At 71.8% G+C, this 166,060-nt stretch carries 126 protein-coding genes and 4 pseudogenes; 63 read left to right on the forward strand and 67 right to left on the reverse strand.

Annotated features, from left to right (window positions below; genetic code table 11):
- Positions 1–140 precede the first annotated feature (140 nt).
- Positions 141–623: pseudogene (locus AB0H12_RS30225) on the forward strand (transposase); the annotation flags it as partial.
- Positions 624–785: 162 nt separating this feature from the next.
- On the opposite strand, the gene AB0H12_RS30230 reads toward AB0H12_RS30225, so the two are convergent.
- Complete coding sequence (locus tag AB0H12_RS30230) at positions 786–1,022, reverse strand: hypothetical protein (RefSeq protein ID WP_499627469.1); 237 nt, start codon at positions 1,020–1,022, stop codon at positions 786–788.
- 24 nt (positions 1,023–1,046) lie between these two features.
- Between AB0H12_RS30230 and AB0H12_RS30235 the strand changes: the two genes are divergently transcribed.
- Positions 1,047–5,024: a CHAT domain-containing protein gene (locus AB0H12_RS30235; protein ID WP_499627470.1), complete on the forward strand. Its 3,978-nt coding sequence runs from the start codon at positions 1,047–1,049 to the stop codon at positions 5,022–5,024.
- 642 nt (positions 5,025–5,666) lie between these two features.
- On the opposite strand, the gene AB0H12_RS30240 is transcribed toward AB0H12_RS30235, so the two are convergent.
- From AB0H12_RS30240 to AB0H12_RS30295, 12 genes are all read right to left on the reverse strand, one after another.
- Positions 5,667–6,287: a hypothetical protein gene (locus AB0H12_RS30240; RefSeq protein ID WP_499627471.1), complete on the reverse strand. Its 621-nt coding sequence runs from the start codon at positions 6,285–6,287 to the stop codon at positions 5,667–5,669.
- An 86-nt stretch (positions 6,288–6,373) separates the two neighbouring features.
- A complete protein-coding gene (locus tag AB0H12_RS30245) occupies positions 6,374–6,766 on the reverse strand; it encodes a hypothetical protein (protein WP_499627473.1) in 393 nt (130 codons plus the stop codon).
- Between the two features lie 686 nt (positions 6,767–7,452).
- Positions 7,453–8,034: a YbaB/EbfC family nucleoid-associated protein gene (locus AB0H12_RS30250; RefSeq protein ID WP_499627475.1), complete on the reverse strand. Its 582-nt coding sequence runs from the start codon at positions 8,032–8,034 to the stop codon at positions 7,453–7,455.
- A gap of 107 nt (positions 8,035–8,141) precedes the next feature.
- Complete coding sequence (locus AB0H12_RS30255) at positions 8,142–8,777, reverse strand: hypothetical protein (protein WP_499627477.1); 636 nt, start codon at positions 8,775–8,777, stop codon at positions 8,142–8,144.
- The gene (locus AB0H12_RS30260) at positions 8,777–9,124 is read right to left on the reverse strand and encodes a hypothetical protein (RefSeq protein ID WP_499627479.1); all 348 of its coding nucleotides are present in this window, start codon (positions 9,122–9,124) and stop codon (positions 8,777–8,779) included. Before AB0H12_RS30260 ends, AB0H12_RS30255 begins: the two co-directional genes overlap by 1 nt.
- A gap of 30 nt (positions 9,125–9,154) precedes the next feature.
- The gene (locus AB0H12_RS30265; protein ID WP_499627481.1) at positions 9,155–10,615 is read right to left on the reverse strand and encodes a hypothetical protein; all 1,461 of its coding nucleotides are present in this window, start codon (positions 10,613–10,615) and stop codon (positions 9,155–9,157) included.
- 43 nt (positions 10,616–10,658) lie between these two features.
- Positions 10,659–11,798, reverse strand: coding sequence for a hypothetical protein (locus tag AB0H12_RS30270; protein ID WP_499627482.1), 1,140 nt, complete (start codon positions 11,796–11,798; stop codon positions 10,659–10,661).
- Entirely contained in the window at positions 11,795–12,331 is a 537-nt protein-coding gene (locus AB0H12_RS30275) for a YbaB/EbfC family nucleoid-associated protein (RefSeq protein ID WP_499627484.1), read from the reverse strand. Before AB0H12_RS30275 ends, AB0H12_RS30270 begins: the two co-directional genes overlap by 4 nt.
- The gene (locus tag AB0H12_RS30280) at positions 12,328–13,098 is read right to left on the reverse strand and encodes an ESX secretion-associated protein EspG (protein ID WP_499627486.1); all 771 of its coding nucleotides are present in this window, start codon (positions 13,096–13,098) and stop codon (positions 12,328–12,330) included. Before AB0H12_RS30280 ends, AB0H12_RS30275 begins: the two co-directional genes overlap by 4 nt.
- Positions 13,095–14,687 carry a hypothetical protein gene (locus AB0H12_RS30285; RefSeq protein ID WP_499627488.1) on the reverse strand — a complete coding sequence of 531 codons (1,593 nt, stop codon included), beginning with the start codon at positions 14,685–14,687 and terminating at the stop codon, positions 13,095–13,097. Before AB0H12_RS30285 ends, AB0H12_RS30280 begins: the two co-directional genes overlap by 4 nt.
- 15 nt (positions 14,688–14,702) lie before the next feature.
- Positions 14,703–15,227 (reverse strand): hypothetical protein, encoded by a 525-nt coding sequence (locus AB0H12_RS30290; protein ID WP_499627490.1) that lies wholly within the window; start codon positions 15,225–15,227, stop codon positions 14,703–14,705.
- 168 nt (positions 15,228–15,395) lie between these two features.
- On the reverse strand, positions 15,396–17,300 hold the full coding sequence (locus tag AB0H12_RS30295) for an Hsp70 family protein (RefSeq protein ID WP_499627493.1): 1,905 nt from the start codon (positions 17,298–17,300) through the stop codon (positions 15,396–15,398).
- Positions 17,301–17,462: 162 nt separating this feature from the next.
- Here AB0H12_RS30295 and AB0H12_RS30300 point away from each other — a divergent pair, with 162 nt between their 5' ends.
- Genes AB0H12_RS30300 through AB0H12_RS30310 form a run of 3 tightly spaced genes read left to right on the forward strand, consistent with a single transcriptional unit; the run spans position 17,463 to position 20,481 of the window.
- Positions 17,463–18,011 carry a histidine kinase gene (locus AB0H12_RS30300; protein WP_499627495.1) on the forward strand — a complete coding sequence of 183 codons (549 nt, stop codon included), beginning with the start codon at positions 17,463–17,465 and terminating at the stop codon, positions 18,009–18,011.
- Positions 18,002–18,676, forward strand: a complete 675-nt coding sequence (locus tag AB0H12_RS30305; protein WP_499627497.1) for a response regulator transcription factor — start codon at positions 18,002–18,004, stop codon at positions 18,674–18,676. The genes AB0H12_RS30300 and AB0H12_RS30305 overlap by 10 nt, the downstream gene beginning before the upstream one ends.
- Entirely contained in the window at positions 18,673–20,481 is a 1,809-nt protein-coding gene (locus tag AB0H12_RS30310) for a hypothetical protein (protein ID WP_499627499.1), read from the forward strand. Before AB0H12_RS30305 ends, AB0H12_RS30310 begins: the two co-directional genes overlap by 4 nt.
- A 4-nt stretch (positions 20,482–20,485) precedes the next feature.
- Here AB0H12_RS30310 and AB0H12_RS30315 read toward each other — a convergent pair whose 3' ends face one another.
- On the reverse strand, positions 20,486–21,442 hold the full coding sequence (locus AB0H12_RS30315; RefSeq protein WP_499627501.1) for a sensor histidine kinase: 957 nt from the start codon (positions 21,440–21,442) through the stop codon (positions 20,486–20,488).
- A 327-nt stretch (positions 21,443–21,769) separates the two neighbouring features.
- Here AB0H12_RS30315 and AB0H12_RS30320 point away from each other — a divergent pair, with 327 nt between their 5' ends.
- Complete coding sequence (locus AB0H12_RS30320; protein WP_499627503.1) at positions 21,770–23,029, forward strand: ROK family protein; 1,260 nt, start codon at positions 21,770–21,772, stop codon at positions 23,027–23,029.
- A 15-nt stretch (positions 23,030–23,044) separates the two neighbouring features.
- Here the strand turns inward: AB0H12_RS30320 and AB0H12_RS30325 are convergent, their stop codons facing one another.
- Entirely contained in the window at positions 23,045–24,730 is a 1,686-nt protein-coding gene (locus AB0H12_RS30325; RefSeq protein ID WP_499627505.1) for an ABC transporter substrate-binding protein, read from the reverse strand.
- 229 nt (positions 24,731–24,959) lie between these two features.
- Between AB0H12_RS30325 and AB0H12_RS30330 the strand changes: the two genes are divergently transcribed.
- Together AB0H12_RS30330 and AB0H12_RS30335 are read left to right on the forward strand one after the other, a co-directional pair.
- Entirely contained in the window at positions 24,960–27,404 is a 2,445-nt protein-coding gene (locus AB0H12_RS30330; protein WP_499627507.1) for a glycoside hydrolase family 2 protein, read from the forward strand.
- 363 nt (positions 27,405–27,767) lie between these two features.
- Positions 27,768–29,276, forward strand: coding sequence for a cellulase family glycosylhydrolase (locus tag AB0H12_RS30335; RefSeq protein WP_499627509.1), 1,509 nt, complete (start codon positions 27,768–27,770; stop codon positions 29,274–29,276).
- On the opposite strand, the gene AB0H12_RS30340 is transcribed toward AB0H12_RS30335, so the two are convergent.
- Positions 29,266–29,514, reverse strand: a complete 249-nt coding sequence (locus tag AB0H12_RS30340; protein WP_499627512.1) for a hypothetical protein — start codon at positions 29,512–29,514, stop codon at positions 29,266–29,268. The genes AB0H12_RS30335 and AB0H12_RS30340 overlap by 11 nt on opposite strands.
- Before the next feature lie 497 nt (positions 29,515–30,011).
- Here AB0H12_RS30340 and AB0H12_RS30345 point away from each other — a divergent pair, with 497 nt between their 5' ends.
- The 7 genes and pseudogenes from AB0H12_RS30345 to AB0H12_RS30375 all read left to right on the forward strand — a co-directional run bounded on the left by AB0H12_RS30345 (position 30,012) and on the right by AB0H12_RS30375 (position 36,702).
- Positions 30,012–30,599 carry a (2Fe-2S)-binding protein gene (locus tag AB0H12_RS30345; RefSeq protein ID WP_499627514.1) on the forward strand — a complete coding sequence of 196 codons (588 nt, stop codon included), beginning with the start codon at positions 30,012–30,014 and terminating at the stop codon, positions 30,597–30,599.
- 6 nt (positions 30,600–30,605) lie between these two features.
- Complete coding sequence (locus AB0H12_RS30350; protein WP_499627516.1) at positions 30,606–31,586, forward strand: FAD binding domain-containing protein; 981 nt, start codon at positions 30,606–30,608, stop codon at positions 31,584–31,586.
- Complete coding sequence (locus tag AB0H12_RS30355) at positions 31,583–33,763, forward strand: xanthine dehydrogenase family protein molybdopterin-binding subunit (protein WP_499627517.1); 2,181 nt, start codon at positions 31,583–31,585, stop codon at positions 33,761–33,763. The genes AB0H12_RS30350 and AB0H12_RS30355 overlap by 4 nt, the downstream gene beginning before the upstream one ends.
- Positions 33,764–33,855: 92 nt before the next feature.
- Positions 33,856–34,743 (forward strand): helix-turn-helix transcriptional regulator, encoded by an 888-nt coding sequence (locus tag AB0H12_RS30360; protein WP_499627519.1) that lies wholly within the window; start codon positions 33,856–33,858, stop codon positions 34,741–34,743.
- A 203-nt stretch (positions 34,744–34,946) separates the two neighbouring features.
- Positions 34,947–35,451, forward strand: a pseudogene (locus AB0H12_RS30365) (XdhC family protein); the annotation flags it as partial.
- A 36-nt stretch (positions 35,452–35,487) separates the two neighbouring features.
- Positions 35,488–36,225: an SDR family NAD(P)-dependent oxidoreductase gene (locus AB0H12_RS30370; RefSeq protein WP_499627521.1), complete on the forward strand. Its 738-nt coding sequence runs from the start codon at positions 35,488–35,490 to the stop codon at positions 36,223–36,225.
- 198 nt (positions 36,226–36,423) lie between these two features.
- A complete protein-coding gene (locus AB0H12_RS30375) occupies positions 36,424–36,702 on the forward strand; it encodes a hypothetical protein (RefSeq protein ID WP_499627522.1) in 279 nt (92 codons plus the stop codon).
- A gap of 63 nt (positions 36,703–36,765) precedes the next feature.
- Here the strand turns inward: AB0H12_RS30375 and AB0H12_RS30380 are convergent, their stop codons facing one another.
- On the reverse strand, positions 36,766–37,989 hold the full coding sequence (locus AB0H12_RS30380) for a leucine-rich repeat protein (protein ID WP_499627524.1): 1,224 nt from the start codon (positions 37,987–37,989) through the stop codon (positions 36,766–36,768).
- 40 nt (positions 37,990–38,029) lie between these two features.
- Here AB0H12_RS30380 and AB0H12_RS30385 point away from each other — a divergent pair, with 40 nt between their 5' ends.
- The gene (locus AB0H12_RS30385) at positions 38,030–38,350 is read left to right on the forward strand and encodes a hypothetical protein (RefSeq protein ID WP_499627525.1); all 321 of its coding nucleotides are present in this window, start codon (positions 38,030–38,032) and stop codon (positions 38,348–38,350) included.
- A gap of 190 nt (positions 38,351–38,540) precedes the next feature.
- On the forward strand, positions 38,541–39,530 hold the full coding sequence (locus AB0H12_RS30390; protein ID WP_499627527.1) for an aminoglycoside phosphotransferase family protein: 990 nt from the start codon (positions 38,541–38,543) through the stop codon (positions 39,528–39,530).
- A gap of 187 nt (positions 39,531–39,717) precedes the next feature.
- Here the strand turns inward: AB0H12_RS30390 and AB0H12_RS30395 are convergent, their stop codons facing one another.
- On the reverse strand, positions 39,718–40,998 hold the full coding sequence (locus tag AB0H12_RS30395) for a family 43 glycosylhydrolase (protein ID WP_499627696.1): 1,281 nt from the start codon (positions 40,996–40,998) through the stop codon (positions 39,718–39,720).
- A gap of 655 nt (positions 40,999–41,653) precedes the next feature.
- On the opposite strand from AB0H12_RS30395, the gene AB0H12_RS30400 reads away from it, so the two are divergent.
- A complete protein-coding gene (locus tag AB0H12_RS30400; protein WP_499627529.1) occupies positions 41,654–42,568 on the forward strand; it encodes a DUF5995 family protein in 915 nt (304 codons plus the stop codon).
- Between the two features lie 125 nt (positions 42,569–42,693).
- Here AB0H12_RS30400 and AB0H12_RS30405 read toward each other — a convergent pair whose 3' ends face one another.
- From AB0H12_RS30405 to AB0H12_RS30450, 10 genes are all read right to left on the reverse strand, one after another.
- The gene (locus AB0H12_RS30405) at positions 42,694–43,707 is read right to left on the reverse strand and encodes a pectinesterase family protein (protein WP_499627531.1); all 1,014 of its coding nucleotides are present in this window, start codon (positions 43,705–43,707) and stop codon (positions 42,694–42,696) included.
- Positions 43,708–43,766: 59 nt separating this feature from the next.
- A complete protein-coding gene (locus AB0H12_RS30410) occupies positions 43,767–44,633 on the reverse strand; it encodes a rhamnogalacturonan acetylesterase (protein WP_499627533.1) in 867 nt (288 codons plus the stop codon).
- An 812-nt stretch (positions 44,634–45,445) separates the two neighbouring features.
- Positions 45,446–47,425: a WD40 repeat domain-containing serine/threonine protein kinase gene (locus AB0H12_RS30415; protein WP_499627535.1), complete on the reverse strand. Its 1,980-nt coding sequence runs from the start codon at positions 47,423–47,425 to the stop codon at positions 45,446–45,448.
- 2 nt (positions 47,426–47,427) lie between these two features.
- Entirely contained in the window at positions 47,428–49,380 is a 1,953-nt protein-coding gene (locus AB0H12_RS30420; RefSeq protein WP_499627536.1) for a WD40 repeat domain-containing serine/threonine protein kinase, read from the reverse strand.
- 281 nt (positions 49,381–49,661) lie between these two features.
- The gene (locus AB0H12_RS30425; RefSeq protein ID WP_499627538.1) at positions 49,662–51,416 is read right to left on the reverse strand and encodes a condensation domain-containing protein; all 1,755 of its coding nucleotides are present in this window, start codon (positions 51,414–51,416) and stop codon (positions 49,662–49,664) included.
- A 5-nt stretch (positions 51,417–51,421) separates the two neighbouring features.
- On the reverse strand, positions 51,422–52,357 hold the full coding sequence (locus tag AB0H12_RS30430; RefSeq protein ID WP_499627539.1) for a thioesterase domain-containing protein: 936 nt from the start codon (positions 52,355–52,357) through the stop codon (positions 51,422–51,424).
- A complete protein-coding gene (locus AB0H12_RS30435; RefSeq protein ID WP_499627541.1) occupies positions 52,354–53,823 on the reverse strand; it encodes an AMP-binding protein in 1,470 nt (489 codons plus the stop codon). Before AB0H12_RS30435 ends, AB0H12_RS30430 begins: the two co-directional genes overlap by 4 nt.
- A 2-nt stretch (positions 53,824–53,825) precedes the next feature.
- The gene (locus AB0H12_RS30440) at positions 53,826–54,335 is read right to left on the reverse strand and encodes a phosphopantetheine-binding protein (protein ID WP_499627544.1); all 510 of its coding nucleotides are present in this window, start codon (positions 54,333–54,335) and stop codon (positions 53,826–53,828) included.
- Positions 54,329–55,105 (reverse strand): hypothetical protein, encoded by a 777-nt coding sequence (locus AB0H12_RS30445; RefSeq protein WP_499627545.1) that lies wholly within the window; start codon positions 55,103–55,105, stop codon positions 54,329–54,331. Before AB0H12_RS30445 ends, AB0H12_RS30440 begins: the two co-directional genes overlap by 7 nt.
- A complete protein-coding gene (locus AB0H12_RS30450) occupies positions 55,096–56,517 on the reverse strand; it encodes an AMP-binding protein (protein ID WP_499627546.1) in 1,422 nt (473 codons plus the stop codon). The genes AB0H12_RS30445 and AB0H12_RS30450 overlap by 10 nt, the downstream gene beginning before the upstream one ends.
- Before the next feature lie 22 nt (positions 56,518–56,539).
- Between AB0H12_RS30450 and AB0H12_RS30455 the strand changes: the two genes are divergently transcribed.
- The 3 genes from AB0H12_RS30455 to AB0H12_RS30465 are packed head-to-tail and all read left to right on the forward strand — an operon-like array spanning position 56,540 to position 59,575.
- Entirely contained in the window at positions 56,540–56,929 is a 390-nt protein-coding gene (locus AB0H12_RS30455) for an acyl carrier protein (RefSeq protein ID WP_499627548.1), read from the forward strand.
- The gene (locus AB0H12_RS30460) at positions 56,926–58,161 is read left to right on the forward strand and encodes a beta-ketoacyl-[acyl-carrier-protein] synthase family protein (protein ID WP_499627549.1); all 1,236 of its coding nucleotides are present in this window, start codon (positions 56,926–56,928) and stop codon (positions 58,159–58,161) included. Before AB0H12_RS30455 ends, AB0H12_RS30460 begins: the two co-directional genes overlap by 4 nt.
- The gene (locus AB0H12_RS30465) at positions 58,154–59,575 is read left to right on the forward strand and encodes a condensation domain-containing protein (protein WP_499627551.1); all 1,422 of its coding nucleotides are present in this window, start codon (positions 58,154–58,156) and stop codon (positions 59,573–59,575) included. Before AB0H12_RS30460 ends, AB0H12_RS30465 begins: the two co-directional genes overlap by 8 nt.
- Positions 59,576–59,685: 110 nt before the next feature.
- Here the strand turns inward: AB0H12_RS30465 and AB0H12_RS30470 are convergent, their stop codons facing one another.
- Positions 59,686–59,997 (reverse strand): MmyB family transcriptional regulator, encoded by a 312-nt coding sequence (locus AB0H12_RS30470; RefSeq protein ID WP_499627553.1) that lies wholly within the window; start codon positions 59,995–59,997, stop codon positions 59,686–59,688.
- Positions 59,998–60,053: 56 nt separating this feature from the next.
- On the opposite strand from AB0H12_RS30470, the gene AB0H12_RS30475 reads away from it, so the two are divergent.
- Positions 60,054–60,350 carry a hypothetical protein gene (locus AB0H12_RS30475; RefSeq protein ID WP_499627555.1) on the forward strand — a complete coding sequence of 99 codons (297 nt, stop codon included), beginning with the start codon at positions 60,054–60,056 and terminating at the stop codon, positions 60,348–60,350.
- A gap of 3 nt (positions 60,351–60,353) precedes the next feature.
- Here AB0H12_RS30475 and AB0H12_RS30480 read toward each other — a convergent pair whose 3' ends face one another.
- From AB0H12_RS30480 to AB0H12_RS30490, 3 genes are read right to left on the reverse strand one after another with little or no spacing between them, the layout of a single operon-like run.
- Positions 60,354–61,133 carry a hypothetical protein gene (locus AB0H12_RS30480; protein ID WP_499627556.1) on the reverse strand — a complete coding sequence of 260 codons (780 nt, stop codon included), beginning with the start codon at positions 61,131–61,133 and terminating at the stop codon, positions 60,354–60,356.
- Complete coding sequence (locus AB0H12_RS30485; protein ID WP_499627558.1) at positions 61,130–61,411, reverse strand: phosphopantetheine-binding protein; 282 nt, start codon at positions 61,409–61,411, stop codon at positions 61,130–61,132. Before AB0H12_RS30485 ends, AB0H12_RS30480 begins: the two co-directional genes overlap by 4 nt.
- Before the next feature lie 27 nt (positions 61,412–61,438).
- Positions 61,439–62,368 (reverse strand): 3-oxoacyl-[acyl-carrier-protein] synthase III C-terminal domain-containing protein, encoded by a 930-nt coding sequence (locus AB0H12_RS30490; RefSeq protein WP_499627559.1) that lies wholly within the window; start codon positions 62,366–62,368, stop codon positions 61,439–61,441.
- 57 nt (positions 62,369–62,425) lie between these two features.
- Here AB0H12_RS30490 and AB0H12_RS30495 point away from each other — a divergent pair, with 57 nt between their 5' ends.
- From AB0H12_RS30495 to AB0H12_RS30570, 16 genes are all read left to right on the forward strand, one after another.
- Positions 62,426–63,568: a glycosyltransferase gene (locus AB0H12_RS30495; protein ID WP_499627561.1), complete on the forward strand. Its 1,143-nt coding sequence runs from the start codon at positions 62,426–62,428 to the stop codon at positions 63,566–63,568.
- Positions 63,565–64,542, forward strand: a complete 978-nt coding sequence (locus tag AB0H12_RS30500) for a thioesterase domain-containing protein (protein ID WP_499627562.1) — start codon at positions 63,565–63,567, stop codon at positions 64,540–64,542. The genes AB0H12_RS30495 and AB0H12_RS30500 overlap by 4 nt, the downstream gene beginning before the upstream one ends.
- A gap of 171 nt (positions 64,543–64,713) precedes the next feature.
- On the forward strand, positions 64,714–66,360 hold the full coding sequence (locus AB0H12_RS30505) for a class I adenylate-forming enzyme family protein (RefSeq protein ID WP_499627564.1): 1,647 nt from the start codon (positions 64,714–64,716) through the stop codon (positions 66,358–66,360).
- A 3-nt stretch (positions 66,361–66,363) separates the two neighbouring features.
- The gene (locus AB0H12_RS30510; RefSeq protein ID WP_499627566.1) at positions 66,364–68,052 is read left to right on the forward strand and encodes a condensation domain-containing protein; all 1,689 of its coding nucleotides are present in this window, start codon (positions 66,364–66,366) and stop codon (positions 68,050–68,052) included.
- Entirely contained in the window at positions 68,049–69,398 is a 1,350-nt protein-coding gene (locus tag AB0H12_RS30515) for an aminotransferase-like domain-containing protein (RefSeq protein ID WP_499627567.1), read from the forward strand. Before AB0H12_RS30510 ends, AB0H12_RS30515 begins: the two co-directional genes overlap by 4 nt.
- A 107-nt stretch (positions 69,399–69,505) precedes the next feature.
- Positions 69,506–70,915 (forward strand): class I adenylate-forming enzyme family protein, encoded by a 1,410-nt coding sequence (locus AB0H12_RS30520; RefSeq protein WP_499627568.1) that lies wholly within the window; start codon positions 69,506–69,508, stop codon positions 70,913–70,915.
- Between the two features lie 13 nt (positions 70,916–70,928).
- Positions 70,929–71,219: a hypothetical protein gene (locus tag AB0H12_RS30525; RefSeq protein ID WP_499627570.1), complete on the forward strand. Its 291-nt coding sequence runs from the start codon at positions 70,929–70,931 to the stop codon at positions 71,217–71,219.
- On the forward strand, positions 71,200–72,288 hold the full coding sequence (hppD, locus tag AB0H12_RS30530; RefSeq protein WP_499627572.1) for a 4-hydroxyphenylpyruvate dioxygenase: 1,089 nt from the start codon (positions 71,200–71,202) through the stop codon (positions 72,286–72,288). Before AB0H12_RS30525 ends, hppD begins: the two co-directional genes overlap by 20 nt.
- Positions 72,289–72,301: 13 nt before the next feature.
- Entirely contained in the window at positions 72,302–73,201 is a 900-nt protein-coding gene (locus AB0H12_RS30535) for a phytanoyl-CoA dioxygenase family protein (RefSeq protein WP_499627574.1), read from the forward strand.
- Complete coding sequence (locus AB0H12_RS30540) at positions 73,189–74,187, forward strand: thiamine pyrophosphate-dependent dehydrogenase E1 component subunit alpha (protein WP_499627576.1); 999 nt, start codon at positions 73,189–73,191, stop codon at positions 74,185–74,187. The genes AB0H12_RS30535 and AB0H12_RS30540 overlap by 13 nt, the downstream gene beginning before the upstream one ends.
- Complete coding sequence (locus tag AB0H12_RS30545; protein WP_499627577.1) at positions 74,187–75,155, forward strand: alpha-ketoacid dehydrogenase subunit beta; 969 nt, start codon at positions 74,187–74,189, stop codon at positions 75,153–75,155. The genes AB0H12_RS30540 and AB0H12_RS30545 overlap by 1 nt, the downstream gene beginning before the upstream one ends.
- Before the next feature lie 15 nt (positions 75,156–75,170).
- Positions 75,171–76,094: a LipP1 family hormone-sensitive lipase gene (gene lipP1, locus AB0H12_RS30550; RefSeq protein ID WP_499627580.1), complete on the forward strand. Its 924-nt coding sequence runs from the start codon at positions 75,171–75,173 to the stop codon at positions 76,092–76,094.
- Between the two features lie 39 nt (positions 76,095–76,133).
- Entirely contained in the window at positions 76,134–76,298 is a 165-nt protein-coding gene (locus AB0H12_RS30555) for a hypothetical protein (protein WP_499627582.1), read from the forward strand.
- Positions 76,299–76,427: 129 nt separating this feature from the next.
- On the forward strand, positions 76,428–82,241 hold the full coding sequence (locus AB0H12_RS30560; RefSeq protein WP_499627584.1) for a hypothetical protein: 5,814 nt from the start codon (positions 76,428–76,430) through the stop codon (positions 82,239–82,241).
- Positions 82,242–82,246: 5 nt separating this feature from the next.
- Positions 82,247–82,705 carry a hypothetical protein gene (locus tag AB0H12_RS30565; RefSeq protein WP_499627586.1) on the forward strand — a complete coding sequence of 153 codons (459 nt, stop codon included), beginning with the start codon at positions 82,247–82,249 and terminating at the stop codon, positions 82,703–82,705.
- A gap of 221 nt (positions 82,706–82,926) precedes the next feature.
- Complete coding sequence (locus AB0H12_RS30570) at positions 82,927–84,219, forward strand: hypothetical protein (RefSeq protein ID WP_499627588.1); 1,293 nt, start codon at positions 82,927–82,929, stop codon at positions 84,217–84,219.
- Between the two features lie 29 nt (positions 84,220–84,248).
- On the opposite strand, the gene AB0H12_RS30575 is transcribed toward AB0H12_RS30570, so the two are convergent.
- The 3 genes from AB0H12_RS30575 to AB0H12_RS30585 are packed head-to-tail and all read right to left on the reverse strand — an operon-like array spanning position 84,249 to position 89,156.
- Complete coding sequence (locus AB0H12_RS30575) at positions 84,249–85,322, reverse strand: alpha-hydroxy acid oxidase (RefSeq protein WP_499627589.1); 1,074 nt, start codon at positions 85,320–85,322, stop codon at positions 84,249–84,251.
- Positions 85,315–87,102, reverse strand: coding sequence for an ABC transporter ATP-binding protein (locus tag AB0H12_RS30580; protein ID WP_499627591.1), 1,788 nt, complete (start codon positions 87,100–87,102; stop codon positions 85,315–85,317). Before AB0H12_RS30580 ends, AB0H12_RS30575 begins: the two co-directional genes overlap by 8 nt.
- Entirely contained in the window at positions 87,099–89,156 is a 2,058-nt protein-coding gene (locus AB0H12_RS30585) for an ABC transporter ATP-binding protein (protein ID WP_499627593.1), read from the reverse strand. The genes AB0H12_RS30580 and AB0H12_RS30585 overlap by 4 nt, the downstream gene beginning before the upstream one ends.
- Before the next feature lie 892 nt (positions 89,157–90,048).
- Here AB0H12_RS30585 and AB0H12_RS30590 point away from each other — a divergent pair.
- Positions 90,049–93,369: a WD40 repeat domain-containing serine/threonine protein kinase gene (locus AB0H12_RS30590; protein WP_499627595.1), complete on the forward strand. Its 3,321-nt coding sequence runs from the start codon at positions 90,049–90,051 to the stop codon at positions 93,367–93,369.
- Between the two features lie 472 nt (positions 93,370–93,841).
- Here AB0H12_RS30590 and AB0H12_RS30595 read toward each other — a convergent pair whose 3' ends face one another.
- Positions 93,842–96,811: an AfsR/SARP family transcriptional regulator gene (locus tag AB0H12_RS30595; RefSeq protein WP_499627596.1), complete on the reverse strand. Its 2,970-nt coding sequence runs from the start codon at positions 96,809–96,811 to the stop codon at positions 93,842–93,844.
- Between the two features lie 652 nt (positions 96,812–97,463).
- On the opposite strand from AB0H12_RS30595, the gene AB0H12_RS30600 reads away from it, so the two are divergent.
- Both AB0H12_RS30600 and AB0H12_RS30605 read left to right on the forward strand, forming a co-directional pair.
- A complete protein-coding gene (locus AB0H12_RS30600; RefSeq protein ID WP_499627598.1) occupies positions 97,464–97,616 on the forward strand; it encodes a hypothetical protein in 153 nt (50 codons plus the stop codon).
- A gap of 79 nt (positions 97,617–97,695) precedes the next feature.
- Positions 97,696–98,187, forward strand: coding sequence for a hypothetical protein (locus AB0H12_RS30605; RefSeq protein ID WP_499627600.1), 492 nt, complete (start codon positions 97,696–97,698; stop codon positions 98,185–98,187).
- Between the two features lie 716 nt (positions 98,188–98,903).
- Here AB0H12_RS30605 and AB0H12_RS30610 read toward each other — a convergent pair.
- From AB0H12_RS30610 to AB0H12_RS30620, 3 genes are all read right to left on the reverse strand, one after another.
- Positions 98,904–99,035, reverse strand: coding sequence for a hypothetical protein (locus AB0H12_RS30610; protein WP_499627602.1), 132 nt, complete (start codon positions 99,033–99,035; stop codon positions 98,904–98,906).
- Complete coding sequence (locus tag AB0H12_RS30615) at positions 99,032–99,481, reverse strand: hypothetical protein (RefSeq protein ID WP_499627604.1); 450 nt, start codon at positions 99,479–99,481, stop codon at positions 99,032–99,034. The genes AB0H12_RS30610 and AB0H12_RS30615 overlap by 4 nt, the downstream gene beginning before the upstream one ends.
- Before the next feature lie 242 nt (positions 99,482–99,723).
- A complete protein-coding gene (locus AB0H12_RS30620; RefSeq protein ID WP_499627606.1) occupies positions 99,724–100,170 on the reverse strand; it encodes a DUF2690 domain-containing protein in 447 nt (148 codons plus the stop codon).
- A gap of 145 nt (positions 100,171–100,315) precedes the next feature.
- Between AB0H12_RS30620 and AB0H12_RS30625 the strand changes: the two genes are divergently transcribed.
- Together AB0H12_RS30625 and AB0H12_RS30630 are read left to right on the forward strand one after the other, a co-directional pair.
- Complete coding sequence (locus tag AB0H12_RS30625; RefSeq protein ID WP_499627608.1) at positions 100,316–103,969, forward strand: nSTAND1 domain-containing NTPase; 3,654 nt, start codon at positions 100,316–100,318, stop codon at positions 103,967–103,969.
- 761 nt (positions 103,970–104,730) lie between these two features.
- Entirely contained in the window at positions 104,731–105,915 is a 1,185-nt protein-coding gene (locus tag AB0H12_RS30630; protein WP_499627610.1) for a serine hydrolase domain-containing protein, read from the forward strand.
- Positions 105,916–106,130: 215 nt separating this feature from the next.
- On the opposite strand, the gene AB0H12_RS30635 is transcribed toward AB0H12_RS30630, so the two are convergent.
- Positions 106,131–106,562: a hypothetical protein gene (locus tag AB0H12_RS30635; protein WP_499627613.1), complete on the reverse strand. Its 432-nt coding sequence runs from the start codon at positions 106,560–106,562 to the stop codon at positions 106,131–106,133.
- Between the two features lie 426 nt (positions 106,563–106,988).
- Between AB0H12_RS30635 and rpmB the strand changes: the two genes are divergently transcribed.
- Entirely contained in the window at positions 106,989–107,210 is a 222-nt protein-coding gene (rpmB, locus tag AB0H12_RS30640; RefSeq protein ID WP_499627616.1) for a 50S ribosomal protein L28, read from the forward strand.
- A gap of 130 nt (positions 107,211–107,340) precedes the next feature.
- On the opposite strand, the gene AB0H12_RS30645 is transcribed toward rpmB, so the two are convergent.
- The 5 genes from AB0H12_RS30645 to AB0H12_RS30665 are packed head-to-tail and all read right to left on the reverse strand — an operon-like array spanning position 107,341 to position 113,909.
- The gene (locus AB0H12_RS30645; protein ID WP_499627617.1) at positions 107,341–108,582 is read right to left on the reverse strand and encodes a cellulase-like family protein; all 1,242 of its coding nucleotides are present in this window, start codon (positions 108,580–108,582) and stop codon (positions 107,341–107,343) included.
- Positions 108,579–109,421 (reverse strand): carbohydrate ABC transporter permease, encoded by an 843-nt coding sequence (locus tag AB0H12_RS30650; RefSeq protein WP_499627619.1) that lies wholly within the window; start codon positions 109,419–109,421, stop codon positions 108,579–108,581. Before AB0H12_RS30650 ends, AB0H12_RS30645 begins: the two co-directional genes overlap by 4 nt.
- A complete protein-coding gene (locus AB0H12_RS30655; protein WP_499627621.1) occupies positions 109,418–110,362 on the reverse strand; it encodes a carbohydrate ABC transporter permease in 945 nt (314 codons plus the stop codon). The genes AB0H12_RS30650 and AB0H12_RS30655 overlap by 4 nt, the downstream gene beginning before the upstream one ends.
- Positions 110,359–111,675: an ABC transporter substrate-binding protein gene (locus tag AB0H12_RS30660; protein WP_499627623.1), complete on the reverse strand. Its 1,317-nt coding sequence runs from the start codon at positions 111,673–111,675 to the stop codon at positions 110,359–110,361. Before AB0H12_RS30660 ends, AB0H12_RS30655 begins: the two co-directional genes overlap by 4 nt.
- A complete protein-coding gene (locus tag AB0H12_RS30665; RefSeq protein ID WP_499627625.1) occupies positions 111,672–113,909 on the reverse strand; it encodes a beta-galactosidase in 2,238 nt (745 codons plus the stop codon). The genes AB0H12_RS30660 and AB0H12_RS30665 overlap by 4 nt, the downstream gene beginning before the upstream one ends.
- A gap of 184 nt (positions 113,910–114,093) precedes the next feature.
- Between AB0H12_RS30665 and AB0H12_RS30670 the strand changes: the two genes are divergently transcribed.
- The 10 genes from AB0H12_RS30670 to AB0H12_RS30715 all read left to right on the forward strand — a co-directional run bounded on the left by AB0H12_RS30670 (position 114,094) and on the right by AB0H12_RS30715 (position 125,809).
- On the forward strand, positions 114,094–114,804 hold the full coding sequence (locus AB0H12_RS30670; protein WP_499627627.1) for a FadR/GntR family transcriptional regulator: 711 nt from the start codon (positions 114,094–114,096) through the stop codon (positions 114,802–114,804).
- A complete protein-coding gene (locus AB0H12_RS30675; RefSeq protein WP_499627628.1) occupies positions 114,801–115,556 on the forward strand; it encodes an SDR family NAD(P)-dependent oxidoreductase in 756 nt (251 codons plus the stop codon). Before AB0H12_RS30670 ends, AB0H12_RS30675 begins: the two co-directional genes overlap by 4 nt.
- Positions 115,557–115,586: 30 nt before the next feature.
- Complete coding sequence (gene dgoD / locus AB0H12_RS30680; protein ID WP_499627630.1) at positions 115,587–116,732, forward strand: galactonate dehydratase; 1,146 nt, start codon at positions 115,587–115,589, stop codon at positions 116,730–116,732.
- 10 nt (positions 116,733–116,742) lie between these two features.
- Positions 116,743–117,366: a bifunctional 4-hydroxy-2-oxoglutarate aldolase/2-dehydro-3-deoxy-phosphogluconate aldolase gene (locus AB0H12_RS30685; protein ID WP_499627632.1), complete on the forward strand. Its 624-nt coding sequence runs from the start codon at positions 116,743–116,745 to the stop codon at positions 117,364–117,366.
- Positions 117,363–118,268 carry a sugar kinase gene (locus AB0H12_RS30690; RefSeq protein WP_499627634.1) on the forward strand — a complete coding sequence of 302 codons (906 nt, stop codon included), beginning with the start codon at positions 117,363–117,365 and terminating at the stop codon, positions 118,266–118,268. Before AB0H12_RS30685 ends, AB0H12_RS30690 begins: the two co-directional genes overlap by 4 nt.
- A gap of 9 nt (positions 118,269–118,277) precedes the next feature.
- Positions 118,278–118,568 carry a hypothetical protein gene (locus AB0H12_RS30695; protein WP_499627636.1) on the forward strand — a complete coding sequence of 97 codons (291 nt, stop codon included), beginning with the start codon at positions 118,278–118,280 and terminating at the stop codon, positions 118,566–118,568.
- 296 nt (positions 118,569–118,864) lie between these two features.
- The gene (locus AB0H12_RS30700; RefSeq protein WP_499627638.1) at positions 118,865–120,196 is read left to right on the forward strand and encodes a condensation domain-containing protein; all 1,332 of its coding nucleotides are present in this window, start codon (positions 118,865–118,867) and stop codon (positions 120,194–120,196) included.
- Between the two features lie 1,379 nt (positions 120,197–121,575).
- A complete protein-coding gene (locus tag AB0H12_RS30705) occupies positions 121,576–123,426 on the forward strand; it encodes an ABC transporter ATP-binding protein (RefSeq protein ID WP_499627639.1) in 1,851 nt (616 codons plus the stop codon).
- A complete protein-coding gene (locus AB0H12_RS30710) occupies positions 123,423–125,210 on the forward strand; it encodes an ABC transporter ATP-binding protein (protein WP_499627640.1) in 1,788 nt (595 codons plus the stop codon). Before AB0H12_RS30705 ends, AB0H12_RS30710 begins: the two co-directional genes overlap by 4 nt.
- A gap of 47 nt (positions 125,211–125,257) precedes the next feature.
- Positions 125,258–125,809 carry a response regulator transcription factor gene (locus AB0H12_RS30715; protein WP_499627642.1) on the forward strand — a complete coding sequence of 184 codons (552 nt, stop codon included), beginning with the start codon at positions 125,258–125,260 and terminating at the stop codon, positions 125,807–125,809.
- A 29-nt stretch (positions 125,810–125,838) separates the two neighbouring features.
- On the opposite strand, the gene AB0H12_RS30720 is transcribed toward AB0H12_RS30715, so the two are convergent.
- The 12 genes from AB0H12_RS30720 to leuS form a co-directional block, all read right to left on the reverse strand.
- Entirely contained in the window at positions 125,839–126,645 is an 807-nt protein-coding gene (locus tag AB0H12_RS30720) for a carbohydrate ABC transporter permease (protein ID WP_499627644.1), read from the reverse strand.
- On the reverse strand, positions 126,642–127,541 hold the full coding sequence (locus AB0H12_RS30725; RefSeq protein ID WP_499627646.1) for a carbohydrate ABC transporter permease: 900 nt from the start codon (positions 127,539–127,541) through the stop codon (positions 126,642–126,644). The genes AB0H12_RS30720 and AB0H12_RS30725 overlap by 4 nt, the downstream gene beginning before the upstream one ends.
- Positions 127,538–128,791, reverse strand: coding sequence for an extracellular solute-binding protein (locus tag AB0H12_RS30730; protein WP_499627647.1), 1,254 nt, complete (start codon positions 128,789–128,791; stop codon positions 127,538–127,540). The genes AB0H12_RS30725 and AB0H12_RS30730 overlap by 4 nt, the downstream gene beginning before the upstream one ends.
- Entirely contained in the window at positions 128,788–130,011 is a 1,224-nt protein-coding gene (locus AB0H12_RS30735; protein WP_499627649.1) for an amidohydrolase family protein, read from the reverse strand. Before AB0H12_RS30735 ends, AB0H12_RS30730 begins: the two co-directional genes overlap by 4 nt.
- Entirely contained in the window at positions 130,008–131,048 is a 1,041-nt protein-coding gene (locus AB0H12_RS30740; protein ID WP_499627651.1) for a radical SAM/SPASM domain-containing protein, read from the reverse strand. Before AB0H12_RS30740 ends, AB0H12_RS30735 begins: the two co-directional genes overlap by 4 nt.
- 3 nt (positions 131,049–131,051) lie before the next feature.
- Complete coding sequence (locus AB0H12_RS30745) at positions 131,052–132,356, reverse strand: radical SAM protein (RefSeq protein ID WP_499627653.1); 1,305 nt, start codon at positions 132,354–132,356, stop codon at positions 131,052–131,054.
- 18 nt (positions 132,357–132,374) lie between these two features.
- On the reverse strand, positions 132,375–133,076 hold the full coding sequence (locus AB0H12_RS30750) for a hypothetical protein (protein WP_499627655.1): 702 nt from the start codon (positions 133,074–133,076) through the stop codon (positions 132,375–132,377).
- On the reverse strand, positions 133,073–135,085 hold the full coding sequence (locus tag AB0H12_RS30755) for a B12-binding domain-containing radical SAM protein (protein WP_499627657.1): 2,013 nt from the start codon (positions 135,083–135,085) through the stop codon (positions 133,073–133,075). The genes AB0H12_RS30750 and AB0H12_RS30755 overlap by 4 nt, the downstream gene beginning before the upstream one ends.
- Positions 135,085–137,133: a RiPP maturation radical SAM C-methyltransferase gene (locus tag AB0H12_RS30760; RefSeq protein WP_499627659.1), complete on the reverse strand. Its 2,049-nt coding sequence runs from the start codon at positions 137,131–137,133 to the stop codon at positions 135,085–135,087. Before AB0H12_RS30760 ends, AB0H12_RS30755 begins: the two co-directional genes overlap by 1 nt.
- A gap of 32 nt (positions 137,134–137,165) precedes the next feature.
- A complete protein-coding gene (locus tag AB0H12_RS30765; RefSeq protein ID WP_499627660.1) occupies positions 137,166–138,173 on the reverse strand; it encodes a radical SAM protein in 1,008 nt (335 codons plus the stop codon).
- A gap of 309 nt (positions 138,174–138,482) precedes the next feature.
- Positions 138,483–138,644 carry a hypothetical protein gene (locus AB0H12_RS30770; protein ID WP_499627662.1) on the reverse strand — a complete coding sequence of 54 codons (162 nt, stop codon included), beginning with the start codon at positions 138,642–138,644 and terminating at the stop codon, positions 138,483–138,485.
- Between the two features lie 185 nt (positions 138,645–138,829).
- Positions 138,830–141,313, reverse strand: coding sequence for a leucine--tRNA ligase (leuS, locus tag AB0H12_RS30775; RefSeq protein ID WP_499627664.1), 2,484 nt, complete (start codon positions 141,311–141,313; stop codon positions 138,830–138,832).
- Between the two features lie 344 nt (positions 141,314–141,657).
- On the opposite strand from leuS, the gene AB0H12_RS30780 reads away from it, so the two are divergent.
- Positions 141,658–143,139 (forward strand): aldehyde dehydrogenase family protein, encoded by a 1,482-nt coding sequence (locus AB0H12_RS30780; protein WP_499627666.1) that lies wholly within the window; start codon positions 141,658–141,660, stop codon positions 143,137–143,139.
- A gap of 15 nt (positions 143,140–143,154) precedes the next feature.
- On the opposite strand, the gene AB0H12_RS30785 is transcribed toward AB0H12_RS30780, so the two are convergent.
- The 3 genes from AB0H12_RS30785 to AB0H12_RS30795 are packed head-to-tail and all read right to left on the reverse strand — an operon-like array spanning position 143,155 to position 147,390.
- A complete protein-coding gene (locus AB0H12_RS30785; RefSeq protein WP_499627668.1) occupies positions 143,155–144,072 on the reverse strand; it encodes a hypothetical protein in 918 nt (305 codons plus the stop codon).
- A gap of 1 nt (position 144,073) precedes the next feature.
- Positions 144,074–145,852, reverse strand: a complete 1,779-nt coding sequence (locus AB0H12_RS30790) for an AMP-binding protein (RefSeq protein ID WP_499627670.1) — start codon at positions 145,850–145,852, stop codon at positions 144,074–144,076.
- Complete coding sequence (locus tag AB0H12_RS30795) at positions 145,849–147,390, reverse strand: AMP-binding protein (protein WP_499627671.1); 1,542 nt, start codon at positions 147,388–147,390, stop codon at positions 145,849–145,851. Before AB0H12_RS30795 ends, AB0H12_RS30790 begins: the two co-directional genes overlap by 4 nt.
- A gap of 369 nt (positions 147,391–147,759) precedes the next feature.
- On the opposite strand from AB0H12_RS30795, the gene AB0H12_RS30800 reads away from it, so the two are divergent.
- Genes AB0H12_RS30800 through AB0H12_RS30810 form a run of 3 tightly spaced genes read left to right on the forward strand, consistent with a single transcriptional unit; the run spans position 147,760 to position 151,978 of the window.
- Positions 147,760–149,250 (forward strand): class I adenylate-forming enzyme family protein, encoded by a 1,491-nt coding sequence (locus AB0H12_RS30800; RefSeq protein ID WP_499627673.1) that lies wholly within the window; start codon positions 147,760–147,762, stop codon positions 149,248–149,250.
- Positions 149,247–151,643, forward strand: a complete 2,397-nt coding sequence (locus AB0H12_RS30805; protein WP_499627675.1) for an acyl-CoA dehydrogenase family protein — start codon at positions 149,247–149,249, stop codon at positions 151,641–151,643. The genes AB0H12_RS30800 and AB0H12_RS30805 overlap by 4 nt, the downstream gene beginning before the upstream one ends.
- A gap of 38 nt (positions 151,644–151,681) precedes the next feature.
- On the forward strand, positions 151,682–151,978 hold the full coding sequence (locus AB0H12_RS30810; protein WP_499627677.1) for a phosphopantetheine-binding protein: 297 nt from the start codon (positions 151,682–151,684) through the stop codon (positions 151,976–151,978).
- Positions 151,979–152,343: 365 nt separating this feature from the next.
- Here AB0H12_RS30810 and AB0H12_RS30815 read toward each other — a convergent pair whose 3' ends face one another.
- The 3 genes from AB0H12_RS30815 to AB0H12_RS30825 are packed head-to-tail and all read right to left on the reverse strand — an operon-like array spanning position 152,344 to position 154,750.
- Positions 152,344–153,066 carry an alpha/beta fold hydrolase gene (locus AB0H12_RS30815; RefSeq protein ID WP_499627679.1) on the reverse strand — a complete coding sequence of 241 codons (723 nt, stop codon included), beginning with the start codon at positions 153,064–153,066 and terminating at the stop codon, positions 152,344–152,346.
- Positions 153,067–153,086: 20 nt separating this feature from the next.
- A complete protein-coding gene (locus AB0H12_RS30820; RefSeq protein ID WP_499627681.1) occupies positions 153,087–154,034 on the reverse strand; it encodes an alpha/beta hydrolase in 948 nt (315 codons plus the stop codon).
- Positions 154,035–154,039: 5 nt separating this feature from the next.
- Positions 154,040–154,750, reverse strand: coding sequence for a sigma-70 family RNA polymerase sigma factor (locus AB0H12_RS30825; RefSeq protein WP_499627683.1), 711 nt, complete (start codon positions 154,748–154,750; stop codon positions 154,040–154,042).
- 397 nt (positions 154,751–155,147) lie between these two features.
- Between AB0H12_RS30825 and AB0H12_RS30830 the strand changes: the two genes are divergently transcribed.
- The 5 genes and pseudogenes from AB0H12_RS30830 (at position 155,148) to AB0H12_RS30850 (ending at position 160,016) form a co-directional block, all read left to right on the forward strand.
- Positions 155,148–156,788 carry an ATP-binding protein gene (locus tag AB0H12_RS30830; protein ID WP_499627685.1) on the forward strand — a complete coding sequence of 547 codons (1,641 nt, stop codon included), beginning with the start codon at positions 155,148–155,150 and terminating at the stop codon, positions 156,786–156,788.
- Positions 156,731–157,888, forward strand: coding sequence for a LuxR C-terminal-related transcriptional regulator (locus AB0H12_RS30835; RefSeq protein ID WP_499627687.1), 1,158 nt, complete (start codon positions 156,731–156,733; stop codon positions 157,886–157,888). Before AB0H12_RS30830 ends, AB0H12_RS30835 begins: the two co-directional genes overlap by 58 nt.
- Positions 157,889–157,976: 88 nt before the next feature.
- Positions 157,977–158,405, forward strand: a pseudogene (locus tag AB0H12_RS30840) (universal stress protein); the annotation flags it as partial.
- Positions 158,406–158,411: 6 nt separating this feature from the next.
- Positions 158,412–158,879 carry a universal stress protein gene (locus AB0H12_RS30845; RefSeq protein WP_499627698.1) on the forward strand — a complete coding sequence of 156 codons (468 nt, stop codon included), beginning with the start codon at positions 158,412–158,414 and terminating at the stop codon, positions 158,877–158,879.
- Between the two features lie 93 nt (positions 158,880–158,972).
- Positions 158,973–160,016 carry a ferritin-like domain-containing protein gene (locus tag AB0H12_RS30850; RefSeq protein ID WP_499627689.1) on the forward strand — a complete coding sequence of 348 codons (1,044 nt, stop codon included), beginning with the start codon at positions 158,973–158,975 and terminating at the stop codon, positions 160,014–160,016.
- Positions 160,017–160,153: 137 nt separating this feature from the next.
- On the opposite strand, the gene AB0H12_RS30855 is transcribed toward AB0H12_RS30850, so the two are convergent.
- From AB0H12_RS30855 to AB0H12_RS30870, 4 genes and pseudogenes are all read right to left on the reverse strand, one after another.
- Positions 160,154–160,936: an SDR family oxidoreductase gene (locus tag AB0H12_RS30855; RefSeq protein WP_499627691.1), complete on the reverse strand. Its 783-nt coding sequence runs from the start codon at positions 160,934–160,936 to the stop codon at positions 160,154–160,156.
- A gap of 126 nt (positions 160,937–161,062) precedes the next feature.
- Positions 161,063–163,801, reverse strand: coding sequence for an ATP-binding protein (locus AB0H12_RS30860; protein ID WP_499627692.1), 2,739 nt, complete (start codon positions 163,799–163,801; stop codon positions 161,063–161,065).
- Positions 163,802–164,100: 299 nt separating this feature from the next.
- A complete protein-coding gene (locus tag AB0H12_RS30865; RefSeq protein WP_499627694.1) occupies positions 164,101–165,831 on the reverse strand; it encodes an FAD-dependent oxidoreductase in 1,731 nt (576 codons plus the stop codon).
- Between the two features lie 7 nt (positions 165,832–165,838).
- Positions 165,839–166,060: pseudogene (locus AB0H12_RS30870) on the reverse strand (NmrA family transcriptional regulator); the annotation flags it as partial.

Genomic DNA, 166,060 nt, shown 5'->3' on the forward strand with positions numbered 1-166,060 from the left:
AGGACCCCAAGCCCTTCATCTGGACCAAGGACGCGGACGAGATCCTCGACCGCCTCGCCTCATATCTTGATCGAATTCCTGGCGCAGGACACTAGTATCCTCCGCCGGAAATCCGCCTATTGAAATTCTAGCGTGGGTGGATGGCGCGAATCAGACGGCCGCCTGCCGAGGTGAGGTTGAGCGAGCAGGAGCGCGAGATGTTGCCGCGGTGGGCGCGTCGGGCGAAGTCGTCGCAGGTGTTGGCGCAGCGGTGCAGGATCGTGGTGGCGTGTGCGGAGGGCTTGTCCAACAAGCGGATCGCTGGAGGAGATCCCGCGCAACGCCAAGCACTGGTCGCGCACCTCGATGGACGAACGCACCGGTCTGAGCGCGTCGACCACCGGCCGGATCTGGCGCGCCTTCGACCTCGGGCCGCACCGCGCCGGGACCTTCAAGCTGTCCACCGATCCGTTGTTCGTGGAGAAGTCGTCGACGTCGTCGGCCTCTACCAGAACCCGCCGGGGCGGGCGGTGGTGTTGTGCGTGGACGAGAAGCCCCGGATCCAGGCGCCGGACCGCTCCCAGCCGGTGCTGCCGATGATGCCGGGCATGCTCGAACGCCGTACCCACGACTACCACCGCAACTCGCAGGTGGCCAGGGTGTGGATGACGGTGGGGTCGACGTTCGGGTTCGCGTCGGAGTCGGAGGCCCGCAACGACATTTCGCGGAGTAAGGCCGCCTTGGTCCTGCGTTCGGAGCGGCGGTCGTAGCACTCGGCCATCGCCTGTGCGCGGTTCCCGTCGCGTTCACCATGGGACTTGCGAGCAGCCGGCCCCGTGCCGGGCGACCTCCGTCCGACTGTCGGACTTGACCAGCTCGGAGGCGTGCAGCAGCACCCGGACCTGCCGGCCGATCTTCGCGGTATGCCGCTGCTGACCCGGCACGTCGGACCGGGTGGCGCCCGGATCGGCGAGGATCCGGTAGAGCCACGGCCGCCGGTCACGGTGCCAGAGGACGTCGGTGTAACGCGGCGTCGGCCGCACTCGACCACAGTGTGGGGAGGTGGAGTGGACACCGAGCAGCTCATCGCGTCGCTACTTGATCGGGTCGACGCGTTCTTCGAGCAGCGGGACCCCGACGTGGTCATGGCGCCCGAGGCGGTGGCCGAGGCCGACGCCCTGGCTGCGGCCACCGATCCGGACTCGGTCGCGGCCGTGGCGTGGTGGTACTGGTGCCGGTACTTCGCCGGCGATCCGGACATCGACACCGTGTCGGCCTTCGTGGACCGGTTCCTCGCGCTGCGCCCGGAGCACCCCGAGGCCTTGCCGGAGCCGCTGTCCGCCGCGCTCGACCTGCTCGACGGGCACAGCGGCGAAGGGAACGAGTTCGACGCGTTCTTCCTCTACAGCCTGGGCGGCGCGTTCCACGTCCGGTTCTCGGCGACCGGGGACCGGCTGGACCTCGACCGCGAAGTGGCGGCGTTGACCGAGTGCGCGGCGCGACTGCCGGCGGGCGAGGAGTTCCACGGCGCTGTGCTGTGCGCGCTCGGCGCGGCCCTGACGAACCGGCTCCGGCAGGACGGTCCCGCCAGTCCGGACGGCGACGAAGCCGCCCGAGCCCTCACGGTTTCCCTGGCGGCGGCACAGCCGGGATGGAGGTACCGGCCGGACGCGATGGCGCAGCTGGTCAACCTGCGTGTCGCGCAGTACGAGCAGCAACCCGGGGACGAACAGGCCGACCTGCTGGTCGACGCGATGGCGCGGACGTTGCAGGACCTCGACCCCGACGACGACGTCCGGGTCCGCACCGCCAGGCTGGCCGCCGACCTGCTCTACGACCTGGGGCAGCACGTGGGTCTGGAGGAACCGGACCGCATGATCGCCCTGTTCCGCCTCGGCGTCGAGGCGACGGAGCCGGACGCCCCGGCGCACGTCTACGCCTTGCTGGAGCTGGCCTCCGCGCTCAGCTTCCGTGGCGTCAACGGCACCGCGACCACCGACTTCGACGAGGCGATCGAGGTGTTGCGACGTGCCGTGGCCTTGGCGGAAGGGCCGCTGCTGGCCCTGGGCCACACCAGGTTGTGCCTCGCGCACCTCGGACGCCATGAACGGCTGGAGGATCGGCGTGACCTGGAGGACGGTGTCGCGGCCGGCCGCGCCGCGCTCGCCCCGGCGCGGGGCGAACCCTGGCTGGCCGACTACTGCGTGACCAACTTGGCGAGCATCCTCGTCACGGCGCACGACCACGGCGTGCCGGGGGCGTTGGACGAGTCCGTCGAGTTGCTGCTGACCACCGTGGACACCGCTGACGACCGTGAGAAGGGTCGGGCGCGGACGATGCTCGGCGCCGCCTACCGCAAGCGGTACGCGGCGACCGGTGACACCGCGTCCCTCGACGAGGCGGTCCGCCGGCACCGGTCAGCGGGCGAGGTCACCCCGCCGACGGACTACGGCTACGCCGACCACGCCAACGACCTGGCCGCGGCGCTCGTCGAGCGGTCCCGCCGGTTCGGTTCCGACGCTGACTTGGACGAGGCGATCGAGCTGTACGCGGCGGCCGTCGCCCACCGGCCCGAAGGGCACCCCGACCGCCTGCTCAACCAGGCCAACCTGGTACAGGCGCTCCTCGACCGCTACCACCGGCACGGCGACCCGGACTCCGCATCCCAGGCGTCGGCCCTCGCGCGGGAGATCGCGGCGGCCGAGCTGCCCGCCGGCATGGCGCCGATCCAGTTGGCGGCGGTCGGCAACGCGCTGATCACCGCGTACGAGTCCTTCGGCTCCGCCGCCGACCTGGACGACGCGATCGCGATGGTCCGCCGTGGTCTCCAGGCCAACGACCGCCCGACCCCCTCCGCGCTCAACCAGCTCGGCAGCACGTTGATCCGCCGCTACGAGCGGACCAGGGCCACCGCAGATCTCGTGGAGGCGGTCCACTCGTATCACGCCGCGCTGTCGGCCGCCGGGCCAACGGACACGCTGCGACCCGAATACCTCTCGAACCTGTGCAACGGGCTGGAGGAGTTGTACCTCGTCACCGGCGACCTCAGGCATCTCGACGCCGCCGTGCGGGCGGGAGTCGGGGCCGTCGCGGGTCCGGTGGGAGCGGACCGCCGCATCTCGTCCCTGACGAACCTCGCGAAGGCGTACACGACGAGGTACCGCGCTCGGCACGACGTGGCCGACCTCGACCACGCCATCGCGGCAGGGCGCGAGGCGCTGGAGGCCGCCGGTCCGACCAACGCCCAGCGGGTGCGCTACCTGTCCAACCTCGGTGGCATGCTCGGCGAGCGCTTCGAGGTCACGGGCGAGGCTCGGGACCTCGATGAGGCTGTCGCCGCGCTGCGCGAGGCGGCTTCCCGCACCGCTCCCGGGGACACCAGGTACGGAAACCACCTCTACAACCTCGGCTTGGTGCTGGTCCGCCGCCACCAGTCCGAGCGCGCCGCCACGGACCACGCCGCCGATCTCGACTCGGCCGATCTCGTCGAGGCTGTCGAGGCGTTGTCGACCGCGGCGGCTTCGGTCGTCTCGCCGGCGCTGCGGCGGATCCAGGCGGCGTCGCTGTGGGCCGACGTGGTGGCCGAGCACGACGTGACCTCGTCGCTGGCCGGATACGAGCAGGCCGTGGCGCTGCTGCCGGTGCTCGCCTGGCACGGTCTGCACCGCCACGACCAGGAGCGGCAGCTGGTCGACCTGGTCGGTGTCGCCTCCCACGCCGCCGCGACCGCGCTCGCGGCCGGTCGTCCGGAGCGGGCCGTCGAGCTGCTGGAGCAGGGCCGATCCGTGCTGTGGTCGCAGCTCCTGGACCTCCGCACCGACTTCGTGGCGCTGCGGGACGCGCGCCCGGACCTCGCGCGGCGGCTGGACGAGCTGCGCGAAGGACTGGAGCGGACCTCCACCGACGACGCCGTCGACCCCACCCCCGCAGCGCGCGACCGTCGCATGACACTGGCCCGCCACTGGGACGAAACCGTGGCGGAGGTCCGCCGACTGCCCGGTTTGGCGGACTTCCTGCGACCCCGGCCGTGCGCTGAACTGCTCGGCGCGGCGGCCGGAGGACCGGTCGTGATCGTCAACGTCAGCCGGCTGCGCTGCGACGCCTTGATCGTGACCACCGACGAGGTCGAGGTGGTTCCCCTGCCGGACCTCACCTCGACTGCCGCGTCCGAACACGCCGACCGACTCGCCGCAGCCGGCTCGTCGGCCACCGACCTCGCCGGCGTCGTCGAACACAACACCGTCCTGAACGACGTGCTCACCTGGCTCTGGCGAGTCGTGGCCCAACCCGTGCTCGACCACCTCGGCCCGGTGCCCCGCCTGTGGTGGTGCCCGACCGGTGCCATGACCCGGCTGCCGCTGCACGCCGCCGGCCTCCCGGGCACGACGGAGTCCGTCCCGGACCGCACGGTGTCCTCGTACACGCCCACACTCCGAGCGCTCTCCTTGGCGCGCGACGAAAAGCCGGCCGACCGAGACCGCGTGCTCGTCGTCGCGGTCGCCGGCGCGCCCAACGCCGCCCCGCTGGAGGTCGACCCCGAGGTCGCCGTCCTCACCGACCTGGCACCCGGTCGGTCCACCGTCCACCGCTCCACCGACGCGACCCGCGGTCGAGTGCTCGCGGACCTGCCAGGGCACAGCCACGTGCACTTCGCCTGCCACGGTGCCGCGGACACCCGACAGCCCTCGGCCTCGGGCCTCCTGCTGCACGACCAGCGCCTCACCGTCACCGACGTGTCCCGCCTGCGCCTCCGCGGCGAACTCGCCTACCTGTCGGCCTGCGACACCGCCACCGGCGGCGACCTCCCCGACGAATCCCTGCACCTGGGCGCCGCGTTCCACTTGGCCGGGTACCGCAACGTGGTGGCCACCCTGTGGCCGATCTACGACTCCACCGCCGCCTTGGTCGCCCGCGGCTTCTACCAGCGCCTCGACACCGACGGCCACACCGCGTCCGCGCTGCACGAAGCAGTCAAGGACCTCCGTGGCCGCGGTTGGGACGCAATGCCCTCCGTCTGGGTCCCGTACCTCCACGTAGGTCCCTGAGCGGCGTCGTCGTTGGAGAAGTCGGTGCGCACCAAGGGCACCGACCCAATGGATGGCAGCCGTGGTGTGCGAGCGGGAACCGCGGACCGGCGGGCGGGCTTGCGGGTCGTCCTCGCCCGCGGCCGGTTCGAGGATTGCGCGAACTTGGGATCGTCGCGTTGCGCCCGTTGCGCCACATGACTTCGCCGGCGGCGTCCAGCAGGACGACGTCACCGTCGTCACGGACCTCCAGCAGTTCGGCGCCGCTGCCTGCCGTGTCGGTGGACCACAACGGGGTGCCGTCCTCGTCGTGCGCCACGAGATCGCCGTCCGGCTGCAGCGTGACGTCACTGACCCCGGTGCCTGAGCGCTTCTGCCGCCAGTCCGCGGGGTGGAAGGCGCTGGACCACCACAGCGGCTCGCGATCGTGGTTGCGCACCAGGATGAGGTCGTCGAAGCCGAAGTGCTTGAGCGTGAAAGCGTCGTTGAGCGAGGTCAGCGACTGCCGTCGCAGGCTCTCACCAACACCTGACCTGTGATCCCCGGCCATCGGCACCTCGTCTTCCCCGATTGTCCTGTTCGGCACGGCCCGCACTCGCACGGACCGCGTCGCCCACGATCCCCCGGCGGCAGTGCTTCGACCCCCTCCGCCATGACGGGCGCTCAGGGCGAGATGACGGGGAAGTACGTGAGCGCTTCGCCGGTTCCCGGGTCGTAGTAGCCGGCGAGTTCGAGGTTCCGCCACACGCCGGACCAGGTCCCGGTGCGCGGGTCGCAGACCATCTCCGGGGACTGCCAGGCGCCCTCGCCCGCTGCCACCACCTCCTCGACGGTCCAGTCCGGGGGGAAATAGGTGTGGTCGACGACGACGGGTCGCGGTTCGCCGGGGTCCTGGTGTTCGGTGGTGGCCCGGAAGGCTTCCGGGTAGTCGGTGGGGCGGGTGAGGACGGGCTCCCCGGCGGCGCCGACCAGGAACCGGTGCAGTCCTTCGAGAACCGGCCAGAACAACGAGTCCGGTATGACCGCCCGAGGCCACCGCCCGTAGAGGCTCTCCACCAGCACCAGGTTGTTGACGAGGTCGACCGAGCAGCCGTTGCCCACCAGCGTGCGGCCTTCCCGTTGGCAGTGCTGGAGGAGGCCGACGAGGTGGTCGAGCCCGTAGAGGTGGGGTTGGGCGTCGGTGGTGAGCCAGGCCGCCAGGGGCAGGTAGTCGGCGGGCGCCGACACCCGGAGCCTGCGGTGCGCGTCGAAGGTGAACTCGATCGAGTCGCCGATGCCGAACATGTCTACTCCGATTCCGCTGCGATATCTCCACGGTGGAGGCCGGTGTCCACTCGTCGCCACGAACCCCACGACGGGTGGACACCGGATCATTGAGGTTTCATCGGGAAATAATGAAGAACATTGCCGTATTGGTCGGCTTTGCCTCCGATGAACATCGGTTGATGATTCGGCAGCGGTGCGAAGCCGACGTACTCACCCGTATCGGGGTCGGGTGATCTGACCGACGGATTTCCGCCGTTGTATGCCACGTTGGCGAGGTTTTTCACCTGCTGCGGGCTGACGTCGAGGGGGAACGCCATGTGAGGCCGGGTGGTCTTCGGCAGCGGAAGGTTGCCCGGCGTCTGGATCGTCGGGCTGGGCTGCTCGAAGACCCCATTCGAGTACCAGTTCCCAGGATGGGGCGGCAGAGCGGTCAGTTGACCGGACCCGAACCGTCGATCCAGGCCGGCCGGTCGGCCAGGTATCTGTGTGTGGTGCACGTGTCCTCCGGACACCTTGTTCCCGTTGATTTCCCCGTAGATGGCGCGGTGGTGCACCCCATCGCGGATGTCGCGCCGGATGCGGCCACGGGGGTCCTGCTGCAGCGGCCGACCGTCCGGGAGGGTCGTGGATGCCTGGAGGACGGCGTTCCGGTCGACGCCCGCCGGAAACCTGGGAGCCCATCGAGGGTTTCTCGGTCCGACTGGTTCCCATCCGCGTTCCGACGAAGGGCTTGCCGTGCGGCTCGTGGTAGGGCTTGCCGGGCGGCTCGTCGGAGGGTTCGTCGGACGGGGTGCTGAAGGGTTCGCGGTCGGGAGCACGCCGTCGCCGGTCCCGCTCGTGCCGCGCCCGTGGTCCTGCATGGACTGACGCAGTTGTCGAGCCGAGTCGCCCATGGCGGCCATCTGGGCCCAGGTACGGGTCACGGTCGGAGTGATCGCACTGCGCGGTAGACCATTTCCAGGGACGGTGGCCGGGGTCTGGGGCGAGGGCGGAGTGGGGGAGCGCGAGGGCGCGGGAGGGGGTGAGGGCGGTCGACGGCCGCCGCGATTGCCGTGCCTGGGCAACGGGAGGGCTCCTTTCGGATGTCTGGATCAGCGACGGTTCGGCGTCGGCGAGTGGGCGGTTCGGCGCGGCAGGGCGGCCGGCGCCTGGCGGCCGGTGGCCCGATGGGGAAGCACGTGGGTCACCACAGTGGCGCTTCCCAGTCCTCGTCGTCGTTGCCGCCCGGTGCGCGGTGCGCCATCCGGACCGGGGCGGTGGGCGCGGCCGTTGCCGGAGGTCCTGGACGTGCTTGTCGGTCGGGGACCGGGGCGGCGGTCGGCGGTTCCGGCTCGCCGTCCAGGTCGGACAGTCCGAAAGCGAGGTTCTCCGCCAACGGCGATGGCGGCTCGCCATCCACCGCGGACAGCGACGGGAAGCGGCTCTGGTACTCCTCGGCGATGGCCTGGCCACCGGCCGCGTCGCCGATGGTCTCGGCGACGACGGTGCCCACCCGGTCGGCCAGTCGCGCTTGGGCGCGCCGCAGGCAAGCCATGATCTGCGTGGCGACCTGGTCCGGCTTCATCCGGCCGACGTCGACACCGAGTCGCAGGTCGGTGGGGATGCCGGAGGACGCCACGGTGAGCACGACGGCTCCGCCGGCCGCGGTCTCCGTCACCGACACCTCGTCGATCGCGCGGCGTGCGGCGTCGAACCGCTGGGCCTGCTCGGTGACCCCAGCCCGCCATTCGGTGAACAGACGTGCGACCTCGTCCGTGGTCTCCACTGCGGTTTCCCTTCCTGGTCGGCGGGTTCGGGTGCGTGGGGGATCGCCGTTCGGCCGGATCGGGAATCCGGTCGCGCCGCCCGCGCCCGCGGGTACGTGATGTGGGATCAGGCCCAGCTGTCGACGATGGCGGCGACGTCGGCGAGCACGTGGTTCAGCGCGGCCGGGTGGCCGGAGTTGAGCACGTTGTAGTAGTCGGGCAGCCGGGTGATGATGTCGTTGACGCAGCGCGTCACCGACTCCTGGATCTGCGCGCGGGAGCTGCCCGCCATGTCCCCGGCGGCCGTCGCCAGGGCGACGATCGACTCCGCCGCCTCGACCACCATGTCCAGGTCGTCCTGTTGGGTGGTGGCGTTCTCCCGGTACAGGGCTCCCGCCTCGCCGCCCCAGTCCGCGGTGTGCCGGCGAACGCTGGTGTCGAAGCGGGCGCCGGCTTCCCGTGCGAGGTCGGCCACGCGCTGCCACTTCTCCGCGTACTCGGTGACCGCCGCCGGATCCCCGGCGAACCACTGCTGGGCCTCGCGCAACGGCCGCAACTGGTCGAGCAGGCCGGGGATGTTGGTGTTCGACAACGCGTCCACCGGATCAGGGGCCGGGCCGAGCGCGGACGTGCCGCCGGGCACGACGACGCTGTCCGGGTGTGCCCAGTCGTTCCGCCGCACCGACTCCTTGATCTCGCGGAGCTCGTCGGCGCGGCGCAGTCCCTTGGTCGGTGGGAGAGTTGTGGTCGTCAGCTCCGTCATCACGACTCCACTTCACGGAGGCGCAGCAGGTCCGCGTTCGCACGCTCGACCTCGTCGTAGTCGCGAACGGTGCGGAGCACGCCGTCCTGGTGGGACCCCACCGACTCGACGGCCCGCTCGAACGCGCGTCGCGCCTCTTCGGCCGTCGGCTTGATCACCGAGGCGAGCGGAGCGCCGAACGGCCCGAACGCCTCCTCGGGCAGGTGCGTGTCGGACGCGGCCTGCAGCGCGTCCGCCAGCTGCTCCAGGACCGCGGCGAGGTGTTGCCGGTGCGTGACCAACGCGGTGAGGTCGACGTCGAAACCCGGTGCCGTGCCCGGGGCCTGTCCCGGTTCGAAAGTCGTCATGGTGCGGTCGTCCTCGCGGTAGGGGCGTCGCTAGTTGGCGGGTGGGGGAGCGGGCGTCGGCGGCGGCGTGTCACCGATCACCGGGGGCGGCGGGTTCACCCCGGTCACGGTGAACAGGTCCTCGCCCTTGATGTACGAGGCCGTCTTGCGCTCCTCGTCGCCGCCTTGGCCGCCCCCGGGACCCGTGCCGCCCAAGGGCACGCCTCCCGGGGGCGGGCCGCCCGAACCGCCGGGCATGCCGATCTGCGGTCCCCCTCCAGGGGGAACGAACACGGCGCCGGGCGGCGGGCCCAGGCTGCCGTGGGTGGTAGACGGACCGGGCGGCAGTGGGCCGCCGATGCCACCGGCCGACAGGAAGGCGCCGGTGCTCGGGACGGGCGACGAACCGCCGCTCAAGCTCCCTCCGCCGGAGCCTCCTCCGCCACCACCGCTACGGGTGAGCAGATCGGGCGGGTTGCCCGGGAGCAGTTTGTGCAGGAGCTTGTCGCTCGCTGCGCGCGTGGTGCCAGGGTCGGAGTCCAGCCGGTTGCGGACGGGTTCGATCTTGTGGAGGTCGCCGGGAGGCTGGACGCGGAGCATCTCCTGTCGCGTCGGCACCGGCGGCGGGGTGAACGACCGCGGCGGGGTGAACGGCGGCGTCGGGGTGATCGGCGACGACGCGAAGGCCGGCGACGTGCGGTCGGACACGGACGGCGGCGTGAACGGCGGTGGCGTGAACGACTGCGGTGCCACAGAAGCGGGCACCGTACGGCCGGACGCAGACGGCAGCGGCGGCACCGGTGGCGGCACGAACGGTGGCGGTGGCGCGGAAGCCGGCCCAGTACCGCCAGGCATCGACGGCAGCGGCGGCATCGGCGGCGGCACGACCGGTGGCGGCGGCGCCGAAGCCGGCACCGTGTCACCGGACACCGACGACGGCATCATCGACGACGGGTCGGTCACCCCTGGCGGCGCGAAGCTGCCCATGGGCGGAGCGCCGGAACCCCCGGTCGGGTCCTGCGCCCAGGCCATGTCCTCGCCGCCGGGCATCGGGTATCCCAGGCCGTCGCCGCCGGCCATCATGGGATCCACGGGGTACGTGCCGTCACCCGGCATCGGATAACCCGTGCCGCCGCCGGCCATCATCGGGTCCACGGGGTACCCGCCGTCACCACCGGGCAACGGGGGCGGCATCGCGCCGCCTTCGATGCTGCCGAAGCCCATGGCGTTCTGCTCCTCCACCGCGGCGTAGTCCGCCGCGGTCGCCTTGGTGCCCACGGCGGCGTTCTCCACGGCTTCGGCGGCACGCTCCAACAGCTCGGTGATCCGTTGGGTGGTCTGCGCCATCCCGTCGGTGAAACCCTGCTTGCGGGCGGCCGGGCCGAACAGGTCCGGCGGGACCTCGATCGCGCCCAACGTGGCCGCCGCCGTGCTCACCACGTCGGACGACCCGGAAAGCCGATTGCCGAAGTCGTTGATCTCCTCGCCCGTTACGCTGAAACCGGCGCCCATGCCCTGTCCTCCAAGCCCTTCACGTCACGTCCGGTCGGACGCGTCACCGGCCGAGCTCCTGCTTGGCCTGGTCGAGTTCCCGCTGCTCGAACTGCGCGGCGTCGTCCCACGCCTTGGTCTCCGCGCCTTCCCGGATGTTGTCCCAGTCGGCGCGGGACTCCTTCAGCTCGTCGAACTCGCGCAGGGCGTCCGGGGTCACGGCACCGAGACGCCCCGAGGTGTCCTCCGCGAACTCGTCGTCGATCTCGTCCTGCTTGGAGCTGATCTTCTCGTCGATCTCGTCGGTCTTCTCGTCGGCCTTGTCGCGCAAGCTGTTCCAGCGCTGCGGGTCGGGGTCCTTCGAGCCCTGGGTCGTGGAGAGCCCGGCGGCCTTCTCAAACCGCTTGAGCGCGTCGGCGATCTCCTCGGCGATGGTCTCCAGGGTGCCCATCCGCTCGGTCTGCCGACCGAGCGCGTCCTTCAGCATCGTGATGCGGCGGGCGGATTCGACCGCGGTGACCGCGGCGGCGGCGATCGACGCGCCGACGCCGATCGCGATCGAGGCGCCGAACGTCCAGACCGCCGCCGCGACCGCGGCGAGCATGATGATGACGATGGCGCCCAACGCGGTGGCGACCAGCTCACGGACGATCTTCCGCAGGGTGATCACCATGGAAATGGTCACGGCGGTCAACGTGCCCAACCCCTGCACGACGTGCATGAGGCCCAGCAGTTCCTCGTGGAGCCGCATCATGCTGGCGCGGTACGCCTCCCCTGCATCACCCTGCCAGTCCTGGAGGGACGTGATGTCGGCCTGGTGTCCTCGCGCCAGGAAGGACAGGCTCTCGCCAACCTGCTTCATCGAGTCCACCGCGGTCTGCGCGGCGGCCGCGTCACCGTCCAACTCGTCGATGGCGTCGCGGAGGAAGCCCACCGAGTCGATCATCCAGCCGAAGCCGGACGAGAACAGCTGGGCGAACGGATCAGCGGCGGAGCCGCCGTTGTCGCCGACGTTGTCCATGCCTTCCAGGACATGGCCGACGATCGGCACACCTTCCTGCTTGGCCTCGTTGGCCAGCACGTTGACCTGGTGCTCGATCTCGACGGCGAACTGGCCCTCCGGCCCACCGGTACCGCCGGAGCCACCCGAACCACCGGGCGCTTCCGGTGCGCTCGCGGGCGGCTTCGTGTCGAACGTCGTCACCATGGCTCCATCTCGTCAACGGTGTCGTCCTCGGCCGGACGGCGCCGGGGCGCCCTGGCCGGGAGCGTCGGGATCGGCGGGGAGTGCTGCTCGGGTGCGGGTTGCCGGACCTCCTGCTCGACCAGCTCCTCGGGGACGAACCTGTCCTTCGGTCCGTCGCCGGTCGCGGTGCCGTCCGGCTCGTCGTCCGGCGGCAGGTAGGTGATGAGGTTCTTGGTCTGCTCGGTCAGTTCCGGGTTGCCGAACGGGATGAACGCCTCGGAGACCCGTGCCGCCACCCGGCGCTGCGCGTCGCGGACGGTGCTCATGATCAGCGTGGTGAGCTGGGTGGGGGTGATGCCGGCGGCGCGGTGGCCGAGGCTGAGGTTGTGCAGGGCGCCGTTCGGGCCGACCGTGACGGTGACCGCCTCGTCCCGCGAGCTGAGCGTGACCGCCGAGTTGTCGATGTCCTCCTGGAGCTGCGCGCTCCGGTGCCGAAGGTCCTCCAGCCACGCCGTCGAACCGATCGGCGGGCTGCTGTTGGCTGTCGTCATGGCGTTACCTCGTTGAGTGTTCGGTCGATACGGGCAGCGAGGCGGTCGTTGTCGGCGGGCGTGAAGCTCACCCAGTCCCCGTCCCGCACCCCGAGGTAGCGGCCTCGCGGGGTGTCGAACCAGGTGACCACGACCGGCGATCGCCGCCGGCGGTGGGAAATCCCGAACTGGCCGCCGGCACGGCGGTTGTCGGCCAGTTCAACCAGCTCCGCCGCGTCCCGAGTGGACAGTCCGGCGTCGACCATCGTGATCCGCTCGTAGTCGACGTCGGTGGACGCGAACGTGAGCGGATCGTCGTCCGTCGTCGGTTCCACCGCGGCGGCCATCGCCTGGCACGGCACCGACATCGCACGGCCGGGGCCGGCCTGGTTGCTCGGCAGCACGGCGACGATCGAGACGGCGAGAGCCGTCGGGCGAATCCCGACCAGCCACAGCTGGTCCTCGCCGACCGCCGCCAGCACGCCGTGCTGACCGTCACCGGCCGCGACCGCCCGCAGCGGGCCGCCGAGGTGGCCCACCGCGTCGACGGAGAGCTCGTGCCGGGCCAGCAGCCGCAACTGCCGGGCCAACCGCTCGTCCAGCTCCCGGCCGGTGACGAGACCGCGTTCGGCGAGGTCCAGGTACACCTGCTCGGCCGCCTCGGCGCGTTCCGCGACGGTCCTGCCGACGCTGGGCACGTCCAGCGGGTAGGGCTTGGGCCCGAGGTCGAGACCGTCCCAGACGATGTCGAACTCGCGGGTCGTCAGCACGAAATCCGGTGCGATCACGACCTGTTCCCCTGCTGCTCGCCGGGTGCCTTGCCGCCGATCACCGACGGCGGCAGGTGGGCGTCGGACACCTCGAAGAACCGCTCACCACCGACGTACTTGGCCTTGTGGTCCTCGTCCTCGGCGCCCTGGCCACGGCCTGCACCGCCGACACCCGGCATCCCTCCTCCCGTCATCCCGGCCGTGCCGGGCACACCGGGCAGACCGGGACCACCGGGTCTCGGGAGCGCCGGCCCCATCCCGCCCTGGCCGCTGGTGGGTGGGGCGTAGGGCATCCGGGTACGGGGGTCGCCGTCCACGGGCAGGGTGATCGGACCCCGCGGACCCGCCCCACCCCGGCCGCCTTCGCCGCCACCGCCGTTCGGCGGCATCGCGGTCGTGGGCGGCGGGACGGTCGACGCACCCCTCGAATTCCACGACGACGTCCCGCCCGGCCGGTACCCGTCCCGATTCGGCGCCGAGCCCATCGGGCCACCGGGATCACCCATGCCGAAGACCGGTCCTCCCACCGAGCTCTGCGGTGATGTCCACCCCGGCCGGTGCCGGTCCACAGTGGACAGACCGCCGGGGATCCCGGGACTCGGCGGCGCGAACCCGGACGGGGCCGGCACACCCTGCGGCGACGTGACACCGCGCTGGTAGCCGTCCAGGTCCGGCATCCCGGAGTTCAGCGTGGCGGGCGGCGGCACCAGCACCTGTCCCGGCGGCGGAGTCGCCGGCAGTCCCACCTGTCCGCCCAGTCCTCCCTGCGCCGCCGGTACGCCCTGCGCCACCAGTGCCGTCGGCGCCGTCGTCCCCGTCGGGCGAAGCTCGTCCGGATCGGGCAGCCCTCGACCCGCCCAGTCCCCGCGCACGTTCGACACACCGGCGATGGCCTCTCCGGCGGGGACTCCCACCCCCGGGAGGACATGGGGCTCCGACGACATCGACAGCTCGACCTCCTCCGCCCTGCTGTACCTCCGCAGCGCGGGGGTGCTGCCGGTGACGGGATCCGGCGGCGGGGTGAACCACGGGGAGGCGGTGTCCACCGCACGGGACTGCTCCTCCATGCGGGCCATCACGAGGACCGCGTGGTGGTGGGCCGCGGTCGCCTGATCGCTCTTGGCCTTCACGTCCACGAGTGCCGCCGCGAAACCGGCCATGCCGCCGCCGGCGAAGCCGTCGGTGAGCATGGCGTGCCAGTCGAAGTCGACCGGTTCCGGCATCGCGGCCCTGGCCTCGGCCATGATCTGGGCCTGTTCGCCCACCCGTTGACCGAGATCGGCGGCGGTCAGCGCGGCGACCTCGCTCCAATCGGCGAGCTCGCGGATCGCACCGCGGGCGGACTCGGCCGACTCGCCCTGCCAGCCCTCTTCACCGGCGACGAGGCATTCCCTCATCAGCTGGGCGGAGTCGGCCATTTCCGAGCCGAACTCCACCCACTCGTGCGCGAGCGCACCGGCCTGGCCGGGGTCGTTGTCGACGTGCACCGACTCGTACAGCGTGCGGTGGTCGTACGCGGCCCAGTTCCAGGTCTCCGACAACGCCACGTCGAGGAGGGGACTGACCACGGTGATCGGGTCCTCGGCGGGCACGTTCCGCTGTGCCATTCGCTTGTCCATTTCTCACTGGTCGGGGCTGATGGACCGCGGCGTGACCACAGGGGTGTCGCCGTGGACCGCTTCCGGGTCAGGGGTGTCGCCGAGACGTTCAGCGCGGCCTGCCGACCGGAGGTACCGGCCGCCGCCGTCTGCCAGCTGCTGGAAGGTGTCGACCTGGTCTTCCTCGGTCCGCCGGTACAGCTTCATGGCCTGGTCCACCGCGGCGTGGGCTTCCTCCAGCACCAGGCGGTACGGCGTCAGCACGCCCACCAACGACAGGCTGCCGTCGGCAGCGCCCGCCCGGTGCTCGAACTTGACCGCCATCGCCTGCCCGACCGGGTTGCTGCCCAGTGGCGCGCGACGAGCGAGTTGCCGCGTCCCCCGCAACCAGGCGTCCACCCGGTCCATCTGGTCGCGCAACATCGACAGGATCTTGTCGCCCGCCTCCGGGTCGAGCGACAACCTGCCCGCCACCACGTTGTCGCGAATCGCGGCAACCGCGGCGATCCGCCGCTGGAGGGTCACCGCCTCGCCGATGCTGACCATCACCTGGACTCCCCGTCTCGCCTTGCCTTGGTAGGCACAGCGTCCCGTCGACGGGCGGTGAAGTCGCTGGGGTCATCCCTCGACGTCGAGGTGCTATCCCGCGTTCGCGGGTAGGGATATCCCTCCGGCGCAGCGGAGCGGGGCGTCCCGGTGGTCAGGCGTGCCGGGCGGTCAGGAGCCCGAGGTCTCCACCATGAACCAGCGGGAGGTGCTGTCGGCGCAGTCCTCGATCGTCACGGGTGCACCCTCGGGCCAGGCCTCTTGGCGCTCCAGCGCCAGGCAACGACCGCCGCTCGCGTGGTTCCGGATCCGGACGGTCCCGCTCGCGGCGTCGCGATCCAGCCACCACTGCTGGTTGTCGTCGAGGTTTCCGTTGCAGACGGAGGTCACGACCTTGGTCCCGGCGGGTTGACCGCCGAAAGCGGGCAGGTCGAAGCAGTACCAGTCGTCGTCGTTCGCGTCCTGGATGTGGGAGAACATCAGCAGGTCGCGGCCGTCCGGTCCCGCCTTGGAATGGGGGATGGTGTAGAACCACTTCTGGTTGGCGTCCGGGTGCTCGTCACACCGGGACTGCCTGAGGACGTTGTTCGTCGGAGTGCCCGCATCCGCGCCGCGGATCCCCACGCACATGTTGGTCGCCTCGTTGCGGAGCTTGATCTCCTTGGGAGGCGGCTGCGTGTAGACCTTCCTCTCGGACGGCGGGCGTGGTTCCGCGGACCGAGCGGACGATGGCGCCGAGGTGGGTGGGGTGTTCTTCGTCGACACCGGGGAGGGCGTGGTGGTCCGGGACTCGGGCGGCGCCGCGGTGGTCGTGGTGACCGGGGTGGTCGTCGTGGATGTCGTGGTGGTGGCGGTCGTCGTGGTCCCCCGGGTCGTGACCAGGACGACGACCAGGGCGGCGACCACCGACAGCGCCGCGAGGGCCATCAGCACCAGCCGCTTCGGCCGGCGAGGTCGCTGCTCGGTCGACGCCGGCGCGGCGTCCACGCCGTCGGGGGAGTGGACCGGCCGCGGGTCGGCCGGCGGGCGTGCGGCGAGCGCTGCCGCGCCGAGCGCCACGGTGAACTTCGGGTGGTGGGCCACCCGCACCGGCTTCTCGAACGCCTCCGACAGCAGTTGCCTCACCAGCGGAACCTGCGACGAGCCGCCCGCGAGCAGCACCGCGGACAGCTCGTCGTCGCGTAACCCCGCCGACGCGACCGTGCGCCTCAGCGCGCCGACGGTCAGCTCCAGCGACGGCCGGATCACCGCGTCGAACTCCGGTCGGGTGATCGTCAGCTCACGCGCCCCGGACGGCAGCGGCACGGTCAGCGCGACGTCCGGCTCGGTGGACAACTCGACCTTGGTCTGCACGCACAGCGCGCGGATCCGGGCCAACGCCGAGGCTTCCGCCGGGTCGGTCGGGTCGAGCCGGCCGATCGCGCCGTCCAACCGCTCGTCGAGGTGGGCGAACAGCGCGTCGTCGAGGTCCATGCCGCCGAGGTGCTCCAAGCCCTCCGGCGTGCCCAGGATGTCCATGCCGCCCGAGCGCATCCGCAGCACGGTCGTGTCGAGCGTGCCACCGCCGAGGTCGTACACCGCGACCACCTCGCCGTCGCCGAGCGCGCGCTCGCGGCTGTAGTGCGTGGCCGCCGCTTCCGGCTCGGTGATCAAATGGAAGTCGGTGACGTCCGCCAGCCGGGGCACCTCGGCGAACTGCTCCCGCCGGTACGGTCCCCAGATCGCCGGGCAGGTGAGCACGATCGACGCGGGCGTTCCTCCCATCGCGTCGGTGACCTGGTCGAGCACGGCCCGCAGCTGCGCGGCCATCAGCGCGGTCGGGGTGTAGGCGCGGCCACCGAGCAACAGCGGTGTCGGGTCGCCGAGCCTGCGCTTGAACCCGCGACCCAGCCGGTGGGGATCGGCGGGGGCGTTCTCGGCAGCTGTGCCGGTCAGCAGCGTGCCGTCCGGTGTGCAGTAGGCCAGCGACGGAACGACCATCTCCGGTGACAGCGGCACCATCCGCGTCCCCGCCGCGTCAGAGACCGCGGCGGAAGCGAACGTGGTGCCGAGATCGATCCCCACCGCGTAGCGCACGACACCCCCGTGTCCCGGTCCTGCCCCCACGAAGCGGACAGTCAATCACAGCGGGCAGCGGACCGATCACACACCAGCGCGGATCGGTAGTGGGGACAGCCCTACCCGTGACGAGGGGCAGCACCCTTGCCCCGGTGATCGCCGCCCGACGAACCTGGTCGAGTGCACTGCGTGGTCCGCTGGCTGCGCCGGACCGGCGCCCTCCTGCCGGGGTCGCTCCGGCCACCCGACCATGCCGCCACGCGACTGCGCCACGGCATCGAGCGGACCCTGCACGACGGTGCGGTGTCCGAGATCTCGACGCTGGCACTGGAGCTGGGCATGATCTCGGCCCTGGTCGACGACCCCAAGGTGGAGGCCAAGCTCGCCGCCGCCCAACACCGGGTCCAGCGCGTCGTGGACCACCTGCGCCAGGTCGGGTCGGAGATCTACCCACCCGTGCTGGCCTCCGCCGGCCTCGGGCCCGGCCTGCTGGCCGTCGCCGAACGCCACGGGCTGGACCTGCTGCTCTACCTGCCGCGCGGCGAAGTCGACGCGGAGACCGGTGCGCGGGCCGGCTTGCTCGTCGCCGACTACTTCGCCACGTTGCCTCCCGGTAGCGTGGTGCGGGTGCGCGTACGGGGACGGCGGATCATCCGGGTGAGCATCACCGACCGGCAACCGGGCGGCTCGCCGCTGCGCGAGCACCGGGCGGTGCTGCGGTGCGGGTAGCGATCGCCGAGGACGGCGCGCTGTTCCGGGAAGGCCTGGCGCTGCTGCTGCAAGCGGCCGGGCACGAGGTCGTGGGCTCCTTCCTCGACGGCGACGCGCTCGTCGCCGCCATCGCCGACGACCCGGTCGACGTCGCCGTGCTGGACATCCGGATGCCACCCGGCCCGGAAGGCGGGCTGGTCACCGCGGAACGCGTGCGCGCGCTGCGCCCCGAGATCGGCCTGCTGCTGTTGTCGCACTACGCGGAGACGCACTACCTGATGCGGGTGCTGGAGATCGGTTCCGAGCGGATCGGCTACCGGCTCAAGGAACGCGTCGCGGGCGTGCAGGTCCTCGGCGACACGCTGAGCCGCATCGCCGACGGGGAGATCGTCATCGAGCCGGTCCTGGCCAGGCGGCTGGTCCAGGGCGGTGCCCGGCACGCCGACACCCCGATCGCCGCGCTGAGCGAACGGGAGCTGGACGTGCTGCGGCTGATGGCGGAGGGCCGCGCGAACAACGCGATCGCCGGCGAGCTGTTCATCTCCACCAAGGCCGTGGAGAAGAACATCGCGGCGATCTTCACCAAGCTCGGCCTGCCCGGTGACGCCACCGTGCACCACCGCCGCGTGCTCGCGGTGCTGGCCTACCTGCAGACGGGACGGATCGGCGGCCCGGCGTCGTGAACGGCGGGAGGGCGCTGGTCCCGGGGCTGCGCAGGCTCATGTCCGGCTACCGGGCGCCGTACGAGGTAGCCGCCGCCGAGCCCCCGGAGCGGCTGACCGCGGCGCTCGTTCGCAACCTCGCCGACGGCGTCGGCGGTGAGGTCGTCCACGCGGTGCCGTCCGGGCGGACCCACGCCGTGGTCGAGTCGTGGCCGCCCGACGTGTCCAGCGTCGGGGGCGCCGTCGGCGTCGCCCAGGTCGACGGCGCCGGATCGGTGTTCGTCAGCGCGCCGAGCCGGTGGGACGACGAGGCGCGCGCGATGCTCCGCGACACCGCCGTCTGGCTCGGCACGGCCGTTCGGCTGGAGCGGCTGCGGGCCGATCGCGACGCGGCGGACCTGCGGGCGCGCCGGCTGCGCACCGAGCTCGGCACGGCCCGGACACGGCACGCGCGGGTCCGCGACCTCGAACGGCAACGGCTGGTCGGCGCGATCACCACGACGACCCTGCGCGACCTCGCCGGGGTGCGGACGTTGTTGCGCGCGGTCGCCGTGGAGGGCACCGGGCTCCAAGCGGCCCAGGAGGCGCTCGACGAGCTGATCGACGACTTCCGCGACGTGGTGCGCGGCGTGTTCCCGGCGATGCTGCCCGACCGGGGCGCCCGCGCGGCGCTGGAGGAACTGGCCGCCACCCTGCCCCGCCCGGTCGACTTCGCCGGCGACCTCGGGCCGCGGACGGGCTGGCAACTGGAATCCGGCTTCTACCACGCGGTCGCCTCCGCGCTGAACCTCTTGGCAGGCCGGGAACACCCGCAAGCGGTCACGGTGGTCTTCGGTCGCGACGACGCGTTGCGGGCCCGCGCCACCGCTGCCGGTCCGCTGACCACCGACGACCTGCTCACCGCGCTGGGCCACGACATCGAGCGGATCGCGGTCCTCGGCGGCGAGATGACCTGTGGAGTCCTCGACGGATCCGCGGTGGTCACCGTGCGGCTCGCGGAGCGGACCGAGCCCGTCCCGGTGACCGGGTTCGACCCCGCGGTGGTGGCACGCAGCGCCGTCTACCGACAGGTGCGCGACCTCGTGCGGCGGGGACAGGCGGCCACCGACGGCCTGCCGGAGCGGGCGGCCTGGGACGCCGTCGCGGAGCGGTTCACCACGCCACCCCGGCTCGCCGTCGTCGGGCCGGACCCGGACTTCGCCGCGCGGACCGTCACCGAACAGCGTGTCGCCGTGCTGATCGTCGACGCGCCCGCGGACCGCGCGCTGGCCGAGGAGTTCCTCGCCGCCGACGGTCCCCGCGGCGGCGTGGACGCCGTGCTGTGCCGGTCCACGCCGACGCACGAGTTCCGAGCAGCACTGCGGGCCGGGCGCAACCGGGTCGCGCTGGCCGAAACCGGCTCGTCGGCGGCGCTGGTCTCGGCACTGGCCGCACGTGGCCCGGTCATCGCCGCACGCCGGGCCGTGGCGGCGATGACCGAGCTGGTCCGCGCACTACCGGGCAACCACCAGTTGCGCTGGGAGGTCGAGCGGGTGGGCGTCGACGCCCACGAGTTCGCCGAACTGGACCTGCTCCACGACCTCGAACGCGGTGATCTGCTGCGCGGGGTCGCTTCGTCGGCGGCCCGCCTGCTCGGCGCGGACGGCGTCGACCCGCGCAGCAGGCTCGGCCTGCCGGAGAGCGCCACCACCGACGAGATCAGCTCCAGGGCCCGCGGCGAGGTGACCCGCTGGCGCGCGCACGCCGAACACCCCGCGACCGGCGGCCGAGACCGCGCCGCCTGCGAGGTCCTCGTGCGCACCGCGGAAGGCCTGCTCACCCCCTGAACGGTCAGAACGGGACGACACCGCTGACCGTGGTGCCCGCCCCCGGCACGGAGCGGACCTCCACCACACCGCCGACCGACGCGGCACGCGCGGCGAGGTTGGGCAGACCCGCGTTCGACGCCCCCATCACGAAACCCGGCCCGTCATCGGCGACGGTGAACTCCAGACCCCGGTAGCCGTCCCGCACGGTGACCGTGACCCGCGCGCCCTCGGCGTGCTTGCGCGCGTTGTTCACCGCTTCCAGCACGACGAAGTAGACCGCGGACTCGACCGGCACCGGGTAACGGCGACGCAGGCCCGCACTGTCCAGCGTCACCTCGTCATGGCGGGCGAGCTCGGCGCGCAGCGCCACCGCGACACCACCGGCCACCAGCGCGCCGGGCAGGATCCCGGTCGCGGTGTCGACCAGCACCCGCTCGGCCTCGTCCAGCCGTGCCACCAGATCCGCGACGCGTTCCCGGCCGGCACCCGTGCTGATCGCGTGCTCGACCAGCGCCAGCGACATGCGCAGCGAGACCAAGTGGTGCTGCGCGCCGTCATGCAGGTCCCGTTCCAGGCCCCGGCGCTCCTGCTCCATCTCGGCCGCCGCCCGCCACCGTTCGTCGGCCAGCGCCCGCGCCGCGGCGTCACCGTCACGGCGCAACCGATCGGTCTCCTCGACCAGCCGCAGAGCCGCCACCGGCGCACCGAGCACCGCGGCGACCGCGGCCAGCGAACCGGCCGACTCCGGGACAACGGCCAGAACACCCGCCACCGCGCCGCGGTAGCCGATGTCGTGCTCCCGCCACGCCCCACCGGCGTCGCCCCACTGATACCGGCGCCCGTCGATGATCAGCGCGCAGCCGGTCACACCGAGCGCCTCACCGACCACACGGGCGAGTGCGCGCGGATCCGGATCATTGCCGTCCCGCGCCAAGAAGGCCGTGACCGCCTCGGCTACGCGCCGTTCCCGGGTGCGCACGCTTCGACGTTACCCAGTGGCGGGACCGAGGTCCGTGGCACCCCGCGCTCGGTCGGCTTGATCGTTCTCTCCTCGGTCGACACAGCGCCGCGACAGGGCTCGGTCGAGCTCCATTCGCACCAGTGCTCGCCCACTGGCCGGCGATACCGGTGACGGGCACGGGAGCCTCCGTGATCCTGGAGGCTCGGACCCCGGCGCTTTCTTAACATGGTTAGGTTAGGCAGCGCGCTGATGGGTGGTGGCGGCGTCGGCAGGGTGTTACTGCGAGTGGTCGACGAGTGCGGTGAGTAAAATGGCCTGGTGAAGGCTGGGACGGAGGAGGGAACCGTGGCGAGGAGCCCGGTCTGGGCAAGCCGGCCGAAGACGCGAGGCGTGGTCCTGGACGTGATCAGGGCGGCGCGCTCGATCAGCCGGGTGGAGCTCGCGACGGCGACCGGTCTCACCGGGGCGACGATCTCGGAGGTCGTGCGCGAGCTGCTGGGCGACGGCCTGGTCGTCGAGGCCGGTCGTGGTGCGCCGACGGGCGGCAAGCCGCGCACGATGGTCCAGCTCAACCCGACGGCCCGCTACGGCGTGGGGGTCCAGCTGGAGCGCAACACGTGCGTCATCGTGGTCGTCGACCTGGCCGGCCGGCCGGTGGCCCGGACTTCGTTCCAAGGTGTGGCGTCGATGCCGCCGGAGCGGGCGCTGCCCATGGTGGCCACGCAGGTGGACGCCCTGCTGACGACGGCGGCCGTCGACCGCGAGAAGGTGCTCGGGGTCGGCCTGGTCACCTACGGTCCGCAGGACCGGAGCGCGGGGGTGCTGTTGACGCCGCAGCCCACCGAGGAGTGGTACGACTACCCCGTCGCGCCGCGCCTGGCGGAGCGCCTGGGCCTGCCCGTGCTGCTCGACAACGACGCCGCGGCGGCGGCGATCGGCGAGTACTGGATGGGCGCGGTGGACCCGCGCAGCACCTACGGCTGCTTCTACATGGCCACCGGGATCGGCGGTGGGGTGGTGGTCGCCGGCGAGGTGTACCGGGGCAGTTCGTCGAACAGCGCGGAGATCGGTCACATCTCGATCGACGTGCACGGTGAGGACTGCCCGTGCGGCAACGTGGGGTGCCTGGAGAACTACGCCGGCCCGTCGGCTCTGGTGCGGCAGGCGCTGGCGATACCGGGGCTCGCCCGACGGTTGGCGCTCGATCCGGCCGCCGACGACTTCCTGACCGAGTTCGCGCGGATCGCGGCGGCCGCGAACGCGGGCGATCCCGAGGCCCGTGGACTCGTCGAGCGGTCGGCGCGCTACCTCGGTCATGCCGCGGTCACCGTGGCGGTCCTGTTCGACCTGGACACGATCGTCCTGGCCGGCCAGAGCTTCGCCGTGGCCGGCTCGATCTACCAGGCGGTGATCCAGCAGGAGCTGGACCGCCGGTTGTTCGCCCGCAAGGCGCATCCGGTGCGGGTGGTGCCGTCGGTCAACGGGTCCGACGCCGCGGCGATCGGCGGGGCGGTCCTCGTCCTGCAGAGCGAGCTGACACTCGGCGTCGGCCGCTCAGAGGAGGACGCGCGCCTGGTGCCCACCGGCGCGGACGAGGCGCCCTGACCGCGCGGGCCGGGTTCACCGGCCGGTGGGCTTGAGACGCAGGAGGATCTCCGCGTGGTCGGGATGGGCCCAGACCGCGGGGAAGGCGTACAGGTCGCCGTTCGTGGGCCAGCCGGTGAACTTGGCGTCGCGGTAGACGCTGATCGTGCCCTGGGTGAGGACGGGGATGTAGGGCATCGTCTGCTCGATGCGGGTCTGGATCGTGTCCAGGTAGGGCTGCCGAGCGGCGGTGTCGTCGGGGTTGACGCGCTTGAGCGCGTCGAGGGCCTGATCGACCTGCGGGTCGGAGAACCGGCTGAAGTTCGGGCCGGGTTTGGCGCCGACCGGGGCGGTCTGCGCGGTGCTGTAGAAGTAGTTGTAGAGGTAGAAGGGGTCCGGTGCGGGGCCCTGGTAGAGCGAGTCGATGATCAACTGGTAGTTGCCGCGGTCCCGTGCGTCGACGAACTCGTTCCAGGACACCTGCTGCACGGTGACCTCGATGCCGACTCGCCTCAGTTGCTGCCCCATCGTGTCGGCCGCCGTGATGTAGTCGGTCCAGCCCGCGACGGTGCTCAGCGTCAACGACACCGGCTCGCCGTTTCTGGCGTAGGTGCCGTCGGAACCCTTGGTGTAACCCGCGTCCTCCAAGAGCTGCTGCGCCTTGCCCTGGTCGGGTCGCATCGGGGCGGTCCGGTCGTGCAGCTCGTCGGAGATGAGCGCGCTGTCCCGGTCGGGCAGCAGGAAGCTCGGTGAGATGTCGCTGCCGGTGTTCTCGAACGCCAGCGCGTTGAGCTGGGTCCGGTCGATGGCGTGGTAGATCGCCTGCCGCACGGCCGGGTCGGTCTGGGGACCGCGGCAGCCCAGGGTGGTGTTGCTGCACGTGACCAGCGCGATCTGGTTCACGGGGGTGATGGCGGAACGGTAGCCGGGGTAGTTCTGCTCGACGTCCTCCAGGTCGGGCACGGGTCCGGTCTGCCAGTCGACCTGCCCGGCCTTGAGCGCGGCGGCGCCGGCCTGGTTGCCCGACAGGGCGAGGTAGCGGACCTTCTTCACGGCGGGCTCGCCTCCCCAGTAGGTGGGGTTCGCTCTGAGCGTGTACGCCTGTGGCTTGAACTCCTCCAGCAGGTACGGGCCGGTGCCGACCGGGCCCTCCATCGGGGTGACCGCCGGATCGGCGATGTCCTTCCACCTGTGCGCGGGCACCACGTACGTCTTGCCGAGGATCGACGGTCCGTCCGCGAACGACGGCCGGTCGAACGTGATGACCACGTGCGTGTCGTCGACCGCCTCGGCGCGACCGGCGTAACCGGTGCTGTTCATGCCCTTGTTCCTGCTGATCATGTCGAGCGTGAACACGACGTCGGCGGCGGTGAACGCGTTGCCGTCGGACCAGTTCACGCCGTCCCGGAGGGTGATGGAGAGCTGTGTGCCGTCGGCGTTCCAGGCGAAGTCGGTACCCAGCCTCGGCGTCGGTTCGGCGTCCCGGACGACGTTGTAGAAGAACAGGGTCTGGAAGATCGTCCCGGTCCCGCCGATGTTGGTCGGCGCGTACGGGTTGAAGTTGATCTGGTAGTCGCCTGACTGACCGGTGTACGCCACCAAGGTGGAGCTGTCCGACCCGGTGGACGTGTCCGACGATCCGCAAGCTGCTGCCATCACCACGGCGGCGAGCAGGACGATCGCGGCGCGCGCACCCGTGTGGGGACTCCTCGACACCGTCACGACGTCCTCCTTGACGTGCTGCTCGCGGTCATGTCATGGCACGAGTCTGCGGCAGCCAATATTAAGTTGACGAAGTAAGCCGTCAATAGGCGAGATGCAGCCATCTGCTCCTGTCGTCTCAACAGGCGTCCGCAGGGGCAAGCCTGCTGCTGTTGACTTACTTCGACTGCCTGAGTAACTATCACTCCGACCTCCTGCGTCGACGTCGACCAACGGAAGGTGGGCCACCATGACGCGCTCGGACCTGCACGACGGCTGGTGCGTGCGGGCGGTGGGAGGCCCGGTGCCCGAGGTTCTCGTCGATCGCGATGTGCCCGCCAGGGTCCCGGGCAGCACCCATCTCGACCTGATGGCCGCGAACCTCATCCCGGACCCGTACCTGGACGGCAACGAGGCCGCGCTGACCTGGATGCACCGCGTCGACTGGCGGTATTCGACGACGTTCCGGGCGGAGGCGCCGCGTGCCGGTGAGCGGGCGGAACTGGTCTTCGACGGCATCGACACCGTCGCCACCGTCGAGTTGAACGGCGAGGTGCTCGGCCACACCGCCAACATGCACCGCGGCTACCGCTTCGACGCCGGGCGATCGCTGCGCGACGGCGACAACGACCTGACCGTGACGCTGCGGTCCGCGCTCACCCATGCCGAGCAGGTGGAGGCCGACCTCGGGTGGCGCCAGCGGGCGTACCCGCACCCGTACAACGCGATCCGCAAGATGGCCTGCTCCTTCGGCTGGGACTGGGGGCCCGACCTGCAGACCGCCGGCTTGTGGAAACCCGTGCGGCTGGAACGCTGGGACACCGCCCGACTCACCGCGGTGCGCCCCCTCGTCACCGTGGACGCCGACGGCACCGGCCGCGTCGACGTGCACCTGGCGCTGGACCGCGCCGCGGACAGCGACTACACCGTGGTGGTCGCGGTCGGCGACCGCACGGAACGGGTGGCGGTCACCGGCGACGACGCGCACGTCACCGTGCTCGTGCCGGACGCCCGGTTGTGGTGGCCGGTGGGCTACGGTGACCAGCCGCTCTACGACCTGACCGTCGAGCTGGTGGCCGACGGTCGGCGGGTGGACTCCGATCGCCGCCGCATCGGGTTCCGCACCGTGACCGTCCACACCGAACCGGACGAGCACGGCACCCCGTTCACCTTCGTCGTCAACGGCAAGCGCGTCTTCGCCAAGGGCGCCAACTGGATCCCGGACGACCACTTCCTCACCCGGGTCACCCCCGAGCGGCTCGCCCGCCGGATCGACCAGGCCGTCGAGGCGAACATGAACATGCTGCGGGTGTGGGGCGGCGGCATCTACGAGACCGACGACTTCTACGACGCCTGCGACGAACGCGGCGTGATGGTGTGGCAGGACTTCCCGTTCGCCTGCGCCTTCTACGCCGAGGAAGAGCCGCTGCGCGGGGAGGTCGAGGCCGAGGCCCGGGAGAACGTCACCCGCCTGGTCGCCCACCCGTCCCTCGTGCTGTGGAACGGCAACAACGAAACCCTCCCCGCCTACACGGACTGGGGGTGGCAGGACGGCCTCGAAGGGCGGAGCTGGGGCATCGGCTACTACACCGACCTGCTGCCCGGCATCGTCGCGGAACTCGACCCCACCCGCCCTTACGCGCCGGGCAGCCCGCACGGCCCCGACGACGTGTCGCCGGACGATCCCAACCACGGCACCAGTCACGTCTGGGGCGTCTGGAACGCCCTGGACTACACGCACTACCGCGACCACGTCCTGCGGTTCTGCGCCGAGTTCGGCTTCCAGGGGCCACCCACTTGGGCCACCCTCGCCCGATGGGTGCACGACGACCCGTTGACACCCACCTCACCCTCGTTCCTGCTCCACCAGAAAGCCGAAGACGGCAACGGCAAGCTGGACCGCGGCCTCGCGCCCCACCTGCCGGTCCCCGCCGACTTCGAGCAGTGGCACTGGGCGACCCAGCTCAACCAGGCCCGCGCCGTGGCCTTCGGCATCGAGCACTACCGCTCCTGGTGGCCCCGGACCGCAGGGGCCCTGGTCTGGCAGCTCAACGACTGCTGGCCGGTCACCTCGTGGGCCGCCATCGACAGCGACGAGCGCCCCAAACCCCTCTACTACGCCCTCAAGCACGCGTTCGCGCCACGCCTGCTGACCGTCCAGCCCCGTGGGGGAAAGCCCACCCTGGTCGCGATCAACGACCACGACGAACCCTGGTCGGGTGCGGTGCGCGTGACCAGGCAGGACTTCGCCGGCGCGGTGTCGGCCACCGCCGAGCTGCCGCTGAGCGTGCCGCCCCGGTCGACGGCGTCGCTGGACCTGCCCGACGACCTCCTCGAGCCCGCCGACCCGAAGAGCGAAGTGCTGGTCGCGGACGCCGGCGGCGTCCGCGCTCACCACCTGTTCGGCGAGGACCTCGACCTCCGCTACGACCCGGCGCCGTTCACGGCCACCGTGCAACCCGTTGCCGGTGGGTACCGCGTCGACGTGCGGGCCACGTCGTACGTCCGGGACATCGCCCTGTTGGCCGACAAGGTGGCGGCCGACGCGGTCGTGGACGACATGCTCGTCTCGCTGACCGCCGGAGAAGCGCACCACTTCATCGTGCGCACGTCGGAGAGGATGCACGACCCGACCGCGTTGCTGCATCCGCGGGTGCTCCGCTGCGCCAACGCGTCCGCGTCGGGTGTTCCCTGACGCGAGCGCTGTCACCTGCACCTGACCGCGGCCCGAGAGGGTTCGAGGGGAGGGCGATACCGGTTCCCGGAGTTGATTGCCGAAATGAGCGATCGGTCACCTCTCCGGATTTCGGCGACCCGTTCGGGGCTCCCGGTGATCGTGAACCGGCGAGGTGAGCTGGGCGTTCTTTTCCGGACCAAGGACTTCAAGTTTCGCGACATCTTCGCTACGGTCTCTCTGGGAACGCTCCCAGTGCAGGTCAGGGCATTTCCCGGGCGAGCGGTCCACATCGAGTCGGCGACCCGTCCTGCCTGCCTGTCGCGTTTGTTCCGGAAGACGTGGCGGTGGACTTGGTGTCGCCCGCACAAAGGAGTGCTGATAATGAGAACAGTCGGAAAACGCCGCACCGTGATCGCGGCGTTGGGCGCTGTGGTGTCCATCGCGGGTACGGCCCTGATGGCCGCGGCGGGTGGGTCGTGGGCGAGTGACGCGAGCGCGGCGGCGGCGTTCGCGTGCCGGGTCGACTACACGGTCAACGATTGGGGTAGCGGGTTCGGCGCCAACGTGACGGTTTCCAACGTCGGCTCGTCGGCGGTCAACGGCTGGACGCTGACCTACACCTACGCGGGCAACCAGACCCTGTGGCACGGCTGGAACGGCGTGTGGTCGCAGTCTGGCAAGCGGGTCACCGTGACCAACTTGAGCTGGAACGCCACCATTCCCGCGAAGGGCAGCGTCAGCGCCGGGGCGACCTTCTCCTACAGCGGCAGCAACGCCAAGCCGACGGACTTCGCCGTCAACGGCGCCGCGTGCACCGGCGTCGACCCGACCACCACGACCACCACGACGACGACCACTCCGCCGGTCGACGGTCCGGCGCCGGAGCTGCGCGTGTCGGGCAACAAGCTGGTCACCTCCGACGGCAAGCCGTACCGGTTGCTGGGTGTGAGTCGTTCCAGCGGTGAGTTCGCCTGCGTGCAGGGCAAGGGCATGTGGGACGGTGGCCCGGTGGACCAGGCGTCGGTGGACGCGATGAAGACCTGGAACATCCACGCGGTGCGGATCCCGTTGAACGAGGAGTGCTGGCTGGGCGTCCACGGCTCACCCGGTGGGCCCACGTACCAGCAGGCCGTGAAGGACTACGTGGACCTGCTGGTGCGCAACGGCATCAACGTGATCCTGGACCTGCACTGGACCTGGGGCGCCTACACGGACAGCCCGGACTGGCACTGCAAGGACGAGCACGCGGTGTGCCAGAAGCCGATGCCGGACGCGAAGTACTCCCCGCAGTTCTGGACCGGTGTGGCGAACGCGTTCAAGGGCAACGACGCCGTCGTGTTCGACCTGTTCAACGAGCCGTACCCGGACATGCCCGCCGACTGGAACAAGACCCTCGGTTGGCAGTGCTGGCGGGACGGCGGCGCCTGCACCGGCATTCCCTACGAGGTCGCCGGCATGCAGGACCTGGTCGACGCGGTGCGGTCCACCGGCGCGACCAACGTCGTGATGCTGGGCGGCCTGGAGTGGGCCAACGACATGCGGGAGTGGCTGGCGCACAAGCCGGTCGACCCGCTGAACAACATCGCCGCGTCCTGGCACGCCTACAGCTTCAACGCCTGCGCCACCGAGTCCTGCTGGGACACCCAGATCGCCCCGCTCGCCCAGCAGGTCCCGATCGTGCTCGGCGAGTTCGGCCAGGACAACTGCGGCTTCGACTACATGCAGGGGCTGGTCGACTGGGCCGACGCGCACCACATCAGCTACCTCGCGTGGACCTGGAACCCGTGGGGCTGCACCGGGGGCGCCGTGCTCATCAAGGACTGGAGCGGTACGCCCGAGCCCGGCGTCGGCGAGGGCTACAAGGCCCACCTGCTCTCCGTCACGCCGTAACCACCCGCACCAGGTCTGGGTCGGCCCGCCACCCCTCCGCGGCGGGCCGACCGCGGAACAGCCGGTCAGCGCCTGCGCGGGGCAAGTCCGCAACCCCGTCCTGCTCGCGCTGGTACTCCTCGTCGGAGGTGTCGCGTGGCGTCGGCGTGGTGCACCCGTCCGCCTTCGACCCCTTGGCCGCAATCGTGGTGCGCTCGACCCCGCCGCGTACGACACCGGTGGTGCGGAGGTCGCGCATCAACCGTTCCGCCGTGCAGCGGACCCTGGACCTTCTCGTCGCGCACCGTCCGCGCCGAGGCCGGGCGAGTCTTGGCGGCGCAGTAGGAGGACGGGGCGATCGCCACACCCGCTTCACGCAGGACGCGGCAGATCGGCTCGACCCCGCACTCCTGCCTGTGTCGGTCGAGCCGGCGTCACCCCGGACCTCGGCGCGATCGAGCACGCCGCCGCCCACCACGACGGATGCTCGTCCCGGTGCTCTTGGACCGGCCACACCACCGCTGGAGTCCCAGGCAAAGCCGGGCCGGTCAGCGCGGCGTCCAACCGAACAACGCTACCGGTGTTCCGGTCGGTGTGGAAGGCCCTGGTAACTCGATCGCGAACAGACCCCCTCACAACGGTCGGGGTGGACGTAGCGTTCTGATGACGCCACTGGTCTTCGTCGAATGAGAAGCACGCATGCCTCCTGGACTTCCCGATTCCGGTGTTCCTCCCACCACACGCACCCCGTCGACGTTGTCCCGGCGCGCGTTCATCGCGACGACCGGTGTCGCGGCGAGCGGTGCGGTCGTCGCGCCGCCGCTGCTCGGCACCGCCGAACCGGCGACTGCCGCCGAGTCCGCAGCAGCCACCGCGGGACCGGGCAGTCGGATCTCGTTGACCGTCAACGGCGCCCGGCAGACCGTGACGGTCGACAACCGGACGTCGCTGCTGGACCTGCTGCGCGAACACCTCGGGTTGGCCGGGACCAAGAAGGGGTGCGATGCCGGCGCCTGCGGGGCGTGCACGGTGTTGGTCGACGGCCGCCGGGCCAACGCCTGCCTGACGCTGGCCGTCCGCCTGGAGGGCTCCGAGGTCACCACGATCGAAGGGCTCGCGGGCAACGAGTTGCACCCGTTGCAGCAGGCTTTCATCGACCAGGACGCGTTCCAGTGCGGCTTCTGCACGCCCGGCCAGATCATGTCGGGCGTCGCCTGCATCCGTGAGGGCCACACCCGCTCGGCGGACGAGATCCGCGAGTGGATGAGCGGGAACCTCTGCCGCTGCGGCTGCTACGTGAAGATCGTCAGGGCGGTCCAGCAGGCCGCTGTGCGGGGGCGGTGACGCGGCATGTTCCCCTTCTCCTACACCAAAGTCCCGACCGTGCGCGAAGCGCTCGCGGCAGGCCGGCGGGGTGGTCGCTTCATCGCCGGCGGTACCACGCTGGTCGACCTGATGCGGGAGACCGTCGAACGTCCCGACACGCTGGTCGACATCAGCGGACTGCCGATGCGGGACGTCCGGGTCACGGCCGGCGGGGGCGTGCGGATCGGCGCGCTGGTGCGGATGGCCGACGTGGCAGCCAACCGGACGGTGCGCGCCGCCTACCCGGTCATCGCCGAGGCACTGGAGTCGAGCGCTTCCGCGCAACTGCGCAACATGGCCACGATCGGTGGCAACATCATGCAGCGCACCAGGTGCACGTACTTCCGGGATGTTTCCGCACCCTGCAACAAGCGCCGGCCGGGTTCGGGGTGTGCGGCGCTGGGCGGGTACAACCGCACCCACGCGATCCTCGGCGGCTCGGAGCACTGCGTGGCCACCCATCCGTCCGACCTCTCCGTGGCCTTGACCGCTCTGGAGGCGACCGTGCACCTGGCGGGTCAGGACGGGGAACGCCGAGTGGCCTTCGCCGACTTCCTGCTCCGGCCGGGGAGCACACCGGATCGGGAACAGGCCTTGCGCCCCGGTGAACTGATCACCTTCGTGGAGGTCCCGGCGCTTCCTCGCACGTCGCGGTCCGGGTACCTGAAGGTGCGCGACCGGCAGAGCTACGAGTTCGCCCTGACCTCCGCGGCGGTCGCGCTCGACATCCGCGGTGGGGTGATCCGCACGGCGGGGGTCGCCGCGGGCGGTGTGGGCACGGTGCCCTGGAAGCTGTCCGCGGTCGAACGGCACCTGGTGGGCAAACCGCCGTCGGCGGAGCTGTGGGCCGAGGCCGCCGAACGAGCGGCGGACGGCGCTCGGCCGCTGGAGCACAACGGGTTCAAGGTGGACTTGCTCAAGCGCACCGTGGAACGTCAGCTGCGCGTCGTGGGAGGCAACAAGTGAACCGGGCTGTCGGGGCGCCGCTGTCCCGGGTGGACGGGAAGCTGAAGGTGACCGGGCGGGCGCCCTACGCCGCCGACCACCACGTTGACGCCCTCGCCTACGGGGTGATCGTCGAGAGCACCGTCGGACGCGGGCGGATCACCCGTGTCGACACCGGATCCGCCCTCTCCCAGCCCGGCGTGCTGGCGGTGATCACGCACGTCAACGCGCCCAGGCTGCCGTACCGCCCTTACCGCAACTTCCTCGTCCCCCAAGGCGAGCGGCTGCACGTCTTCCAGGACGACGAAGTCCGCTTCTTCGGACAGCCGCTAGCGGTCGTGGTCGCGGAGACACTGGAGGCCGCGCAGCACGCTGCGAGCCTGGTCGATGTCGCTTACGACGCCCAGCCGCCGACCCTGGACCTGACCGGCGCCCCGGCCGACGCGCCCGCGACCTACGCGCGGGGTGACGCGGACGGCGCACTGGGCTCGGCGGAGGTCCGGCTTGAGCTGACCTACCGGGCCGCCCGCAACCACCACAACGCCCTCGAACCGCACGCCACCATCGCGAGCTGGGACGGCGATCGCCTGACCGTGTGGGACAAGACCCAGTTCCTGGTCAGCGCGCAGCACGAGCTCGCCGCCGTGTTCGACCTGCCGGCGCAGGCGGTGCGGGTCATCTGCCCGTTCATCGGTGGCGCGTTCGGCAACGCCCTGCGGTCCTGGCCGCACACCGTCGTCGCGGCGCTCGCCGCACGGGTGACCAAGCGCCCGGTGAAAGTGGTGCTGACCCGCCGACAGCTGTACTTCGGCGTGGGATACCGGCCCACTTACGAGTACACCTTGCGCCTCGGCGCCGACCGACAGGGCCGGCTGAGCGCCATGATCCACGACATGAGGTTCGAGACGTCGCGCTACGAGCGGCATGGCGAGGGCACCCAAGTCCTCGGGCAGATGCTCTACGAGACGCCCAACGTCCGCCAGACGTTCCGGACCGTGTCGTTGGACGTGAACACCCCCACGTGGATGCGCGGCCCCGGCTACTCCACCGCCGCCTACGTCATCGAGTCGGCGCTGGACGAACTCGCCCACGAACTGGGTGTCGATCCGATCGAACTGCGGCTGCGCAACGAACCCGACGACGACCCGGCCACCGGGCTGCCCTTCTCCACGCGGCGGCTGCGCGAATGCCTTGCGGTCGGCGCCCGCGAGTTCGGCTGGCAACGGCGCAAACCCGAACCCCGCTCCACGGTCGACGGCGATTGGCTCATCGGCATCGGCGTGGCCGCCGGCGCCTACCACACGCTGCGGGGTGCGGCTCAAGCCTACGCGCGGCTGACCGCCGAAGGCACCGCGCTGATCCAAGCGGGCGCCGGCGACATGGGGCCGGGCACCTACACCGCCATGACCCAGGTCGCCGCCGACGCGCTCGGCATGACCATGAGCACCGTTCGGTTCGAGCTCGGCGACTCGACGCTACCCCCGGTTCCGCCGCACGGCGGTTCGCAAACCATGGCCAGCGTCGGTTCCGCCGTCCAGAACGCGTGCGACCAGCTCCGACAACAGGCCATCACGCTCGCGGTCACCGACGAACGATCACCGCTGCACGGTGTCGAACCCGAGGACGTCATCGTTCGGGACGGCCACATGCGGGTGAAGGACAACCCCACGCGCGGGGAGACCTACCGACAACTGCTCGCCCGCCTCGACCGCGCCCAGCTGGAGGTCATCGGGTCTTACACCCCACCCCAGCAGCCGCGGTTCTCCACGTACGCCTACGGCGTGACGTTCGCCGAGGTCGCCGTGGACGCCAGGCTTGGCCTGGTCCGGGTGCGGCGGATGCTCGGCGTCTACGACGCGGGCCGCATCGTCAACCCGAAACTCGCGGACAGCCAGGCGCTCGGGGCGATGGTGGGCGGCATCGGGATGGCTCTGCTGGAGCACACCGTCACCGACCGCCGCGACGGCCGGATCGTGAACGCCAACTTCGCCGACTACCTGGTTCCCGTCAACTCGGACGTCCCCGACCTGCGGGCGATCTACCTGGAGGGTGACGACCCCGACGCGGACCCCATCGGCGTCAAGGGCCTCGGTGAGGTCGTGATGGTCGGTGTGGCGCCCGCCATCGCCAATGCCGTCTTCCACGCCACCGGCCGCCGCGTCCGCGAGCTGCCCATCACCGCGGAGGCACTGCTGTGACCACGCGGGTCGACCCCGGGTCGGGGAGCCGGCGTTCTCCCTTTGAGACGGACTCACACCACTTACGCCGCACGGGCACGACACTGACCGACATGACGTCTGAGCAGGACAACGGTGGGATGGAACTCGGGCGGTTCCTGCGCGCCTGCCGTGCCAAGGTCACCCCCGCCGAGGTGGGTCTCCCGGCAGCCGGGTTGCGCCGCACACCCGGGTTGCGCCGCGAGGAACTGGCTTGGCTCGCCGGGGTGAGCATCGACTACTACACGCGGCTGGAACAGGGCAAGAAGACCCGCCCCAGCCCGTCGGTCGTCGGAGCCCTCGCCAGGGCACTGCGCTTGGACGAAGCCGATCGGGAGCGCCTGCGGGCGCTGGCTGTTGGGGCTGCCCGGCACGTGCCCGAGTGGAGGACCGCGGTCGAGCGGACGGTGCGGCCCGGCACGGTTCTGCTGTTGAACAGCCTGCGGCCCAACCCCGCGCACCTGCTCGACCAGGGCATGACCCTGCTCGCGTGGAACCCCGGCGGGCTGCGCATGTACGCGGGGATCGAGGAGTGGCCGGTCGAGCACCGCAACGTCGCACGCTACGTGTTCCTGCACCCGGCGGCCCGGAAGTTGATCGACGACTGGGATGACCAGGTCCGCTGCTGCGTGGCGTACCTGCGGGCGTCGGTCGAGCGGGATCCGGACACCCCGGCTCTCGTCGGCCTCGTCCGCGAGCTGATGCTCGAGAGCCCGGAGTTCGCGCGGCTCTGGAAGCGGCATGACGTGCACGGGCACCCGCATGGCCGGAGGACCCTGCACCACCCGGACACCGGCACCATCACCCTCCGCTTCCAGGTCATGCGCCTCGTCGGTGTCCGCGGCTGGCGCACGGTGACCTACTACGCCGACCCGGGCACCCCCGACCACGACGGCATGGTGATGCTCGACATGGCTGCGGACGACCACGCGGCGCGTCCCGCCGAGCCGTCGCCGAGCTGACCGGACGTCCCGCCACAACCCCGTCGTGCGTGGCGTCACCGGAACCGCTGGGCCGCGGGGTTCCGGGAACGCGTTCCAGACGGAGAAGGACAGTCAGCGAGGGGGAGTGGTTCGAGATGCGCGACCTGGCGCACGACTTGGCGGACTGGGCGCCGCCGTACGCGGTGGCGAGCGTGGTCGCGGTACGGGGCCGCGCGCCTCGCGAGGTGGGCGCGGCGTTGGCGCGGCAGGCCAAGCTCCTCGGCTACCACGTCGTGGTCCGCGACGCCCGTCCCGTGTTCGCGACGCCGCAACGCTTTTCTCCGCCGACGAGGTGGTCGTGGACTGGCCGCACCGGTACCTGGCCCGGACGCCGACGCCTCCTTAGACGGCGGTGTGCGTTCTGACGCATGACGCGAAGTTCGACGTGCCGGTGTTGCTGGAGGCCCTGCGTCGGCCGCCGGCGATCGTGGGGCCTTGGGATCTCGCCGCACCCACCTTGACCGCCTGGAGCGCTTGCGGGCCGAGGGCGTCACGGAGGCGGAGCTGACGCGGCTGCGCTCACCCGTCGGGTTGGACCTGGGCGTGCGCAGCCCGGAAGAGACCGCAGTGTCGGTCGCGGCCGAGCTGATCGCACTGCGGCGCGGTGGGAGCGGGTTCTCCCCGTCCGAGACGGCCCCCAGCACCGGCCGCCGCCGCGTCCCCGGTGTTCATGCGTTGCCGAAGTGACGAGACCCGAAGAAGTCCGACCTCAGGAGAGTTCTCGTGAGCAAGATCTGGTTCGTCACCGGTTCCTCGCGCGGGTTCGGGCGCCAGTTCGTCGAGGCGGCCCTGGACCGTGGCGACAAGGTCGTGGCGACCGCTCGGAACACGGACTCCTTGGCCGACCTGGTCGCCGTGCACGGCGAATCGGTTCTCGCGCTGGTCCTGGACGTCACCGACCGGGTCGCTGTCGTCGAAGCCGTCAAGCAGGCGCACGAGCACTTCGGCCACCTGGACGTGGTGGTGAACAACGCCGGGTGCGGCCTGCTCGGTGCTGTCGCGGGGTGGGGGGAACAGCAGGTGCGCGACGAGTTCGAGACCAACTTCTTCGGCGCGCTGTGGGTCGTCCAAGCGGTCCTGCCCATCCTGTGCGAGCAGGGCGACGGCCACATCGTCCAGATCTCCACTGCGGGTGGCGTACTCGACTTACCCGCAGTCGACGGTTGCAACGCCTCCAGGTGGGCGCTGGAGGGCCTCACCGAGGCCCTCGCGCTGGAGGTCGCCGGCTTCGGGATCAAGGTCACCCTGGTCGAACCCGGTGGTTTCCCCTACGACTGGGACCGTTCGTCGGCTGTCCGCACCGAACCACTGCGCGCCTGCGCCGGGGCACGTGCGGACGTGGCCGCCCTCTTCGAGGACGCCGTGATCGGCGGTCCGACCACCGCCGGTCCGGCTCTGCTGAAGATCGTGGACGCCGAGAACCCACCGCTGCGGGCCTACCTCGACACCTCACCGCTCTGATCGGCACTCGGCCGAGGATGGTGGACGTCGTAGGGGGCGTCCTGGTGGTCCAGGCCTGGCTCGTTGCACCACGGCTGAACGACGGGGGCTCTACCGTCATGGCCGTGGGACTCCTGAGGCGCTGGAAGTTCGCGTGCCGAACTCCGGAAGCTGCTGCTGGGGCGTCCCGGCCTCCGTGTCCACTTCTCCAAGAGCCAGGTGGCGGCGAGCCTGTGGGACTGCGGCGAGGACGAGCTCGCCGGCCGGGCGCTGGACATGTCGGACGCGGACCTGGCGCGCGTCCGGGCGATCGCGTCGTGGTACGAGGACCCGGACTACCCGTTGCCCATCACCGGACAGCGCATCACCCACAACCACGTCATCGCGTTGGCGGCGATCACCTCCTTCGAGGGTGCGGTGCGCCCGCTGACCCGGACCCGTCGCCGTCCGGAGGAGCAGCGCCCGCCCGCGTTCCGCCCGCAGCTGCCGGGTCCGTGACTCGCGGATCACTCGCGAGCGGGCGCCACCGACGCGGGACCGTTCCCGGATCGGGGTGTGTGATCAGGGCTTGGGACGGACCGCGAGCCCGGGATTGCCGGACGGCTTGAAGTCCGCCCACGCCGCAGGGTCGCCGATGTGGTAGACCGTCGCCTTCGGACTTGCGGTGAAGACGTCGGCCTCCTGCTTCGGCGGTGTCGAGCCCAGGTGGACCGCCGTCAGGGCCGGATTGCCCTGGACCGCGCCCGGTCCGAGCCGGGTGACGCCCGGTATGACGACCGTGGTCAGCTTCGCGTTGTTGGTGATGGCGTTGTGCCATACCGTGGCCAGGCGAGGGGCGTGGACCCATCGGAGGTTCGAGAAGTTGGTGACCGCGTTCTTGTCCATCTCCGTGAGCGCGGGCAGGCGCAGCCCGATGAGCTTGTGGTTCAGGTCGAAGCAGTTGATGCCCAGGTACTCCAGCTCGGGCAGGTTGACCGAGACCAGCTCGTGGCTGTCGTTCAACGCGTTGCGACCGAGCCGTCGCAGCTGAGGCGCGGTGAAGTACTGGAGGCGGGAGGCGTCGTCGAACGCGAAGTCGTCGACCTCGGTCGCGTTCGGCAGGTTCACCTTGACCAGGTACTGGTTGCGGCGGAAGGCGTCGTGGGCGATGGTGCCGACGCTGGGCAGGTACAGGACGCTGAGCTTGGCGTACGGGGCGTGGCCGAAGGCCATGACGCCGATCGACCGCGCGCCGCGCAGGCTCACCTCGCTGAAGTTGTGGTTGCTGAACGCGCCGTCCGGCACTGCGTCCAGGTCGTCGAGGACGAGCTGCTTGACCCAGGTGTCCCACCAGCCGTTGTGCCAGAGGTAGGGGGATTTGCCGCCACGGGCCTGCCGGCCCGCGCACGGCAGCCCGGATGCGGGCGTGCACTCCCGCCCACCCTGGATGCTGCGCAGGTTGTAGACGTAGAGCCGGGTGAGGTTGCCCAGGCCGAGGTCGCGGTGCACGCCCTGCAGTGCGGCGAGGTCGCTGTCGGAGAGCGCCGTGCCACCGGTGAGGTACAGCGCGATCCCGGTCGCCCCGGCAAGTTCCGGTTTGCGTTCGGCCAGGCGGGCCTTGAGGGCGTTGGCGGTGACGTCGTACTGGAACGCGAGGGTTCCCGCAGCCAGTTGGTGATCGCCGGGTTCGCCGGCCCGATGGCTGTAGCCGTCGTTGCGGCGCAGATCGGGGTCCTTGGCGAACACCGGATCCGGTCCGGGATCGGCGGTCGGGTCCTCGGGCAGCGCACCTTCCGAGTACGGCAAACCTCCGTCTCGAACGGATCCTTGACCCGCACCCGGGGTGGTGGATGCAGTGGAGACCTGCGACGACGTGTTCGGCGTGCTCGGCGTGCTCGAGGAAGCGACATCGGAATCAGGGGCGGCGACGTCGTTGAGGACGCTGACGGCGGCACGCGGCTCGGAGGAGCTCCCGCCCGGCATGAGGACGACCACCCCGGTGCCCGAGACGGCGAGGACGGTTCCGACGACGGCGAGGATGGTTTTTCGTTTCATATCGGTTTGTCACTGCTTCGGAGTCGAGGTGGGAGGTCTGCCGCACGCCGCCGACCGGACGGGTGCCCACTGCGGGTGGCCCGGTAGGGACGATCCTGATCACGTTGAGTGACGTGAACGCTAACATTCGGGCGCCGCCGGCAACAACGTCGCTTCAGCAAGGCTTCCGTGCACAACCGAGTTCCCGTGCCGCGGTGAGCACGCGCCGCGCCTGGTCCTCCGAAGTCCTGGGCCGGCCGGTGGTTGGGTAGGGCGACTATTTCGGTTGCCGTTGGGGTGGCGGGCGGGTCGGATGACGGGCTGTGAACCTGGCACAAGCGGCCGACCGGCTCGGGTTGGGGCAGTTGCTGGATGTCCCGGTGCTGCTCAAGGATGACGGGCAGAACCCGGTGTGGAAGGCCGTTGCCGACTCCGGCTCATGGGTGGTGAAGATCGTCCAACCCTCGGGTGACTTCTGGCTGCCCATGGCTGCACAGGCAGGGGCGCTGGAAGTCGCCGCGTGGGGGATCGGTGTCACGATGCCCGAGCCGCGATCGACGACTCTGGGAGAAGCGGGTCTGTGGCGACCGATCGGGGACGGTGCCTACGCCCGTGCGGTGCGCTTCGTCGAGGGAGCGCATCCGACCGCGCCGGCGTCCGAACCGTTGGCGGCATGGGCCGGAGGGCTCGTCGCCGACCTTGCGCGGTGCGCGATCCCGGCCGACCCGACCGTCGATGGCGACTACCGGTCGTACTCCGCGGGAGAGTGGGAGGAGTGGTTCGCGCAGGCCGAACGCCTGGAGGTCCTCGGCGCCGAGCACGTCCGCGTCTTCAAGCTGTCGGTGGAGCGGACCGAGGCCATGGTCGAAGACCAGCAGGAGTTGTGGCGATCGAAGTTGGTCATGCATCGCGACATCCGGCACCAGAACGTTCTGACCGGCTCCGGTGGACCGGTGCTGTTGGACTTCGACGCCGCTGGGGCGCAGGACCCGTGGTGGGAGCTGGTCTTCACCGCTTTCGGTCTGGCTCGCATCGGCCCAGGGTCGGAAGTGCCCGAGCGCCGTGTCGTCGAAGCGTGCCTCTCCGGGTACGTCGCCGCGGGTGGGGCAGTCGGGGCGGTCGACGAGTCGGCGTTCACCGGCATGTTCGCCGGAGGTGTGGGAGCAGCGGCTTGGCAGCTGTGGATGGCCTGCGGCCACCGGGGTGGGAGTCCGGAGTACCAGGCCGGCTTCGCTCGGGCACTCAGGGAGTCGGTGGGGGCGATGGCCGTGATGCTCGAGGCCATGCCGACCTGGTCCACCTGGCTCAGGTGATCATCCGAGCGGCAGGCCCGCACCGTCGCGCGCTGAGCGAGACACCGCCGATCTCCGTGAACGCGCAGTCGGTGCTGTCGGCCCGTGGGCCGGGACCGGCCATCCGGCCCGCCACGACCCGCTCGTAGCCGGCACGCGTGATCCGATCGCCCGGGATGTCGCTGCCTGACGTCGGCAACACCGCTGATCAGACAGGAGTCTGACGCCAACGCTGGTTCGTGCTGCCGGTGCAGGTCCACTGGACGAGGCGGGTGCCGCTGGTCGTGCCGGCCGAAGGGACGTCGAGGCACTTGCCGCTGGCGCGGTTGACCAGTGACACGGTGGTCGCGTCGATGGTGCGCACGGTCCACTGCTGGTTGTTCCCGCCGTGGCAGCGCCACTGCAGCACGCTCGCGCCGTTCGCGGTCGAACCGCTGGACACGTCCAGGCAGGAGCCGGTGGCCCGGTTGATCACCTCGACGTACCCGCCCGGCTTGGCGCGGAGCTGCCAGCGCTGGGACTCCGCGGTCGACGCGGTCGCCTGCTGGACCGCCGACCCCGAGGTGTCCAGCCGCAGGCCGCTGTGCTGCGCGGTGAAGGCGGCGAACGGCCCCACACCGCCCGCGGTCTGCACCACCGTGCGGATCGTGCCGTCCGGGTTGTGGTGCAGGCGGTCCATCACGACCGACCGCTTGTAGCCACCGCCGCCTTCACCGGCGTTCTTGTGGTACGCGACGTACCACTCACCCTGGTACTGGAAGATCGACTGGTGGTTGGTGCTGACGTTGACGTAGTCCAGGACGACGCCGCGGTAGGTGAACGGCCCCCTCGGCGACGAGCCGGTGGCGTAGTGGATCTGGCCCGGCCAGCCGGTGGAGTAGGTGAAGTAGTAGGTGGTGCCGACCTTGTGCAGGTGCGGCGCCTCGCCGTACTTCGTCGAGCCGGTCAGGCTGACGTCGGTGATGGGCCCGGTCGTGGACACCATGTCCGCGCTCAACCGGACCACCTTCGGCGTTCGCGTGCCGAAGTACATGTAGGACGAGCCGTCGCCGTCGGTGAAGATCATCGGATCGATGGGCTCGTCGCCGACGTTGGTGTCGCGGGCGCGGTCCACCAGCGCGCTGCCCCGCGCGTCGGTGAACGGACCCGTCGGTGACGACGAGACCGCCACGCCGATCTTGGTCCGGTCCACGGGGAGGTAGAGGTAATGGCGGCCGTTGCGCTCAGCCGCGCCGGGGGCCCACGCGTACTGGCTCGCCCAGGAGAAGCCCGCGATGGAGAAGATGTCGCCGTGGTCGGTCCAGTCCACCAGGTTCGACGACGAGTAGGACCGCCACGACTTGGAGTCCCAGTAGGTGCCGCTGTTGGTCTGGTCGTCGGTGACGTAGAGGTGCACCCGCCCGTTGAACACGTGCGCGGAGGGGTCCGCGATGAACCGGTCGGGGATGATCGGGTTCGCGGCGCCCGCCTGCGGCACGCCGATCACCATGGAACCCACGAGTGCGCCGGCGGTCAGGACGCCGCGAAGGACACCCCGGCTCCCGCCACGACGTTTTCCCACCTCATGTGCCGGCCGCGCCGCGAGATCCGGCCGGTCGACGCGTGAAGTCTTGATGGTGATCACTCCCGATCCGCGATGTGGGTTGGTCTCCGTCGTGGTCGCGAAGCTGGACGTCGGCCCCGCGCTCGGCGTTGCCGCCGTCTCCGGGCACTCGCCGACCAGTGGCAACGTGTTGCTGAGGGGCCGGCCGGTCGCCGAGCCGCGGCGGTCTCACACCCCCGGACGTGAGGCCGCCGCAGGGGCCGTTGGTCGACGAGGCGTGCGTTAACGCTAACACGCAGTGGCAAGATCGGCTATATCTCGTGCCCGGACACCGGGATCCGCAGCGAAGCTGGATAGTTAGCGCTAACATGCTCAAGCGCGGTCGGCCTGATCAGCAAGTTGAGGCGTGCCACAGTCGCAGGGATTCCGGCCTTGTGGCGCGCAGTCGGGTCAGTTACCTGACCTGGCCGGACGGGTTCAGGCGTCATGTGACCGGCCAGTCGACCAGCAGGGCAACCGACCACGCGTTGGCGACGCCGATGCCGGGCAGGCTCACCCGCAGGGCAGGCCGCTGGTCCGACCGAGGTGAACTTCCACCGCGGTGTATCTGCGGGTGGTGTCGCAGATCCTCTACGTCGGACCCGGCGAGGGCCGGGCCACGGGTGCCGCATCCACCTCGGGAGTTCCCTTGACCGACTTCGACAGCATCGCCGCACAGCGACCCGCCACGATCGAAGAGGCGATCCCCTGCATGCAGGTCGCCCTCCGGTACTTCCACGAGCGCAACGACTACCGAGCAGTGTTCTTGCGGGCGTACTACATCATCACGCTGAACGTGCACGCGGCCGTCCACCGGCGAGGCGACTACAAGAGCCCCATCTTCTTCGACGGCGATTGGGTGCGGGCCCAGGCCGGCCACTTCGCGTCGCTGTACTTCCGGTCGCTGACCACGTTCGACCGGGATCCGGAGTCGGAGCGCGCGTGGAAGGTCGCTCACCGGATGGCCGAGGACAAGTCCTCCACGGTCTTGCAGGACCTGCTGCTCGGGCTGAACGCGCACATCAACTACGACCTCGCCTACGGCACGTTCCTCAACCTCCGACAGCACGGGGACGACGCCGGGCACCTGCTGCTTCCCCGCCGCAAGTTCGACCACGACCAGGTCAACAACATCCTGGTCCGGTCGATCCCTCAGATCGCCGAAACGCTCACCCGCGACTACGGCGGCGGCATCACCCTGCTGCGCAAGACGCTGCGCGGCCTGGACGTCGTGCTGAGCGGTACCGGCCTGAAGCACTACCGGGAACGCGTGTGGTGGTCGGCGATCTCGTACCTGACCACCACGGACGAGGAAGAGGTCAACCTGGTCCACCAGAAGCTCAACTGGGAGTCCGCCCAGTTGGCCAAGCTGATCGCCGACCAGAGCGCGTGGAGCCTGCCCGTGCGCACGATCGGCCGCGCGATCCGCAAGGACGACTACAGCCGCATCACCCTGGAGAGCCCGGCCGCCGCGTGACACCCACCAAGTCCGCCGGACGTTCACCCGATCTCAGGACGCCGGATCCCCGCCCTCCGTCCACGACGCGATGGCGCCGCGGACGGAGGGCGTGGGGATGAGCGGACCTCGTGCACGTCGACGGGCTACTGCACGGGGTTCCAGCCGTCGCCGCCGGCCAGGTACTTCTGGGCGGTGTAGTCCGCCGCGGTCGCGCTGCTCATCTGCGGGCGGTCGCCGGTGCCGGTGGTGGCTCCGGCACCGGTGTTGTCGTACTCGTTGAACCGGCAGGTCTTCCAGGAGAAGCCGCCCATGTCCTGCCAGGCTCCGGCTTGGCGGATGTGCCCGCCGAGCGTCGAGTCACGGACCAGGACCTGACCGATCGCGTCGGCCGCGCCGCCGGCGTGCCAGCAGCGGCCCAGGGCGACGGTCCGCGCCGCAGCCGAACTCGTCACCGTCGACCTGGTGATCAGGATGCCGTACCGGTTGGAGGAGTGGGTGGCCGCGGCGGTGATGTAACCGTTGTTCGTGCTGCGGCGGTCCAGTGAGCGGATGGTCGTGGAGTCGATGACCAGGGCGCCGTTGCCGTAGATGAAGTCGACCGCGCCTTCGATGTAGCTCTTGTAGACGTACTGGCGGACCTGCGAGCTCCCGGTGCCGCCCCAGGACAGGAACGTGTCCTGGTAGCCCAGCAGGCGTACGTTGCGGTAGACCTGCCGGTCGCCGCCGGCGTACAGGGCCAGTGCCTGGCTGTCGCGCCCGGCGTACGTGTTGGCGATGGTCAGCCCCGTGACCGAGGTGTTCTTGGCCAGGTTGAGCACGGTCGCGCTGCCCGCGGTGCCGGCCGTGGACGCGGGGGTGTTCCCGGTGATCACGACGTCGGTCGAGGTCCCGGTCGTACCCCGCAGGGTGATGCCGGACTTGCTCGACGGGATGGACACCTGACCGCGGTAGGTGCCCGGCTTGACGTTGATGACCGTGCCGGGCGCCGCTGCCGCGAGCGCGGCCTGGATGGTGGTGTGATTCCCGGAGCCGTCAGCCGCTACGGTGATCGTGGCGGCGTGCGCGGGGGTGGTCAGCGCGATGGCGGCCAGCGGTAGTGCGGCGAGGGCCGTGGCGCCGCGGACCACGACGGTCCGGCGTTTGCCGTGCAGGGACATGTGGGAACCTCTCATCGATCTTCGAGGACGTCGCCGAAGACAGGGGACGGCGGTGATCCTCAGTACGGTGCGGTCCTGGGCCAGACGATCGCGCTGGTGGGGATGGTGGAGGTCAGCCGCCGGAAATCGGTGGACCGCATGACGCCCTGGTCGCGCAGGGAGGTGGCGACGAGCCGGGCGACCTCGATCGCACCGAACGCCTGGAAGTGCGTGTTGTCCTGGACGCCGTCGGGGTAGTTGGGGTACTGCCCGGCCGCCAGGTGCATGAAGTACTTCTTCGTTCCTTCGACGCCCACGCGGTTCCACAGCGCCGTGCTGGACGCGGTCAGGTCGATCAGCGGCACGCGTTTGGCCGCCGCGAGCTCGCGCATCGCCGCCGGGTAGGCGCCGTGCGACGGGGAAGTGGTCCCCGCGCTGGTGAATCGGCGTCGTTCCACGGGCGTGACCAGAACCGGGTTCGCGCCCTTGGCGCGGCTCTTGTCGACGTACTGGGAGAGGTACGACTTGTACGTCGTCGACGGCTCGGTGTAGCGGGTCGGGTCGTCGATCTTCTCGTCGTTGTGCCCGAAGGAGATGAGGAGGTAGTCACCGGGCTTGATCCGAGCCAGGATGTGGTCGAGCCGGCCCTGGTCGATGAAGCTCTTGGAGCTGGCCCCCGACCTGGCCACGTTCACCGCCACGGCGTCGGAGGTGAGGAACACCGGCAGCGCCTGCCCCCATCCGGCCCTGGGAGCCTGTGAGGACACGTAAGTGGACGCGGTGGAGTCTCCCGCGATGTAGACCTGAACCGGGGTCGCCGCCGAGGCGGTCACCCCCGCGACGGCCAGGGGAACGATCGACGAGGCTGCCACTGCGCCGATCACGGCGGCACGTGTGCCGAGCCGTCGGCCCGTGAACCGTTGCCACATCGGGCGTTTCAGGAGCATGCGCGGACTTCCCTTCTGGACGCGGACGGCCGAGGAATTCCCCGGGACCGACGGGCCGATCAGCGTGCCCGTTCTCGGCGGCGGAGGAAACAGGCCGACAGGCACCAGCGGTCACATTCGAAGTGAATTCGACGGGCGCTGATCGTCGGCGTTCGTAGTATGGAGGGGCTGTGCGCATGTCACAAGAGCCGACGCCCGGTTCGTCGCATATCCGTCGGCGTTCGGGTAATTGAGACGCAAGTAGTGGTTTCTTGTAGGTCGATCGGGTTCGGGCGCAACTCGAGCTACCCCGCCCGCCGCGCGAGTAGTTGCCGTAGCCGAGCACGTTTCGCCGATAGTTGTTGTACAGATGCGCGTAGGCGACGTTGTCGGTGCTGAGTCGCGCCGGTCGGTGTCGTGGATCCGGTTGTGGTGGATCGTTATGCGGGCGGTGGTGTTCTCGGTCAGACCGATGCCGAGGGTCTCGTTCGACGGCATCGCGGTGTGCCGATGGATGGCTCGGGGCGGTGGTGGCAGTTCTTCGAATCGAACTGTTCGGCGGGTTTCGGGTTGCCCGTCGATGGCCGCGCGGTATCTCCGGAGTCCTGGGCTGTGCGACTTCACCATTGCCTCGGGCAGTACCAACTGCACGCGCCGTTGGGAAGCCGGTCGGTCGCGTTGCCCTGCCTCCGGCGTGCCGAGCTCGCGGCGTGTACGGGCGCACGCCGAGGCGACGGCCCATCTCAAGCGCGCAGCCGCAGCGATCCAGGACATCAGGACGCTCGCGTTCCCTGACGACCTCGGGTAGCCGTCCCCCCGTCCGGCTTACGTGCCTACCCGCGTGTCCACAGCGTCACCGTGCCGTTGGAATTCGCCGTGGCCAGCATGGTGCCGTCCGGGCTGAACGTCAGGTTCTCGACGTGGCCGCGGCCCTTGCCGGTGAGGGTGGCGCGTTGGTCGCCGGTGTCCACGTCCCAGAGGACCACCGTGTTGTCGATCCAGTTGCTGGTTGCGACCACCTTGCCGTCCGGGCTGAACACGACCGCGGTGAGGCCCGAGTCGTGGTTGAGGGCCGTGCGTTGCCGGCCGGCGGTCACGTCCCAGAGTCGTACCGTGCGGTCTCGGCTCGCGGACGCGAGGAGGCCGTCCTTGCTGAACGCCACGGCCCGGACCTCCTCGGTGTGCCCGGTGAGATCGGCGATCTGCCGACCGTCGGTCACGTTCCACACCCCTACCGCGTTCTCGGAACTGGCGGACGCGACGAGCCTCCCGTCCGGGCTGAACGCGATGCGGGCGTACCGGCTGGTGCGCCCGGCCAGTACCGCTCGCTGCGCGCCACCTGCCACGTCCCAGAGCCGGATCGTGTTGTCGGCGCCTGCGGAGGCGAGCAGCGCGCCGTCCGGGCTGAACGCCACGCCGCCGACACCGGAGGTGTGTTCGGCGAGGGCGGCGCGCGGCTGGCGGGTCGCCACGTCCCAGAGCCTGACCACGGTGTCGTGCCGTTGGCCGGACTCGTCGAGGTCGGCGCAGGAGGCGAGGACCTGCCCGTCCGGGCTGAACGCCACGTCGGTCAGCCCGTGCTCCTGGGCGGTGAAGACGGCGCGTTGCAGGCGCCGGCGCACGTCCCACAGCCTGATCGCGCGGTCCCCGCCGCCGGTCGCCAACGTCTGCCCGTCCGGGCTGAACGCCACGGCGCTGGCCACCCCTTGGGCGTGGCCGGGCAACTCGGCGTCGAGGCGGAACGAGTCGCCGTCGCCGGGTGGCTCGCTCGGGGACGTCACGACGGGTTGCCGGTCGTCGTCTTCCGGCCACAGGACCGCGACGGCGATGCCGAGCCCCGCCACGCCGACCAGTCCGGTCGCCCCCAGCAGCAGCCGCCGCCGGGTGAGACCCCGCGGACCGGACGCGCCGGGTCGGTACGGGGGTGCCTGGCCTGCGGGCGCCGGTGCCGCCGGTGGGAGGGGTCGGGCACCCGCCTGGCATCGCTGGACGATCTCGGCCGGTGCAGGTCGCCGTCCCGGATCTTTGGCCAGGCAGGCGACGATGACGCTCCGCAAGGGCTCCGGGCAGCCGGACAGGTCGGGTTCCTGCTCCAGGATCCGGTACGTCACGGCGTGCGAGTGACCGCCGCCGAACGCCGACCGGCCGGTCACCGCGAAGTACGCCAGGACGCCCAGCGCGAACACGTCGGCCGCTCCGGTGACCTCCTGGCCGCGGATGTACTCCGGCGCCAGGTACGCGGGCGTTCCGGTCAGCACACCGGTCCCGGTCAACGAGGTGACGTCCGCTGCTCGCGCGATGCCGACGTCGATCACCAGCGGTCCGTCGCCGGTCAGCAGCACGTTCGACGGCTTCAGGTCCCGGTGCACCACCCCGGCCGCGTGCAGCGACTGCAACGCCTCCGCCAGCCCCGCCGCCAACCGCAGTCCGGTCTCGCCGGTCAACGGCCCCGACTCGGCCACCACGTACTGCAGGGAAGCCGCGGGCACGTACGCCGTCGCCAACCAGGGCCGCTCCGCACGGACGTCCGCGTCGACCACCGGCACGGTGTACAGCCCGTGCACCAGGCGAGCCGTCGCGATCTCCTGCTCGAACCGCCGTCGAAAGCCGCTGTCCCCGGCGAGTTCCCGGTGCACGACCTTCACCGCCACCGCGACCCCGGCGGGTGTCCGTCCCAAGTAGACCCGGCCCATCCCGCTCGTGCCCAGCACGGCCTCGACCCGGTACGGGCCGACGGTCTCCGGATCACCCGGCTCCAGTCCGCGACGCGGCGGCACGACGACCGGCCACCCCACACCACCCGGCTGCGCCACGACTACACCTGCTCCCACAGCAGCACCCGGGCGTCGAGGCCGGCGGACGCCAGCAGCCCCGTCGAGCTGAAGGCCACGTCGTTGACGCCGAGGTCGTGTCCGCCGAGGACGGCGAGCAGCCCGCCGCCGGCCACGTCCCAGACCTTCAGCTCCTCGGCGGCCGTGGCGAGCAGCCGACCATCCGGGCTGAACGCCAGGTCGCGGATCGGCTTCTCGTTGCCGCCCAACACGGCGTTCTGCTGACCGAGCACCTCGACGTCCCAGAAGACCACCCGGCCGCCGGTGCTGCCGGTGCCGGTGTCCGCCGCGGCGAGGACCGCGCCGTCCGGGCTGAACGCCACGGCCCAGACGTTCCCCTCGTGTCCGTCGAGAACGTTGTGGAGCCGTCCCTCGGCCACGTCCCACAAGTACGCGGACCCGCCGGAGCAGGACGCCAGAAGTCGACCGCTCGGGTGGAAACCCACGCTCGCCACGTTCGTGCCGTGACCGGTGAGGACGGCGCGCTCCCCACCGCTCGCCACATCCCACAACCGCACGGTCTTGTCCGCGCCGGCGGAGGCGAGGAGCCGACCGTCCGGGCTGAACGCGATATCGGCGATCTCACCGGTGTGGCCGGACAGGGCGGCCCGGATCTCCCGGCTCTCGACGTCCCACAGCCGCACCGTCCGGTCGTCAGCGGTGGCGAGCAGCCTGCCGTCCGGGCTGAAGGCCATCCCGAAGGTGGGCCTCGCCTGCCCGGTGAGCACGGCGCGCTGCTCGCGACCGGCCACGTCCCAGAACCGCACGTCCTCGCCGCTCATGCCGGCGAGCAGCAAGCCGTCCGGGCTGAAGGCCACGTTGTTCACGCTGGCGGTGTGGTCGGTGAGGGTCCCGGCGAGGCGGAACGGACCGGTCACCACGGACGGGACGTCGCCGTCGTCCGAGTTGCCCGGCCAGAGGGCCGCGATGGTGATGCCGAGCCCAGCCACGCCCGCCACCACGCCGCTCGCGCCCAGCAGCAGTTGCCGCCGAGTGAGGCCCCGCGGACCTGACTCGCCGGGGACGTGCGGGGGTGGCGGAGGTCCGGGCGGGATGACAGGTCGGGTGACCACCGGTTCGGTCGGCTGCACGGTCGGTTGCACGGTCGGCGGTGGGCTTGCGTGACCGTCGCCGCGGGTGGTGACCCGGCACCGTTCGACGATCTCGGCCGGAGCGGGCCGCTGCCGCGGGTCTTTGCGCAGGCATTCGACGACGATGTCCCGCAGCGGTTCAGGACAGCCCTCCAGGTCGGGCTCCTGCTCCATGATCCGGTACGTCATCGCGTGCGCGTGACCCCCGCCGAAGGCCAACTGGCCGGTCACCGCGAAATACGCCGACAGCCCCAGCGCGAACACGTCCGCGGCCCCGGTGACCTCGTCCCCCCGGATGTACTCGGGCGCCAGGTACGCCGGTGCGCCGGTCCGCGTCACCGACGTGCCCTCCACGGCGTGCGCGATGGCGTAGTCGGACAACCGCAGCCCACCGGCGATGAGCAGGACGTTGGACGGCTTGAGGTCCCGGTGCACCACGCCCGCCGCGTGCAACGACTGCAACCCCTCCGCCACCGCGGCGACCAGCCGCAGCACCGTCGCCGCGGAGCCCGGCCCGTGCTCGGTCACCGTGTGCTGCAACGAGGGTCCGGCGACGTAGGCGCTCGCCAGCCAGGGCCGCTCCGCCCGCGGGTCGGCGTCCACGACCGGCACCGTGTACAACCCCTGCACCCGCCGGGCCGTCGCCACCTCCCGTTCGAAGCGCGCCCGGAACCCGCCGTCCGCGGCGAACTCCCGGTGCACGACCTTCACCGCCACCGCGCCCCCGGCCGGTGTCCGCCCCAGGTAGACCCGGCCCAGTTCCCCTTCGCCCAACACCCCCTCGACCCGATACGTCCCCACCGTCGCCGGATCACCCGGCTCCGGGGCGCGATGCGGCGGCGCCACCAGCGGCCACCCCGATTCCACACCACCAGGTAACGACACCCGACCGACCTGCCCTTCGCCCTACTGCCCGGCGGGACGACACCGCACCCCTCGAACGGACCCGAAGATCCAACCTAACGGAGTCCGCTCCGGCCTTGGGCGCTATCGTCCCGACGCCGACAATCTCACCGGTCCGGTCCCGACCGGCCGCTTGATTGCCGAGGAAGCCTCGGATTGGTCGAACCGGCCTGCGTGATCCCGCGTTGTCGGCCGGCTGCGGTCGTGACGTCACGCCCCAGTGATCAACGCCCGGTGCCGGTGGTGAGGGGTGCGGGCCACGCGGCGGGGTCCGTCGCGTCGACCGGGGCGGTGGGGCACAGGACGTAGTGGCGTGGGGCGAGGGCGTTGAAGCGGTCGGGTAGTGCGGCCAGGCAACGGGCATGGGCCTGTTCGGGTGTCCGCACGGCGTCGGTCGCGGTCAGGTAGGCGACCAGGTCGCGGCCGTCGACCGAGCCGAAGATGCGGGCCGTCGAAGGCGCCAGGGCTTCCTCGAGCAGCTGTTGCACCTCGGCGAGGTCGACCCAGCACGAGTCGACCAGCACCCAGTCGGGCGTGCGGGCGATGGGGTCCAGGCCGGTGACCTCGCGGACCCGCGAGGCGTCGAGGTCACCTCCGGCCGCACCCACCAGCAGGCGCTCGACGGCCAGCAACAACGACTCCATCTCGGCCCGCGGCACCAGCCCGGTGTCCGCGCTCCACAGGTCGAGCCGGACCCGGCCGTCCACCTCGGTCAGGCCGAACCGCACCGGTGTCCCGTTGTGGGGCACCGGACGCCACCGCAGCTCCGTCTGCCGCAGCGCGGCGGTGAACTCCTCCGGCCGGTGCTTGACGCCCGCGGTGACGCCGGACCACGACTCGGGCACGAGGCTGTTGAACAACGGGTCGTAGGAGAAGTGCATACCCCGTTCGTGCTGGATCCGCTCGTCCCACGCGCCACGCTCGACGCCGTCGTACCGGCCGTGCCTGCTCGCCTCCAGCACCGCGGCCCACGTGTGCTTGACCAGCGCGTCGAAGCTCCGGTCGCCGACCTCGACGGCGACGAGGTTGCCCTGCGCCAGGGAACCGACGAAGTCGACCAGGTGGCGGTCGAAGCGGTTGCTCGACAGCGACGGGAACACCAGTTCGCGGTAGCCGGTGCGCCGCGCCAGCACCGCGCACGTCGCGGCGAGCACGACGGAGGACCGGCTGGACCGGGTGCGCGCCGCCACCTGTCGCACCGCCATCGCGGCGGCCGGGGACGACAGCTCCACCGCCAGCGACTCGCCGGACCGCGTGGCCCCCGGCAGGGCGAGCAGGCAGCGGGGTTGCCGCCGCGCCAGCTCGCGGACGTAGTCGTTGGCGGCCCGGGTCCGACGTCGCTCGGCGGGCGTCGCCTCCAGCTCGGCTTGGTCCAGCGGCTGGTGGCGGGGTTCGCCCACCTGTCGGCGGTCCGGGTGCGCGAGCATCTCGGCGAACTCGCGCTTGAGCACCTCGATGGAGCCGAAGTCGACGGCCATGTGCGAGAAGCCCGCGACGCAGGCGATGACCGTGCCGTGCTCGTCGGTGGCCACCGCCATCCGCAGCGTGGTGGCCGCCGTGTCGCGCCGTTCCTGCAGCCACGCGAGCAGCCTCCCGGCCACGGCCGAGCGGTCGCGAGGTCCCCACGGACCCTCGCCGAGGGCGCACACGTGGAGCGTGAACGCGCCGGTCGCCGCGACCACCTGACGCGGGTCCTCTCCCCGGACGTAGGTGGTCCGCAGGGATTCGTGCCTGGCCACGAGCACGGTGGCCGTCCCGACCACGTCGTCCACCGACCTCCCGGCGGGCACGGGCAGTTCGACGCGCAGGAACGCGGCGAGGTGGTCGGCGTCGGGCTCCAGCCACTGCATGGTGTTGAGCTGACCGAGGGTGACGGGTCCCTCGGCCGCACGCGCTCCGGTGGCGCTGACCTGGATGGCGTCGACGGGCGTGAGCCGCACGCGCCGCCTGCGCTGACCGGTGTCGACCGAGGTGCTCATCCCTGTCAGCCGATCAACCCGCGCAGCACGCCTGCCACGTCCCCGTCCTGCGGCGTGTGCTCGCGCGTCGCCGCCGACGGCCAGTCCGCGAACGCCGTCCGGTCGCCCGAAGGGCTGAGGAAGACGTCGAGCGGACCGGAGTACGGCCGGGGATCCCAGTCGCGGGCGGCGTCCTCGTTCGCCTGCCAGACGCGCGCCGAACGCCTGGCGAACTCGGGGGTCGCGTCCGACGGCACGAGGTCGAGCTCCTTCCACCGGTCCAGGACCGCGACCGGGTCACCGGGCGGCTGGTCGAACCGGGGTCCGATGTCCAGGAGCTCGGCGTCGACCAGGGCCAGCAGCCGCACCTCGGCGCCGTCCTCGGTGAGCCGGGCGGCCATCTCGTGGGCGACCGACGCGCCGGTCGAACAGCCGCCGAGCAGGTAGGGGCCGGTCGGCCAGGCCGCGCGGACGGCCTCGACGTAGGTGTTTGCCATGGCCCGCACCGAGGCGACCGGGTCGACCTCCGAGTAGAGCCCGGCCGCTTGGAGCCCGAACACGGTGAAGTCCTCGCCCAGCGCCTGGGCGAGCCCGGCGTACGGACCGACCTGGCCGTTGGCCGGGTGGACCAGGAACAACGGGGGAGCGGTCCCGTCGCCGCGCTGGATCTCCACCAGCGGGTCGGACAGCTGCCCGTTGTGGTCGCGCAGCCGGGCCGCGAGGCTCTCCACGGTGGGGTGCTCGGTCATCACGTTCAGGGGCAGTTGGACGCCCAGTTCCTCGAACACGGCGTTGACGACCCGGGCCGCGTCCAGGGAGTTGCCGCCCAGCTCGAAGAAGTTCTCCCGGATGCCGACGACGAACCCGATGACCTCCTGCCACTGCCGGGCCAGCCACAGCTCCACCGGGTCGCGGGGGTGCCGGTAGCCGGTGTCGAGCACATCGTCCACGGTCGGGTTCATCGTGTGGGTGCACCGCCCTCGTGATCGGCGGCGAGCCGCCAGCGTTGGATCTTCCCGGCCGCGGAGCGGGGGAGTCGGTCGACGAACGTGAAGTGCTTCGGGATCTTGTAGCCGGCCAGCCGCCGGCCGCAGTGCGCGGCGAGGTCGGCCTTGCGGACGCTCACCTCGGGCCGCAGCACCACTCGCACGCCGACCACCGACCCGAGGGTCGGGTGCGGCACGGCCAGCGCGACGGCGTCGACCACCGCGGGGTGGGCCAGCAACGCGGCTTCGACCTCGTTCGGGTCGACCTTCTCGCCGCCCACGTTGATCGTGCCGTGGTCGCGGGGTTCGAGGTAGAGGTAGCCGTCGCGGTCGAGCCTGCCGCGGTCGCCCACCGTGGCGAACCCGTCCGGGGTGGTGCGGACGACCTGGTCGTTGACGTAGTCGGAGCGGCCCACCCGCTGGGGGGTGCGCATGAACACGGTGCCGGCCTCGCCCGGCGCGACCGGGGTGCCGTCGTCGTCCAGGACGCGGAGCTGGGTCAGCACGCCGCGCCCGACCGTGCCCGGCCGGGCCAGCCACTCGTCGCCGCGGGCCAGCGTCACGCCGATGCCCTCGGTCGCGCCGTACAGCTCGAAGACCCGCTCGGGGCCGAGCAGGTCGATCCACCCGCGCTTGGTGTCCGCGTCGCAGGAGGCCGCGGTGTGCAGGAGCGCACGCAGGCTGTCGAAGGCCGCCGGGTCCGCGTCGGCGAGCATCAGGATCTCGCGCATGTGCGTCGGCGTCAGCTGAACCCACTCGATGCGGCGCTGCCGCACCAGGTCGACGGTCCACTGCGCGGCGAAGAACGGTTGCAGCACAACGGTGTTCAGGTCCAGCAGCGCGTCCACGAACGCGGTGAACGGCGCCGCGTGGTACAGCGGACCGACGATGAGCTGCCGCTGGCCGGTCCGCCAACCGGTCTGCCGGATCACCAGCGACGGCGTCCGCGCGGGGTCGTAGCGCAGCGGCCCCGGTCGCGCCGAGACCTTCGGCACGCCCGTGCTCGCGCCGGTCGCCAGCAGGTAGGCCGCGGCGCCGTCCCGGGTCGACGGCGGCGTGGCCGACACGATCGCCGCCCCCGGCCGGTTCCCGGCGTCCATCAGGTGCACGTGCCCGTACCGGCGGCCGAGCAGTCCGAACAGGACGTCCCGCTCGGCTGCGGGCGTGGCCGGGTTCAGCGGGAAGACGGGCACCTCGGCCGCGAGCGCCGTCGCGATGCCGGTCGCCGCGGCCAGGGTGTTGGCCGCCTCCACGACGACGCAGGACGGCACGTCCGGGTCGAGCGCCGCCCGCAGCGCGGCCACCGCGTCCGCCACCGACTCGGCGAGTTCCCCCCACGACAGGACCTGCTCGGCCAGATCGGGGTCGAACCCGATCAGGGCCGTCCGACCGGGTTCGGCGCGGGCGATGTCGGCGATCCGCCGGTGCACGGGGAGGGTCATCGCTACCGCAGCATCTCGGCCAGCCGCCGGACGCTGGACGCGGTCATGAACTCGTACACGTCCAGCGGCCGGTCGAACTCCGCTTCGAGGGCCGCGATGATGCCCAGCGCCGACAGCGAGTCGCCGCCCAGCTCCAGGAAGTCGTCGGTCGCGCCGACCGGCCGCACGTCCATCTGCGCCGACCAGATCGCCGCCACCCGCCGCTCGACGTCGTCGCGCGGGTCCTCGAACAGGGTGCACCGGCCGTCTGCGACGGCCGCCGCCAGCTGCTCGGCGTCCACCGCGCCGTCCGCCATGGGGAGCCGGTCCACGACGAACACACCGTTGAGCCCGCAGTTCTCGCCGAGCTGGTGCCGCACGTGGTTGCGCAACACCGGTCCGCTCAGGTACTCGGTCAGCTCGACGGCGGCGACCGTGACGTCACGCCCGTCGTGGCGCACCACGGCGGCGCCCGCCCGGCTCACGCCCGGGTGCGCGGACAGGACGTCGGCTATCTCGGCCACGTTCACCACGGGCGATCTCCTATCAGCAGTTCGGCGACGAGGTCGTGCACCGCGGGCTCGCGCAGCAGGGCGGCGTGGTCCACGTCCAGCGCCAGGTGCCGTGCGCCGTCCACGGGTGGCTTGTGCTCCTTGGAGGACACGAACAACGGCGTCCCGGAGCGCGTGTCGAACCGGCCCTGCGCGGCCAGCAGCATGTACTCCACGTAGGCGGTGAACCCGCCGGTGAGCTGCTGCCGGAAGAACTGGTTGAGCGACAGCCGTGCGGCGACCTCGCCCATCACCGCGTCGTACCGGTCGACCAGGGCGGTGGCGATGCGGGGCAGGTCGTCCGAGTGCGCCTCGACGAGCCCGTCCGCCAGGGCACGCGCGCCGTCCAGCTCCTCGGCGGTCAGCTGGTCCCCGGAGGTCTCCAGGGTGGACGTGAACTGGTGGGCCAGCGAGCCGGCGGTGGTCGCCTCCGCGTCGAAGAGCAGGGTCACCGGGGCCGGTGCGGACTTGGCGACGGCGTCGGCGACGCAGGTGGCCAGCGACGACCCCGCGCAGTACCCCAGCACCGCGCGCACCGGGCGGCCGGTCGTCGCCGCGTCCGCCACCCAGCGGTCGACGCACGCGTCGAGCGGCCCCGAGCCCGGCTGGGCGAGGTGCAGGAAGCAGGCGTCCACCGGGACACCGGACGCCAGGTCCGCGAACCCCGCCGCGGCCCGTCCGCCGGGGAAGTCGAGGCACAGCACGAGGTCCGGCCCGCGATCGGACAGCTGTCGCCAGTGCGTCAGTTCCACTGCCCGACCTCCTGGGTTTCCACGGCCGCGGTCAGCGCCCGGTAGTCGACCTTGCCCCCGGGCGTGTGCGGCAGGCGGTCGACGTGGCGGACCACCACGTGCCGGCTCGGCACCCCCAGCACCTCGGCCAATCGCCGCCGCTGCTGCTCGTGCACGTCCGGGTCGCCCGCGCCGAACAGGTACACCACGTCGTCGTCGCCGCGGACCACGGCCGACGGGTGGTCGGACCGCTCGACCACGCGCTCCAGGTCGTCCAGGCTCGTGCGGACGCCGAGCACCTTGACGATCCGCTTGGTCCGACCGGTCAGGTAGAGGTAGCCGTCGCGCAGGTAGCCGAGGTCGCCCGTGTCCAGGACGTCCACTCCGGGGCCTCGGCCGAGGTCGTCGCGACCGGTCGCGTAGCCGAGCATCAGGCCGGGACCGCGGTAGTGCACGGCGCCCTCGCCGGGTGCGGCCCGGTGGTGCGCCTCGGCGGGCGCGATGGTGATGACGCCGCCGGGCACCGCCGTCCCGACCGAGCCGAGGCGGTCCGGGAGGTCGGCCGGGTCCAGGCACGTGATCCGCGAGGTGGCCTCGGTCTGGCCGTACATGGGGAAGAACCGGCCCTGCCGCCGCTCCATCATCCGCGCCAGCCGCATGGTCAGCTCGTCGCCCAGACGTGCGCCCGACTGTGTCATCGTGCGGATCTCCGTGCGCTCCAGCAGGTTCAGGTGGGCTGGGCCGAACGCCGCGTAGGTCGTCGGCACGGCGGCGAACGACGTGGCGCCCGCTCTGGTCAGGTGGTCCCACATGGCCAGCGAGAGCGGCGTCCGGTCGCTCAACACGATGCTGGCGCCGGACCGGAGATGACTGTTGAGCACCGATAACCCATAGGCATGGGTAATGGGAAGAGTGGTCGGTGCGCGTTCCGCGGCGGTGATGTCCAGTACGCGCGCGATGGCTTCGGAGTTGTCGGCCAGACCGTCGTACGAGAGCCGGACCGCTTTGGGGCTCCCCGTCGTTCCGGAAGTCGACAGCAGCAGTGCGGTGTCCGGGAAGATGTCGCCCGCCGGTTGCGCCGAACGCCTGCGCAGCACCGGCGAACCTCCCGCCGGCTCGCCGGGCACGTAGCCGAGGTCGGCCAGGTCCGGCCCGCCACCGGGACCCGGCACGACGAATTCCGGTTGGTACGCCGAGAGGATCTCGGCCGAGGCCGGCATGAACGCGACCGTGTGGCCGAGGCGCAGTGCGGCGAGGTAGGTCAACAGCGTGGGCAGGTCGCGGTCTCCGGCGCACAGCACCAACGCCTTGGTGTCGTGGCGCAGGGACCGCTCGACCTCGCGGACCAGTGCGGCCAACTCGCCGTAGGACAGCGTCCGTCCGCCGACGAGGTGGACGGCAGGGGACCGCGGCGGCGCCTCATCGTGCGTCACGAGATCCAGCATCGCCGAGGGCATGGCGCACATTCTGCGGCTGTTCCGGACCGCGGTCCATAGCCCGTATTCGGTGCCGGGCTCGTGCTTGACGGCCTCGACCCCGGTGGTGCAGATTCCCGGTGACCTCCCGGAGAGGGGAAGTGCCGCCATGGATTCCGAGATCCGCCAGTTCCTTTTCGACTCGTTGACGGTCATGAAGTACAGCACCGCCGACATGGACGACGACACGGTGCTCGGGCCGGCAGGCGCCGACCTCGAATCGCTCGCCCTGGCCGAGCTCTCGCTGCGGGTGGAGGACCACTTCGGCGTCCGGTTCAACGAGGACGAGGCCGAGCGGTTCGCCGCCATGACGGTCGGCGAGTTCTGCGCCGAGGTGGCCCGGCGCGCGCAGACCGCAACGGCGACGTGAGCACAAGCGTCGCCGTGACCGGGATCGGGCTGGTCAGCCCGGTCGGCACCGGGGTCGAGGAGGTCTTCCAGGCGGTGTGCGCCGGCCGGTCCGCGGTCGTGCGCCCGCCGGAGGACCACCCGCTGCACGGTGTGCTCGACGCCGCCGCGATCGGGCCGGTCATCGACCCGGAAAGCGTTATACCGCCGAAGGAAGCGCGTGTCGTCGACCGCTCGATCGTGATGGCCGTGCGGGCCGCGGGCGACGCCTTGGCCGACGCCGGGATCGAGGTCGGCCGGGACGTCGACCCGTACCGGGTCGCGGTCGTGCTCTCCGGGGTCGGTGGGCTCGGGACGCTCGCGGAACAGGCGGTCGAGCGGTCCCGGCGCGGACGGTTGGGCGTCAGCCCGTTCATGCTGCCCGGTGTGCTGCCCAACATGGCGGCGGCGCGGGTCGCCATCAAGTTCGGCATTCGGGGGTACACCTCGTCGTCCGGCACGGCGTGCGCCGCCGGCGGGCAGTCCATCGGCGAGGCGATGCGCATCCTCCGGTCGGGCGAAGCGGACGTGGTGGTGTGCGGGTGCACCGAAGCGCCGCTGTTCCCGACGTTCGCCGACGCCTTCGGCAACGCGCTCGCCCTCGCCCGGGGCTGGTCCGACCCGGCCATGGCGAGTCGCCCGTTCGACCGGCGCCGCAACGGTTTCGTGCTCGGCGAGGGCGCCGGTGTGCTCGTGCTGGAGCGGCCCGACTTCGCGCGGGCGCGCGGCGCGGCGGTGCACGCCGAGGTGCTCGGCTGGGGTGCGACGAACGACGCGCACCACCCGACCACGCCCCGGCCGGACGGCTCCAGCGCGGCGGAGAGCATGCGGATCGCACTTCGGGATGCCGGACTGTCCACAGGCGACATCGACTACCTCAACGCGCACGGCACCGGCACGAAGGCGGGCGACACCGCCGAGGCGACCGCGATCCGGAGCGTGTACGGCGATGCCATGCCCCCGGTCAGCTCGACCAAAGGGGTTACCGGGCACATGCTCGGCGCGTCCGGTGTGATCGAGGCGTCGATCGGCATCACGGCCATGCGCAAGGGACTGCTCCCACCGACCCACAACCTGGACGACCCCGACCCGGCCTGCGACCTCAACCACGTGCGCGGTGAGGCGGTGCCCGCCGCGGTGGGCGCGGTCATGTCCAACTCGTTCGGCTTCGGTGGCCACAACGTGAGCGTGATCTTCGGGAGCACCGATGGGTAAGCGGATCGTCCACGACCGGGTCGCCGTGCCGTTCTCCGGACCCGGTGCGGGGACCGCGCCGCTGAGCTGGGGCCAGAAGGCCATCCTCCAGGACATGCGGACCAGCGACTGGACCTACAACATCAGCGGTGCGCACTACGTGCCGGACGGCCTCACCGTCGCCGACGTCGCCGAACGCCTTGGCCGGCTCATGAGCAAGCACCCCGCGCTGCGGACGCGGTTCGGCACCGACGACGACGGCAGGCCGTGCCAGGTCGTGCACGGGTCCGGTGAGATCGAGCTGGAGGTCATGACCTTCGCCGACCACCTCGACCGCACCGACGCCGTCGACCACGGCAACAGGTTGTGGCTCAAGTGGATGGCTACCCCGCTGGAAGAGCACACCCCGTGGCCACTGCGCATGGGCGTGATGGAGTACCGGGGCGAAGCCGTGTACATGGTGCTCACCCTCGGCCACATGGTCGTCGACGGCGTGGGCGGGTTGCTGCTCATGACCGACCTCGACCTCGGCGAACTGGTCGGCCGCCCGGTGGACCCGGACGCGGTGCGGCTCGCCGACCTCGCCCGGTGGGAGACGACGCCGCAGGCGCGGCGGGTCAGCGACCGGGCCATGCGCTACTGGGAAGGCCACCTCCGGTCCCTGCCGCCGCTGACGTTCGGCGCCCCGGAGGTGCCGGACTACGAGGCGGGGCGGCGGTGCCGCAACGTGCGGTTCCAGTCGCGGGCCGCCTACCTGGCCGTGGTCGAGATCGCCCGCCGGATCCGCGCGGACACCGGACCGGTGCTGCTCGCGGTGATCGCCACCGCGATCGCCCGGACCACCGGCGTCAACCCCCTGACCCTGCACGTGGCCTCGGGCAACCGGTACCGACCCGGGCTGGCCGACGTCATCGCCTCGGTGGTCCAGAACGCAGTGCTCACCCTCGACTTCGACGGCACGGTGGACGACGTGATCGCGCAGGCCCGCCAAGCCACGACGTCGGCACTGATGCACTCCTACTACGACCCCGACCAGTTGGCGGAGCTGGCCGAACGCCTGGCCGCCGAACGCGGCTACCCGGCCCGGATCACGTGCCGGGTCAACGACCGGCGGTTCAGCACCAGGTCCCGGGCCGACGCGGTGGAGGGGGCCCCAGCCGTGGCGGAGGACGAGATCCGCGCCAGGCAGCCCGAGACGCACCTCCAGTGGCACAAGTTCGTGTACCGGTGGACCGACCAGCTGTTCGTCAACATCGAGGACCACCCGGACACCGTGTACCTCCAGGTGGTCACCGACATCGACCTCTTCCCCGCGGAGCAGGTGGAAGCATTCCTGCACGCGGTGGAGGAGGTGGCCATCGAGGCCGCGTTCCACTCGGACGTGCCGACCGGCGCACGACCCCGACCGGCCGTCACCGGCACCGGATCGAGGTAACGCCGGCTCCGGCCACCGTGGTGCCGGGGCGGCCGGGCCGCCGGCTGCCGGTCGCTCTCGCGTTCCGTGGATCCGGAAGGCCGCCACCGCGACTGCGTCCGCCGATCGCCTCAGCCACGAGCGGGATCGGGAGTGCCCGACAGGACGGCCAGTCGTACCTTGGTCTCGTCCTCGGTGTCCGGCCCGGCGGTCATGACGACGATCTTCCGGTCCGCGTCGCCTTCGGTCATGACGTCGCAATCCACCGTGACCGACCCGACCACAGGGTGTTCGACGATCTTGTGGTCCTCTCGATGTGCGCGACCGCGCCGGCGGCCCAGTGCCATCCGTGGAGAAGGTGTCGCGAGCGAAGTTGCGCGGCGATCCGCCAAGCGCCCACCGACGACGTCCTCACCAGCGTGGACCCGTCGCGCCTGCACCACCTCTGCCTCGCCGTCGAGGACTCGACGCTGCCATCTCCCAGCTGGGTGACCAGGACGTGGAGCTGATCGGCGGGCCCGTGGACGTCGCGGAAATCGGTCAGCGCATCGCGTTCATCACTCGACCGGGCCGCCGGGCCGATCCCGGTGGAAGAGATCACGTGACCGGCGTCATCGGCACCACCGGCCGGCTCGGCAACGCCGTCATCGAACGTCTGCTGAACCGGCTCCCGGCCACCGGCGCCGGCGCGACCGTCCGAGATTCGACATGGCACGCGACCTGGCAGATCGCGGCGGGCGGCCGTCGATCTGGTGCTCGAAGAGTTGAAGTCGGTCTTGAGGTCCTGCGCCACTAAGGACTAAGCGGACGCGACCACGGCGAAGCAGAGGTAGCGCAGTTCCTGGTCGTAGTCGCCCACCAGCACCGTGCTCTCGCGCTCCTCGGCCACGTGCCACCACACGCCCGTGGTGGGCTGCCCGGACGGCGCACGGGTGTGGTCGGGGCTGCCCGGCCACACCGCGGCGAGCGCGTCGCTCAGCACGACCCGCGCGCCGGGATGACCGGCCGACAGGTCGGCCACCCCGAGGCGAGCCACCTCCGGCACGGCCTCCGGCCCCACGTCGGGGTACTGGCGGACATCGGTCACCCGAGTGCCCGCCCCGTCCTCGTACAGCATGGCCACGCCCCGGTGCGCCAACGGTGTCGCGGCCGTCGACTCGTAGGGCAGCGCAGCCTGTTCGACCACGACCAGCAGCGCCCGTCGCACGCCGTAGTCGCGGATGACGCGCAGACCGGTGAACGGCGACGCGCTGCCCTGGTCGCAGATGGCGAACGACATCGGCGTGCCGGGGCAGATGTGGCTGAGGTAGGTCGCGGTCGCCCGGCCCGGCCACACGTCGTGGATCGAGAACGCCAGCACCAGCAGGTCGACGGGCTCCGCCGCGGGCACGACCTCCGCCACCAACGCCCTGGCCATCTCGCCGTAGGAGTGGCCGGACAGGTCGGCGACGGGTGCGACCCCGAACGGTCGGACCAGGTCCGCGAAGTAGTCGGTCACCTGTGCGCGGTGGTCGTCGTCGGCGAGGACGGCGGCGTCACCGGTGAAACCCCTGCGCCCGGCGCGGACCAGGCGCATCACCAGGGCCGGCTGTGGCCGGCGATGAACGTGGCCAGCTCGCCGACGGTCAGCAACTCGTCCGGGCGCATCCGCTCCACGTCGATCTGGATGCCGAGCTGCTCCTCCACCTCCAGCAGCAGCTCCAAGCCGAGCGACGAGCTGACCCCCAGCTCGTCGGCCATGTGCATGTCCTCGGTGATGGGTTCCTCGCGCTCGACCAGCCGCTTGAGGACGGTGGTCATCGCCTGGACCACGCGGTCCCGTAACGCGATGTCGACCTGGGCGTCGGGTGCGGTCATGTCGGCCTCCTGGGTAAGGACGGGGGATCAGTGCTGGAACACCATCGCGGAGAACGTCGCCCCGGCTCCGGCGCCGACGGTCGCGACGAGGTAGTGGTCGCCCTCGCGGAGCAGGTCGCGCTCCCGGGCGGTCCGGTAGTTGGCGAACGCGTCGGTGCAGAAAAGGTGACCGTTGTCCGGCACGTTCGACAGCAGCACGCGCTGCACCGGGAAGCCCATGAGCGTGCACAGGCGTTGCCAGGTCACGACGTTGACGTTGTGCGGCAGGACCAACCGGATGTCGTCCAGGACGAGCCCCGCGTCGGCGACCGCCCGGTTGATCACCTCGGCCAGCGACGGGCGGTACTGGCGTTGGAACTCGTCCTCGCGATCGCCGAACTCGCCGTCGAACTCCCCGCGTTGCGCGCACACGAAGGACAGCATCCGGTCACGTCGCCCGTTGGCGCTCACCAGGCACGCGGACGCGCCCTCGCCGAAGAGCGACGTGCCCGGCAGCAGCCGCGCGTGACGGGTGAACGCCTTCTCACCCGTCAGCACCAGCGCCAAGGCGTCCTCGTCCGGATCACCGGCGAGCAGCCGGCCCGCCAGCTCGACCGCCAGCAGCCCGCTCGCGCAACTCTGTTGCGTGACGGTGAAAGCCAGCGCGTGACCGAGTCCCAGCCGGCGGCAGACGTCGTGCAGGGGGTTGTGCGGGTACGGCACGACGACCGGCATCGCCCGGCCGTGGACGACGTACCGGACCCGGTGCTCCTGACCGCGCAGTTCGGTGAGCCCGTCGGCGGCGGCGCGCAACAGCTCGGCGGGTGACCGGTCCGGGTCGAACCGTACCTGGTCGAGCCCGTGGAACCGCCGGAAGAGCCTGACCTGGATGTCGGTCAGGCCGAGCGGGTCGGCCAAGTCCTCGATGGGAACGCGGAAAGCCGGTGTGTACACCGACACCGCGTCGAGAGCGGTCACACTTCGGGATCCCACCACGTCGTTCCGGGGAACGTCAATGTGTGTCACGATGTTGCGGTGTCGCGGTTTCTGCTGGTTGTACTGCCGCTGCAAGGCCACCTCTACCCCATGCTCGCGATCGGGCAGGAACTCGCCCGCGCGGGTCACGAAGTCGTCTGGTGCGGTCCGGAGGACGTGCTGCGCCCGCTGGTCGGTCCGGATGCGACGGTGCACGCCACCGGCGCACGGGCCTACCGCCGCTACGACGAGACGGGCATGGCCGGGGTGCGGGCGATGTGGGACGGGTACCTGATCCCGTTCACCCGCTTCACCCTCGGCCCCGTCGACGAAGCGGTGCTGGAGCACAAGCCGGACGTCGTGGTCACCGAGCAGTACGCGCTGGCCGGCGCGTTGGTGGCGCACCGGCACGGCGTGCCGTGGGCGACCCTGTGCACCGGCACGCTGGAGCTGACACCGCCGGCCGAACTCCTCGGTTTCGACGACTACGTGGCCGACAAGATGGCGCAGGCGGTGGCGATGGCGGGCCTGTCCGACGCGCCGATCGACCCGCGGTTCTCGCCGCACCTGGTGATCGCCCTGATGACACCCGGACTCGTGGGTGACGCCGAGCTGCCGGACCGCTGCGTGCTCACCGGCGCGGCGCTGGGCGCCAGGCCGAACGCACCCGACTTCCCCTGGCACCGCTGGGATTCGGACCGCAGGCACGTGCTCGTCACGGTCGGCACGCTGGTCGGCCACATGATCGGCGACTTCTACGACCGGGCCGCGGCGGTGCTCGCACCCATGGCGGACGAGGTGCAGGCGATCTTCGTGACCTCCGGCGTGGCCGCGGAGTCCTTCCCGGACAACGCCATCACCGCCGAGCTGGTGCCGATGCTCGACCTGATGCCGAAGTTGGACGCGGTGGTGTGCCACGCCGGAGGTGCGGTCAACGAAGCGCTCACCTTCGGGGTCCCGATGGTCGTCGCACCGGTCCGGGCGGAGCAGGTGGCGCTGGCGCGGCAGGTGGCCCGGTCGGGCGCGGGCATCGAGGTGTCCATCCTCGACGTCACCGTGGCCGAGCTGGACACCGCGGTGCGAGCGGTGCTGGACGAGCCGGACTACCGGCGCCACGCCCGTCGGATCGGGGCGGAGTTCGCCGCCGCCGGTGGAGCCGCCGCGGCGGCGGCCCACCTGGTCGGGTTGGCGTCCGGCACGTGACCACACGCGAGCGGGAGGACGGTCTGGTGGACGGGTCCAGGGTCAAGGCGCTGCCGGGCGCCGAGGAGTTCGCGTGGGCGAGGCAGCGGCGGGCCGACATCCGTCGCGCGGGTGGCGTGCTCGACCTCGTGGTGCCGCTGCGGGAAGGTGGTGGCGGGGCGGCGCTGTTCTGCGCGCCGCCGCTGGTCGGTGCGAGCTGGTGCTACCTCGCGCTGCTGCCGCACCTCGCGCCCGAGCACCCGGTGTACGGCCTGCAACTGCGTGGGCTGCGCAGGCCGGAACCGCTGCCGGTCGACATGGCCGAGCTGGCGCGGGACTTCGCCGACCAGATCAGGCTCACCCAGCCACACGGCCCGTACCACCTGTTCGGGTGGTCCATCGGCGGCACCATGGCGCACGCTATCGGCGAGGAACTCCAGCGGCGCGGCCACGAGGTCGGCCTGCTCGTCATCGGCGACGCGATGCCCGGCCTGCCGAACAGCCTCAGCGTGGCCGACGACAACCTGTGGCTGGTGTGCGACTTCGTGCTCCGCGAGTTCGGCTACCAGCCCGTGGTCGAGCCGGACGACCCCGACCCGGTGCACCGGATGCTGGACGTGGTCCGCGGCCGGCCGGGGTTGGGGCTGCACGAGTGGTCGGATCGCCAGCTGCTCGCGCTGCCGCACGTGATCAGGAACAACCTCGCGGTGGCACAACGCCATCGCCCCGGGCGGGTCCGCTGCCCGGTGCTGTTCCTCTCCGCCACCGAGAGCGAGCTGCCCACCGAGGCGAAGGTGGCCTCATGGGATGACTACGTGAGCGGACCGGTCGACGTCGTCGAAGTGGACTGCCTGCACGAGCACATGCTGCTGCCCGCGCCGGTCGCCCGGATCGGCGCCGCGATCTCCGCACACCTCGCCGGGAACCCGAAGTCGCCCGAACCGGCTGCGGACGCATCCGAAAGTCTTATTGCTACAGGGGATTCGCGAACCTAGTCTCTGGGTAGGAGTCCGCGTCCGCCCCTCGCCCGGTTCACGAGACCTGCGGTCGGCGTCGCAGTCGGCGGGACACCGCACACCGCCCGAACCCATGCCGCCGCCGATGTGGGAACCCGACTCGACGGCGACCGTTCGGCGGTCCACTGTTCTCTGCAACCGGGAGGTCCGATGAGCGGGGCGAACCTGCGCACCGCGTTGGCGCAGGACATGAGGGTCGGCGCGGGCAACGTGCTGCCCATGCTGCTGGAGCACGGCGCCGACCTCGACGCCCCGCGGATGACCTTCGACGTCGACGTGGACGGCATACCCGCGTGGACCCCGCTGTCGCTGCGCGACCTGGCCGAACGGGTCGCGGCGCGCGCGGACTGGTTCGCGCGCAGGGGGATCGGCCGACGTGACCCCGTCGCGGTGTTCGTCACCTCGGCGGCCGACGTGTTCCTCAACTTCTTCGCGCTCAACCACCTCGGTGCGATCCCGGCGCTGATGAACGGCAGCATGCCGATCGAGGTCGCCGCGGAGTTCGTCCGCCGGTTGCGCGGCGTCGGCGTGCTGGTCGACGCCGACCACGCGGCGTTGGGGGACCACGAACTCGGCGTGCCCGTCCTGGGCGACGCGTCGGAGACCGGCAGCGGCGACCCCGACCAGGCGCCGCCGCCCTACCGCCACCACGGCGACGACCCGGTGGCGATCACGCACTCCTCCGGCACCACCCGGATGCCGACGCCGGTCGTCCACTCGCACCACAGCCTGTTCGCCGCCGTGCGCGCGGTGCGGCTCACCGAGGCCAGGCCGCACGGCCAGGTGCGCGAGATGTCCGTGCTGCCCGCCGCGCACGCCGCCGGGATCATCGTGGTGAACCAGGCGTTGTGCAACGGCTACGAGCTGCTGTGCCTGTCGGCGCAGGGCGGTCCGTTCGAGCGCAGCGGCGAGGTGGTGCTGGACGCGATCGAGCGCTGGCGACCCACCGGTGTGTTCGGCTTCGCCGTCACGTGGGCCGAGCTGGCGCGGTTCGACCTGGCGAAGCGGGACCTGAGCTCGGTGCGCAACTGGTCCAGCACCGGCGACTGCGCGCACGAGGCGCACATCCGCAAGCTGGTCGCGGTCGGCAGCCACCCGGTGTGGACGCCGGACGGCGTGGTGGACGAGCCGGGTTCGAAGTTCATCGACACGCTCGGCTCGACCGAGATGGGCCACAGCGCGTTCGCCATCAGCCACCGGCCCGGCAGCGACCGCTACGACCGGTGCGTCGGCAAGCCGTACCCGTTCGCCGAGGTGGCGTTGCTGGACGTGACCACGGGCGAGGAGGTGCCGGTCGGCCAGGTCGGGCAGTGCGGGCTCAAGTCGCCGACGATCGCGCCCGGCTACTGGAACGACTCGACCGCCACCTACCGCAGCCGCCTCAACGGCTACTACCTGACCGGCGACCTCATGTACCGGGACGAGGAGGGTTACTACTACCACCTCGACCGGGCCAACGACGCGGTCGACCTCGGCGACGGCAACTGGCTCTACACCGCGTTGTCCGAGGAGCGCGTCCTGTCCCGTTGCCCGGACGTGCGCGATTGCACGGTGCTCGCGTCGAAGCAGGACGACGGCACCCCGGTGACCGACGTGCTGCTGGTGCTGCACGAAGGGGCCGATCCGGGGCTGGACCGGGGCGAGGCGGTGCGGGCCGCGCTCGGCGAGGCGGTGGCGCGAACGGTGCGGCGGGTCGAAGTGGTGTCGGACGGGCAGCTGACCGTGGGGGCGACCGGAAAGGTGCGGAAGTTCCTGATGCGCCAACGGGTCCTGGCGGACGCGCCACACGGGAGGTAGCTCGTGCGGTATCCGCTGTCGTTCGCGCAGGCGTGGGCGCTCTCCTTGCCCACGGCGCTGTCCCACGCGACCTGGCTGGACGGTCCGGTCGACCCCGTCGCGCTGCAACGGGCGATGGACGTCGTGGTCGCGCGGCACTCGACGCTCCGGACGCACGTCACCGACTCCGGGGAGCAGGTCGTCTCGGAGGCGGGGCGTGTGGTGGTGGAGCACGTCGTGCTGCGCGGCGACGTGGAGAGGGCCGAGTCGATCGCCGCGGAGCTGGCCGAGCGGCCGTTCGACCTTTCGCGAGAGCCCTTGGTGAGGGCCGCGGTGATCGAGGTCGGCGCGGACCGCCGGTTGTTCGCGCTGGTGGCGCACCGGGTCGTCGCCGACGGTCCCGCGCTGGGGATGCTGCTCGCCGATCTGTCCGCAGTGTACCGTGACGGTTTGTCCGCGTTGCCCCGGTCGTGGATGGACTACGGTGATTACGCCGTGTGGCAACGTGAGTGGTTGCGCGGTGAGGAGTTGGCACGTCAGCTGGAGCACTGGCGCGAGGTGTTGCGCGACGTTCCCGGACCGCTGCGACTCCCGGCCGGACACCGCGCCGCTTCGCTGACCGCGGTGGTCGACCCGGCTGCGGTCCGGCGACTGGCCGCCGTGGCGGAGGGGGTCGGCGCCACCCTGTCCACGGCGTTCCTCGCCGGGTACGCGGTGGTGCTGTCCCGGTACGCGGGCCGGACCGACGTCGTGATCGGCGTCCCGGTGAGTGGTCGCATCCGGGTGGAGCTGGAGCCGATCGCGGGCCCGTTCGCCGACGTGGTGCCGGTCCGGGTGTCCTTGGCGGGTGAGCCGGCCTTCGCCGAACTGCTCGTCCGGGTGCGGGACGCCGCCGCACAGGCGTTGTCGCACAACGAGGTCCCGCTCACGGTGCTCGCCGAGGAACTGGGGGTCGACCTCTCCGGCGCGGCGCGGTTCACCTCCCCGCCGCCTGTCTCACCCGCGCTGGACCTTCCCGGCGTGACCGTGCGGAGCCACATCGCCCTGACCGACGCCGCCGAGGCCGACCTCGACTTGCGTGCGGACGAGAACGGCGCGCTGACCCTGGCACACCGCACCGACTCGGCGTTCGCCGACTGGTTGCTGTCGTCGGTGGTGGCGGTGCTGGAGCACGTGGCCGCGGACAGCGTCGTGTCGGAGCTGCCGGTGCCGGTCCCCGAGGGCACGTGGTCCGCGGCGACCGAGCCGCTGCCGACCGGGCCGTCGCGGACGGAGCTGCCGCCGAACGGCGCGGTCGGGTCCGCCGCAGCAGGGGCCGCGAAGCCCGAGGCGGACGTGAGCCCGGTGCCGTCGCGGGGTGAGATCGAGCAGGCCATGGCCAAGACCTGGACCGACCTGCTCCGCCGGCTCGACCAGGTCGGCGTGCACGACAACCTGTTCGGCCTGGGCGGGGGATCGCTCACGGCGGTTCGGTTCGCCTCACAAGTCGCCGACACCTATGGCGTCACCCTGCCCCTACCGCGCATCTTCGCGTCGCCGACCATCGCGGCGCTCGCGGAGTTCGTGTCGGCGGAGTTGGAGGCCGCCCGAGCGGACCGGGTGGCGGAAGCCGATCGTGCGGCCCGGTTGGCGCAGTTGTCCGACGACGAGTTGGACGACCTGCTCCGCGCCGTCATGGCCACCCGCGAGCGTCGCCGGTCCACCGGGGGGTGAGCACGACGACTGCCGCCGCCGAGAATATCGCCGACCTGGCCACCGGCACGCTGTTCGGCGCGCTGGAGGATCCCGCTCTGAACTCGATGAATTTCCTCAACGAGGTGGCGATCCACTATCCGGACGCGATACCGCTGGCCGCCGGGAGGCCGAGCGAGGAGTTCTTCGAACTGGAGGACGTGCACCGATATCTGCGCATCTTCTCCCAGCACCTCGGCCGGCACCTCACCGAGGAACAGGTGCGGCGCACCGTATTGCAGTACGGTCGGACCAAGGGGATCATCCACGAACTGGTCGCGGAAAACCTCCGCCTGGACGAGGACATCCCGGTCGACCCGGAATCGGTCGTCGTCACCGCCGGTTGTCAAGAAGCGATGTTCCTCGTCCTGCGCGCGCTGCGTGCCGACGAATGCGACGTGCTGCTCGCGGTATCGCCGACGTACGTCGGGCTGACCGGCGCGGCCCGGTTGGTCGACCTGCCCGTGCGCCCGGTCCGCACCGGGGAGCACGGCATCGACCTGGAGGACCTGGTCGCGGTGATCCGCCGGGAACGCGCCGCCGGTCGCCGGCCGCGCGCCTGCTACGTCGTCCCCGACTTCGCCAACCCGTCGGGGCTGAGCCTGGACCTGGCGACCAGGCAGCGGCTGCTGGAGGTCGCGGCGGCCGAGGACATCCTGCTGATCGAGGACAACCCGTACGGGCTGTTCCACGGCGACGCGGACCGGGTGCCGACGCTCAAGGCCCTGGACGAGCACCGTCGCGTCGTCTACCTGGGCTCGTTCGCCAAGTCCGTGCTGCCCGGCGCACGCGTCGGCTACGTGGTCGCCGACCAGCGGGTAGCCGGCGCCGACGGCGCGATCGGCCTGTTCGCCGACGAGCTGTCGAAGATCAAGAGCATGCTCACGGTGAACACGTCGCCGATCGCGCAGGCCGTCGTCGGCGGCAAGCTGCTGGCGCACGGCTGCCGCCTCACCGGAGCGACCGCCCCCGAACGGCAGCTCTACGACCGGAACCTGCGGCGCCTCGTGACCGGGCTGGCGGAGCGCTTCCCACCCGGATCGGACGTCACCTGGACCGTGCCGACCGGCGGGTTCTTCGTCGTGGTCACCGTCGGGTTCGTGGTGGACGACCGGCTCCTGGAACGCTCGGCGCGCGATTACGGCGTGTTGTGGACACCAATGAGTCATTTCTATGACGACAGTTCGGAAGTCCGCGCGCTGCGCCTTTCGTGCAGCGTCGTCTCGGTCGAGCAGATCGACCGCGGCCTCGATCTGCTGGCCGCACTGATCAATGACGTGCGCCCGATCGGCGAACGTGATGATCCATCGCGGCCGATTGGCCGATAGTGCATCGGGTGAACCGTGACGTACGATTCTGCCCACTCGGACCGTGATTCAGTCGGAACTTCTGCGAAACTTTTCGAAGAGCTGTGCGGGACCAGGCGGGAGACCTGATGACAAAAGGCCTGGCGTCGCCCGGATTCGAACTCGAGACGAGTCCGGAATGGGTGGACGAGATCCTGCTCCGCGGCGCGGACGACGGTGTCTGCCTGTATTCGGGTGGACCGGTCGACCGGTCCGCGCTGCGCCGGATGGTCACCGACCGGCAGGCACGCCTGGCGGAGGCGGGGCTGCGCGCGGGCGGGTCGCTCGCGCTGCGCCTGCCGCCGTCGGTGGCGTACGTGGTCAACCTGCTCGCCGGGTGGCGCATCGGCGCCCAGGTCAGCCTCCTCGACCACCGACTGACCGCGTTCGAGGTCGACGCCGCGCTCGGCAGGCTCGCACCGCAGGTGGTGGTCGAGCCGGGACGGATCACCAGCAGCCCGCTCAGCGCGTTCGCCGAGGTGGAGGAGACCGTCACGGCCCGCCCCGGCCGTCCTGCGGCGACACCGCACGCGGTGATCCAGTTCAGCTCCGGCTCCACCGGGCCGTCCAAGGTGATCGGCCGCACGGCCGCCGACCTGATCGCCGAGGTCGAGCGGTACACCCGGATCGACGGCGTGCCGCTGCCGGGGGAGCGGATCGTCGTGCTGGCCTCGATGGTGCACGTCCTCGGACTCGTCGGCGCGCTGCTCTACGGCCTGCACGCGGGCGTGCAGATCAGACCGCCCGAACGGCTCACCGGCGACAGCGTGCTGGACGCGGTGGCGGCCGAAGCCACACCGGCGACGGTGCTGGGCGTGCCGTTCCACATCGGTCTGCTCGCGTCCGTTGTGGACCCCCCGTCCCTGCCGCAGCTCAAGCGCATGACCACCGGTGGCGAAGCGGTGCCCGCCGCGGCCGCGACCGCCTTCACGGGCAAGTACGGCGTGCCGCTGGGCAACATGTGGGGGATGACCGAGGTCGGCGTGATCGCGACCGACCTGTTCGGCGAGCACCGGCCCGCGCTCACCCCCGCGCCGGGCCTCGCCGTGGTCGAGCGCGACGGCGAGCTGCTGGTGAGCCGACCGCAGTCACCCTACGTGGGCCTGTCCGACCCCGACCGGTGGGCCGACGGCTGGCTGCGCACCAGGGACGCGGGCGCCGTCGACCCGGACACCGGCCTGGTGACGGTCAAGGGGCGCCTCGACTCGCAGGTGTCGGTCGGCGGCCTGAAGGTCGACCTGACCGAGGTGGAGGCGACGCTGGCCGAACTGCCCGGGGTGATCGCGGCCGTCGTGCTGCACGATGACGTGATCACGGCCTACGCGCAGCTCGACGCCCCGGCCACGGCGGCGACCGTCCAGGCGGGACTGGCCGAACGGCTCGCCGCCTACAAGAGACCACGTCGGGTGCACGTGCTCGACGCGATGCCGCGCACCACGACGGGAAAGCTGGTGCGTGACCGCTCGGTGCTCCGCGAGGTCGCGCGTGGTGGAAGGTGATCCGATGAGGACAGTGGGGGACGAGGACGGCGGGGAACGCGGTGCCGCGGTGAGCCAGGACGGCACCCCCGATCGGGACGACATCCTGGCGATGCTCGCCAGCCTCGACGGCAGACCGGCGGACGACGTCCCCGAGCTGATCGAGTCGATGGAGCTGGCCTGGCTCGTGCACCAGGTGGAACAGCGCTACGGCGTGCGCATGGAACTCGACAGCGGCCAGTACGGCCGCATGACCACCGTCTCGGGAGCCGTTGACGTGCTCCGGGAAGTGATCGGAATGCCTGATGAACATCTCCGGGATTGACCACATCGAGCTGTACGTGGGCGACGCGAGGCAGGCGGCGTTCTACCTCTGCACCGCGTTCGGGTTCAAGGTCTGCGGCCAGGGCGGCCCCGAGACCGGGCTGGAGGACCGACGCTCGCTGCTGCTGCGGCAGGGCGACATCCAGGTCGTCCTGACCACCGGTCTGGTCCCCGACCACCCGGCGACCGAGTACGTGCGCCGGCACGGCGACGGCGTGGCGGTCATCGGGATCGGCGTGGACGACGTCGAAGCCGCCTACCGCGGCCTCACCGAGCGCGGCGCCGAATCGGTGTCGCCGCCACGCGAGTACGTGGCCGAAGGGCCGGGCGGGCGCGACCAGCGGGTGATCACGGCCGAGGTGTCCGGTTTCTCCGACGTGACCCACCGGCTGGTCGAGCGGCACGGCTCGCGGCGCGCGTTCCTGCCCGGCGCGATCGAGGTGACCGACCCCGAACCGCAAACGGAAGACAAGCTGCTGCGCACGATCGACCACATCGCGATCTGCGTGCCCGCGGGCGGCCTCGTCCCGACCGCCCGGTACTACGTGGACGTGTTCGGCTTCACGCAGATCTTCGAGGAGTACGTCGAGGTCGGTGGCCAGGGCATGGACTCCAAGGTGGTGCAGAGCCCGTCCGGGCAGGTCACCTTCACGTTGATCGAGCCCGACCCGCAGCGCCGGCCCGGTCAGATCGACAACTTCCTGACCTGGCACGCGGGCGCGGGCGTGCAGCACGTCGCGTTCGGCACCGACGACATCGTCAAGGCGGTGGGCACGCTCGGCGACAAGGGCGTGCGGTTCCTCGGCACGCCGAGCACCTACTACGACACGCTCGAAGAGCGGGTCGGCCACCTGGACGCGCCGCTGGACGAGCTGCGCGAGCTCGGCGTGCTGGTCGACCGGGACCACTGGGGACAGCTGCTCCAGATCTTCACCGAGTCGATGCACGTGCGCCGGACGTTGTTCCTGGAGATCATCGAGCGGCGGGGCGCGCTGACCTTCGGCAGCGGGAACATCAAGGCGCTGTACGAGGCGAAGCGGGGCGAACTGTCCGGCACGACGGCCGGCTGAAGGGGAGACCACGGTGCACGAGTTCACGCTGACCGAGCAGGAGCGCGCCCTGCTCCCGACCGACGACGAGGTCCGGTTCTACGCCGAGCACGGCTGGTACCTGTCCAAGAAGCTCTTCTCCGACGACGAGGTGGACGAGCTGGCCGCCGCGGTCGACCGGTACTACTCGGGTGAGCGGAGCCGTCGGCTGCCGACCCGGCCTCCCCGGCTGGCCTACTGGACGCCCGAGGACGGCGACGTGCAGCGCCACAACGACTACGTGCACTACGAGAGCGACGGCATCGCCAAGGCGTTGCTCAAGCCGCTGCTCGGCGCGGTGGCCGCACGCCTGGCGCAGGCCGACGAGATCCGGGTGTTCCAGTCGACCCTGATCTACAAGCCGCCGATCGCCGCGGAGCCGTCCAACGTCGTGCCCTGGCACTTCGACAAGCACTACTGGTCGTCGTCCTCGTCGGACCGGATGCTCACCGCGTTCATCCCGTTCCACGACTGCGACGAGGAACTGGGCACGATCACCATGGTCGACGGCAGCCACCGCTGGGAGGAGGTCGGCTCGGACGACAGCGCGACCAAGCACTTCGCCGAGCGGGACGCGAACCACCTGGAGAACCTGCTCTCGGCCAACGCCGCGCACAACGGCACCCGGGTGACCAAGATCCCGATGATCATCCCCAAGGGGCACATGAGCTTCCACCACTGCCGCACCTACCACGGCAGCGGACCCAACCGCGCGGCCCGGCCGCGGCAGGCCATCTCGCTGCACCTCCAGGACGGCGACAACGCCTACCGCGAGTTCCCCCTGTCCGACGGCAGCCTCGCCTTCTACAACCACGACTCCGTCGTGCGCCACACCCCGGACGGCAGGCCGGACTACGCCGATCCGGAGTTCTGCCCTCCGGTGTGGCGGGCCTGACCGTGGTGCGGCCGGCGCCGGACACCGACATCGGCCTGTACCGGACGGTGCGGCTGATCCGCCGGTTCGAGGAGCGGGCGGTCGAGCTCGTGCGCTCCGGTGACATCGTCGGCGGCATCCACCCGTACACGGGCCAGGAGGCCATCGCGGTCGGGGTGTGCGCGGCGCTGCGCGGGGACGACATGATCACGAGCACCCACCGCGGGCACGGGCACGTGCTCGCGAAGGGCGCCGATCCCGCCAGGGTGCTCGCCGAGCTGGCCGGCCGCGCCACCGGGCTGAACCGGGGGCGCGGCGGGTCGATGCACGCGGCGGACTTCGGGTTGGGCATCCTCGGCGCGAACGCGATCGTCGGCGCGAACGGCGCCATCACCGCCGGCGCGGCCTGGGCCGCCAGGCAGGACGGCGGCGACCAGGTCGCGGTGAGCTTCTTCGGTGACGGCGCGGTCAACCAGGGCGTGCTGCTGGAGGCCATGAACCTGGCCGCCCTGTGGCGGTTGCCGGTGCTGTTCGTCTGCGAGAACAACGGTTACGCCACCACCCTGACAGTGTCGGACGCCGTCGCGGGCACGATCACGGGACGTGGCGCGGCGTTCGGGATGCCCTCGGTGACGGTGGACGGGATGGACCCCCGGACGGTGCTCGACGCGGCACGTGCGGCGGTGGACCGCGCCCGTGCGGGCGGCGGGCCGTCGTTGGTCGAGTGCCTGACCTACCGGTTCGACGCGCACCACACGTGGGAGCACAAAGCCCGGGTCCGCTACCGGGACGACGAAGAGGTCCACAGTGGACGACAGAGGGACCCGGTGCTGATCCAGGGCGCGAGGTTGCCCGCGGTGGAGCGGGAACGGGTTGACGCGGAGGTCGAGTCCACCATGAACGCGGCGGTCGCGTTCGCGCTCGGCAGCCCGCACCCCGACCCGGTCGGCGCGCTCGATCACCTGTACGCCACCGGGATGCGGGCGCGTCCGGGCGGTGGTGGGTGATGCCGTGGCTGTCGTACCAGAAGGCGCTCAACCGGGCACTCGGTGACGAGCTGGCCCGTGATCCGGCGGTGTTCGTGCTGGGCGAGGACGTCCGGGTGGCGGTCTCGAACGTGACCGCGGGCCTGCTCAAGCGGTTCGGGCCGGACCGGGTGCTGGACACGCCGCTGTCGGAGCAGGCGTTCACGAGCTTCGCCACGGGGGCGGCGCTGCTCGGTCGCCGTCCGGTGATCGAGTTCCAGATCCCGGCCCTGCTGTACCTGGCGTTCGAGCAGATCGTCAACCAGGCGCACAAGTTCTCGCTCATGACCGGCGGCCAGGCCCGCGTGCCGGTGACCTACCTGGTGCCCGGCTCCGGGTCGAAGACCGGTTGGGCCGGGCAGCACTCCGACCACCCGTACGCCCTGTTCGCCCACGCGGGCGTGAAGACGGTCGTGCCCGCCACACCCGAGGACGCCTACGGCCTGCTGGTCACCGCCATCCGGGACGACGACCCGGTGGTGCTGTTCGCGCCGGCAGCCGCGCTCGGGGTGCGGGTGGACGTCGATTTCGACGCGCTGGCCCCGGTGCCGCTCGGCGTCGGCCGGGTGCACCGGGACGGCGAGGACGTCACGGTCGTCGCGGTCGGGCACCTCGTGCACGACGCGCTCGCGGTCGCCGAGGAACTGGCCGGCGAGGTGTCGGTCGAGGTGTTCGACCCGCGCACCGCGTACCCCTTCGACTGGGACGGGCTGGCCGCGTCGGTGGCCCGGACCGGTCGGCTGGTCGTGGTCGACGACTCCAACCGCATGTGCGGCATCGCGGCCGAGGTCCTCGCCACCGCGGCGGAGCGGTTCGACCTGCTCTCCCCGCCGGTCCGGGTGACCAGGCCGGACGGTGCCGTGGTGCCGTTCGCCCTCGCGTTGGACCACGCCGTGCAGCCCGATCGCGCCCAGTTGACGGCCGCGATCCAGAAGGTGCTGAAACACTGACCACGGGAGGTCCGCATGTCACTGGACCCGCAGGTGCGGTCGACGCCGGAGAGCGTCCGGCCGCTGTACACGCTCTCGGTCGAGGAAGCCCGGGAGGCCGACCTCGGGGCGATCCGGGCGGCGGCGGGCCAGGGTGAGCCGGTGCGCCACGTCACCGACCGCCACCTGCCCGGACCGGACGGCGACCTGCCGATCCGGATTTACCGCACGGTGGACACGGCCGAGCCCATGCCCACCCTGGTCTACTTCTTCGGCGGCGGCTGGACGCTCGGGAGCATCGAGACGTCCGACGAGATCTGCCGCGCGCTGGCCAACGCGGTGCCGTGCCAGGTGATCACCGTCGGATACCGCCTGGCGCCCGAGCACAAGTTCCCCGCCGCCGTGGACGACTGCCGCACTGCCGTGTCCTGGATCGCGGCGAACGCCGCCTCCCTCGGCGTCGACCCCGACCGCCTCGCCGTGGCCGGCGACAGCGCCGGCGGCAACCTGGCGGCGGTGACCGCCCTCGGCACCCGAGGCGAACTCGCGCTCGCCGCGCAAGTGCTGGTCTACCCCAACACCGACCACCGTGGCGGGACGGAGTCCATGCGGGTCAACGACGACCCCGCCGCGTTCAACCGCCGGTCCGTCGCCTGGTACTGGAGCCACTACCTGGCGAGCCCGGACGACGGCCGCAACCCCCTGGTCTCGCCGCTGCTGGCCGAGGACCTCACCGGGCTGCCGCCGGCACTCGTGATCACGGCCGAGCACGACCCGCTCCGCGACGAGGGGGAGCAGTACGCCGAACGCCTGCGGGAGGCCGGTGTGCCCGTGGTCGCCACGCGCTATGACGGTGTGGCGCACGGCTTCTTCGCCATGTCGGGTGTCGTGGACGCGGCACGTGGAGCCAGGGCCGAGGTCGCCGCGTTCCTGCGCGAGCACCTCGTGATCGACGGCTGAGGCCCTGGGGTGGGACCGGCGACTTGAAGAACTTCCGGCATGGTCGTGCAGGTCGACGAAGCGGGCGGCCATCTCCTGGTGTCGCCGGCGCAGGCCGGTGCGGACTGCCGAGCGGGGACCGGCGCGCTGGTCGACCACCTGGCCGGCACCCTCACCGCACGCGACGTCGACGCGCTCCGCGACCGTGCGCGGTCCGGGGCGTGACCACCCGCGGACCAAGGGGACTGCTGCCAACGGCCTATTGACGATGCCTGCCGCCGGTGGTCCGGTTAACAGCGGGCACACACGCCCTGGAGGTCCGGGGGGACCTTCGCTGACTCGGGGGGAGCAGCAGTGTTCACTCATGCACGCCGCACGAAGTTGCGCGTACTGGTGGCCGGTGTCGCGGTTGTCGGCCAGATCGCGCTCGGCGCGACGGCGATGGCCGCGCCGACACCCGAGCCCGCGCCGACGCCGCCGGTCGCACCGGCAGCACCCGCCTCGCCCGAGGTCCGACCACCCGCGCCCACCGCACCCGGCGCGACCGCGCTGGACGTGCCAGACCTCGGCCCGATCGACCCCGGACCGGACGGGCACGTGCCGATCACGCGGGAGAGATCCAAGGCGCTGCAGGACATCGAGCCGCTGCCGGGGCTCAACCCGGCGCCCGGCACGGTGCCGGTCGAGCGCGCGCCCGTGGTGCCCCGGCCACCGGTCTCCCCGTACCAGCTCACCCTGCCGCAACGCCCGGGGCAGGAACTCGTCGACGCGACGGCGGCCGACGCGCTGGCGACCCTCGGGCGGGCCGGTCGGCTCAACCCCGACGGCACGCCGGACCTGGACGCGCGGAAGCTCCAGCCGCAGGTGTCGTCGGCCCAGCTCGTCGACCCGAGCCGGCCCGCGACGATCCAGGAGCTGATCGACGCGCTGCTGTCCGGCAACATCCCGCCGCCGCTGCCCGTGGACCCGTTGGCCCTGCTGAACGAACTGCCGGACGGCATCCCGCGCATCACCTACCGCGTGTGCTCCGAGTCGACCACGAAGCAGGTGTCCTGCTCCCTCACCTTGCCGCTCGGCGTACCCGCGATCGTGGACGTCACCGGCGACCGGACCCCGGACGTGCTGGCCGACCTGCTGCCCGCCGTCGCGGTCGGCGACGTCGTCGGGCCGGTCCGCGAGATCCTCGACCTCGAGCGGCAGATCACCGACGCCACCGCGCGCCTCAACGTGCTCGTCGAACTGCTCAAGGACCCGCTGAACGTGATCCTGCACCCCGAGTGGCTGCTGGAGAAGCTGGAGCTGGAAGAACTGCTGCGCGATCTGAACACCACCGTGCAGGAGAAGCTGACCGCCCTGCTCGACCTGATCAACGTCGGCTTGGCGTTCCTGCAACTGCGCCTGCCGACCAGCGAGCACGTCGGTCGCGACCTGCCCGGGCACGTGTGGGCCGTCTACGACATCCCGGGCCGCACGCGGCTCTCACTCGGGTTCGACGGGTTCCGCCGTGGCAGCAGCCTGCCCACCGGCACGCTCGGCATCTTCACGCTCAACCCGATCCGCGCCTTGCAAGGCATCTACGACATCAAGGCCACCCTGCTGTCGGCCGGTGCGGGCGAGTCGCTGGCGATCACGGCGGGCATGGCGTCGGTGCGCGACGACAGCGCCGGCGACGCCTACGACCCGACCGTCGCGAGCGCCCGGTTCTCCCCGGTGCCGAACGTCTTCCACGCGCACGCGTACATCGATCCGGGTGCGGCCGATCGGGGCCAACGGGCGACCGTCGACTCCAGCAGCACCGTGCGCACCCACCTCGACGCGCAGGTCCTCTCCAACCGCGGCGGGACGAGCCGGTTCGACCAGCTCAAGGTCGACACGCTGCCGACGCGGGTGTCCGCGGCGGTGACCAGGCCGGTCGGCGGCGGCGAGGCCGACGTCGAGTACCGCGCCGACTCCACCATCGACGACGTCCTGTTCGCCGACTACGTCTACGCGGGGCAGCGGCTCGACTGGGCGCTCCAAGCCGGCGCGAGGGCCGTGCCCGAGACCTGGGACGCGAACTTCAAGACCGCGCAGGACAGGATCACCGCGAACTACACCGCGAGCAGCCGGTTGGACGCGCTCGACGTGAACTTCTACGACCGCGACCCGGCGATCGTCGGGCGCGGTTCGCTGCGGGCCCTCCCGACGCGCCTCGACGTGCTGGTGGATCGCGCCGCGAGCCACGTCGAGCTGAAGGCGGAGCAGGCCATCGGGTCGGCCGCGGTCGCGTTCTCCAAGAACCTCGGCGACTACGCGCCGCTGGACGGCGACCACGCCACCGTGATCACCCGTGACCAGAAGATCGGGGCCAGTGCCCGGATCTCCGGGCTGAAGACGGCCGACGCCCACTTCGACGGCCACACCAGGCTCAGCACCGAGTTCGAGCCGGGTGGCCAGGCGTTCACCGGCGCGGGTGACATCGACGGCGTGCACAAGGCCAGGCTGGAGGTCTCCAACCTGCCCGCGACGCTGTCGGTCGACGCCGACACCGCGAACCGCACGGTCGCCTACAGGGCCAGTGCCGTGGTCAACCGGGTGCACGTCGCGTACACGAACACCGCGAACGGACCGACGCTGTTCGGCACCGTCCTCGAACTGCCATCCACCCTGGACCTGAAGTACGAGGTGGGTGAGCAGCCGAGGCTGCTCTACGCCGCGTCGAGCCGCGTGCCGCGGATCGAGCTGTTCGCCGGTCTCGCGCACATCGAGGCGCTGCGCCCGCAGGACGACCACTACCTGTCCGCGCTGACCACCGGTGTGCCGACGAGCGTCGACGTCACGATCGACCTGCCCGCCAAGCACCTGAAGGGCACGCTCGCGCAGGCGATGGACGGCATCGCGGTCGTCGCCCGCACTCCCGCCGCCGGTCGCGACTGGACCGCGATCGCCGAGTTGGCGGGCATCCCGACCGAGTTCGACGCGGACTGGGCGGACGGCGACTACCGATTCCGCGCCCTGACCGCGCCACTGGCCTCGGCACGGTTCGCGGTGACCAACCACCGCGACACCGTCGCGCCGACCGGCCTGCACGCCGCCGTCCACTACCGGCAGTCCACGGGCGATCTCGACGCGAGCATGGCCGTGCGCAACCTGTCGCACGTCGAGTACTCGAAGACGGAGGGCAACCAGACCTTCCGGCTCGACACCGACACCGGTGGCGCGCCCGTGTTCGTCGACGCGGAGGCGGTCCTCGCCACCGCGGACAACGTCGACGACGTCAAGTTCGCCGTGTCCGGCAGGGTCGACAACCTGCCGAGCACCATTCGGGTCGACTACGGGTCCGGGAGGCTGACCTACGCCGCCGACCGCAACGTCGGCCTCGCGCTCAACGTCGCGTTCGGCAAGATCGCCGCGCTGAACGGGCTCGGGGCGCCGCTGTTCGGCAACGGTGTCGCCGCGGTGGCCCGCGGCTGCGACGACGGAACCGGCTGCGAGAAGGACGACGGCGCGTTCTGCTCGACGTTCCCGCGCTGCTTCGGCGTGGTCGGCACGGTGAGCCTGCCGGGCCTGCCGACCGCCGTCACCGTCGACATGAACGCCCGCACGGTCGTCCTGGACGACTATCGGCCGACCGGCCCGCTCCAGGCGTACGTCGGCGTGCACGGGCTGATCGACGCGCTGCCCGACTTCAAGGCGTTGGCGACGCTGGCGGACGGGCCCTCGCCGGTGGACCTGACCGTCGGACCGATCGACGTCGGCGGCGGCAAGGTGGACGTCGGCTACACGGCGTCCGCCGCGCTCGGAGCCCTCACCCTCGACGTCGACACGCGCACCACCGACCAGCGGTTCCCGGTGGTGCGCGGCCGGGTGGCGGTGTCCAACCTGCCGGCGTCCATGCGCGTCACCGGCACCCTGGGCGACCGCACGACGCTGAGCATGCGCAACTCCGCCCCGGTGGACGAGATCGCGCTGACCGTGACGGGAGACCGCGTCGGGCACCTCCGGGCGGCCGTGCGCGGCGTGCCGGCCGAGGCCGACGTGGTGGTCGACGCCACCGCCAAACACGCCGAGGTCACCATGTCCGCGCCGATCAGCGCGGTCACCGCCCTCGTGCGCGACATCCCGGTGGACGGGCGCAACTGGTCGGCGTTCGGCGAGCTGCGGGACATCCCGGCGAAGTTCACCGCGGACTGGGCCGACGGGAACTACCGGCTGGCGGCGGAGTCGTCCGCGCTCGGGTCGGCGACGTTCGCGGTGACCAACCACGGTCGCGCGACGTCACCGGTCGGCCCGCACCTCGCCGGGCACTACCGGGAGGTGAGCGACGACATCGACGCGAGCGCGACGATCGCCGGGCTGAGGTCGGTCACCTACACCAAGGACAAGACCGGCTCGAAGGCCACGCTCGCCATGGCGGCGACCCGGATCGCGCTCGACGCCGACGCGGTGTTCGCCGCGAACGGCGCCGACGACACGAGGATCGCCGCGACCGCGCTCCTGGAGACGCCGAACACCGTCGAGATCGGCATGACCGAGGGCAGGATCACCTACCGGGCGGACCGGCAGGCGGCCTTCCAGGCCGAGGCGCGCGTGGGCAAGATCGCCGCGCTGAACGAGCTCGGCGCGCCGCTGTTCGACAACGGCGTCGCCGCACGGGGCCGGTCCTGCGCGGCCGGACCGGGCTGCGCGCAGGACGACAGCCCGTTCTGCACGCTGCTCGACGCCTGCTTCGGCGCGGTGGCCACGGTGAACCTGCCCGGCCTGCCCAGGACGGTCACCGTCGACCTCAAGACCAAGCAGGTGGACCTGACCGGGTACTCGCCCGCCGGTGGCGCGCTCCGGCTGTACGCGTCGCTCGACGGCCTGGTGGACGAGGTGTCGCACGCGGCGGGCATGGTCACCCTCTCCGGGCTGTCGCCGACGATCGACCACCTCACCGTCGGCCCGTTCCACCCGGCGGAGGCGGACCCGCGTGGGTTCACCTACGCGCACGACGCGCACGGGGCGTCGCTGGGCGGGGTGGACGCGCGGATCGAGGCGACCACGGCGGACTACGGGACCGTGTACGGCGCGGCCGGCCTGTCCAACGTGCCGGGCAAGGTGACCGTTGACGGGATCTTCGGTTCGAAGAGCACCGTGCGCTCGGTCGCGTCGGAGGGCATCGGCAGCCTGACCGCGCACGTCACCGCGGCGTTCCAGGGCGGTCCGGCGTCCGGGCGGCTCTCGATCACCGACGTGCCCGCGAAGCTCGACTTCGAGGTTGCCGGCTTCGCGGCTGGCGCCGTCGGCGCACCGAAGCTCGGCTACCGCGGCCGGTCGGCGGCGGACGCCGCTCAGTCCACTCTGGACGGATCGGTCGAAGTGGAGGCCGACCTGATCAAGGGGTTCCCGATCGGCGGGGTGGACATCCCGCTCGCGGGCAACGCCTTCGCGGGCTTCACCGACCTCGGCGCGGAGACCACCGTCGTGCCCAACAAGGACACGTCGATCGCGGTCGACTCCACGCCGAAGACCGGTGAGCTGAAGCTCGGTGCGACCGTGCACTCGGCCTACCCGGTGCAGCAGATCGACCTGGAGGTGTTCAACCAGGACGTGCCGGTGCTCGGCAACGCCAGGGGAACGCTCACCGGGCACGCCGGCGTGCCGAAGATCGAGATCGACGACTTCCAGCTCGTCCTGACCGGGTTCCGCCGGGTCAGGTTCCTGCCTGGTGCGGAGCTGAGCTACCTCACCACGGGCATCGAGGGCGACTTCGAGCGGATCTTCCTGAAGTTCGGAGGGCTGACCATCGAGCCGGACGTCGACCTCACGTTCCACGTCGACATCCCCGGCCCGGACCAGGAGGTGAAGCTGAAGCTCGACCGGAGCAACACCATCCACGGCATCCGCTTCCACCTCGCCGACCAGGAGTTGCGGCTGTCCAGGAAGTTCGACTTCTCGGTGGCCTGCCTCGCGGTCAGCACGCTGCCCGGCAAGTTCGCCACGAGTGAGAACGAGATCAGCATCGACGGGCAGCCCGGTCAGACGATCCGGCGGACCCTGAACTACCTCGACCCGGTGCCGTCACCGATCGGCATCGACCCGAAGGACATGTCGTTCGGCATCGACATGCTCACCGCCTACTACACCCACCCGTTCACCGAACCGCCCGCCCGCGCCGCGTACGACTGGTCGGCTGGTGGATGCTGAGCGGCATGAGCGAGAGCAAGCGCGCCCGCCGGGAGTTCCGCTTGTCGGGACTCCTGGCGGTGCTCGTCGCCGTGTCGGGGCTGACGGCGTGCGGGACCGAGCCGGGATCGGGGTCGTGCGCGGAGACGGTCCTCTCCGTCGAGGACGTGCGGGTCACCGATCCCGTCACCCCGCTGACCCTCACCGCGACGATGACGGCGGACGGCAAACCGGTCAAGGGCGCCGAACTGGCCTTCTTCATCGGCGTCGGCCCGGTGGGCGAGAAGGCGGTCGGGCGGCGCGTCGGCGAGGCGACGACGGGGGACGGCGGCGTGGCGGCCTTCGTGCGTGAGGACGGCGTCGACGGCTTGGCGTTCAGCGACGAACGCGTCGACGGCTACACGGTGGAGTTCAACCCGATCAACAAGATCGACGGCGTGCAGTACTGCCGCTCCCGGGGTGACGCCGCCCTGACCGTCGCCTGACCGCGGGACTCGCCGCGAGCAGTGCAGCGGCGCGCGCTTTCCCGGCGCACGGCTTGGGCTGCCTCGTGTCCGCTGGGTCCGGGTGCTGCTCGGGAGTCGGTGCTGAGGCCCGCGAGCTGGGCGGTCGGGTCGGCGAACCGCTCGCGTCGATGTGGCGTTCGGCCCATGGCGGTGCGTCTTGTCCACTAGCGTCGGCCGGTGTGGAAGGCGGGGGAGTTCCAGTGAGCGGCTCGGTCGGGCGGTTGGTCACCGCCGGTGTGGCGGGGGCGGTGGTGCTCGCGTTCGTGGGGGCGCCGCAGTCGTTGGGGATGTTCTTCGTGGTCGGGCCGGACAGCCCGGCCCACATCGGCGCGCAGCTCGTGATCGCGCTGTGCGGTGCGGGCGCGATGGCGGTGGCGGTGCTGGTCGACCGGCATTGGCGTTGGATGGTCGCCGCGGGTGCGGCGGGTGTGGTGCTCGCGACGGCGCTGCACGCGCCGGAGTACCGGGGCCTGACGGCCACCGCTGTCGATGGCGCACAAGACCCGGCGGTGCGGGGGCTGCCGATCCCCGTCGCGGTCGGTTGCCTGGTCGCGGGCGCGGCGGGCGTGCTGGTGATCGGGCTCTTCGGCGTCGTGCGGGAAGTCGCGCGGACGAGCGGACCGGGTGGCGCGCTCGCCGGCTTCGTCGCGGTCGCGGGCTACTACGGCGTGGCCGTCATCGGTCCGGCGCGGTCCGCCGCCGCGACGCCGCGGGTGCTGGTCGTCGCGGTGGCCGCCGCCGTCGCGATCACCGCCGTCGTGCGCGGGGGCAAAGCGGCGGTCGTGGAGGGCAGCGGCAGGGCGCGGTCCGCCGGGGCCTGCGCCGCCGTCGCGACCGTGCTGCCGACGGTGGCGGTCGCGATCACCGGCGAGCAGGTGTTCGGCACCGTCACCGGGGGAGTGGTCGGCCTCGTGGTGTGCGGGATCGCGGTCGCGGCGAGCGCGACGACCGGGGTCAGGACCGTGACCGCGGTCGTGCTGACGGGCCTGGTCCTGGCCGCGCCCGTCGTGATGCTCGTCGTGATCCACGACGCGCCGGCGGGCGCCACCGGCTTCGCGTGGCCGCTCGCGCTGGCGGGTGTGCTGGTCGGCGCCGCCGGCTCGCTGCGGACCTGGTCGACCGCCGCGCTCGTCGCCCTGGCGATCCTCCCGTTCATCGGGATGGTGCTGCGACCCGACGAACGCGGAGTCGCGGAGTTCGTCGTGTGGGCCTTGCTGTTCCTGGTCGTGGCCGCCGTCGCGGCGAGCACGGGTCTGGCCTTCCGCGTGGTCGGGACGCCCGCCTTCGCGGCCTTGGCGACGGCTTCGGCGGTCGGCGCGTTCGGCGCGCTCAACCTCTGGCGCGCGGCCGTCGCCGACGATGACGGTGACGTGGTCGCGTCACTGGGACCGGGTGGGCACTGGGCGTCGGCCCTGCTCCTCGGGTGCGCGGTCGCGCTCGTGCCGGTGGTCGGTCGCGATCGTCGACCGGCGAACCGGCCGGTGGGAGTCTGACGTCGCCGGAGCGGGCGCCTGGTGACGACTCAGGACCGGGGCACCGCGACCGCGAGGCGGCGGGCCGAGGCCACGTCCGGGCAGCCCGCCAGGCGCAGCGCCGTCTCGAACTCGGCCCGCAGCACCTCCAGCACCGCTGCCACCCCCTGCTCGCCACCCGCCGCGAGCCCCCACAGCACGGGCCTGCCGACCAGGACCGCCGAGGCCCCGAGCGCCAACGCCCGCACGACGTCCACCCCGCTGCGAACCCCGCTGTCCAGCAGCACCGGGCACCGCCCACCCACCGCGGCGACGACCTCCGGCAGCGCGACCGCGCTCGGCACCGCGCCGTCCAACTGCCGCCCACCGTGGTTGGACACCACCACACCCTGCACCCCGAGATCGACGGCCCGCGCCGCGTCCCCCGCGTCGAGCACCCCCTTGACCACCAGCGGCAGGCTCGTGTGCGCCCGGATCCACTCCAGATCACGCCAGCTCAACGACGGGTCGAACACCGCACTGGTGTGCCGGGCGATCACCGAGTCACCCTCCACGCGGTCGCCCACCTCGCCGTCGGTGTTCACCGGCTTCACCCACGACGGCAGCGCGAACCCGTTGCGCAGGTCCCGCAGTCGCCGCCCGAGCACCGGCACGTCGACCGTCAGGACCACCGCACCGCACCCCGCCTCCTCGGCACGGCGCAGCAGCTTCACCATCACCTCGCGGTCGCGCAGCCAGTACAGCTGGAACCACGTCGTGCCGCCCGCCGCGGCCACGTCCTCGATCGGGTCGGAGCTGAGCGTGCTCACGACGTACGGCACACCGGCCGCCGCCGCGGCGGCCGCGACCGCACGCTCGCCACCGTCGTGGATCAGCCGCTGGTAGGCCATCGGAGCCACGGCCAGCGGCAGCGTCGACGCGACACCGAACAGCTCGCAGCCCGTGTCGCACGCCGAGACGTCCACCAACGCCCGCGGCACGACCGCGACCCGGTCCAACGCGACCCGGTTCGCGGCGAGCGTGACCTCGTCGCCGCTGCCGCCCGCGATGTAGTCCCACACGTCCGGCGCCGACCGCTCGGCGGCCAACCGCTCGACGTCCGCCGTCGACCACACGTCACGCATAAGCCGCCGCCTGCATCGAGTACAGCTCGGCGTACAGGCCGTTCGCGGCCATGAGCTCGTCGTGCGAACCGTGTTCCTCCACCCGTCCGCCGGCCACCACCACGATGAGGTCGGCCATGCGCACGGTGGAGAACCGGTGCGAGACGAGCAAGGTGATGGCGCCGGTCCGCCGGGCGACCTCACGCGCGCCGGCCGCGTACCGCTCGAACAACCGGTGCTCGGCCTGCGCGTCGAGCGCCGAGGTCGGTTCGTCGAGGACGAGCAGCAACGGCTCGCGGCGCATCATGGCCCGGCCGAGCGCGAGCTTCTGCCACTGCCCGCCGGACAGCTCCACGCCGTCGGCGTAGGTCTTGCCGAGCTGGGTTTCGACACCGTCCTCAAGGCGGTCCAGGACGTCCTCGGCGCGTGCGCGGCGCAGGGCGTCGTGCACGGCGTCGGCCGAGTCGATCTCGGCCAGCTCGCCGACACCGACGTTCTCGCGGGCGAGCAGCTCGAACCGGGCGAAGTCCTGGAACCCGGTGGCGATGCGGGCGCGCCACCCGTCCACGGGGAAGCGGGTGAAGTCCGTGCCGTCCAGCGAGACCGTGCCGGTGGTGACCGGGTAGAACCGGCACAGCAGCTTGATCAGGGTGGTCTTCCCGGCGCCGTTCTCGCCGACGAACGCGACGGTGCCGCCCGCGGGCAGGGTGAGGTCGACGTCGGCGATGACCGGCCGGTCGGTACCCGGGTAGGTGAAGGACACGCCGCGCAGCTCGATGCCGTCCCGGATGCGTCGGGGCACGGTCCGGTCGGGCGGTGGCGGCGCCTGGCTCGCCACCAGCGCGCGGACCCAGCGCATGTTGCCCATCACCCGCCCGGTGCGCTGCATCTCCTGCAACGTGGCCACGGACGAGGTCACCTGCTGGTTCACCTGTGACGCCAAGGTCAGCACGAGCAGGACGTCGCCCACGCCGCGGTGGCCGGCCACCGCGTCACGCAGCACCAGCAGCGTGCCCAACACGTAGGCCACGGCGAAGAACAGCTCACCGCCGGTGCGCAGCAGCACGGCCCGGCGCTCACCGCGCCACAGCTGCGCCGACGCGTCGTCCCAGGCCCGGCGCTGGCGCGAGCGCAGCTCCGACTCCAGTCCGCCGACGCGCAGCTCCTTGGCCGACGCCGCGTTCGCCACGAGCCCGAAGAGGTGCTTGGCGCGCCGGGACGGCAGCGCCGAACGCTCGCGCGCGCCGTTGACGATCGACTCGGCCCGCCGCCCGAGCAGCACCGGGGGCACGGCCGCGAGCGGCAGCAGCAACAGCAGCGGGTTGAGCCGCGCCAGCAGGACCGCGGTGAGGGAGATCGCCACCAGCAGGCCGAGGCTGTTCAGCAGGCCCTCCATCGAACCCCACCCGGCCCGGTGCAGCTCGTTGCGCAGCACCTGGATCTTGTCGGCGTACTCGGGCCGCTCGTGGTGCTCCAGCCCGGCCGAGCCGTTGGTCATCTCGATCAGCTCGCGCTCCAGGCGCGGCACGGCGCGGTCGCCGAGCTCGAAGTAGAAGATGTGGGCGAAGTGCCCGGCGGTCAGCGCGGCGATCACCGCGACCACGACCAGCGCCGCCGCCACGGACGCGCCCCGGACGTCCCCCGCCAGCGCCGAGTCGGCCAACGCGGCCAGGGCTGGTGCGGCCAGCGGCATCGCCGACGCCTGGGCGATCATGAGCACGACGGCGAGCACCAATCGGTACCGGCTCTCCCGCCACGCGATGAGCAACAACTCCCAGCCACCGCGAACGACCTCGATCACCGGCTGATCCCCTCCACCACCGCGTCCGCTGCGGCCTCGTCCGCCGCCGCGCCGTCCACCGCCGGCTGATCTGCCGGATGCCTGGTGGCGGTGCCGCCGTCCAGCGCGTCGTCGTCCACGGCGTCGGTGTCCTCCAGGTCCTCGACGTCCAGCCCACGGGCGAATCGGTTCGCCTGCAAGGCGAACAGGCGTGCGTAGTGACCGCCTGCCGCGATCAGCTCGTCGTGCGAACCCCGCTCCACCACGTGCCCACCGTCCACCACCACGATGTGGTCGGCCCGTCGCACGCTGGAGAACCGGTGCGAGATGAGCAGCGAGGTCACCCCGCGCGTCAGCTCCACGAACCGGTCGAAGAACGCCACCTCGGCGCGCACGTCCAGGGCCGCGGTCGGCTCGTCCAGCACCAGCACCGTCGCACCCGCCTCCAAGGCGTAGAACGCACGGGCGATGGCGATGCGCTGCCACTGCCCGCCGGACAGGTCCGTCCCGCCCGGGTAGGCGCGCGAGAGCGGCGTGTCCAGGCCGTCGGGCAGGGCGAGCAGCGCGTCGGCGATCCCGGCGCGCTCTGCCGCCCGCAGCACCGCCGCCCGGTCCACCGGCACGTGCGCCGCGCCGAGCGCGATGTTCTCCGCCGCGGTCAGCTCGTAGCGCACGAAGTCCTGGAAGATCACCCCGACCTGGCGGCGCCACCGCACCGGGTCGAACTCCGCGATGTCCACGCCGTCCGCGCGCACCGCACCCGACGTCGGCTCGTACAGCCGCGCGAGCAGCTTCACCAGTGTGGTCTTGCCCGCACCGTTGACCCCGACCACCGCCGTGCAGCGCCCGGCGGGCAGCTCCAGCTCGATGCCGTCGAGCACGGTGCGGTCCGAACCGGGGTAGTGGAAGCCGACGCGGTCGAAGGTGAGCGACCTGGCGGGCGTGCCCGCGGGCACCTCGACCCGACCGGGTCGCGGCTGCCCCTCGTCCAGCTCGTCGAGCCGGTCGCGCAACCGTTGCAGCGCGGTCAGCGACTGCATCGCGAACTGCGTGCTGGTGTCCGACTCGGGGTAGTGGCCGCCGAGCGACATCGCCAACGCGACCGCCTGCACCCCGAGCGCCAGCGCGGTCAGGCTCACCCGACCGGTCGCGCCGAGCTGGGCGGCGTACACCATCGCGGCACCGGCCAGCAGCAGACCGATGGACGTCAGCAGCAGGTACGGGGTCAGGTAGACGCGGCGGCGCGCCCGTTCGAGGGTGTTGCGCACGGTCTTCCACACGGCCGCGTAGCGATCCGCGAGCCAGCCGGTGAGGCCGAACACCCGGATCTCCTTCGCCGCCACGTCGGTCATCGTGAGCTCGTTCAGGTAGCCGATCTCGCGCATCCTGCCGATGAGGTCGCGCCCCACCCGCGAGTACTTGCGCAGCCCGCCGCGCTGGCCGTAGCGGAAGGCCATCACCGCCGCACCGACACCGATTCCCGCAGGCCACCCGATCGTCAATCCGATGACCACCACCAAGGCCACCAGGCGGGTGTAGCGGGCGATCAGCGCCACCATGCCCAAGCACGCCTGCCCCGGCGTGCCCCAGTCGCGGTCGAAGGCGCGCACGGCCTCGTTCAGCTCGTCCAGCGTGCGCTGGTCCTCCAACGGCCCGATGCCGACCGGCCGCAGCATCAACGCCATCGCGTCGTCCCGCAGCGCGCTGTCCACCCGTCGCCGCAACTGCTCGCCCAGGGCGTTGCCCACGGGGGTGAGGACCTGGGTGAGCAGGAACGCGGCGGCGGCGAGCAGGAAGATCGAGGTCAGCCGGTCCCAGGCCGCGCTGCCGACCCCGCCGTCGACCGCGGCGGGCACCTCGCCGACCAGCATGCTCGTCGCGACCACGAAGGCCACCGGTAACAGGCCGAGCACGAGGTTGAGCACGGCCAGGAACACGACCAGGCCCACACCGCCGGACGGCAGCAACCGCGCGATCCGCAACCGCTGCCGCACCGCCTCGTCCACCCAGTTCGCCCACGTGGCGCGCAACCAGGCCGTCGCGGACCCCGCGGCGGGAGGTGTTCCGGTCGTCATGGCGCTCCCGCGAGTTTTCGGTGGTGCGGTTCGTCGACAACCGCTCGTCGAATTGGCCGCGGGCGCATTGCCACGGTTCTCGTGACGTCGAATGGACACCAATCCTCAACCGGCCGGCCCGGCGCCCCAGGGCATCCAAGCACAGGGTTGCGAGCACCTTCAAGAAGGTGATTTCGTGAATCCGCAAGGGTCTTCTCTCGCACCTCGTCGGACGTTGCTCCGGTCGGTCCAGCGGCCCGCCCGCCACGGCGGTGCCAGGGCGGCGTGGGCCGGACGTGGCCGCAGAAGGCGCGTTTGGTCACCCGCGCCCACCGGTGCGCGGCTCGACGTCGCGCGTCACACCGCCGGGGGACTGGGCGGGGTCCGACGGGTTCCCGGGTATTTCCCGTGCGTTTCCCGACAGGCGAGAAACGAATTCTTCCGGGAGCGCCGCGTCGTGTCCCGGTCGGCCGCACCCGCGGCGCGGTGAGGAATGAGCTTGGAGCAGATCGGCAAACCGGTGTCGTTCCGTCGAACGCGAGGCCGACCTCGATGCGGAACACCTGCTGCGCACCACCGATCCGGCACTGTCCACACTGGACACCGTCCTGTGCTGCGGGCAACTCGTCGAAGTCGAACGCGGTTGGCGGGACGTGAAGACCGTGCTCGACCTCCGACCGGGCAGGACCAACCGGCCGACGAGCCGAACCGGCGCCGCGTGCCTCGGTCGTGCCGACTGGAGGCGTGCTCCGAACCTCCGCACATGCCGTTGTCAGGATCCTGCCCGTGCAGCATCATCACTCCCGGCGACCGGGCCCGAGTCGGAAGCGCCGTTCGCGGTGAGGGCCGTGGTCGCGTCCACCGGCCCGGGCGCCGGTGCGACCGGCGTCCGCGCGTGGGCGAAGGGTGGCGGATGACAACGGCCAGGGTGTGGCGCGTCGGCGAGGTCGTCGACGGGCGTTACGAGGTGCTGCGGGTGCACGCGAGCGGCGGGATGGGGCTGGTGTACCGGGTCCGGCACCTGGAATGGGGCACCGACCTCGCGGTGAAGTGCCCCCGTCCGGAACTGTTCGAAACCCAGGCGCAGCGGGCGCTGTTCGTCGACGAGGCGCGGGTGTGGGTGGACCTCGGCCTGCACCCGAACGTCTGCGGCTGCCACTACGTCCGCGACCTCGACGGCCTGCCGGGAGTGTTCGCCGAGTACGTTCCGGGTGGCAGCCTTCGTGACTGGATCGACGACCGCCGCCTCTACGCCGGGCCGGGTGCGCCGGCCCGCATGCTCGACATCGCCGTGCAGTTCGCGTGGGGGCTCGCGCACGCGCACGACCGGGGGTACGTGCACCAGGACGTCAAGCCCGGCAACGTCCTGCTCGACACCACCCCGGCCGGGGTCGTCGCGAAGGTGACCGACTTCGGCCTGGCCCGCGCCAGGTTCATCGCCACGGCGCCCGGGGCCGCCGACCCGGCGGTGAGCATCGCCGTGCCCAGTGGCGGTCTCACCCCCGCCTACGCCTCGCCCGAACAGGATCGCGGGCTGCCCGTGGGCAAGAGCACCGACGTGTACAGCTACGCCGTGTCCGTGCTGGAGATGTTCACCGGCGGGGTTCGCTGGCCGCTGGGGCGTGACGCGGGCGCGGAGCTCGACAAGCTGCGCGAGCAACCGGTGCCGGGCATTCCCGCACCACCGCGGGAGCTGGCCGACCTGTTGGCCCGCGCGTTGAGCCACAACCCGGACGCGCGGCCCGACACCATGACCGGTCTCGCCGCTGAGCTGACGAGGATCTACCAGGACACCACCGGCACGCCCCACCCCCGCCCGGTGCCGGTCGCCGCCGACCTGCGGGCCGACGAGCTCAACAACCGCGGGGTGTCCCTGCTCGACCTCAAGCTGACAGCCGACGCGGCGGCCGCGTTCGCCGACGCGCTGGCCGCGGACCCGCAGCACCTGCACGCCACCTACAACGCCTCCCTGCTGCGATGGCGGCAGGGCGAGCTGACCGACGAGGACGTCATCGCCGCGCTCGACGCGACGACCGCGAGCGGTGCCGACCCCGGCGAGGCGGCACGACTGCGCGCCGAGGTGCTCCGGGAACGCGGCGACCGGACCCCTGCGCCCGGTGCCGATCCGGTGAGCGGGGCGCGTGCGATCCCGTGGTACGACGACCGGGAGCGCGAGCCGGCGTACGACCCGGACTTCGACATGGTGGTCAAACCCGCCACACCGTCCGTCCAGGCCCGCTTCACCGCCGATGGCACACGGGCGGTGACCGTCTCGGAAGGCGTGCTGCGTGTCTGGGACGTCCATGACGGACGGTTGCTGAGCGCGACGCCCGGCCCCTACCGGCCGGAAGAGGAGACCGTCAAGCTCGGCATCAGCGCCGACGGTGGGCACGCGGTCACCGCCGGGCTGTACACCGTGCGTTTCTGGGACCTGGCCCGGGGGCGTCTCCTGCGGGAGTTCGACGCCGCCTTCGACGGCGTCCACGACGGCCTGGACCGCGTGCTGCACTGGCCGAACTCGGTGTGCCTCAGCGGCGACGGCCGGGTCGCGGTCGCCGCGTTCCACGGCGGGATCGTGCTCGCGTGGGACTTCCCCAGCGGTGCGCTGCGGCAGGTGCTGCGCGGGCACGGCCCCAGGACCACGGCGGCGGTCAGCCACGACGGGCGGTTCCTGCTCACCTCCGACTACGTCGACGGCACGGCCCGGCTCTGGGAAGTGGCCACGGGCCGCTGCGTCCGTTCCCTCGACGCCGGCGAGCGCGTCAACGACGTCTGGCTCAGTGCCGACGGGCAGCACGCTCTGGTGGCCGGTGACGGCGAGATCCGCCTCTGGGAGGACCACGAACGGAACAGGACCCTGCACGGGGTCGGGAGACTGCCCTCGGCGGCGGTGTACGGCGGGTTCGTGGTGTCCACGGATGTGGATGACACCGTCCGCTTGTGGTCGCTCGACGATGGCCGCTGCCTGCGCACCTTCCGCGGCACGGGCAGCAAGGTGCTCGCGGTCCACTTCGACACGGCTTCAGGTCTGCTGCGGTCAGCATGGCGGGACAACACCCTGCGCTGGTGGACGGTCCCTCCCCGGCACACCGCACCGCACCGGCTGAGCAAACCCCGCGAACACGCCGAACTGCGCCTGCACGACGCGCATGCGACCGACCTGGCGAACCGGGCACGGCGGGCCGACGACCCCTCGGCGAGGCTTCGGCTGCTGTCCGAGGCCAGGACGGTGCCCGGCCACGAACGGGACCCCCGACTGCTCGCGGCGTGGCGGGAACTCGGCCGCACCGCGGTCCGCACCGGGGTGCGAGGGGCCTGGCCCGCACGGGACATCGACGTGGGGAGCGGGCAGCACGCGATGGCGGTGAGCGGGGACGGCCGAACCGTGGCGACCTCCGGGGTCGGCGGCACGGTCCGCGCGTGGCACGTGGCTGAAGGAACCGTCGCACGACTGGACGAGGACCGGCCCAACCTGGTCAGGTCCGTCACGATCAGCGAGGACGGAACGCGCGTGCTGTACACCTACGGCGGGGGCATCCGCGCGTGGTCGACCGGCACCGGTGAGCGCAGCGTCGTGCTTGACGACCCGCGACTGCTCGGCATGTCCGCGTTCGACCGGACCGGCAGGTCGGTGCTCGTGGCCAGGCACGATGCGATCCGGTTGTGGAACCTCGACAACGGCGCGTGCGAACGGGAACTGCCCGGACCGCACGAGCGGATCAACGCGGTCTGGCTGGGCGAAACCCTGGCCGTCGCCACGGGCGCCGACCGGGCGGTGCGGGTGTGGCACCTGACGACCGGACAGCACGTGCACACACTCCACGGCCACACCGATCTCGTGCTGTCGGTCTGCCTGAGCCCCGACGACCGGTACCTGCTGTCCGCCGGCGGTTACACAGACCACACCATCCGGCTATGGGACCTCACCACAGGCGAGTGCCTCAGGGTCTTCGGCGACGACCCCGACAACCCGCGCGGGGTCGGCTCCGCGCCCAAGGTGCCGTCGAAGACCGTGCGGTTCAGCCCGGACGGCCGGTTCGCGATCTCCGGCGGCAGCGACACCGCCGTGCGGATCTGGGACCTCGCAACCGGCGCGTGCCTGCAGGACCTGGAAGGACACCGGACCGGGGTGAACGCGGTCGCATTCGGCCCACACGCCGACTTCGCGCTGTCCGCCGGCTCCGACGGGACCGTGCGACGCTGGGAGCTCGACTGGGACCTGAAGATCGGTTGAACGCCGCCCCGCCAACCGACGTGTGGTGAGTGCAGGTGGCCAGGACGAGAGTTTCCGCGACGCGCACGGTCACCCCAGGCATCACGATATGGCAAACCTCCGGTCGTGCCGCCGTGCGCGTGCACTTCGGCGAAGCATGAACGGCTCGCCGCTCGCAGGTGCAGGCTGAATCGGCTTACCACCACCCGGTAGGGGCGACGAGTTCGCTGCGTCGGAGAGGCTGCTCGACGTCACGGCCGGTGAGGACGACGCCACGCGGGAGGCGCCGGCGCTCGTGGTGGTGAGCACGTTGGCCGGGCCACCTGCCGAGGCATGCTCACCTGGACCGAGCACCGGGACGCCGACGTGCCCGAACACCTGGTCACCGGCATCCGGCGCCACCCTGCCGCGACCACGCCCGCTCCCTCCTGAACCGCGGACTGCGGCACCGGTGGGCGCGTGGCGTTGTTGCCGACCTCTCGGCGCGGGTCGCTCACCGGGGGAACGGCGGGCGTTCGAGGCAGGCACGGCCCAGGCCCAGGCCGGTGAGGAATGCCTGGACCTCGTCGTCACAGGTCCGCGCCGCGGCGCTGTCGCCCACCTCGGCGAGGGCGCGGGTGAGCCGGGCGAGGGCACGGGCGACGTCGAGCGGGTCGGCGGCCCGGCGCCGCAGCTCGACGGTCTCGCGCAGCAGTTCGACGGCGTCCGGCCAGCGCCCCCGCAGGGCGGCGATGTCGGCGAGGCTGCGCAGCACGCTCGCCAGGCCGTCCCAGTTCGCGCGCTTCTCCTGCACGGCCCGCAGTTCGTCCAAGCGAGCGGAGGCCCGGTCCAGCCGCCCGAGCGCGATGTCCAGGTCGGTGGTGGTGTGCCCGATGGCGGACACGCCGAACTCGTCACCGGCGGCGCGGGCGATCTCGGCGCCCTCGGCGAGCACCCGCTCGGCTTCCTCGAGCGAGCCGACGTCGATCAGCGCCATGCCGTAGCGGCGCAGCAGGATCGCGGTCTGCCGGGACGGCCGCTCGCCGCGCTCGATGGCGAGGGCCTTCTGGAACAGCGGGAGGCTGCGCTCGGGCCGGCCGGACTCGGCGTGCACGTCGGCCAGGCCGCGCAGCGGTTTGGCGAGGAAGTGCCCGGTGAGACCGGCCGCCTCGGCCACGGCGATCGCCTGCTCGAACCACCCGGCGGCCTCGCCCGGCCGGCCGGTCATCAGCGCGGCGACACCGCGGTGGTGGAGTGCGCCCGCCTGGTGTCGCGGGTTGCCGAGCGTCCAGGCCAGGTGCACCTCGCGACTGGCGAGGGCGGACAGCACGGTGTAGCGGGACCTCTGCAAGTGCACCAGGAACATCGCGTGCAGCAGGCGCACGCTCAGGTCGTGGTGGCCCTGGACGGTGACCGCGTCGATCGTGGTGCGCAGGACGTGGTCGCGGTCCTCGTCGTGGGCGCGAAGCTGGAGGAACCCGACCAACCGCAGGGCCAGCGCGCCCGCCAGGTACGCCTCGCCGAGCGCGCACGCCTGGTCGACGGTGGTGAGCAGGTTGGTCCGCTCGGCCTCGCACCAGTCCAACGCGGTGTCCCGGGTGGGTGGCACCACCCCGTCGGGCAGGGGCGGCGCGGTCAGGCCCATCGCGTTGTCGGTGCCGTGGTCGATCAGTTCGTCGGCCGCGGTGAGCATCGCCAGCCAGCCGTTCAGCACGCGGACGTGCGCCTCCTCGCGCTCCTGCTCCTCGTCCTCGGCGGTCGCCCGTTCGAGGGCGAAGTCGGCGACGAGGTCGTGCAGCCGGTAGCGGGCCGGGCCCACCTGCTCCACCAGGTGCGCCTCGACGAGCTGGTCGAGCAGCCGGTCGGCGTCCGCCCTCCCGGACACCGTCCGCGCCACCCACGCGGGCCAGTCCCGTACCGCGATCAGGCCGAGCCTGCGCATCACGAGGCGCTGCACGGGGGTGAGGGCCTGGTAGGTCAGCCCGATGCTGGCACGGACGTCGAGGTTGCCGATGGACAGCTCGTCCAGCCGGCCGCGGTGCTCGGCGAGCCGGTGCGCGAACTCCGCGAGCGTCCACTGCGGCCGCACGGCCAGGCGTGCCGCGGCGATCGACACGGCCAGCGGCAGCCGTCCGCACGACTCCACGACCGCCACCGCGGCCTCCGGCTCGGCTTGCACCCGCTGGTAGCCGACGACGCTGGTGAGCACCGCGACCGCGTCGTCGCGCCGCAGCACCGGGATCGTCCAGCGGTGCACACCGATCAGCGCGGCGACGGCACGGCGCGAGGTGACCAGGACCGCGCACCCGCCGGCGGCGGGCAGCAGCGGCCTCACCTGCTCTTCGGTGACCGCGTCCTCCAGCACCACCAGCGTCCGGGTGCCCGCCAGCCTGCTGCGGTACAGCGCGACGCGCTCGTCCGGGTCCTCCGGCAACGCCGACGCGGCGACGCCCAGCGCCCGCAGGAACCGGGCGGTGACGGCGTGCGGGTCGGCCGGGCGCGATGAACTGCCCCTCAGGTCGGCGTACAACTGCCCGTCGGGGAACCGGTCGACCGACTGGTGGGCGGCGACCAGCGCCAGGGTGCTCTTGCCGATCCCGCCGGGGCCGACCAGCAGCCCGACCGGCGCGACGTCACCCGTCGGGCGCAGGGCGGTGGTGATCCGGTCGAGCAGCTCGTCCCGCCCGGTGACCACGCGGGGTCGCGGCGGGAGCTGGCGGGGCACTACGTGGCCGGGCACGAGGTCCCGGCTGGGCGCGTCGTCGTGCAGGATGCGCCGGTGCAGGTGGCGCAGGGAGCGCCCGGGCTCGATGCCCAGTTCCTCGACGAACCGGCGGTGTACCTGCTGGTAGCAGGTCAGCGCGTCCGCGCGCCGTCCCGCCGCGACCAGGGCGAGCATCCGCTTCTCGTGCAGGAACTCGCGGAACGGGTGCTCGGCGATCAGCGCCGGCAGGTCCGCGAGCACGACGTCGACCCGGCCCAGCGCCAGCTCGGCGGTCAGCCGCGCCTCGACGGCGGCCAGCTTCTCGTCGTGCAACGACTGCCGGACCGAGCCGACCCACTCGTCAGGCACGTCGGCGAGGGCCGGCCCGCTCCACAGGCCCAGGGCCTTGGTCAGCGCTGCCACGGCGCCCTCGTGGTCGGCCTCGAAGGCGGCCCGCCTGCCCCGGTCGACAAGCGCGCGGAACTCGGCGAGGTCGAACTCGTGCGAGCCGAGGGACAGCTGGTAGCCGCCGGGCCGCGAGGCGATCAGCTCGCCGCGCACGTGCAGCCGTCGTCGGAGCCTGCTGATCATGTTGTGCAACTGCGCCCGCGCCGAGGACGGCGGATCGGGCCACAGCGCGTCGACCAGCCGGTCCGCCGTGACCAACCGGTCGGCGTTGAGCAGCAACGTGGCCAGCACGAACCGCTCCCTGGCGCTGCCCGCTGTCAGCCGCTTGCCGCCGTCGAACACCTCGACCGGTCCGAGCACCTCGAAGTACAACCTCGAACCTCCGCCAGTTCCACTGTGCCGCGCTCGCGGCGGCCCACGCGGGAGGCGGAGAGGACCACGGGCAGCGGCGTCGCGTCGGGCACCCCGCGGACCTGGACCCTCCCCGCTACCGGGCCGGTACCAGCCCACCGATGTGGGCGTGCTCAGGGCTTCAAGGACGTCTGGGCGGTCGTCCTCGGTCAGCGGTGACCGCAGAGGTTCTCGAGGTCATGGGCCCGCCGCGTCGATTGACCTCAGGTGATATGACCTGCCATCAGTAAACTGAGAACGGGACCAGCCGTCAACCGGGATGAATACGAGGCGTCTTCCGCCTTCGCGTGAGTTCATGGCCGAGCGGTACGCATGACGGCCATGTCCGGGGCCGTGGGAACGCCGGCCGCGCGGATCGATCGCCTGTTCGGCACGGTGCGGCCGAGCGGCGGTGGCGAGTACACCCTCGAGGAGGTCGCCGAGGCCATCAGGTCCGAGGCGCCGCGCGGCTGCGGGGGTTTGGAGTTCCGCGTGCCGTTCGACGTCGGGGTGCTGACCGAGCGGATCGCCGTGCGGCGTGGACGGCCGATCACGTTGATGCCGGTGGCCGGCCTCACGGGCGTGTGCGGGTTGTGGATCGTCACCGGACCGCGCGGTGCTTCCGGGACCGGTGGTGGTGCGAAGGGCCGTCTCCGCCCCGATGGTGCGGGAGGTCTCCGCCGACCGTCCGTTCGTCCTCGTCATCACCGACACCACGACCGGCGCGCCGCTGTTCCCGAGTCGCATCGCCGATCCGACGGTCGCGTCGCCGCTCACCGGTGAATGACCTGTTAGGGACTTGTTAGCGGCCACCTCCACTCTCAGTGGGCCGTGCGACCGCGCGGCGCGACTTGAAGGGGGAAGCCTTGTCCAAACTGCGTGAACGGCTGTTCTTGATCGTCGGGATGTTGGCCGTCGTCCTCGGTACGGCCGCCGCTCCCGCGGCGGCTGCCACCCCGGCCCCGGCCTCCGCGGAGGCCACGTCGGCCGTCTGGCCGAAGATCACGGTGAAGGAGGTCGCGGCGGGCAGCATCACCCCCGCGTCGGCGTGCTCGATCGTCAAGTACGGCTACCGCGGCACGGTGATGTGCGAGGCCATCGGCTTGGAGATCGAGTGGTCGGCGGGCCGGTTCGAGTACTTCGACATCTCGACCAACCGCTCCATCTGGCACGTCTGGCCGAACAGCGGCGGGTGGAAGGTGATGCCCGGGAACGGCAGCGCCGACCACATCTTCGACGCGTACTGGGCCGGTACGAGCCGTGTTGTCTGCGTCTCCAACAACAGCAACGGCTCCGTGTGGTGCTCGACCGACCCGCCGACCTCCGCGAGCTGGGGCAGCTGGTGGCGCAAGTACTGACCACCCGATGATCAAGGACGCTGTGGCCGGTTCGCGGTCACAGCGTCCTTGATCATCGGCACAGGGCGGCGAAGCTCCACCGCATCTGACGAGCCCTGCTGAAGCCGTCGTGTGGGTTCAGGCAGCGGACGTTCCGAGTCGGGTTCCTCGGAGACCGCCGAACGGATCGTCACCACGTTCCAGGCCGACACCCTCACCGACCCCGAGGCCCTAGGCGAGCTGCGCACCGCCGTCGCCCACCTGCGCACGGCAGGTCGCGAGGTGTCCGGCCGGCCGGCCGGTTCTGATCCGCCCGGGTGGTCGCGCTGGTGTTCTACTCGGCGCTGCGTACCGAGATTGCCAGGTCCAGGCTCTTCTCGACGCCTTCCAGGCAGTGCGTGATCCGCCGGAGCGTTCCGGTGGGGCCGCGGTGGGCGAACGCAGGTGGAGGGTCGAGCGAGCCGGGGCGGGTCGACCAGTTCGATGACGATCGCGACGACGCGGGGTGTTTCGCGTTCGGGTGGGTAGCTCTGGCGGATGTTGGCGAGCCGGCCCGTGGCTCGCAGGTCACCGCCAGTGCCTCCGGCCGTGGTCAGGTCAGGCCCCAGCCGGGCGGCGCAGGTCACCTTCAGCCGTTCCGGACAACGGCGAGCTTTCGGCTACGCGAGAACGGCATCTGCGATCGGCGTTCAGTCCACCAAAGAACGTGGACTTCGCGGTTCCGGAACCTGCGCTGCTCAGCCGTACAAGAAGGAGATGTCGGCCACGCCGGGGGTGTTGCTGTTGCGCAGGTGCCATGGCCTGGGGTTCTGCGTCTCGTAGACGATTCCAGGGGTGTCGTCGCCGTCACGGTCCCAGTCGCCAGTCAACTGGTACCCTCGGTGCCGTAGGTGAAGGTGATGTCGGCGATTCCGCTGGTGTTGCTGTTGCGCAGCATCCACGTGTTCGCGGGGTAGTTCCAATTGAACAAGCCTGCGGTGTCGTCGCCGTCGCCGTCCCAGTCTCCGACTACGGGGTAGGGGCCGGTGCCGTAGGTGAAGGTGATGTCGGCGATTCCGGTGGTGTTGCTGTTGCGCAGCAGCCACGTGTTCGCGCCGGAGGCGTTCAACTGGACCAGGCCGATGGTGTCGTCGCCGTCACCGTCCCAGTCCCCGGCCACCGGCCAGCCGCCATTGCCGTAGGTCAGCGTGATGTCCGCGACTCCAGTGGTGTTGCTGTTCCTCAGGTAGAACTTGTTCGTCGCGCCATTGAGGCCTTTCACGAACAGGCCCGGCGTGTCGATGCCGTCACCGTTCCAGTCTCCGCTGAGCGTCACCCCATTGCTGCTCGAGTACCCGGTGATTGGCGACAACGAGTCGGCGGAGGCTGGTGGCACGGCAACTGCAGGCAGTGCCGCGACAGCGCACAGCGGCACGATAATTCTGGGGAGAATACGCCTCACGGCTATCCCTTTCAGGAGGTGGTTCGTGGTGTTGACCTGAGTGGCCGGCCTCCCGGCGTTGGCCACTGTCCGTGAGCACTCGTGGGTTCCTGGGCGAACCTTGTCAGGACGTGGTTTCAGTACTTCCCGGTGCAGTTCTCCTGTCCCGTGCCGACGTCGTGAGCGCACGCCCAGGCCACCTTGTCCGCGTCGTCCACCATCTGGGTCCACGTGCCGGTGACCCCCGGCCCATTCGTCCGGCCGAAGTGCGATCCGTCCGAACTGTGGACGCGCACTCGGTCACCTGGTGCTCCACCGCTGATGCGGCCCCAGGCCGATCGGCAGGAGGGGCTGTAGCGGAGGTGGATGGAGATGCCCTGCACGCTCGCTGTCTTCACCGTCCTCGCGTCCCGGTCGCAGAGCATGATGTCCGGCCACAGTCCCTCGCACTCCCACGCGTGGCACAGTCCCGCGGTGCCTGACCGGCCGCCGGTGTCGGCGGACGCGGAGGTCGTCGTGATGAGCGGGATCGCCATCACGGCGGCGAACAGGATCCCGATGTTCCGAGCAGATCTCTTTGTCATGGAATTTCCCTCTCGATCGGTGCGAGCCATTGATGTGTAGCGTCGATCGGTTGTGCACGATCGGCCGCTGGACACTGGACAACAGACCGTGCACAATCCACCTGGGGGTGGAGGGGGTGGCGCGTTGCCTCGTGGCGAACGCCCGTTGGGTGATGAGGTCGACGAACTCGTGCGATTCGCGAGGGATCTCCGGCGGCTTCGGGAGAAGGTGGGGCGACCGTCGTATCGGGAACTCGGTGCGCGGGCGCATGTGTCCGCTTCGGCGTTGTCGGCGGCTGCCGGTGGTCGGAAACTGCCCAGTCTGACGATCGCGTTGGCGTTCGTCCGTGCCTGTGGCGGGGATTCCGAAGAATGGGCGAAGCGCTGGCACGAGGTCACCGCCGAACTCGCACGGCAGACGGAACCCGAGCCGGTTGATCCCGGCGCTCGTGCTCCTTATGTGGGTTTGAGTGCGTTTCAGGAGAGTGACGCGGACCTGTTCTTCGGCAGAGCGGATCTGCTCGGAAAGCTGCGCGCGCAGGTTCGCTCAACCCGTCTTGTCGCTGTGGTCGGAGCCTCGGGTGCGGGGAAGAGTTCGCTGTTGCGGGCGGGTCTGCTGCCGGAACTGCGGGCCGAGACGTCGGTGGTCATCACGATGACGCCGGGGCAGCACCCGATCGAGGAGTGCGCGATCCAGTTCGCGACACCGCTCGGGAGTAGCCCGGCCACGTTGTTCGAGGACCTGTCCGAGGGTGCACGTGGCCTGCACCGGCTGGTGCGGCAGGCGCTCACGAACCACCCTGACGCCGCCGAACTGATCCTCGTCGTGGATCAGTTCGAGGAGGTCTTCACACTCTGCGGTGACCAGCGGGAACGCTCCCGGTTCATCGAGCTGCTGGTGACCGCGGCGGCTGCGGGGAACAGCCGGGTGCGGATCGTGCTGGGGATCCGGGCCGATTTCTACGGTCACTGCAGCCGATACCCGGAACTGGTCGACGTGTTGCAGGACCACCAGGTGGTGGTCGGCCCCATGTCGGGACAGGATCTCCGGGACGCGATCACGAAACCAGCGATTCGGGTGGATTGCTCGGTGGAGTCAGCCTTGCTGGCGACCTTGTGCACCCATGCGGACGGTGAGGTCGGCGTCCTGCCGCTGCTCTCACACGCGCTTCTCGAAACCTGGCGGCGGCGACGCGGGAATTCCCTTTCACTGGCCGGGTTCCAGGCGGCCGGTGGAATCGACGGTGCTTTGCGGCAGACCGCGGAGGCGGTTTACCACTCCTTCGAACCCCGTCAGCGACAGGTGGCGGGCGATCTGTTCCTGCGGCTGACCGCACTGGGCGAGGGCGCCGCGGACACCAAACGCCGCATCACCCGTGCCGAACTCGACAGCCAAGACGCTGATCTCGCTCTGGTGCTGGAACGGCTCGCGACCGCGAGGCTGCTCACGCTCGACCGCGACACGGTCGAGATCGCTCATGAGGCGCTCATCAGATCCTGGCCGCGGCTGTGCGAGTGGCTGACCGAAGATAGGGAAGCGCTGCACCTGCACCGGCGGCTGACCGAGTCCGCGACGGACTGGGACAGCCATGGGCGGGACCCAGGGCTGCTCTACCGCGGCGCCCGGCTGGCCGCCTGGGAGCGCCAACCCGAAACCGCGCTCAACGATCAGGAGCGGGAGTTCCTCACCGCCAGCCGAGCCGACGCTCTCCGGGAGCACGCCGCCGCCCGACGTCGACGGAACCTGGTTGTCCTGGGCCTGAGCTGCGCGCTGGTGGTGGTCAGCCTCCTGGCCGGGCTCGCCGTCGTCCAGGCGGACCGGGTGGCGACCGAACGCGACCTGGCCTCGCACCGGCAGCAGGTGGCCACCGCCCGCGCCGAACTGGCCAGGCAGCCGGAACTCGGGCTGTCGCTGGCCGTGCGGGCATTCGACAGTTCCCCGTCCGCTGAAGCGGCGGCGGTGTTGCGCCAGGCGGTGGCCGATTCCCGCGGCCGGGCCGCGCTGGACACCGGCCAGGGCTATCTCTCAGGACTCGCTACGAGCTCCAGCGGCGCCAAGCTGGCGAGTGCCGGGTACGACGGCACGGTCCGGATCTGGGATCGAGCCGGGGACGTGCTCGGCAAGGAGCCAACGGTGCTGGCCACCGGCGGCCCGGTCGCCGGGGTCGACTTCAGCCCCGATGGCCGGCTACTGGCCACCGTGGGTTCGGGTGGCGCGGCAACACTGTGGGACGTCGGTTCGGGCACCCCGCATCGAGCGCTCCCCGGCCACACCGGGAACGTGAACGCCGTGGCGTTCGGCCCTTCCGGGCAGCTGGCCACCGGTGGTGACGACGGCGCTGTTCTCCTGTGGGATCCGGCAGCCACCGAGCCGCGGGTGCTCCCCGCGCCCGGCCGGGTGCTGAGCCTGGCGTTCGATCCGAGCGGGCAGCGGCTCGCGGTAGGCGGGGACGACCGGGTTATCCGCATCTGGCCGGTCGGGACGTCGGGCGATCCGGAGGTGCTGACCGGCCACACCCACCACGTCACGGCACTGGTCTTCCGCCACGATGGCGGCCGACTGGCCAGTGCGGGCGGGGACGGCGCGGTGCGGGTCTGGCATCTCGGCGGCGAGCGGCCTCCGGAGGTGTTCGACAGCCACACCAGCGAACTCACGTCGGTGGTGTTCGGGCCGGACGGACGTTCCGTCGTCACCGGCGGCAGTGATGGCGTGCTCCGGCTCTGGGACGTGACCGCGAGAACCGAACCGTTCGAGCTTCGCGGGCATGCGGGCGGCGTGGCGGGAGTGCGGTTCAGCCCGGATGGCACGCGCCTGATCAGCGCCGGGGCCGATGGCACCCTGCGCCTGTGGGATCCCGCGGGCGGGGAAGTGCTCGCCCTGCCCGCCGGGCATCAGGGTCCCGCGCTGGACACGGCCGTGACCCCGGATGAGACGACCGTGGTCAGCGGCGGCTACGACGGCACCGTGCGGGTCTGGCGTACCGGGTCCGGTGAGTCACCGACGGTCCTGCAGGACGGTCAGGCCACTGTGCTCCGTGTCGCCGTCAGCGCCGATGGCCGCCGGGCCGCCGCGCTTGCCGAGGATTGGGTCATCCGCGTCTGGGACACCGGCAGCGGCAGGCTGCTGCTCACCCAGCCGTCGAGTCCGGACGCGCTGGGAGTGGCTCTGAGCCCGGACGGCCTCCTGGTGTCGGGTTCCGGGCCGGAAGGGTCGGTGCACCTGTGGCGGGTCGACGGGCCCGCCCGGCCGACGGTGCTGCGAGGGCACCGGCATTCCGTGCGCCGGACGGCTTTCAGCCCCGACGGCGGGCGTCTGGTGAGCGCGTCCGACGACGGCACCCTGCGCGTCTGGCACACCCGCACGGGTGCGCAGCTACACGTACTGGGGGCGGGGGAGGACCGGATCATGTGGAGCGTCGAGTTCAGCCCGGACGGAACCGGGATCGTCGCCGGGACACAGGACGGGACCGTGCTGGTTTGGGCCGCGGACGGGTCCGGGCCGCCGGTCGTCCTGCGCGGTCACGAGGGCATGGTGTGGGACGTGGCCTACAGCCCGGACGGCCGGTGGATAGCCAGCACAGGCAGCGACAAGACGGTCAGGTTCTGGCCCGTCGGCGACGGTCAGGCACCGATCGTCGTCCGCTGGAGCGGGCCGATGGCGCCGTCGGTCACCTACGGCCGGAACGCGCAGCGGCTGGTCAGCGCACATGCCGACGGCGTGACGCGGCTGTGGACCTGCGAATCCTGCGCGCCGATCGAGCAGGTCCGGGCACTGGCCGCGCAGCGAACCGAACGTGGCCTCCCTCCCGCCAACGCCTGAGCCTGGTGGCGTTGTCCTGCATAGCGGGCGGCAAGACGCGGTCGCCGACTGGTGAGGTCGCGTGGGCAACTGTCGCGGGTTCGCACAGGGAATGGCCCTGTGCGGACCATCCGACCTGGGTTCATGCGGCCGAGGCCCCTGCGTTCGACCACGTTGCGTTGGGCGAGCAGCACCAGAAGCTGTTCGACGTGCGGTCGCAGCCGGGCCGCCGCTCCCGCGCGTCGAGGTCCGCGGTTTCGACCTCGACGAAGTCGCGTAGTCGGCAGGGTGGGGAGTGTACGGCGACGACAGCTTCCGCAATGCCGTCGGCGAGGTGGCGCAGGTCGCCGCATTGCGGGTCAGGTGTGGCGTACGCGATTCAGGATGCCCCGGAGGATCCCCCACCGGGCGGACTGCGCTCGTCGCCAGCGGGTCCGCTCGGTAGCGGAAGTGACGACGAACGTGGCGGCTGAGCCGAGCGGGACACCGACGATGGTCAACACCTGCGCAACAATCGGGTACACGGATCACAGCCTGCCGGTTCTCCGGCCAACTCGGGCGCTCATCCAACGGCGAGCGGACGCCGACCAGAGCCGTCGGCACCAGGCCGACCGCCGACCGGGTGTGTGCGGCAGGCAACGCACGGACATGCCGAAGAGCGTGCAGTCGAACGTGTCGACAAGCCGTAGTGCCGGGACGGAGTCTTCGCCCCGGCGTCGGCGCGGAAGGTTACGGTCGTCGCGCCACAGGCGAGGTGCGGGCGGATGGGATGAGGTGGACGAATGACCACTGGTGGCTTCTCGTCGAAACGGCTGGCTCGGGTGCGAGAGCTGCTGGAGCGCCACGTCGAGTCCGGCTTCGTGCCCGGTGCGGTGGGCGTTCTCGCCCGCCGCGGCGAGGTGCACGTCGAAGCAACGGGCGCCCTCGCGTTCGAGGGCGCGGGATCGAGTGCGCCGATGGCGGCCGACACGATCTGCCGCTTGGCCTCGATGACCAAGCCGATCGTCGCCGCGTGCGCGATGACGCTCGTCGACGACTGCACCCTGCGCCTCGACGACCCGGTCGACGACCTCCTCCCGGAGCTGGCGGACATGACCGTGCTCGCCAATCCCCACGGACCACTGGACGACACCGTCGCGGCGCAACGCCCGATCACGCTGCGGGACCTGCTCACGTACACCAGCGGCATCGGCGTGATCCCGACCAAACCGGGGAGGGTCCCGATCGTCGACGCGGTGAACGCACTCGACTACTCGTCGCTGGACGAGTGGATGCGCGGGCTGGGCAAGCTTCCGCTCTCCCACCAGCCGGGAGAGCAGTGGATGTACGACACCGCCTCCAACGTGACCGGCGTGCTCATCGCCAGGGCCACCGGCATGTCCTTCGGGGACGCCTTGCGCGAGCGGATCTGCGATCCGCTCGGGATGAAGGACACCGGCTTCAGCGTGAGCGGCGAGGACATCGCCCGGTTGGCGACGGCGTACCAGCGCGACGACGCCGCCACCGGCGAGCCGGTCGTCGACGACGGCCCCGACGGGCGGTGGAGCCGACCGCCGGCGTTCGAATCAGGTGGCGGCGGGCTCGTCACGACCGCCCAGGACTACTTCGCCTTCGCTTCGACTCTGCTGGCCGGCGGTTCCCACCGCGGCCGGAGGGTGCTCACCCGACCATCGGTCACGCTGATGACGACCGATCACCTGACGTCGGCGCAGAAGGCGGTCCCCGGGTTCTGGCTGGGGAACGAGCTGGGCTGGGGATTCGGGATGTCGGTCCTGACCCGCCCCAGCCGGCTCGGCCCGTCGGTCGGCAGCTACGGGTGGTCCGGCTTCTACGGCACTGCCTGGTACAACGATCCCGCCGAGGACCTGACGGCGATCTTCTTCATGCAGCGGGGGCACACGGGTGACCAGAGGCTGCCGATGTGGCACGACCTCTGGACCGCTGTCTACCAGGCGATCGACGACTGACCGAAGGAGACGTGGACGCGCTCGAGGGTGACGGCGCGGTCGACGTGGAAGAAGCCGCAGGTCGACATGGCGGCGGTCTGGGCGCGGGGGAACCGTCGTGGTGCTCTCCCGGGCCATCCGCTCGATCAACGCCACCACGGCATCGTCGACCGGTGGCCGCCCGGTTCGCAGGACGGTGAACGGCCGTCAACGGCAGGCCTCGACCGCGACGTGCCTCAGTAGTCCAGTTCGAAGTCGCGGTGGTCGTCGGGGTCGACCGCCGCGTCGAGCTTGTTCCCCGGCCGCAGGCTGGGGTGGTACCCGGCGTCGTGCTCGATCTCGAACTCCGGCACGTCCGGGCCGCTGAGCCGGAGCCGGACGCGGACCGTGGCGTCCTCGCTGGTCGGCTCCATGGACAGGACCTCGGCGGTCGCGGGCAGCCCCACCTCGTCCAGGCGCAGCAGCCGCCGCTTGGCGCGCGCGATGCCGCGCCACACGGCGATGCCCAGCGGCAGCAGCACCACGGTGAGCACGGTGCCGACGGCGCCGCCGTCGTTGGTCGCGTAGACGATCGGTCCGGTGACCACCAACGCCACGGCGAAGAGGTGCAGGACCACGTTTTTGCCTCGGTTGGCCCCGCGTACTTCGACGAACCCGTCCTCCGCCATTCCGGCACCTTAAGCGGGTCGTGGGGTGCTGCGGGCCGGGTTGGCGCGAGTGCGTCCGGACGGCGCACTGCCGGCCCGAACCACCCTCCACCAGCGGACTGATCGCGTTCACCGCAACGAGATCAGGCACCTGCTCGCCGCCCTCACGGCATCGATCCCACATCCACCAGGCCCCACGAAGGTCGGAAATCGCTTGAACGCGCTGGGGCGTGCCGGTTACGTTCGGCCGCATGTTCTAGAGGCGGCACAGGTCGAGACACCCCGTCAGGCAGGCGGCAGCGGTCGATTCCCCGACGCTGCGCGCTGAGGCCTGCCTTGTTCCCCCATGCCGTCGACCACCGCTTCCGCAGCGGCACTTCTCCCTTCTCGATCGACATCGCGATGGGCGGTCGGCATGCCATCGCGATCTTCTCGAGGAGAGTGCTGATGTCACGACGCTGTGACGTGTGCGGCAAGGAGCCGAGCTTCGGCAACCAGGTCGCTCGGCTGGGGCGCCACGCCCAGAAGCGGCGGGTGCTCGGGCGCTCGACGCGGATGTTCCGCCCGAACATCCAACCCGTGAAGGCGACCGTCGACGGTCGGCCGGTGAAGCTCAAGGTCTGCACAGCGTGCCTGAAGGCGGGGAAGGTCCGGCGCCGCACTTCGTAGTACTCCGCCGGCACGCGGACGGGGCCCGCGCCGGCGGGCCCCGTCCGCGCGTGCTCAGCCCCGGTCTCTACGTTCCCGTCGAGGGGTGCGGGTCACCAGGTCCTCCTCGACCAGGTTCGGGAGCGAGAGGTCAGTCACCGCGGAGCAGGGCGTTGCACTCGCGTTGGAGCGTCACGTCCTGCCACATCGGGTGGTGCGGGGCGGCGTTGGAGCACACGACGGAGCCCCACGCCCCGACCCGTGCGGCCTCGGTGGCGGCCGTGCGGCAGAAGGCGGCCCCGACGGGGCCTTCCTCGAAGGTCCCGTGCAACGGGGTGTAGCCGATCCAGCCCTCGCCGAAGACCAGGGGGACGCCGGTCTCGGCGGCCCAGTCGGCGGCGGCGTCGATCCAGGTGGTCAGTTGTCGCCGCATGGCCGTTCGGTGGGTGGCGTAGCGGTCGTAGAGCCAGGCGTCCCACTTGCCCGGGTCGCACCAGTCGTGCACGTACACCTCGCGCCGCCCGACGATCGTGGCGTCCAGCCGCCACCGCTGGTCCCGGGGCGGCTGCCAGTCGGCGAAGTCGGGCGCGTCGGGGCGCAGCAGCTCGCGGCGGGCGCGTTCCTGCGGGAACGGGCGGGCCGGATCGCGCAGCGCGAACTCGTCGAGCAGTTCGTCCAGCACGCCGTACACGTACGGGTGGAACACCGCGACGTCGACACTGCGCGGGATCCCGCGCAGCGAGCCGACCGGGACCTGCGCGTAGTTCACCGTGACGCGCCGGTCGGGGTGGCGCTGCTTGAACCGCGCGATCCCGCGTTCCAACCGGGGACGGAGCGCGACCACGTGGTCGCCGTCGAGGCCGTCGGCCAGGTGACCGGCCTGCACCTCGTTGTGCAGCTCGGTGAACGCCACGCGGTCGTCCAGCCCGTGCGACGCGAGGAAGTCCACCAGGTCGGCCAGCGCGTCGGCGAGGGCGACGGCGCGGTCCTCGGGGTCGATCGCCATCACGGCGTCGAACCAGTCCCGGTCCACGGCGAACGACGGGCTCTGCTGGTACTCCCAGCTCGACAGGACGACGAAGCAGTCGTGCCGCCGCGCGGCGCGGAACAGCGCCAGCAACCAGGCGCGTGCGTCGATCACGGTGTGCGCCCCCACGTCGTACCACCGCACTCGGGCGCCGTAACCACTGCCCAACGGGCCGAGCCGCAGCCGTGAGGTGTTGACCCCGGAGCCGAACAGCAGCAGCGGCATGGCGCAGATCCGCACGGTGTTGTACCCGCGTTCCACGGCTTCGGAGAACGCCCCGTCGAGGTCCTCGAACGGCTCACCGGGCCCGGTGCGGGTGTACCAGGTGAAGTCCCACAGCGTGATTGTCAGCTTCTCCGGGGTCACGCTTTCACCGCCCCGGCGGTCAAGCCCTCCAGCAACTGCTTGCGCAGCAGGAAGAACACCAGCAGGCTCGGCACGGCGGCCAGCACGGACCCGGCCAGCACCAGGTCGTACTGCCGCCCCGTGGCGCCGAACAGCGCCTGGATTCCCATGGGCAACGTGTAGTCCTCCGGTTCGCTGATGACGATCAGCGGCCACAGCAGGCTGTTGTAGCTGTTGAGGAACGACCACACGCCCAACGCGCCCAGTGCCGGGCGCAGCAGGGGCAGCACGACCCGGCGGAACAGGCCGAACTCGGTGCAGCCGTCGATGCGCGCGGCGTCGAGCAGCTCGTCGGGGACGGCCTGCTCGGTGAACTGGCGCATCATGAAGATCCCGAACGCCGGCGCCACCCACGGCACGACGAGAGCGAACCAGGGATCGGTCAGCCGGGCCTTGGCGACCATGATGAACAGTGGCACGACGATCACCGCGAACGGCACGGCCAACGAGCTGAACATGATCGTGAACAGCGCGTTGCGGCCGCGGAAGCGGTACTTGGCGAAGGCGAACCCGGCCAGCGAGCACAGCAGCACCGAGACCGCGGTGGAGATCAGCGCGACGACGGTGCTGATGGTGAACCAGCTCCAGAACGGCTGCGCCTCCAGCAGACCCCGGTAGTTGTCCAGCACCGCCGGGTGGGGCAGCAGCCGGGGTGGGTAGGAGAAGATGTCGGCGCGGCTCTTGAACGACGCCGACAGCGCCCACAGCAGCGGCAGCGCGAAGACCGCCAGCAGGGCGATCAGGAACCCGTACAGCAGCACGCGGCCGGCGGGCGAACGACGGGCGGTCATGGTGCTCATCGGGAGTCCCTTCCCACACCGAGCAGGCGGTTGGCCAGCAGCCCGAGGGCCACGACGACGAGGAACAGCACCACACCCGCGGCGGCGGCGTAACCGAGCTGCTGGCGCTGGAAACCGGCGCGGTAGACGAACATCGCCACCGACAACGTCGACTCGCCCGGCCCGCCCTGGGTGAGCAGGAACGGTTCGTCGAAGATCTGAGCCGTGCTCACCAGCACGGTCACGGCCACGAACGCCGTCACCGGCTTGAGCGCCGGCAGCGTCACGCTGGTGAAGCGCCGCAGCGGTCCCGCGCCGTCGATCGCGGCGGCCTCGTGCAGCTCACGTGGCACGTTCTGCAGACCGGCGAGGAAGAACACGGTCAGGTAGCCGGTCCAGCGCCACAGCACCAGGATGACCACGGTGGCCTTGGCCCAGGTCGGGTCGCCGGTCCAGTCGATGCCGCCGAACCCGAACACCGCCTTGAGCGCGCCGTTGACGATGCCGAACTCGGTGTCGAAGAACAGCCCGAACACCAGCGTGATGACGATGGGGGAGATGACCACCGGCATGAAGAACGCCAACCGGAACACGTCCCGCCCGCGCAGTCCGCGCGCGTTGAGGGCTTGGGCGATCAGCAACGCGGCGGGCACCACGACCAGCAGCGTGAACACCACGTACAGCGCGGTGTTCCCGACCGAGGTCCAGAAGCTCGCGTCGGTCAGCAGATCTGCGTAGTTGCGCAAGCCCACCCACTCCGGCGTCCCCAACCCGGCCCACTCGGTGCAGCTCAGGTACAGGCCCACGAGGATCGGCACGGCCATGAACAGCCCGAACAGGACGAAGAACGGCGAGACGAACGCGTACGGCGCCGCTTCGCGCTGGTGCCGCGACCACCACGAGCCCTGTCCGGTCGCCGGGGACGCGGTGGTGGGCGGACGTTCGAGGGTGGGTGCGCTCATCGCTTCACCTGCTGCCGGTAGGCCGCGATACCCGCCTGGATCGCGGCATGTGCGGAGGTCCGCCCTTTCAGGGCGTCCAGGACCGGGCCGCCGAGGACGGCGCTCAGCACCTGCATCCCGGCGGCCTGGTGGAACAGCGGCAGGTCGTCGGCCGCGGCTGCGTAGACGTCGAACACGCGCTGGCCGCCGAGGTACTCGTCGCGCACCGCGAGCAGGTCGGGGTCGCGGTAGAGGGGGCGCAGCGTGGGCAGGTAGCCGCCCGCGTGGTACCGCAGCACCTGTCCCTCCCGGGTCAGGTACACCCGGCGCAGGAACTCCAGCGCCGCCTCGGTCGCGGGCTTGTCCTTGACCACGGTGAAGGCCGTGCCGCCCAGCGTGGTGGCCAGGTGTCCGCCGCCGGCGAACTTCGGCAGCGTGCGCATCCGCCACCGGCCCTGCTGGTCGGGCACGTTGGCCTGCAGGCCGTAGGCGTTGTACCAGTTCGGCATGGCGGTGGCGGCCAGCCGCCCGGACTTGAGCGCCGCCGCGCACGCGCTGCCGTAGGGGTCCGGCAGGGCCAACAGGAACCCCGTCCGGACGCCCTGGGCCAGGAACTCCAACACCTCGACCGCCTCGGGCGAGTCCAGCGCCAGGGCGCCGGACTCGTCGAACACCTCGCCGCCGCGTTGCAACAGCATCTGCGTGTAGCCGTTGACGATCGCGCCGTTGTCACCGACCGAGACCATGCCCAGGCTGATCTGCCGGTCACGGGCCAGGCGCTCGCCGTGCTCGGCGAACTCCTCCCAGGTGGCCACGTCCTCGGGCACGCCGTGCTCGGCGAACACGTCCTGCCGGTAGTACAGGACCGTGATCGAGTTGTCGGAGTCCAGGCCGTAGGGCTTGCCACCCACCTCGTACGGGGCCAGCTTGAGCAGGTCGTCGCCGAACGGGGCGACGGTGTCGGTCAGGTCGACGAACAGGTTCTCCGCGATCGCCGAGCCCATGACGCGGGGGAACTGGTCGATGACCACGCCCGCGAGGTCCGGGGTGTTCCCGTCGGCCACGGCCTGGGCGATCATCCGCGTGACGATGTCCCCGGGCGCGGCCGAGGTGATCCGCGGCTGGAACGTGAACGCGGAGCCGCCCGAGATCGCCGGGTCGGTCGCGGCCTTGGTGAAGGTGGTGACGTAGCCGGGGTCGTGGGTCCAGATCCGCAGGTCGACCTGACCGGACGTGACAGGCGTGGTCGATCGCGCACCGCAGGCGCTCAACGTGCCCGCGGCGGCAGCGCCCAGTGCGCCGAGCAGCAGGGACCTCCGGCTCGGGTGGCTCACCACAGCTCCACCCGGGTCCGGCGGACCAGCCGGACCGCGTCGACCGACGCGGTGTCCGACGCGGCCTCGTACCGGGCGCGCACCGACGGGTCCACGTACACCGCGCTCTCCGCCGGACGTGGCAGCACCCGGATCTCGACGCCGTGCTCCAGCACCTCGTCGGCGAACCGGCGCAACCCGATCTCCCACTCCGGACCGTGCCAGAAGTGGTCGGCCACGAGCCGGCCGCCGATGTGCGCGCGTGCCACGTCTCCCGTGTAGCCGAGCACCAGCAGCACTTCGTCGTCACCGGTCAACGCCTCGGGAGGCACCTCGACGCGGTGGACGGCGGCGTGCTCGAAGTCCTCGTCCGGCGGCGCCGACGCCCTGTCCTGGGATCCGCCCGTCCGCGCGGGCGGGGCCTCGGCCTCGGCGCGCACCACCTCCAACGTCGGTGCGGGAAGGGGAGGTGCGCCGGCGAGGACGCGGGTGACCCCCGGTGCGGGCAGGAACGACACTTCCACCTGCTCCACCGCGGTCTCCAACCAGATCGAGTCGCCGTCGACCACGACGGGCTCGTCGCACAGGACCAGCGTGTCGACCCCGGACACGTCGAGGCGCTGCAACCGCAGCCCGTTCGCCTCGTCGAGCACCAGCAGCCGTGCCCTCGCGCCGTCGGGCGTGGTCGCGGTGATGAGGGCGTCGATCCCGGGGTTGGCGACGGTGGTCACGCCGTGCCCGTCCACACGCGCCCCGTCGACCTCCGTGCCGACGGGGAAGGCGAACTGCGGGGTGATGCCGGCGGTGGCGACGAACACGGCCGTGGGCACGCCGTCCCACGTCGACCTGGCCACCGGCATCGCACTGGCCCAGACCAGTTCGACCTCGCCCACCCGGTAGCCGATCGGCCAGGCGAAGTGCGCCCCGGACGGGATGGTCACGCCCTCGGCGGGCAGTCGGACGGTCCGGTCGCCGAGCACGACCTCGAACCGCACGTCGTGGTGGTCGGGCAGGGGCTCGTGCGGCTGGTGGTTGTTGACGAACAGAAGAGCCGGACCGCCGCTCCACCGCACCGACCAGCGCAGCGTGGCGCGGTCGTCCAGGTCCGCCGGTGTGACGTCGGGCAGGTGCAGCTCGGCCGGCGCGAGGTCCGCGCCGTTGTCGCGCAGGAACAGGTGCTGGAGCCGCAGCGCGGCGAACGACGGTCGCACCTGCCCGTACGCGCCCAGGGGCGCCTGGAAGTCGTAGTTCACCACGGGCAGGTCGTTGGGGTAGCCGGTGGCGTGCGACTCCTGGTTCGGCGTGGACAGGTCCAAGCGCTGCGAGCAGCCGTGGTAGAGGTAGTAGCCCTGCCACGCCGACCCGCTCGCCAGCTTCGCCAACGCGAGCGCGGACACGTCGGCGGCCGGGACCAGCGGCCTGCGGTGGTAGGCGATGGCCATGCCACCGCCCAGCTCGCACGTGGCGTAGGGGTAGCGGGTGTCGTCGGGACCGCTGCTCTCGGGCGCCGTGGTGCGCAGGTCGGCGCCGATCGCGTGATCGTCGCGGATCGGGGTGGGGAAGTAGTGGCGGCGCACGTCGCGGGCCCACCCGTCCGAGGCGTCCTCCCAGAACGCCTCGGGGTAGCCGGCGTAGAGGGGGAGCACCACGTCGGGCGGCAGCTGAGCCGCACCCCAGCCCGTCGCCGTCCACAGGGGCGCGCTCATGCCCACCTCCTCGGCGAGCGCGCGCAGCGTGGCCAGGTGATCGGGCTGGTCGTACAGCTCGTTCTCCACCTGCACGGCGAGGACCGGGCCGCCGTCGGCCCACCACAGACCGGACAGCTGCGCGGCGATGGCGGCGTAGTAGGGCCGCACGAGGTCGAGGTACGCGGGGTCGTCGGTGCGCGGTGTGCAGTGCACGTCGGCCAGCCAGTCGGGGAAGCCCCCGTTGCGGCACTCGCCGTGCGACCACGGGCCGATCCGCACCGACACGGCGAAGTCGAGCTCGGCGCACAGCTCGACGAAACGGCGGACGTCGCGGTCACCGTCGAAGCGGAGCTGCCCGCGGTTCTCCTCGTGGTGGTTCCAGAACAGGTAGGTGGCGACGAGGTCGATCCCGCCCGCCCGCATCATCAGCAGCTCGTGCCGCCACAGCGCCCGGGGGAACCGGCTGAAGTGGAACTCGCCCATCACGGGCAGCCACGGGCGTCCGTCCCGACCCACCGCGCGGCCGTCCACCCGCACCGGCCGGGGATCGCCGGGGGCTGTGCCCATGGGCAGGTGCCCTACCAGCGGCGGGACGGGATCGTGAGCGTGCAGCGAGAGCATGTCGTGCTCCTGGACTCCTGTGGTCAGCGGCGGGTTCATCGTGGGCACGGGTCAGACCGGTGTCAAGGATTATTCATAAATAATGACGATTTGCTACGCTGGCGGTTCACCACCGCTGGGGAGGAGCAACATGGCCCGCTACACCGGCCGCGGCGTGCACTACCAGGTCGTGCAGGACATCGGCTCACGCGTCGTCGGCGGCCAGTACGCACCCGGTGACGTGCTCGACCTGCGGACCTTGGGCGAGGAGCTCGACGTCAGCCTCACCGTGCTGCGTGAAGCGCTGAAGGTGCTGACCGGCAAAGGACTCGTCGACGCCCGGCAGAAGCGCGGGACGTTCGTCCGGCCGCGCTCGGCGTGGAACCTGCTCGACGCCGACGTGATCGACTGGCGCATCGACGGCGGCGACGCCGACCGCGTGCTGCGCGACCTGGCGGACCTGCGGTCGGTCATCGAGCCCGCCGTCGCCCACCGCGCCGCCCTCCGGCGCACCGAGGCCGATCTGGACGCCCTCGACGCCGCGCTGGACGCCATGACGACGGCCGGTGACGACGCGACGGCCGCCGCGGAAGCCGACGCCGCCTTCCACCGCGCCCTGCTCTCCGCCACCGGCAACGAGCTGTTCGCGCGGATGGACCTGCTGCTGGAGCCCGGCCTGCGCGCCCGCGACCGACTGGTGCACTCCCACGTGGGCGCGGATGACCCCGTGCCCAGCCACCGCGCCGTCCTGGACGCCGTGCGCGACGGCGACGCCCCGCGCGCCGAGCTGGCCATGCTCGACCTGCTGGCCAAGGCCCTGGAGGACATCGGCGCCATCGCCGCCCGCACGGAGCACCGGTGACCGGGCCGCTCGCCGGCCGGGTCGCGTTGGTCACCGGCGCGGCGCGGGGCATCGGTGAGGCCACCGCGCACCGGCTGGCCCGTGACGGTGCGGTCGTCGCCCTGCTCGACGTGTCCCCCGAGGTCGAAGCCGTGGCATCGGACATCACCGCCGCCGGCGGCCGGGCGATCGCCTTGCGCCGCGACGTGAGCTCCGAAGCCGACTGGGCCGACGCCGCGCGCGCGTGCCGGGACCGGCTGGGGCCGGTGGACGTGCTGGTCAACAACGCCTACACCGTCGACGTGCGACCCGCGCACGAGACCAGCACGCGGTCGTGGGAGCGGCAGATCGCGGTCAACCTCACCGGCGCCTTCCTCGGCGTCCGGGAGTGCCTGCCCGACCTGCGCCGCGACCGGCGTGGCGCGGTCGTGCTCGTCTCGTCCGTGCACGCCGTGATCGGACTGCCGGGGCGGGCCGCGTACGCCTCCGCCAAGGCCGGCCTCACCGGCCTGACCCGCCAACTGGCCGCCGAGTACGGCACCGAGGTCCGGGTCAACGCCGTGCTGCCCGGACCGGTGCTGACCGCCGCGTGGGACGGCATCGGCGAGGACGACCGCCGCGCCAGCGCCGAGCAGACCGTCGTGCGACGCCTCGGCCGCCCCGAAGAAGTGGCCGCCGTCATCGCGTTCCTGGCCGGCGACGACGCCTCCTTCGTCACCGGCGCCTGCGTGCCGGTCGACGGCGGGTGGAGCGTCTACAAGACCTCGTCCTGACCGGCCACCGACCCGAGAGAAGCGCACCGCGTGAAGATCACCGCCGTCGAGACCTTCCTGGTCCCACCCCGCTGGCTGTTCTGCCGAGTCAGCACCGACGAGGGCATCACCGGCTGGGGCGAACCGGTCGTGGAAGGACGCGCCGAGACCGTGCGCGCGGCCGTCGAGGAGTTGTCCGGGGTGCTCGTCGGCGCCGACCCCCGCCGCATCGAAGACCTGTGGCAGCTCACCACCAAGTCCGCCTTCTACCGCGGCGGACCCGTGCTCTCCAGCGCCGCCGCCGGTGTCGACCAGGCCCTGTGGGACATCCTCGGCAAGTCCCTCGGCGTGCCCGTGCACCAACTGCTCGGCGGCGCGGTCCGCGACCGGGTGCGCGTCTACGGCTGGATCGGCGGCGACGAGCCCGCCGAGGTGGCCGACGCCGCCGCCGCGCAGGTCGCCGCCGGGCTCACCGCCGTGAAGGTCAACGCGGCCGGCCGGACGAGCCCGGTGCCGACCCGCTCCGACACCGCTGCCATCGTCGCCCGCTTGGCCGCCGTGCGCGAGGCCATCGGCGACGACCGCGACGTCGCAGTGGACTTCCACGGCCGCTTCACCACCGCCGCGGCACTGCGCGTGCTGCCCCAACTGGCCGGGCTGCACCCGCTGTTCGTCGAGGAGCCGGTGCTGCCCGAACACGGTGATCGACTCGCTGACGTGGTCCGGGCGAGTCCCGTGCCGATCGCGTGCGGCGAGAGGCTGTACTCGCGAGCGGACTTCCTGCCCGCGCTGCGCGCCGGCATCGCGGTGGCGCAGCCCGACCTGTCGCACGCCGGCGGCATCTCCGAGGTGCGGCGCATCGCGTCCCTGGCGGAGGTCCACGACGCCCTGCTGGCCCCGCACTGCCCGCTCGGCCCCATCGCGCTGGCCGCCAGCCTCCAGGTCGCCTTCGCCACCCCCAACTTCCTGATCCAGGAGCAGAGCATCGGCATCCACTACCACCGGGACGCCGAACTACTCGACTACGTGCTCGACCGCACCCCGTTCACCTTCCGCGACGGCACGATCCACCGCTGGGACGCGCCCGGCCTGGGAATCGAGGTCGACGAGGACGAGGTGCGCCGCGCCGACGCCGTCGGCCACCGATGGCGACCACCGGTGTGGCGGCACGACGACGGTTCGTTCGCCGAGTGGTGAGGACACCAGCATGACCCTGATCGAAGCCCTGACCGCACACCGCCTCGTGGCCATCATCCGCGGCACCGACCCGGCGGCGTGCGTGCGCACCGCTGCCGTGCTGCTGGACAACGGCATCTCCTTGCTGGAGGTGTCCCTCACGTCGACCGACGCGCTCAAGGTCATCGAACGCGTTGCCGCGTCCGCCGGGTCGGGCGCCCAGGTCGGCGCGGGCACGGTCCTGACGGCCGCCGACGCCCGCGACGCCCGCGACGCGGGCGCGAGCTTCACCGTCACGCCGGCCCTGGGGGAGGGGGTGACGGCATCGGTGGAGCTGGGTCTGCCGGTGCTCGCAGGCGCGCTCACCCCCTCGGAGGTGCTCGCCGCGCACCGCGCGGGAGCGACCGCCGTCAAGGTCTTCCCGGCCTCCTCGCTCGGACCCGGGCACGTCGCCGCGCTGCGCGCCCCCTTCCCCGACGTCCCGCTCGTCCCGGTGGGCGGCATCGGCGCCGACGACGTGCGGCGGTACCTCGCCGCAGGCGCGCTCGCGGTCGGTGTCGGCTCCCCCCTCACCGGCGACGCACCCGACGGGGGAGATCCGGTTGACCTGGCCCGGCGCGTCCGCGCGTTCGTCGACCAGGCGGTCCGGACGTGATCGACGTCGTCGTCCTCGGCGAGACCATGATGTCGCTGAGGTCCACCGGCACGTGGCGCTCGGGCGCCACGGCCACCACCTCCATCGCCGGGGCGGAGAGCACCGTCGCCATCGGACTGTCCCGCCTCGGCCACTCCGCCCGCTGGGTGGGCCGCGTCGGGAACGACGAGCCGGGTGAGTTGGTACTGCGCACGTTGAGGGCCGAAGGGGTCGACACCTCCGCGGTTGCCCGCGACGAAGGCGCACCCACGGGCCTCATCCTGTTCGAACAGCGCACACCCGACGTGACCCGCGTGATCTACCACCGCAGTGGCTCCGCCGGATCGCGCCTGACCGAGCAGGACGCGCTCGCCGGCCTCGCCGGCGGCACCCGGCTGCTCCACGTCACCGGCATCACCCCCGCCCTCGGTCCCAGCCCGCTGGCCGCCGCGCACGCCGCCGTCGACCACGTGCTGGACCGAGGCGGGCTGGTGTCGTTCGACGTCAACTACCGGACCCGCCTGTGGCCGGCAGACGAGGCGTCGCGGGTGCTCACCCCGTTGGCGCGCAGGGCGTCGGTGCTGATCGGCTCCCCGGAGGAGATCGACCTCGTGGGCGGTGACCACGCCGCGGACCACGTCGTCACGAAACTGGGTGCCGACGGGGCGCGGGCGCGTGTCGACGGCGGCAGGTGGTCCGCACCCGCCCGCCGGGTGCGAGCCGTGGACCCGGTCGGGGCGGGTGACGCGTTCACCGCCGGGTACCTGTCCGGCCTGCTCGACGGGCTGTCCCCGGGCGAGTGCCTGGCCAGGGGCAACGCCACGGGCGCCTTCGCGGTCATGACGACCGGCGACTGGGAGGGCCTGCCGTCCAGGGCCGAGCTGTCGTTGCTCGACCTGGCCGGCGGCTCGACCCTGCGCTGACGGAGTTCCGTGATCGGCTGGGGCGACCCGGACTTCGTCGAGCAGACCGGCGGGTACGGCTCCCGGTTCGAGAGCAAGACCGACGTGTCCACCTCCGGCCACGGTGGACGACACGTCCTCGTCACGATCTGGAAGGCGTCCCACCTGGACCCGCCGGAAACGCCGGTCGCCCCGTCGATGACAGGGGCGGTGGGCGTGCCCGAGACCGTGGCCGAGGCGGTTCCGGTCAGCGACCGACGGCCGGTGAGTCCGTCAAGGGGACTGCGGCGTGCGCGATCCACCGCGGCGGCGGCGGGTTGACCTGCACGTCCATCCGCTTTTCGGAATGCTTGGTGCACAACGGGTTCCGGCTTCGGTGCGGCCGGGTCGGCAGCGAAGTCGTTGCTGCGGTTGACAATCGAGGTCGTGATCTACAACAGTGTGAGGAGGCGCTCACTGATGACCTTTGGCCGGCGTGGTTCGCAGGTGCTGTGGTCGGGCGGGGTCGGCACGGGGGTGGGATGAACAAGGCGATCCGCCCGTGCATCGGCGCCGAGTTGGCGACGAGGGCACTGTGAGCTCCGCCGCAGGTTCGACGTGCAGGGGAGGGCGGTCGAGTGCGCACTCGCATCGACGTGGAGTTCGTCGGCGACAGGGACGGCACGGCGGCGTTCACGTGGGGGCAGCGCGGGATCTGGGACGCGATGGCGACCAACCGGCAGACGTGGAACCTGAGCTACGTGGTCGAACTCGCCGATGTGCGTGCTGACGTCGACTCGGTGGTCGATGCGATCGGGCGGTTGCTGGTCAGGCACGAATCGTTGCGCACGGTGGTCCGCGTCGCGGAGGGGTCTCCCCTGCAGGTCGTGGTGAGGTCGGGGTCGCTACCGGTCTTGACGGTGACCAGCGGGGCCGCGGAGGCACGTGACACAGCCATGACGCTGAGGCGTGAGCTGGTCGAACCGCCCTTCGACCACGGGACCGAGCTCCCGGTGCGGATCAACCTGGTCGAAGTCGACGGAGTGGTGTGGCACGCGGTGTTCGTGTACTCCCACGTGGCGGTTGATTTCGGTGCCGCCCAGGTCATCCACGAGGACCTGCGGCACGTGTTGGCCACCGGGTCGTTCCCGGGCGAGGCCGGGCTCCAGCCGCTCGATCTCGCACGCCGCGAAGCGAGTGCCGGTGCGGCCGTCACCTCGCGCGCTGTCCGGTACTGGACCGAGCAGCTCCGGCGGATACCGCCGACCACCCTGAGTTCGAGCGGCCCGCTCCACGATCCTCCGGTGCAGGAGGGCGTCCTGATGTCGACGGCCTTGCGGGCAGCGGCCAAGCGCGTGGCGGCGAGGCACGGGACCACTGCCTCGACCGCGGTGCTGGCGGCCTGTGCGATGATCTTGGGCAGGTGGACCGGGCATTCCGTCGTCGCCCTGAACATGCCGGTGGGCAATCGTTTCAAGGAAGAGCACCGCCGTCTCACCACCAACCTCGTGCAGCACGGTCTGTTCGTCCTCGACCTGCCACCGGGGGGAACCCTCGACGATATCGTCCCGCTCGCGGTGAAATCGGCGATGCGGGCTTACCGATACGCCTACTACGACCAGACCGCGCTCGATCGGGCGAGGGCGGAGATCGACGCGGAGCGGGGGGAGCAAATCAACCCCCTGTGCTGTTTCCAGAACCTCGACAACGTGTTCGACGAACCGGATGCGCTGGATGGTCTGCCGGACGGCGACATAGCGGAGAAGCTGGTCGACTCGCAGTTCGCGTGGGGGGTGGAGGACGCTCCGTCCCGTTGCCATTTCTGTCTCAAGGTCGGCCCTTGGCGGGGTGAGGATCAGGCTGTGAGGCTTACCGCGAACACCGCTTACCTGCCACCGGATCGAATCGGTGGGTTTCTCCGTGAACTTGAGGGTGTTCTGGTTTCTTCCGCGGTGCCACCGCGCTCCTGACTCCGCCCGAACCCCCTCGCGGGGCGTCCGGCGCCACCGGGAGCGCGGCTGCGGTCCCGGGAACCGGCCGGTACCGGGCCGGTCGTTGCCTGCCGCTGTCCTGCCGCGGGACAGCGGCGACCTCTGCCCGGTGCGAGCGGTCCACGCGCAGATGACTGTTCGACAGGGGCGGACGTCGAGTGCCGGTGCCAAGGCCTGTCGAAGTCTCCAGGTCGACCCGCTCCCGACCCGCCGGAGGGACACGCGGGCATTGCGGCCGCGCGACACCTCGTGCGTCGGGCACGCGATCGCGAACCGTGGGCGCGGGCTCGCGCGACAACGGGCGGGCGGGCCTCCGGCACCGTGCGCAACCGCGATTCGGGAGCGACGACTGACTAAAGGCCAACCGGTTGTCCTGGTGAAACAGGAGAGTTGCGAAATTACTTGCGCAAGTTCGGTCACGTAGTCCGCTTGGGTGTGCTTGCCCGCCCAGGTTGAGATGTGCTTCAATGCGGTAAGCGTTTACCTGGGGGTGTGGTCGTTTGTATGACAATGGCTAATAGCGCAAACATCTGAAAGGTGGAGGGGGCTCCGCGGTGGGTTTGGTCGAAACCCTCCGGAAATCGCCTTCAAATGTTTCGGGACTTCCGGTCAGCCGTGTTCGGGTACTGGTGCGCCGTGTGACGCCGGCCGCTGCGACCGAAGGGGGACCGGTCAGCCGAGGAGGGGCATGTCGGCGCCGACGCCGTTATCGCTGAACCAGGTCGTGGTCTTTCGCTGCTCGACCTCGGGTGGTGCCCGCTGGTGCGATTCGGATAGACGCACCTCAGACCTGGCTCGCCACGGCGCCTGGCAGTGGCGTTCCACGCTCTCGTGCGTTCGCGCGGGGATGCGAGTTCTTCGAAGTGCCCGGCCGCGCTCCACCGGTGCGGCCGGCGACGCGGGGGAGAGCCTCGCAGGTGCCGTCGCGGTTGCCGTCGGTGAGCAGGACCGCGAACAGGATGCCCTGAGGCACAACCGGTCCGACACCCGCCGCGACCCGGGTCGCGCGGACCACCACCGGCGACAACGGCGGTCCGGTCCCACACGTCATCGGGCGCAATCCATTCCTCCTCAGAGCCGGACGTGGTCCACATCGGACAGCTGAGACCCGGTGTCCGATCAGCCTGGACCGGCGAGCCCGACAGAACCATCGGCAACCTGCCCACTGCCCGGCTCGGCGCGCGTCCCGCCCGACATCCGCGCGCAGTCGGGCACTCCTGCCCGGACCCGACCATCGAGCACGGGTGCCGGACGACCTGTGGAGAGTTATGACGACCGGATCGCCACCCATTCCCGAACCAGTGGAACCTGCCCCGTCAGGGCTGCGGACGACCTGGTCGCGGTGGGTGGAGGAGGCAGTGCGCCCGCGGTGGTACATCCTGCGCCTGCTGCCCGCCGGCGGGCGCGGTGCGGTGGCGCTGCTCGCGGTGATGAACCTCGTCCTCGGCCTGCTGCCGGTGGCGTTCGTGATCCTCACGAGCGTGCTGATCGGCGGTGTGCCGGCCGCGGCGGAGGGTGGGGTCGACTCCGGCGCGTGGGATCGGCTGATCGGGCTGTTCCTGGCCGCGGCCGGGGTTTTCCTGGCCGTCCAGGTGCTGACACCGGTGGGCAACGCGCTGGGGCTGCGGTTGTGCCGTCGGGTGGACGGGGTGCTGCGCGACGAGGCGATGGCGCTGATGGTGCGGCCGGTGGGCCTGGGTCCGCTGGAGGATCAGCGGACCCGTGAGGAGTTGACCGAGGCGGTCGGCAACTTCGAACGCGACTGGGGGACACCGGGCCAGGCGTGCGTCGGGGTGTTGTCGCTGGTCGCCCGCTACCTGCGCCTGCTGGCGCTGGTCCTGGTCGTCGCGGTGGTGATCGCCTGGCCCGCCGGGCTCGCGGTGGGCGTGGTGGTGCTGCTGTTCCGCTACGGGCAACGCGGCGGCCTGCGGAAGTACTCGCACGTGTGGCACGAGGTGGTGGGCTCGCGGCGCGAGGCGGAGTACTTCCGCGAGGTCGCGATGACCGACGTGGCAGCCAAGGAGATTCGGCTGTTCGGACTGGCGGACTGGTTGGCCCGGCGCTACCAGCGGGCGAGCTCGACGGCGATCGACGTGGTGGCACGTGCACGTCGGCGCGTGTACCTGGCCCCGTACCTGGTGCTGACCGCGATCGGCCTGCTGGGCACGGCTTTCGCGCTCGTGCTGGCCGGCTCGCTGGCCGCGGACGGTCGAGTGGGGCTGACCGAGTTGGCGTTGGGGGTGCAGGCCGTGGTCCTGGCGATCGGGCTGGGTGGCTATTACCCGGAGGCGGACACCAGCACGCAGTACGCGATGTTGTCGCTGTCGGCGTTGCAGCGGTTGCGGGAGCGGCTGGACGAGTTGGAGGCCGGGCAGCGGGCGCCGTCCGGCCGGGCGCCCGTCCCCGCCGGGGTGCCGGGCACGGCGCTGACCTTCGACCGGGTGGGCTTCGGCTACCCGGGGGCGGACCGGACCGTGCTCGACGGCATCGACTTGGAGCTGCCCGCCGGGCGGTGCACGGCGGTGGTGGGGGTGAACGGTGCGGGCAAGACCACGCTGGTGAAGTTGTTGGCGCGGCTGTACGAGCCGACTTCCGGCAGCGTGCGCGTGGACGGGGTGGACATCGCGGAGTTCGACCCGGTGCGGTGGCGCCGCCAGGTCGGGGTGATCTTCCAGGACTTCGTGCGCTACGAGCTGACCGCGGCGGAGAACATCGCGCTGGGCGCGGCGCACGTGCCGGTGGACCGGGCGGCGGTGCTGCGGGCGGCAGAGCGCGCCGGGATCGCCGAGGCGCTGCTCGCCCTGCCGAACGGGCTGGACACGCCGCTGTCGCGCGCTTACCCGGCTGGGACGGACCTGTCGGGCGGGCAGTGGCAGCGCATCGCCATCGCCCGTGCGCTGTACGCGTTGGAGGCCGGGGCAACGGTGTTGGTGCTCGACGAGCCCACGGCCGCGCTGGACGTGAGGGCGGAGGCGGCGTTCTTCGACCGGTTCGTGGAGCTGACGCGCGGGGTGACCTCGCTGCTGATCTCGCACCGGTTCTCCAGCGTCCGGCGGGCCGACCACATCGTGGTGATCGACGGCGGCCGCGCGGTGGAGCGCGGTGCGCACGAGGAGCTGATGGCGGCCGGTGGGCATTACGCGCGGTTGTTCGCCTTGCAGGCGGAGCGGTTCGCCCGCGGTCTGGACGTCGAGGAGGTGGACGCGTGATCGACGTCGTGCGCGGCGGGTGGGAGCTGTTCGTCGTCGCCTGGCGGGAGAGCCGCTACCGGCTCGTGCTTTCGGTGGTGCTGATGATCGCCCGGGCCGCGGCCATGCCGCTGGCGGCGCCCGCGTTGGCGGCGTTGGCCGACGCGGCGGTCGAGCGCGACGTGCGCGGGGCCGCGCTGGGCGCGGTCGGGGTCACGGTGGCGGTGATCGCGTCGCTGACCGCGGGGCACTTCGCGCACATCTTCTACTTCGAGCTCGGCGACCGGGCCGTGCTGCGCCTGGAGCGCGAGCTGATCACCCTGGCCAACGGCTCGACCGGCCTGGAGCACCACGAGCGCCCCGAGTACGCCGACAAGCTCCAAGTGCTGCGCCAGGAGCTGCACCGGGCCGGGTGGGGCTCGATGGAGGCGTTGCTCAACAGCCTGGGCCTGCTGGTGGGGATCACGGTCACCGCGGTCCTGCTGGCGCGGCTCAACCCGGTGCTGTTGCTGCTGCCCCTGGCCGCCGTCCCACCGCTGCTGCTGGGCAGGCGGGCCGAGTCGGTCGTCAACGCCGCCCGCGAACGGGCCGCGCTGCCGTCCCGGCGGGCCCGCCACCTCTTCCGGCTGGTGGCGAGCCCGGCGTCGGCGAAGGAGGTGTACGTCGGCGGGCTGGGCCCGGAGCTGCGGGAGCGCCAACAGCGCGACTGGGACACCGCCTCGCAGGAGCTGTGGCACGGCGAGCGGCGGGCCGTGCTGCCGCGCACCGTCGGGCAGGTGATCTTCGCCGTGGCCTACGTGCTGGGCACGCTGCTCGTGGTGCGCGACGCGGTGGTCGGCCGCCGCAGCGTCGGTGACGTGCTGCTGGTGCTCACCCTGGCCGCGCAGGTCAACCAGCAGGTCACCTCGGCGGTGACCGTGCTCCAGGAGATGCAGCGGACCGCGCGGGTCATGGCCAACCTGCGCTGGGTCCGCGCGCTGCTGGCCGCGCAGGAGCCACCGGAGCCCGACCGGGAACCGCCCGGGCGCATCCGGCACGGCATCGAGCTGCGCGGTGTCTCCTTCACCTATCCCGGCACCGAACGCACCGTGCTCGCCGACGTCGACCTCGTGCTGCCCGCCGGGTCCACCGTGGCCGTCGTCGGCGAGAACGGCGCCGGCAAGACCACCCTGGTCAAGCTGCTGTGCCGGTTCTACCCCGCGACCACGGGCGTGATCGCGCTCGACGGGATCGACCTGGAGCGCTTCCCGCCGGCCGACTGGCGCGCCCGCATCGCCGCCGGCTTCCAGGACTTCGTCCGGTTCGAGCTGCTCGCCCGCGAGTCCGTCGGCGTGGGGGAGTTGGCCGACGTCGACTCCGCCGACGCGGTGCGCGCGGCGCTCGGACGCGCTCGTGGCGAGGACGTCCTGGAGCGCCTGGAGCACGGGCTGGAGACGCAGCTCGGCACGTCGTGGACCGATGGCGCCGAGCTGTCGGGCGGCCAGTGGCAGAAGCTGGCCCTCGGCCGCGCCATGATGAGGTCGGAACCGCTGCTGCTCGTGCTCGACGAACCGACCTCCGCGCTCGACGCCCAAGCCGAGCACGACCTGTTCCAGCGGTACGCGGCCGGCGCGCGTCGGGTGGGCGAGCGCACCGGCGCGATCACCGTGCTGGTCTCGCACCGGTTCTCCACCGTGCGCATGGCCGACCTCATCCTGGTCGTCGCCGACGGCCGCATCGAAGAACAAGGCACCCACGACGAACTGATGGCGACCCGCGGCCTGTACGCCGAGCTCTACGGCATGCAGGCGGCGGCTTACAGGTGACGAACCGGCCGACGGCGCAGGACCGGCTCGAAGGGGAGGGGGAGCCAATGATCCACGTGGGGCTGGTCGACGACAGCCAGGTGTTCGCGGCGGGGTTGAAGGTCACCTTGGCGGAACGGGGGCTGGCGGTGCTGCCGGCTGAGGACGCCGGGGTGGACGTGGACGTGTTCCTGGTCCACCCGGCGTCCGTGCGCCACCCGGAACCCGACCGGTACCTCGAAGCGCTCGCGCGCCGCGCGCCCGTCCTGCTGCTGCACGACGGGGAGCTGCCGCGACCACGGCCGGGAGGGGTGAGCGACGTGGTGGACCGCAACGCCTCGGTGGACGACATCATCGACGTGATCACGGCTGTGGTCGGCGTCGCCGGCGCCCGGCGGAGGCGGGAACCGGTGCGGGCCGAGACGGCGCAGTTGTCGCCGCGGGAGCGGGAGGTGCTGCGCCAGGTGGCGAGAGGGCTCACCCACGGCCAGATCGCCACCCGGCTGGCGATCAGCCCGCACACCGTCGACACCTACGTCAAGAGGATCCGGGCCAAGATGGGCATCGGGAACAAGGCCGAGCTGACCCGGATCGCGCTCACCGAGATCGCCGAGGACTGACCCGGGCGCCGCGGTTGGCGGTGGCGCGGTCAGCGCTCCCGCCACCCGGAGTCCAGGCGGCTGTTCACCAGGTAGCGCTGGGCGAACCCGAACACGAGCAGACCGGGGAGCAGGCTGATCGTCGCCGCCGCCATCTGCTGGCCGATGGGCACGGAACTCGAACGCAGGGTCGCGAGGCCGACCGTCAGCGTGCGCATCTCGTCGCTCTGCGCCACGATCAGCGGCCACAGGAAGTCGTTCCAGTGCCAGACGAACAAGAACACCCCGATCACCGCGAGCACCGGTCTCGTCAGCGGGAGCACCACGCGCCGGAACACCCACCACTCGCCCGCGCCGTCGACGGCGGCGGCATGCAGCAGTTCGTCCGGGATGCCGCGAACGTACTGGCGGACCAGGAACACCGCCTGCGCGTTGGCCAGCGTCGGCAGGATCAGGCCCCAGTACGTGTCCAGGCCGTCCACCTGCGCCAGGCCGCCGAAGTACGGGATGAGGTTGACCTCGCTCGGCACGGCGAACGTCACCACGACGACCCAGAACAGCGGTGTCCGCAGGGGGAAGTCCTTCTTGGCGAACGCGTACCCGGCCATCGCCGCGAGCAGGAGGGTGATCGCGGTCGAGATCCCGGCGTAGAGCACGGAGTTCAGCGCCCACCGCCCGATGCGCGCGCCGGCCAGGACGTCGCGGAAGTGCTCCAGGCTGAGCCGGTCCGGGACCAGCGCCTCGGGCAGCGTCGCCGCGCCCGGTGGCGACAGCGCGAGCACCACCATGGCGAGGAAAGGCAGGACCGCCGCGAAGGCCATGGCCGCCGCGAGCGCGAACCACCCGAGCGCCCTCACCGCGCCGTCCCCTCGCCGGACAACTTCCACTGCGCCAGCGACACGGTGGCGACCACGACCGTCACGACGATCCCGATCGCCGAGGCGTACCCGAAGTCGAAGTAGCGGAACCCGCGCTCGTAGAGGTTCATCACCAGCGTGTAGCTCGACCGCGCCGGGCCGCCGCCGGTCATCACGTAGGCCAGGTCGAACACGTGCAGCGACGAGACCGTCTCGACCAGGACGCAGAACACCAGCACCGGCCGCAGACCGGGGAGCGTGACGTGCCGGAACAGCGACCAGCCGCGCGCGCCGTCCACCGCGGCGGCCTCGCGCTGCTCGTCCGGGATGGCGCGCAGCCCGGCCAGCAGGACCAGCATGGAGTACCCGAACCCCTTCCACGCGCCCACCGCGGCCAGGGACCAGACGGTCAGGTCCGTGCCGGCCAGGAAGGGCACGGGCTCGACGCCGACCCGGCCGAGCAGCCCGTTGACCAGTCCGCCGTCCGCGGCGTAGACCCAGTGCCACACGACGGACGCGAGCACCAGGCTCGTCATGTAGGGCAGGAAGAACACCATCCGCAGCGCCACCGCGCCCCGCACCACGTGGTGCAGGACCAGCGCCGTCACCAGGCCGAGTCCGACGGTCAGCGGCACGGCGAGCAGGGCGTAGGACAAGGTGACCCGCAGGCTGGTCCAGAACAGCGGGTCCCGCGCCAGGTTCGCGTAGTTCGCCGCTCCGACCAGCCGCCCGACCCCGTCCCAACTGGTGTCGGTCAGGCTGAAGTAGCCCGAGACGACGAGCGGCACCCCGCGGAACACCACGACGAGGGTGAGCATCGGCAGCACGAACAGGTACGCGGAAGACGTGCGGCGCGCTCGCCGCGGCACCGCCGGCCGGTCGGTGGTGGTGTTCACGGCCCACCCCGCTCGAGCAGCGCGTCGACCTCCCGCGCCGCGGCGTCCAGCGCCTCGCTCGGCGACTCGTCGCCGAGGAGCGCGGCCTGGACGTGCGGTGCGACGAGTCCCGCGACCTGCGGCGCGGACGCGCGGGGTTCGCCTGGGAACAGGACGTCGAGCTGGGCGGCGAAGGCCTGCGCGTCCGGATCGTCCCGCGCGCACGCCGCGGACGGGCGCGTGGGCAGGAAACCGGACTTCGCGCACAGCTCCGACAGCACGTCGGCGCGGAGCATGAACCGCAGGAACTTCCTCGCGTCATCCGGGGAACCGGACCGGGCGGTGAGGACGAGGCCGCTGGGGTAGCCGAACCCGACGCGCTCGGCGTCCGCGAGCGGCGGCGCGGGCGCCACCACGTCCGCGCCCAGCACCCGCTTGAGCTGGCGCAGTTCCGCCAGGGTCGTCAGCGGGCTGCACGCGGCCTGCCCTCGCCCCATCGGCCCGCGGGCCGGGTCGTGGGGCTGGGTCACCGCGGACTGGGCGATCGCACCGCGCCGGTAGAGGTCGACCAGGAACTCCAACGCCCGAACCCCCTCCGGCGAGTTCACCGCCGAGCGGGTGCCGTCCGAGGTGTAGACCGACCCGCCGGCCTGCCACAGCAACGGGTAGAACGTGAGGTTCAGCGACACCTGGAGACCAGCCGGGTAGTCCAGCGCGTACATGCCCCGGTCCGCCAGGCGGTCGGCCAGCACCCGCACCTCCGCCCACGTCGAGGGCGGGTGTTCGAACCCCGCCGACGTGAGCACGCGGCGGTTGCACGCCATGGTCATGGCGAGCTGGTAGAGCGGCACCAGGTAGGCCCGTCCCCCGTGAGAGGAGGCGTCGAGCGTGCTCTTCGACAGCTCGCCCGCCACGGGTCCCAGCACGTCGTCGACCGGCTGCAGCAGGCCGCGCGCCGCGTAGTCGGCGACCTGCTCCGGGCGGAACAGCACGAGGTCCGGCGGGCGGCCCGCGGCGAACGCGGTGGCGACCTTCACGTTGTTGTTCTCCCAGGGCAGCAGCTCGATTCGCAGGTCCACGTCCGGGTGGGCATCCTCGAACCGCCGCTCGACGTCCGCCCAGAACGCCCGGCTGACCCCGGCGTCGGGGAAGATCGGGTACATCCAGAGGGCCACGGCGTGCCGCGGCACCGTCGGCGAGGTGCACGACACCAGGGCGACGAGCACCAGCGCCGACGCGAGCCACCGACCGCAGCGCACCGGCGCCCTCACCGGCCGGGACCGGCGACCGGCCGGCCGACGGACGCCTCGTCACGCACCACGACCCCGCCGACCATGACGAAGCACACCTCGGCGATGTCCTCGATCCGGCGCAGGGGGTCGCCCCGCACCGCGACGACGTCCGCGTCGAACCCGGGCCGCAGCGCGCCCTTGCGGTCACCGAGCCCGCAGACCCGCGCGCCCTCGAGGGTCCCGGCCGCCACCGCCTCCGCGTTCGTCATGCCCAGCCGGGCGAACTCGATGATCGCGTGCGGCAGCGCGTCGTGCGGTTTGCCCGGCAGCGCACCGGAGTCCACGCCTGCGACGAGCCGCACCCCGCGTTCCCGCATCTCGACCACCACCTGCGCGAACACGTCGAGGAACGCCTGGAAACCCGGTGGCACCTCCCAGTCCGGCGACAGGCCCAGGGTCGGGCACACCGCGATGCCCCGCCGCGCGATCTCGTCGATCACCGCCGAGTCGGGCGCGAGACCGCCGTCGACGGAGAAGAAGCAGTGCTCGATGCCGTCCACACCGCAGTCCACGGCCTGTTCGATGGCCGCCGGCGGGTAGGCGTGCGCCGTGACGGGCAGGCCGAGCCCGTGCGCCTGCTCCACCAGGGCACGCATCTCCTCGTCGGTGAACTGGGGTTTCGACGTGTCCGAGCCGGGCGTCAGCCGCCCGCCGGAGGACATCACCTTCACCACGTCCACCCCCGCCGCGTGCAGCTCGCGCACCTTCGACCGCACTCCCTCCACGCCGGCGGCCACGCCACCGAGGAAGTGCGCGTGCCCGCCCGCCACCGTGACCGGCGCACCGGCGACGAGCACGTGCGGCGCGGGCTCGGCCGCCGACGCCAGCCGGTCCCGTGCCCGGACGCCGAGGAACCCCGGCGCGCCCAGGTCCCGCAGCGTCGTGACGCCGCCCAGCAGGGCGTGCCGGGCCGTCGCGTACATCCGGTCGACCAGCGCGTCCGGTGGTGTCGCCGCCAAGTGCTCGGCCGTGTCCGGCCGGCCGTCCAGGGCCAGGTGCGCGTGCACGTCCACGAAACCCGGCACGAGCGTCACGTCCCCGAGGTCGAGCAGCGCCGTGCCCGCCGGCAGGGGGTCGTCGCGGCGGCGGATCCCGGCGATCCGGCCGCCCTCGACGAGCAGCACCGGACGGGTCACGAGCCCGTTGTCCGCGAGCAACCGCTCGGCCGTCACGGCGACGGGGCCGGCCGTCCTGATCACCGCGCGTCCTCCCGCAGGTCGAACAGGAGGTGTCGGGGGTACTGCTCCATCAGCTCCGCCAGTTCCCGGGTGTCGTCGGGCAGGCCCACGCACCGCACCACCGCGTCGCGCTGTTCCGGTGTCCGTGCGTCGCTGCACGCCGCGCAGGTGGCGGGCAGCCCTTGCCCGGTCGCGTGCGCCGTGCGCAGCGCCCGCGCGGCCGGACCGTTCCAGATCTCGGCCAGCGAGTTCTCGTGCAGCGAGCCGAGCACGAGCTGGCCGGTGAAGTCGGCGCAGCACGGCACCACGCCGCCGTCCGCCCGGATGACGACGTTGAGCCACGGGTCCAGGCACGGCCGGTGCGCCCCGCCACCCGCGGCGGGGTCCGACCGGCGTGCCCGCGGCAGTGGCAGCATCCCCCCGCGGGTGGAGTACCGCTTCAGCTGCACCGTGTCCACGCCCTCGTCGGCCCAGCGCCAGAGGAACTCGTGGATCTCGTCCGGGTCCTGGTCGCCGACCACCAGCTGGGCCTGCGTCACCGGCCCCGGGCCCGTGCCGCGCTGCCGGAGGAACGCGCGCACGTTGCGCTCCACCACCTCGAAGTCGCCGCCGACGCGGATGCGGTGGAACGTGTCGGCGCGCGCCGCGTCCAACGAGAAGACGATCAGCGACAGGCCGCTGTCGATGAGCATCCTCCCCTTGCGCTCGTCCAGCCGCGAGGCGTTGGTGGACAGCATGGTCTCGACACCCCGCTCCCGCAGCGCGGCGAGGATGTCCGCCAGGCCGGGGTGCAGCAGCGACTCACCGGAGAAGTGCACCCACACCGGCGCGGCGCGGAACGCTTCCGGCTCGTGGTCGACCCACCGGACCAGGTCGTCGACGTCGAGCAGGTGCGCCTTGCCCTCCGGGCGCACGCACGACGTGCAGGCGAAGTTGCAGCCGTCGGTGGGCTCCACGCACAGCACGCGGGGCAGGTAGTCGACCGCGGGCAGGCCCTGTGCGTACGCCGCGACGACCTGGTCCCAGCTACCGGCGAGGGAGTGGCTGACGGAGGTCATCGCTCACCCGAACATGGTGGTGTGGAAGACGTCGTTGAGCATCCGTGGGAAGTCCTGACCGGACCGGGTCCAGTCGACCACGTCCCACAGCATCCGCTCCAGCAGCTCCCGCTGGAAGTCGCACTCCCTCATGTCCTGGAAGCGGTCGAACCGCGTCTTGGCGTCCCAGTAGCAGCCGCCGCCGCAGATGCCGATGGCCGAGCACTGCCGGCAGTCCGACATGAAGAACGGCAGGTTGGCGTAGATGTCCTCGGGGGTCACCGACCGGGTCTTCGGGTGGCTGTCCAGCTTCGTGCACAGGGTGCGCTTGCCGTCGGGGTAGAACGTGACCTCGGGGCCGATCACCGTGCACCCGATGGCCTTGAAGCGCTTGCGCGCGATGTAGGCGATGCGCTTCATGATCTGCGCGACGTAGACGTTGTTGCGCTTGGCGTCCTCGTAGATCTCCATCATCGCCGCGGTGTAGGCGTCCATGTCGAACCCGTCGGCCGCGTCGCTGTTGACCGTCATGTGCGGGATGGAGTAGTTGACGTGCCGCGCACCCAGCTCCTGCACGAAGAAGTGGTGGATGTCCACCATGTCCGGCAGGTTGTGCGGGGTCATCGTGCAGTTGATGCCGACGTCGGCGCCGAGCCGCTGCATCGCCCGGAACCGGTCCAGGACCTGTTCGTACAGCGTCTGGCCTGCGTGGTTGACCCGCTGCCGGTGGTGCCGCTCGAAGCCGTCGATGGACAGCCGGATGCTGACGTTGCGGTCGCGCAGGTAGATGATGTCCTCGTCGCTGAGCAGGATGCCGTTGGTGTAGAGCTCCTTCCCGGCCTCCAGCGGCACGCCGTCGAGGAAAACGCGGCAGGCGTCCCAGTTCATCGTCGGCTCGCCGCCGATGAGCATGACGGTGCCACCGGGCATGTTCTGGTGGTACCACTCCAGCAGGCCCTTGGCCGTGTCCACCGACATGTGCTGGTGCAACTGCTCCAGGTTGTTCTCGAAGACGATGCAGTAGGTGCACTGGAAGTTGCACGCCTGCGTGACCTCCACCCGCATCAGGTGCGGGTCGTTGAGCATGTCCAGCGGGGTGAACTTCCAGTCGATCTCGGCGAGTTCGTCCACCTCGGCGGCCGTGGGCTCCGGGTCGTCCGGGCCACGCAGGAGCCAGTTGTGCGTGAAGGCGTTGTAGTAGACGACCTCGTCCCCCCGTTGGAATCGGTGGACCTTCGGCGTCTGCGGCAAGTAGTCCTCATCGGGCGTCGCGGCGGGCACCGGCTGCTTGCCGGGCGCGCTCAGCGACAGGTACACCTTCTGGCCCATGCCATCCTCCGACCGAAATCAGTGTGCTGACAGCCAATGTCCAAGAACGGTCGACGCCATCCGGGCGCCGACCGCCGCGAGATCGACGTCGTCCAACTCGACGTCCCAGAACGGAACGCTCCCCGGTCGGTCGGTCACCAGTCCCAGGGCGATGCCCTGGAGCGGGCGCAGGCCGCCCAGCTCCTTGAAGAAGAAGTAGGTCTCCAGGTCCACCACGGACGCGGAGATCCTCCGCGCCACCGCGTGCACCTGGGCCGGGTCGTCGAGCAGACCGTCACCGGTGAGCGACCGCACCGACGGCACGTCGGGGTCCAGCACGTCCGGGCCCTCCCAGGAGGCGACCACGCCCGGTGCGCGTCCCGCCGACGTGATGCGCACCAGACCGCCGATGTCCGCGGCCGGTGTCACGGCCCCGACCAGCCCCAGGAACGCCACCCGGCTGCGCTCGGTGACCAGGGCGCGCACCGGGTCGACGATCCGCGTGCCCTCGAAGTGCTGGACGGCGCAGAAGGTCCGCCCGGCCCGCTCGACGGTGGCGAGCCGCCACCAGCCGGTGTGCTCGACCACCCGGTCCGCGCCGTCGAGCAGCGCCCGGTAGAAGGCGGGGATCGGGGTGAAGACCACGTCGTCCGCCACGTCCGATTCCACGCAGTCGAAGAAGATCTCCAGCACCCGGTCGCGGTCGGGCAGGCTGCCGGGGCGCACGACAGAGTCCGTCACCGCGCCACCCCCGGCGAACTCGCGCGGACCCCGCCCCGGTAGAAGCCGCGGTCGCTGCTGATCCCGGTGCGGACGGCAGTGCGCGTCCGGGCGGTGCGCCGCCGCACCAGGTCCAGGTCGACCAGCAGCTCCAGGCACTCGCGCACGGTCAACCCCGCCCGCCGCCGCGCCTCCTCGGCGTCGGCGAGGAACGCCGACAGCGGGGGAGCGTCCGCGCCGACCGCCCGGTACGCGTCGAGCAGCGGCTCGTACTCCTCGGGCAGCACGAACGTCTCGCCGCCGAGCAGCCGGCGGGCCACCACGGACCCCTCGCCGACCGCGTTCGACCACGCGACCACGATCGGCTCGACGCGCAGTTCCCAGTCGCGCAGCACCGCGTCCGACGGCGAGTCCGCCGACAGCAGACCGGACCGCTCCGCCGCCTCCGCCCGCCTTCGCCGGAACGCCGCGTTCATGTCCCGGTACCGGGCCTCGACCAGCTCGCGCTCGGCTTCGCCCATGGCCCAGGTGCTGCGGAACGCGACCTGCGTGGGAGAGCTGACGCCCCCTGGCGCGTGCGCGACCTCCAGGCCGAACTTCGCGGGCGCGCGGAACATCTCGGAGTTGCGCCCGAGCGCGAACCGGAGGACCTCGAAGTGCACGTCCTCGATGTCGCGGGTGACCTCGTCGAGGAAGTCCGCGGCGGCCAGCGCGCGCTCGCAGGTCAACCCCGGGTAGTCGACGATGATGTTGATCAGCAGCTGCACCGGGCTGCCTGCGAAGCTGCGCAGGAAGGAGCCGATCTCGTCGCGGGTGTAGCCCTTGTCCATCAGGCGGAGCGTGTCGTCGTCCGCGGACTCCAGGCCGATGTCGAGCCGGACGCACCCGGACTCCTCCAGCAGCCGCACGTCCTCGGGCGTCAGCTCGCCGTACACCCGCTGGAAGCCGCGCCAGCGCACGCCGAGGTCGGCACCGGACAGGAAGCGGGCCAGCCGGCGCTCGTACTTCAGCGACATGACCTCGTAGACGAGGTGCAGGCGCCCGGTCGTGCTCTGCGCCGCGGCCAGCCGCGCCGACTCGGTCACGTCCTCCGCCCGCCGGAAGCTGATCTTCTCGTACAGCTCGATGTAGTCGCAGAACGCGCAGGTGTAGAAGCAGCCGCGGCCCACCAGCACCGGCAGCTCCACCGCGCCCTCCAGGTAGCCGGGGTCGAACGCCTGCGGCGCGGTGTCGGCCAGCGCCACCTGCCGCGCCGCCTCGGGCGGGTTCACGAGCACCCGGCCGGCCGCCTTGCGGGTCAGCGCCGGCACGGTGTCCAGTGCGGCGTCGTCGAACGACTCCAGCGCGAGCAGCCGTCGGAACGCCTCCTCGCCCTCGCGCCGGACAACACCGTCCACCGCGCTGCCCCGCAGCAGCCGTTCCACCTGCCCGTCATCGAGCAGGCTCGGCAACGGGCCGCCGACGACCACGAACACCCCGTCCCCCGCGAGCTCGCGCACCACCTCGGCGAGCAGCAGCGCCGGCGCGAGCTGGGTCGCGAACGGCACGCTGACGCCCACCACGCGCGGCACGCCGAGCCGCGCGTAGTGCCGCGCGAGGAACCGCCGCATCCCGCCCAGGCGGGGTAGCCGGGCGAGGTAGCCGTCCACGTCCACGTCCGCCGCCTCGCCGGTCTCCTCGGCGAGCCCGGCCCGGTCGAACAGCCACCGGCGCGCCGCCGGGTCCCGCGCCACGGCCGCCAGCAGCGCGGCGTCCTCGGGCGCGGCGGCCACCGCGCGGGGGAACGCCTCGACCAGCGCCCGCTCGGCGGCGTCCGCCACGGGCCCGCCCAGCCGCCCCGGCGGAGGCGCCCCGTCGGCCGCGGCTTCCAGGAACAGCTCCCGCACGTACCGCTGGTTGAGGTTGACCTGCCTGACCGGGGGCGCCCCGCGCTGCTCGGCGTAGGCCGCGAGCAGCGGGACGGAGGCGTAGGGCCTGCCCACCAGCACGGGGCTCAGCGGCGGTAGCACCAGTTCGGCCGCGGGCCCCACTACTCGTGCCCCCCGGACGCCGGCTGGTGCAGGATGCGCTTCGTCCGCGACTCGGGCGGCTCGGCGCCGAGCAGCGGCAGGTCGATCGTCGCGCGCCGGTCGGCACCCGACTCGCCGTGCGGGTAGTTGCCGATGTTCCGCTCGCGGATCGCCAGCGCCAGGTAGCGGTTGCGCTCGGCGTAGAGCACGCGCAGGTCGTGCAGCTCGTGCAGGATGTCCGCGACCTCGGCCCGCGGCACCGAGGGAACGGTCGCCGCGATCTCGTCCAGGGTGCGGGAGCTGTGCCCGCACGCCAGGTAGATGTCGCGGTACTCGTCCGGTAGCTGCATCACCACGTCGTTGCCCTGTCCGCCGGAGCGGGCGGTCAGGTTGAGGAAGTCCCCGCCGTCGACGTACACGAGCCCAGGGCGGCCGAGGTTGGCGTGGAACCGCCGCTTCCACTCGTCCACCTCGGCCAGGAACGGGGCCCAGGTCACGCCGCGGTCCACGGCGGGCACGGGTTTGATGGTCAGCGCGAGCAGCTGCGCCAGTTCCCGGGCGTACTCGTCCGGGTAGACCTCGCTGACCTCGTCCGGCACGTACCAGTCGGCGATGTTGTACGTCGCCATGTCGTTCCACGCCGGGCTGTCGATGGTGAAGCTGTAGTCGTGCACCGAGGGGTACATGAAGTACTTGGCGTACTGCGCCGCCTCCACGCACTGCTCGACGTCGGCCTGCTCCTCGGCCGGGAAGTTGATGATGACGTTGTAGTAGATCTCCACGTCGAACTCGGCGGTCCACTTGAGCAGCTCCAGGCTCCGCATCAGCCGGTGGTTGCGCTGGTACAGCCGCAGGATCCGCTCGCTGAACGACTCGATGCCCGCCTGGATGGTGCGCACGCCGGCGTCGCGCAGCGCCCGCACGCCCGACCGCGTGATGTTGGGCGAGACCTCGACCAGCATCCGGTAGTCGTGCGGGTCCTTCGCCAGCTCCTCGAACAGCGGGATCTTGTCCTCGACGTTGGTGTCGCAGAACGTGATGTAGGGGCTGCGGTACTCGCGGCGCAGCTCTGCCAGCTCCTCGACGACTCGCAGGTGGCTCTTGCGCCGGTACACGTTGCGCCACTGCACGTTCAGGTTGCAGTAGGTGCACTTGCCCCACACGCAGGCCCGCGACGCCTCCATCGTGAGCTTCGGGATGACGTCCAGGGTGTCCGGGCGGAGCTGGTGACGGAAGTAGTCCGCGTAGTCCGGTGGCGGCAGCTTGTCGAGGTCGTGCATCGCGGCCCTGGACAGGTTGCGCACGATCCGGTCCGTGCCGTCGTCGTCCCGGCGGCGCCACACGATGCCCCGGACGTCGGAGAGTGTGTGCTCGGTGTCGCGCCCGGTCAGCACGCCGAGCAGCTCCTCGCTGGTCTCCTCGCCCTCGCCCTCCACCACGATGTCGAAGCACTCGAACAGGCGCAGCACCGTCTCGGGCATGCCCTGGGTCATCAGCGCGCCGCCGATGACGATCGGGATGTCGGGCCACCGCTGCTTGATCCGCCGGCACAGCAGCACCGTCGGGATGAGTTGCTGGTGGCTCGTGGTGAACCCGAGGGCGCGGTAGCGGTGCCACGGGACCGCCTCGAACACGTCGTCGAGGAACACCGACAGCGCGTCGACCAGGGCGTCGAAATCCAGGGGTGCGGGGCCGGGGGGCGCCTGGACGGCGCTGCCGGCCATCTGCTCCCGTTCGGCGAGGGACAGGTTGGCGTTGAGCTGCGGGTGCTTGAGCACCCCGGTGGACGGCCCGAGCGTCAGGTCGAAGTCGACCGCCGACACCACCGCGCGCGCGATGCGGTCCCGTCGCTCCGGGAACATCAGCGCGGCGAACGCCGACTCGCCCATGTACGCCTCGAAGATCCGCATGTAGACCGAGGGCTGCATGTAGCCGATCAGGTCTTTGTAGAAATGTCGGGTGTCGACCGTGTACCCGCGTTGCGAGAGCCACGCCTGCAACGACCCCAACTGGATCGCGGTGGTGTCGTAGCGCTGCCACGGCAAGGCCGTGATGATGAAATCACGCATCGCCTCGGAGTCATTTGGGCCGGACTCTGGAGTCATTGTTGGACAGCCTCCACGCGACGGGCTTGCAGGCACATGGTGCAATAGCGGTCGAGTCGCCGGTCGGATTCGAGGTAGTCGCGGCGGGCCGCCACCGCGGCGGGGTGGTTCACCGGGTCGTCGATGTCCTCGGCACTCCACGCGTCGGGCATGAAGAAGCAGAACCGGAACCGTTCCCGCTCGTCGAGCACGATTTCCCGGAACGGCAGCGCGCACCTCCGCCTCTCCGCCCGACCGGTGCCGCGCCGGAACGCCTCGAAGTAGTCCGCGAAATCGTGCAGCAGGTCGAGCGAACTGCTGGTGAGCTCCGGGTGCCGCGCGTACGCCTCGTGCACCGCGGGAATGATCTCCGTGCGGAACTCCTCGACCTCGTCCAGGGTCAGCGCGACTTTCTCCACCCGGTCGCCGGACAGCGGTTCCAGGTGCCCGAAGGCGCCGCCGCGGTCCATCGGGCTCACCATCCCGGCGACGTCCGGGACGAGGAACGAGACGTGGTCGACTCCGAGTCGCGCCGCCGTGCCCACGAACTCCGGCAGTCTGCGGAAGTTCAGCCGCTGGGTCAGCACGCACAGCGTCAGGTGGGTCTCCGGTGATTCCTCGCGGAACCTCGCCGGCAGGGTCGCCAGGTGGTCGAACGCCTTCGCGCCGCGGATCGCCTCGTAACCCTCCGCCGTGTCGGAGTCGAGGGAAATGATCAACCTGGCGAGCTTGCCGCGCAGGTGGGGAAGCTTGCGACCGAGGTAGGTGCCGTTGGTGACCAGGGTCAGTTCGAGCCCCGCGTCGACGAGGTCGTCCACGATGAGGTCGAAGTCGGGGTGCATGCACGGCTCACCACCGGTGAGCATCACCCGGCGCAGCCCGGCGTCCAGCAGCGCCGGGAGGAACCGCTGGACGGTCTCCCGGCGGACGTAGCGGAACGGCCGCTGGTCGGGGTAGGAGCACGAGATGCAGTGCAGGTTGCACCTGTTGGTCAGGATGATGTTCCACTGGTCGACCTCGGGCACTCGTGGGGCCATCCACGCCGGAAAGCCGAGCGGCGCGGACCCACTTTCCCCGACTGCCGGTGCGGAAACGCGGGACGACAATTCGCACCCCCATTGGAAATCCGGGACGTCGGAATCCGGGCAGCTGACCCGGTATACGTGCACCACCGGTGCCCCGGCGAATCGACGGCTGCGCCGGCGGATGTCCACCTGCGCAGCCGCCGATCAACGGCACGCTGTTCTTCGCTGGTGGGTGTCGCCGCACGGCGCTCTGGTAGACCGTGCCGCGCACAGCCATGAGGAAACAGCGAGCCGTGGTTCGAGCAGGAATCAGATGAGCAGGTCCGAGCGGGAGTACTGGAGGACCCGGACCTTGGAGCGACGCGTCGTCCGCGGGTCGTCGTCCGTCCTCGCCTCGGGCTGTTGCGAAGTGTCGCCGCTGTTCGGGACGACGGAGTGCTCGACGTCGTCCAGGGATTCCTTCGGGGGCATTCGAGCTCCTTTCACGCCGTGGAGACCGGCCTTTGCGGCCAGCCTCTCGGTCTCTTGAACGGAACTCAGATTACGGGCGGGAATGACGTGGCTCATGTCCCTGAAAGCAGGTACACCGCCGCGCCCGCCCCGGTAGGGGATGGGCGCGGCGGTGCACCGCGAGCCGCGTCGTCCGGTAAGACCGGTCAGCCGGCCACCACGTTGACCAGGCGAGGTGCGCGGACGATCACCTTCCGCACCGGCCGGCCGGCCAGCGCCTGCACGACCTTGTCCGATGCCAGCGCCAACTCCCGCAGGTCGTCCTCGGTGATGCCCTGCGGCACCTCCAGTCGGTCGCGCACCTTGCTCGACACCTGCACCACGCAGGTCACGGTCTCCTGCACCAGCAGCTCCGGCTCGGCGCGCGGCCAGCCGTGCTCCAGCACGGACGCCTCGCGCCCCAGGAGCTCCCAAGCGTCCTCGGCGGTGAACGGCGCGAAGCACGAGAGCATCCGCACCAGCGCCTCCGCGCCCTCCCGCACCACGGGGTCGTCCGCGCCCGGCTCGTTGTCGATCGCCCGGCGCAGCAGCGTCGTCAGCTCCATCAGACGGGCGATGGCGACGTTGAGCCGCCTGCCCTCCATCAGGGTCGTGACGTCCGCGACCAGCCGGTGGACCTGCCGGCGCAGCTCCAGGTCGCCGGACTCGACCGGTCGGTCCCCGGGCGCCGCGATGTCGGCGGCGATGCGCATGACCCGCGCCAGCCACTTCACCGACCCGGCGGGCGAGACGTCCGCCCAGTCGATGTCCTCCTCCGGCGGACCGGCGAACAGCATCGTCACCCGGACCGCGTCCGGGCCGTACTGGGCGATCTGCTCCTGGAGGTTCACCAGGTTGCCCAGGCTCTTGCTCATCGACTTGCCGTTCATGATGACCTGACCCTGGTTGGTCAGGCGGGTGAACGGCTCCACGAACGGCACCAGGCCCAGGTCGTGCAGCGCCTTGGTGATGAATCGCGCGTACAGCAGGTGCAGGATCGCGTGTTCCTTGCCGCCGATGTACTCGTCGACGGGCAGCCAGCGGGCGATGCCCGCGGGGTCGAACGGGCCGTCCTCGTACGACGGGTTCGGGTAGCGCAGGAAGTACCAGGACGAGTCGACGAACGTGTCCATGGTGTCCGGGTCGCGCCGGGCCGGGCCGCCGCACGACGGGCAGTCGACCGACGCCCACTCGTCGGCGCTGTCCAGCGGCGCGCGGCCGTCCGACGGGCGCAGCTCGTAGCCCGACTGCGGCAACCGCACCGGCAGGTCCGACTCGGGGACCGGCACCTCGCCGCACGCGGGGCAGTGGATGATCGGGATCGGCGTGCCCCAGTACCGCTGACGGGACAGCAGCCAGTCCCGCAGGCGGTAGTTCACGGTGGCCTCGCCGGCGCCGCGCCGCTCGAGCTCGGCGACGATCGCGGCCTTCGCCTCGTCGCTGCCCAGGCCGGTGAACGAACCCGAGTCGACCAGTGGCCCGGTCCCGCTCGTGGCCACGCCCGTGACCGCCGGGTCCTCCTCGCCGGTCTCGATCACCTTCCGCACCGGCAGGCCGAGGGCCCGCGCGAAGTCCAGGTCGCGCTGGTCGTGCGCCGGCACGGCCATGATCGCGCCCGTGCCGTAATCGGCGAGCACGTAGTCGGAGGCGTACACCGGCAGCTTCTCGCCGCTCACCGGGTTCACCACGTGCCGGCCGAGGAAGACGCCGGTCTTCGGGCGGTCGGTGGCCAGGCGCTCGATGTCGGAGGCGGCGTTGGTCTTGGCGCGGTAGGCGAGGAACTCTTCGCGCCGCTCGGGGGCGCACAGCTCCTCCGCCAGTGCGGCGTCGGCGGCGACGACGAAGAACGTGGCGCCGAACAGCGTGTCCGGCCGGGTGGTGAACACCCGCAGCGGCTCGTCGCGGCCCTCGACGGCGAAGTCGACGTGCGCGCCGGTGGAGCGGCCGATCCAGTTCCGCTGCATGGTGAGGACGTCGTCGGGCCACTGGTCGAGCTGGTCCATGTCGTCCAGCAGCCGCTGCGCGTACTCGGTGATCCGGTAGAACCACTGCGTCAGGTCGCGGCGCTCGACCTCCGCGCCGCACCGCTCGCAGCGGCCCTGCACCACCTGCTCGTTGGCGAGCACGGTCCGGTCCACCGGGCACCAGTTGACCGGCGCCTTCTTGCGGTAGGCCAGGTTCCGCCGGTAGAGCTGGAGGAACATCCACTGGTTCCACCGGTAGTACTCGGGGTCGGAGGTGTGGAACCTCGTGCGCCAGTCGAACGAGATGCCGAGCCGGCGGAAGCTCTCCGCCTGGACGGCGATGTTGTCGTAGGTCCAGGTGCCCGGGTCGAGGTCGCGCCGCAGGGCCGCGTTCTCGGCGGGCAGGCCGAACGAGTCCCACCCGATGGGGTGGAGCACGTTGCGGCCGTTGAGCCGTGCGAACCGCGCGATCGCGTCGCTGATCGAGTAGACCTCGGCATGTCCCATGTGCAGGTCGCCCGACGGGTACGGGAACATGCTGACGATGTAGTGCCGCGGGCGGTCGTCATCCTGCTCGGGCTGGGTGAGACCGGACGCCTCGAACACCCGTCGTTCCTGCCAAACCTTGATCCACCGCTCGTTGTTCGCCTGTGGATCGTATGCCTCTTGCGTACCGCTGGCCTGCATGCCCGTTCCCTGGTCCCTAGGTATCGTCTCGGCCTCACGGGTGGTGCGCGGACGGCTACCCGAATGCCAGCCTGGATAGGCGAAATGCTACCGGAGTCGGTCGGTCGGACCGGTTTCGGGTTGCTCTCCCCCCTCGGGTCCGGCGCCGGGGCGCCGGCGGGAGCGGACCACCGCGCGGGTTGCGTCACCCGGGCCCGTGGGGCCCAGCCGGGCGACCTCGGAGCCGGGGCGCAAGCCGCGTTTTTACGGGACAGGAACGTGGCGCGCCCCTCGTTAGCGTCGGTACCACGCGCCGCGCCGACCACGGCCGCGGCGTATCGACGTCGAAGCGGAGGCGGTCGCGCGTGGAGATCTCCGTGGCCGAGCGGGACACGGTCCGCACCGAGGCCGCGCGCCTGCTGGTGGACGGCGTGCTGCGACCCGCCGCGGGTGGCCGGGAGTACCCGGACGTCGACCCGTCGACCGGTGAGGTGTTCGCGTGGTGCCCCGACGCCGCCGTCGCGGACGCGGACGAAGCGGTGCGGGCGGCGCGGCGGGCCTTCGACGAGTCGACCTGGCGGTGCGACCCGGCGGCGCGCGCGGACCGGCTGCGCCGGTTCCTCGCCGCGCTGGAGGACGACCGCGAGGTCCTGCGGGCGCTGCTCGTGCGGGAGGCGGGCGTGCCGGTCCGGCTCACCCGGTCGGTGCTGCTCGACGCGGTCTTCGCGGAACTCGCGTCGATCTGCGACCTGCTGGACCGCTTCCCGTGGCACGGGCGGCTGCGCGACCAGTCGTTCCACGGGTTCACCAGCGCGCGGGAGGTGCTGGAGGAACCGGTCGGCGTGGTCGCGCTGCTGACCCCGGCCAACTTCCCGGTCACGCTGCTGCTGCGCGACCTGTTCCTGGCGCTCGCCGCGGGGAACGCGGTGGTGGTCAAGCCGTCGCCGCACGTGCCGCTGGTCGCGCTCGAGGTGGCCCGCGTCGCCGCCGCGTCGGCGGACCTCCCGCCGGGCGTGCTCAACGTGGTGACCGGGCGGGACGGCGCGGGCCTCGGCCTGTACCTCGCGGGCCACGCGCTGGTGGACCTCGTCGGCGTCACGGGGTCGACGGCGACCGGGCGCGCGGTGGCGCGGGCCGCGGCGCCGAAGCGGCTCGTGGCACACCTGGGCGGGAACGGCGGGCACGTCGTGCTGGACGACGCCGACCCCGGGGCCGTCGCGGCGGCCGGCGCGCGCGTGTGCTTCCACGCCGGGCAGGCGTGCTCCCTGTTCAAACGGCTGATCGTGCCCCGCGCCCGCCTCGGCGACGCCGTCGAGGCGGTCCGAGCCGCGATGGCGTCCGTGCCCGCGGGCGACCCGCGCGACCCGGGGGTGGCCGTGGGGCCCGTGGTCAGCGCCGAGCTGCGGGACGGGGTCCTGGCCTTCGCGGCCGCCGTGCGCGAGGCGGGCGGCGCCGTCCGGCACGGCGGCCGGGTCCCCGCCGGGTGCCCGTCGGGCTTCTTCGTGGAGCCGACGCTGGTGGCCGGCCTGCCGTGGACCGCGGACCTGCTCCGTCACGAGCTGCCCGGCCCGGTGCTGGCGGTGCTGCCGTACGACTCCGAGGACGAGGCGGTGGCGATCGCCAACGACCCCCCGTACGGCCTGACCGCCGCGGTCAGCGGGTCGCCGGAGCGGGCCGCGGCCGTGGCCCGGCGGCTCCGGGCGGGCGCCGTCACCGTCAACGACGGCCTGCCCCACGGACCGGACAGCCCGCACCAGGGGATGCGCGGCAGCGGCGCGGCGCACGCGGGTGGCGAGGCCGCGTTGCGCGACTATCTCACCACGAAGGTGGTCGGGTTCCCCGGCTGAACCGGGGACCCGCGCTCAGGCCTCGTGCTCCACCAGGACGGCCGACCAGGAACGCGGGCTCGTGGCCAGCAGCACCAGCCGGTCGCCACCCGCCACGGCGCCGTCCGCGACCAGCCCCCGGAGGCCGGCCAGCGCGTCGGCGGCGAAGCAGTGCGCCAGGTCGGCCACCCCGGGCGCGTGCACCGCGTGCCGCGGGAAACCCGCCGCGGAGGCGAGCAGGGAGCGCACCGCGGCGCCGTAGTTGCCCGTCACCAGGTACCGGCAGTCGGCCGGGGTCAGGCCCGCCGCGGCGAGCACCCGCCGGGTCGCGCGGGCGACGCCCGCCACGACGGCCTTCGCCGCACCGAGACCGCCGGCCGCGGCTGCGGCGTTGGCGGTGGAGGCGATGCCGAGGAGGCGGAACGCGGGGCCGAGCGGCGCGGTGCCGACGACGCAGGACGCGGCGCCGTCGCTGAGCACGGTCAGGTCGTGCGGCAGGTAGCGCGTGCTGCCGGCCGCGCGGTCCGCCGTGACCAGCACGACGTTCGAGCACCCCTCGGTGAACAGCAGCCCCCGGGCCACGCGCAGGCCCGGACCGAGGTTGCCGCACCCGCCGCCGCCGGCCGCGACGACCGGTGTGGTCGGGATGCCGACCGCGGCGGCGAGGTCGCCGGCCACCGCCGCCGGTGCGACGCCGGGCTCCGGCGTGTCGCAGCAGTAGACCACCGCGTCCGGCTCCGGCAGTTGCGCGGCGCGCAGCGTCCGGCGCACGCTGGCGGCGGCCATCTCCACCGGCGGCGAGGTCGCCACGCGGCAGTCGCGCAGCCCTTCGCCGGTGAGCAGGTCCAGGTTGGCCTGCACCTCCGCGTCGGCGAGCGTGGACAGCGGCACCGGGTCGCCGAACTCGTGCTCCACGCAGGACAGGTAGACGGCGGGCGCGTCCGGGCCGGCCACGTCAGGTCCCCGCGCCCGCGGCGGCGTCGATCCGCTGGGCCAGCTCGGCCAGCGGTTCGGCGTCGAACAGCAGGGCGACGTCGAACTCCGCGCCCACGGCCTCGGTGACCCGGTGGTAGATCCGGATGGCGTCGACCGACGAGGCGCCCAGCTCGACCAGCGAGCGCTCCACCGTCGCGTCGGGCACGCCCAGGACCTCGCGAACCGCGTCCAGCAGCACCGCGGCCACGTCCCCGCCGGCACCGGCACCGGTCCGCGCGGCCGGCGCGACGAGCCTCGTGAGCCGGTCCTTGCGCACCTTGCCGTTCCCGGTGCGGGGGAACTCGTCGACCTGGACGATCCGGGTGGGCACCTTGTGCGCCGACAGCCGTGCCGCGGCGTGCCGCCGCAGGTCGTCCACCGACACCTGCCCGTCGGCGATGACCGCCACGCCCAGCTCCTCGCCGAGGATGCGGTCGGCGAACGGGAAGGCGGCGGCCTCCCGGACGCCGGGGAAGTCCTCGAACACGTGCTCCACCTCGGGGCACGAGACCTTCCGGCCGCCGATGTGGACGACGTCCTTGGTCCGCGCGGTCAGGTGCAGGCAACCGTCGGTGTCGAGGTAGCCGAGGTCGGCCATCCGGACCCAGCGACCGCGGAAGGTCGCCGCGGTGGCGACCGGATCGGCCAGGTAGGACCGCGGCGGGACGCCCGGCGGCAGCATCAGTTCGACGGTGCCCACGAGCCCGGTCGGCAACGGTGCGCCCTCCTCGTCCACGATCCGCACCGCGCACCCGGGATGCGGCCGGCCGACGGTTCCGGGCTGGTAGCCGTCGTGGTACTCGACGGCGGTCCCCGCCCAGCCGGACTCGGTGCTGGAGTAGTCGACGACGATCGCGGCGTCGGGGAACAGCTCGCGGAGCGTCCGCAGGGCGGGCAGCGGGCTGCGGGCCGATCCGATCGTGATCCGCCGCAGCGGGGAGGACTGTGGGCGCCGTCGCGCCACGAGGTCGCGCATGGCCGCCGCCATGGCGGGCACCATCGCCGTCTCGGTGACCTCGTACCGGTGCACCAGGTCCAGGAACGCCGAGGGGTTGAACTCCGGCATGGCCACGCCGCGCAGGCCGCGCAGCAGCGGCGCCTGCGCCGCCCACTGGCCGACCGGCACCGACAGGGGGAACGAGTGCAGCAGCGTCCCGCCGAACTCGCCGCGCGCGAACCGGGGCAGACGGGTGTCCAGCTCGTGGGTGATGTCCGCGTGCCGCATGGCGACGGCCTTCGGCTCACCGGTCGTGCCGGAGGTGAACACCACCGTGGCGAACCCGTCGGGGTCGGCGGCGGAGGGCGTCGCCGTCGGCACCGGACCCTCCTGCTCCAGGTCCTCCGAGGCGAGGACCGGCGCGCCGAGGCCCGCGAGGCGTCCGGCCGCGGTGCGGGGCGCGACCACCGCGCCAGGCCGGCAGGCCCTCGTCAGGCGGCCGAGGTCCTCGCCGGTCCCGTCGTCGGGCAGCAGGACCGCGACGGCTCCCACCCGGTGCACGGCCACGAGGCACACGGCGAAGTCCGCGATCGCGCGCCGCGGGAACACCAGGGCCACCCTCGTGCCCGGTCCGACGCCCCGCGCGCGCAGCCCGGCCGCCGCGACCAGGGCACGGTGCCGCCACCGGCCGTAGGTGAGCTCGCCGACGCCCGGCACGACGTGCGCGGTCCGCGCCGGGTGGCGGTCGGCCCACCAGTCCAGGAGCCGGTCGATCGTCGTCGGCGGCGCGTCCACCGCGACGTCCGGGGTGGTCTGGGTCACGAATCTTCCTCCGGAGGATGGTGTCGGTGGTCGTCCGCGCGGTCGGCCAGCAGCGCGGAGGCCCGCGCCTCAAGCGCCCGGCGGTCGACCTTGTCGTTGGCGTTGCGCGGGAGGTCTTCCACGTGGACGTAGCGGTCCGGCATCAGCGTTCGCGGCAGGTCCCGGGCCAGGTGCTCGGCGAGGACCGCGTCGGCGCACGGCACGCCCGTGTAGAACGCGACCAGCGTGCGGCCGCCGTCGACGTGCGGTGCGACCACCACGGCGGAGTCGACTTCCGGCCGGTCGCGCAACCGGTGTTCGACCTCGCCCGGTTCGACCCGCCAGCCGCGCACCTGTATCTGGTCGTCCACTCGGCCCAGGAACGCCAGCTCGCCGCGGGCGGTGCGGCCGACCCGGTCACCCGTCCGGTACCACCGGCGGGAGCCCCGATGCAGGAAGCGGCCCTCGTCGTCGGCGGGATCGAGGTACCCGTCGAACACCTGCGGTCCGGCCAAGCACAGCTCGCCGGTCTCCGCGGGGTCGCCGTGCGCGTCCACCACCAGGTGGTCGAGCCCGCGGTGGAGCCGTCCGATCGGGACGACGCCGTTGACGGCCTCCCGCGCCGACCGGGACGACCAGCGGTGCACCGCGCAGGAGATCGTCGCCTCGGTGGGTCCGTACAGGTTCTCCACCACCGAGCCCGGGGCTGCCCGAAGCCAGCGCTCCACGTCGTCCACCACGAGCGGTTCGCCGCAGAACAGGCTCCACCGCAGCGACGGCATGGACGCGGGCCGCAGGCCGCCGAGCCGGGCGGCGAGCCCGATCGTGCTGGGGGTGGAGAACCAGGTGGTGATGCCGCGCCCGCGCACGAACGCGCCGAGGTCGCGGTAGGCGGTGACGGGCACGGGCACCACGGCGCCGCCCGCCTCCCAGGCGGCGAACAGGTCGAACAGCGCCAGGTCGAAGGTCAGGTCGAAGGTCTGGGAGAACACGTCGTGACAGGTGAAGCCGTACCGGTGGCGGACGTGGCGGAAGTAGTGGTCGGCGTTGCCGTGGCGGACCGGCACGCCCTTGGGTCGCCCGGTCGAGCCGGACGTGAACAGCACGTAGGCCACTTCGGACGGGTCGACCGGTGCGGGCCCGATCGGCGTGCGCGACGCGACGGCCTCCGGCCGCACGACCGGCGGTCCGGGCTCCGGCACCCACTTCCCGTTCCGCGCGGGACGGGAACCGACGACCACGTCCACCCCCGCGGCTTCGACCATCCACCTCGTGCGCCGGTCCGGGAAGGCCGGGTTGAGCGGCACCGCGGGCGAGCCGAGGTAGAGCGCGGCGAGCAAACCCGCGTACGTGTCGACGTCCGCGCCGGAGAACACCCCGACCGCGCGTGGGCGACCGCCGACCGCGTCGGCCAGAGCCGCGGCCCACCGGCCGGCGAGGTCGTGCACCTCGAGGTAGGTCCACGACCGGTCGCCGATCCGCAGCGCGACGCGGTCGCCGTGCCGCGCGAGCGACGACAAGAACCTGTCGTGCAGCGAACCCCCCGGACCGCCGCTCACCGCATCCCCCTAGTTCCTGCTGCTGTCCTGCTTGCCCGTGCCACCTGCGGGACACGCCTTCCGTTCCAGCGCAACGAGCTCCGGGCGTTCCGTGCCGACCGCCCCCGACGTCGGACCGTCCCAACGCGATCCGCAGCCCACGATACCCGTGTCGGGCAAAGGGTATTCGACGGCGCACGCCAGGAGGTCGGTCGGATTCCGTTGGTGGGTCGAGGTATCGGAGGTGTCCCTGTTTCCGGTGACATGCCGGGTCCGGTCACGGTGGCTAACATCGGCGGCGCCGTCGGGGGAGGTGGCCCCGTCCTGCGGTCCACCGCGGTTCGGCGCCGCCGCGCCCGCTTCGCCTACAGCCCATGGAGAAACCTGAGCATGCCCATCGCAGCCGCGCGAGTCCTGCACGACCTGCTCGACGCGGCCGAGGCCCGGACACCTGACCGCACAGCCGTCCTCGACCGCGACGTGACGTGGACCTACTCCCGGTTGGCGGGCAGGAGCAGGGCGTGCGCGGCACTGCTGGAGCGGCTCGGCGTCGAGCCGGGCGCGCGGGTGATGGTGTGCCTGGCCAACCGCGCCGTGGTGGCCGCGCTGCTGTTCGGCACTTCCCGCGCGGGCGCGGTTCTCGTACCGGTGGACCCGGGCGTTCCGCCCCACCGGCTCCGCGCGATCGCGGCGGACGCCGAGCCGGCCGTGGTGATCACCGAGCCGGGCGTGGTCGCGGACGTCGGTGGTGTGGTGCTCCCGTTGGACGAGCTGGAACGGATGCTCGGCGACGACGACCCCGGCGCCGGGGACGTGCCCCGGGTCGAGGTCGCGCCGTCGCGGGTCGCCCTGCTGATGTACACGTCCGGCAGCACGTCCTCGCCGAAGGGCGTGGTGTGCCCGCACGACCGCGTGCTGTTCGCCACCCGGGCCATCGCCGACCGGTTGGGCTACCGGGATGACGACCGCGTGTTCGTCCACGTGCCGCTGTCATTCGACTACGGGCTCTACCAGTTGTTCCTGGCGTGCACGGCGTCGGCGTCGGTCTACCTGTCATCGGGCGGGACGGTGGGCGTGCTGCGGGAGCTGGCCGGCAGCGGCAGCACCGTGGTCCCGGTCGTTCCGCCGCTGGCAGAGGTTCTCGGCGCGCTGGCCGAGCGGAAGCCGACCGCCACGCGGGTCAGGCTGTTCACCAACACCGGCGCGACCCTCGGTACCCCGGTGGCGAACCGGCTGCGGGCCAACTTCCCCGGCTCGTCGGTGGTGTTCATGTTCGGGCTGACCGAGTGCAAGCGCGTGTCCATCAGCCAGCCCGACGAGGACCTGGTGCACCCCGGCGTCGTGGGCACGCCGCTGGTCGGCACCACCGTCCACGTCGCGGACGAGCGGGGTCGGGTGCTGCCGCCCGGCCGCGTGGGCGAGATCGTCGTCACCGGACCGCACGTCATGGCCGGCTACCACCGCGACGAGGAGCTGACCGCCACCCGCTTCCCGCGGCTGCCCGACGGCACACCGGTGTTGCGCACCGGCGACCTGGGATGGCTGGACGAGGGCGGCAGGCTCTACTTCCACGGGCGCGACGACGACGTGTTCAAGCGGCGCGGCGTGCGGATGAGCACGACCGAGATCGAGGCCGCCGCCTGCGACGTCCCAGGGGTCCGCGCGGCGGTCGCGGTGCCGGCGGGGGAGGAGCTGTCCCTCGCGGTGACCGGTGACCTCGCCCCGGAGGCCGTGCTGGCGGAGCTCACGCTGCGGCTGGAGCCCGCCAAGCGGCCCGACCGGTGCGTCGTGGTGGACGCGCTGCCCCTGACCGTCAACGGCAAGGTCGACCGCGCGGCCGTCACAGCCCTGCTCACCGAGCGGGCGGTGGTCGAGTCGTGACCCGCACCACCGACGCCGCACCGGGACGCGTGCGCGACCTCGTCGAGCGGTATGGCAGCCCGCTGTACGTCTACGACCTGGCCGACGTGGCGGACGCCGTGGCGGACCTGCGCGAGGTGCTGCCGCCGTCGGCCACCCTCTACTACTCGCTCAAGGCCAACGCGAACCCCTCGGTGCTCCGCGAGCTGCACCGCGCCGGGTGCCGGGCCGAGGTGTGCTCGCCCGGTGAGCTGGCCGCCGCTGCGGCCGCCGGCTTCGACCCGGCCCGGTGCCTCTACACCGGACCGGGCAAGACCCACGACGAGGTCGTGGCGGCGCTGCGGGCCGGCGTCCGGACCTTCTCGGTGGAGTCGCTCGGCGACCTGCGCCGGTTGTCCGAGGCGGCCCGGTCGTGCGGCCGGACACCGGAGTGCCTCGTGCGCGTCAACACCGGCGGTGCGGCCGGCGCGTCCGGGCTGCGCATGGCGGGGCCCTCCCAGTTCGGCTTCGACGTCGACCGGGCCGCGGAGTGGGCCTCCGAGCTCGACGTGCCCGACGTCGTCGTCGCCGGGCTGCACTTCTTCCCGATCAGCGACGCCAAGGACGAACGCGCCCTGCTCGCCGGGTTCCGCCACAGCCTGGAGACCGCCGCCCGGCTGCGCGACGACCACCGCCTGCCGGTCCGGCTGCTGGACCTGGGCGGCGGGTTCGGCGCGCCCTACGCCGAGCAGGGCGCCCGGCCGGACTACCGCGGCCTGCGCGCCGAGCTGACCGCCGCCGCGGCCGAGCACTTCTCCCCGGACGAGGTGGAGCTCGCTTTCGAGTCCGGGCGCCACCTGGTCGGCACCAGCGGGCGGCTGGTCGCGACCGTCACCGACGTCAAGGACGTCCGCGGCACCCGGTACGTGGTCCTCGACTCCGGGATCAACCACCTCGGCGGCATGTCCGGCCTGCGGCGGATGCGGCCGATGGCCGCGCGACCGGTGCTGGAGGGCGCGGCGAACCGCGCCGTCGAGCGGGTCACCGTGGTCGGACCGCTGTGCACCCCGGCGGACGTGCTCGCCCATGACGTGACGCTGCCCGCCGCCCGGCCCGGTGACCTCGTGGTGGTGCCCAACACCGGCGCGTACGGCCTCTCGGCGAGCCTGGTGGGTTTTCTCGGCAGGCCGCTGCCCGCCGAGGTCGCGGTACGCGCCGGCGCGGTGGTCGGCTCCGGGCGCCAGGAGCTCGTGCGCGGCCCGGTCGCGGCGGGCCGCCCGCCGGTCGAACTCGCGGAGCAGGTGGCGCCGGTGCTGCGCAGCGGCGCCGGACCCGTCGACGAGAGCGCCGAGTTCCCCGTGGAGAGCGTGGCGGCGCTGCGGGCCTGCGGCCTGATGGGGCTGCTCGTGCCCGAGGAGTTCGGCGGGTTGGGCGGCGGACTCGCGGACCTGGTGGCGGTGCTGCGCGTCCTCGGCGGCGCGTGTGCGTCGACGGCCCTGGTCTTCGCCATGCACTGCCAGCAGGTCGACGCGGTCGCGCGGTTCGGCGGGGACCGGCTGCGAGCCGAGGTGCTGCCCCGGGTCGCACGCGGCGAGCTGTACCTCGCGTCGGTCACGACCGAGCGAGGGACCGGCGGTGACCTGTTCACCGCCGCCGCGCCGCTGCGGTGGTCAGGTGAGGAGGTCGAGGTGGTGCGCGACGCGCCGGTCGTCACCGGGGGCGCGCACGCGGACGGCTACCTGGTGACCATGCGGGCCGCACCGGAGGCGCCCGGCAGCGACGTGGCGTTGGTGTACGTCGACCGCGCGCAGGCCCGGGTCGACGTGACCGGTGATTGGGACCCGCTCGGCATGCGCGGCACCCAGAGCACGAGCCTGCGGCTGGAGGCCGTGGTGCCCGCCCACCAGGTCGTGGGTCGCGGCCGGTTCCGGGAGGTGGCCCTGGGTTCGTTCACGCCTGTGGGCATGATCGGCTGGTCGGCGTCGTGGCTGGGTGTCGCGCACCAGGCGCTGCGCGAGCTGCTGGGCGCGCTGCGCAGTCCCAACCGACCGTCCACGGTGGATCTGAGCTCCGACCTGCTGCACGAGCGCGTCGCGCGGATCCGGCACGACCTGGAACTGGTGAGCGCCTACCTGCACGGCGTGGTGGAAGAGGTGTCGCGCTGCCGCGAGGGCGACGGCGACGTGTCCTCCCCGGTGGTCCAGCAGCACCTGACGTGCCTGAAGGTCACCACCTCCGAGCTGACCCACCAGGCGGTCGACCGCTGCGTGCAGATCGCCGGTCTTGGCCTCGGCTACCGCCGCAACTCGCCCATTCCGCTGGAACGTCACCTGCGCGACCTGCGCGCGGCGGCCCTGAACTGCTCCAACGACTGGTTGCTGCGCGCCAACGGCGTGCTGACGCTCGCCGACCGTGCCGTCAGCCTCCTGCACTGAGCCGACGACCTGCCGCACCGACCATGAGAGGACCGACCGTGACCGACCACGCGTGGGACGTCGACTTCGAACGCATCGTCCGCCAGGCGCTGACTGCGCTGCCCGCCGGTGAGCCGCTGCGGGGCGACGCCGACCTCGGCGCGCTCGGGCTCGACTCGATCAAGGCCATCCAGTTGCTCTTCGCCTTGGAGGACGCCTACGGCATCGAGGTCCCGGACCGCGTGCTCGAGGCGTCGTTGTTCGCGACACCGAGGAACCTGTGGGAGGTCGTGCGTTCGCTGGGCGCGGGCGGGGACACGCCTGCCGACGAGACCGGGCAGCACGCCGAGGTGTAGTTGAACTGCGCGCACTGCGGAAGCAGGACGTACCAGCTGCGCGGCGTTGTACTACGTCGTCCGACTCGACCCGGACCGGCGCGCAGGTTGGGATCCCAGGTTGGGAGCCCAGGCTCGTGCCGCATCGCGGTGCCATCGTCGTCCTGCGTGCAGCCCCGGCGGCGCCGGCGCGCGGTTCGACCTCACCTGACCTGCGGGTCGCCGCATGACTGACCACATCCCTGGTCGACCGCGGCGTCGATGATCCGCGGATGACCGGTTTGTCCGGTGTCACGTATAGGACACGACGTCAAGGCGGTGGGTTGCGCGTTGCGTCGACGTCGTTCGTGCGGCCCCCGCCGCGTTGGGCGGGGACCACACGTGGGTCACGACGCGACCGCGTGCACGGCGTCGACGATCGACGCGGTCACCGCGTCGGGCCGGGAGACGCTGAGGGCGTGGGACGCACCAGGTACCTCGAGGGTTCCTTTCGCACCGGCGCGGTCGGCCATGAAGCGGTGCAGGGCAACCGGGATGTTGAGGTCTTCGTCGCTGTAGACGAACCAGGACGGGAGCGTCCTCCACGCCGGGGTGCCTGCCGGCAGTCCCGCGGTGAGGGCGATTTCCGTGACCGGGCGTTGGGTCGCGCTCATGAGGGCGGCCTGTGCTCGGGTCACGTCGGCGGCGAACTGGTGGTGGAAGGCGTCCGGGCGGATGGCGAACTCGACGCCGCCGCCGGTGACCGGGTACGCGCTGAGTGCCTGGCCGAGGGTGCTGCCCGGAAACCTGCCCGACAGTTCGAGCGCGGACTCGCCCTGGTCGGGCGCGAACGCGCAGATGTAGACGAGGGCTGCGACGTTGTCGCCTCCCGCGGCGGCCTCGGTGATCACCATGCCGCCGTAGGAGTGGCCTACGAGCACCACGGGACCTCTGATGCCGGCGAGCACGTCGCGGAGGTAGGCGGCGTCGCCCGGCAGGCTGCGCAGCGGGTTGGCGACCGCGACGACGTCGAGGGACCGGTCGTGAAGTCGCTCGATGACCCCGGACCAGCTCGTGGATTCGGCGAAGGCCCCGTGTACGAGGACGACGGTCGGGTTGTGCTTGGTCATGTTGTCCATTTCTCCTCGGGTCAGCCGAGTGCGACGCGGAGGACGTGGATCGCCTGCGAGATCGCGGCGGTGGAGGCGGCGGTCCTGCGCACGGGGTTGAGCATCATGAAGTCGTGCAAGGTGCCGTTGTAGCGGGCGCTGGTGGTGCGCACGCCGGCCTCGGTGAGCTTGCGGCCGTAGGCCTCGCCCTCGTCGCGCAGGACGTCGTTCTCGGCCACGACGACGAAGGCGTCGGGCAGCCCGGCGAGGTCGGCCGTGCTCGCCCGCAGCGGTGACACGGTGATCTCGTCGCGCTTGTCCGCCTCGGGCAGGTAGGCGTCCCAGAACCACGCCATGGCCTTGGCGGTCAGGTGTGGGCCGTCGGCGAACTCGCGGTAGCTGTCGGTGTCCTGGCCGGCGTCGGTGACCGGGTAGTACAGCGACTGGTGCGTGAACCGCACGTCGCCCCGCCGCTTGGCCAGCAGGGTGAGCGCGGCGGTCATGTTGCCGCCGACGGAGTCACCGGCCACCGCCAACCGGGAGGCGTCGAGGCCCTCGTCGGTCCCGTGCTCGGTGATCCACCGCGCGGTGGCGTACGCCTGTTCGATCGCGACCGGGTAGCGGGCCTCGGGTGAGCGGTCGTACTCGACGAACACGACCGCGGCGTCCACCCCGACGGCCAGTTCGCGGACGAGCCGGTCGTGCGTGCCGGCGTCGCCGAGGACCCAGCCGCCGCCGTGGAGGTACAGGATGACCGGCAGCGGCTCACCGTCGGCGCCGGCCGGCTTGACGACGCGCACCCGCACGTCGCCGACCTCCGCTGGGACGGTGATCCACTTCTCCTGCACCGGGGGCTTGTCGACCGGCCCGGCCTGGATCTCGTCGAGCACCTCGCGGGCGCGATCGGGGCCCAGCTCGTACAGGAAGGGTGGTTGGGCGGCGGCCTCCGCGAATGCCTGTGCCGCCGGCTCGAGGGTGTGCTTGGCCATGTCGGCTACCTCCGTGTCGGGTCATTCGGGAAGACAGTGCGGCTCCGGTGATTCGTGACGGGACCGCACGGACGTCTACCGGCCCGTCCTCGGCCCTGGCCGAGGACGTCGTCGGCGAGGAGGCCTTCGAGGTGCGCCACGGCACCGACCTGCGCCGCGTCGAGGAAGGCCTTCAGCAACCGATCGCGGGCCGCCCGGTGAACGGGCTCGTCCCGCGGCCCGGCGAGGCGGGCGCGTGCCCGTCGCCCGAGTTGGCGCGCGTTGGCCTCGCTGATCCCGAGCGTCTCGGCGATGTCGCGGAACGGGTGGTCGAACGCCTCGCGGAGCACGAAGACGGCGCGCTCGGTCGGGGACAACCGCCGGAGCAGGAGCAGGACGGCCCGCTCGAGGTCATCCGACCGTTCGGGCGCCAGTGTCGGGTCCTCGGCGAGGAGGACCTGCCCCGGCAGCCAGCGGTCGACGGGGATCTCGCGGCGAGCGCGGGCCGAACCGGCGACGTTGAGCGCGACCCGCGTGGTGACCGTCACGAGGAACGCGATCCGGTTGCGCACCACAGACCGGTCGGTGCCTTGCCAGCGGAGCCAGACGTCCTGGACGACGTCCTCGGCGTCGGCCGCCCGGCCGAGCATCTGGTAGGCGATCCCGAACAGGCGCGGACGAACGCTCTGGAAGTCCGCCGCTTCCGTGGACGAGGTGTTGATGTCCGTCGAGGGCATGGAGGTCGTCCTCTGCGTCGTGGCCTCAAGGCGGGGTGGGTGGGTGGCACGTCCACCGTCGTCCGGCTCGGGTCCGGGTCGCGCCCTTGGAACGCCCGGGCAAGTCCCTGGGCCGGTGCGACCAGGGACGCGTGCCCGTGGGTCTGCACCCCCCGGGTACCGGGTGCGGACGCACGTCGGCAAGCCGCGCCCGGGGCAGTACCAGGGGGCTTGACCACAGGTCGGCGAGGTGTCGGCACCGGGCCGGTCAGTGGTTGCCGACAGCTCCGGGACCCTCGTCGTGGCGGCTGTGGCGCACACCACCTGAGTGACCGTCCGGGCCACGTCGGGGGAGTGTCATGATGAGGCGGCCCGTGCTGACCGGAGTCGGGCTCCTCAGGCCCGCGTGGTGGTGGTGATGTCGAGCAGCGACCCGCGGCGCAGCCTGCGTGGCAGGCGTGGCGAGTGCGAGGCGCTGGATCGGTTGCTCGGGGACGCCAGGTCAGGTCGGAGTCAGGTGCTGGTCCTGCGCGGCGAGGCGGGGATCGGCAAGTCCGCGTTGGTGGAGTACCTGGTCGGGAACGCGGCGGGCTGCAGGATCGCGCGGGTTGCCGGCGTCGAGTCCGAGATGGAGCTGGCGTTCGCCGGGCTCCACCAGCTGTGCGCGCCGATGATGGGGCATCTCGATCGCATTCCCGGCCCGCAGCGTGACGCGTTGACCGTCGCGTTCGGTCTGAGCACCGGGAGCCCACCGGACCGATTCCTGGTCGGGTTGGCGGTGCTCAGCCTGCTGGCCGAGGTCACCGGGGAACAGCCGCTGGTGTGCGTGGTGGACGACGCTCAGTGGCTTGATCAGGTGTCCGCGCAGACGCTGGCCTTCGTCGCGCGTCGGCTGTTGGCCGAGCGGGTGGCGTTGGTGTTCGCGGTGCGTGGACCGGCGCTCGGTGCGGGCGATGACCCGTTGGTGGGTCTGCCGGAGCTCGTGATCCGCGGTCTGGACGACGGCGACGCGCGTGCGCTCCTGGATTCGGTGGTCCTGGGACGCGTCGACGAGAGCGTCAGGGACCGGATCGTCGCCGAGGCCCGCGGCAACCCGCTGGCTCTGCTGGAGTTGCCGCACGGGATGACGGCGGCAGAGCTGGCCGGTGGGTTCGGCCGGCCTGACGCGCGGCCGTTGGCGAGTCAGATCGAGCAGAGTTTCCTGAGGCGTAGCGGATCGCTGCCGGTTGCGACGCAACGGCTGCTGCTGGCGGCGGCCGCCGAGCCCGTGGGGGACGTGCCGTTGTTGAGGCGCGCGGCCGAGCGGCTCGACATCGGGGTGGACGCGGCGGCGGCGGCCGAGGCGGCGGGGCTGATCGAGTTCGGTGCGCGGGTGCGGTTTCGCCATCCGCTGGTGCGCTCGGCGGCTTATCGCGCGGCGGACCCCGGAGAACGCCGAGAGGTGCACCGCGCGCTGGCCGCGGCGACCGATCCCGAGTCCGACCCGGATCGCCGGGCCTGGCACCGCGCACACGCGGCGGTCGAACCGGACGAGGCAGTGGCGGGCGAGCTGGAGCGCTCAGCCGCCCGGGCCCAGGCCAGGGGCGGTATCGCGGCGGCCGCCGCGTTCCTGCGGCGCGCGACCGGGCTGACGCCCGATCCGGCCAGGCGCGGAGCGAGGGCGGTGGCCGCGGGGCAGGCCGCCTTCGAAGCCGGGGACCCCGATGCGGCGCTCGAACTCCTCGCCGCAGCGGAGTTGGGCCCGTGGACGAGCTCCGGCGCGGGCGGCTGGCCCGGATCCGCGGCCAGATCGTCTTCGCGCGCAGGCGTGGCGGTGAAGCCCTGCCGCTGCTGCTCGACGCGGCCGGTCGACTGGAACTCCTCGACGACGGACAGGCGCGTGAGGCGTACCTGGAAGCCGTCGGAGCCGCGGTCTTCGCCGGACGCGGTGGCGTGCTGGAGGTGGCCGAGGCCGCCCGTGCCGCACCGCGGGGACCTCATCCACCACGGCTGGTGGACGCGATGCTCGATGGCCTGGCGACGCGGTTCGCCGAGGGGTACGTCGAGGGCGCGTCGCTGATGAAGCACGCCCTGCGGGAGTTCCGCCGGGCCGCCGGGGACGACGTCATGCGCTGGCTCTGGCTGGTGTGGCCGGCCGCCGGCGACCTGTGGGACGACGAGACGTGGCACGAACTGGCCACGCACGCGGTCCGGACGGCCCGCGAGACCGGCGCGCTCAACTTCCTGCCCCTGGCCCTCGCCTACCGCGCCGCCGTGCACGTGCACGCCGGGGAGTTCGACCTGGCCGCGGCGTTGATCAAGGAGTCGGACGCGATCACGGCGGCGACCGGCAACTCGCCCCTCGAGTACGCCTCGCTGCTGCTCGTCGCCTGGCGCGGCGAGGACGCCCAGGCGGCGACGTTGATCCAGGACAGGGCCCGATTGGCGACCACCTGGGGCGAAGGACGGGCGATCGGCTCGGGCGACCTCCTGACCGCAGTGCTGCACAACGGCTTCGGTCAGTACCAAGCCGCCCTGGCACGTGCGGAACGGGCATGCGAGCACGAGGACCTGGGTGTCTTCGGTTTCGCCCTCGTGGAGCTGGTCGAGGCCGGCGCCCGCGGCGAGGCCTCCGACGCGGCCGCGGCCGCCCTCCGGAGACTCGAGGAACGAGCCACCGCCGGCGGCACGGAGTGGGCCCTCGGCCTGCTCGCCCGGTCGAGAGCGCTGCTCAGCGACGGCCCCGCCGCCGACCTGCTCTACCGCGAGGCCATCGAGCGCTTGGGTCGCACCCGGATCGCCGTTCACCTCGCGCGCACCCACCTGGTGTACGGCGAGTGGCTTCGTCGCGAGGACCGACGCCTCGACGCGCGTGAGCAACTGCGAACCGCCTACGAGATGCTGCGCCGCTTCGGCGCCAACGCCTTCGCCGAGCGTGCCCGTCGCGAACTCCTGGCCACCGGAGAGCCGGTGCGCCGACTCGCGGTCGAGGCACATGAGGTTCTCACCGCGCAGGAAGCCCAGATCGCCCGCCTCGCCGGTAGTGGCAGGACGAACCCCGAGATCGGCGCCGAGTTGTTCATCAGCCCGCGCACGGTCGAATGGCATCTGCGCAAGGTGTTCACCAAGCTCGGGGTCAACTCGCGCAACGAGCTCCGCGGAGCACTGGCCGACAGCTGAGGGTGTCACAAGTCGGCGCTCGGCTCGGTCCTGGTTGTCGCGCGTGCCCGCCTGGCGGTGGGTCGCGAATCTGTGACAGGAGCCCGAGATGGGAACAGCACGAGAGAGCACCCTGCCGGTCGTCGTGGGTGTCGACGGGTCGTCGTCGGCGCTCGACGCCGTCCGTTGGGCAGCACGCGAAGCCTCGCGCCGTGGGACCGCGGTGCAGTTGATCAGCGCCTTCAGCTGGTTCGACTCAAGGCACATCGGGGACCACGGACTCGGCGGTGCCTACCGCGCGGCGATGGTGAGAAGCACCCGTGACGCTGTCTCGGCCGCCGCCGGTACAGCCGCGAAGACCGCGCCGGGCGTCGAGATCACCGAGCATGTCCTCGACGGCTTCCCGGTGCCGCGGCTGGTTGACGCGTCGCGTCACGCGGGACTGGTCGTCATCGGTGATCGCGGTCTTGGCGGATTCACTTCTCTGCTGGTCGGTTCGGTCGCGATAGGACTGACCTCTCGGGCGGAATGCCCGGTCGTGGTCGTGCGCGGTGAACGATCGTCGGACGCCGGTCCGGTCGTGGTCGGCATCGACGGCTCGCAGATCAGCGAGGCGGCACTGGCGTTCGCCTTCGAGGCGGCGGATACGCGCGAGGTGCCCTTGATCGCGGTGCGCGCCCGGACCGACAGCGTGATCGAGGCCGCCATGGTGCCGCTGGTGGACTGGGACGCGGTCGAGGCCGAGGAGCGTTCGCTGCTCGCCGAGCGGCTGGCGGGGTGGGGCGAGAAGTATCCCGACGTCGTGATGCGGCCCGTGGTAGTGCGTGACCGGCCCGCTCACGCGTTGATCGAGCAGGCGATCGGCACCGCGGCCCAGCTCGTGGTCGTCGGGTCGCGCGGCCGGGGCGGCGCGGCCGGTCTCGTGCTCGGCTCCGCCAGTCACGCGGTGCTGCACCACTCACCGTGCCCGGTCGCCGTCGTCCGGCCCGACCCGAGCCCGCTGGGACTGTGACCTCCGCCAAGTCCCCGAACGTCACCGATCCGGACGCTGTCCGGTCTTTCGGGTAGCGGATCGTTCGCCGCCACCGTCCGAGGAGGGACAACCATGACCGGCATCACCACGATCGAGGAGCTCCGAACGCACCTGCAGTGGGCGATCGAGCTGGAGCACGCCACATTGCCGCCGTACCTCTGCGCCCTGTACTCCCTCGATCCCGAACGGAACGCCGAAGCCGCCGAGGTCGTCGGCACCGTCTTCGCCGAGGAGATGCTGCACCTGCTGCTGGCGGCGAACCTGCTCAACGCCGTCGGTGGCGACCCGGTGCTCGACGCGCCGCAGCTGCTGCCGCCGTACCCCCATCCGCTGCCGCACGGCGACGGGTCCGTGCTGGTCGGGCTCGCCCCGTTCGGTCCGGAGGCGCTGGAGGTGTTCCTGCGCATCGAGCAGCCCGCCCGAGTCGACGCGCCGGCCCAAGCCGACGGCTACGCCACGATCGGCCAGTTCTACGCGGCGATCGAGGACGGCCTGCGCGCCCTGTGCGCCTCGCTCGGCGAAGAGGCCGTGTTCAGCGGCGACCCCGACCGGCAGGTCGCCGACTTCCACCTGCGCCGGGGTGGCGGCAAGGCGATCGGCGTGGTGGACCTCGCGTCGGCGCTCGAAGCGCTCGGCGAGATCGTCGAGCAGGGCGAGGGTGCGGCCCGCACGGAGATCTGGGACGGCGATCGGGACGTGTTCCACCCGGACCGCGAGGAGGTCGCGCACTACTACCGTTTCGTGGAGCTGAAGGAGGGCAGGCGGTTCCGCGCGGGAGACACGCCGCGGTCCGGCCCCACGGGCGAGGCACTGGGCGTGGACCTCGGCGGTGTGTCGCCGATGCGGCCGAACCCGCGCACGGCCGACCACGAGCCTGGCAGCCCCGTCCGGCTCGCGCAGGAGGAGTTCAACGACACCTACTGCGAGCTGCTGCGCGTGCTGGAGGAGGCGTTCACCGGCAACCCGGCGCAGCTCGGGGCCTCCGTCGGGACGATGTACGCGCTGCGCGAGCAGGCGCGTGCGCTGATGCGGATGCCCAGTGGCGACGGACGCACGACAGCGGGCCCGACCTTCGAGTACGTGCCCAAGGAACAGCGGCGTCACCGCACCGCGTGACGTCGAGCGGCTCGACCGGCCGCGCTCACCAGCCCGCCGGGCGGCCGTCGCGATCCGCGTCCGGCCGGTACCCTGCCCGCCGCCGGCAACGCACCCCTCCTGCCGGCGGCGGGCCCGCGCACGCCTCGACAGGCCGGCTACCAGGTCTGCTCGCCCGCGCGAACCACCAACTCGTTGACGGCCACCCGCCGCTCCCGCGTGACGACGTAGGCGATCGCGTCCGCGACGTCCTCCGGACGCAGCGCCTCGGTCCCACCGACGTGCAGGCGGGCCGCGTCCCGGGCGGCCGCACCGAGGTGGCCCACCAGCGCGGCGTCCACGACGCCGGGCCCCACCACACCGGGCTCCACCACACTGACCCGCACGCGTTCGGGAAGCAGTTCCTGGCGGAGCGACTCGGTGAACCCGATGAGGCCGAACTTGGTCAGGTGGTAGACGCTGCCGCCCGGCCGGGCCACCCGCCCGGCCGTCGAGCTGATGTTCACCAGATCCGCCACCTGCCGTGACGACGTCGCGGCGGCGTCGATCAGGTACGGGATGGCGACGTGCGTGACGTGCAGGAGCGCCGACACGTTGAGCGAGATCATCCGGTCCCACTCCTCGACCGGCGTGTGCAGCGCCGAATCGAGCCGCACGATGCCGGCGTTGTTGACCAGGACGTCCAGGCGTCCGAGCCGGTCGTGCGCCTCCTCCACCGCTCGGCAGGCGAGCGCCGGCTCGGTGATGTCGGCCGCCACCGCGATGGCGTGGCCTCCCAGGGCGGTGATGTCGTCCACGACCTGCTCCGGTCGGTCACGGTGGCGCGCGACCAGGGCGACCGCCGCACCCTCGCGGGCGAGGCGGTGCGCGGTCGCGGCGCCGATACCGCTGCCGGCGCCCGTGACGAGCGCGACGGCTCCGTCCAGCGGCTGATCGGACATGACTGCCTCACTTCCCTGGGGTCGAGGACGGCGCAGGATGCCGACGTGTCAAGGCTCGCGCGTCGGGCTGCCGAGTGGCACCAGGGAATGTCCCTGGTCCACGGGGACCAGGGACGGGTCACGGGTTCAGGCGTTGCGCGGCAGGACCTCGCGGAGCTGCCGCCGGGAGGAGATCGAGAGCTTGGTGAAGACCTTGCGCAGGTGCCACTCGACCGTCCGCGGGCTGAGGAAGAGCCGCGCGCCCACCTCCGGGTTGGACAGGCCTTCCCGGACGAGCAACGCGATCTGCCTCTCCTGCGGCGTCAGCTCGTCGCTCGCCGACGCTTCGACGGTGCGCTTCTGGACCTTCTCCCCGCAGGCGAGCAGCTCGCGACGGGCGCGCTCGGCGAACGCCGCCATGCCGATCGAGACGAACATGTCGTACGCGGTGCGCAACTGGTGGCGTGCGTCGACGCGCCGTGACTGCCGGCGCAGCCACTCGCCGTACAGCAGGTGAGCACGTGCCAGGTCCGGGCGCAACAACGTCCGGGCCAACCGCTCGATCGCGTCGCGGGACAGGTCGTCCGCCGCGATCCCGTCGCTCAGCAGCGCCCGGCACCGGGCCAGGATCCCCTGCGCCCAATCCGTGTCGCACGCCTCCGCCTCGTCCGCCAGGCGTTCGAGCCCGTCGTGAGCGGTCTTGTCCTCTCCCACGCGCACCGCGGCCTCGATGAGCTCGGGCAGCACCCACACCGAGACGATCAGCTGGGCGATCCGGGTGCCGGCCCGGGCCGCCGACAGCGCTTCTTCGTACCGCGCGAGCCCGTTGTAGAGGACCGCGGCCGCCCAGTTGGCGGTCGTGACGCCGGTCAGCTGGCCGTCCGCGCCGGTCCGCTCGATCGTGGCGGTGATCACCGCCGACGCCTCGGCTTCCTTGCCCTGCATCGCGGTCAGGATGAGCGTGGTGTACGGCGCGAGCGGGACACCCGTGGCGGCGGCGACCGCGTCGGCTTCGGAGACGATCCCGGCCGCGGAGGCGAAGTCGCCGATCAACGAGGTCGCCGCACCCAACGAGGCGAGGTAGAGGGGGAGCTCGGTCAGGATCCCGGCCGTTCGCACCAGCTCAGCAGCCCTGGCGTACGTCTCGTACATGACCTGCTCGTCCCAGACGGCCGGGCTCACGCCACAGGCCGCCCAGCCCCACTTCAGCAGGTCCGGAACAGGGAGGTCCACGAGCGCGGTCATCGCCCGGCGCAGCGCGGTGACCGCGGCGCCACCGCCTTCGGTGACGAGCAGCGCACAGCCCGCGAGCACCAGGTCGATGGGGCGCGGACCACCCTCGTGCGGAGGCAGTCTCCCGATCGCCCGGGAGACCGCCACGAGGCTCTCGCCGTCCGCAGAACCCCACGCCGCGGCACCCCAGGCGAGCAGGTAGGTCTCCCGCGCGAGATCGGAGTCGAAAGGCTCCAGCCGCCGCGCCGCCGCGAGCAGCATGGGCGGCGCCTCGTGGTTGAACCCGGCAGCGAACGCGATGCGGCCCCGCACCAGGTGGGCTCGCACGCGGAGGAACTCGCTCCGCGCGTCGAGCTCCGCGATGTCGACGAGCCCCCGTGCGGCCGCGAGGTCACCCGCCCGGACGCTGGCGTCCGCCGCCGCCACGGCACGTTCGGCGCGCCGCGAGGTGTCGGTGGTCAGCGCCACGGACCGTTGCAGGTAGGCGGCTGCGGCGGCCAGCCCACCACGTGCCTGCGCACGGTCGGCGGACCGCTCGAGCTCCGCGGCGACGGTCTCGTCCGGTCCGGCGGCGGCGGACGCCAGGTGCCAGGCACGGCGGTCCGGGTCGACCCGCGGGTCGGTGACCTCCGCCAACGCCAGGTGCACCGCGCGGCGGTCCTCCTCGTTGGCCGACCGGTACACGGCCGACCGCACGAGCGGGTGGCGGAAGACCACGCGCACGTCGAACGACAGCAGGCCGTCCGTCCCGGCGTCGAGGGCCGTCGCGGGCGTGACGCCGAGGCGTTCGGCGGCGCGTCGCACCAGGGTGGGATCGCCGACCGGCTCGGCGGCGGCGACCAGCAGGAGCAGCCGGCTCTGCCCGGACAACCCCTCGATGCGCGCCAGGAAGCTCTGCTCGATCCGGCTCGGCAGCGCGTCGGCGTGCAGCAGGCCGAGCCCGCCCGCCAGCTGCGTGACGGTCAGCGCGCGCGGCAGCTCCAGCAGGGCGAGCGGGTTGCCCCTGGCCTCGGCCACGATCCGATCGCGGATGTGCTGGTCCAGCCCGGTGGGGGTGGCCGAGTTCAGCAGGGCGTGCGCATCGGCGTTGCGCAGCCCGGTGACCTCCAACTCCGGCAGTCCGAGGAGGTCCTGACCCCGGACGCGAGTCGCGAGGACGAGGGCGACCGACTCCGCCAGCAGCCGGCGGGCCACGAAGCCGAGGACCTGCGCCGAGGCCCGGTCCATCCACTGCGTGTCGTCGACCAGGCACAGCACGGGACTCTCCTCGGAGGCGTCCGACAGCAGGCTCAGCACCGCCAGCCCGACCAGGAAGCGTTCCGGCGGGGTGCCCGCCCGCATCCCGAACACCGTTTCGAGGGCGTCGCGCTGGAGTGCGGGGAGGTTCTTCAGCCGATCGAGCAGCGGCGCGCACAACTGGTGCAAGGTGGCGAACGCCAACTCCATCTCGGACTCGACACCGGCCGCCCGCAGCGCCCGCATGCCCGTCGCCGAGCTCTCCACGTGCTCGAGCAGAGCCGACTTCCCGACCCCGGGCGCGCCGTGCACCACGAGCACGCGGCTCTCACCCGTGCGGACGGCCGCCACGGTCTGATCGAGGAGAGCGCATTCCGATTCCCGCCCGACCAGTCCGACATGCCCTCGAAAAGCCACTGTGCCTCGCTGCGGTAGACCTGATCCGGTCGGACAGGATTCACGACCGGAGTCATCCTGGTCCGAAACGTCTCCGATGGAAAGTCCGATCGGGGTCGAACGGGGACCTTGTCACAGCAGGGCCGGCAGTTGGATCACCACGATCCCCGGAGGTGGATCCACACCGGACAACTCGGACGTCATCCAGACCCCGCCCCAGCCTGGTGACCGTCTCGGGCCCGACGCCGAGCAGGCGGCCACGGAGGGGGTCCCCGGCGACGCTGCCGGGGGCCTCACCTGTGCGACGGCGCATCAGCGGTTCATTCGACGAGCTTGCCGACAGTGGACACCTCACGCATGAGAGAGGCGATCTCGTCCGCGATCGGTGGCAGCCCTTCGCGTTCGACCTGCCCCGGCCCCGACCAGACCAGGTTCACCCGGAGCGACTCGTCGAGTTCCGGGTGGTCGGAACGGTTGTGGCAGCCGCGCGTCTCACGACGTTCGAGTGCCGAGTCGAGAGTGGCGCGTGCGGCCACGACCGCGGCCTTGAGGTCGAACGCGTGCGCGAGGTCCTGGAAACCGGCGAGGTCGGGATGCACGCCCACTTCTGTCATGCGGTGTTCGAGGTCGTCGAGTTCGGCCAGTCCTTTCCGCAAGCCGGTCTCGTCACGCACCACGCCGGCGTGTTCGGTCATGGTGTTCCGCAACGTGCGCTGTAGCGCGCGCACGTTCTCCGAACCGTCGGCGGCCAGCAGGTCGTCGACCTCGGCACTCGCCTCCGCCGTTGCCGACGACGACCGCCGCTGCGCTCCCAGTCCGCGTGAGTAGCGCGCGGCGGCCTCGCCGACGATGCGACCGTAGACCAGCAGCTCGATCAACGAGTTTCCACCCAGCCGGTTCGCGCCGTGCAGGCCGCTCGCCGCCTCGCCGACGGCGTACAGGCCGTCGACACCGGTGCTGTGGTCCTCCGACCGCACCCAGACGCCGCCCATCGAGTAGTGCGCTGTGGGCGCGATCTCGATCGGTTCCCGGGTGATGTCGAGCATCTGGAGTTCGAGCAGGGTCTGGTAGACCCGGGGGAGCCGGCGCATGATCGTTTCCCTGGGCAGGTGCGAGACGTCGAGCCACACGCCACCGGCGGGCGTGCCCCGCCCTTCTTTGATCTCGGTGTACGCCGCCAGCGCCACCCGGTCGCGGGTGGACAGCTCCATCCGTTCGGGGTCGTACCGGGACATGAACCGTTCGCCCAACGCGTTGTGCAGCACCCCGCCTTCTCCGCGTGCCGCCTCGGACACGAGCGTGCCCGCCGCGTTCTCCGGCGTGATGAGACCCGACGGGTGGAACTGGACGAGTTCGGCGTCCCGGATGCGGCCACCGGCCAGCACCGCGAGCCGGAAGGAGTCGCCGGTGTTCTCGTCCCGTCGGGACGACGTGCGGCGCCAGATGCGAGTGTGCCCACCTGCCGCGAGGATCACCGAGTCGGCGTGGATCACGTACCGCTTGCCGTCTTCGAGGTCGAATCCGTAAGCACCGAAGACGACGTTGTCGCGCACCAGGATCCTCGTGATGTAGACCGTGTCCAGGATCGGGATGTCGAGCTGTGCCGCCCGGTTGACCAGTGTGCGTTGGATCTCCAGTCCGGTGTAGTCGCCGGCGAACGCGGTGCGGCGGTGGGTGTGGGCGCCGAAGAACCGCTGCGAGATCTTCCCGTCGGCCTCGCGTGCGAAGGGCATCCCGTAGCGTTCGAGGTCTCCGATGCCCCGGGCGGCGTTCTCGGTCACGATCCGCACGGTCTCGGGATCAGCCAGCAGGTAGCTCTCCCTGAGCGTGTCCGCCGCGTGCTGCTGCCACGAGTCTTCCGGGTCCATCGTGGCCAGCGCCGCGTTGATGCCACCGGCGGCGAGCGTGGTGTGCGCGTCCGATTTGGGTCGTTTGCCAACCGCGAGCACGTCGACACCACGCTCCGCGAGTTCGATGGCGGCGCGCAGGCCCGCGCCGCCCGTGCCGATGACGAGGACGGATGTCGCGATCTGGTGGTCGGTGTGGTTCACGGGTCGCCTACTTCGCCGGAGGCGGGTTCAGCGGCAGCCACTCCTCGAACCGGGTGGTGGACAGCCGCGCGTCGGGTCCGGGCAGCAGGGTGTCCTGCTCCAGCAGGGCGCCGAAGTACGGTGCGTCCGGGTCGGTCACCACCTCGCGGGGGTCGCCCCGGAAGGCGAGGCCCTTGCGGATCAGCTCGTCGAGGCCGAACCGCTCGGGGCCCGCGACCTCGATCATCCC

Origin of the sequence: Actinosynnema sp. NPDC023794, assembly GCF_040639675.1 — a bacterium.
GTDB lineage: Bacteria > Actinomycetota > Actinomycetes > Mycobacteriales > Pseudonocardiaceae > Actinosynnema > Actinosynnema luteola.

Coding starts and splice junctions, on each gene's coding strand:
- AB0H12_RS30240 (WP_499627471.1), bottom strand. CDS start 6,287: ATGTTCGGCATCGGCGACTCGATCGAGTTCACCTTCGACGCGCACCGC.
- AB0H12_RS30255 (WP_499627477.1), bottom strand. CDS start 8,777: ATGACGGAGCTGACGACCACAACTCTCCCACCGACCAAGGGACTGCGC.
- AB0H12_RS30260 (WP_499627479.1), bottom strand. CDS start 9,124: ATGACGACTTTCGAACCGGGACAGGCCCCGGGCACGGCACCGGGTTTC.
- AB0H12_RS30265 (WP_499627481.1), bottom strand. CDS start 10,615: ATGGGCGCCGGTTTCAGCGTAACGGGCGAGGAGATCAACGACTTCGGC.
- AB0H12_RS30275 (WP_499627484.1), bottom strand. CDS start 12,331: ATGACGACAGCCAACAGCAGCCCGCCGATCGGTTCGACGGCGTGGCTG.
- AB0H12_RS30285 (WP_499627488.1), bottom strand. CDS start 14,687: ATGGCACAGCGGAACGTGCCCGCCGAGGACCCGATCACCGTGGTCAGT.
- AB0H12_RS30330 (WP_499627507.1), top strand. CDS start 24,960: ATGACGCGCTCGGACCTGCACGACGGCTGGTGCGTGCGGGCGGTGGGA.
- AB0H12_RS30335 (WP_499627509.1), top strand. CDS start 27,768: ATGAGAACAGTCGGAAAACGCCGCACCGTGATCGCGGCGTTGGGCGCT.
- AB0H12_RS30340 (WP_499627512.1), bottom strand. CDS start 29,514: ATGCGCGACCTCCGCACCACCGGTGTCGTACGCGGCGGGGTCGAGCGC.
- AB0H12_RS30350 (WP_499627516.1), top strand. CDS start 30,606: ATGTTCCCCTTCTCCTACACCAAAGTCCCGACCGTGCGCGAAGCGCTC.
- AB0H12_RS30360 (WP_499627519.1), top strand. CDS start 33,856: ATGACGTCTGAGCAGGACAACGGTGGGATGGAACTCGGGCGGTTCCTG.
- AB0H12_RS30395 (WP_499627696.1), bottom strand. CDS start 40,998: ATGGTGATCGGCGTGCCGCAGGCGGGCGCCGCGAACCCGATCATCCCC.
- AB0H12_RS30405 (WP_499627531.1), bottom strand. CDS start 43,707: ATGTCCCTGCACGGCAAACGCCGGACCGTCGTGGTCCGCGGCGCCACG.
- AB0H12_RS30410 (WP_499627533.1), bottom strand. CDS start 44,633: ATGCTCCTGAAACGCCCGATGTGGCAACGGTTCACGGGCCGACGGCTC.
- AB0H12_RS30425 (WP_499627538.1), bottom strand. CDS start 51,416: ATGAGCACCTCGGTCGACACCGGTCAGCGCAGGCGGCGCGTGCGGCTC.
- AB0H12_RS30430 (WP_499627539.1), bottom strand. CDS start 52,357: ATGAACCCGACCGTGGACGATGTGCTCGACACCGGCTACCGGCACCCC.
- AB0H12_RS30435 (WP_499627541.1), bottom strand. CDS start 53,823: ATGACCCTCCCCGTGCACCGGCGGATCGCCGACATCGCCCGCGCCGAA.
- AB0H12_RS30455 (WP_499627548.1), top strand. CDS start 56,540: ATGGCGCACATTCTGCGGCTGTTCCGGACCGCGGTCCATAGCCCGTAT.
- AB0H12_RS30465 (WP_499627551.1), top strand. CDS start 58,154: ATGGGTAAGCGGATCGTCCACGACCGGGTCGCCGTGCCGTTCTCCGGA.
- AB0H12_RS30485 (WP_499627558.1), bottom strand. CDS start 61,411: ATGACCGCACCCGACGCCCAGGTCGACATCGCGTTACGGGACCGCGTG.
- AB0H12_RS30505 (WP_499627564.1), top strand. CDS start 64,714: ATGAGCGGGGCGAACCTGCGCACCGCGTTGGCGCAGGACATGAGGGTC.
- AB0H12_RS30520 (WP_499627568.1), top strand. CDS start 69,506: ATGACAAAAGGCCTGGCGTCGCCCGGATTCGAACTCGAGACGAGTCCG.
- hppD (WP_499627572.1), top strand. CDS start 71,200: ATGAACATCTCCGGGATTGACCACATCGAGCTGTACGTGGGCGACGCG.
- AB0H12_RS30545 (WP_499627577.1), top strand. CDS start 74,187: ATGCCGTGGCTGTCGTACCAGAAGGCGCTCAACCGGGCACTCGGTGAC.
- lipP1 (WP_499627580.1), top strand. CDS start 75,171: ATGTCACTGGACCCGCAGGTGCGGTCGACGCCGGAGAGCGTCCGGCCG.
- AB0H12_RS30555 (WP_499627582.1), top strand. CDS start 76,134: ATGGTCGTGCAGGTCGACGAAGCGGGCGGCCATCTCCTGGTGTCGCCG.
- AB0H12_RS30565 (WP_499627586.1), top strand. CDS start 82,247: ATGAGCGAGAGCAAGCGCGCCCGCCGGGAGTTCCGCTTGTCGGGACTC.
- AB0H12_RS30575 (WP_499627589.1), bottom strand. CDS start 85,322: ATGCGTGACGTGTGGTCGACGGCGGACGTCGAGCGGTTGGCCGCCGAG.
- AB0H12_RS30585 (WP_499627593.1), bottom strand. CDS start 89,156: ATGACGACCGGAACACCTCCCGCCGCGGGGTCCGCGACGGCCTGGTTG.
- AB0H12_RS30590 (WP_499627595.1), top strand. CDS start 90,049: ATGACAACGGCCAGGGTGTGGCGCGTCGGCGAGGTCGTCGACGGGCGT.
- AB0H12_RS30620 (WP_499627606.1), bottom strand. CDS start 100,170: ATGACAAAGAGATCTGCTCGGAACATCGGGATCCTGTTCGCCGCCGTG.
- AB0H12_RS30630 (WP_499627610.1), top strand. CDS start 104,731: ATGACCACTGGTGGCTTCTCGTCGAAACGGCTGGCTCGGGTGCGAGAG.
- AB0H12_RS30635 (WP_499627613.1), bottom strand. CDS start 106,562: ATGGCGGAGGACGGGTTCGTCGAAGTACGCGGGGCCAACCGAGGCAAA.
- rpmB (WP_499627616.1), top strand. CDS start 106,989: ATGTCACGACGCTGTGACGTGTGCGGCAAGGAGCCGAGCTTCGGCAAC.
- AB0H12_RS30650 (WP_499627619.1), bottom strand. CDS start 109,421: ATGAGCACCATGACCGCCCGTCGTTCGCCCGCCGGCCGCGTGCTGCTG.
- AB0H12_RS30655 (WP_499627621.1), bottom strand. CDS start 110,362: ATGAGCGCACCCACCCTCGAACGTCCGCCCACCACCGCGTCCCCGGCG.
- AB0H12_RS30665 (WP_499627625.1), bottom strand. CDS start 113,909: ATGGGCACAGCCCCCGGCGATCCCCGGCCGGTGCGGGTGGACGGCCGC.
- AB0H12_RS30670 (WP_499627627.1), top strand. CDS start 114,094: ATGGCCCGCTACACCGGCCGCGGCGTGCACTACCAGGTCGTGCAGGAC.
- AB0H12_RS30685 (WP_499627632.1), top strand. CDS start 116,743: ATGACCCTGATCGAAGCCCTGACCGCACACCGCCTCGTGGCCATCATC.
- AB0H12_RS30715 (WP_499627642.1), top strand. CDS start 125,258: ATGATCCACGTGGGGCTGGTCGACGACAGCCAGGTGTTCGCGGCGGGG.
- AB0H12_RS30740 (WP_499627651.1), bottom strand. CDS start 131,048: ATGACCTCCGTCAGCCACTCCCTCGCCGGTAGCTGGGACCAGGTCGTC.
- AB0H12_RS30745 (WP_499627653.1), bottom strand. CDS start 132,356: ATGGGCCAGAAGGTGTACCTGTCGCTGAGCGCGCCCGGCAAGCAGCCG.
- AB0H12_RS30760 (WP_499627659.1), bottom strand. CDS start 137,133: ATGCGTGATTTCATCATCACGGCCTTGCCGTGGCAGCGCTACGACACC.
- AB0H12_RS30770 (WP_499627662.1), bottom strand. CDS start 138,644: ATGCCCCCGAAGGAATCCCTGGACGACGTCGAGCACTCCGTCGTCCCG.
- leuS (WP_499627664.1), bottom strand. CDS start 141,313: ATGCAGGCCAGCGGTACGCAAGAGGCATACGATCCACAGGCGAACAAC.
- AB0H12_RS30800 (WP_499627673.1), top strand. CDS start 147,760: ATGCCCATCGCAGCCGCGCGAGTCCTGCACGACCTGCTCGACGCGGCC.
- AB0H12_RS30815 (WP_499627679.1), bottom strand. CDS start 153,066: ATGACCAAGCACAACCCGACCGTCGTCCTCGTACACGGGGCCTTCGCC.
- AB0H12_RS30820 (WP_499627681.1), bottom strand. CDS start 154,034: ATGGCCAAGCACACCCTCGAGCCGGCGGCACAGGCATTCGCGGAGGCC.
- AB0H12_RS30825 (WP_499627683.1), bottom strand. CDS start 154,750: ATGCCCTCGACGGACATCAACACCTCGTCCACGGAAGCGGCGGACTTC.
- AB0H12_RS30830 (WP_499627685.1), top strand. CDS start 155,148: ATGTCGAGCAGCGACCCGCGGCGCAGCCTGCGTGGCAGGCGTGGCGAG.
- AB0H12_RS30835 (WP_499627687.1), top strand. CDS start 156,731: ATGCTCGATGGCCTGGCGACGCGGTTCGCCGAGGGGTACGTCGAGGGC.
- AB0H12_RS30850 (WP_499627689.1), top strand. CDS start 158,973: ATGACCGGCATCACCACGATCGAGGAGCTCCGAACGCACCTGCAGTGG.
- AB0H12_RS30855 (WP_499627691.1), bottom strand. CDS start 160,936: ATGTCCGATCAGCCGCTGGACGGAGCCGTCGCGCTCGTCACGGGCGCC.